Source organism: Amycolatopsis sp. 3B14, from assembly GCF_050958625.1.
Taxonomy (GTDB): domain Bacteria; phylum Actinomycetota; class Actinomycetes; order Mycobacteriales; family Pseudonocardiaceae; genus Amycolatopsis_E; species Amycolatopsis_E thermoflava.
This window is the reverse complement of the sequence record NZ_JBHZEN010000023.1, coordinates 1-222,386: the sequence shown is the minus strand read 5'-3', so window position 1 is coordinate 222,386 and position 222,386 is coordinate 1. Positions and strand designations below refer to the sequence as shown.

The 222,386-nt window shown below is 71.2% G+C and carries 219 protein-coding genes, 1 tRNA gene and 5 pseudogenes (1 of these 225 running past the window's edge); 93 read left to right on the top strand and 132 right to left on the bottom strand.

The genetic code is table 11. From position 1 onward, the window contains the following. The 12 genes from ACCP09_RS13985 to ACCP09_RS13930 form a co-directional block, all read right to left on the bottom strand. Positions 1 to 34: the 5' portion of an alpha/beta hydrolase family protein gene (locus tag ACCP09_RS13985; protein WP_433746598.1), read on the bottom strand. 719 nt of this gene lie to the left of the window's left edge; 34 of the gene's 753 nt are visible here — the first part of the coding sequence; its start codon is at positions 32 to 34; its stop codon lies off the left edge, out of view. A gap of 884 nt (positions 35 to 918) precedes the next feature. Next, positions 919 to 1,890: an NADPH:quinone oxidoreductase family protein gene (locus ACCP09_RS13980; protein ID WP_433746595.1), complete on the bottom strand. Its 972-nt coding sequence runs from the start codon at positions 1,888 to 1,890 to the stop codon at positions 919 to 921. Then, positions 1,890 to 2,756 (bottom strand): 2-dehydropantoate 2-reductase, encoded by an 867-nt coding sequence (locus tag ACCP09_RS13975; RefSeq protein ID WP_433746592.1) that lies wholly within the window; start codon positions 2,754 to 2,756, stop codon positions 1,890 to 1,892. The genes ACCP09_RS13980 and ACCP09_RS13975 overlap by 1 nt, the downstream gene beginning before the upstream one ends. Then, positions 2,753 to 3,853: a CaiB/BaiF CoA transferase family protein gene (locus ACCP09_RS13970; protein ID WP_433746589.1), complete on the bottom strand. Its 1,101-nt coding sequence runs from the start codon at positions 3,851 to 3,853 to the stop codon at positions 2,753 to 2,755. Before ACCP09_RS13970 ends, ACCP09_RS13975 begins: the two co-directional genes overlap by 4 nt. Next, a complete protein-coding gene (locus tag ACCP09_RS13965) occupies positions 3,850 to 5,376 on the bottom strand; it encodes a class I adenylate-forming enzyme family protein (protein WP_433746586.1) in 1,527 nt (508 codons plus the stop codon). Before ACCP09_RS13965 ends, ACCP09_RS13970 begins: the two co-directional genes overlap by 4 nt. A 12-nt stretch (positions 5,377 to 5,388) precedes the next feature. Then, a complete protein-coding gene (locus tag ACCP09_RS13960) occupies positions 5,389 to 6,531 on the bottom strand; it encodes a thiolase family protein (RefSeq protein WP_433746584.1) in 1,143 nt (380 codons plus the stop codon). Beyond that, complete coding sequence (locus ACCP09_RS13955) at positions 6,528 to 6,797, bottom strand: OB-fold domain-containing protein (RefSeq protein ID WP_354713701.1); 270 nt, start codon at positions 6,795 to 6,797, stop codon at positions 6,528 to 6,530. The genes ACCP09_RS13960 and ACCP09_RS13955 overlap by 4 nt, the downstream gene beginning before the upstream one ends. Positions 6,798 to 6,853: 56 nt before the next feature. Continuing rightward, positions 6,854 to 7,642, bottom strand: a complete 789-nt coding sequence (locus ACCP09_RS13950; RefSeq protein ID WP_433746579.1) for an SDR family NAD(P)-dependent oxidoreductase — start codon at positions 7,640 to 7,642, stop codon at positions 6,854 to 6,856. A gap of 8 nt (positions 7,643 to 7,650) precedes the next feature. Then, positions 7,651 to 8,823 (bottom strand): acyl-CoA dehydrogenase family protein, encoded by a 1,173-nt coding sequence (locus tag ACCP09_RS13945; RefSeq protein ID WP_433746576.1) that lies wholly within the window; start codon positions 8,821 to 8,823, stop codon positions 7,651 to 7,653. A 17-nt stretch (positions 8,824 to 8,840) separates the two neighbouring features. Then, positions 8,841 to 9,578, bottom strand: a complete 738-nt coding sequence (locus ACCP09_RS13940; protein WP_433746573.1) for an SDR family NAD(P)-dependent oxidoreductase — start codon at positions 9,576 to 9,578, stop codon at positions 8,841 to 8,843. Next, positions 9,575 to 10,363, bottom strand: a complete 789-nt coding sequence (locus tag ACCP09_RS13935; RefSeq protein ID WP_433746570.1) for an enoyl-CoA hydratase/isomerase family protein — start codon at positions 10,361 to 10,363, stop codon at positions 9,575 to 9,577. The genes ACCP09_RS13940 and ACCP09_RS13935 overlap by 4 nt, the downstream gene beginning before the upstream one ends. Beyond that, positions 10,360 to 11,898, bottom strand: coding sequence for a class I adenylate-forming enzyme family protein (locus ACCP09_RS13930; RefSeq protein WP_433746567.1), 1,539 nt, complete (start codon positions 11,896 to 11,898; stop codon positions 10,360 to 10,362). Before ACCP09_RS13930 ends, ACCP09_RS13935 begins: the two co-directional genes overlap by 4 nt. Positions 11,899 to 12,123: 225 nt before the next feature. Here ACCP09_RS13930 and ACCP09_RS13925 point away from each other — a divergent pair, with 225 nt between their 5' ends. Both ACCP09_RS13925 and ACCP09_RS13920 read left to right on the top strand, forming a co-directional pair. Beyond that, on the top strand, positions 12,124 to 12,621 hold the full coding sequence (locus tag ACCP09_RS13925) for a MarR family winged helix-turn-helix transcriptional regulator (RefSeq protein ID WP_148085750.1): 498 nt from the start codon (positions 12,124 to 12,126) through the stop codon (positions 12,619 to 12,621). A 4-nt stretch (positions 12,622 to 12,625) separates the two neighbouring features. Further along, positions 12,626 to 13,696, top strand: a complete 1,071-nt coding sequence (locus ACCP09_RS13920; RefSeq protein ID WP_433746563.1) for an iron-containing alcohol dehydrogenase family protein — start codon at positions 12,626 to 12,628, stop codon at positions 13,694 to 13,696. Positions 13,697 to 13,745: 49 nt separating this feature from the next. Here the strand turns inward: ACCP09_RS13920 and ACCP09_RS13915 are convergent, their stop codons facing one another. From ACCP09_RS13915 to ACCP09_RS13905, 3 genes are read right to left on the bottom strand one after another with little or no spacing between them, the layout of a single operon-like run. After that, the gene (locus tag ACCP09_RS13915; RefSeq protein WP_433746561.1) at positions 13,746 to 14,534 is read right to left on the bottom strand and encodes a class II aldolase/adducin family protein; all 789 of its coding nucleotides are present in this window, start codon (positions 14,532 to 14,534) and stop codon (positions 13,746 to 13,748) included. After that, positions 14,531 to 15,883, bottom strand: coding sequence for an MFS transporter (locus tag ACCP09_RS13910; RefSeq protein WP_433746558.1), 1,353 nt, complete (start codon positions 15,881 to 15,883; stop codon positions 14,531 to 14,533). Before ACCP09_RS13910 ends, ACCP09_RS13915 begins: the two co-directional genes overlap by 4 nt. Positions 15,884 to 15,911: 28 nt before the next feature. Continuing rightward, entirely contained in the window at positions 15,912 to 16,706 is a 795-nt protein-coding gene (locus tag ACCP09_RS13905) for an alpha/beta fold hydrolase (protein ID WP_433746555.1), read from the bottom strand. 111 nt (positions 16,707 to 16,817) lie between these two features. Between ACCP09_RS13905 and ACCP09_RS13900 the strand changes: the two genes are divergently transcribed. Continuing rightward, positions 16,818 to 17,534, top strand: coding sequence for an SDR family NAD(P)-dependent oxidoreductase (locus tag ACCP09_RS13900; protein WP_433746552.1), 717 nt, complete (start codon positions 16,818 to 16,820; stop codon positions 17,532 to 17,534). 150 nt (positions 17,535 to 17,684) lie between these two features. Here the strand turns inward: ACCP09_RS13900 and ACCP09_RS13895 are convergent, their stop codons facing one another. Then, positions 17,685 to 18,248: a TetR/AcrR family transcriptional regulator gene (locus ACCP09_RS13895; protein ID WP_123686361.1), complete on the bottom strand. Its 564-nt coding sequence runs from the start codon at positions 18,246 to 18,248 to the stop codon at positions 17,685 to 17,687. Positions 18,249 to 18,343: 95 nt separating this feature from the next. Between ACCP09_RS13895 and ACCP09_RS13890 the strand changes: the two genes are divergently transcribed. Further along, on the top strand, positions 18,344 to 19,288 hold the full coding sequence (locus tag ACCP09_RS13890; protein ID WP_433746550.1) for an aldo/keto reductase: 945 nt from the start codon (positions 18,344 to 18,346) through the stop codon (positions 19,286 to 19,288). Here ACCP09_RS13890 and ACCP09_RS13885 read toward each other — a convergent pair. Continuing rightward, positions 19,281 to 20,483 carry a PucR family transcriptional regulator gene (locus ACCP09_RS13885; protein WP_433746547.1) on the bottom strand — a complete coding sequence of 401 codons (1,203 nt, stop codon included), beginning with the start codon at positions 20,481 to 20,483 and terminating at the stop codon, positions 19,281 to 19,283. The two genes, ACCP09_RS13890 and ACCP09_RS13885, sit on opposite strands and share 8 nt — an antisense overlap. 117 nt (positions 20,484 to 20,600) lie before the next feature. Between ACCP09_RS13885 and ACCP09_RS13880 the strand changes: the two genes are divergently transcribed. From ACCP09_RS13880 to ACCP09_RS13870, 3 genes are read left to right on the top strand one after another with little or no spacing between them, the layout of a single operon-like run. Next, positions 20,601 to 21,449 carry a mycofactocin-coupled SDR family oxidoreductase gene (locus tag ACCP09_RS13880; protein ID WP_433746544.1) on the top strand — a complete coding sequence of 283 codons (849 nt, stop codon included), beginning with the start codon at positions 20,601 to 20,603 and terminating at the stop codon, positions 21,447 to 21,449. Further along, entirely contained in the window at positions 21,442 to 22,416 is a 975-nt protein-coding gene (locus tag ACCP09_RS13875; protein ID WP_433746541.1) for a helix-turn-helix domain-containing protein, read from the top strand. Before ACCP09_RS13880 ends, ACCP09_RS13875 begins: the two co-directional genes overlap by 8 nt. A gap of 33 nt (positions 22,417 to 22,449) precedes the next feature. Next, complete coding sequence (locus tag ACCP09_RS13870; RefSeq protein ID WP_433746538.1) at positions 22,450 to 23,370, top strand: alpha/beta hydrolase; 921 nt, start codon at positions 22,450 to 22,452, stop codon at positions 23,368 to 23,370. 85 nt (positions 23,371 to 23,455) lie between these two features. Here ACCP09_RS13870 and ACCP09_RS13865 read toward each other — a convergent pair whose 3' ends face one another. The 3 genes from ACCP09_RS13865 to ACCP09_RS13855 are packed head-to-tail and all read right to left on the bottom strand — an operon-like array spanning position 23,456 to position 26,645. Then, positions 23,456 to 24,229, bottom strand: a complete 774-nt coding sequence (locus ACCP09_RS13865) for a cyclase family protein (protein ID WP_433746535.1) — start codon at positions 24,227 to 24,229, stop codon at positions 23,456 to 23,458. After that, positions 24,229 to 25,188, bottom strand: coding sequence for a fumarylacetoacetate hydrolase family protein (locus ACCP09_RS13860; protein ID WP_433746532.1), 960 nt, complete (start codon positions 25,186 to 25,188; stop codon positions 24,229 to 24,231). Before ACCP09_RS13860 ends, ACCP09_RS13865 begins: the two co-directional genes overlap by 1 nt. Beyond that, positions 25,185 to 26,645 (bottom strand): amidohydrolase family protein, encoded by a 1,461-nt coding sequence (locus tag ACCP09_RS13855; protein WP_433746529.1) that lies wholly within the window; start codon positions 26,643 to 26,645, stop codon positions 25,185 to 25,187. The genes ACCP09_RS13860 and ACCP09_RS13855 overlap by 4 nt, the downstream gene beginning before the upstream one ends. A 120-nt stretch (positions 26,646 to 26,765) precedes the next feature. Here ACCP09_RS13855 and ACCP09_RS13850 point away from each other — a divergent pair, with 120 nt between their 5' ends. Continuing rightward, on the top strand, positions 26,766 to 27,656 hold the full coding sequence (locus ACCP09_RS13850) for a LysR family transcriptional regulator (protein WP_433746526.1): 891 nt from the start codon (positions 26,766 to 26,768) through the stop codon (positions 27,654 to 27,656). Between the two features lie 216 nt (positions 27,657 to 27,872). Here the strand turns inward: ACCP09_RS13850 and ACCP09_RS13845 are convergent, their stop codons facing one another. After that, entirely contained in the window at positions 27,873 to 28,223 is a 351-nt protein-coding gene (locus ACCP09_RS13845; RefSeq protein WP_084022498.1) for a DUF86 domain-containing protein, read from the bottom strand. Next, the gene (locus ACCP09_RS13840) at positions 28,220 to 28,726 is read right to left on the bottom strand and encodes a nucleotidyltransferase domain-containing protein (RefSeq protein WP_433746522.1); all 507 of its coding nucleotides are present in this window, start codon (positions 28,724 to 28,726) and stop codon (positions 28,220 to 28,222) included. The genes ACCP09_RS13845 and ACCP09_RS13840 overlap by 4 nt, the downstream gene beginning before the upstream one ends. A gap of 166 nt (positions 28,727 to 28,892) precedes the next feature. Here ACCP09_RS13840 and ACCP09_RS13835 point away from each other — a divergent pair, with 166 nt between their 5' ends. Together ACCP09_RS13835 and ACCP09_RS13830 are read left to right on the top strand one after the other, a co-directional pair. After that, positions 28,893 to 29,867 carry an RNA polymerase subunit sigma-70 gene (locus ACCP09_RS13835; protein WP_433746519.1) on the top strand — a complete coding sequence of 325 codons (975 nt, stop codon included), beginning with the start codon at positions 28,893 to 28,895 and terminating at the stop codon, positions 29,865 to 29,867. A 63-nt stretch (positions 29,868 to 29,930) separates the two neighbouring features. Beyond that, on the top strand, positions 29,931 to 30,764 hold the full coding sequence (locus ACCP09_RS13830; protein ID WP_433746516.1) for a YybH family protein: 834 nt from the start codon (positions 29,931 to 29,933) through the stop codon (positions 30,762 to 30,764). A gap of 53 nt (positions 30,765 to 30,817) precedes the next feature. Here the strand turns inward: ACCP09_RS13830 and ACCP09_RS13825 are convergent, their stop codons facing one another. From ACCP09_RS13825 to nac, 4 genes are all read right to left on the bottom strand, one after another. Next, positions 30,818 to 31,831, bottom strand: a complete 1,014-nt coding sequence (locus ACCP09_RS13825) for an L-idonate 5-dehydrogenase (RefSeq protein ID WP_433746513.1) — start codon at positions 31,829 to 31,831, stop codon at positions 30,818 to 30,820. 14 nt (positions 31,832 to 31,845) lie between these two features. Further along, positions 31,846 to 32,616 (bottom strand): SDR family oxidoreductase, encoded by a 771-nt coding sequence (locus tag ACCP09_RS13820; RefSeq protein WP_433746510.1) that lies wholly within the window; start codon positions 32,614 to 32,616, stop codon positions 31,846 to 31,848. After that, positions 32,613 to 33,590, bottom strand: a complete 978-nt coding sequence (locus ACCP09_RS13815; RefSeq protein ID WP_433746507.1) for a 2-hydroxyacid dehydrogenase — start codon at positions 33,588 to 33,590, stop codon at positions 32,613 to 32,615. Before ACCP09_RS13815 ends, ACCP09_RS13820 begins: the two co-directional genes overlap by 4 nt. A gap of 103 nt (positions 33,591 to 33,693) precedes the next feature. Further along, on the bottom strand, positions 33,694 to 34,593 hold the full coding sequence (gene nac, locus ACCP09_RS13810) for a nitrogen assimilation transcriptional regulator NAC (protein ID WP_237336718.1): 900 nt from the start codon (positions 34,591 to 34,593) through the stop codon (positions 33,694 to 33,696). A 234-nt stretch (positions 34,594 to 34,827) separates the two neighbouring features. On the opposite strand from nac, the gene ACCP09_RS13805 reads away from it, so the two are divergent. From ACCP09_RS13805 to ACCP09_RS13750, 12 genes are all read left to right on the top strand, one after another. Beyond that, complete coding sequence (locus ACCP09_RS13805) at positions 34,828 to 35,628, top strand: LamB/YcsF family protein (protein WP_433746504.1); 801 nt, start codon at positions 34,828 to 34,830, stop codon at positions 35,626 to 35,628. After that, the gene (locus ACCP09_RS13800) at positions 35,621 to 36,331 is read left to right on the top strand and encodes a 5-oxoprolinase subunit B family protein (RefSeq protein ID WP_433746501.1); all 711 of its coding nucleotides are present in this window, start codon (positions 35,621 to 35,623) and stop codon (positions 36,329 to 36,331) included. The genes ACCP09_RS13805 and ACCP09_RS13800 overlap by 8 nt, the downstream gene beginning before the upstream one ends. Beyond that, entirely contained in the window at positions 36,324 to 37,310 is a 987-nt protein-coding gene (locus ACCP09_RS13795) for a biotin-dependent carboxyltransferase family protein (protein WP_433746499.1), read from the top strand. Before ACCP09_RS13800 ends, ACCP09_RS13795 begins: the two co-directional genes overlap by 8 nt. 11 nt (positions 37,311 to 37,321) lie before the next feature. Continuing rightward, a complete protein-coding gene (locus tag ACCP09_RS13790) occupies positions 37,322 to 38,629 on the top strand; it encodes an MFS transporter (protein ID WP_433746497.1) in 1,308 nt (435 codons plus the stop codon). Positions 38,630 to 38,655: 26 nt separating this feature from the next. After that, entirely contained in the window at positions 38,656 to 39,399 is a 744-nt protein-coding gene (locus ACCP09_RS13785; RefSeq protein ID WP_027929126.1) for an SDR family oxidoreductase, read from the top strand. A gap of 1 nt (position 39,400) precedes the next feature. Continuing rightward, on the top strand, positions 39,401 to 40,600 hold the full coding sequence (locus ACCP09_RS13780; protein WP_433746493.1) for an aspartate transaminase: 1,200 nt from the start codon (positions 39,401 to 39,403) through the stop codon (positions 40,598 to 40,600). 11 nt (positions 40,601 to 40,611) lie between these two features. Further along, the gene (locus ACCP09_RS13775) at positions 40,612 to 41,283 is read left to right on the top strand and encodes a 4-carboxy-4-hydroxy-2-oxoadipate aldolase/oxaloacetate decarboxylase (RefSeq protein ID WP_433746490.1); all 672 of its coding nucleotides are present in this window, start codon (positions 40,612 to 40,614) and stop codon (positions 41,281 to 41,283) included. A 587-nt stretch (positions 41,284 to 41,870) separates the two neighbouring features. Continuing rightward, entirely contained in the window at positions 41,871 to 42,599 is a 729-nt protein-coding gene (locus tag ACCP09_RS13770) for an IclR family transcriptional regulator (protein WP_354708524.1), read from the top strand. A gap of 27 nt (positions 42,600 to 42,626) precedes the next feature. After that, positions 42,627 to 44,657: a hydantoinase/oxoprolinase family protein gene (locus ACCP09_RS13765; protein WP_433746487.1), complete on the top strand. Its 2,031-nt coding sequence runs from the start codon at positions 42,627 to 42,629 to the stop codon at positions 44,655 to 44,657. Then, on the top strand, positions 44,654 to 46,324 hold the full coding sequence (locus ACCP09_RS13760; RefSeq protein ID WP_433746484.1) for a hydantoinase B/oxoprolinase family protein: 1,671 nt from the start codon (positions 44,654 to 44,656) through the stop codon (positions 46,322 to 46,324). Before ACCP09_RS13765 ends, ACCP09_RS13760 begins: the two co-directional genes overlap by 4 nt. Positions 46,325 to 46,355: 31 nt before the next feature. Then, positions 46,356 to 47,663, top strand: coding sequence for an MFS transporter (locus ACCP09_RS13755; RefSeq protein WP_237336727.1), 1,308 nt, complete (start codon positions 46,356 to 46,358; stop codon positions 47,661 to 47,663). Continuing rightward, positions 47,660 to 48,814, top strand: a complete 1,155-nt coding sequence (locus ACCP09_RS13750) for an aspartate aminotransferase family protein (RefSeq protein ID WP_433746481.1) — start codon at positions 47,660 to 47,662, stop codon at positions 48,812 to 48,814. Before ACCP09_RS13755 ends, ACCP09_RS13750 begins: the two co-directional genes overlap by 4 nt. A 177-nt stretch (positions 48,815 to 48,991) precedes the next feature. On the opposite strand, the gene ACCP09_RS13745 is transcribed toward ACCP09_RS13750, so the two are convergent. Next, on the bottom strand, positions 48,992 to 49,408 hold the full coding sequence (locus ACCP09_RS13745; RefSeq protein WP_433746478.1) for a DUF4267 domain-containing protein: 417 nt from the start codon (positions 49,406 to 49,408) through the stop codon (positions 48,992 to 48,994). A gap of 24 nt (positions 49,409 to 49,432) precedes the next feature. Then, complete coding sequence (locus tag ACCP09_RS13740) at positions 49,433 to 50,074, bottom strand: hemerythrin domain-containing protein (protein ID WP_433746475.1); 642 nt, start codon at positions 50,072 to 50,074, stop codon at positions 49,433 to 49,435. 104 nt (positions 50,075 to 50,178) lie between these two features. Here ACCP09_RS13740 and ACCP09_RS13735 point away from each other — a divergent pair, with 104 nt between their 5' ends. Continuing rightward, positions 50,179 to 53,421, top strand: a complete 3,243-nt coding sequence (locus tag ACCP09_RS13735; RefSeq protein WP_433746472.1) for a BTAD domain-containing putative transcriptional regulator — start codon at positions 50,179 to 50,181, stop codon at positions 53,419 to 53,421. A 14-nt stretch (positions 53,422 to 53,435) separates the two neighbouring features. Here the strand turns inward: ACCP09_RS13735 and ACCP09_RS13730 are convergent, their stop codons facing one another. Beyond that, positions 53,436 to 54,467 carry an alpha/beta fold hydrolase gene (locus ACCP09_RS13730; protein ID WP_433746469.1) on the bottom strand — a complete coding sequence of 344 codons (1,032 nt, stop codon included), beginning with the start codon at positions 54,465 to 54,467 and terminating at the stop codon, positions 53,436 to 53,438. Between ACCP09_RS13730 and ACCP09_RS13725 the strand changes: the two genes are divergently transcribed. After that, a complete protein-coding gene (locus tag ACCP09_RS13725; protein WP_433746466.1) occupies positions 54,426 to 54,992 on the top strand; it encodes a TetR/AcrR family transcriptional regulator in 567 nt (188 codons plus the stop codon). The two genes, ACCP09_RS13730 and ACCP09_RS13725, sit on opposite strands and share 42 nt — an antisense overlap. On the opposite strand, the gene ACCP09_RS13720 is transcribed toward ACCP09_RS13725, so the two are convergent. The 6 genes from ACCP09_RS13720 to ACCP09_RS13695 form a co-directional block, all read right to left on the bottom strand. Further along, positions 54,984 to 56,171: an MFS transporter gene (locus ACCP09_RS13720; protein ID WP_433746463.1), complete on the bottom strand. Its 1,188-nt coding sequence runs from the start codon at positions 56,169 to 56,171 to the stop codon at positions 54,984 to 54,986. The two genes, ACCP09_RS13725 and ACCP09_RS13720, sit on opposite strands and share 9 nt — an antisense overlap. A gap of 317 nt (positions 56,172 to 56,488) precedes the next feature. Then, positions 56,489 to 56,896 carry a type II toxin-antitoxin system VapC family toxin gene (locus ACCP09_RS13715; RefSeq protein ID WP_027929111.1) on the bottom strand — a complete coding sequence of 136 codons (408 nt, stop codon included), beginning with the start codon at positions 56,894 to 56,896 and terminating at the stop codon, positions 56,489 to 56,491. Next, on the bottom strand, positions 56,884 to 57,111 hold the full coding sequence (locus ACCP09_RS13710) for a type II toxin-antitoxin system Phd/YefM family antitoxin (protein WP_123686337.1): 228 nt from the start codon (positions 57,109 to 57,111) through the stop codon (positions 56,884 to 56,886). The genes ACCP09_RS13715 and ACCP09_RS13710 overlap by 13 nt, the downstream gene beginning before the upstream one ends. A gap of 329 nt (positions 57,112 to 57,440) precedes the next feature. Continuing rightward, positions 57,441 to 57,623: a hypothetical protein gene (locus ACCP09_RS13705; protein WP_433746459.1), complete on the bottom strand. Its 183-nt coding sequence runs from the start codon at positions 57,621 to 57,623 to the stop codon at positions 57,441 to 57,443. A 279-nt stretch (positions 57,624 to 57,902) separates the two neighbouring features. Then, positions 57,903 to 58,586: a metal-dependent transcriptional regulator gene (locus ACCP09_RS13700; protein ID WP_433747053.1), complete on the bottom strand. Its 684-nt coding sequence runs from the start codon at positions 58,584 to 58,586 to the stop codon at positions 57,903 to 57,905. Between the two features lie 8 nt (positions 58,587 to 58,594). Next, positions 58,595 to 59,134, bottom strand: a complete 540-nt coding sequence (locus ACCP09_RS13695; RefSeq protein ID WP_433746456.1) for a YbhB/YbcL family Raf kinase inhibitor-like protein — start codon at positions 59,132 to 59,134, stop codon at positions 58,595 to 58,597. A gap of 134 nt (positions 59,135 to 59,268) precedes the next feature. Here ACCP09_RS13695 and ACCP09_RS13690 point away from each other — a divergent pair, with 134 nt between their 5' ends. Beyond that, positions 59,269 to 59,904, top strand: a complete 636-nt coding sequence (locus ACCP09_RS13690; RefSeq protein ID WP_378332606.1) for a GntR family transcriptional regulator — start codon at positions 59,269 to 59,271, stop codon at positions 59,902 to 59,904. A gap of 163 nt (positions 59,905 to 60,067) precedes the next feature. After that, positions 60,068 to 61,342: a DUF6923 family protein gene (locus ACCP09_RS13685; RefSeq protein ID WP_433746453.1), complete on the top strand. Its 1,275-nt coding sequence runs from the start codon at positions 60,068 to 60,070 to the stop codon at positions 61,340 to 61,342. 63 nt (positions 61,343 to 61,405) lie between these two features. Here ACCP09_RS13685 and ACCP09_RS13680 read toward each other — a convergent pair whose 3' ends face one another. The 3 genes from ACCP09_RS13680 to ACCP09_RS13670 all read right to left on the bottom strand — a co-directional run bounded on the left by ACCP09_RS13680 (position 61,406) and on the right by ACCP09_RS13670 (position 63,661). After that, entirely contained in the window at positions 61,406 to 61,780 is a 375-nt protein-coding gene (locus tag ACCP09_RS13680; protein WP_237336740.1) for an Imm1 family immunity protein, read from the bottom strand. A gap of 145 nt (positions 61,781 to 61,925) precedes the next feature. Continuing rightward, positions 61,926 to 62,852 carry an NADP-dependent oxidoreductase gene (locus ACCP09_RS13675; protein ID WP_433746449.1) on the bottom strand — a complete coding sequence of 309 codons (927 nt, stop codon included), beginning with the start codon at positions 62,850 to 62,852 and terminating at the stop codon, positions 61,926 to 61,928. Then, positions 62,849 to 63,661 carry an SDR family NAD(P)-dependent oxidoreductase gene (locus ACCP09_RS13670; protein ID WP_378362646.1) on the bottom strand — a complete coding sequence of 271 codons (813 nt, stop codon included), beginning with the start codon at positions 63,659 to 63,661 and terminating at the stop codon, positions 62,849 to 62,851. Before ACCP09_RS13670 ends, ACCP09_RS13675 begins: the two co-directional genes overlap by 4 nt. A 113-nt stretch (positions 63,662 to 63,774) precedes the next feature. Here ACCP09_RS13670 and ACCP09_RS13665 point away from each other — a divergent pair, with 113 nt between their 5' ends. Further along, the gene (locus tag ACCP09_RS13665) at positions 63,775 to 64,380 is read left to right on the top strand and encodes a TetR/AcrR family transcriptional regulator (protein ID WP_433746446.1); all 606 of its coding nucleotides are present in this window, start codon (positions 63,775 to 63,777) and stop codon (positions 64,378 to 64,380) included. Positions 64,381 to 64,473: 93 nt separating this feature from the next. Here the strand turns inward: ACCP09_RS13665 and ACCP09_RS13660 are convergent, their stop codons facing one another. The 6 genes from ACCP09_RS13660 to ACCP09_RS13635 form a co-directional block, all read right to left on the bottom strand. After that, on the bottom strand, positions 64,474 to 64,797 hold the full coding sequence (locus ACCP09_RS13660; RefSeq protein WP_433746443.1) for a metal-sensitive transcriptional regulator: 324 nt from the start codon (positions 64,795 to 64,797) through the stop codon (positions 64,474 to 64,476). A 36-nt stretch (positions 64,798 to 64,833) separates the two neighbouring features. Next, a complete protein-coding gene (locus tag ACCP09_RS13655) occupies positions 64,834 to 65,073 on the bottom strand; it encodes an SHOCT domain-containing protein (protein ID WP_433746440.1) in 240 nt (79 codons plus the stop codon). Positions 65,074 to 65,419: 346 nt separating this feature from the next. Further along, positions 65,420 to 67,780: a heavy metal translocating P-type ATPase gene (locus tag ACCP09_RS13650; protein ID WP_433746437.1), complete on the bottom strand. Its 2,361-nt coding sequence runs from the start codon at positions 67,778 to 67,780 to the stop codon at positions 65,420 to 65,422. Between the two features lie 71 nt (positions 67,781 to 67,851). Beyond that, positions 67,852 to 69,327: an aldehyde dehydrogenase gene (locus ACCP09_RS13645; RefSeq protein WP_378362652.1), complete on the bottom strand. Its 1,476-nt coding sequence runs from the start codon at positions 69,325 to 69,327 to the stop codon at positions 67,852 to 67,854. A 138-nt stretch (positions 69,328 to 69,465) separates the two neighbouring features. Continuing rightward, positions 69,466 to 71,091, bottom strand: a complete 1,626-nt coding sequence (locus tag ACCP09_RS13640; protein WP_433746434.1) for a flavin-containing monooxygenase — start codon at positions 71,089 to 71,091, stop codon at positions 69,466 to 69,468. A gap of 32 nt (positions 71,092 to 71,123) precedes the next feature. Further along, positions 71,124 to 72,053 carry an alpha/beta hydrolase gene (locus ACCP09_RS13635; RefSeq protein ID WP_433746431.1) on the bottom strand — a complete coding sequence of 310 codons (930 nt, stop codon included), beginning with the start codon at positions 72,051 to 72,053 and terminating at the stop codon, positions 71,124 to 71,126. Positions 72,054 to 72,245: 192 nt separating this feature from the next. Here ACCP09_RS13635 and ACCP09_RS13630 point away from each other — a divergent pair, with 192 nt between their 5' ends. Beyond that, positions 72,246 to 74,006 carry a sigma-54-dependent Fis family transcriptional regulator gene (locus ACCP09_RS13630; protein WP_433746428.1) on the top strand — a complete coding sequence of 587 codons (1,761 nt, stop codon included), beginning with the start codon at positions 72,246 to 72,248 and terminating at the stop codon, positions 74,004 to 74,006. 51 nt (positions 74,007 to 74,057) lie between these two features. Here the strand turns inward: ACCP09_RS13630 and ACCP09_RS13625 are convergent, their stop codons facing one another. Continuing rightward, positions 74,058 to 75,440, bottom strand: coding sequence for an NAD-dependent succinate-semialdehyde dehydrogenase (locus ACCP09_RS13625; RefSeq protein WP_433746425.1), 1,383 nt, complete (start codon positions 75,438 to 75,440; stop codon positions 74,058 to 74,060). A 146-nt stretch (positions 75,441 to 75,586) separates the two neighbouring features. On the opposite strand from ACCP09_RS13625, the gene ACCP09_RS13620 reads away from it, so the two are divergent. Both ACCP09_RS13620 and ACCP09_RS13615 read left to right on the top strand, forming a co-directional pair. Beyond that, positions 75,587 to 76,666, top strand: coding sequence for an alcohol dehydrogenase (locus tag ACCP09_RS13620; RefSeq protein ID WP_433746422.1), 1,080 nt, complete (start codon positions 75,587 to 75,589; stop codon positions 76,664 to 76,666). 67 nt (positions 76,667 to 76,733) lie between these two features. Continuing rightward, the gene (locus ACCP09_RS13615) at positions 76,734 to 77,093 is read left to right on the top strand and encodes an MmcQ/YjbR family DNA-binding protein (protein ID WP_433746420.1); all 360 of its coding nucleotides are present in this window, start codon (positions 76,734 to 76,736) and stop codon (positions 77,091 to 77,093) included. On the opposite strand, the gene ACCP09_RS13610 is transcribed toward ACCP09_RS13615, so the two are convergent. From ACCP09_RS13610 to ACCP09_RS13590, 5 genes are read right to left on the bottom strand one after another with little or no spacing between them, the layout of a single operon-like run. Further along, positions 77,060 to 78,643 (bottom strand): AMP-binding protein, encoded by a 1,584-nt coding sequence (locus tag ACCP09_RS13610; RefSeq protein WP_433746417.1) that lies wholly within the window; start codon positions 78,641 to 78,643, stop codon positions 77,060 to 77,062. The genes ACCP09_RS13615 and ACCP09_RS13610 overlap by 34 nt on opposite strands. Then, a complete protein-coding gene (locus ACCP09_RS13605; RefSeq protein ID WP_433746414.1) occupies positions 78,643 to 79,956 on the bottom strand; it encodes an MFS transporter in 1,314 nt (437 codons plus the stop codon). Before ACCP09_RS13605 ends, ACCP09_RS13610 begins: the two co-directional genes overlap by 1 nt. 33 nt (positions 79,957 to 79,989) lie before the next feature. Continuing rightward, the gene (locus ACCP09_RS13600) at positions 79,990 to 80,520 is read right to left on the bottom strand and encodes a 3-isopropylmalate dehydratase (protein ID WP_400987042.1); all 531 of its coding nucleotides are present in this window, start codon (positions 80,518 to 80,520) and stop codon (positions 79,990 to 79,992) included. Continuing rightward, positions 80,517 to 81,785, bottom strand: coding sequence for a 3-isopropylmalate dehydratase large subunit (locus ACCP09_RS13595; protein ID WP_027929091.1), 1,269 nt, complete (start codon positions 81,783 to 81,785; stop codon positions 80,517 to 80,519). The genes ACCP09_RS13600 and ACCP09_RS13595 overlap by 4 nt, the downstream gene beginning before the upstream one ends. A 1-nt stretch (position 81,786) precedes the next feature. Then, on the bottom strand, positions 81,787 to 82,638 hold the full coding sequence (locus ACCP09_RS13590) for an isocitrate lyase/PEP mutase family protein (protein WP_433746410.1): 852 nt from the start codon (positions 82,636 to 82,638) through the stop codon (positions 81,787 to 81,789). 134 nt (positions 82,639 to 82,772) lie between these two features. Here ACCP09_RS13590 and ACCP09_RS13585 point away from each other — a divergent pair, with 134 nt between their 5' ends. Next, positions 82,773 to 83,561: an IclR family transcriptional regulator gene (locus ACCP09_RS13585; protein WP_433746407.1), complete on the top strand. Its 789-nt coding sequence runs from the start codon at positions 82,773 to 82,775 to the stop codon at positions 83,559 to 83,561. A 64-nt stretch (positions 83,562 to 83,625) separates the two neighbouring features. Here the strand turns inward: ACCP09_RS13585 and ACCP09_RS13580 are convergent, their stop codons facing one another. Next, complete coding sequence (locus ACCP09_RS13580) at positions 83,626 to 83,757, bottom strand: hypothetical protein (RefSeq protein ID WP_267283875.1); 132 nt, start codon at positions 83,755 to 83,757, stop codon at positions 83,626 to 83,628. Between the two features lie 290 nt (positions 83,758 to 84,047). On the opposite strand from ACCP09_RS13580, the gene ACCP09_RS13575 reads away from it, so the two are divergent. The 4 genes from ACCP09_RS13575 (at position 84,048) to ACCP09_RS13560 (ending at position 87,165) form a co-directional block, all read left to right on the top strand. Continuing rightward, positions 84,048 to 84,785, top strand: coding sequence for an IclR family transcriptional regulator (locus ACCP09_RS13575; RefSeq protein ID WP_123686314.1), 738 nt, complete (start codon positions 84,048 to 84,050; stop codon positions 84,783 to 84,785). A gap of 98 nt (positions 84,786 to 84,883) precedes the next feature. Continuing rightward, a complete protein-coding gene (locus ACCP09_RS13570) occupies positions 84,884 to 85,864 on the top strand; it encodes a thiamine pyrophosphate-dependent dehydrogenase E1 component subunit alpha (RefSeq protein WP_433746402.1) in 981 nt (326 codons plus the stop codon). Positions 85,865 to 85,888: 24 nt separating this feature from the next. Next, a complete protein-coding gene (locus ACCP09_RS13565) occupies positions 85,889 to 86,935 on the top strand; it encodes an alpha-ketoacid dehydrogenase subunit beta (protein ID WP_400987047.1) in 1,047 nt (348 codons plus the stop codon). Beyond that, positions 86,932 to 87,165 carry a biotin/lipoyl-containing protein gene (locus ACCP09_RS13560; RefSeq protein ID WP_027929084.1) on the top strand — a complete coding sequence of 78 codons (234 nt, stop codon included), beginning with the start codon at positions 86,932 to 86,934 and terminating at the stop codon, positions 87,163 to 87,165. Before ACCP09_RS13565 ends, ACCP09_RS13560 begins: the two co-directional genes overlap by 4 nt. Positions 87,166 to 87,244: 79 nt before the next feature. Here the strand turns inward: ACCP09_RS13560 and ACCP09_RS13555 are convergent, their stop codons facing one another. Further along, entirely contained in the window at positions 87,245 to 87,934 is a 690-nt protein-coding gene (locus ACCP09_RS13555) for a hypothetical protein (protein WP_433746398.1), read from the bottom strand. A gap of 108 nt (positions 87,935 to 88,042) precedes the next feature. Then, complete coding sequence (locus ACCP09_RS13550) at positions 88,043 to 88,852, bottom strand: hypothetical protein (RefSeq protein WP_400987051.1); 810 nt, start codon at positions 88,850 to 88,852, stop codon at positions 88,043 to 88,045. A 176-nt stretch (positions 88,853 to 89,028) separates the two neighbouring features. Here ACCP09_RS13550 and ACCP09_RS13545 point away from each other — a divergent pair, with 176 nt between their 5' ends. The 3 genes from ACCP09_RS13545 to ACCP09_RS13535 all read left to right on the top strand — a co-directional run bounded on the left by ACCP09_RS13545 (position 89,029) and on the right by ACCP09_RS13535 (position 93,235). Beyond that, a complete protein-coding gene (locus ACCP09_RS13545) occupies positions 89,029 to 89,232 on the top strand; it encodes a hypothetical protein (RefSeq protein WP_378332517.1) in 204 nt (67 codons plus the stop codon). A 54-nt stretch (positions 89,233 to 89,286) separates the two neighbouring features. After that, positions 89,287 to 91,944, top strand: coding sequence for a LuxR C-terminal-related transcriptional regulator (locus ACCP09_RS13540; protein ID WP_433746395.1), 2,658 nt, complete (start codon positions 89,287 to 89,289; stop codon positions 91,942 to 91,944). 193 nt (positions 91,945 to 92,137) lie between these two features. Then, positions 92,138 to 93,235, top strand: a complete 1,098-nt coding sequence (locus ACCP09_RS13535; protein ID WP_433746392.1) for an NAD(P)/FAD-dependent oxidoreductase — start codon at positions 92,138 to 92,140, stop codon at positions 93,233 to 93,235. Between the two features lie 9 nt (positions 93,236 to 93,244). On the opposite strand, the gene ACCP09_RS13530 is transcribed toward ACCP09_RS13535, so the two are convergent. The 3 genes from ACCP09_RS13530 to ACCP09_RS13520 are packed head-to-tail and all read right to left on the bottom strand — an operon-like array spanning position 93,245 to position 96,066. Then, positions 93,245 to 94,129: a sugar phosphate isomerase/epimerase family protein gene (locus ACCP09_RS13530; RefSeq protein ID WP_433746390.1), complete on the bottom strand. Its 885-nt coding sequence runs from the start codon at positions 94,127 to 94,129 to the stop codon at positions 93,245 to 93,247. Beyond that, positions 94,126 to 94,527, bottom strand: coding sequence for a C-glycoside deglycosidase beta subunit domain-containing protein (locus ACCP09_RS13525; protein ID WP_433746387.1), 402 nt, complete (start codon positions 94,525 to 94,527; stop codon positions 94,126 to 94,128). The genes ACCP09_RS13530 and ACCP09_RS13525 overlap by 4 nt, the downstream gene beginning before the upstream one ends. 15 nt (positions 94,528 to 94,542) lie before the next feature. Beyond that, positions 94,543 to 96,066 (bottom strand): GMC oxidoreductase, encoded by a 1,524-nt coding sequence (locus tag ACCP09_RS13520; protein WP_433746384.1) that lies wholly within the window; start codon positions 96,064 to 96,066, stop codon positions 94,543 to 94,545. Positions 96,067 to 96,202: 136 nt separating this feature from the next. Between ACCP09_RS13520 and ACCP09_RS13515 the strand changes: the two genes are divergently transcribed. Continuing rightward, a complete protein-coding gene (locus tag ACCP09_RS13515) occupies positions 96,203 to 97,621 on the top strand; it encodes an MFS transporter (protein WP_433746381.1) in 1,419 nt (472 codons plus the stop codon). A 36-nt stretch (positions 97,622 to 97,657) separates the two neighbouring features. Continuing rightward, positions 97,658 to 98,944: an ROK family protein gene (locus tag ACCP09_RS13510; RefSeq protein ID WP_433746378.1), complete on the top strand. Its 1,287-nt coding sequence runs from the start codon at positions 97,658 to 97,660 to the stop codon at positions 98,942 to 98,944. Between the two features lie 142 nt (positions 98,945 to 99,086). Here ACCP09_RS13510 and ACCP09_RS13505 read toward each other — a convergent pair whose 3' ends face one another. The 4 genes from ACCP09_RS13505 to ACCP09_RS13490 are packed head-to-tail and all read right to left on the bottom strand — an operon-like array spanning position 99,087 to position 102,720. After that, the gene (locus tag ACCP09_RS13505; RefSeq protein WP_433746375.1) at positions 99,087 to 100,073 is read right to left on the bottom strand and encodes an NAD(P)-dependent alcohol dehydrogenase; all 987 of its coding nucleotides are present in this window, start codon (positions 100,071 to 100,073) and stop codon (positions 99,087 to 99,089) included. Positions 100,074 to 100,098: 25 nt separating this feature from the next. Then, complete coding sequence (locus tag ACCP09_RS13500; protein WP_433746372.1) at positions 100,099 to 101,643, bottom strand: amidase family protein; 1,545 nt, start codon at positions 101,641 to 101,643, stop codon at positions 100,099 to 100,101. A 37-nt stretch (positions 101,644 to 101,680) separates the two neighbouring features. Then, the gene (locus ACCP09_RS13495; protein WP_123686289.1) at positions 101,681 to 102,166 is read right to left on the bottom strand and encodes a nuclear transport factor 2 family protein; all 486 of its coding nucleotides are present in this window, start codon (positions 102,164 to 102,166) and stop codon (positions 101,681 to 101,683) included. Beyond that, positions 102,163 to 102,720 (bottom strand): hypothetical protein, encoded by a 558-nt coding sequence (locus ACCP09_RS13490; protein WP_433746369.1) that lies wholly within the window; start codon positions 102,718 to 102,720, stop codon positions 102,163 to 102,165. Before ACCP09_RS13490 ends, ACCP09_RS13495 begins: the two co-directional genes overlap by 4 nt. Positions 102,721 to 102,847: 127 nt before the next feature. Here ACCP09_RS13490 and ACCP09_RS13485 point away from each other — a divergent pair, with 127 nt between their 5' ends. Then, entirely contained in the window at positions 102,848 to 103,489 is a 642-nt protein-coding gene (locus tag ACCP09_RS13485; RefSeq protein WP_433746366.1) for a TetR-like C-terminal domain-containing protein, read from the top strand. Positions 103,490 to 103,555: 66 nt separating this feature from the next. Here the strand turns inward: ACCP09_RS13485 and ACCP09_RS13480 are convergent, their stop codons facing one another. The 5 genes and pseudogenes from ACCP09_RS13480 to ACCP09_RS13460 form a co-directional block, all read right to left on the bottom strand. Next, positions 103,556 to 104,695 (bottom strand): NAD(P)/FAD-dependent oxidoreductase, encoded by a 1,140-nt coding sequence (locus tag ACCP09_RS13480; protein WP_433746363.1) that lies wholly within the window; start codon positions 104,693 to 104,695, stop codon positions 103,556 to 103,558. Positions 104,696 to 104,712: 17 nt separating this feature from the next. Beyond that, positions 104,713 to 105,270 carry a pyridoxamine 5'-phosphate oxidase family protein gene (locus ACCP09_RS13475; protein WP_433746360.1) on the bottom strand — a complete coding sequence of 186 codons (558 nt, stop codon included), beginning with the start codon at positions 105,268 to 105,270 and terminating at the stop codon, positions 104,713 to 104,715. A 17-nt stretch (positions 105,271 to 105,287) separates the two neighbouring features. Next, positions 105,288 to 105,482 carry a ferredoxin gene (locus tag ACCP09_RS13470; RefSeq protein ID WP_378332501.1) on the bottom strand — a complete coding sequence of 65 codons (195 nt, stop codon included), beginning with the start codon at positions 105,480 to 105,482 and terminating at the stop codon, positions 105,288 to 105,290. Continuing rightward, entirely contained in the window at positions 105,479 to 105,799 is a 321-nt protein-coding gene (locus tag ACCP09_RS13465) for a cytochrome P450 (protein WP_433747050.1), read from the bottom strand. The genes ACCP09_RS13470 and ACCP09_RS13465 overlap by 4 nt, the downstream gene beginning before the upstream one ends. Then, positions 105,769 to 106,137 (bottom strand): annotated as a pseudogene (locus tag ACCP09_RS13460) (cytochrome P450); the annotation flags it as partial. The pseudogene ACCP09_RS13460 and the gene ACCP09_RS13465, both read right to left, overlap by 31 nt. Positions 106,138 to 106,815: 678 nt before the next feature. Here ACCP09_RS13460 and ACCP09_RS13455 point away from each other — a divergent pair. The 5 genes from ACCP09_RS13455 (at position 106,816) to ACCP09_RS13435 (ending at position 112,301) form a co-directional block, all read left to right on the top strand. Next, complete coding sequence (locus ACCP09_RS13455) at positions 106,816 to 107,769, top strand: MarR family winged helix-turn-helix transcriptional regulator (protein ID WP_433746356.1); 954 nt, start codon at positions 106,816 to 106,818, stop codon at positions 107,767 to 107,769. 119 nt (positions 107,770 to 107,888) lie between these two features. Beyond that, positions 107,889 to 109,193, top strand: coding sequence for an MFS transporter (locus ACCP09_RS13450; protein ID WP_433746353.1), 1,305 nt, complete (start codon positions 107,889 to 107,891; stop codon positions 109,191 to 109,193). Next, positions 109,190 to 110,233, top strand: a complete 1,044-nt coding sequence (locus ACCP09_RS13445; protein ID WP_433746350.1) for a cupin domain-containing protein — start codon at positions 109,190 to 109,192, stop codon at positions 110,231 to 110,233. Before ACCP09_RS13450 ends, ACCP09_RS13445 begins: the two co-directional genes overlap by 4 nt. Continuing rightward, complete coding sequence (locus ACCP09_RS13440; protein WP_433746347.1) at positions 110,230 to 111,402, top strand: FAD-dependent monooxygenase; 1,173 nt, start codon at positions 110,230 to 110,232, stop codon at positions 111,400 to 111,402. The genes ACCP09_RS13445 and ACCP09_RS13440 overlap by 4 nt, the downstream gene beginning before the upstream one ends. Positions 111,403 to 111,491: 89 nt before the next feature. Continuing rightward, positions 111,492 to 112,301, top strand: a complete 810-nt coding sequence (locus ACCP09_RS13435; RefSeq protein WP_433746344.1) for a fumarylacetoacetate hydrolase family protein — start codon at positions 111,492 to 111,494, stop codon at positions 112,299 to 112,301. 60 nt (positions 112,302 to 112,361) lie between these two features. On the opposite strand, the gene ACCP09_RS13430 is transcribed toward ACCP09_RS13435, so the two are convergent. Next, a complete protein-coding gene (locus ACCP09_RS13430) occupies positions 112,362 to 113,192 on the bottom strand; it encodes an IclR family transcriptional regulator (protein ID WP_433746341.1) in 831 nt (276 codons plus the stop codon). A 188-nt stretch (positions 113,193 to 113,380) separates the two neighbouring features. Between ACCP09_RS13430 and ACCP09_RS13425 the strand changes: the two genes are divergently transcribed. Together ACCP09_RS13425 and ACCP09_RS13420 are read left to right on the top strand one after the other, a co-directional pair. Then, a complete protein-coding gene (locus ACCP09_RS13425) occupies positions 113,381 to 114,082 on the top strand; it encodes a class II aldolase/adducin family protein (protein WP_433746338.1) in 702 nt (233 codons plus the stop codon). Beyond that, entirely contained in the window at positions 114,079 to 114,444 is a 366-nt protein-coding gene (locus ACCP09_RS13420) for an antibiotic biosynthesis monooxygenase family protein (RefSeq protein ID WP_433746335.1), read from the top strand. Before ACCP09_RS13425 ends, ACCP09_RS13420 begins: the two co-directional genes overlap by 4 nt. Before the next feature lie 102 nt (positions 114,445 to 114,546). Here the strand turns inward: ACCP09_RS13420 and ACCP09_RS13415 are convergent, their stop codons facing one another. Both ACCP09_RS13415 and ACCP09_RS13410 read right to left on the bottom strand, forming a co-directional pair. Further along, positions 114,547 to 115,854, bottom strand: coding sequence for an MFS transporter (locus tag ACCP09_RS13415; protein WP_433746333.1), 1,308 nt, complete (start codon positions 115,852 to 115,854; stop codon positions 114,547 to 114,549). 78 nt (positions 115,855 to 115,932) lie between these two features. Further along, positions 115,933 to 116,688 (bottom strand): FadR/GntR family transcriptional regulator, encoded by a 756-nt coding sequence (locus ACCP09_RS13410; protein WP_123686273.1) that lies wholly within the window; start codon positions 116,686 to 116,688, stop codon positions 115,933 to 115,935. Positions 116,689 to 116,825: 137 nt separating this feature from the next. Here ACCP09_RS13410 and ACCP09_RS13405 point away from each other — a divergent pair, with 137 nt between their 5' ends. From ACCP09_RS13405 to ACCP09_RS13380, 6 genes are read left to right on the top strand one after another with little or no spacing between them, the layout of a single operon-like run. Further along, entirely contained in the window at positions 116,826 to 117,344 is a 519-nt protein-coding gene (locus tag ACCP09_RS13405; protein ID WP_123686272.1) for a flavin reductase family protein, read from the top strand. 33 nt (positions 117,345 to 117,377) lie between these two features. Further along, positions 117,378 to 118,586: an acyl-CoA dehydrogenase family protein gene (locus ACCP09_RS13400; protein WP_433746328.1), complete on the top strand. Its 1,209-nt coding sequence runs from the start codon at positions 117,378 to 117,380 to the stop codon at positions 118,584 to 118,586. 19 nt (positions 118,587 to 118,605) lie between these two features. Next, a complete protein-coding gene (locus tag ACCP09_RS13395; protein WP_433746325.1) occupies positions 118,606 to 118,923 on the top strand; it encodes a Dabb family protein in 318 nt (105 codons plus the stop codon). Then, entirely contained in the window at positions 118,920 to 119,777 is an 858-nt protein-coding gene (locus ACCP09_RS13390; protein ID WP_400987094.1) for a fumarylacetoacetate hydrolase family protein, read from the top strand. Before ACCP09_RS13395 ends, ACCP09_RS13390 begins: the two co-directional genes overlap by 4 nt. Before the next feature lie 3 nt (positions 119,778 to 119,780). Beyond that, a complete protein-coding gene (locus ACCP09_RS13385; RefSeq protein ID WP_433746322.1) occupies positions 119,781 to 120,704 on the top strand; it encodes a VOC family protein in 924 nt (307 codons plus the stop codon). Continuing rightward, positions 120,691 to 120,855 (top strand): hypothetical protein, encoded by a 165-nt coding sequence (locus tag ACCP09_RS13380; protein ID WP_400987098.1) that lies wholly within the window; start codon positions 120,691 to 120,693, stop codon positions 120,853 to 120,855. The genes ACCP09_RS13385 and ACCP09_RS13380 overlap by 14 nt, the downstream gene beginning before the upstream one ends. Before the next feature lie 26 nt (positions 120,856 to 120,881). Here the strand turns inward: ACCP09_RS13380 and ACCP09_RS13375 are convergent, their stop codons facing one another. After that, a complete protein-coding gene (locus tag ACCP09_RS13375) occupies positions 120,882 to 121,379 on the bottom strand; it encodes a MarR family winged helix-turn-helix transcriptional regulator (protein ID WP_400987099.1) in 498 nt (165 codons plus the stop codon). A 221-nt stretch (positions 121,380 to 121,600) separates the two neighbouring features. Here ACCP09_RS13375 and ACCP09_RS13370 point away from each other — a divergent pair, with 221 nt between their 5' ends. The 7 genes from ACCP09_RS13370 to ACCP09_RS13340 are packed head-to-tail and all read left to right on the top strand — an operon-like array spanning position 121,601 to position 126,296. Then, on the top strand, positions 121,601 to 122,251 hold the full coding sequence (locus ACCP09_RS13370; RefSeq protein ID WP_400987101.1) for a hypothetical protein: 651 nt from the start codon (positions 121,601 to 121,603) through the stop codon (positions 122,249 to 122,251). After that, positions 122,251 to 122,814, top strand: a complete 564-nt coding sequence (locus tag ACCP09_RS13365) for a hypothetical protein (RefSeq protein ID WP_433746317.1) — start codon at positions 122,251 to 122,253, stop codon at positions 122,812 to 122,814. Before ACCP09_RS13370 ends, ACCP09_RS13365 begins: the two co-directional genes overlap by 1 nt. A 52-nt stretch (positions 122,815 to 122,866) precedes the next feature. Continuing rightward, complete coding sequence (locus ACCP09_RS13360; RefSeq protein WP_167499152.1) at positions 122,867 to 123,145, top strand: DUF4242 domain-containing protein; 279 nt, start codon at positions 122,867 to 122,869, stop codon at positions 123,143 to 123,145. Beyond that, a complete protein-coding gene (locus ACCP09_RS13355; RefSeq protein WP_433746313.1) occupies positions 123,142 to 124,152 on the top strand; it encodes a TAXI family TRAP transporter solute-binding subunit in 1,011 nt (336 codons plus the stop codon). Before ACCP09_RS13360 ends, ACCP09_RS13355 begins: the two co-directional genes overlap by 4 nt. Before the next feature lie 26 nt (positions 124,153 to 124,178). Next, positions 124,179 to 124,922 (top strand): dienelactone hydrolase family protein, encoded by a 744-nt coding sequence (locus tag ACCP09_RS13350; protein ID WP_400987107.1) that lies wholly within the window; start codon positions 124,179 to 124,181, stop codon positions 124,920 to 124,922. Beyond that, positions 124,919 to 125,929, top strand: a complete 1,011-nt coding sequence (locus tag ACCP09_RS13345) for an NAD(P)/FAD-dependent oxidoreductase (protein WP_433746310.1) — start codon at positions 124,919 to 124,921, stop codon at positions 125,927 to 125,929. The genes ACCP09_RS13350 and ACCP09_RS13345 overlap by 4 nt, the downstream gene beginning before the upstream one ends. A gap of 25 nt (positions 125,930 to 125,954) precedes the next feature. Continuing rightward, complete coding sequence (locus ACCP09_RS13340; protein WP_433746307.1) at positions 125,955 to 126,296, top strand: indolepyruvate ferredoxin oxidoreductase subunit alpha; 342 nt, start codon at positions 125,955 to 125,957, stop codon at positions 126,294 to 126,296. Positions 126,297 to 126,662: 366 nt separating this feature from the next. Here ACCP09_RS13340 and ACCP09_RS13335 read toward each other — a convergent pair. Together ACCP09_RS13335 and ACCP09_RS13330 are read right to left on the bottom strand one after the other, a co-directional pair. Further along, positions 126,663 to 126,818: pseudogene (locus tag ACCP09_RS13335) on the bottom strand (SDR family oxidoreductase); the annotation flags it as partial. Then, positions 126,749 to 127,633 (bottom strand): cupin domain-containing protein, encoded by an 885-nt coding sequence (locus ACCP09_RS13330; protein ID WP_433747047.1) that lies wholly within the window; start codon positions 127,631 to 127,633, stop codon positions 126,749 to 126,751. The pseudogene ACCP09_RS13335 and the gene ACCP09_RS13330, both read right to left, overlap by 70 nt. Before the next feature lie 274 nt (positions 127,634 to 127,907). On the opposite strand from ACCP09_RS13330, the gene ACCP09_RS13325 reads away from it, so the two are divergent. Then, the gene (locus tag ACCP09_RS13325) at positions 127,908 to 128,303 is read left to right on the top strand and encodes an SDR family NAD(P)-dependent oxidoreductase (RefSeq protein WP_378362696.1); all 396 of its coding nucleotides are present in this window, start codon (positions 127,908 to 127,910) and stop codon (positions 128,301 to 128,303) included. A 45-nt stretch (positions 128,304 to 128,348) separates the two neighbouring features. Here the strand turns inward: ACCP09_RS13325 and ACCP09_RS13320 are convergent, their stop codons facing one another. The 3 genes from ACCP09_RS13320 to ACCP09_RS13310 form a co-directional block, all read right to left on the bottom strand. Continuing rightward, complete coding sequence (locus tag ACCP09_RS13320) at positions 128,349 to 129,992, bottom strand: AMP-dependent synthetase/ligase (protein WP_433746304.1); 1,644 nt, start codon at positions 129,990 to 129,992, stop codon at positions 128,349 to 128,351. 40 nt (positions 129,993 to 130,032) lie between these two features. Continuing rightward, positions 130,033 to 131,070 carry an alpha/beta hydrolase fold domain-containing protein gene (locus tag ACCP09_RS13315; RefSeq protein ID WP_433746302.1) on the bottom strand — a complete coding sequence of 346 codons (1,038 nt, stop codon included), beginning with the start codon at positions 131,068 to 131,070 and terminating at the stop codon, positions 130,033 to 130,035. A gap of 730 nt (positions 131,071 to 131,800) precedes the next feature. Beyond that, complete coding sequence (locus tag ACCP09_RS13310) at positions 131,801 to 132,460, bottom strand: helix-turn-helix domain-containing protein (protein ID WP_433746299.1); 660 nt, start codon at positions 132,458 to 132,460, stop codon at positions 131,801 to 131,803. A gap of 140 nt (positions 132,461 to 132,600) precedes the next feature. Here ACCP09_RS13310 and ACCP09_RS13305 point away from each other — a divergent pair, with 140 nt between their 5' ends. Genes ACCP09_RS13305 through ACCP09_RS13285 form a run of 5 tightly spaced genes read left to right on the top strand, consistent with a single transcriptional unit; the run spans position 132,601 to position 138,545 of the window. Next, entirely contained in the window at positions 132,601 to 134,157 is a 1,557-nt protein-coding gene (locus ACCP09_RS13305; protein WP_433746296.1) for an ABC transporter substrate-binding protein, read from the top strand. Next, a complete protein-coding gene (locus ACCP09_RS13300; protein ID WP_433746294.1) occupies positions 134,154 to 135,332 on the top strand; it encodes a hypothetical protein in 1,179 nt (392 codons plus the stop codon). Before ACCP09_RS13305 ends, ACCP09_RS13300 begins: the two co-directional genes overlap by 4 nt. Before the next feature lie 2 nt (positions 135,333 to 135,334). Continuing rightward, positions 135,335 to 136,255, top strand: a complete 921-nt coding sequence (locus tag ACCP09_RS13295) for an ABC transporter permease (protein ID WP_433746291.1) — start codon at positions 135,335 to 135,337, stop codon at positions 136,253 to 136,255. Continuing rightward, complete coding sequence (locus ACCP09_RS13290) at positions 136,255 to 137,052, top strand: ABC transporter permease (protein WP_433746289.1); 798 nt, start codon at positions 136,255 to 136,257, stop codon at positions 137,050 to 137,052. The genes ACCP09_RS13295 and ACCP09_RS13290 overlap by 1 nt, the downstream gene beginning before the upstream one ends. Further along, positions 137,046 to 138,545, top strand: a complete 1,500-nt coding sequence (locus ACCP09_RS13285) for an ATP-binding cassette domain-containing protein (protein WP_433746287.1) — start codon at positions 137,046 to 137,048, stop codon at positions 138,543 to 138,545. Before ACCP09_RS13290 ends, ACCP09_RS13285 begins: the two co-directional genes overlap by 7 nt. Before the next feature lie 154 nt (positions 138,546 to 138,699). On the opposite strand, the gene ACCP09_RS13280 is transcribed toward ACCP09_RS13285, so the two are convergent. Both ACCP09_RS13280 and ACCP09_RS13275 read right to left on the bottom strand, forming a co-directional pair. Then, on the bottom strand, positions 138,700 to 139,500 hold the full coding sequence (locus tag ACCP09_RS13280) for an alpha/beta fold hydrolase (protein WP_433746284.1): 801 nt from the start codon (positions 139,498 to 139,500) through the stop codon (positions 138,700 to 138,702). After that, on the bottom strand, positions 139,497 to 140,339 hold the full coding sequence (locus ACCP09_RS13275; protein WP_433746281.1) for an alpha/beta fold hydrolase: 843 nt from the start codon (positions 140,337 to 140,339) through the stop codon (positions 139,497 to 139,499). The genes ACCP09_RS13280 and ACCP09_RS13275 overlap by 4 nt, the downstream gene beginning before the upstream one ends. Before the next feature lie 124 nt (positions 140,340 to 140,463). On the opposite strand from ACCP09_RS13275, the gene ACCP09_RS13270 reads away from it, so the two are divergent. Genes ACCP09_RS13270 through ACCP09_RS13255 form a run of 4 tightly spaced genes read left to right on the top strand, consistent with a single transcriptional unit; the run spans position 140,464 to position 144,765 of the window. Further along, on the top strand, positions 140,464 to 141,633 hold the full coding sequence (locus ACCP09_RS13270) for a CaiB/BaiF CoA transferase family protein (RefSeq protein ID WP_433746279.1): 1,170 nt from the start codon (positions 140,464 to 140,466) through the stop codon (positions 141,631 to 141,633). Further along, on the top strand, positions 141,633 to 142,601 hold the full coding sequence (locus tag ACCP09_RS13265; protein ID WP_433746276.1) for an NADPH:quinone oxidoreductase family protein: 969 nt from the start codon (positions 141,633 to 141,635) through the stop codon (positions 142,599 to 142,601). Before ACCP09_RS13270 ends, ACCP09_RS13265 begins: the two co-directional genes overlap by 1 nt. Then, positions 142,598 to 143,929 (top strand): MFS transporter, encoded by a 1,332-nt coding sequence (locus ACCP09_RS13260; RefSeq protein WP_433746274.1) that lies wholly within the window; start codon positions 142,598 to 142,600, stop codon positions 143,927 to 143,929. The genes ACCP09_RS13265 and ACCP09_RS13260 overlap by 4 nt, the downstream gene beginning before the upstream one ends. A 17-nt stretch (positions 143,930 to 143,946) precedes the next feature. Next, entirely contained in the window at positions 143,947 to 144,765 is an 819-nt protein-coding gene (locus tag ACCP09_RS13255) for an IclR family transcriptional regulator (RefSeq protein WP_433746271.1), read from the top strand. On the opposite strand, the gene ACCP09_RS13250 is transcribed toward ACCP09_RS13255, so the two are convergent. The 7 genes from ACCP09_RS13250 to ACCP09_RS13220 form a co-directional block, all read right to left on the bottom strand. Then, positions 144,737 to 145,729 carry an amidohydrolase family protein gene (locus ACCP09_RS13250; RefSeq protein ID WP_433746268.1) on the bottom strand — a complete coding sequence of 331 codons (993 nt, stop codon included), beginning with the start codon at positions 145,727 to 145,729 and terminating at the stop codon, positions 144,737 to 144,739. The two genes, ACCP09_RS13255 and ACCP09_RS13250, sit on opposite strands and share 29 nt — an antisense overlap. Further along, the gene (locus ACCP09_RS13245; protein ID WP_433746266.1) at positions 145,726 to 146,784 is read right to left on the bottom strand and encodes a class I adenylate-forming enzyme family protein; all 1,059 of its coding nucleotides are present in this window, start codon (positions 146,782 to 146,784) and stop codon (positions 145,726 to 145,728) included. Before ACCP09_RS13245 ends, ACCP09_RS13250 begins: the two co-directional genes overlap by 4 nt. Then, complete coding sequence (locus ACCP09_RS13240; RefSeq protein ID WP_123686210.1) at positions 146,781 to 147,302, bottom strand: 3-hydroxyanthranilate 3,4-dioxygenase; 522 nt, start codon at positions 147,300 to 147,302, stop codon at positions 146,781 to 146,783. The genes ACCP09_RS13245 and ACCP09_RS13240 overlap by 4 nt, the downstream gene beginning before the upstream one ends. Positions 147,303 to 147,312: 10 nt before the next feature. Beyond that, positions 147,313 to 148,833 (bottom strand): amidohydrolase, encoded by a 1,521-nt coding sequence (locus ACCP09_RS13235; protein WP_433746263.1) that lies wholly within the window; start codon positions 148,831 to 148,833, stop codon positions 147,313 to 147,315. Beyond that, positions 148,830 to 149,246 carry a RidA family protein gene (locus ACCP09_RS13230; protein ID WP_123686208.1) on the bottom strand — a complete coding sequence of 139 codons (417 nt, stop codon included), beginning with the start codon at positions 149,244 to 149,246 and terminating at the stop codon, positions 148,830 to 148,832. Before ACCP09_RS13230 ends, ACCP09_RS13235 begins: the two co-directional genes overlap by 4 nt. 17 nt (positions 149,247 to 149,263) lie before the next feature. Continuing rightward, on the bottom strand, positions 149,264 to 150,700 hold the full coding sequence (locus ACCP09_RS13225) for an aldehyde dehydrogenase (protein WP_378362714.1): 1,437 nt from the start codon (positions 150,698 to 150,700) through the stop codon (positions 149,264 to 149,266). Positions 150,701 to 150,776: 76 nt separating this feature from the next. Further along, on the bottom strand, positions 150,777 to 151,544 hold the full coding sequence (locus ACCP09_RS13220) for an enoyl-CoA hydratase/isomerase family protein (RefSeq protein WP_433746259.1): 768 nt from the start codon (positions 151,542 to 151,544) through the stop codon (positions 150,777 to 150,779). A 103-nt stretch (positions 151,545 to 151,647) separates the two neighbouring features. On the opposite strand from ACCP09_RS13220, the gene ACCP09_RS13215 reads away from it, so the two are divergent. Beyond that, positions 151,648 to 152,406, top strand: coding sequence for an SDR family NAD(P)-dependent oxidoreductase (locus tag ACCP09_RS13215; protein WP_237335176.1), 759 nt, complete (start codon positions 151,648 to 151,650; stop codon positions 152,404 to 152,406). 52 nt (positions 152,407 to 152,458) lie between these two features. Here ACCP09_RS13215 and ACCP09_RS13210 read toward each other — a convergent pair whose 3' ends face one another. From ACCP09_RS13210 to ACCP09_RS13200, 3 genes and pseudogenes are all read right to left on the bottom strand, one after another. Further along, positions 152,459 to 152,653 (bottom strand): tautomerase family protein, encoded by a 195-nt coding sequence (locus ACCP09_RS13210; RefSeq protein ID WP_123687314.1) that lies wholly within the window; start codon positions 152,651 to 152,653, stop codon positions 152,459 to 152,461. 5 nt (positions 152,654 to 152,658) lie between these two features. Beyond that, entirely contained in the window at positions 152,659 to 153,018 is a 360-nt protein-coding gene (locus ACCP09_RS13205) for an MFS transporter (RefSeq protein WP_425550234.1), read from the bottom strand. A 330-nt stretch (positions 153,019 to 153,348) separates the two neighbouring features. After that, positions 153,349 to 154,323: pseudogene (locus ACCP09_RS13200) on the bottom strand (MFS transporter); the annotation flags it as partial. A 154-nt stretch (positions 154,324 to 154,477) separates the two neighbouring features. Between ACCP09_RS13200 and ACCP09_RS13195 the strand changes: the two are divergent. Beyond that, positions 154,478 to 155,251 carry a 2-keto-4-pentenoate hydratase gene (locus tag ACCP09_RS13195; protein WP_433746255.1) on the top strand — a complete coding sequence of 258 codons (774 nt, stop codon included), beginning with the start codon at positions 154,478 to 154,480 and terminating at the stop codon, positions 155,249 to 155,251. A gap of 22 nt (positions 155,252 to 155,273) precedes the next feature. Here the strand turns inward: ACCP09_RS13195 and ACCP09_RS13190 are convergent, their stop codons facing one another. Continuing rightward, a complete protein-coding gene (locus tag ACCP09_RS13190) occupies positions 155,274 to 155,882 on the bottom strand; it encodes a TetR/AcrR family transcriptional regulator (RefSeq protein WP_433747044.1) in 609 nt (202 codons plus the stop codon). A gap of 86 nt (positions 155,883 to 155,968) precedes the next feature. Between ACCP09_RS13190 and ACCP09_RS13185 the strand changes: the two genes are divergently transcribed. Together ACCP09_RS13185 and ACCP09_RS13180 are read left to right on the top strand one after the other, a co-directional pair. Beyond that, a complete protein-coding gene (locus tag ACCP09_RS13185; protein ID WP_433746252.1) occupies positions 155,969 to 156,724 on the top strand; it encodes an NAD-dependent epimerase/dehydratase family protein in 756 nt (251 codons plus the stop codon). Between the two features lie 27 nt (positions 156,725 to 156,751). Then, the gene (locus tag ACCP09_RS13180; protein ID WP_433746249.1) at positions 156,752 to 158,305 is read left to right on the top strand and encodes a nitrilase-related carbon-nitrogen hydrolase; all 1,554 of its coding nucleotides are present in this window, start codon (positions 156,752 to 156,754) and stop codon (positions 158,303 to 158,305) included. A 210-nt stretch (positions 158,306 to 158,515) separates the two neighbouring features. Here the strand turns inward: ACCP09_RS13180 and ACCP09_RS13175 are convergent, their stop codons facing one another. Further along, positions 158,516 to 159,442 (bottom strand): NADP-dependent oxidoreductase, encoded by a 927-nt coding sequence (locus ACCP09_RS13175; RefSeq protein ID WP_433746247.1) that lies wholly within the window; start codon positions 159,440 to 159,442, stop codon positions 158,516 to 158,518. Positions 159,443 to 159,578: 136 nt separating this feature from the next. Here ACCP09_RS13175 and ACCP09_RS13170 point away from each other — a divergent pair, with 136 nt between their 5' ends. From ACCP09_RS13170 to ACCP09_RS13155, 4 genes are all read left to right on the top strand, one after another. Continuing rightward, positions 159,579 to 160,355, top strand: coding sequence for an AraC family transcriptional regulator (locus ACCP09_RS13170; protein WP_433746244.1), 777 nt, complete (start codon positions 159,579 to 159,581; stop codon positions 160,353 to 160,355). 79 nt (positions 160,356 to 160,434) lie between these two features. Then, the gene (locus tag ACCP09_RS13165; RefSeq protein WP_433746241.1) at positions 160,435 to 162,030 is read left to right on the top strand and encodes an AMP-binding protein; all 1,596 of its coding nucleotides are present in this window, start codon (positions 160,435 to 160,437) and stop codon (positions 162,028 to 162,030) included. A gap of 45 nt (positions 162,031 to 162,075) precedes the next feature. Beyond that, positions 162,076 to 162,960 (top strand): amidohydrolase family protein, encoded by an 885-nt coding sequence (locus tag ACCP09_RS13160; protein ID WP_433746238.1) that lies wholly within the window; start codon positions 162,076 to 162,078, stop codon positions 162,958 to 162,960. Beyond that, positions 162,960 to 163,763 carry an SDR family oxidoreductase gene (locus ACCP09_RS13155; protein ID WP_433746235.1) on the top strand — a complete coding sequence of 268 codons (804 nt, stop codon included), beginning with the start codon at positions 162,960 to 162,962 and terminating at the stop codon, positions 163,761 to 163,763. The genes ACCP09_RS13160 and ACCP09_RS13155 overlap by 1 nt, the downstream gene beginning before the upstream one ends. A 346-nt stretch (positions 163,764 to 164,109) precedes the next feature. On the opposite strand, the pseudogene ACCP09_RS13150 reads toward ACCP09_RS13155, so the two are convergent. Next, positions 164,110 to 164,729: pseudogene (locus ACCP09_RS13150) on the bottom strand (citrate/2-methylcitrate synthase). Positions 164,730 to 165,228: 499 nt separating this feature from the next. Then, entirely contained in the window at positions 165,229 to 165,798 is a 570-nt protein-coding gene (locus ACCP09_RS13145; protein WP_433746232.1) for a TetR/AcrR family transcriptional regulator, read from the bottom strand. A gap of 19 nt (positions 165,799 to 165,817) precedes the next feature. Between ACCP09_RS13145 and ACCP09_RS13140 the strand changes: the two genes are divergently transcribed. After that, a complete protein-coding gene (locus ACCP09_RS13140; protein WP_433746229.1) occupies positions 165,818 to 166,651 on the top strand; it encodes an oxidoreductase in 834 nt (277 codons plus the stop codon). Positions 166,652 to 166,758: 107 nt separating this feature from the next. Here ACCP09_RS13140 and ACCP09_RS13135 read toward each other — a convergent pair whose 3' ends face one another. After that, positions 166,759 to 167,268 carry a winged helix-turn-helix transcriptional regulator gene (locus ACCP09_RS13135; protein ID WP_123686188.1) on the bottom strand — a complete coding sequence of 170 codons (510 nt, stop codon included), beginning with the start codon at positions 167,266 to 167,268 and terminating at the stop codon, positions 166,759 to 166,761. A gap of 174 nt (positions 167,269 to 167,442) precedes the next feature. Here ACCP09_RS13135 and ACCP09_RS13130 point away from each other — a divergent pair, with 174 nt between their 5' ends. The 3 genes from ACCP09_RS13130 (at position 167,443) to ACCP09_RS13120 (ending at position 171,375) form a co-directional block, all read left to right on the top strand. Continuing rightward, positions 167,443 to 168,324, top strand: a complete 882-nt coding sequence (locus ACCP09_RS13130; RefSeq protein ID WP_433746226.1) for an isocitrate lyase/PEP mutase family protein — start codon at positions 167,443 to 167,445, stop codon at positions 168,322 to 168,324. Positions 168,325 to 168,374: 50 nt separating this feature from the next. Further along, on the top strand, positions 168,375 to 169,688 hold the full coding sequence (locus ACCP09_RS13125; protein WP_433746224.1) for an amidohydrolase family protein: 1,314 nt from the start codon (positions 168,375 to 168,377) through the stop codon (positions 169,686 to 169,688). Positions 169,689 to 170,142: 454 nt separating this feature from the next. After that, positions 170,143 to 171,375, top strand: a complete 1,233-nt coding sequence (locus ACCP09_RS13120; RefSeq protein ID WP_433746221.1) for an MFS transporter — start codon at positions 170,143 to 170,145, stop codon at positions 171,373 to 171,375. A gap of 85 nt (positions 171,376 to 171,460) precedes the next feature. Here ACCP09_RS13120 and ACCP09_RS13115 read toward each other — a convergent pair whose 3' ends face one another. The 14 genes from ACCP09_RS13115 to ACCP09_RS13050 all read right to left on the bottom strand — a co-directional run bounded on the left by ACCP09_RS13115 (position 171,461) and on the right by ACCP09_RS13050 (position 188,375). Next, entirely contained in the window at positions 171,461 to 173,200 is a 1,740-nt protein-coding gene (locus ACCP09_RS13115; RefSeq protein ID WP_433746218.1) for a chloride channel protein, read from the bottom strand. Between the two features lie 259 nt (positions 173,201 to 173,459). Then, positions 173,460 to 173,870, bottom strand: a complete 411-nt coding sequence (locus tag ACCP09_RS13110; protein ID WP_231960846.1) for an ester cyclase — start codon at positions 173,868 to 173,870, stop codon at positions 173,460 to 173,462. A gap of 139 nt (positions 173,871 to 174,009) precedes the next feature. Beyond that, complete coding sequence (locus tag ACCP09_RS13105) at positions 174,010 to 175,173, bottom strand: acyl-CoA dehydrogenase family protein (RefSeq protein ID WP_433746214.1); 1,164 nt, start codon at positions 175,171 to 175,173, stop codon at positions 174,010 to 174,012. Positions 175,174 to 175,190: 17 nt separating this feature from the next. Then, on the bottom strand, positions 175,191 to 175,937 hold the full coding sequence (locus tag ACCP09_RS13100) for an SDR family NAD(P)-dependent oxidoreductase (protein ID WP_433746211.1): 747 nt from the start codon (positions 175,935 to 175,937) through the stop codon (positions 175,191 to 175,193). Positions 175,938 to 175,998: 61 nt separating this feature from the next. Continuing rightward, positions 175,999 to 177,171 (bottom strand): thiolase family protein, encoded by a 1,173-nt coding sequence (locus ACCP09_RS13095; RefSeq protein WP_433747041.1) that lies wholly within the window; start codon positions 177,169 to 177,171, stop codon positions 175,999 to 176,001. Positions 177,172 to 177,200: 29 nt separating this feature from the next. Beyond that, on the bottom strand, positions 177,201 to 177,998 hold the full coding sequence (locus tag ACCP09_RS13090) for an SDR family NAD(P)-dependent oxidoreductase (RefSeq protein WP_433746208.1): 798 nt from the start codon (positions 177,996 to 177,998) through the stop codon (positions 177,201 to 177,203). A 107-nt stretch (positions 177,999 to 178,105) separates the two neighbouring features. Further along, positions 178,106 to 178,864 (bottom strand): SDR family NAD(P)-dependent oxidoreductase, encoded by a 759-nt coding sequence (locus tag ACCP09_RS13085; RefSeq protein WP_433746205.1) that lies wholly within the window; start codon positions 178,862 to 178,864, stop codon positions 178,106 to 178,108. A 240-nt stretch (positions 178,865 to 179,104) separates the two neighbouring features. Further along, positions 179,105 to 179,683, bottom strand: a complete 579-nt coding sequence (locus ACCP09_RS13080; RefSeq protein WP_123686178.1) for a TetR/AcrR family transcriptional regulator — start codon at positions 179,681 to 179,683, stop codon at positions 179,105 to 179,107. An 85-nt stretch (positions 179,684 to 179,768) separates the two neighbouring features. Continuing rightward, positions 179,769 to 181,307 (bottom strand): class I adenylate-forming enzyme family protein, encoded by a 1,539-nt coding sequence (locus ACCP09_RS13075; protein WP_123686177.1) that lies wholly within the window; start codon positions 181,305 to 181,307, stop codon positions 179,769 to 179,771. Between the two features lie 12 nt (positions 181,308 to 181,319). Beyond that, positions 181,320 to 182,864, bottom strand: a complete 1,545-nt coding sequence (locus ACCP09_RS13070; protein ID WP_433746200.1) for a sugar ABC transporter ATP-binding protein — start codon at positions 182,862 to 182,864, stop codon at positions 181,320 to 181,322. Further along, entirely contained in the window at positions 182,864 to 183,973 is a 1,110-nt protein-coding gene (locus ACCP09_RS13065; protein WP_123686175.1) for an SMP-30/gluconolactonase/LRE family protein, read from the bottom strand. Before ACCP09_RS13065 ends, ACCP09_RS13070 begins: the two co-directional genes overlap by 1 nt. A gap of 12 nt (positions 183,974 to 183,985) precedes the next feature. Then, on the bottom strand, positions 183,986 to 186,187 hold the full coding sequence (locus ACCP09_RS13060; protein ID WP_433746196.1) for an ABC transporter permease: 2,202 nt from the start codon (positions 186,185 to 186,187) through the stop codon (positions 183,986 to 183,988). Positions 186,188 to 186,256: 69 nt separating this feature from the next. Continuing rightward, entirely contained in the window at positions 186,257 to 187,333 is a 1,077-nt protein-coding gene (locus ACCP09_RS13055) for a sugar ABC transporter substrate-binding protein (protein ID WP_123686173.1), read from the bottom strand. Positions 187,334 to 187,376: 43 nt separating this feature from the next. Continuing rightward, positions 187,377 to 188,375 (bottom strand): ABC transporter permease, encoded by a 999-nt coding sequence (locus ACCP09_RS13050; RefSeq protein ID WP_433746192.1) that lies wholly within the window; start codon positions 188,373 to 188,375, stop codon positions 187,377 to 187,379. Positions 188,376 to 188,668: 293 nt separating this feature from the next. Here ACCP09_RS13050 and ACCP09_RS13045 point away from each other — a divergent pair, with 293 nt between their 5' ends. Then, entirely contained in the window at positions 188,669 to 189,325 is a 657-nt protein-coding gene (locus ACCP09_RS13045; protein WP_433746189.1) for a TetR/AcrR family transcriptional regulator, read from the top strand. Between the two features lie 240 nt (positions 189,326 to 189,565). Here ACCP09_RS13045 and ACCP09_RS13040 read toward each other — a convergent pair whose 3' ends face one another. Beyond that, a complete protein-coding gene (locus ACCP09_RS13040) occupies positions 189,566 to 190,294 on the bottom strand; it encodes a DsbA family protein (protein ID WP_433746186.1) in 729 nt (242 codons plus the stop codon). 126 nt (positions 190,295 to 190,420) lie between these two features. On the opposite strand from ACCP09_RS13040, the pseudogene ACCP09_RS13035 reads away from it, so the two are divergent. The 3 genes and pseudogenes from ACCP09_RS13035 (at position 190,421) to ACCP09_RS13025 (ending at position 194,153) form a co-directional block, all read left to right on the top strand. Continuing rightward, a pseudogene (locus ACCP09_RS13035) lies at positions 190,421 to 191,201 on the top strand (enoyl-CoA hydratase/isomerase family protein). A 115-nt stretch (positions 191,202 to 191,316) separates the two neighbouring features. Beyond that, complete coding sequence (locus tag ACCP09_RS13030) at positions 191,317 to 192,966, top strand: class I adenylate-forming enzyme family protein (RefSeq protein WP_433746183.1); 1,650 nt, start codon at positions 191,317 to 191,319, stop codon at positions 192,964 to 192,966. Next, entirely contained in the window at positions 192,963 to 194,153 is a 1,191-nt protein-coding gene (locus ACCP09_RS13025; protein WP_433746180.1) for a PucR family transcriptional regulator, read from the top strand. The genes ACCP09_RS13030 and ACCP09_RS13025 overlap by 4 nt, the downstream gene beginning before the upstream one ends. On the opposite strand, the gene ACCP09_RS13020 is transcribed toward ACCP09_RS13025, so the two are convergent. The 6 genes from ACCP09_RS13020 to ACCP09_RS12995 all read right to left on the bottom strand — a co-directional run bounded on the left by ACCP09_RS13020 (position 194,154) and on the right by ACCP09_RS12995 (position 199,220). Further along, complete coding sequence (locus ACCP09_RS13020; RefSeq protein WP_433746177.1) at positions 194,154 to 195,809, bottom strand: acyl-CoA synthetase; 1,656 nt, start codon at positions 195,807 to 195,809, stop codon at positions 194,154 to 194,156. 12 nt (positions 195,810 to 195,821) lie between these two features. After that, entirely contained in the window at positions 195,822 to 196,202 is a 381-nt protein-coding gene (locus ACCP09_RS13015; RefSeq protein ID WP_433746174.1) for a MaoC/PaaZ C-terminal domain-containing protein, read from the bottom strand. A 13-nt stretch (positions 196,203 to 196,215) separates the two neighbouring features. Beyond that, a complete protein-coding gene (locus ACCP09_RS13010) occupies positions 196,216 to 197,382 on the bottom strand; it encodes a CaiB/BaiF CoA transferase family protein (protein ID WP_433746171.1) in 1,167 nt (388 codons plus the stop codon). A 60-nt stretch (positions 197,383 to 197,442) separates the two neighbouring features. After that, positions 197,443 to 197,889: an FAS1-like dehydratase domain-containing protein gene (locus ACCP09_RS13005; RefSeq protein WP_123686164.1), complete on the bottom strand. Its 447-nt coding sequence runs from the start codon at positions 197,887 to 197,889 to the stop codon at positions 197,443 to 197,445. Between the two features lies 1 nt (position 197,890). Then, positions 197,891 to 198,874, bottom strand: coding sequence for an NADPH:quinone oxidoreductase family protein (locus ACCP09_RS13000; RefSeq protein WP_123686163.1), 984 nt, complete (start codon positions 198,872 to 198,874; stop codon positions 197,891 to 197,893). A gap of 112 nt (positions 198,875 to 198,986) precedes the next feature. Then, a complete protein-coding gene (locus ACCP09_RS12995; RefSeq protein WP_433746167.1) occupies positions 198,987 to 199,220 on the bottom strand; it encodes a hypothetical protein in 234 nt (77 codons plus the stop codon). 18 nt (positions 199,221 to 199,238) lie between these two features. On the opposite strand from ACCP09_RS12995, the gene ACCP09_RS12990 reads away from it, so the two are divergent. Beyond that, on the top strand, positions 199,239 to 199,685 hold the full coding sequence (locus ACCP09_RS12990) for a sensor histidine kinase (protein WP_433746164.1): 447 nt from the start codon (positions 199,239 to 199,241) through the stop codon (positions 199,683 to 199,685). A 346-nt stretch (positions 199,686 to 200,031) separates the two neighbouring features. On the opposite strand, the gene ACCP09_RS12985 is transcribed toward ACCP09_RS12990, so the two are convergent. Then, entirely contained in the window at positions 200,032 to 200,316 is a 285-nt protein-coding gene (locus ACCP09_RS12985; RefSeq protein WP_433746161.1) for a hypothetical protein, read from the bottom strand. Between the two features lie 625 nt (positions 200,317 to 200,941). Between ACCP09_RS12985 and ACCP09_RS12980 the strand changes: the two genes are divergently transcribed. Continuing rightward, positions 200,942 to 201,544, top strand: a complete 603-nt coding sequence (locus ACCP09_RS12980) for an SLATT domain-containing protein (RefSeq protein ID WP_433746158.1) — start codon at positions 200,942 to 200,944, stop codon at positions 201,542 to 201,544. Beyond that, positions 201,541 to 202,833, top strand: a complete 1,293-nt coding sequence (locus ACCP09_RS12975; protein WP_433746155.1) for a nucleotide-binding domain-containing protein — start codon at positions 201,541 to 201,543, stop codon at positions 202,831 to 202,833. Before ACCP09_RS12980 ends, ACCP09_RS12975 begins: the two co-directional genes overlap by 4 nt. A gap of 141 nt (positions 202,834 to 202,974) precedes the next feature. On the opposite strand, the gene ACCP09_RS12970 is transcribed toward ACCP09_RS12975, so the two are convergent. The 13 genes from ACCP09_RS12970 to ACCP09_RS12910 form a co-directional block, all read right to left on the bottom strand. Then, on the bottom strand, positions 202,975 to 204,474 hold the full coding sequence (locus tag ACCP09_RS12970; RefSeq protein WP_433746152.1) for a long-chain-fatty-acid--CoA ligase: 1,500 nt from the start codon (positions 204,472 to 204,474) through the stop codon (positions 202,975 to 202,977). Between the two features lie 11 nt (positions 204,475 to 204,485). Further along, positions 204,486 to 205,901 carry an MmgE/PrpD family protein gene (locus ACCP09_RS12965; RefSeq protein WP_433746149.1) on the bottom strand — a complete coding sequence of 472 codons (1,416 nt, stop codon included), beginning with the start codon at positions 205,899 to 205,901 and terminating at the stop codon, positions 204,486 to 204,488. Next, positions 205,898 to 206,659 carry an ABC transporter permease gene (locus tag ACCP09_RS12960; protein WP_433746147.1) on the bottom strand — a complete coding sequence of 254 codons (762 nt, stop codon included), beginning with the start codon at positions 206,657 to 206,659 and terminating at the stop codon, positions 205,898 to 205,900. The genes ACCP09_RS12965 and ACCP09_RS12960 overlap by 4 nt, the downstream gene beginning before the upstream one ends. Next, a complete protein-coding gene (locus tag ACCP09_RS12955; RefSeq protein ID WP_433746144.1) occupies positions 206,656 to 207,465 on the bottom strand; it encodes an ABC transporter permease in 810 nt (269 codons plus the stop codon). Before ACCP09_RS12955 ends, ACCP09_RS12960 begins: the two co-directional genes overlap by 4 nt. Next, positions 207,462 to 208,280: an ABC transporter ATP-binding protein gene (locus ACCP09_RS12950; protein WP_237335235.1), complete on the bottom strand. Its 819-nt coding sequence runs from the start codon at positions 208,278 to 208,280 to the stop codon at positions 207,462 to 207,464. Before ACCP09_RS12950 ends, ACCP09_RS12955 begins: the two co-directional genes overlap by 4 nt. Beyond that, complete coding sequence (locus tag ACCP09_RS12945; RefSeq protein WP_237335236.1) at positions 208,277 to 209,278, bottom strand: ABC transporter substrate-binding protein; 1,002 nt, start codon at positions 209,276 to 209,278, stop codon at positions 208,277 to 208,279. The genes ACCP09_RS12950 and ACCP09_RS12945 overlap by 4 nt, the downstream gene beginning before the upstream one ends. Continuing rightward, complete coding sequence (locus ACCP09_RS12940) at positions 209,275 to 209,808, bottom strand: 3-isopropylmalate dehydratase (protein WP_237335237.1); 534 nt, start codon at positions 209,806 to 209,808, stop codon at positions 209,275 to 209,277. The genes ACCP09_RS12945 and ACCP09_RS12940 overlap by 4 nt, the downstream gene beginning before the upstream one ends. Continuing rightward, on the bottom strand, positions 209,805 to 211,067 hold the full coding sequence (locus ACCP09_RS12935) for a 3-isopropylmalate dehydratase large subunit (protein WP_433746138.1): 1,263 nt from the start codon (positions 211,065 to 211,067) through the stop codon (positions 209,805 to 209,807). Before ACCP09_RS12935 ends, ACCP09_RS12940 begins: the two co-directional genes overlap by 4 nt. Then, entirely contained in the window at positions 211,060 to 211,917 is an 858-nt protein-coding gene (locus tag ACCP09_RS12930; RefSeq protein ID WP_433746135.1) for an isocitrate lyase/PEP mutase family protein, read from the bottom strand. The genes ACCP09_RS12935 and ACCP09_RS12930 overlap by 8 nt, the downstream gene beginning before the upstream one ends. Beyond that, the gene (locus ACCP09_RS12925; RefSeq protein WP_378362772.1) at positions 211,910 to 212,683 is read right to left on the bottom strand and encodes an IclR family transcriptional regulator; all 774 of its coding nucleotides are present in this window, start codon (positions 212,681 to 212,683) and stop codon (positions 211,910 to 211,912) included. The genes ACCP09_RS12930 and ACCP09_RS12925 overlap by 8 nt, the downstream gene beginning before the upstream one ends. A gap of 333 nt (positions 212,684 to 213,016) precedes the next feature. Continuing rightward, on the bottom strand, positions 213,017 to 213,700 hold the full coding sequence (locus tag ACCP09_RS12920) for a response regulator (RefSeq protein ID WP_433746132.1): 684 nt from the start codon (positions 213,698 to 213,700) through the stop codon (positions 213,017 to 213,019). After that, on the bottom strand, positions 213,697 to 214,878 hold the full coding sequence (locus ACCP09_RS12915; RefSeq protein ID WP_433746130.1) for a sensor histidine kinase: 1,182 nt from the start codon (positions 214,876 to 214,878) through the stop codon (positions 213,697 to 213,699). The genes ACCP09_RS12920 and ACCP09_RS12915 overlap by 4 nt, the downstream gene beginning before the upstream one ends. Before the next feature lie 10 nt (positions 214,879 to 214,888). Next, on the bottom strand, positions 214,889 to 215,653 hold the full coding sequence (locus ACCP09_RS12910; RefSeq protein ID WP_433746127.1) for a lysostaphin resistance A-like protein: 765 nt from the start codon (positions 215,651 to 215,653) through the stop codon (positions 214,889 to 214,891). Positions 215,654 to 216,103: 450 nt separating this feature from the next. Here ACCP09_RS12910 and ACCP09_RS12905 point away from each other — a divergent pair, with 450 nt between their 5' ends. Beyond that, on the top strand, positions 216,104 to 216,304 hold the full coding sequence (locus tag ACCP09_RS12905) for an alpha/beta hydrolase (RefSeq protein WP_433746124.1): 201 nt from the start codon (positions 216,104 to 216,106) through the stop codon (positions 216,302 to 216,304). Between the two features lie 11 nt (positions 216,305 to 216,315). Here ACCP09_RS12905 and ACCP09_RS12900 read toward each other — a convergent pair whose 3' ends face one another. Then, positions 216,316 to 216,831 carry a hypothetical protein gene (locus ACCP09_RS12900; protein WP_433746121.1) on the bottom strand — a complete coding sequence of 172 codons (516 nt, stop codon included), beginning with the start codon at positions 216,829 to 216,831 and terminating at the stop codon, positions 216,316 to 216,318. Positions 216,832 to 216,864: 33 nt separating this feature from the next. Next, entirely contained in the window at positions 216,865 to 217,959 is a 1,095-nt protein-coding gene (locus ACCP09_RS12895) for an alcohol dehydrogenase catalytic domain-containing protein (protein WP_433746118.1), read from the bottom strand. A gap of 93 nt (positions 217,960 to 218,052) precedes the next feature. On the opposite strand from ACCP09_RS12895, the gene ACCP09_RS12890 reads away from it, so the two are divergent. Beyond that, on the top strand, positions 218,053 to 218,979 hold the full coding sequence (locus tag ACCP09_RS12890) for a LysR family transcriptional regulator (RefSeq protein ID WP_433746116.1): 927 nt from the start codon (positions 218,053 to 218,055) through the stop codon (positions 218,977 to 218,979). On the opposite strand, the gene ACCP09_RS12885 is transcribed toward ACCP09_RS12890, so the two are convergent. Continuing rightward, positions 218,973 to 219,635, bottom strand: a complete 663-nt coding sequence (locus ACCP09_RS12885) for an SDR family NAD(P)-dependent oxidoreductase (protein ID WP_433746113.1) — start codon at positions 219,633 to 219,635, stop codon at positions 218,973 to 218,975. The two genes, ACCP09_RS12890 and ACCP09_RS12885, sit on opposite strands and share 7 nt — an antisense overlap. Positions 219,636 to 219,671: 36 nt before the next feature. On the opposite strand from ACCP09_RS12885, the gene ACCP09_RS12880 reads away from it, so the two are divergent. Then, on the top strand, positions 219,672 to 220,391 hold the full coding sequence (locus ACCP09_RS12880; RefSeq protein WP_433746110.1) for an AraC family transcriptional regulator: 720 nt from the start codon (positions 219,672 to 219,674) through the stop codon (positions 220,389 to 220,391). Positions 220,392 to 220,447: 56 nt separating this feature from the next. Here the strand turns inward: ACCP09_RS12880 and ACCP09_RS12875 are convergent. From ACCP09_RS12875 to ACCP09_RS12865, 3 genes are all read right to left on the bottom strand, one after another. After that, positions 220,448 to 220,521 (bottom strand) — tRNA-Arg (locus ACCP09_RS12875). A 304-nt stretch (positions 220,522 to 220,825) separates the two neighbouring features. After that, entirely contained in the window at positions 220,826 to 221,614 is a 789-nt protein-coding gene (locus ACCP09_RS12870; protein WP_433746108.1) for an HpcH/HpaI aldolase/citrate lyase family protein, read from the bottom strand. After that, positions 221,611 to 222,386: FAS1-like dehydratase domain-containing protein (locus ACCP09_RS12865; protein WP_433746105.1), on the bottom strand; the 776-nt coding region annotated here is incomplete at its 5' end. The genes ACCP09_RS12870 and ACCP09_RS12865, both read right to left, overlap by 4 nt.

The following is a 222,386-nucleotide window of genomic DNA, read 5'->3' as shown; positions in this document are numbered from 1 at the left end:
GCAGGGTTCCTTCAGTGTCTGCAACCTGGGTCATGTGCGTCCTTTCCAGACTCAGCCGGTCTGAGGTGAACCGACGGCCGCCAATCGGCCGCCGGCGATGTGGCCGGCTGCAGCGCCGGGGCGTGCGAGGTCGGTTCTCCGGGCAGCCCTTCCCACGGGCGAAGCCGGTGAGCAGCGGGGTGCACCGCGGATCTCCTCGTCCGTCTGGTGCCAAGAACGCTAAGGCTCCAGGTCCCATGACACCACTACGAATTTCGTGATAGGTCGATAGCGTTCTTCGTATGCTCCAGGTCCGGCTGCGCCCCCTGTTCTGCACCCTCGACGACGAGGGCGGCGTGACTCCTGCCGCCAATCGATTCCACTCCTGCGCAGGCGCTTTCACTGGGCGGGCAGGTCGCGGAGGACCTCGAAGATCGCCTCGTTGCCTGGTTCCGGGTGCGTGTCGCAACTGCCGTGCGGTGCGCCCGCGGCAGCGACGACCGAGCGGGGGTTGGGAGCGGGCGGCGTAGTCCCGGCTTCGGCGCTGATCTGTCCCAGTCGGCCGGTGAGGTCGTCGGGGTGAGCACTTCGCGATCCACGGTTCGGTGTCGTCGCCGAAGGTCATCTGCGTCAGCGCGTGGCACAGTTCGTCGGTCGCGCCCTCGGTCTCCCACCGGGCCACCACGTCCCGGCGCTCGCCGGTGTCCGCGGTGCTGACGACCTGGCTGTGGCCGCCGATCACAGCCCGCTCGACGCCCAGTGCGTTCGCCGTCGTCGGTGGTGCCGCCGTGCCCGCGCGCATCCCAGGTGATACCCGGAATCAGCGCCTCGACCTGGACGGCGAACAGGTCGGAGTCGAGCATGAAGCCATCGGCGAGGAATCCCGGGAGGCCCGGCCCCCGGTGTCCCTGTCGGCGATGGTCGGGCAGGTCGGCAGTTTCACGGAAGCTGATGGAACGCGAGAACGATCTTCCCGGTCGCGGTCCGGTCTTCGAGCCGGTGCAGTGCGGCACCGGCGTCGGTGAATGGCAGGACCTCCGGCTCGGGGACGAACAGCCGCCCGCGCTCCAGCAGCGCCTCCAGCTCCGTCCACTGTGTACGGGGGTAGGTGGGTTCGCGGACGGCGATCTCGCCCCAGCCGGCACCCAGGACGGCGGTGTTGCGCAGCAGCAGGCGGTTCACCTTCGCCTCCGGGATGGCGCCCGCGGTGAAGCCGAGCACGACCAGGCGGCCCTCCGGCGCGAGGAGGCGCAGGCTCTCGGTGAACCGGTCGCCGCCGACCGGGTCCAGGACGATGTCCACGCCCCGCCCGGCGGTGTGGAAGCGCACCTGGTCGGCCCAGTCCGCACCGCACACCACCTCGGTCGCACCGGCCGCCCGGGCGAACGCGGCCTTCGAGCCGGTGCTCACCACGGCGATCGCGTGCAGGTCCAGTGCGCGGCACAGACCGAGGGCCGCGCTGCCCACCCCGCCCGCGGCGCCGTGCACCAGCACCGTCTCCCCCGGCCGCGCCCGGGCCCGCCGCACGAGCGCGCAGTGGGCCGTGAAGTGGTTGAGCGGCAAGCCGGCCGCGGTGGCCAGCGGAACACCGTCGGGCAGCGGGAACACCATCGTCGGGTCCGCCGCGACCACCTCCTGCCAGGTGCCCTCCGCGATCACCGCCACCCGCTGGCCGGGGTGGAACCCGCTCGACTCCGGCGCCGACCGGACGATGCCCGCCGCCTCGGCGCCGGGCACGAACGGCGCCGTCCGCCGGACCTGGTAGCGGCCGCGGGTCTGCAGCAGGTCGGGGAACGCGACGCCCGCGTACCGCACGTCGACGACGACGCGATCCCGCCCGTCCGGCTCCGCGATCTCCCCGGTCCGCAGTCCCTCCGGCCCGGTGAGCGTGGTCGCGAGGACGGCCCGCATCAGGGTTCGCCCGCGCCGAGCAGGGCGTAGACGGCCTGGTTGGCCGGGGTGGGAACACCGTGCTTGCGGCCCAGCCGGGTCACCGCGCCGTTGAACAGCTCGTACTCGGTGGGCCGCCCGGCCAGGCGGTCGTAGAGCATCGAGGTGCCGTCCGCAGGACCCAGCTGGTCGTAGAAGCTCACGGTGGCGGCCACGTCCGCCGGGCCGAGGTTCACTCCCACCGCACGTCCCACCGCGACCGCCTCGGTCAGCAGGGCCGTGACCAGCTCCCGGATCTCCGGCTCACCGAGTACGTCCATCCGCCGCGTCGTCAGCGCCGTCACCGCGTTGGCGGCCACGTTGGTCAGCAGCTTGCGCCACGACGCGGTCCGGAAATCCGGCTCGGCAGTGATGTCGAGGCCCGGGACCAGTCCGGCCAGTCGGGCAGCGGCGTCCCCCGCCGGCACCACGAGCCGCGCGCCGCGGTGGTGGCGGACCCGTCCGGGCGCCACCCGTTCGGCCGCGATGTAGACCAGGGCGGGCAGCACCTGCGCGGGCCCGGTCAGGCCGGCGATCCGGTCGGCATGGCCGATCCCGTTCTGGCACACCACCACCGTCGTTCCCGCGGCGCACGAACGCTCCAGCCACGCGGCCGCGGCCGGTGTGTCGTGGGCCTTCGTGCACAGCAGCACCCAGTCCACATTCGACAGTGCATCCGGTTCGGTCAGCACCCGCACGTCGAGCTTCGTCGACGTCCCGCCGCGTTCCAGGATCAGCGGACCCGGCGTGGAACGGGCGCAGACGACCACGTCGTGCCCGGCATCGGCGAACGCCGCGGCCAGCACGGTGCCGATGCCGCCCGCGCCGACGACGGCCACGGACGTCATAGGACGACCACCCCCTCCGCCGCGAGCCGGGCGAGCTCGGCCGGGCCGAGTCCCAGCTCGGCGAACACCGCCCCGGTGTCCCGGCCGATCCTCGGCACGCCCCGCGCCGCGCCCGCGCGCCGCCCGTCGATCAGGAACGGCGCGGCGAGGTGACGCCCGCCGAGGGTGCGCCCGGCGAATTCGGCGGTGCGCACGACTTCCGCGGGGCCGTGAACCGGTTCCGCCGGAACGCCCGCCGTGGCGAGGACCTTGCGGACGGCCTCGGCGGGCCACTCCCGCATCCTGCCGGCGAGCGTCCCGTCGATCTCGTCGCGGCGTGCCACGCGTTCCTCGAACGGCAAGCCCGCCAGATCCGGCAGGTCGAGGGCTTCGCACAGCGCACGCCAGTGGTGTGCTTCGTAGGAGACGGCCAGGCACACCCGCGACCCGTCGCCGAGCCGGTAGACCCCGTACCCCGCGGGCGCGACCGGGGTGGCGTCCGCGGGCAGCCCGGCGAGCTCGCGGGTCAGGGCGAAGGTGTTCAGGGCCAGTGCGCCGTCGAACATCGCGGTCTCGACCGTGCGCGCCCGCCCGTCCCGGTTGTGCCCCGCGATCGCGGCGAGGGCGGCGATCGCGGTGAGGAACCCGGACACCATGTCGACCACCGGCACCGCCCCCGGCGGCCCGTCGAGCAGTCCGGCGATGGCCTGGAAGACCAGGTCGTGGCCGGGCCGGGACGCGCCGGGACCGGTCAGCCCGAACGAGGACACGCTCACCACGGAGGCGTCCGGGAAGCGGGCGCGCAACTGGTCCGGGTGGACGCCGAGCTTGCGTGCGGTCGCGGGCCGCTGGCCCACCAGGATCACGTCGGCGCGCTCGGCCAGGCGTGCGAAGAGCCCGAGCCCGCGTGGATCGGCCACGTCGAGCGACACCGCACGCTGGTTGCGCGACAGCGCGGCGAACACCGCGGGGAACCGCCGGGCCGGGTCCCCGGGCGGCGGGCGCTCGACGGTGATCACTTCAGCGCCCAGATCGGCCAGCAGCAGCGCCGCGAGCGGGCCGGGCACGGTTTCGCTGAGGTTGACCACCCGCACCCCGTCGAGCGGTCCGGCGGTCACGCCGGCACCTCGCGGAAGCGGGCCCGCAGCCCGCGCCGGTCGAGCTTGCCCGTCGCGTTGTAGGGCAGGTCGTCCAGCATGACCAGCCGCCGCGGAACCTTGAACCGGGCCAGCCGCGCACGGCAGAACTCCTGCACCTCCTCCAGCGCCGGTGGGGGACCGTCCACCGCGAGCGCGGCGCAGATGGTTTCGCCCCACCGGGGGTCCGGCACCCCGAACACCGCGGCGTCCCGCACGCCGGGCATCGCGGCCAGCACACGCTCCACTTCGGACGGCATCACGTTGAATCCGCCGGTGATGATCACGTCGCTGAGGCGGTCGACCAGGTGGAGGTGGCCGGTGGCGTCCAGGTAGCCGACGTCGCCGGTGTGCAGCCAGCCGTCCGGTTCCAGCGCCTTGGCCGTGGCCGCGGGGTTCTCGAAGTACTCGGTCATCACCGTGTCACCCCGCAGCTGCACCTCGCCGGGCTCGCCGGCGGGGCAAGGTTTCCCGGCGGTGTCGGCGATGCGCAGGTCCAGGAACGGCACCGCCCGCCCCGCCGAGCCGGCCAGTTCCGGGCTGGATCCGACGGCGGCGCGGTGGTCGGCGGGGGTGAGCACGGTGACCGGCAGCAGGCTCTCGCTCTGCGCGTAGACCTGGTACAGCGCGTGCGGAAACGCCTCAACCGCGGTCGCGAGGTCGGACTGGCCGATGGGCGACCCGCCGTAGACGATCGCCGACAGCGCGGACACGTCGTGCCCGCCCGCCAGCGCCGCCCGGGCCAGCGGCCCCACGACGGTGGGCACCGCGGAGACCACCGACACCCGGTCCCGCACGATCCGCCGCAGCACCTCGTCGACCACGAATCCGGGCAGCACCTCCTGGTCCGCGCCGTGGCAGGCGAAGGCAGGCACGAGGTGCCCGGCGGCGTGGCTCAGCGGAATGGCCTGCAGCGCCCGGTCGCCGGGCTGGACCGGGAAGGCGACCAGCACGTTGCGGACCATCGACGCCATCGCGCGCTGGGTGGCGACCACCGCTTTCGGCTCCCCGGTCGTGCCGGAGGTGAACAGCAGGGCCGCCGGGGCGTCCGGCGGCGGCAGCGGAGCGGGCCCCGGGTCCGCGCGGTCGGTGAGCGCGGCGAAGTCCCGCTCCAGGTCGAGCACCGGCAGGCCGGCCCGCACGGACGGCTCGGCGTCGAGGCGGGCGGCCCACTCCGCGTCGGCGCACAGCAGCGCGGGCTTCGCGGTGGCCAGGATCGACGGGAGTTCGTGCGGGTTCAGCCGGCGGTTGACGCCGACCCGCACGAACCCGCCGAGGAAGCAGGCCTGGTCGAGGACCGCGTACGCGAGGGAGTTCGCGGCGATCGTGACCACCCGGTCACCGGGCCGCAGTCCGCGCTCGGCCAGCCCGGCGATCGCGCGGCGCACGAGCGAGCCCAGCTCGCCGTAGGCGAGGGCGGTGGTTCCCTCGCGCAGGGCGATCAGCTCGGCGTACCGGTCGTGAGCACGGCTGAGCAGACCGGCGAGGGTCGGCGTGACAGTCATCGCGGGCCCCGCTCACACACCGGCGATCACGACGCCGCTGGCGATCGCGTCGAGCGTCGCCACCCCGCCGCCGACCGTGTGGGACAGGCCGATCCGGGCGCCCCCGACCTGCCGCTCCCCCGCGACACCGCGCAGCTGGGTGGTCAGCTCGACGACCTGGCCGACCCCGGTCGCGCCGACCGGATGTCCCTTGGCGAGCAGCCCGCCGCTGGCGTTGACTGGCACCCGCCCGCCGGGGCTGAACTCCCCGGCCACCACCGCGGCCAGCGCCTTGCCCTGGCTCGCCAGCCCGAGCGCTTCGACCGAGGTGATCTCGCCGATGGTGAAGGCGTCGTGCACCTCGGCGAAGTCGATGGCGGCCGCGGTGAGCCCGGCCGCCGCGTACGCCTGCCCGGCGGCCAGCGCCGACGGACGCGAGGTGCCGAACTCCGTCTTCGGACCCGTCGCGGTGCCCGAGGCGAGCCCGGAGCCGAGCAGCCACACCGGATCGTGCCGGGACTCCACCACGTGCTCGGCGGCCAGCACCAGCGCTGCCGCGCCGTCGGCGTTCGCGCAGCACTGCAGCAGGGTCAGCGGATCGGCGACGGGACGGGAGCCGAGCACCTCCTCCCGCGTGAGGGGTTGCCGGAACATCGCGTGCGGGTTGCGCGCCCCCGCGGCGCGGTTCTTCACGCTCACCTCGGCGAAGTCGTCGAGAGCGGCGCCGGTGTCGTGGGCGTAGCGCTGGGCGTTGAGCGCGTAGATGGCGGGCATGGTCAGGCCCAGCAGGGTGGGCCGGTCGGTCCGGTCCAGGGTGATCCCACCCTGGAACTTCCCGGTCATCTTCTCCGCGCCGACCACCAGGACCACGTCGTGCCGGCCGGACTCGATCGCCAGGCGGGCCAGGTGCACGGCGGTGGTCCCGCTCGCGCAGGCGTTCTCGACGTTGACCGCGGGCACGCCGAACACGCCCACACCGGCCAGGATCCGCTGTCCGGCGCCACCACCGCCGAGGACGTTCGATGAGAAGACCGCGCCGATCCGACCCGGTTCGCACCCAGATTCGGCGAGCGCGGCCTCGGCCGCCGTGATGCCCAGTTCTTCGAGGCCGGTGTCCTCGTGCTTGCCGAAGGGCACCAGACCGGTGCCGATCACGGCGACACGCCTGTTCGTCATGGCTTCTCCTCCGGCTCGAAGACGTAGTGATCGGGTTCCGGCGCGGGCACCAGCCGGACGGTCGCGCCGATCGGCGCGGCGCCGCGCACCCGCGCGAACAGCCGCGCGCCCGGCGCGAAGTCGGCGTAGGCCAGCGTGTACGGCACCTCGGTGCCGGGTGGCGCGACGCGGACCACGGTGCTGGTCACGACCGTCCCGGTGGACGACAGCGTGGTGTCGGAGAGCCAGGTGTTGCCGCAGAACGGGCAGCGGCCGGAGCTCTCCACCGACGGGAATGCCGCTTCGCAACGCGCACAGCGGCGGGCGGGCAGGCCGGGCGCGCTCACAGCGTCACCGAGTAGCCGCCGTTGACCGGGATCGTCTGCCCGGTCACCCACGAAGCCGCGTTGGAGCTGAGGAACAGGATCATGTTCGCGATGTCCTCGGGTTCGCCGAAGCGGCGGATGACGTACCGCTTGAGCTGTGCCTTGGCCGCCGCCTCGTCGTTGAGGATGTCCTCGACGAAGGGTGTGCGGGTGGCGCCGATCGACACGGCGTTCGCGGTGATGCCGAACCGGCCGGTGCTGCGCGCGACAGCCCTGGTGAACCCGGCCGCACCGGCTTTGGCGGCCGAGTACACCTCCAGCCCCGGCTCGCCCTGGCGTCCCGCGTCGGAGATCACGGTGACCACGCGGCCGGTGCCGTGCTCGCGCATCAGCGGCACCCCGTGCCGGACGCAGTTGAGCACGCCGTAGAGGTTGGTGCCCAGCCAGCGGTCCCAGTCCGCCGGTTCCTCGGACCAGAAGTCGGAGAAACCCGCCTGGCCGGCGGGTCCGGCGTTGCCGGCGTTGTTGACGAGCGCGTGCAGTTCGCCGTATTCCTTCTGCACGCGGGCGAACGCGTCGGCGACCTGGGCGTAGTCGGTGACGTCGAACGCCAGCGGGAGGGCCTCGACGCCTTGGCCGCGAACCTCTTCGGCGACCTTCTCGGCGCGGTCTTCGTAGAAGTCGTTGATCACCACGGCGCGGGCGTCGTGGGCGGCGAAGTGCAGGGCGACGGCGCGGCCGACGCCCTGGCCGGCACCGGTCACCAGGGCGACCCGGCCCCGCATGGACAACACGTTCTGGTTCATCAGGTGCCTCACAGGTGCGTGGGTTCGAAGATGGACGGACCGCGCAACGTGGCGCCGTCCAGGAGGTTGCGGGCGATCACGAACTGCTGGATGGTCGGCGGGCCTTCCTCGACGACGTTCGCGCGCGCGTCGCGCAGCATGCGTTCGATCGGGTACTTGCGGGTGAACCCGATCCCGCCGAACACGAGCAGGGCCCGGTCGGTGACGCGGCAGACGGCTTCGGAGCCGAACAGCTTGCAGGCCGAGGCCTCGATGGGGATGCGCAGCCCGGCGTCGAGCTTGGCCGCGGCGTCCTCCAGCATCGCGCGCAGGGCGTAGACGTCGGTGGCCATCTCGGCCAGGTAGCGCTGGACCGCCTGCCGGGTGCCGATGGGCTTGCCGAAAGTGACCCGCTCGTTGGCGCGGGCCACGCTGAGCGCGAGGGCCTCTTCGGCGGTGCCCAGCGACGAGGCGGCGACGAAGACGCGGCTGACCTCCATGCCGTGCTCGATCAGGCCGAGTCCCTGCCCCTCCTCGCCGAGCCGGTTGGTCACCGGCACGACCACACCGTCGAAGGTGAGGTGGCCGTGCTGCAGCCCGCGGGTGCCCAGGGTGCCGGGCAGCGGCGCGATCGTCAGGCCGGGCCGGTCCCGCTCGACGAGGACGGCGCTCACCCCGTGGGCCCCGGCAGCCGGGTCGGTCTTGGCGAAGACGATGAAGTGGCTCACCCAGTCCGAGTTGGTGGTCAGCCACTTCTGCCCGTCGATCCGGTAGTTCTCGCCGTCGCGCAGGCAGCGGGTGCCGATGTCGGCTCCGGTGCCGTGGTCGGGTTCGGTGATGCCCATGCCGAAGGACGCGTGACCGGTGGCCACGAGGGGCAGCAGCGCGTCCTTCTGCTCGTCGCTGGCTAGCATCTCGAAGACGTGCGCCGAGGAGTTGTGCGCGTGCACGAAGCCGCGCAGGCCGCCGTGGATGCGGGAGAGGTCGGCGAGGATCGGCAGGTACTGCGACACGGTGAGGCCGGATCCGCCGTACCGCTCGGGCAGCAGCAGCCCGAACGCGTTCACCTCGCGCAGCGCGGGCACGAGGACGTCCTTCGGGATCCAGTCGGTGTCCTCGATCCGGTCCTCCATCGGCGGGATCAGATCGGTCATCGCCCGCGCGATGGCCTGGCGCAGTTTCTGGTGGTCGGTGTCGTCCATGTTCGTCCTTGTCGTTGTCAGGAACGCAAACTCTGTCCGCCGTCGAGCGGGATGACGGCCCCGGTGAGGTAGGCCGAGGCGTCGGAGGCCAGCAGCAGCACCAGCCCGGTGAGGTCGTCGAGCCGGCCGAGGCGGCCCAGCGGGATCCGCCGGGTGACCCGGTCCCGGAAGCGCTCGTCGGCGAGGAACTCCGCGTTGAGCTCGGTCGGGAAGTGGCCGGGGCAGATCGCGTTGACCCGGATTCCCAGCGGCGCCCATTCCAGGGCGAGCTGCCGGGTCAGGTGGATCAACGCCGCCTTGCTCGTGCCGTAGGCCGCGGTGTCGGCCACCGGATTCAGCCCGGCCGCGGAGGCGACGTTGACGATGCTCCCCGGCCGCCCGAGCCGCCGCAGGCCCTCGGTGACCACAGTGGACACCGTCCAGGCCCCGGTCAGGTTGACCGCCAGCGCGTGGTCCCAGTCGGCGTCGGTGTGTTCCAAGGCGGGTTTGACGGCGCCGCTCCCGGCGTTGTTCACCACGACGTCCGGCCAGCCGGTCGTCTCGGCGATCCGCGGAATCGCCTCGCGCACGGCGGCGCGGTCGGTGATGTCCAGTTCCAGTGGCACGATCCGGTCGCCGTGCCGCGGCACGCGGTCCGCGCGGCGGGCGGCGCCGATGACGGTGGCGCCGTGCTCGGCGAGGATGCGGGCGGTGTGCGCACCCAGCCCGGAGGAGGCGCCGGTGACCAGGGCGACCTTGCCGTCGAGGTTCGTCATCGCCCGGTGAACCTCGGTGCGCGGCGGGCGGCGAAGGCCCGCACCCCTTCGGCGTAGTCGGCCGACTTCTGGTGCGCCTGGGCGACCTCCAGCGCGTGTGCCAGTCCGGTCCGCCGGTCCTGCTCGAGCCCGTCGCGGACCAGTTCCTTCATCCGCCGCAGGCCGAGCGGGCTCTTCCGGGTCAGCCCGGCCGCCAGCCGCCCGGTCTCGGCGAGCAGCTCCTCCCCCGGCACGACGCGATGGACCAGGCCCCAGCGCTGGAAGTCCTCGACCGGTGCCGTGTCGCCGGTGAACAACAGCCACAGCGCGGGATTTCGGCCGACCCGCCTGGGAAGGCGGTAGGTCCCGCCCGCGCCGGGCAGGAGCCCGGCGTTGGCGTGCAGGTCGCCGATGCGCGCGCCCGCGGCGGCGAGCACGATGTCACAGCAGAGCAGCAGTTCCAGCCCGCCCGCCGCGGCCGTGCCGTTGACCGCGGCGATCACCGGCTGCGGCTGGCGTTCCAGCAGGCCGAACACCGCGTCACTGCGGGCGAGGTCGACGTCGGGCAGCGCGTCCGGGTCCGCCGGGTCGACGGTGAGGTCGGCGCCGGCGCAGAAGGCGCTCCCAGCCCCGGTGACGACCACCGCGCGAACTTCGCTGTCCTCGGCTGTGTCCTTCAGGACGGCTTCCAGTTCGTCGAGCATCAGCGGGGAGATCGCGTTGCGCCGCTCCGGCCGGTTCAGCGTGATCCAGCGGACCTGGCCGCGGTCAGCGACGAGGAGCGTGTCGAAATCCGGCACGGTCACACCACCTCGGCCCGGGCGGCGACCTGTTCGCGGAGCGCGCGTTTGAGCACCTTGCCGGAGGCGTTGCGCGGCAACTGGTCCACCAGGTGCCACCGCGTCGGCCGCTTGTAGCGGGCGATCCGTTCCGCGACGTGCGCGCCCAGGTCCTCGGCGGTCGCCTCCGCTCCCGGGACCAGGACGACGGCCGCGGCCACGGACTCGCCGTACACCTCGTCGGGCACGCCGAACACCGAAGCCTCGGCGACCGCGGGGTGGCTGTGCAGCGCTTCCTCCACCTCGCGCGGGTAGATGTTCTCCCCACCGGAGATGATCACGTCGCTGATGCGGTCGACGATGGTGAAGTACCCATCCGTGCCGCGCACCGCGAGGTCGCCGGTGTGCAGCCACCCGTCGCGGATCGCCTCGGCGGTCGCCTCGGGCTGGTGGTGGTAGCCGACCATGCAGGTCCCTGCCGCGCTGACGACGACCTCACCGGTCTCCCCCACCCCCACTTCGGCGCCCGACGGATCGACGATGCGGGCGTCGACCCCGTAGACCTCGCGGCCGGTCTGGTCGGCGCGATCCCGGTGGTCCTCGGGGCGGAGCACCGCGATCGTGGTGGCTTCGGTGGTGCCGTACCACTGGTAGAACCCCGCCTGCGGGAAGGCTTCTCGCGCCCGCTCCAGGGTGGTCGCCGCGATCGACGAGGAGCCGTACCAAATCTTCGTGAGCGAACCGGTGTCGTGGGCCGTCACGTCGGCGTCACGCAGGATCATCGCGAGCATCGTCGGCGACCACAGCGTCACGGTCACCCGCTCGCGCTCGACGAGTTCCAGCACGCCGTCGGCGGAGAACCCGCGGCCGGTGAGCACGACCGTGGCGCCCAGCGCGAGCGCCGGCAGGAGCTGGATCACCAGCCCGCCGCCGTGGAACAACGGCATCGAGATCAGCATGACGTCACCGGCGCCCAGGTCGCCTTCGATCGCGTAGACCGGCAGCAGCCGCACGGTCGCGTCGTGCGTGGCGAGCACGCCCTTGGGGAATCCCGTGGTGCCGCTGGTGTAAAGGACCGTGGCGATGTCGCCCGGTTCGCTGAGGTCTTCCAGTGCGGCGCCGGTGTGTGCCGCCAGGAGGTCGCGATAGGACAGCCGCCCGGTCACCGCCTCGCCGTCGTCGACCACGACGAGCGCCGGACGCTCGGCCGGCAGCGCGGCGTCCAGGGCTCCCGCGTAACCCGGTCCCGCCACGACCACGCGGGGCGTGGTGTCGGCCAGGACGTAGGACAGCTCCTCCGGGCCGTACCGGAAGTTGAGCGGGACGAACCAGGCGCCCGCCTTCATCGCGGCGAAGGCCACCACGACGAGTTCGACGCAGTTCTCCGCCAGGATCGCGACGCGGTCGCCGCGCCGGACGCCCAGTTCCCGGAACGCCGCCGACAGCCGGTCGGCGTCGCGGTCGAGTTCGGCGTAGGTGAGGGCGGACCCGCCCGTCGACACCGCCGTCCGGTCCGCGAACCGCCTCGCTCCCCGGCGCGTGACATCGGTCAGTGTGCGCACGCCAGCATTCACTTCCTTCCCGGCACCGTTGCACGTGGTCGGCGCCCGGGCTGCGGCCCGGACTCCTCTACGGTCCCCCATCGACCCCAAACTCGTCAAGGATCAAATCATCTCAATTCTGATGATCTCGATTTGCTCGATCCCGTACGATGGCGTGGACTCGGATGAAGTGGGTGCTGATGGTCAGATCTCGACCGGTGCGCCCGAGCGACGACAGGGGTGTCCGTGAACCACATCCACGCCAAGGAGTACGAGGAGCTCATGGTCGAGCGCGCCGAGCGCTCCGGCGTCGAGGTCGACCTCGACGTGCTCGCCGTGACGTTCAACCTCGTGCGCGCGGCGAACAAGCTCGTCGCGGACCTGGAGCAGAACGTCTACCGGGCGCGCGGCGTGAGCTACGCGGGCTTCCGCGTGTTGTTCGCGTTGTGGGTCGTGGGCGAGAGCGAGCCGCGGCAGCTCGCCCAGCTCGCCGCCGTCACCAGGTCGAGCGTGTCCAGCGTGCTCAACACGCTGGAGGACGCCGAGCTCGTCGAACGGCGCCGGGACTCCACCGACCGCCGCATCGTGACGGTGGAGCTGACCAAGCGCGGCCTGGAGACGGTGCTGGAGACCTTCGGCAGCCACCACGACCGCGAACGGGCGTGGACGAGCGGGCTGTCGCCGGCCGAGCGCCGCACGCTGGCCGACCTCCTCCGCCGCGTCGTCGAGCACCACGCCGGATAGCGCCGTGGACGCCTACGACTGGTCGCCGCCCGCGCCCGGGCGGATCGTCTCGGGTCCCTCCGCGCTGGACTCGCTGCCCGGCCTGCTGTCCGAACTGGACCTGGCCCGGGTCGTGCTGGTGACCAGCCCGTCCATGGCGCGCAGCCCGGTGTTCGCGATGGCGCGGGAGCGGGCCGGGGACCACGTCGTGCACGCCACGGTCGCGCCTCATTCGCCGATGGCCGACGTGCGGAAGCTCCGGGACCTCGCGGTCGCGACCGGGGCGGGCGGCTACGTCGCGCTCGGCGGGTCCAGCGTGATCGACACCGTCAAGGCGGCCGTGTGGCTCGATCTCGGCACCACGCGCCGCCGGTCGGTCGCGATCCCGGCGATGTTCGGCGGCGCGGAGGTCACCTCGCGCGCCGGGGTGACCGACGAGGGCCGCAAGGTCGGGATCGGCGACGAGCGGATCGTGCCGGACGTCGTCGTGCTCGATCCGCGGGTGCCGGCGGCGCTGCCATCGCGGCTCACGCACGTCTCCGTCGCCAACGCGCTGGCCCACTGCGTCGAGGGTCTGGCCGGCACCGGACGCTCGCCGCAGTCGGACGCGTTCTACCTGCGTTCACTCGCGCTGATCCGCGACGGGGTGGACCGGCTGGACGATCGACACGGGGCGTTGAGCGCGTTCCAGTCCGCCGCCGTGCTCGCCGCCCTCCCCCACGTGCGGATGGCCGCCGCGCACGCCATCGTGCACGTGCTCGCCCCGGTCCTCGGAGTTCCGCACGCCGTGGCCCACGGAGTGGTGTGCCGGACGGTGATGAGCTACACCGCCCCGGCAGTGCCCGACCGGCACACGCTGATCGCCGAGACGCTGCACGCCCCGGCCGCGCTCGACGGCGTCACCGCGGTGCTCGACCGGCTCGGCGTGCCGCGGGGCCTGTGCGCGGCCGGGGTGGACCGCGCGCAGCTGCCCCTGGTCGCCGACGCGCTCCTGGAATCCGGCGTGCCCGGCAACCCCCGTCCGATCGGCGGCCGGGACGATCTGCTGCGCATCCTCGACCGCGCCTGGACCGGCGAGCTACCGCGGGCCTGGTGACGCCAGCGGGCCGGGCGCGCGCACGCACCCGGCCCGCTCCCCTCCCCCGTCAGTCCAGGAGATCCGGTTCCAGCTTGAGGATCTTCTGGTGCAGCGGCTGGAAGTTGAACCACCCGAACCCTGGCGTGCCGGTCACGCTCGACACCTGACGCGCCTCCGCCTCGTCGATGAGGATCGGGTCACCGGCGGCCATCGCGAGCAGCTGCGACTGGCAGGAGCGCTCCATCGAGATGAACCACCACGCGGTCTCGGCCACCGTCCGCCCGACGGTGAGCAGGCCGTGGTTCTGCAGGATGACGGCCTTGTGGTCGCCCAGGGCCTTGGCGATGCGGTTGCCCTCCTCAGGGTCGAACACCAGGCCGCCGAACCCGTCGTAGACGCTGTGGTCGTCGTAGAACGCGAGCGAGTCCTGGGTGATCGGGTCGAGCAGCCGGCCGAACGCGGAGAACGTCTTGCCGTGCAGGGAATGCGCGTGGGCGACCGCCTGCACGTCCGGCCGGGCGGCGTGCACGCGCGAGTGGATGTAGAAGCCGGCCAGGTTCACCAGCCCCTCACCCTCCACCAGGCGCCCGTTCTCGTCGACCAGCAGCAGATCCGACACGCGGATGTGCTCGAACGGCACACCGAACGGGTTCACCCAGAAGCGGGTGGGGTGGATCGGGTCACGGGCGGTGACGTGACCGCCCACCCCCTCCCCGAAACCGAACTTCCCGAACAGCCGGAAAGTGGCGGCCAGTTCGCGCTTGCGGCGGAGGCGTTCCTCCTCCGGTGAGGCCGCCACGGGCGGCGCCGGGACCCGGTAGGCGGGGTCGTCGAACGTCGGCAGGGCCGTGCTCATACTGTTTCCTTCCTCTCCTGCGACTGCGCTGGGGACTCGGTGTTCATCCGTTCGATCCGGGGCCCGACGGCCAGCACGGTCACCACACCCAGCACCATGACGAGCGCGATGAGAAGCAGTGCGTAGCGGAAGCTGCCGGTGGCCTGCTGGATGCTGCCGGTCAGCAGGGGGCTGACGATGCCGGTCAGGTTGCCCGAGGAGTTGATCACGGCGATCCCGGCCGCCGCGGCGGCGCCGGTCAGGCCCAGCACCGGAATGCGCCAGAACTGCGACAACGACGTGTAGATACCGGCGAAGCTCAGGCAGGTGCCGACAAGGAACGCGATGCGGTTGTCGGTCATCGCCGCGAGCACCACGCCGGCCGTGCCAACGCACAACGGGAGCGTCGTGGAGAAGACGGCGCTGCGCCGGGCGAACACCTTCGGCCACACCAGCATGACCAGCAACGCGAAGGCGGACGGGATGGCCGACAGCAGCACGCTGGTGACGTCGGTCGGGGACGCGCCGCGTTTGTTGGTGAGCAGCTGCAGCATCTGCGGCAGGAAATAGCTGAACGCGTAGATGCCGAAGGTGAGCGCGAAGAACGCGAACGCCAGCGCCCACACGCGACCGCTCCTGAGCGCGTCGGTGATGCGGGCAGGCACCGCGCTGTTCCGCTTGAGCGCCGCCTCGGCGTCCAGCTGTTCCTGAATGTACTGGCGCTCCGAAGTGGACAGCCACTTCGCCGTGGCCGGGCTCTTGGCCAGGCGGGCCATCAGCAGGATCCCGACGACCACCGTGATCACGCCCTCGACCAGGAAGACCGATCGCCAGCCCACGATGCCCGTCAGGTGCTGCCCCCATTCGAGCAGCCCGGCAGACAGCGGCGCGCCGACGATGCCGGACACCGCGATCACCGACACGAACACCGGGTAGGCCCAGGCGCGTTGTTTCGCCGGGAACCAGTAGGTGATGTAGAGCAGGACGCCGGGAGCCAGGCCGGCTTCGGCGAGTCCGAGCAGGACGCGCAGAACGTACAGCGCCCCGGCCGAGTCGACGGCCGCCATCACCGCGGTGACCGTGCCCCAGGCCAGCAGCGTGCAGCCGATCCAGGTCGGCGCGCCGAAGCGCCGCAGCGCCAGGTTGCTCGGGACGGTCGCGATGATGTAGCCGATGAAGAACAGCGTGGAGGTCAGTCCGATCTGGACGTTGGTCAGGCCGAGGTCGCGGGACATCGGGGCGGCGACGAAGCCGATGTTGACCCGGTCGATGTAGCCCAGCACGTAGGCGGCGCCGAGCAGGGGGAACGTGCGGAGGGCGACCTTGCGCCACAGTTTTGTGCGGTCGGGCGCCGAGCCGGTCTCGGTCATGGTTTGTCTTCCGTTCGCAGAGCAGGGGTCAGAACGCGGGCACGCGCTCGGACAGGAAGCGGCCGAGTGCGGCCGCGACTTCCCGGGGGTGGGTGGCCGGGCTGGCGTGCGGTGCGCCGTCGATCTCGACGACCGGATCCGCGTGCGGCAGGAGCGCCGCCCACTGCCGCGCCTCGGCCACCGTGATGGCCGAGTCCGCGCTGCCGTGCACCACCAGCGCCGGTGCGGTGATCTCGCGCAGCCGGGGCGACAGGTCGTCTCGCTCCATCACCGCGCGGAACGGGGTGGCGAACTCCGCGGGGTGCTGCTTCATCCACTTCTCGATCCAGGGTCCGACGTCGCCGTCGCCGAAGACCATCGCGCCGAGGACCTGGCATAACTCCGGGGTGGGCCCGCCGGCCTGCCAGGCGTCGGCGAACGCGGTCAGCTCACCGAGGGCGCTGCCGTCCTGGCCGGCGGGCGTGGTGTCGATGAGCACGAGGCCGGCCACGCGTTCCGGAGCCAGCAGGGCGGCCGACAGCGCGACGAAGCCGCCCTGGCTGTGCCCGCCGACGACCGCCCGGTCGATGCCGAGCGCGTCGAGGAGGGCGAGGAGGTCGCGGGCGCTGTCCCACAGGGTGAAGGGCTCGCCGTCGTAGGAGGTGCGTCCGTGGCCGCGGGCGTCCCAGGTGACGACGCGGCACCGGCCGGACAGCGGCGCGGTCACCTTGTCGAACAGGCCGGAATCCAGCATGAACCCGTGCCCGAGCACGAGCGGGATCCCCTGCCCGGTGTCCCGGTAGGCGATCCGGGGCCCTGTGGCGACGGGGGCGAAGCGCGTCATCTCTGACCTCCAGCCAGGTCGACGTTGACCAGCGACCTGCTGAACGGTAGGAAGTGTCACCTGAGATTGTCAAGGATCACATCATTTGATCTATGATGAATGGAGCTTCGCGTGAGCGGTGAGTTCGAGGGCAGGATCGGCGTGGTGACCGGCGCGGCGAGCGGACTGGGCGCCGCGGTGGCGCGCCGGCTGCACGACCAGGGCGCGACGGTGGTGGCCGCGGACCGGAGCGAGATTCTCGGCGCGGACTGGGTTTCCGCGCGGTGCGACGTCAGCGACGAGGGGGACGTCCGGCGCCTGTTCGAGCTGTGCCGGGAGCGGTTCGGACGGGTCGACGTGCTGTTCAACAACGCCGGCATCAGCGGCGCCCCGGCCCGCCGCGTGCACGAGTACGAGGCGGCCGAGTGGGACCGCGTGCTGGCGGTCAACCTGCGCGGCGCGTTCCTGGTGCTGCGGGCCGCGCTGCCCCTGATGCTCGCCGGCGGGGGCGCGGTGGTGAACACCGCGTCGGTGGGGGCGGTCCGGGCGCGGCCGGGGTTCGCCGCGTACACCGCCTCGAAGGCCGCGGTGAGCATGTTGACGCGCCAGGCCGCGCTGGAGTACGCCGGCGACGGGATCCGGGTGAACGCGGTGGCGCCGGGTTTGATCGACACCCCGCTGGCCGGCGACCTGACGCCTCAGATGCGAGCCGAAACCGCCGCGCGTACGCCACTGGGCCGGCTCGGCACGCCGGAGGAGGTGGCCGACCTGGTGACGTTCCTGCTGTCGGGCGCCGCGTCCTACATCACCGGCCAGACCTACCTGATCGACGGAGGCCGGTGCGCATGACCCCCTGAGCGCGCTGCGGGCGGCGCCCGCCGGGCGGCGCCGTGAATACACGGGCGGCGATCCACGATTCCACCGCACTCGCGGGCGATACCGCCGGGAGATCAGCGCACCGCACCGCGCCCGCCAAGTCGCGCCGCGACCCTGCAGCGATCATCGCGCGGCCAGCCCGGCGGTCAGCAACTCGATGATCCCCTCGGCCTGCCCGGCCCACTCGCCGTCCGGGTCGAGCTGCCACAGGCTTCCCAGCGCCAGCAGCACGATCTCCGGATCCAGACCCGGCCGCACGGTGCCGGCCGCCTCATTTGCCGCCAGCAGTTCGGCCAGCGCGTCGCTCATCGCCTGGTAGGTGTCGGCCAGCTGGGCTCGGTCCGGGCCCGTCGCCAGGCGCAACGCGTCGCCAAGGCCGCGGCGCGTCAGCACGCACCGGGCGAGTTCCCGCATCCACTCCCGCAGCGCGTCCATCGGGAACCGCTCGGCCAGCAGCCGCGTCGCCACCTCGCGGATCTCCGCCACGTCGCGCCCGTACACCGCCAGCACGAGAGCCTCGCGCGTCGGGAAATGCCGGTACAGCGTCGCGTTGCCGACGCCGGCCCGCTTGGCGATCGCGTTCAGGGAGATCTCCGGCGATTCGGCGAGGGCCTGCCGCGCCACGGCCAGGATGGCGTCCCGGTTCTCGCGCGCGTCGGCACGCCGCTTCGGTGTGCTCGCGGTCACCCTCACCCCTCGCAGGTTGCGAAACGGGGAACTCCCCGCTTACTGTCGCAGTAACGGGGAGTTCCCCGTTTAGTTCATCCTACAAGGAGCACACCATGCCCGTTCTGGGATCGTCCGGCCTGGACGTCTTTCCGCTCGCCCTGGGAACCAACACGTTCCGGTGGACCGCGAGCACCGCGGAGTCGCACCGCATCCTGGACGCCTTCACCGACCGCGGCGGCAACTTTGTCGACACCGCGGACGTGTACTCGGTGTGGGCGCCGGGCAACAGCGGCGGCGAGGCGGAGAGCGTGATCGGCGAGTGGCTCGCCGCGGGCGGCAACCGCGAGCGGGTGATCATCGCGACCAAAGTGTCGGGCCATCCCGCCCACCCCGGCCTGAGCGCGGACAACATCACCGCGGGCGCCGAACGGTCGCTGACGCGGCTGCGCACCGACCACCTCGACGTCTACTACGCCCACGTCGACGACCCGGCCACGCCGCTGGAGGAGACGGTCGCCGCGTTCGACCGCCTCGTCCAGCGCGGTCTCGTGCGCCACGTGGCGCTGTCGAACTACTCCGCCGAACGGGTCCAGGAGTGGGTGGACGTCGCCGCGGCCCTGGGCGCCGCGCCGCCGGTGTCGCTCCAGCCGCACTACAACCTGCTCACCCGCACCGCGTTCGAGCGCGAACTGCGGCCGGTGGCCGAGCGCCACAACCTCGGCGTGGTCCCCTACTACGGTCTGGCCTCGGGCTTTCTCACCGGCAAGTACCGGTCGGCGGCGGACGCGGCGGGAACCGCCCGTGGCGCGCTGATCGGCGCCTACCTCACCGACGCCGGGTTCGCCGTGGTGCGGGAACTCGAAGCGGTCGCGTCCGAATTGGACGCCGCGCCGGCCACGGTGGCACTGGCGTGGCTGCGCGCCCAGCCCACGGTCGTCGCGCCGATCGCCAGCGTCAGCGCGGTCGGCCAGCTCGACGCCCTGCTCGCCTCGGCCACCCTGGACCTGTCCCCCGAGCAGCACAAGCGGCTGACCGCGGCATCCGACGCGGTCAGCTGACCAGCCCGAGCCTGTCGGCCAGGTGGAGCGCCAGTTCGAGTCGCAGGCGGTGCTCCCCGGGCGCCTGACCGAGCAGGGCGGCCGCCTGCTCCACCCGGTACCGCACGGTGTTGTGGTGCACGCCGAGCCGCGCGCCCGCCGCCCGGAAGTTGCCGCCGGCGTCGAAGAACACCGCGAGCGTGGTGCGCAGGCGGCGGGCGTCCTCGGTGCCGGCGGCCAGCGGCCCCAGCGTCTCGGCCACGAACGTGCGGCAGACGCCGGGATCGGTGCTGCACAGCGCCGCGACGTCGATGTCCGCGAAGTGGGTGACGGTTCCCGCCGGACGGCCCGCGAGCTGCGCGACCCGCAGCGCTTCGCGGGCCTGCCGGTGGCTGCGCCGGAACCCCTCCGGCCCCGCCGCGGGCCACCCCTGCCCGGCCAGCACCGGCGCGCCTGCCGACGGCAGCCGGGCGGCGTCGCGCGTCGGCACCCAGCACCACGTGGTGTCCACATCCACCCGTACCACCAGCGGCGCCGCGGCGGTCAGTGAGGCGGCCAGCGTCCGTGCCGTCGATTCCAGCGGCTGGCGCTTGCCCTCCCGCGGATTCTTCAAAACCAGCGCGACGTGGCTGCCGGTGAGGTCGTACCCCAGCCGCAACCGGACCTCCGCGACGTCGGTCTCCCCCGCGAGCACGCGGCGCACGAACTCGGCACGTTCCAGCGAACCCTCCCTGGCCAGCCGCTCGGCCTCGTCGCGGTACTCGGCGCTGAGGCGGTCGCTGACCAGTTCCAGCCAGGACAACAGGAACGTCGTGCCGTGGTTGACGACGGGCACCGCCAGCGCCGCGTCGGGACAATGCTCCTCGACCGCCCGCCCCCACCGCGTGCACCAGTGGGTGATGCCGAGCCGGTAGCCGCGCATCACCGCGTCGTGGCTGAGCCCGTGCTGCACCATCGACCGCGTCGAGCGCATCACCTCGGGCGAGGTGGTCACGTCCTTCGGCTGGTCACCGCGGACGAGGGCGTGCAGCAGCGCCTCGCTGTTGGCGAAGGCGGTCGCGCGGGCCAGGTCCAGCGCGTCGCGCTCGGCCAGCTCGGGCATGCCCGCCGCGATGTGAGCGACCGTGCCGTCGGCGATCCCGGTCAGGTCGGGCAGCATCGCCGCCGCCACATGCCTGGTGGCCGCGCGGATCGCGTCGTCGGTCGCCGCGGACATGGCCTCAGCGTATCCGCCAGATGGTCAACGGGGCGCCCCGCGGTTGACCGGTTGACCGAAGACACCGCGCGTCGTCGCGGGCACGCTGACGGTCACCCCGATCCGTGGAGGACACCCATGAAGCGAGCCGAAGGCAAAGTCGCCTTCATCACCGGAGCCGCCCGCGGCCAGGGACGCGCGCACGCGCTTCGTCTGGCCGGGGAAGGCGCGGACATCATCGCCGTCGACCTGTGTGAGAGCGTCGGCACCACGCCCTACGACGGGGCGACCGACGCGGACCTGGCCGAAACCGCCAAGCGCGTCGAGGAACTCGGCGGTCGGGTGCTGGCGCGGCAGGCCGACGTCCGGGATCTCGCCGCCCTGGAACGGGTCGTCGAGGAAGGGCTGTCCCGCTTCGGCGGCATCGACGTCGTCTGCGCCAACGCCGGCATCGCGAGCTTCGGGTCCGCCTTGGAGCTCACCGAGCAGATGTGGCACCACGTCCTCGACATCAACCTCACCGGCGTGTGGAAGACGGTCCGGGCCGCCGCACCGTCCATGGTGGAACGCGGCCGCGGCGGCTCGATCATCCTGACCAGCTCGATCGCCGGCCTGATCGGCTTCCCCAACCTGGCCCACTACACCGCCGCCAAACACGGCGTCACCGGGCTGATGCGGGTGCTCGCGATCGAGCTGGCGCCGCACCACATCCGCGTCAACTCCATCCACCCGGCCACTGTGGACACCCCGATGGTGGCGAACGAGGCGTCCTGGAAGCTGTTCCTCGGCGGCATCGACGGCGCGACCCGGGAGCAGGCCGCCGTCGGCATGAAGGCGCTCAACGCGCTGCCGATCCCGTGGCTGGACGTGGACGACATCAGCAACGCCGTCCTGTACCTGGCCTCCGACGAGTCCCGCCACGTCACCGGCACCACCATGGTGCTCGACGCCGGCGCCACCCAGCCGTTCAAGATCCCGCATGGCTGACTTCCACGACCTGACCGCGGTGCCCGCCGCCGAACGCGAGACCCGGTTCGAGGAGCTGGTCGCCGAGACGCACGTCGACATGGCGGTGCGGCTCGGCAGGCCGGCGGAGTCGTTCCGGGCCTCGATCCGGCGGCGGCGCATCGACGACGTCGTCCTCGTGGAGACCGTCTGCGACCCGTGCAGCGGCCGCCGGGGGCCGCGCCGCGCCGCCCGCACCGGACGCCCGTACCTGGGGGTGATGGTCGTCCGGCGCGGGCGGGAAACGGTCGCGCTCGGCGACACCACCGCCGACCTGCGGCCGGGCGACGTGGTGGTGTGGCGCAGCGACCGCCCGGCCCGGTTCGAGGTGCACGCGCCGCAGCGGAAGCAGACCCTCATCGTCCCGATCGCCGCGCTCGCCGACGCGCCCGGCGGGCATCGTCTGTTCCGGACAGTCGTGCTCGACGGGTCGGCGCCCGCGGTCCGGCTGTTCACCGGCTACCTCGATGTCCTGTCCCGCACGCTCGCCCGGCTGGGCCCCGCGGAGATGGCCACCGCCCGGTCCGCGGCGCTCGACCTGTTCGCGGCGGCGGCCCGGCCCGACGCCGCGCCCGCGCCGCTGGCGTTGATGGAGGCGTGGATCGAACGGCACCTGGCGTCGGGCGAGGTCACGCCGGCGGCGATCGCGGCCGCGCATGGCATGTCGGTGCGCAGTGTGTACCGGGTCTTCGCCGAAGCCGGGACGACGGTGGCGGCGTTCGTCCGCGACCGCCGCCTTGCCCGCGCGCGCCGGGACCTCGCCACCGGCGCGGACCCGATCGCCGACATCGCCCTGCGCTGGGGTTTCGCCGACGCCAGCCACTTCACGCGCGCCTTCCGCGCGCGCTACGGGTGCACCCCGCGCGACCTCCGGGCCGGTGCCGGCACGAACGGGCCAGTCGCTGGCAGGCAGATGCAGGCGGCCGGCGCCGTGTCCGGGTCAGGCTGATCGGCGTAGCCGCTGTGGATCGAGGAGGATTTCGTGGCACGTGAGGACATCGAGTTCACCGCGCAGGGCACTACCCTGCGCGGCTGGTTCTACCCGGCGGAGGGAGCGACCGGCGAGGCCCCGTGTGTGGTGCTGCAGCACGGGTTCTCCGGCGTCAAGGAGATGTACCTGGACAGCTACGCCGAGTTGTTCCAGGCGGCCGGGCTGGCGTGTCTGGTGTACGACCACCCCGGTTTCGGCGCCAGCGACGCGGTGCCCGGATGCCCCCGGTTGGAGATCGACCCGTGGCAGCAGGTCCGGTTCGTGCAGCACGCCATCACCTACGCGCAGTCGCGGCCGGAGGTGGACGCCGAGCGGATCGGCCTGTGGGGGTCCAGCTACGCCGGCGGGCACGCCCTCGTGGTGGCCGGCATCGACCGCCGGGTGAAGGCCGTGGTGAGCCAGGTTCCGCCCGTGTCGGGGTCGATGGCGTTCAAGGAGCTGATCCGGATCGACCGCTGGGCCGAGATGGACGCGGTGTTCGCGGCCGAGCGCCGGGCCCGGCTGGCCGGTGCGGAGCCGTCGATGCTGCCGGTGGTGACGACCGATCCGGCCGGTGCGGCCGCCCTGCCGACCCCGGATGCCTACGAGTGGTGCACGACCACCGCGCAGCAGCGGGCGCCGGAGTGGCGCAACGAGGTCACGCTGCTGTCGATGGAGTTCCTGCGCGGGTACGAGCCAGGCCGCTGGGCGCCGCTGATCGCGCCGACGCCGCTGCTCATGATCGTCGCCCCGCTCGACCGCCTGGCCGACGGGCAGCTGGCCACGCAGGTCTACGAGGAGGCCCTGCACCCGAAGAAGCTGGTCCTGATCCCGGGCGGCCACTTCGACGCCTACCACGGGCCCGGGTTCGAGTGCTCGGCGCCGCCGGCCCGGGACTGGTTCGTCGAACACCTGCTGGACAAGCGCGTGTGACCGGACTCGCGCCCCGCCGAGCACCCGCGGGGCGCGAGTCCAGACCTTCGCCGGGCGCACGCCCCTGGCGAACCGGGTGAGCAGCTCAGGAGTCGAAGATCGCCACCGCGCGGGTCCAGCCGGCGGAGGCGGCGTGGATCTTGACCGGGAAGCACGAGATCTCGAACCCCGTGGCGGGCAACGTTTCGAGGTCGTGCAGTTTCTCGAGGTGGCAATAGCCGATCTCCCGGCCTGCCCGGTGTCCCTCCCAGATGATCGAGGGGTCCTGCTCGGCGGCGTACCGGGCGGCGGTGTGCATGAAGGGGGCGTCCCAGCTCCACGCGTCTGTCCCGGTGAGCCGCACGCCCCGTTCGAGCAGGTACAGGGTCGCGTCCCGGCCCATGCCGCAGCCGGAGGACACGTAGTCGTCCTGCCCGTAGCGCTCACCGGCGCTCGTGTTGACCACGACGATCTCCAGGGGCGAGAGCTCGTGCCCGATGCGCTTGAGCTCGGCCTCGACGTCGGCCGCGGTCGCCACGTAACCGTCGGGGAAGTGGCGGAAATCGAGCTTCACCGCCGGTTGCAGGCACCACTCCAGGGGAACCTCGTCGATGGTCATCGCGCGCTCGCCGCCATTCATGGTGGCCGAATAGTGGTAGGGCGCGTCGAGATGTGTGCCGTTGTGGGTGGTCAGCCGCACCCATTCGGATGCCCAGCCCTCGCCGTCGGGGAGGTCGTCGACGGTCGCGCCGGGAAAGAACGCCAGGAGATCCTGGGCAGTCTGGGCGTGCGACTGGTACTCGATCTCCGGCGTGAGCCCGGGAGGGTCGGAAGCGATTCCGGCCCGCAGGGGCGCGGAAATGTCGATGAGTTCGCGCATCAAGCTTGTCCTTTCGGCGAGCGCGGCCGCAGCGGAATGACGCCGGTCCCCTCGACGACGGTCTGCCGGGTCGAGCCGAGTCCCTGCCCGTGCAGGGACACGACGTCGCCGGGCCGCAGCCAGCCGGTGAATTCGGTCAGGTCCGGGGTGTTGACGTGCTCGAGCAGGCAGCCGCCGGGCACGGTGCCCGAACCGATCACGTCCCCCGGCGCGAGATCAACGCCGCGGGAGATGTAGGCGAGCAGCTCGCCGAACGTCCAGTCCATCTGGTCGAGGCGGCCGCGGGTGATCTCCTGGTCGTTGACCGTGGCCCGCAGCTCGATGGCGAGCCGTCCGTCCACGCGGTACTCCGCCAGTTCGTCCACGGTGACCAGCGCGGGCCCGAGCGTGAGGGCGCTGTCCTTGCTCTTGCCCATGCCGATGCCGGTCGCCAGGTCGTGCAGCTGGTGATCACGGGCGGTCCAGTCGTTGAACAGCGTGTACCCCAGGATGTGGTTCTCCGCGGCGGCCGGGTGCAGATCCCGGCCGCCGCGCCCGATCACCACACCCACCTCGAGCTCCAGGTCGAACATGCGGGAGCCGGGCGCGACCGGCACCGGGTCGTGCGGCCCGACGACCGAGGCGGCGTTGCCGAAGTAGAACGCCGGCGCCTCGGACCAGGCCGGGTGCAGTTCCGCACTGCGCCCGAGCGCGCGGTAACAGCCGCGCAGGTGGTCCAGGAAACACAACCCGTCGCGCACCGACGGCGGGCGCGGCAGCGGCGCGAGCAACCGGACATCGTCGAGCGGACGGACCTCCTCCGGGGCACGACGGGCGGTCTCCCCCGCCTCGGCCAGCGCCTCGGCGCCGCTCTGGACGAGCGTCAGCAGGTCGATGCCGGCGCGAAGCCCGCGAACCGTGTCCCCGTCGAGCACACCGGTGCGCGCACCGGCGCCGGCCTCGTAGGTCACCCATTTCACAGGTGCCGTCCTCCCTTGTTCTTCGCTTCCCGCACCGCCTGCTCGTGGAACTCGCGGGCCATCGGCTCGACCGCGGCCCACGCCCCTTCCGGTGTGCCGGGGAGAGCGCGTCCGGCGTCGCGGAGCCTGCCGAGGATCCGGTCGGCCGCGGCGTCGGCCTGCGCGGTGACCGCGGCCAGATCGACCACCTCCAGCACACCGTCGCGCTTGACGACCTGGCCGTCCACGAGCACCGTGCGCACGTCGGCCGCCGTGGTCTGGAAGACGAGCGTCGCGTAGGGGTCCACGCGCGGGTGCTGCTCGAGCGCCGGTCCGCCGACCAGCATCAGGTCGGCCCGCTTGCCCGGCGTCAGCGAGCCGATCTTGTCGCCGAGTCCGAGCGCCTCCGCGGCGTTGACGGTGCTCCAGTTCAGCGCCTCCCGCGCCGTGTAGGTGACGGAGCCGGGCATCGAGCCCGCCGTGTTGACCGGCAGGTCGGCCTCCGCGCGGGCGAAGCCGAGGCCGTAGCGCAGCTCGTGCCACAGGTCGCCGCTGTTGAGCGAGACGACGTCGGCGGACAAGGTCGGCCGCACTCCGTGCCGGCGGCAGCGGTCGAAGACGGGACGGCCGAAACCCATGTTCAGCTCGGTCTCCACCGAGATCGACACCTTCCCGCCGGTGCGGGCGATCGCCTCCCACTCGGCGTCGCCGAAGCTGCAGCAGTGCACGTGGACCATGTCCGGCCCGAGCAGCCCGAGAGCCTCCATCTCAGTGATCCCGGTGGCCAGCACACTGCCGAACACGCAACCGGCGTGGTTGACCAGCAGCGCCCCGCGCTCCCGGGCCGCGGCGAGTTCGGCGACCGTGTGTTCCCACGGCAGCCCGAAGATCTCCGACAGCGACACGCCGAGGGTGAGCAAGCCGTCCGACGCGAAATAGGTGTCGGCGATGCGGTGGAAGTCGGCGACCCGCGCCTGGTGCTCGCCGAACCGGCTCGCCTCCGGCGAGCTCTCGAAGAACCCGTAGCAGAACGCCGCGCGGATCCCGGCCTCCTGAAGCCCGCGCACCGCACCGTCGGAGTGGTCGGGGGTGTTGTTGCAGTGCGAGAAGTCCAGCAGTGTGGTGACGCCGGCGTTGAGCGCGTCGATCCCGCCGTAGAAGTTGCCGAGCCGGACGTCGTCCGGTGTGTAGGCGGGTGACACGCCGAGCCGGATGCCGAAGTAGTAGTCGGCGAGAGTCCAGTCACCGCAGATGCCGCGGACCAGGGACTGCCAGGTGTGCCGGTGCGTGTCGATCAGGCCCGGCAGCACCAGATGCCCGGTCGCGTCCAGGATCTCGGCGTCGGTCACCGGCAGCGAGGGCCCGACGGCCACGATCGCGCCGTCCTCGATCAGCACGTCGCCCGCCGGGAAATCCCCGAGCGCGGGATCCATCGTGAGGACGTGACCGTTGCGGACGAGGGTGCGATGTGAGCTCATAATGTCCTCCGAGCGTCGTTGCTTGGCAGCAGCATGGCTGGCCCGGCGCGCCGGAACATGTGCCGAATCGGTTGTGATCCCGGCGAGCGGGTCGCGTCGACCTGGAAGAGGTGCTGGGACATGGACGTCCGGTCGTTGCGGTACGCCCTCACCTTGGCCGAGGAACTGCACTTCGGCCGCGCCGCGCGGGCCCACTACATCGCGGCGCAACCGTTCGGGCGGCGGATCCAGGAGCTGGAGCGCGAGCTCGGCGTGAAGCTGTTCGAGCGCACGAGCCGCCGCGTCGCACTCACCCCGGCGGGGGAACGGTTCCTGCCCCGTGCGCGCCGGGTGCTGGCGGAGATGGACGAGCTCATGCGCACCGCCGAAGGCGATCACGCCGAGCCGGTCCTGCGCGTCGGGGTGCTCGGGTTCGGCCTGGCCGACCGGTGGGCCGCCACGCGCACCCTGCTGGCCACGCACCACCCGGAACTCGAACTGTCCTACCGGGAGCTGGACTGGACGACGCAGTACGACGCCGTGCGCACCGGGGAGGTCGACGTCGCGGTCCTGCACGACGTCGGCGGAGCCGACGACCTCCTCGTCGAGCCGGTGATGAACACCGCACGCTGCGCGGTCGTACCGGCCGAATCGGAACTCGCCGGCGCCGGGCACCTCAGCGTGGCCGACATCGCCGACGTGCCCCGCGTGAAGCTGGTCGGCCAGCCGGGACTGGCGGACTGGGGCGGCGCACCCACCAGGCGCGACGTGGAGGTCCGCTCCCCCGCCCACGTCGCGACCGCGGTCGCCACCACGGGCCGGATCGGTTTCCACGGCGAACCCGCGACCCGCTTCTTCCCCCACCCCGGGGTGCGCTACCTGCCACTCGAAGGACCCGACCCCGTCGTGGCCATCGCCAGCCGGCGAAACGACCGCAGGGACACCGTGGCCGCATTCCGCGCCGCGACACTGGCGAGTCCCGCTGCCGACTCGCTCGTCGCCGCGCAGGCGGAGGATGCCGTGGAATCCTGAGGCACAGCGTGCGGAATCGAAATTCCACTCTGGACAGAGGCGCCACGGACGCGGCGCGAACACGTCAGCAAGCGGCCGCGGCCCCTGACCAGGGCCGCCTCAAGCCAGGCCGGCGCCGGAGGAGCGGGCCTGGCGGTCACGCTGCGGGCTCCTTCAGCCGCGAGACCGCTTGATTTAACTTTCGTGTTTCCCGTCGAGGGCGATCTCGTCGTGCCCCTACTGCTCGCGGGATACCGCCAGTTCATGGAGACGGTCGACGAGCCGGATGAGATCAGGCAGCCGGTTGTCGATCGTGTTCTGAAGGATCTCCTGATCGAGGTCGGCGTACTGGTGCGCGAGCATGTTCCGCATGCCCACGATTCTTGGCCAATCCTCCGGCGCTTCGGCCTCCAGCAGGCTCGGACTCACCTTGCCGACAGCATCGACGGCGACCTCGAGCCGGTGGCTCACGGCGTCCCTGATCAGGGTGTCCGCCAGCGAACCACGCGCGAGATGCTCCTGCAACACGCGCAGGTGTTCCCGTGCATCAGCGAGGTGTTGAGAATCCTTGCGACGGCGTCTCGTCACAGCTCGACAGCCTCCGCGAGCGCCGACGACTTGATATCGCGTTTGAGCATCCGGGCGGGCACGATGTCGACCGGGTAGCCGAGCAACCGCTCCAGCTCGATATCCAGGGCGGCGAGGTCGACCAGATCAGCACCCGGGTCGAGATCGACCAGCAGATCGATGTCGCTGCCCTCATCATCTTCCCCACGTGCGACGCTGCCGAAGACGCGAACGTTCCTCGCCTTGTGGGCGTGCGCGAGCGCCAGAACCTTGCTCCGGTGCCGGGCCAAAACCCGCCCGGCCGGCGAGGTGGGGTGGAACCGCGTGGCGCGATAAGCCCTGATCAACCGCGAGACCTCCGGCTGGCTCCGCCCGATGGCCTGGGCGATCTGCTTCTGCGTCATCCCCTGGTCGGCCGCCTTCCCGACGGCCTCGCGGAGGGAGGCGCTGGCCGTAGCGCGCATCCGGTCCACCTCCGCCGCCACCTGGGCCAACGACACGGCCAGCTCATCCCCGTGCTCCATATAGCACATGCTATACCCCGGCGATTGGGTCTTGCGCGAACTGCACCCGTAACAGAGTCGCGGCCACGGGTGGTCCGGCTCGGCGGCCCGCGCCGGACCACCGCTGCGCCGTGGCACCATGACGGAGGATGTGGGCGGTTCGTCCGGTTCTGGCGCGGGAGGGTGGATGTCGGGGGACGGCGAGGGTCTGGCGTTGCTGCTGAAGGCCGCGCGGGAAGGCGACGCGACGGCCTTCGAGCGGCTCGTCGGGCCGTTCCGGGCCGAGTTGCGGGCGCACTGCTACCGGATGCTGGGCTCCCTCGACGACGCCGAGGACGCGGTCCAGGAAGTGCTCGTGCGGACCTGGCGCGGGCTGGACGGCTTGGAACCCCGAGACTCGATCCGCCCCTGGCTCTACAAGATCGCGACGAACCGGTGCTTGACCCTGCTGGAGCGACGTCGCCGCCGGGAGCTGCCGGCCGGGCTCGCGGACGGCACACAGCCGGCCGAGGTGGCCTGGCTGGAGCCCTACCCGGACTCGCTGCTGGACCCGGCCGCACGCTCGGTGGCGCGGGGGAGCATCGAGCTGGCCTTCGTCGCCGCGCTGCAGCACCTGCTCCCCCGTCAGCGAGCCGTGCTGATCCTGCGGGAGGTGCTCGGGTTCTCCGCCCGGGAGGTCGCGGCGCTGCTGGAGACCACGGTGGCGTCGGTGAACAGCTCCCTTCAGCGGGCCCGCGCCACCCTCGAACCGCTCCGCGCCGGTGCCGGCCAGCAGACGGTGTTGCGCACGCTGGGCGGCGACCGGGTGCGTGACCTGGCGCGCCGGTACGCGTCCGCCTGGGAACGGGGTGACGTCGACGCGATCGTGGAGATGCTAGCCGAGGACGCCCGCTACTCGATGCCACCCGAACCGCTGTGGTTCCAGGGCCGGGACGCGATCCGGGCGTTCCTGGCCGAGGGGCCCCTCACCGGGCGGTGGCGGTTCGTGCCCGCACACGCCAACGGGCAGGTCGCCTTCGGCACCTACCTGTGGAACGGCGCCGCCTACCTGCCCGCCGGCCTGGACGTGCTGGCGCTGCGCGGTGACCGGATCGCCGAAGTCGTGTCGTTCCTGACCGCGGATTTCGCCCGCTTCGGCCTGCCGCCCACGATCACGCGATGAGTTTCGGCCCCGGCGCGGGTGTCAGTGGTGACAGTTCCGCCGAGACCGATGTGAGGTATCGCGATGACCACGGACGAGCAGCAGATCCGGACCCTGATCGAGCACTGGGCAGGCGCCGTGCACAGGGGCGACCTCGAGGGAGTGCTCGCCGGCCACGCCGGCGACATCGTGATGTTCGACGTGCCGCCCCCGGACACGGGAGTGCGGGGCCTCGACGCCTACCGGGACACCTGGCCTGCCTTCTTCTCCTGGCAGGCCCAGGGCGCGGTGTTCGACCTCGAGTCCGTGGAGATCACCGCCGGTGCGGACGTCGCGTTCGCCCACGCCCTGCTGCGCTGCGGCACCCCGGACGAGCTCGCCCGGCATCCCGCCCGGCGCCTGCGGCTCACCCTGGGCCTGCGGAAGGAGAACGGCCGCTGGACCGTGGCGCACGAACACCACTCGTTCCCCCATGCCGACCAGGACGACGGCACGGACGCGGAAGCCGAGGTGCGGGCCCTGCACGAACGGTGGTTCGCGGCCACCACCCGCAAGGATCTCGACGGGCTGATGGCCCCCATCGCCAAGGACGTCGTCTCCTACGAGCACGACACGCCCCTGCAGCACCTCGGCCGGGACGCCGTGCGGGAGGTGTGCCGGCGGGGGCTCGACTGGTCGGACGCGGTGGTCCGGTGGGAGGTGCCCGACATGACCGTCCTGGTCCGCGGTGACCTCGCCGTGGCCTGGGGACTCAACCGGATGATCGCCGAAGACACCGACGGCACGACCACCGAAAGCTGGTCCCGCGGCACCCGGGTGTTCCAGCGACGCGACGGCGAATGGCAGCTGATCCACCAGCACCTCTCGTTCCCCTACGACCCCGAATCCGGCGCCGCCGCCACCGACCTCCATCCGTGACGGCCGGGCACAGCCACCGTTTCGAGCCGGCGGCAAGGGCCCCCTTTGGCTGATCAGCTCAGGTCGAGCAGGACCTTCGACGCGACCGCACGGTTGCCGGCCACGCCGAACGCCTCCGTGGCCCGCTCAAGCGGGAACGTGTGGGTGACGACCGGATCAACCGGGAGGCCGTCGGCGAGCAGGGTGAGCGCCTCGTCGAATTCGCGGTCGAACCGGAACGCTCCGGCGAGGGTCAGTTCTCGCGTGACGACCACGTTGCCGAGGAATCCGACCTCACCGGGCGGCAGCAGTCCGAGCAGGACGACCCGGCCGGCGCGGCGCACCCGTTCCAGACAGGTGCGCAGCCCGGCCGGGGACCCGGAAGCCTCGATGGCGATGTCCGCCTCCCCCGGCCCCGCCGGGTCGTCCGCCCGCACCACCGAGGTGGCGCCGACCTTCGACGCCAGAGCGAGTGGGGCGTCCAGCAGGTCGCTGACCACGACCTCGGCCGCGCCGGCCCGGCGCAGCGCGGCCACCAGGAGGCAACCGATCGGCCCGGCACCGGTGACCAGGACGCGCCGGCCGGTGACGTCACCGGCCCGGCGCACCGCGTGCAGCGCCACCGACAACGGTTCCGCGAGCACAGCCCGTTCGAGTTCGAGCCCGGGCGGAAGCGCGCGCACCTGTCCCGCCGGCACCGTGATGCGCTGCGCGAACCCACCGTGCACGTGGGGCAACCGGGCCGCGCTGCCGAGGTAGCGTGTGTCGGCGCAGACGTTCCGGTGGTCCCCGGCGCATTCCGGACAGTCGTCGCAGGGTGTGGCCGGGTGGACGGCCACCGGCGTACCGACCCCCGGACCGTCCACATCGGAGCCGAGGGCCGCGACGTGCCCGACGACCTCGTGACCGAGCACCAGCGGTTCCCGCACGTGGAAGTCGCCGACCGCGCCGCGGTGGTAGTAGTGCAGGTCCGATCCGCAGATGCCGCCGAAGGAGACCTCCACGGCGATCTCGCCCTCGCCCGGTTCCACCGGCGCACGGTTCTCGACCCGAAGGTCCCCGGCGCCGTGCACGACACACGCAAGCATGGGTTCTCCTCGCTTCACAGGACGGAGGTCATGCCGCCGTCGACGTAGAGCAGTTGGCCGTTGACGAAATCCGACGCCGGCGAGCACAGGAAGATCAGCGCGCCGACGAGGTCACCCACCTGGCCCCACCGTCCGGCGGGGGTGCGGCCGCGCACCCAGGCGCTGAAATCCTCGTCCGCGACGAGCGCGGCGGTGAGCTCGGTGTCAAAGTAGCCCGGGGCGAGCCCGTTGACCTGGATCCCGGCCGGGCCGAGGTCGGCACACATGCCCTTGGTGAGCATCTTCAGCCCGCCCTTGGTCGCCGAGTAGGGCGCGATGCCGGGGCGGACCACCTCGCTCTGCACCGAGCAGATATTGACGATCTTGCCCGAGCCGCGGGCGGTCATCCGCCGCGCGACCTCGCGGCCGACGAGAAAAGCACTGGTGAGGTTGGTTTCCAGCAGGCGATGCCAGTCCTCGGTCAGGAACTCGGTGAACGGCGCCCGGTGCTGCATCCCGGCGTTGTTGACCAGGATGTCCACGGGACCCGCGAGCTCCTCCAGGCGCGGGATCGCCTCGGCGACCGCGCCGGGATCGGTGACGTCGAACGCCTGCGCATGCACCGTGGCCCCGGTGCGCTCGGCCAGCTCGGCACGGGTCCGGTCGAGCGCGGCCCGGTCACGTCCATTGAGGACGACCACGCACCCCGCTTCCGCCAGCCCCTGGGCCAGCGCGCGCCCGATGCCGCGGCTGGACCCGGTGACCAGGGCGACGCGGCCGCGGATGTCGAACAGCGGGTGGCTCACCGCGCCACCGCCACGGCGCCGGGGATCGGGGTGCGCGCCGGCCGGCCGGACAGGACGTCGAGGAGGTTGTCGACAGCCAGGTCCACCATCGCCGCGCGGGTCGCCTCGGTGGCGGACCCGACGTGCGGGAGAGCCACCAGCTTCGACTGCGCGACCAGGTCGGCGACGTCCGCCCCGCGCGGCTCGTGTTCGAACACATCCAGCCCGGCGGAGTGGATGACGCCCTCGCGCAGGGCGTGCAGCAGCGCGGCCTCGTCCACGACACCACCCCGCGAGGTGTTGATCAAGGTCGCGGTGGTCTTCATGCTGCCCAGCTCGGCCGGGCCGATGAGGTGGTGGGTCGCCTCGGTCAGCGGCACGTGCAGCGACACGATGTCGGATTCGGCCAGCAGGGTGGGCAGGTCCACCTGCTGTGACAGCTCGTCGCCTGCGGTGCTGAACGGGTCGTGGTGCAGCACGCGCATGCCGAAACCGGCGGCACGGCGGGCGACCGCGCGGCCGATCTGGCCGTAGCCGACCAGGCCGAGGGTGGCGCCGTGCACGTCCAGCCCGAGGAAGTCGTCCATCCGGAAGACGGTCCAGTCGCCGGCGTGCAGCCGGTCGCGGGCCGCGCCGAGACGGCGGCGGGCCATCAGGATCAGGGCCCACGCCAGGTCCGCGGTGGTCTCGGCGAGCACCCCCGGGGTGTGGGTCACCACGACGCCGCGAACGGCAGCGGCACGCTGGTCGACGGCGTCGAAACCCATGCTGGCCAGGCTCACCACCTTCAGCCCGGGGCCGGCGGCGTCCAGCAGCGCGGCGTCGATCCGGTCGTTGCCCAGGCACAGGATGCCGTCGACGCCGCGCGCGAGGTCCGCCAGCTCGCCGGCCCCCGGCTTGTCGCCCGGCCCGCGCACGAGCTCGACCCGCCCGGCCAGGCGCTCCAGCCCCGTTCCGGGCAGGTGTCCGCGGGTGCTCAGGACACGCTGTTTCATACCGCACTCCTCGCGACAACAAACTGTTCGCACGACGTTATCGAGCGATTCCGCGGCGGCACAAATAGCGATTCCGGCTGACGTTATCGGATCTGCTAATGGGTCATGGCCGGAAAGTGGCGATCAGCTCGTGGAAGAGGTCGTGGACGGCCAGCGCCGCCTCCGACAACGGCTGGTGATCGGAGGTGCACAGCGACAGCTTCACCTCGATCACCGGATCCACGATCCGGCGCACCACCAGGTGCTCGGTATCCAGGATCGCGCGCGCCGCCGACCACGGCAGGACCGTCGCGCCCAGATCGGCGCCGACCGCGCTGACCAGCGTGAGCACCGACTCGATCTCGCCGACCACCCGCGGCTCCACCTCCGCGCGGGCGAAGGCCGCCTCCACCACGCGCCGGATGGTGTGGATGCGGCTGGGCAGCAGCAGGCCGACCTCGGCCAGGTCGCCGACCGCGACCTCGTCCCCGCCCGGGACCGCGCAGCCCGGCCCCGCGACCAGGAACAGCTCCTCGGTGCGCATCGGCTCGAACTGCACACCCCGGATCGGCCCGGCGTCGTAGATGAAGGCCATGTCCATCCGCCCGGTCATGATCGCCTCGCTGATCACGCCGCCGAAGTTCTCGTTGATGTGCAGCACGATGTCCGGATAGCGCTCGCGGACGGCCCGCAGCAGCGGCAGCGCCAGCGCCGCACCGGTGCTGTAGGGGGCCAGGCCGACCGACACGCTGCCCGCCGGGGCGCGGCCGGAGACGCTGACGGCGGCCTGGGCCTGTTCGACCTGGCGCAGGATCAGCTGCGCGTGCCGGTACAGCGCCCGGCCGGCCTCGGTCGGGGCGACACCACGCTTGCTGCGGATCAGCAACTGCTGCTTGAAGTCCCGCTCCAACATGGACACGTGCTGGCTCAGCGCGGGCTGCGCGATGCGCAGGATGTCGGCGGCGCGGGTGATGCTGCCGGCGTCGACGATCTTGACGAACGAGTACAGACGCCGGGTGTCCATGCGTACCCCTTCCCGGTCGAATGGTGACCCATCGTAACGCCACCACCGCCGCCGGCCCGGGATCCGCTGCCATAACGGATCCCGATCACATCACGCGGATCGCGTATTTGTCCGGCCGCGGCCCCGAGCTTAAAGTCAGCGAAACACCGGATTCCCGGGGCTCGGACAGGATGTTTCGAGCAGATTGCCTCAGTTTTTCCGAGAACATTTCCGCGCATTTTTCCGGAGGGTGAGATGACCCGCATGGTGGATCTCGTCGCCGATCTCGGCGAAGGGTTCGGCGCCTACCGGATGGGCGACGACGAGGCCCTCCTGGACCTCCTGACGTCGGCGAACGTCGCCTGCGGTTTCCACGCCGGCGACCCGCGGATCATGGACGCGACCGTCGCCTCGTGCGTCCGCCGCGGCGTGGCCGTGGGCGCGCACCCGAGCTTCCCCGATCTGGTGGGGTTCGGCCGCCGCGCGATGGACCTGACGCCCGACGAGGTGCGGACCGACGTGCTGTACCAGATCGGCGCGTTGCAGGCCTTCGCCACCGCCCACGGAACCCGCGTGCGCCACGTCGCGCCGCACGGCAGGCTCGGCAACCTCGTCGCGACCCGCAGTGACTACGCCGACGCGGTCGCCGACGCCGTGGCCGCCGTGGATCCCTCGCTGATCGTGCTGGCGCAGCAGGGTGAGCTCGCCGTCGCCGCCCGCACCCGCGGCCTGCCCGTCGCGATCGTGGGTATCGCCGACCGCGCCTACCGCGCCGACGGCACCCTGGTCCCGCGCAGCGCACCGGGCGCGGTGATCGACGACCCGGACGAGATCGCCCGGCGCACCGTGCGCATGGTGACCGAAGGGGTGATCCGGACCGTCGACGGCACCGATCTGCCCGTCGAGTGCGACACCGTGCTGGTGCACGGCGACACCGCGGGCGCGATTTCACTGGCCCGCCGCATCCGGGACGAGCTGACCCGCGCCGGCGTCGTCATCGCGGCCCTGACCGAGGTCCTGGCTTCCCGGGCCGGGGCGGGGTGGTGTCATGGCTGAGGGCGCCCTGATCGCCGACTGCGGCGACTCCGCGATCGTGGTGAAGGCCCTGGACGGGGACGCCGAGCACCGGTGGCAGGTCGTGCACAGCCTCGCCGACGCGATCGAAGACGCCGCCCTGGCCGGTGTCCACGGGGTCGTGCCGACCTACGACTCGCTTCTGGTGGAGTTCGACCCCGGCCTCACCGACCACGACGCCGTGCGGCGGATGGTCCGGCGGGCGTCCGGCGCACGGCATGGTTCGAGCCGCCGTCCCGCGCCGAAGCGGTTCGTCGTGCCGGTGGTGTACGGCGGCGAGCACGGGCCCGATCTCCCCGAGGTCGCGGCGCAGCTGGGCATCACCGAACGGGAGGTCGTGGAGATCCACTCCGGCGCCGTCCTGACCGTGCGGTGCCTGGGCGCCCCGGTCGGCGCCCCCATGATGGACGGTCCGCCGTTCCCCCGCCCGGTGCCCCGCCTGGCCTCGCCGCGCACCAGCGTCCCGCCCGGATCGATCGCCGTGGCCGGGCGGCAGGCCGTGATCTGCCCGCTGCGCTCCCCCGGCGGCTGGCCGCTGCTCGGACGGACGCCGTTGCGCATCCTCGACCTGGGATCCGAGCAGCTCACCCCCTACCAGCCCGGCGACGAGTTCCGGTTCGTGCCGATCGAGCCCGCGACGTGGGACGACTACGCCGGCTCTGCCCTGGTGGCCCACCATGGCTGACACCCTGACCGTCCGGCAGAGCGGCCACGCCGCCGTCCAGGACCTCGGCCGGCCCGGCCGCTCCCGCTACGGGCTGCCCGTCAACGGCGCGCTCGACCAGTACTCCGCACGTGTCGCCAACGCCTTGTGCGGCAACGACGACACCGATCCGCTCATCGAGATCACCGCACTCGACTTCAGCTGCACACCGTCCACCGACGTCCTCGTCGCCGTCACCGGCGCCCCCGCCGACGTCACGGTCGACGGGATCCCGCAGCCCCAGTGGGAGCCGCTCGCCGTCCGCGGCGGCCAGACACTGGCCGTCACCGGGATCCGGCTGGGGCTGCGCGTGTACCTGGCGGTCTACGGCTCGATCCACGCCGAGTCCCTGCTCGGCAGCTGCGCGCCCGACACCATCCTGGGATTCGGCCGCTTCCTGCGGCCCGGGGACGACCTCGCGCTCCGGGCGCAGTGCCCGCCGATCGGGCACCCGGAGTTCCGGCACCCGCTGTTCCGCATCCGGCCGCCCCGGCCCCGGTTCGGCGAGACCTGGACGATCGACGTGACCGACGGCCCCGACGTCGCCGAGTTCGGCGACTCCGCCGGGCGCCTGTTGTCCTCCGCCTACGTCGTGACACCGTCGAGCAACCACATCGGGTTGCGGATGAGCGGCCCGGTGCCCCAGCGGGTCGCCGTCGGCGAGGTCCTCTCCCGCGGTGTGCCCGTCGGCGCCGTGGAAGTCCCCGCCGGGGATCAGCTCCTGGTCCTGCACCGGGGCCGGGGCGTCACCGCCGGTTATCCGGTGCTCGCCGTGGTCACCTCGGCCAGCCTCTCCCCGCTCGGGCAGGCCAGACCCGGGCACACCATCCGCTTCCGCCGCCGCACGGTCGCCGAGGCGGTCGCCGCGCACCGGGCCGAACGCGCCGCCATCCGCGCGGTCCGGCACCGCGTCGCCGCGGTGCTGCAGTCCCTCGACATCCCTGTCCTCACCCGCCGATGAAGGAGTCCACCATGAGTACCGTGGCGTCATCACAGTCGAACGTGGTCGATCCCAGGACCGCCCGCAAGGTCACCCTGGCCGGCTGCGTCGGCATCTTCGCCGAGCTCTACGACAACGGCATCTTCGGGTTCATGGCGGGCACGCTCGCCGCGGTGTTCTTCCCGGACTCGGCCAACGCCGTGATGCTGGTCTTCGTCGGCTACGCGATCTCGTTCTTCTTCCGCCCGCTCGGCGGGATCATCTGCGGCCACCTCGGCGACCGGATCGGCCGTCAGCGGATGCTCGTGTTCGTCATCATGCTGATCAGCGTCGCCACCGCCGCCATCGGCGTCCTGCCCACCTACGCCGCGATCGGGATCGCGGCGCCGATTTTGCTGATCCTGTTGCGGGTCCTGCAGGGCTTCTCGGTCGGCGGGGAAGCCGCGGGCGCCATGACGTTCCTGGCCGAGCACGCCCCACCGGGCAAACGCGGCCTCTACACCAGCTACGCCCAGATCGCGTCGTTCCTGTCGCTGCTGACCGGCACGCTGATCGCCGCCGCGATGACCAGCGGCCTCGGGGCCGAGCGGATGCAGTCCTTCGGCTGGCGGATCCCGTTCCTGCTCGCGATCCCGCTCGGCATCACCGGCCTCTACATCCGCCGCCGTATCTCCGACACCCCCAACTTCACGCGACTCCAGGAGGAAGGCGGCCTGGCACGCAACCCGCTGAAGGAGGCGTTTTCCTCGCCCCGGCATCGGCGCGCGATGCTGCTGGCCCTGTTCATCCCGCTCATGAACGGCTCCGGCTACTACGTCCTGTTCACCTACATGCCCACCTTCATGAGCAAGGAGCTGCACTTCGGCAAGGTCGAAGGCCTCCTGGTGACCGCGGTGAGCCTCGTGGCGATCTCCGTGGCGATCCCGTTCATGGGAGCCCTCTCGGACAAGGTCGGCCGCAAGAAGGTCATCGCCGGCGCCGCCATCGCGATGGCCCTCGCGGGTGTCCCCTGCTACCTGCTCATCGGCACCGGCAACGTCGCACTCGCGATCGTGGGTGCCAGCGTCATGGCGGTCATCTTCGCCGGGCACACCGGCGTCATCCACATCCTGCTGGTCGAACTCTTCCCCACCCGCGTGCGCTACTCCGCCTACGGGCTGGGCTACAACATCTCCTCCGCCGTCTTCGGCGGCACCGCGCCACTGCTGATGACGTTCCTCATCGGACAGACCGGCGACGTCCACATCCCCGCCTACTACGCCGTCCTCACCGCGCTGGGCACGCTCATCGCGGTGTCCCGGGTGCGCGACCGGGCCCACGAACCCCTGCACGACGCCTGACCCGACCCACCAAGGAGCACTGGACAATGCCGTTTTCCGACTACAAGACCGCCCTGGTCACCGGCGCCTCGACCGGCATCGGCGCCGAGGTCGTGGAACGACTGGCCAAACAGGGCCTGCGGGTCCACGCCGTCGCCCGCAACGCCGAACGGCTCGACGAGCTGGCACGGCGCACCGGGTGCGTCCCGCACGCCGTCGACGTCACCTCCACCGCGGCCCTGACCGAGCTCGTCGACGGTCTCGAGATCGACGTCCTGGTCAACAACGCCGGTGTCTCGCGCACCGGGAACATCCTCACCGCCGACGAGTTCGCCGTCGACGAGCAGGTCGCGGTGAACATCCAGGCCGTCCTGCACCTCGTGCGGCTGGTCATGCCCGGCATGGTCGAGCGGGACCTCGGGCACATCGTCAACATCAGCTCGATCGCCGGGGTCTACAACTTCGGCGGCAACACCATCTACCACGCCACGAAGTCCGCCGTGCACACGCTGTCCCGCCAGCTCCGCGTCGACGCCTTCGGCCGGCGCGTCCGCGTCACCGAGATCTGCCCTGGCCGGGTGGAGACCGAGATCTTCGGGCGCCTGCTCGGCGACATGGACCGCGCCCAGCGGGAGTACTACGACGGGTACGAGTCGCTGAAACCGGAGGACATCGCCGACGCGATCGAGTTCGCGATCGCCTCGCCGCGCCACGTCAACGTCGGCCACATCGAGATCCTGCCGACCTTCCAGGTGCCCGGCGGGCTGAACTTCGAGAGGCGGGCGGACTGACATGACTCCGGCCGCACGAGTAGCCCGGATCAAGCCCTCGCCCAGCTCGGCGGCGGCGCAACGCGTGCGTGAGCTGACCGCTCAGGGGCAGCGGATCCTCGACCTGACCGTCGGCGAACCGGACTTCGACACACCGGACCACGTCAAGGCCGCCGCGGTCGCCGCCGTCGAACGGGGGGAGACCAAGTACACGCCCGTCAACGGCACCCCCGAACTTCGGGCGGCGATCCGGGCCAAACTCGGCCACCGTCACGGCCTGCACTACCCGGACGAGGAGATCACCGTCGGCGGTGGCGCCAAGCAGGTCATCTTCCTCGCGCTGATGGCCACGGTCGACAGCGGCGACGAAGTCGTCATCCCCGCGCCGTACTGGGTGTCCTACCCTGACATGGTGCTGGCCAACGACGGGACCCCGGTCATCGTCGACTGCCCCGAGTCCGACGGGTTCAAGCTCACCCCCGCGCGGCTGGAGGCGGCGATCACGCCGCGGACGCGGTGGCTGGTGCTCAACTCCCCCGGCAACCCGACCGGCGCCGCCTACTCGGCGGAGGAATTGCGCGCGCTGGCCGGCGTGCTGCTGGCCCACCCGCAGGTGCACGTGCTCACCGACGAGATCTACGACGAAATCTGGTATGAGCCGGAGAGCGTGCCCACGCTCGCGGCCGTGGAACCGCGGCTGCGGGACCGGGTGTTCCTCACCAACGGCGTGTCGAAGACCTACGCGATGACCGGGTGGCGCATCGGCTACGGCGCCGGCCCGCGTGAGCTCGTCGGCGCGATCAACAAGCTGCAGTCCCAGATGTCGTCCTGCCCCTCCTCGATCAGCCAGGCGGCGGCGGTCGCGGCGCTGACCGGTCCGCAGGACTTCGTGGCCACGACGGTCGCCACCTACCGCGGCCGCCGGGACCGGGTCGCCAAGCTGCTGGCCGACGTTCCCGGGCTGTCGGTCACCGCACCCAGCGGCGGGTTCTACCTCTTCGTCAACTGCGGCGGGCTGCTCGGCAAGCGCACTCCCGCCGGGGACGTGCTGCGCACCGACGAGGAGTTCGCCCGCTACCTGCTGGAGTCCGAGCGGGTGGCCGTGATCCACGGCGCCGCCTACGGGACACCCGGTTACTTCCGGATCTCCTTCGCCACCTCCACCGCCGTCCTGGACGAGGCGTGCGAGGCCATCGCCCGCGCCTGCGCCCGCCTGTCGTGAAAGGATTTCCCTTGCGCGTCAACACGAAGTTCGACCGCCCGGACCCGGCGCTCGTCGAGCAGCTGGCCCGTTTCTCGTCCGCCACGATCCACGAAGCCCAGGGGCGCCTCGGCGCGCTGAGCTCGGCCCTCAAACCGGTCGACCCGGCCATGTCGTTGTGCGGCCCGGCGTTCACCGTGCGCTGCGCGCCGCGGGACAACCTGATGCTGCAGGTGGCGATCGCCCACGCCCAGCCCGGTGACGTCGTCGTGGTGTCGGCCGGCGAGTACGCCGAGGCCGGTTCGTTCGGGGACGTGCTGGCCAACGCCTGCCAGGCCAAGGGGCTCGCCGGGCTGGTGACCGACACCGGCGTGCGCGACACGGCCGAGCTGCGCAAGCTGGGGTTCCCGGTCTTCTCCTACAGCGTGTCCATCAAGGGCACGGTCAAGGAGACCGTCGGCCCCCTGGCCGAGCCGATCCAGATCGGCGGCGAACTGGTCCGCCCCGGCGACGTGATCCGCGGTGACGCCGACGGCCTGGTCGTGGTGCGCCGCGAGGATCTGGCGTACGCGATCGAGCAGGCCCGCAAGCGCGAAGAGGCGGAAGCCGCCTACATCGCCGCGTACCGCTCGGGCCGCAGCGTCATCGAGGTCAGCAACCTCACTGACGTCCTCGAAGCGAAGGGACTCGTCATCGAGGAGTGACCCCGGCACCAGCGCGGCGGACGCGTTCGCCGCGCTGTGCTGGTGCTTGTGGTGTTCCGACCATTCCGTGAGTTTGTCGTTGAACACGCCGATGTCGCCGAGGAGGACCCCGTCAAGCAGGCGGTGGTCCTCCTCGGCGTCGGTGCGATCGGAGCCCGGCAGAGCCACCACCAGTCTTCACAGACCTTGCCGTGAGCGGCTGACCCGGCACCTGGATCAGCTCGACAGCGGCAGTGACGCTCGCATCGGCTGCGGGTTCGTCACCCAAGAACGTGCCCGCTCCTGGACGGCTGACGCCCCTTGCTCGCCGCCCCTCGCCACTGCGTGATCACCCTCCCGCCGGGAGCCGGAACGGCGCCCGGCCGCCGCGAGGGGTTCGCCGTCACCGGCCGGCTCATCGATTTCGGAAGCGAATCATCGCCCAGAGGTTGCCGGGTCACGGGCGCCGCCGGACAAGTCGATTCGGCCACCGGATACACGAACGAAACACACGAGGCCTTGACGGCTCTTCGTGCGCTACCTAGCGTGTGTTTGCATCTTACGAAAGGCGTTCGTATATGTCAAACACATCGCGAACCTCCAGCACCGTGGCCACCGCTCTGCGCGTGCTGCGCCTGCTCGCCGACAACCCCGGCGGCATGGGCATCACCGAGGTCGCGCGAGCGCTGGACATCGCCAAGAGCAAGGCCCACCTCCTGCTGGCGACCCTGCTCGAACAGGACTTCGTCGAGCGCACCGCGGACAGCCGGTACCGGCTGGGCCTCACCGCGTTCGAGGTCGGCTCGGCCGTGCCGGACGCGGCCCGCTTCGGCGGGGACCTGATCACCCCGATGCGCGCACTCGCCGACCTGTGCGGTGAAGCCGTTTCACTGGCGGTCCTGCGCAACCGCGACGCGATCATGATCCAGCGCTTCGAAACGAAGCACGTGCTGCGCGCGGAGATCGGCGTCGGCACCCGGATGCCGTTGATCAGTTGCGCGTCCGGGAAGTTCCTCCTCGCCCACATGCCCGAGGAGCAGGTCGACAGCCTGTACCCGGACGAGGTGCTGCCGCACGTGACCGTGCACAGCATTCGCACCAAGTCGCAGCTCAAGGCCACCTTCCCGGAGATCCGCCGCCAGGGGTACGCCCTCAACGACGAGGAGTACGCCGAGGGGATCTCCGGCATCGCCACCGGTGTCGCGGACGGCAGCGGACAGTACGTCGCCGCGCTCAGCGTCGCCGGGCCGACCAGCCGGTTCCGCGCGGACCAGTGGATCGAACCGCTGGCGGAGGCCGCGCACAAGATGACCGAACTACTGTCCAGCCGGCGCTGACCGGCTGAGGAAGAGGTTCACCCCCACATGGAGATCGTCGCTGGAATCGATGTCGGCGGCACGTTCACCGACGTGCTGCTCCACCACCCCGGGACGGGGGAACTCCGCCTCGCCAAGGTGTTCTCCACCCCCGGGCGCCAGGCCGACGGGCTGCTCACCGGGCTGCGGCAGTTCGATGTTCCGCTCGGCGAACTCGACGCCGTCGTGCACGGAACGACCGTGGCGACCAACGCGGTCCTGGAGCGCAAGGGATCGCGCACCGCGCTGGTGACCACGCGCGGTTTCCGGGACGTGCTGGAGCTGCGCAGGCGCGACCGGCCCACGACCTACGGCCTGACCGGCGCCTACCGCCCGCTGGTGCCGCGGAGCCGGTCGTTCGAAGTGGACGAACGCGTCGACGCGGACGGCCGGGTCGTCGAGCCCCTCTCGGCCGGCTCGGTCCGGGCCGTGGCGGACGCGCTGCGGGCGGCCGAGGTGGAAAGTGTCGCGGTCTGCCTGCTCAACAGCTACGCCAACGCCGACCATGAGCGCACGCTCGCCCACGAACTGCGCCGGCTGTTGCCGGACGTCGAGGTCACGGCCTCCTACGAGGTGTGCCCGGAGCCCGGCGAGTTCGAACGGGCCACGACCACGGTGGTCAACGCGTTCGTCCGCGCGCCGATGTCGCGCTACCTCGGCGCCGTGCAGGAACGCCTGAAGCACGAGGGGTTCGCCCGGGACGTGCAGGTGATGCAGTCCAACGGCGGGCTGATCCCCGCCCGCCGCGCCGGCGAACTCGCGGTCCGCACGCTGCTGTCCGGTCCCGCCGCGGGCACCGTCGCCGCCGCGGCGTTCGGCGAGGCCGCCGGCCTGCCCGACGTCATCTCCTGCGACATGGGCGGCACCAGTTTCGACGTCGCCCTCATCCCGGGCGGGCGCCCCGCGGTGACCGCCGAGAGCGCGATCGACTACGGCATCCCGATCAAGGTCCCGATGATCGACATCACCACCATCGGCGCGGGCGGCGGGTCCATCGCCTCGGTCGACCGCGCCGGGATCCTGCAGGTCGGGCCGGAAAGCGCGGGCTCCGATCCGGGTCCGGCCTGCTACGGCCGCGGCGGCACCCGCCCGACCGTCACCGACGCCAACATCGTGCTCGGCCGCATCTCCGCCGAGCAGCGCCTGGGCACGCAGGACGGGTTCACGCTCGACCGAGACGCCGCCGTCGAAGCGGTCCGGGCGCACGTCGCCGAACCCCTCGGACTCGACGTCATCGCGGCCGCACTCGCGATCATCCGCTTCGCCAACGAGAAGATGGCCAACGCGATCCGCATGGTGAGCGTGGACAAGGGACACGACCCCCGCGAGTTCGCCCTGGTGGGCTTCGGCGGCGCCGGCCCCATGCACGTCGCCGAGCTGGCCAGGGCCGTCGGCGCCACCACCGTCCTGGTCCCCCCGCACCCCGGCGCGCTGTCCGCCTACGGCTGCCTGATCGCCGACGTGAAGTACGACTACGTCACGGCCGTGGGATCCGAAGTGGACGACTGCACCGCGGGCGGGATCGAACGCATCCTAGCCGACCAGGCCGAGCTGGGCCGCAAGACCCTAGAGGCCGACGGGTTCGGCGACCAGGACATCGCCGTGGAGCACGTCGCGGAAATGAGCTTCGCCAAGCAGCTCTACTCGATCCGCGTCCCGCTCGGCGGCGACCGCGAAGCCTGGACCCCGGCGAAGCTCACCGAGGAGTTCCACCGCGAGTACCTCGCGATCTACCAGGGCCGCAACCCCTCCGGCGCGATCCGGTTGATCAGCCTGCGCACCGTGGTGACCGGCAAGCGCAAGCCCGTCGAGCAGGTGGTGACCACACCGGGCGGACACCCGGCACCCCGGGAGCGGACCGTGGTGTTCGCCGACGGCAGCCACACGGTTCCCGTGCTACGGCGGGAACACCTCCGTCCGGGCGAGGTCCTGGCCGGGCCGGCGATCGTGGAACAGAGCGACACCACGATCGTGCTCCCCCCGACGACGACCACGACCGTGCACTCCAACGGCAGCCTCATCGTGAAGGTGGCATCATGACCGAGCTCGACCCGTTGTCCATCGCCGTCATCCGCGGCAGGCTCGAACAGATCGCGGACGAGATGGACACCGTCTTCGAACGCATGGCGTTCTCCCCGGTCATCTCCGACGCCTGGGACCGCGCCGACGGCATCTACTCCCCTGTCGACGGCAGCATGATCGTCCAGGGCAACCGGGGGCTGCCGATCTTCGTGGGCACCATGCAGTACACGGTCGCGAGCGTGATCGCCGGCGCGAGCGAGGTGCGGCAGGGAGACACGTTCATCGTCAACGACCCGTTCGCCGGTGGCACGCACATCATGGACACCAAGATGGTGCGGCCGTTCTTCTACCGCGGCGAACTGTTCGCCTACCTCGCCAACACCGGGCACTGGCCGGACCTCGGCGGCCGGGTGCCGGGCGGGTTCGGCGCCGCGGCCACCGACTGCTACCAGGAAGGGCTGCGCCTGCCGCCGGTGAAGCTGTTCAGCGGCGACGAGCTCAACGCCGACATCGTCGCGATCCTGCAGACCAACTCCCGGCTGCCCGACGACGTCCTCGGCGACATCGACGCCCAGGCCACCGCGTTGCGCGCCGGCGAAACGCGTCTCACCGAGCTCCTCGACGAGTACGGGCCCGACCAGGTGCGCGCGGTCATCGACGCGCTGCGAGAACGGTCGGCGCGGCAGATGCGCTCCTACATCGCGGAGATCCCGGACGGCACCTACTCCTTCGTCGAGGAGATGGACAACGACGGCATCACCGACGAGGTGCTGCGCATCGACGCGCGGATCACCGTCGCCGGCGAGGAGCTCACCATCGACTTCAGCCACTCCTCGCCACCCTGCCAGGGCCCCATGAACTCCGTGTACGCCGCGACCGTCTCCAGCAGCATCGTCGCGATCAAGCACCTGTTCCCCGACATCCCGATCAACTCCGGCATCTTCGAACCGATCACGTTCGTCATCCCGGACACCGTGTTCCTCAACGCCAAACCGCCGAGGCCGGTGGCCGGGTGCGCGGCGGAGACCAGCCAGCGCATCATCACCGCCGTCATGGGCGCGCTCGCCGAAGCCGCACCCGACCGGGTGCCTGCCGGGTCGTCCGCCACGGTCAACAACCTCTCCATCGGTGGTGTGCGCGAGGACGGCACCCCGTTCGTGCTGTACGTGTTCCTCGGCGGTGGCTACGGCGGTCACCCGGCCGGGGACGGGCTGTCCAATGGCTGCTCGCTGATGAGCATCGGGCGCGTCCAGTCGATCGAGACCCTCGAACAGCGCTACCCGCTGCGGTTCCGCAAGTACGGCCTGCGGGACGGATCGGCCGGGCACGGCAGGCACCGCGGCGGGTTCGGCGTGCACTTCGAGTTCGAGTTCACCGCCGCCGAAGGGCAGGCGAGCCTGCTCGGCGACCAGGCCAAGACCGCCCCGGTCGGGCGCGCCGGCGGCACGCCGGGACAACCGTCGTCGCCGTGGTTCCGCATCGGCGGCGAGCAGGTCACCCTCCCGATGATCAGCAAGGGCGAGAACGTCTCGCTGCGCGCCGGCGACATCGTGTGCCTGCGCACCCCCGGCGGCGGCGGATACGGGCCGGCCGCCGAACGCGACCCCGAAGCCGTCGCCACCGACCTCGAACACGGCTACCTCGACGACGAGACGGCACGAAGGATCTACGAGCACACCGCCTAGCCCGCCCCTACTCCCCCAGCTGGAGAAAGCCATGTCCGGAACCACCGCGGACACTCCCATCCGCAAAGCGATCCTCGGCAGCCTCGTCGGAACATCACTGGAGTGGTACGACTTCTTCCTCTACGGCTCCGCCGCGGCACTCGTCTTCAACGAGGTCTTCTTCCCCACGTTCGACCCGCTCACCGGAACCCTGCTGTCCTTTCTCACCTTCGCCATCGGGTTCGTCGCGCGCCCCATCGGCGGGATCGTCGCGGGCCACTACGGCGACCGGTTCGGCCGCAAGAAGGTCCTGCTGTTCACCGTGTCCCTCATGGGCGCCTCCACGGTCCTCATCGGACTGATCCCGAGCTACGCGACGATCGGCGTCACCGCACCGATCCTGCTGATCGTCGTGCGGCTGGCACAGGGGTTCGCCCTCGGCGGTGAGTGGGCAGGCGGCGCGCTGATGATCGCCGAACGCGCCCCGTCCGCGCGCCGCGGCTTCCTCACCAGCTTCGTGCAGGTCGGTGTCCCGATCGGCACACTCGTCAGCACCGCCGTGCTGTACCTGATGTCGGGCATCCTTTCCCGCGACGCCTTCCTGCAGTGGGGCTGGCGGGTGCCGTTCCTGCTGTCCGTCGTGGTCGTCCTCATCGGCGTCTACATCCGCCGCCAGGTCGGCGAATCACCCGCGTTCGAGAAGGCCGCGCCCGAGCGCGCCCCGATCCTGACGTTGCTCAAGACGCAGCCGCTGGACGTGCTGCGGGTGGTCGGCATCCGCGCCGGCGCGGACATCCTCTACTACCTGCTGGTGACCTTCCTGCTCACCTACGTCACGACGAGGCTCGGCCTGCCCCGCGGCGTGGGGCTGCTGGCCGCCCTGGTCGGCGCGGGGATGCAGCTGTTCACCTACCCCGCGTTCGCGGCGCTGAGCGACCGGTACGGCCGCCGCAAGGTCACCGTCTTCGGCGCGGTCGGGGCGTTCGCCTGGATGTTCGCGTTCTTCCCGCTGGTCGATTCGAAGAACACCGGCCTGATCTTGCTCGCCGTGGTCGGCGGCCTGTTCTTCCACTCCGCGATGTACGGGGTGCAGGCGTCCTGGATCTGCGAACTGTTCGACACCCGGCACCGCTACAGCGGCGCCTCGCTGGGATACCAGCTCTCCGGGATCGTCGGCGGCAGCCTCGCCCCGACCATCGCCGTGGCGCTGCTGCGGGCTTCGGACTCGACCACTCTCGTGGTGGTGTACGTGTGCGCCGCGCTCGCTCTCGTGGCCGGGACCGCGCTGCTGACCCGGGAAACCCGCGGCGGCGAACTGACCGGCGCCGGTTCCGCGACGAAGGTGAGGAGCGCCTCGTGAGCGTCGTGGAGCGCGCCCGCCGCGTACTGCCGGGCGGCAACACCCGGACGACCCTGTTCGTCCCGCCGCACCCGCCCTACGCGGTGCGCGGCGAGGGCGCGATCGTCACCGACCACACTGGACACCGGGTCATCGACTGCAACAACAACTACACCTCGCTCATCCACGGGCACGCCCGTCCCGAAGTGCTCGAAGCGGCGTTTGAAGCCGCCCGCGGCGGAACCGCGTTCGGCCTCCCCACTGCCTCGGAGGTGGCGCTCGCCGAGCACCTGCGCGACCGCACCGGGATCGAGCAGTGGCGCTTCTGCAACTCGGGCACCGAGGCGGTGCTCATGCTCCTGCGCGCGGCCCGGGCCCACACCGGGCGGGAGCTGATCGTGCGGTTCGAGGGCAGCTACCACGGCACCGGCGACGCCGTCGTCTCGCCCGGCGCGCCCGGGGTGGTGCCCGGCTCGGTGCTGGTGTTGCCGCAGAACGACCTGCCGGCGTTGCGCGCGGCGATGCGGAACCACGGCGACCGGGTCGCGGCAGTGCTGATCGACCTCATGCCCAACCGCGCCGGCCTCACCCCGGCCGACCCCGCCTACGTGGCCGAGCTCGACGCGCTCACGCGGCAGCACGGCGCGCTGCTCGCGGTCGACGAGGTCATCACGTTCCGCCTGCACGAAGGCGGACTGCACCAGCGGTACGGCATCCGGCCCGACCTGGTGTCCGTGGGCAAGGTCATCGGCGGCGGGTTCCCGGTCGGGGCGGTCGGGGGCCGCGCCGAGGTCCTGTCGCCGTTCGACCCGCAGACACCGGACGGCGTGTCCTGGGGCGGGACGTTCAGCGCCAACCCCGTCACAATGTCGGCCGGGCTCACGGCACTGGGCCTGTTCGGCCCCGCCGAGATCGCCGAGCTGAACCGCCGAGGCGACGAGTTGCGCAGCCGGCTCCACGAGGCCGGAGTGGCGGTGCGCGGCTCCGGCTCCCTGCTCCGGCTGATGGCCACGGACACCACGAAACTGTGGTGGAGCCTCTACGAGCGCGGCGTGCTCACCGGCACGAACGGGCTACTCGCTCTGTCCACGGCGATGACGCCGGCACACCTGGACCACGTCGCCGACGCCGTCATCGCCACCCTCCGATCCGACCCCGCTGAACACCGGTAACGGTCCCGCCGGGGGCGCGATGCTCTGGCGTTGCGGCCCCCGGCGTGTTGCCGTTCTCCTTGGCCAGTCCAAGGTGGAACACCAGCTACTCCAAGTGGTCGACCTCAGGCGACCGCGAGGGCCGGGCGAGCCGCTGCTCGCCCGGCCCCACATCGCACGGCTCCAAGCCTGGCAGGCTCACCGCGGGGCAGGCACCGGCGCGGTGGTGACCTCGCGGGTCTCGCGCAGGACGAGCAGACCAGTGACCACCATCAGCGCCGCGGTGAAGCCGTGGACGCCGAACGCCGTGGGCGCGGAGCCGTGGTGGGCCAGCACGGTGGCCATGTCGCCGAACGCGGCGAGTGCCTCCACCACCAGCACCCAGCCCAGCGCCCGGCGGTGTCCCGTCACCAGCAGGACCGCGAGGACCAGTGCCAGGACGACGTCGCGGATCCCCTTGACGACGAGGAAACCGCCGCCGTCGCCGGACGGCCAGCTCGGCAGGCCGAAGCCGGGCGCGGTCGTTGCCGGGCTCAGGATGAACTCCGTCCCGAACCAGAGGATGAAGAGGACGAAAGCGGCGGTCAGGACGGTGTTGATCTTCTTCAGAGTCATGGGTTCTCTCCTCGGGCGCAGGAGTCAGGCCGCGCGGACGCGGCGGATGTGGCGGGCGTAGCGGGGCCGGCCGAACAGGTGCCAGATGCCGCGCACCGGGGCCGGGAGGACGGACAGCAGCGTGGCGCGCTCGGCCGGGTTCGCGTCCTCCAGCACGAGACCGAAGAGCGTGAGCAGGGTGAGCTTCGGCGTGTTGGCCACCAGGTGGTCGCCCAGCGAAGTCCATTCCGCCAGGGTGAGGTGGTGCGCGGCGAGGGGCAGGAGCGTGGCCTCCTCGTCGTCGAGGTGTTCGAGCAGGACCGCCCGGTGATCGGCGAGGACCGCCACGAGTGCGTCCCGCTCGGCAGCTCCGGCGGTGGCCTCCCACGCCGGAACCGCGGCGTCCAGCTTGGTCAGGGTCGCCGCGATGCGGTCGTGCTGGGCCTCCATCCGCAGCACGATGTCCGCATCCAGATCGACGCGGGCCAGCAGCGGCGGCCACAGCAGTTCGTCCTCGCCCTCGTGGTGGTTCTTCAGCCCCAGCCGGTAGTCGCGGAAGTGGTCGGCGACAACCCCGGCGCGGGCGGTGTCCCCGGGGGCGACCGCCGCGACGAGTTTCACCAGCAGCCGCGACTCGCGGCGGAAGGCCCGGTGGACGATCTCCATGTCCCGGGTGTCGATGGTCATGGTGTTCCTGCCTTTCTCGGTTCGACGTGCCCAGACTGCTTCCGGAGGCTTGGAAGGCACTTGGAGCCGGCTTGGAACCCGGACCGCTTACGATGTGCCGTGTCATGGTCTTGATCCGGGTGCTGGGCTCGTTCGCGGCCGAGGTCGGCGGCGAGCCCGTGCCCCTCGGCGGCCCGCGGCAGCGCGGCGTGCTGGCCTTGCTGGTCGCCGCGCGCGGGCAGGTCGTGCCCGTCGACCGGATGGCCGAGGACCTGTGGCGCGGCGAACCGCCGTCGCGCGCGCTGGCGTCGTTGCAGGCGTACGTGTCCAACCTCCGCCGCCTGCTGGAACCCGGCCGCCCGCCACGGACCCCGGCCCGCCTGCTGGTGAGCGCGGCGCCCGGCTACGCGCTGCGGCTGCCCGCGGCAGCGGTGGACGCGTGGCGCTTCGAGGAGCTGCTCGACCAGGCCCGCACACTCGCCGATCCCCGCGACGCACGTGCCCGGCTGGACGAAGCGCTGGCCCTGTGGCGGGGGCCCGCGTTCGCCGAGGTCGCCGACGAGCCGTGGGCCACCGCCGAAGTCGCCCGGCTGCACGAGCTGCGCCTGGTCGCCCGCGAACTGCACGTCGCGGCGGGACTGCGGCTCGGCGACCCCGCGGCCGTGGTTCCCGCGGCGGAAGGTCTCACCCGCGACGAACCCCTGCGCGAGGAAGGCTGGCGCCTGCACGCCCTCGCGCTGTGGAACAGCGGCCGTCAAGCCGACGCCCTGGCCGCGCTCCGCCGCGCCCGCGCCACCCTCGCCGACGAACTCGGCCTCGACCCCGGCCCGGACCTGGTCGCCCTGGAAGAAGCGATCCTCACCCAGCGCACGGATGTCCTCCGCGCCGCCGTCCCGGCCCCGGTGAGCGCGCCGGCGCCCCCTCGGCAACCTCCGCCCACGTTCGTGGGACGGGAACGCGAGCTCGCGACGCTCGTCGCGGCCGCCGGGGAAGCCGCCACCGACGGGGCACGAATCGCGCTCGTCACCGGGGAAGCGGGACTCGGCAAGTCGACACTGCTGGACCACCTCAGCACCCGGCTCGAACAGGACGGGTGGCTCGTGACCACCGGGCGCTGTTCCGAAGTGGACAGTGCACCACCCGCGTGGGCGTGGGTCGAGGCGCTGCGCACGGTGGCCGCGAACGTGGCTCCGGGTGAGTTCGCCGATGACCTGGCGCCACTGCTCGCCGACGTCCCACCGGTCGACGGCGACGCGGCGGCCGGGCGGTTCCGCCTGCGGCAGGCCGTGTGGAACTGGCTCGCGGCGGTCGGCGCGGGCCGGCCGGTCGCCGTCGTGCTGGACGATCTCCACTGGGCGGACGCCACCACGCTGGAACTGCTCGCTGGCGTCGTCGGTGTGCGTGCCCCGATCCTGGTCGTCGCGGCCTACCGCGCCGACGAGGGCGAACGCCTCACCGACACGCTCGCTTCCCTCGCCCGCACCGAGCCCCTCCGGATGGACCTGCCCGGGCTGGACGGTGACGCCGTCGCCGAACTCGTCCGCGCCGAATGCCGAGCCGACGACGCGACCGTGGCCGGGATCGCCGAGCGGACCGGCGGAAACCCGTTCTACGTCAGGGAAAGCGCGCGGCTGCTGAGCGGCGAGGGTGCGCTGGTCGCGCTCTCCGAAGTCCCCGAAGGCGTCCGGGACGTGCTGCGGCGCCGCCTGGCCCGGCTTCCGGACAGCGGGGTGTCCATCCTGCGGCTGGCGGCGGTGGCCGGCCGGGAATGCTCGGTGGACGTGCTCGTGCGGGCCGCCGACGCCGACGAGGACGGCGTGCTGGACGCGCTGGACGCGGGCGTCATCGCCGGGTTGCTCGACGAGCCGGCGCCCGGGCGCGTCCGGTTCGTGCACGCGCTGGTCAGGGACACGCTGGTCGCGGACGTCAGCCGGTTGCGCGCCACCAGGATGCACGCCCGGATCGCCGCCGCGCTGGAGGACACCGGTGACGTCGCGGCGCTCGCCCACCACTACGCGCGGGCGGGATCACCGAAGGCCGTCGGCTACTGCGTGCGTGCCGCCGAGCTGGCCGAGGCGCGCTACGCCCACGACGTGGCCGCCGCGCTGCTCGCCGACGCCGTCGCCCAGTGCGGCGATCCGGATGAGCGCGTGGACCTGTTCGGCAGGCTGCTGCGCGCGCAGATCAGGGCCGGCGCCGTCGCCGCGGCCAGGGACACCCGCGCCCGGGCCGTGGAGTACGCCGAATCGATCGGCCGCGACGACCTGATGATCGCCGCGTTCACCGCCTGGACCGAGCCCACCTCCTGGCAGGCCCGCACCTACGGCACCGTCGACCGCCCGATCGTCGACCGCCTCCGCCGCCTGCTCACCCGAACTGATCTCGCCCCCGACGTGCGGCCCCGCCTCCTGGTCGCCTACGCCGACGAACTGGTCGGCGAAGACGACCCGACGGTCATGGCGGCGGCCCGGGAAGCACTCGACCTCGCCACCGGCCCGCGTCTGCGGGCCGCCGCGCTCCTCGTCCTCGCCCGCGACCCCGGGCGGACGGAGTACTCGCGCGAACTGGTGGAGATCGGCATCGAGCACGACCTGCCCGTCTACCGCGTGGCCGGGCTGTTGAACCAAGCCGTGCACGCCGCGACGGTCAACGACCCGGCAACCCTGCGCCGCGCGATCGGCGAAGCGCTCGACCTCGCCCGCGCCTACCGGATGCCGGAAGCGATCGGCGCCGCCGAAATCGCGCTGGCGACCCTGGTCCTCATCGAGGGCCGCTACGCCGAGGCCGAACGGCGCTACACCGAAGCCACCGAGCGCATGCACCACACCGGCTCCGTCCACGCCGGCTTCCGGCACCTGGTACGAGCGACGATCTGGCTCAACGACGGCACCCTCGGCGACCACCTGGACGACGTCCGCGCCCTGCACGAGGCCCTCGGCCCCATGGTGACCGACCTGCTGGCGCTGGCCCTCCACGCCACCGGCCACGACTCCGAAGCACACCGGACCCGCGCGGCGGCACCTCCGATCCGCCCCGACTTCTTCTTCACGTTCCTGACCAGCCTGCGCGCGCCGGCGGCCATCGCCCTCGACGACACCGGCACCGCCGCCCAGACCTACACGGCCCTGCTCCCCCACCACGACAACCCTCCAGCCGGCGCGGAAAGCCTGTCGCTGGCGCTGCCTCCGGTCGCCCACACCCTCGGCGAACTCGCCCTCCTCCTCCACCGTCCCGGCGACGCGGCCGCCCACTTCACGCGAGCCGCCACCATCGCGGAGAAGTGGAACGCCCCTCATTGGGCCGCCGACGCCCGGGCACGCGCCGCGGTCGCCCGCACTGTTTCGCTGTCGCCGCAGCAGGAACGCTGAGCCCCCGGCGGGCGTCAGTGGCCGTCGGCGAGGAACTCGGTCAGCGCGTCGGCGACGGCGTCGGGCTGTTCGTCGGGGATGAAGTGCCCGGCGTCCGGCACGACGATGCCGGTGGTGTCGTCCGCGCAGGGGCTGAGGGAGGCGGCCATGTCCGGGATGGACCCCTGGCTGCTGGAGATCCCGAGGACGGGCACGGTCAGGCGCCGCTGCTGGAGCGCCTCGCGGTTCCTGCGCGCCGATTCCGCGGCGTCCCGGTAGTAGGCGAGGGAGGCGCGCAGGCCTCCGTCGGCGGCGACGGCCGCCGCGTAGTGGTCGAGTTCCGCGTCGTCGAAGGTGCTGGGAGACAAGGCTTTCACTGTCAGGAACCAGCCGACGTATTCCCGTTCACGGCCGGCGAGCAGCGCCTCAGGTAGCTCGGGCACGGTGTGGAACGCGAAATGCCAGGTCTTCCACGCCCGGTCCGGATCGGTGGGAATCGTCTCCGGGAGCGTGACACCGGGAATTCCGGCGTCGAGCAGCGCGACCCGGCGCAGGTGGTTTTCGAAGCCGAGGGCGAGGGAGAACGCGACCCAGGCACCGATGTCGTGGGCGGCCAGCGAATAGCTCGACACGCCCAGGGCGGTCACGGCGGCGTGGACGTGGGAGGCGGCCGTGTGCGTGTCGTAGCCGCGCTCCGGGCGCTCGGAGTGGCCCTGGCCGGGCAGGTCGATCGCGATGACGTGGAACCGTTCGGCGAGGCGGGGCATCACTTTTCGCCAGGCCCACCAGGTTTGCGGGAATCCGGCGAGCAGGACGACGGCCGGGCCGCCCGTTCGTCCGCCTTCGACGGCGTGCAGGCGCACGCCATCCGCGTCGACCCAGCGGTGGGTGAATCCGGTCAGATGTTGCAGGGGCAGGTCGTGGACGGGGTTGTTCATGAGCACGCCGGCGACGCTAACACATCTTGAACTGATCAGTCCAAGATGTGTTAGCCTGGTCGCGTGGCAGGCAAGAAGCAGTTCGATATGGACACCGCACTCGATGCGGCGATGATCCAGTTCTGGCACGCGGGCTACGCCGACACCTCACTGGACGACCTGTCCAGAGCGACCGGCCTGAACCGCAGCTCCATCTACTCCTCCCTCGGCGACAAGGACACGCTCTTCCTGCGCTGCCTGGACCGCTACGCCGCGCGCTACGGCGACAAGTACGACGCCGCCCTGTCGCGGGCGGACTCCGACCCGGTCGCCGCCGTTCGCGCGTTCTTCGACGTCACCCTCGAACGCATCGCTGATCCCGGACTGCCCGACGGATGCTTGATCGCCCAGTCCGCCATGGCGATCCCGGCCCTGAGCCCGCGCGTCGCCGCGCACGCCAAGCAGGCACTCGGTCGCCAGCGTCTGCGCCTGCGCGCCGCCTTGAAGACCAGCGGGCTGACCGACCGGGACGCGGAGGCCTTCGCCGTGCACGCCGCGGCCGTGAACCAGTCCCTCGCCGTCATGAGCAGAGCCGGAACCAGTCCCGCGCAGTTGCGGGCGATCGTGGGGGTCACCGTCGACGCGCTGTCGCAGGCGTTGCGCGAGTCAGCGTGATCCGACCCGGCTGCTCACGGTGATCGCGGCCGCGGCCACGATCGCCATGGCGCAGACTGCCGCGGTAGCGGTCCAGCCGAACCAGTCGACCGCGGCCGCACCAGCCGCGGTGCCGAGGCTGCCGCCCACGAAGTAGACGACCATGTAGGCGCTGTTGAACCGGGCGGGCGCCGCCGGGTCGAGCGCGAGCACCGTGCTCTGGTTGGCGACCTGCGCGGCGAACAGCCCGGCGTCGAACAGGCCAAGGCAGACCAGCGTGAGGGGCGTGTTCGGCAGGCAGAGGCCGAGTGTCAGCGCCGCCGCGGCGGCAAGCGCGAGTCCGATGAGGATCACCCGGCGCGCGCCGATGCGGTCGGTCCACACCCCGGCGATCCGGGTAGCGACGATGCCCAGCAGCCCGGCCGCCCCATACAGGCCGATCCGTTCCGGCGAATACGAGAACGGCGGCTGGGACAGCGCGACCGCGATCCCCGCCCACACCGCGCAGAACGCGAAGAACCAGAGGGCACCGCGCCCGGCGGCCAGCCGCAGCACCGGGAACCTCAGGTACAGCCCCGGAAGCCCGCGCAGCGTGGCCAGGTACCCGGTTCCGGCGCTGCTAGGTGTGGCGGGCAGCGCCAGATGGGCGGCGACCGCGATGACCGCGCACGCGAGCGCGAACACCAGCAGCATGGGACGCCAGCCGATCAGGCCGGTCAGCCAGCCGCCACCGATCCGGCCGGCGAGGATGCCCGCGGAGATCCCGGCGGTCACCACGCCGAGCACCGTCGCCCGCCGCCGCGGCTCGGCGAACCGTCCCGCCACCGAACTCAGCTGCGCCCCCACCGCGGAGCCGGCGCCGATCACGGCGAGCACGAGCCCGAGCAGCGCCGCCGAACCCACGGCGGCGGCCAGCGCCAAGGCGACGGCGAGCGCGGCGAACTGCGCGGCCACCACCGTCCTCGGCGGAAACCGGTCCACCAGCGGGACCAGCACCGCGAGCCCGGCGAGATACCCGGCCGGACCGCAGGCGAGCACCGTGCCGACGACGGCGGCTGGCACGTCCAGCGACCCCGCGACCTCCGCGATCGAGGGTTGCAGCGGATACAGGGTCGCGGTGCCCAGCGCGGCAGCGAGCGTCAGAAATGCCACCACCGGCGCACGAAGCACCGGCCGGGCAGTCGAAAGATCAGTGTCCACGGCGACGACGGTAGGAGTGCCGCGGCGGCGACGCTGGCGGGAAAACGACGATACCGTGCTGCGGGACGGCGCCTGGGCGCTGAGGTCGAGCGCCGCCGCGCGCGGATCAACGCCACCACCGGCACAAGTGTCGACGCGGCAATGACCGCGCCGACAACGGTCGGCCGATCGCGACACGAAGTCCTCGTCCAAGACCACCCCGGTTGAGTAACCGCCCTGGCTGATGGTGCAAGCCCGGTGGGTGGGAGGTGCTCTCAGAACCCCTCAGTTGTGCGCCCTGGTCCCGCGCGATGCTCGGTGAACTCGGTTCAGCACGATCACCACAGCACCTGAACCCCAGCCACGGTCTGGAAGGCCTCGTCGGCGGTCACCAGCGGCAGCGATTCCGTCATGCACTGCGCGGCGATCATCCGGTCGAACGGGTCGCGGTGCTTCCACTCCATCGAGCCCGCGAGAAGGCTGTGCTCGTCCGTCACAGGGACGCTGTCCACGGCCAGTCGGGCGAGGTGCTGCCGGTACGCGCGCACCAGCACCTCGGCTTGCGGCAGCTTGCCCAGCCGTTGCTTGGTCGCGATCTCCCATGCCGAGGCCGCGGAGACGAACAGCTCCGTGCGGCGATCGGCGACCGCGGCGCGGACCTGATCGGAGAGCCGGTCAGGATCGGTCAACGCCCACAGCAGCACGTGCGTGTCGAGCATCAACCGTCGCGGCGTCACGCCTCCCATGCCGCGATTTCGTCCTCGGGAAGCGGCTCGTCGAACGAGTCCGGAACGCGGTAGGGGACGAACCCCAACTCCCTTTCCGGCGGCTCCTGGAACGGCACCAGCCGGGCCACCGGCACGTCCCCTCGTGCGATGACGACCTCCTCGCCCCGCTCGACGTCCGCCAGGATCGCGGACAGCCGCGTCTTGGCCTCCTGCACCTTCACCGTCCGCTCCACCAGGTCAACGGTACTTGACCAACCCAGGTTGGTCAACCTTGGTCACTGGTCGGGCCATGGTCGAGATGGTGGAGCGCCCACGCCCGCGCAGCAGCGGTGAGTGCCGGTCGGTGCGGCAGCGGGTGGTCCCGTTCGAGCAGTTGCCAGATACCCCAGATCGCGACGGCGAACGCGGTCCGTGCCGCGGCCGGGGTGCCCTGCCAGCACAGCGCGGCCTCGGCCCATCGTTCCGCCGCCTCCAGCTCGTGGCCCGCGGCCAGTCCACCACCCGCGCACCGACATCGCCGACAAGGATGTTGGGCGAGTGCAGGTCGGTGTACACCAGCTGGTCACTGGCGACCAGCTCGATCGCGCGCGCCTCCCCCCGCCACCAGCTCGTCGAGATGGTCCCGGGCCCACGGGTCCAGACCGGGCGGAAGGTCCTTCGCCAGCCTGCGCCACTCCCCGACCTCGACCCGCCAGAGCAGCCGCGGCGCGATCACGGCGGGCAGCCTCGTGGCGGTGCATCGCACCCCTGCGACTTCCAGCGTCGGCGATGCCCTTGCAGAAAACCCGGCCGCCATCGCGCAGATGCAGCGTCGCCGAGAAATCGGAGTTGCGGCCGGCCGACGGGATTTCGGCACGCACGACCGGCCCCGTTCGCCGTTCGATCGCCGCGTGCGCCGCGACGGGCACCTCACCCCACGGGCGACTGGCCATCGGATCCCCCTCTGGCACTGCGCCGGCGGCGGGGTCACATTCCGCGACCCTCGTGAGGCCGGCCCCGTTGCCGGCCCGACGAGCGGCTCGGTTCACCGCTTGACCACGTAGACGTGCGACGCGGTCTGCGGGCGTAGTTCGGTGGTCTCCCCGCCGGTGCCGACGAACACGCCGTGGGGTGACGACCTCACGCTCACGACCGCGCCCGGCCGCACACCGGCGCGCCGCAGACTGTTCAGGAGCTGGGTGTCCGCTTGGATCCGTTCCCCGATGCGGTGGACGAGCGCGCTGGCACCGCTCGGTCCCGGCTCCAGCGCGCTGAGGCTGAGCGCGGTCTCGTCGACATTGCTGCTCCTCCCGCCGAGTTCCTCCAGCCCCGGGATGGGGTTTCCGTAGGGCGAGGCCGTCGGATGACGCAGCAGTTCCAGGAAGCGGCGTTCGACGGCCTCGCTCATCACGTGCTCCCAGCGCGACGCTTCGGCATGGACGTGCTCCCACTCCAGCCCGATCACCTCGACCAGCAAACACTCCGCGAGCCGGTGCCTGCGCAGCACACGGGTGGCGATCCGCCTGCCCTCCTCCGTCAGCTCGAGGCGCCGGCCGGCGGCAAGGCGGAGCAGGCCGTCGCGCTCCAGGCGAGCGACGGTCTGGCTGACGGCGGGGCCACTCCGGTGCAGACGCTCGGCGAGGCGGGCACGCCTGGGGACCACGCCTTCCTCCTCGAGCTCCAGGATGATGCGCAGGTACATCTCCGTGGTGCCGATCCGGCCGGACATGCTGCCCGTCAAGCGGGGATTTCGGCGGTGGCGATCAGGACCGCGCGGCCGAGGGTGTGCCCGGACATGGTGAATCCGAGGACGGCCGGGGTGGCGTCGGCCGCGACGCCCACGGACTCGACATCGAGGGCGTGCACCACGACAAAGTAGCGGTGCGGCCCGTGCCCGGCGGGCGGCGCGGCGCCGATGAAGCGGGCCAGGCCGGCGTCGTTGCGCAGCTGGAAGGCACCCGCGGGCAGACCCGAACCGGAGTCGTCGCCGGCGCCCTCGGGCAGCTCGCTGACCGCGGCGGGAATGTCGGCGACCGCCCAGTGCCAGAAGCCCGAACCGGTGGGCGCGTCGGGGTCGTAGACGGTGACGGCGTAGCTCTTGGTGCCCTCCGGGGCCCCACTCCAGGTCAACTGCGGGGACACGTCCTTCCCGTCCGGCACTCCGAAGAGGCCGGAGTACTGCTCGCGCGACCAGGCGGCACCGTCGGCGACGGTGGCGCTGGTGAGCGTGAAGGAGGCCGCCTCCGGGAGGCGGGCGAACGGGTCGTTGGCGCTCATCGCGTCATTCCTCTCAGACCGTGCTGGCGGCGTACTTCGCCGCGCGAGATCGACGATAGCACGAATAATCGATTATCAACCAGATCGTCTATGCTTCCGGCATGGCACCCACATCCCGGGCACCGGGGAAACAGATGCTCTCCGAGCAGGTCTACGCCCACCTTCGGGACGCGATCATGCGCGGCGAGCACGGCCCCGGGGCCGCCCTCAAACCACAGGAACTCGCCCAGCAGCAGGGCGTGAGCCTGGCGGTCGTGCGGGAGGCGCTCGTGCAGCTGGTCGGCGACGGGCTCGCCGAGCGCCTGCCCAACCGCGGCTTCGCCGTCGTCGCGTTCTCGGACCGCCGCTGGCAGCAGATCGCGGAGGCCCGCCAGATCGTCGAGCCGTCCGTGCTGCGCATGTCCATCGAACGCGGGGACGTCGACTGGGAGGCCCGCGTGCGAGCCGCCCACCACCGCCTGGCCCGCACCCCGGTGTGGGCGCCGGAGGAGGGCGAGTACTACAGCAGCGAGTGGTCGGAGGCTCACCGGGTCTTCCACCGCACGCTGCTGGAAGGTTGCGGCAACGCCGTCCTGCTGGAGACGTTCGACCGGATGTGGACGGCGAGCGAACTGGCCCGGCGCTGGGCGACGCAGCGCAACCCCGACCGGGACGGCTCCGACGAACACCGCCGGCTCGAGGAGGCGGCGCTGGCCCGCGACGCCGACACCGCGGCCGAGCTACTGGCCCGGCACGTCGCCATGACCGCGGCCGCACTCAACGACGGATAGGAGCCCGCGCGGGGAACCTGATGAACCTTGCCTCGGGCGGCAGAGCCGCGACAACCGCAAAGGACACCCCGGCGGGCCTCCCCTCCGCGGGGGAACGCGACATGTTCGCTCTAGACCGTCCTGTCCTTCCGGATGACCGTTCCGCACACCGGAAGGAAGATCAGTGGTCGTTCAACAGTTGAAGCGCGCGGGGATGCTGACCCTGGCCGCGTCCGCGATGGTGGGTGGGTTGGTGTTCACCGGCGCGGGCACGGCGTCGGCCGCGCCGTTCGTCTGCACCGGCCAGGTTTTCCTGGCGCAGGCGGTGAACAACAACACGCAGGGGCAGCTCTACGGCGGCACTTTCGGCGAGGGCAACATCACCTTCAGCCCGATCGGTGCTCCGGCGATCGACAACTACAACGCGATCGGTTACAACACGGTCGACAACTACCTCTACGGCATCCGGGGCACCAACGGCGGGCTGTGGCGGATCAACTCCGACGGCACCGCGACCGGGTTCGGCCCGCCGGCCGGGCTGCCCGCACCTGGCACGGTCGTCAACGGGGTGACGATCACCGGCTACAACGTCGGTACGTTCGACGACCAGGGCAACTTCTACGTGGCGCTGGGGACCGCGCCGTACATCTGGGTCGTCGACCCCGTGACGAACAGCGTGGTCAAGCGCATCGACCTCAACGGCAGCACCTCCTACGCCGACTTCGTGTTCGCCGACGGCTACCTGTGGGGTGTCGCGACCAACGGCACCGTGACGCGGGTCAACCCGAACACCCGCGCGGTCGAGAACTTCAACGCCGGTCTGCCCGCCGGGACCTTCGGCGGCGTGTTCGCCTACGGCAACGGCGACCTCGGCATGTACGAGAACAACGGCACGCTCTACCGGCTGCAGGTGACCAACCCCGCCTCGGCGAACCCGGCCTTCCAGATCATCTCCACACAGACGGGCCCGGCGTCCGGCGGCAACGACGCGGCCTCGTGCGTCGCGCAGCCGACGGACCTGGGGATCGTCAAGGACGGTCCGGCGCAGGTGAACAACGGTGAGACCGTCACCTACACGCTCACGGTGCTGAACAACGGCCCGGGCACGTCGAGCGGTTACACCGTGACGGATTCGATTCCGGCGGGCCTGACGAACGTGACGACGAGTTCGCCCGGCTGCGCGGTGGCCAACATGGTGTTGACCTGCACCGGCGGCTCGCTCGGTGTGGGTGACAGCACGACGATCACGGTGTCCGGCACTGCCGACGGCAGTGTGCAGACCCTGTTCAACACCGCGAAGGTGCGGGGCAACGAGGAGGATCCGAACCCGGACAACGACAACTCGAACACGGTGACGACCGTGGTGGTGCCGATGTTCGCGGCGCCGCTGGCGGCGGGAGCGCTGGCGCTCGCCGGTGGCCGTTTCGCGCTGCGCCGCCGCCGGAACAGCAGCCGCTGACCTCGGTCCTGGGGCTGCCGCCTCCTGCCTTCCAGGGGCGGCAGCCCCTTTTCCAACCGGGTGTCATGCACCCACGTCACGCCAGGGCACAGCACCTGGCAGCCGCCGGGTCCGAACGAATTCACGAACGGCTTCGGTGATCCGCTCGAGAGGAAGCCCGCTCCCAGCGGGAAACCCCGTCTCCGACGGCGCGGAGGGCGATTCCGGATCCCCATCGGTGACGAGATATCCAGCCGCGCCTGAGTACAGCAGATACCCCCAGCCCTCGTGCACGTGCACGTCCAGAACCGCGTCATCGGTCTGAATGCTGCCCGTGTCCGCCCACGGCTGCGCCAGCAGTTCGACCAGGCGTGTCACGTCCTCATCACTGGTGACGTCGACGGTCTCACCACCCGGCACACCATCGCGAAACGTGGGCACAGCCGCCATGAGCGTCATTCGGATCCCTCGTCCTTCCCGGTGTAGGTAGCTACCGTGCCGTCCGCCTGCACCACGCGCAACCGCGCTCCCGGAGGGAGGAAACGCGCAAGGTACTTGTCACAGGTGAACGGCTGCGCCTGGTCGAATGGTCGCGTCCCCGTCGTTACAGCGTCACCACGATCTTCCCGTGCACGTGGCCGCCCGCCTGCAGCGCGACAGCCTCCCGGATCCGGTCGAGCGGGAACGACGCCGCGATGGGCACGGTGACGGCTTCGGCGGCGACCAAGTCGGCGATGCGCTCCAGTGCGGCCGGGTCCGCGGCGAAGGCGCCCGTCGCGTGCACGCCCGGGAGCTGACGGTCCGCGGCGATGGTCGAGATTCGCGCCGGGGGCACGCCGAGCGCGAGGGCCGTCTCGGCGGTCTCCGTGCCGTGCAGGTCGGTCGCGGCGGTGATGCCGTCCGGGGCGAGCGCGCGTACCCGGTCCGCGAGGCCGGCGCCGTAAGTCACCGGCACGGCGCCCAGACGCTCCAGGAAGTCGAACGTTCCCGGGGACGCGGTGCCGATCACGGTCGCACCGGCCAGCCGGGCCAGCTGCACGGCCAGGACGCCCACACCGCCCGCGGCGCCGCCGATCAGGACGGTGTCCGACGGGCCGACCCGAATCGCATCGAGGGCAGCGGCCGCGGTGAGCCCGGGGGTGGGCAACGCCGCCGCAGTGGTGTCGTCGATGCCGTCGGGGGTGCGCAGCAACAGGTTCGGCGGCGCCAGCGGCACGCGCAGCACGACGTAGTCGGCGACCGCACCCACGAGCACCCCGCCGTACACGCGGTCGCCCGGGGCGAACTCGGTGACGCCCTGCCCGACCTCGTCCACGACGCCGGCGAGGTCGCAGCCGAAGCCGGACGGCCCGGTGATGCCGAACATGGCCGCGTGACGGGCGGAACCCGCGATCTGCCAGTCCATCGGGTTCAGGCCGGCCGCGCGGACGGCGACGCGGATCTCGCCAGGACCGGCGTGCGGTTCGGGAACCTCGCGCACCTGAAGCACTTCCGGCCCGCCGAACGCGTCACGGAGAACGGCCCGGCTCATGCCGCAGTCCCCGGTCCGGTGAGGGCCTGCTCGATGATCCGCCCGTACAGCCGGACCGACGCCGACCGCGGGAGCAGGTACTTCCCCGCCAGGTCGGCGAGGTTGTTCATCAAGCCGGGGATCACGTGCGCCTTCCGGCCGAGCTGCCGCAGTGCTGTGCGCGCGACCACCGCGGGGTCCATCTTGCGCCCGCCGAGCTTGCCGAAGTCGATGCCGACGGCGTTGTCCAGACCCTCGGTGCGCGTCGGGCCCGGCGAGACGACGAGGACGTCGACGTCGTGCTTCTTCCACTCGTGGTTCAGCGCCTGCCCGAGCGACAGCACATACGCCTTCACCGCGGCGTAGTTGGCCTGGAAGGGCACCGGGCTGGCCGCGAGGCTCGACGCCACCAGGATCAGGGCACCGCGACGGCGGCCGACGAACTCGCGCCCGAACCGGTGCGCCAGCCGCAGCGGCAGCGCCCCGTCCAGGGCCAGGACGTCCAGCTCGTCGGACAGCTCGTTGCTCACGAACGGGCCGGCGTGGAAGATGCCGGCGTTCGCGACGACGATCCCGATGTCCAGGCCGCTGACCTGTCGCGATAGCTCGTCCACAGCGCCGTCTTCAAGGAGGTCGAGCGCGACGACCAAGCTGTCGACGCCGTAGGCGCCGGAGAGCTCCGCGGCCAGCGCCTCGAGGCGGTCCTTCCGGCGCGCGACGAGGACGGGGGTCACGCCCGCGGCGGCCAGCTGCCGCGCGAACTGCTCGCCGATGCCGGAGGACGCTCCGGTGACGACCGCGTAGGCGCCGTAGGTGCGCAGGTCTTTCATGGTGGTTCCTGTCTGTGCCGGGGAACGCCCCGATTTCCGTGCAAGCGTTCCAGAATTCGTCCGCGACTCTATGACTTCTTGAACGTGCAGTCAAGAAGTCATAGACTGGGGACATGGCAAGGACAGGGCGGCCGAGAGCGTTCGACCCGGCGGAAGCGCTGGCCACGGCGCAAAGCATCTTCTGGGCGTCCGGCTACGGCGGAACCTCGATCCAGGCGCTCGTCGACGGCGTCGGACTCGAACGCGGGAGCCTCTATGCCGCGTTCGGCGACAAGCGCCGGCTGTACTTCGAGACGGTGAAGCTGTACTGGGCCGAGTACGAGAAGACGCTCCGGTCAGCGCTCGCGCAGGTCCCGCTGCTCCCCGCGTTGCGGGAGGTCCTGGTGATGCCCGCGCAACTCGGAACCGTTGCCTCCGACCCGCAGGCCCCGCACGGCTGCATGATGGGCAACACCATCGCCGAACTCGTCCCCCACGACGCCGAAGCCACCGCCCTCGTCACCGACGCGTTCGCCCGGTTCGCCGACTTGCTGATCGAGCCGCTCCGGCAAGCCCAGGAACGCGGGGAAGTCAGCACCGCCTCCCCACCCGAAGCGCAAGCGCAACTCCTGCTCGTCCTCGCCCAGGGCACCTCGCTCCTGGCGCGCACGGGAACCGACCCGGCGACCGCCACCGCCGCGATCGACGCCGCCTTCGCGGGACTCCACGCGGACGACTGAACAGGCGCGGCCTGCGCAGCACGGTGTGCGCCGGTCAGGCGCGCCGGGGGGTGGTGCGGCCGATTCCGGGTGCCGGCGACGCGGGTCTTCAGGTCACCGCCCGGCCGGCCGCGACCCGCTGGGCGCCGTCGCTTCGCTGAGCAGGCCGGCGAAATAGGCGGCCTGTTCCGCCGCGTCGGCCGCGGCCACCTCACCGGCCGCCACACTGGAAAACGTGCTGCGCAGATGACACGACAGGATCTGCTGAGCGACCGCGCGCAGGGCTCCCTGCACCGCGGCGAGCTGGATGAGCACGTCGCCGCAGGGCCGCTCCTCGGCGAGCATGCGTTCGACGCCCAGCACCTGCCCGGCTGCCCGCTTCAGACGTCGCCGCAGCGCGTCCTGTCCCGCCGTGGCGACGGTGGAGGTATCGCTCATGACGTCGCTCCCGTTCACCGGCTCGCCCCGCCGGGATCAGCGGTCCGCCCCGGAGTTGTGCAGCCGCAGGGTCTCCACGTCACGCCGGTAGGTCTGCTCGTCGATCTCACCGCGGGCGAACCGCTCGGCCAGCAGTTCCTCCGGGGACGGGCGGGCGCGGCCACCGAAACCGTTCCCGTGTTGCAGGACGCGGAACAAGACGATGCCCCCGATGATCACCAGTCCCCAGAACAGCACGTTGCCGACGGTCATGAGCGCGACGCCCCAGCCGCTCATCCCGTTTCCGTACCAGTACATCATCGTCGGGTCCCGCCCTTCCTCGATCCGGGGAACCGGGCCGTCAGTTCCGGCCGGCCGGGCCGCCCCGGCTCATGCCGGCCACCGCGCCGGCGACCCCGGTCAGCATGAGCACAATGGCGATCACCAGCAGCGGTGCGCACATCAGCAGCATCATCCAGCCGTGCCCGCGGCGCCGGTGCGATGTGCCCCCGTGTCCGGTGGCGTCTCGCGATCAGTGCTCATGGTCGTTTCCTTCCGCGCGGTACCGCCAGCGTGCGCCCGGGCCCCTGCGGGTGCGATGGGCCAAGGTCGCGTGCCGGGGGGCAGAAGGTCCCCGCCGCGGTCACGTCGTGACGCTGTCGCTGCGGGCGGGAACGGGGCGCTCGGTCTCCGGCGGCCCGGGTAGCCGGAGCCCGTTGAGCGCCAGCGCGTTGACGGCGACGATCAGGCTCGAGCCGGACATCGACAGGGCGGCGATCTCCGGGCGCAGCACGAGGCCGAAGGCCGGTTCGAACACGCCGGCGGCGATGGGCAGCGCGATGGCGTTGTACCCGACGGCCCAGCCGAGGTTCTGCCGCATCTTGCGCAGCGTGCCACGACCGATGCGCAGGGCGGCCGGCACGTCGAGCGGGTCGGAGCGCATCAGCACCACGTCCGCGGTCTCGATCGCGACGTCGGTGCCCGCGCCGATCGCGATGCCCAGATCGGCCTGTGCCAGGGCCGGTGCGTCGTTGACCCCGTCGCCGACCATCGCCACCCGGCGCCCCCCGGCCTGCAGTTCGGCGACCTTCGCGGCCTTGTCGCCGGGCAGGACCTCGGCGATGACGGTGTCGATGCCCAGCCGGGCGGCGATGCGGTCGGCGGTGGCCTGGTTGTCGCCGGTCAGCATGACCACCTCCACGCCCAGGTCGTGCAGGTCGGAGACGGCGGCGGCCGACGTTTCGCGCGGGGCGTCGGCGATGGCGATCACCCCGGCGGCCACACCGTCGACCGCGGCCACGATCGCGGTGCGCCCACCGGCAGCGAGCTGGTCCCGCCGGGCGGCCAGCGGCCCGAGCGCGACGCCCTCCCGCTCCAGCAGCCGCCGGTTGCCGACGACCACGCGATGCCCGTCGACCTGGGCGATCGCGCCGTGCCCTGGCACGTTCTCGAACCGCTCGGCGGCCGCCCGCGCGACGCCGGCGCGGTCGGCGTGGCGGACGATCGCCTGGGCCAGCGGGTGTTCGGATTCGCGTTCCACTGCCGCGACCAGCCGCAGCAGCGCGTGCTCGTCGTCGGCGACCACCTCGGTGACCTCGGGTTCGCCCTTGGTGAGGGTGCCGGTCTTGTCCATCACCACGACCTCGACGCGGGCCGAGGTCTCCAGCGCCATCGCGTTCTTGACCAGCACCCCGCGCCGGGCGCCGAGCCCGGTGCCGACCATGATCGCGGTCGGGGTGGCCAGGCCCAGCGCGTCGGGGCAGGTGACGACCACGACGGTGATGGCGAACAGGATCGCCGCGGAGAACGCCGCACCGGCCAGCAGCCACGCCGCGAGCGTGGCCGCGCCGCCGACCAGCGCGACCAGCACCAGCCAGAACGCCGCCCGGTCGGCCAGCCGCTGCCCAGGGGCCTTGGAGTTCTGGGCCTCCTGCACCAGCTTGACGATCTGCGCGAGCGCGGTGTCGGAACCGACCTTGGTCGCCCGCACCCGCAGCACCCCGTTGGTGTTGATCGTCGCCCCGATCACCGGCGAGCCGGGCGCCTTGTGCACCGGCAGGCTCTCGCCGGTGACCATGGACTCGTCGACCTCGCTCTCGCCGTCCGCCACCACACCGTCGACGGCGATCTTCGCGCCAGGCCGGACCAGTAGCAGGTCACCGGCCACGATCTCGGCCGTGGCGACCTCGACCTCCGCGCCGTCGCGGACCACCACCGCGTGGGGTGGGGCGAGGTCGAGCAGGGTGCGGATGGCGTCGTTGGCGCCGCCGCGGGCCCGCATCTCGAACCAGTGCCCCAGCAGCACGAACGCCGCCAGCACCGTGGCGGCCTCGTAGAACACCTCGCCCCCGCCGGACAGCGTGACCACCACCGAGTACAGCCATCCCGCGCCCACCGCGACCGCGACCAGCACCATCATGTCCAGGCTGCGGGCCCGCAGCGCCCGCACCGCGCCGTCGAAGAAGATCCAGCACGAGTAGAAGATCACCGGCAGGCTCAGCAGCAGCGACCACACGTCCGGCCGCCACCCGAACGGAACCGGCAGGTGCAGCCCGAACACCTCGGTGCCGATCGGCGACCACAGCAGGATCGGCACCGAGAACACCAGCGCCACCAGGAACCGGTTGCGCATGTCCGCCACCATCGCGGCCATCGACATCCCGGCTTGATCGCCGTGCTCCATCACCTCGGGCGAGCGCGGTTCACGCCCGGCGTGGCCGGGCTCCTCGAGCGGATCGCACACGTGGTTGGGCACCGACTGCCCCGCGCAGTGGTAGCCGCACTCCTGCACCCACCGCCGCAAGCCGGCCACCGAGGCGCGCGACGGGTCGAACGTCACGGTCGCCGTCTGCGCCACCGGGTTCGCCGCGACGTCGAGGACACCGGGCTGACGGCGCAGCCGGGCGTCGACCACGTTGCCCTCCGACGCGCGCAACAAACCGCTGACGTCCAGCACCACGTTCTCCGGCCGGACGCCGGTCACCGCGTGGTCACCGTGATCCACCGACGCCTCCCTCACGGCGGGGCCGCCGCGCCGCCACCGGCCACAATCCCTGTCCCGCCGGCGGCGTGGGCTCAGCCGAGCGTGAACGGGTCGCGCGTGCCGCCGCTCAGCTCGACCCACACCGACTTCGTCTGGGTGTAGGCCTCGATCGCGTCCACACCGTTCTCCCGGCCGATGCCGGACTGGCCGTAACCGCCGAAGGGGACACTGGGCGCCACGACCCGGTAGGCGTTGATCCACACCGTGCCGGCCCGGACCCTGGCCGCGACGCGGTGCGCCCGGTGCACGTCCTTGGTCCACACCGCGCCCGCGAGGCCGAACGCGGTGTCGTTGGCCAGTTCGACCGCCTCGTCCTCGTCGTGGAAGGTCAGGGTGGACAGCACCGGGCCGAAGACCTCCTCGCGCACGACCGTGGACTCCGGACCGACCCCGGTCAGCACGGTCGGTTTGACGAACAACCCGCCGAGCCCCGCGTCGGCGGCGCCGCCGTAGGCGATGGTCGCGCCTTCCTCCTGCGCGGTCTTCAGGTAGTGCATGACCTTGGCGTATTGGGGTGCGTTGGCGACCGGGCCCATCTCCGTGCCGGGGTCCATCGGGTCGCCGAGTGCGATCGTCGCGGCGCGGTCGGCCACCAGCCGCACCAGTTCGTCGTGCACCGACTCGTGCACGACCAGACGCGAGCCGGCCATGCAGGTCTGCCCCGTCGCGGCGAAGACCCCGGCGACGACACCGTTGGCCGCGGCGGCCAGGTCGGCGTCGGCGAAGACGATCTGGGGCGACTTCCCGCCCAGTTCCAGCGTCACCGGGTTGAGGTTGTCCGCCGCGGCGTGGGCGACGCGGCGCCCGGTGGCGGTGGAGCCGGTGAACGCGACCTTGTCGACGCCGGGGTGCCCGGCCAGCGCGGCACCCACCTGCGGGTCCTGGCTGGTGACGACGTTGACCACGCCGGGCGGGAACCCGGCCTGGTCGAACAGCTCCGCGAACGCGACGGTGGAGGCGGGGGCGTGTTCGGACGGTTTGACGACCACCGTGCAGCCGGCGGCGAGCGCGGGCGCGAGTTTCCAGGTGAGCAGCAGCAGGGGCGAGTTCCACGGCGTGATCGCGGCGACCACCCCGATGGGCTCCTTGCGGGTGTAGACGAGGTAGTCCGGGTTGGGCGCGGGGATCTGCCGTCCCTCGACCTTGTCGGCCAGGCCCGCGTAGTAGTGGAACCAGGAACTCAGCCCGGTCATCTGGCCGATCATCTCCCGGTACAGCTTGCCGGAGTCGCTGACCTCCAGCCGGGCCAGGCGTTCGGCGTTGCCGGCGATCACGTCCGCGGCCCGCCGCATCAGCCGGGCCCTGGCGAACCCGGTCGTGGCGCCCCACTCCCCCGTCAACGCCGACCGGGCGGCCGCGACCGCCGCGTCCACGTCCACCGGCGCGGCGTCGGCCAGCTCGGCCCACGCCTGGCCGGTGTAGGGGTTCACCGACCGGAACGTCGCCCCGGACGTCGCGTCGACCGGCTTGCCACCGATCACCAGCTTGAAACGCTCCAGCTCCGCCATCGGTCCGTCCTCGTCGACGAGTGCGTGACGTTGTCGTTCCACGGTAGGCGCGGCAGAGTCGGCGGGCCACCCTGAACCAACCCGGCGTGACAGTGGGGGTGCCGGTCTCGGCCGGCACCCCCGCCGGGTGAGGGCTGCTCAGACGGCCGCCGTCGCGTTCTCCCGGGTCAGCTCGAAGCCGGTGTATCCGGCGTCGGCAACCTCACACAGCTTCGCCCGGTAGGCGCCGAGCCCCGCGAGGTAGAACATCACGGCGTTCTTCTTCCCGGGGATGTTCGCCCCGAAGATCCACGAATCGGCCTTCGGGAACAGGGTCATGTCCGCGATCTCCGCACACTTGGCCGTCCACGCCTCCTCCGCGGCCGCGGTCGGCTCGACCGTCCGCACCCCGGTTCGCTCGGCGTGGCGGATCAGCTCGCCGATCCAGTCGACCTGGGTTTCGATGCTCGGCGGCAGGTTGGTGAACGGCCCGTTCGGCCCCAGGATCATGAACATGTTCGGGAAACCGGCGGTGGACACGCCGAGGTAGCTGGTCGGCCCGCCGGTCCAGTGCTCGCTGATGTGCCGCCCACCGCGGCCGCGCAGGTCCATCGCCCGGTAGTTGCCGTCGACCGCGTCGAACCCCGTGGCGAACACCAGGACGTCGAGTTGGTGCTCGGTCCCGTCGGCGGTGCGCACGCCGGCCGGGGTGATCTCGCGGATCGGGTTCTCCTTGATCGAAACCAGCTCGACGTTGTCCCGGTTGTAGGTCTCGTAGTAGCCCTCGTTGCACAGCGGGCGCTTGGCGTAGAGGTCGGTCGGCGTGAGCTTGCGCGCGGTCTCCGGGTCGTGGACGATCTCGGCGATCTTGGCACGGATGAACGCCGCGGCGGCCGCGTTCGCTTCCGGGTTCGTGGCGATGTCGCAGAACGTGCCGAACATGAACCGGAAGCCGTTGCCCTTGTCCCAGGCTTCCTGGAACACCTTGCGACGTTCCTCTTCGGACACGCTCATCGCCTCGACGCCGCTCTCCTCGAACCCGAACGCGACGACGGAGTTGCGGACCTGGTCCCAGATGGCGTCGAAGTTCTCCTTGGTGCGGTCCACTTCGGTCTGGTCCACCGGACCGTTGCCGGACGGCACACAATACTGCGGCGAACGCTGGAAGACGGTGAGGTGACTCGCCGTCTTCGCGGCCGCGATGATGAACTGGGTGCCGGTCGACCCGGTGCCGATCACCCCGACGCGCTTGCCCGTGATGTCCAGGTCGTCCGGCCAGGCGTTGGTGTGCACCAGGCGGCCGGCGAAGCCGTCCCGACCCGGGATGTCGGGGATGTTGCTCTTGGCCAGCAGGCCGAGCGCGTTGACCAGGTAGCGCGCCGTGGTGGTCTCCCCGGTGGCGGTGGTGACCGTCCACAGGTCGCTCTCCTCGTCGAAGACCGCGCCGGTCACCTCGGTGTTCAGCCGGATGTCGCGGCCGAGGTCGAAACGCTCGACGACGTGCTCGAGGTAGGCGAGCACGTCCGCCTGCTCCAGGTAGCGGGTCGTCCAGTTCCACTCCCGCAGCAGATCCTTGTCGAAGGAGTAGCGGTAAACGAAACCCTCGGTGTCGGACTTGGCGCCCGGGTACCGGTTGAAGTACCAGGTGCCGCCGACGCCGCCGCCCTTCTCGAAGGCCGTGACGGACAGGCCGAGTTCGTTGCGCAGCTTGTGCAGCATGTAGATGCCGCCGAATCCGGCGCCGATGACGATCGCGTCGACGTCCGGGGTACGGGTGGTGCTCATGGTCGCTCCTTGGAGTCGGGGACGGGCGCGGCTCAGCCGCGGTACCACTTCGCGATGGCGGCGATCTCCGCGTCGGCCTCGGGCGCGTTGCCGGCCAGGAACGGGAAGACGTGCTGCATGGCCTCGCCGATCGACAGGGTGACGTCGACGCCCGCCGCCTCGGCCTTCGCCGCGACCCGGGTGGCGTTGTCGAGCAGGGATTCGGCCGAGCCGGCGTTGACGTAGAGCCGGGGGAAGCCGGTGAAGTCGGCGTACAGCGGGTTCGCCAGCGGCGTGCGCGGATCGATCTTGCCGTCCGCGAGCACGCCGGCGATCATGCCGTCGAGCAGCGGCACGCTGATCAGGGCGTCGGTCGCGTCGTTGGTCACCAGCGTCTCGCCGGAGTTCTCCATGTCCAGCCACGGTGAGAACGCGATCACCCGCCCCGGCAGGGGCAGGCCCCGCTCCCGCAGCGCCAGCGGGATGGCGATGGCGAGGTTCCCGCCCGCCGAGTCGCCGACCGTGGTGATGTCCTGCGGGCGGACGCCCCGCTCGGTCAGTGCCGTGAACGCCGCGACACCGTCCTCGACCTGGGCGGGGTGGGGGTGCTCGGGCGCCCGCCGGTAGTCGAGGACGAACGCGGTGACGCCGGCGGCCTTGGCCACGTGCGCGGCCAGCTTGCGGTGGCTGGACGCCGAGCCCACGGCGAAGCCGCCACCGTGGGTGTACAGCATCACCTGGGAGCGGTCCGCGCCGGCCGGCAGCGCCCAGATTCCGGGCATGCCGCCGACGGTGTCCTCGCGGTAGGTGACGTCCTCGGGCTCCCGCGTGGGCTGGTGCCACTCGTCGAAGATGCTGCGGAACAGACGCGTGGTCAGGCCCGGCGTGGTGGCGATGATGCCCGCCCAGTCCGCGTAGAGCGCGCGCAGGGCGTCCGCTCCCGCCGAGGTGCCCGGCGGGCGGGTCGATGGCGCCGTTGTCATCTGGTTCCTCCTCGAACTCGTCAGGGGCCGTGCGGTGGCCGCTGTGGGGTGGGACTCACTGTGGCGAGCGGGCGGCGCCGCCGGTTGTTCCGTTTCGGAACGATCACGGGTGTTCCAGAACGGAACACCGCACGCGGTCGCGGTGGCGGCTACGGTGTGTCCGGACAGCTCGGGACGGACTACGAGGCAACGATGCGTCGAGACGACATCCCCCACTTGCCGGACCTGTCGCGGGACCAGCGGGAACGGATCCGCCGCACCCGGGAGGCGCTCGTCCGCGGCGGACTGCTCGCCGCGCCGCCGGGTCGCAGCGGCGTGCCGCGGCACATCGAGCAAAGCTGGCGGCGATGTGTGGGCGAGGCGGTGCCGGTCACGCCCGACCACGTCGACTACCGCGAACCGGAGGACAACCGGACGACGCTGAGCCGCGCCGCCGAGCCGGTGCTGGAACGACTGAAGGACAGCCTTGCCGACGTGCCAGTGGCCATGGTGCTGTCCGACGCCACCGGCCGGATCGTGGCGCGCCACGCCGCGGTGCGCCGTCAGCGCGAGGTGATGGACCGGGCACGGGCCGCCGAAGGGTTCGACTACTCGGAACGATCGATCGGCACGAACGGCATCGGCACGGTGCTCGTCGAACGCCGCCCCGTGCTGGTTCGCGGCCCCGAGCACTACAACGCCCTGCTCGAGGACCTCACCTGCGCCGGCACCCCGATCATCGAGCCCGGCACTGGCCGCGTCATCGGCTCGTTCTCGCTGGCCTGCTCGACGCGCGACGTCCACCCGCTGATGGCGGTGATGGCCGGGGACATCGGACGCCAGATCGAGGCGCGGGTCCTGGACGAGGCCGGGGACCGGCGCCGCCGGCTCGTGCACGCCTACCTGTCCCTGGACCGGGCGAACACCGCCACACTCGTCGTCGACGAGGACACCGTGCTCGCCAACCGCCTCGGGCTCAGCCACACCGGGCCGGAATTGCACCCGTTGCTGTGGCGGTACCTGAGCGAACACGGCCCGGACCGGACCCGGCGCATGCGGGTGCCACTCGCCGACGGCCCGCACGACGCCCTGGTCGAACCGATCCGGGACGCCGGCAAAGTCGCCTACAGCGTGAAACTGTTGTCCCGGCACCCGAGCCCGCCGGCAGGCGGCGGCGCCACCGGCGCGGTCACCCCGCCCGTGGTCGGTGACCTGCTGCACTTCGACGACCAGGTCAACCGGCAACTCGAGACCGCCGTCCGGCACCGCGAACTGATCGCCCTGACGGGGCCGAGCGGCACCGGGAAGCTCCGCACCGCACTGCGCGTGCTGGGCCGGCAAGGCGCCCCTGATCCGCTCGTCGTCGAACCCCACCTGGAGCCCGGCTGGTTCGGGGACGCCGCGGCGGCTGTCGCGGACGGACGCGGCCTGGTGATCCGCAGGATCCACCACGACCCCGTCCCCTCGGTGGCGCAGGTGCGGGCCCTCGCCGCACCGGGGGTCCCGCTCGCGTTCACCGCGGACCTCGACGCCGCCGGCGACGCGGCAGTCGGCCTGGTGCGGCAGGTCGCCACCACCGTGCGGCTGCCGGCCCTCGCGCACAGCCTCGAACACCTGCCCGCGCTGGTCCGGACCATGCTCGCCGAACTGCCGGAACCGGAATCGGCGACCACGTTCGCCGCGCCGACGTGGGACCGGCTGATGTCCTGGCACTGGCCGGGCAACCTCGCCGAACTCCGCAACACCGTGGCCTTGCTCGCCCGCCGCGCCTGCGGAGGCACCGTCGACGTCGACGACCTGCCCGACGAGCTGCGCACGCCCCGGCGCTCGCTGAGCCTGCTGGAGTCCGCCGAGCGCACGGCGGTGGTCGAAGCGCTGCACGCCGCGGGCGGCAACCGCAGCCGCGCGGCCCAGGCGCTCGGCATCGGCCGCAACACCCTTTACCGCAAGATGCGGGAGTTCGGGATCACCTGAGCGGACCACCCGGCCGGCAGCCCGTCGACGAGCTGCCGGCCGGGACCGGACTCACGCGCGGACGCGCGGGATCCGGACCAGCTTCTTGTTGGCGAACTCGCTGATGCCCAGCTCGGACAGCTCCCGCCCGACGCCCGACCGCTTCACGCCGCCGAACGGCAGATCCGGTGAGCTCTTGCTCGTGCCGTTGATCCACACCATGCCGCATTCCAGGTCCCGGGCCAGCGCGCGGGCCCGCTGGACGTCGGCGGTGTAGATCGAGGCCGCCAGCCCGTACGGCGACTCGTTCGCCAGCGCGACCGCCTCCTCCGCCGATCCGGCCTGGTGCACCACGGCGACCGGACCGAACAGCTCCTCGGAGTAGGCCCGCATCCCGGGCGTCACGTCCGTGAGCACCGTGGGCTCGTACCAGGCGCCGGGACCGTCACCGCGGCGGCCGCCGGTGTGCAACGTCGCCCCCTTCGCCAGCGCGTCCGCCACCTGCTCTTCGAGGTCGTCCACCACCTGGTGCGAGGACAGGGGCCCCAGCCGGGTCGCCGGGTCGGCGGGCTCCCCCGGCCGCCACTGCCGCATCCTGGCGACGAACTTGTCCAGGAACGCGGCGTAGACGTCCGCCAGCACGATGAACCGTTTGGACGCGGTGCACGCCTGGCCGCCGTTGAACAGGCGGCCGCCGACCGCGTCGTCGACCGTGCTGTCCAGGCTTTCGCCGTCGAGCACGATGAACGGGTCGGAACCGCCGAGTTCGAGCACGTACTTCTTCAGGTGGCGGCCGGTGATCTCAGCGACCGCGGAACCGGCACGTTCGGAGCCGGTCAGGGACACGCCCTGCACTCGTGGGTCGCCGATGAGGTGCGCGATCTGCCCGCTGTCGGCGAACAGATTGACGTAGGCCCCGTCCGGCGCGCCGGCCTCGGCGATGAGGGCCTCGACCGCCAAGGCGGCCTGCGGGCAGTTCCGCGCGTGCTTGAGCAGGATCGTGTTGCCGAGCACCAGGTTCGGCGCGGCGAACCGCGCCACCTGGTAGTAGGGGAAATTCCACGGCATGATCCCCACCAGCACACCGATCGGCTCGGTGCGCACGACCGCTTCGCCGCCGCCCGCGACGTCCAGCTGCCGATCCGCCAGGAACCGCGCGCCGTGCTCGGCGTAGTACTCGTAGATGGACGCGACCAGCGCGACCTCACCCTTCGCCTGGGTGATCGGCTTCCCCACCTCCAGGGTCAGGATCGCGGCGAGTTCGTCCGCCCGCTCCCGGTGCAGCTGCGCGATGCGCCGCAGCAGGGCCGCGCGCTGCCCGGTTGGCACCTCGCGCCACGACCGGTAGGCGGCGTGCGCCCGGGCCAGGGCGTGCTCCACCTCCTGGTCGGAGGCCGCCGGGAACTCCTTGACGAGCTCGCCGGTCGCCGGGTTGATGGTGCGGTAACCGCTCATGGTCTCCTCGTTTCGGTGCGCCGGGTCATGGCGAGCATGCGGCAGGACGGACACCACCGAGGTGTTCCGAATCGGGACACCTCCCGGCCGTGGCCGCGCTGGTACCAAAGATCCACCGGCCAGTTCCCGATATGAGGTGGAAGAACATGCACGCGTTCGCGGTCACCGGAGAAGGCTCCGACGTCACCGACGTGGAAGTGCCGACTCCGGAGCCAGGCGGCCACGAGGTTCTCCTCAGGGTCGAACGGTCCGGCGTCTGCCACACCGACACGCACCTGCGTCAGGGCTTCTACGACCTCGGCGGTCGCGGCAGCCTCCGGCTGGCGGACCGCGGCATGACGTATCCGCTGGTGATGGGGCACGAGGTGGTCGGCACGGTGGTGCGCATCGGCGACCAGGTGACCGGGCACCGCCCGGGCGACATGCGCCTGGTGTACCCGTGGATCGGGTGCGGCGAGTGCACCGAGTGCGGGCACGGACGGGACAACCACTGCGCGGCAGGCCGGAACCTCGGTGTCGCCCGGCATGGCGGCTACGCCGAGTACATCCTGGTGCCCGACGAGAAGTACCTGGTCGGGATCGAGGGGCTCGATCCGGGCTGGGCTGCCACGCTGGCGTGTTCCGGCCTGACGGCCTTCAGCGCCGTCCACAAAGTACTCCCGCTGCCCCCGGACGAGCCGGTGGTCGTGATCGGCGCGGGCGGCGTCGGGCTCACCGCTATCGCGACCCTGAAAGCCCTGGGCCACGCGGCCATCTGCGCAGTCGACCTGTCGGCGGCGAACCTGGCGGTCGCGGCGGACATGGGCGCCACCGCCACCGTGGTGGCCACTCACGGCGCCACGAGCAAGGACATCCTCAGGGCGTGCGGTGGCCCCGTGGCGGCGGCGATCGACTTCGTCAACAACGGGGCCACCGCCACCGCGGCCTTCGACGCCCTCCGCAAGAACGGGCAGCTCGTCCAGGTAGGACTGTTCGGTGGCGAGCTGACCGTGCCCACCGCGCTGATGGCCCTGAAGATGATCACGATTCGCGGCAGTTTCGTCGGCACCCCGGCCGAGCTGTCCGCGCTCGTGGACCTGGCCCGGCGCGGCGCGCTGCCGCACATCCCCGTCATCGACGCTCCCCTCACGGCCGACTCCGTGCGCGAGGCCCTGGACAGGCTGGCGAACGGCGGCGTGGGCGGCCGGATCGTGCTCCGCGCGGCGGGTTTGCCGCGTGGATCCTGAAGCGCGCTCCACCCGAGGCCACCGGTGGTCGGCTACGATGGTCGGTTTCCGACTGGGGAGGTGCGTCATGGCGGTGCTCGACGACGTTCGCGCGCTCGGCACGGAACTCGAGCGCTCCTATCCGGTCTACGTGCGCGGCCGGCTGAAGTTCCGCGTCGGGCAGATCGTCTACGTCGCCTTCTCGCACGACGAGACGGTGATGGAGTTCGCGTTCCCGAAGGAGGAACGCGCCGCGCTCGTCGCGGGCGAGCCGGAGAAGTTCCGGCTCCCCGCGCAGTCGGACATGCGGTTCAACTGGGTCCACGCCGTGCTCGCCGCGCTGGAACCGGCCGAGGCCCGCGAGCTCGTCGTGGACGCGTGGCGCATGGTGGTGCCCCAGAAGGTCTCCCGCGCCTACGACCTCGCCCATCCCGGCGGTCCGGGCTGAGTCCCCGAAGGCACCTCTTGCATTGCCGGCCTGCGCCGCAGGACCGCTCGCAGGATCTTGCCCGACGCGGATTTCGGGATGACGTCGAGGAATTCCACGCGCCGCACCTTCTTGTGCGGTGACACCCGCGCCGCGACGTAGCTCATGACCTCCGCGGCGTCCAGCCGGGCGCCGGGGCGGCGGACCACGAACGCCTTCGGGATCTCCTCCCCCTCCTCGTCCGGCACGCCGACCACCGCGGCGTCGTCGATTCCCTCGTGGGTCAGCAACAGCGCCTCCAGTTCGGCGGGCGGCACCTGGTAGCCCTTGTACTTGATCAGCTCCTTCACCCGGTCGACGATGGTGAACACGCCGTCTTTCGTCACAGTCGCGATGTCGCCGGTGTGCAACCAGCCGTCGGCGTCGAGGGTGGCCGCCGTCGCCGCCGGGTTGTTCAGGTAGCCGGTCATCACGTTCGGGCCGCGCACCCACAGCTCGCCCCGGTCGGCGTCCCGCCCGGCGGAGTCCACGAGCCGGCATTCGACGTTGGGCAGCGCGTACCCGACGCTCGCCGGGTCGATGTCCGGCCGGTCCTCGGGAATGGCGTGCGAGACCGGCGACATCTCGGTCATCCCGTAGCCCTGCAGGATCTTGCAGTCCAGCCGGTTCGCGACCGCGCGCGCCAGCTCGCCGTCCAGGGGCGCCGCGCCGCTGAACACCAGCTCCACACTGGACAGATCGGCCCCGTCGACAAGCGGGCTCTTCGCCAGCAGCAGCACGGTGGGTGGCGCGAGGTAGAGCTTGGTGACGCGGTGCCGCTCGATCAGCCGGAGCATGCCGGCCAGGTCGAACCGCGGCATCGTGACCAGCGGAACCCGCTGATGCAGCGCGTGGTTCATCAGCACGGTCATCCCGTAGATGTGGAACAACGGCAGCACCGCCAGCAGCACCGTCGAGGGCGCGGTGCGGCCCATGCGGGAGAACTGCAGCACGTTGGCCACCAGGTTCCGGTGCGTCAGCACGACACCCTTGGCGCGGCCGGTGGTGCCGGAGGAGTACGGCAGCACCGCGATGTCGCCGGGCCCGGTCACCAGCGGCGCCGGCTCCCCGCCGGGCAGCGTGTCGAGGCGCGGGCGCCCCGGCGCGTCGTCCAGCGTCAGGACCTCCTCAATGCCGGCCTTCGCCGCGGCGGTCTCGGCGACGTCGAGCAGGTCCGCGGTGGTGACCAGCAGGCGGGCGCCGGAATCGGCCAGCTGGTGCGCCAGTTCATCGGCTGTATACAACACGTTCGCGCTGGTCACGACCGCGTTGGCGCGCAGGATGCCGTGGAACGCGGCGACCCACTCCGGCGAGTTGGGCGCGAACAGCCCGACCACCGAGTCCCGGCCGATGCCGCGGCCGTGCAGACCGGCGGCGATGCGGCGGACCGACTCGTCCAGCTCCCGCCGGGTCGTGATCCGTCCCTCGGGGTCGATCAGGGCGGGCGCGCCGGACGGTTCGCCGGAGAACAGCAGCTCGGTGAGCGTGACGTCCGGGATGTCGATGTCCGGGAACGGACTGCGGATGATCATCAGACGGGCAGCCGATCGCGACCGGTCTCGCGCAGGGTCAGCACCGTGATCAGGCCGACCACCGCCACGCCGAGCACCCAGAACGCGGGTGACATCGGGTTGCCGGTGCTCTCCACGAGCTGCGCCGCGACGTAGGGGGCCGACCCGCCGGCGATGATCGTGCCGACGTTGAAGCCCAGCGCCACCCCGGTGTAGCGGATGCGGCGCGGGAACAGCTCGGTGAACTGCGGGAACGCCGGCACCTGCGCCAGCCCGTTGACCGCCATGTAGACCACGTAGATCACGGTGACGACCACGATGCTGGAGGTGGCGCCGAGCAGCGCGAACGCGGGCCAGGCGAGCACCAGGTAGGCGACGTAGGCGGTGGTGAGCACGGGTTTGCGCCCGAAGCGGTCGGTGAGCATCCCGGCGAGCGGGTAGGTGGCGCAGGCCAGCGCGATCCCGATCGCCGACGCCCAGTACACGGCCTGCTTGCCGAATCCCTGCGTCTGGATCAGGTAGGTGGAGAAGTAGGTGAGCCCGATGTAGCCGGTGCCGTTCATGGCGATCGCGATGCCGACGACGCGCAGCACGGACAGCGGCTTTTCCTTCACCACGGCGAGCAGCGGGCTGCGCACGACCTCGGAGCGCTGCGCCATCTCCGCGAACTCCGCGGTGTCCTCCAGCCGCACCCGCACCCACAGGCAGATCACGGCCAGCGGCAGCGAGATCAGGAACGGCACGCGCCATCCCCACGCCGACATCTGCTCGGTGGTGGTCACCGCGGTCATCAGCCCGACGACCGCGGCGGCGACGGAGAACCCGAGTGTGGAACCGACCGGGGTGAGCGAGCCGAACAGGCCGCGCTTGCCCGGCGGCGCGGACTCGGCGACGTAGGTCGCGGCGCCGCCGATCTCGCCGCCTGCCGAGAAGCCCTGCGCGAGCCGGACGAGCACCAGCAGCACCGGCGCGATCACCCCGGCCGAGGCGTAGCTGGGCAGGATCCCCAGCACGCCGGAGAACACGCCCATCGTCACGACGGTGACGACGAGGGCGTGCCGCCGTCCGCGGCGGTCGCCGAGCCTGCCGAAGAACCAGCCGCCCAGCGGCCGCATCACGTAGGCCGAGCCGAACACGGCCAGGGTCAGCAGCACCGACACGGCGGGCTGGTCGCTGGGGAAGAACAGCGGCCCGAGGGTGACCGCGAGGAAGGCGTAGACGCTGAAGTCGTAGTACTCGATCAGTGTGCCCACGCCGCCGGCGATCGCGGCGCGGCGCGCGGACGGGGTGCTGGTTTTGGCGGAGGTGCCTGCGCGGGTGGTGGTGTCGGCCATGTTCGGCTCCTCGTTGAGCGGTGGGGGCGGTTCTCAGGTGCGGGCGTGTTCGGCGAGCAGCAGCTTGAGCGATCCGCCCGCTTCGATGACGCGGACGACCCGCGCGCTGGGCGGGGTGCCGTGCAGGACGCGGCCGTCGCCGAGGTCCACGGTGGCCGCGCGCCAGTCCAGGGCGATGGCGTCGCCCGTGGTGACGGCGGTGGCGATGCCGGGCACGGTGATCAGCGGGACGCCGTTGTAGGTTTCGCCGCGCCAGAAGCCCGGGGAGAACGATTCGGCGATCACCGCGGCGATCCCGAGGTCGCGCAGCGCGACCATCGGCGGGTAGTGCGGGTGGCCGTAGCCGAAGTTGCGGCCGCCGACTATGACGTCGCCGGGCCGGACGCGGTCGGCGAACCCGGGGTCGTAGGCCCGCATCACCTTGCCGCGCAGGAAGTCCGCGTCGTAGGACTTGATGTTTTCCACACCGATCACCAGGTCGATGTCGAAGTCGTCGCCGAAGACCCAGGCGACCCGGCCGCGGATGACGTCCGGCGGGGGCGGGTAGTCCCGCGCGGCGCTCACGAGCGCGACACCTCTTCGGCGGAGCTGATGGCGCCCGCGACCGCGCTCGCGGCGACGGTGAAGGCCGATCCCAGGTAGATGTTGGCCTGGGTGCTGCCCATCCGGCCGGAGATGTTGAGCACCCCGGTGGAGATGCAGTTCTCGCCGTCCTGCAACGGTTTCTGGTAGCCGAAGCAGAAGTCGCAACTGGACCGGGCGATCTTCGCCCCGGCGGCGCGCAGCACGTCGAACAGGCCTTCCTCCTCGGCCTGGCGGTGCACCGCCTCGGAGGTCGGGACGACGTTGAGCTCGACGCCGGGCGCGACCTGCCGCCCGTCGAGGACGAGCGCGGCCGCGCGGATGTCCTCGATCCGGCCGCTGGCGCAGGATCCGATGAACGCCTTGGTCACCGGGGTGCCGGCGAGTTCGGCGGCGTCGCGGGTGTTGGCGGCGCGGGCGGAACCGGGCAGCACGACCCGGGGACGAACCTGCGACAGGTCGTAGGAGTGCACGGCGACGTAGTCGGCGTCGGCGTCCGGCTGCTGCGGGGTGAACCCGGTGCGGGCGACCCGGCGCGCGTAGGCCAGCGCCGCCTCGTCCGGTTCGAACACCGCCGACACCGCGCCGGTGAACATCGCCATGCCGCACAGGCCCTGCCTGCGGTCGATGGACATCGCCCGCGCGCCCGGCCCGGCGTACTCCATGACCTGGTGGGCGCAGCCGTCGGCGCCGTGGTCGGCGATGATCTGGTGCACCAGGTCGCGGCTGTCCACGCCGGGCGCGAACTCGCCGGTCAGCTCGAACCGGGTGGTGGCGGGCACGTCGAGGAAGATCTGCCCGGACACCCACGCTTCCAGCAGGTCGCGGCGCACGCCCCAGCCGAGCGCGCCGAACGCGCCCGCGCCGGAGATGTGGCCGTCGAAGTGGATGAGGAAGTTGCCGGGCAGGGCGTAGCCGAGTTCGGCCATGACCTGGTGGCCGATGCCGCGCGCCTCGTGCAGTTCGATGCCGTAGAACTCGCACCAGTCGCGGGTGACCTGGTGGACCTGCTGTTCCTTGTCGTTGCCCTTGGTGAGCATGTGGTCGATGAACACGACGTAGCGGCCGGGCTCGTCGAGTTCGCGGATGCCGAAGTCGTCGTGCATCTGGCGGAACATGACGTCGGTGTAGCCGGGGAAGTCGTAGGCGATCATGTAGTCGGGGCGCACGGGCAGGCTCTCCCCCGCGCGGACGCTGTCGCGGCCGGCCGCGCGGGCGAGGATTTTTTCGGCGATCGTGTGGCCCATCTCAGACCGCCGCCGGCAGGTACTTGTGCTGCTGGCGCTCGATCTCGTCCATGCCGATGAGGGCGACGAAGTCGTGGTGTGGCAAGGCATCCGCGCTCACCTCGGCGGGCGGCTCCCCCGCGGCGAGGCGGCGCAGCGTGGCTTGTGCGGCTCCGGTGACGGCCATCAGGATCTGGGTCGGCAGCAGCGCGATGCGCACGCCGATCTGCTCCATGACCTCGGGGGTGAATTCGCGTTCGGTCCACGCGGATGCGGTGAGGGTGGCCATCAGCGGGACGCCGACGGTTTCGTGGCAGCGCGCCCATTCCTCGACGCTGGCGAAGGTCTTGGTGACCGGCATGATCAGGTCGGCGCCGGCGCGGACGTAGGCTTCGGCGCGGCGCAGGGCCTCTTCGCCCCTGGCGTCGGTGCGGGCGATGACGAGCATGTCCCCCGCCGCGTCCTTGACGGCGCGGACCTTCCCCTCGGCCTCGGCGAGGTCGGTCAGCTCGACCTCGGCGCCGGGGATGAGCGGGCAGCGTTTGGGCGAGCGCTGGTCTTCGAGGAACACCGCCGACACCCCGGCGTCGGCGAAGCGCCGGGCGGTGCGGGCGGCGTTGACGGCGTTGCCGTAGCCGGTGTCGATGTCGGCGATCAGCGGCAGGCCGCTGGCTTCCCGGATGGTCCGGACGGCGGTCAGGTTCTCCGACATCGTGTACAGCTCCGCGTCGGGGTAGCCGAGCGCGGCGGAGATCGCGAAGCCCGAGGCGCACAGCGCGGAGAAGCCCGCCTGTTCGGCGAGGCGGGCGGTGAGCCCGTCCCAGACACCGGGGGCGAACACCAGACGGTCGGAGATCATCTCGCGCAGTTCCACAACTCACCTCTCTGTGTATCGTGATGCGATACGCGTTCCGAAACTGTGCGCGAGAGGGGCAGGGCATGTCAAGACGTGCTTCGCCGCCGGTGGATAACCTGGGGCGAACCGGGCGGGCGATGGAGGAGGTGCCGGTGGCCGAAGCGGTGCCCGAGGGCAACGGGACCCGGGAGACCGTCACCGCGGTCCTGCGGGCGTGCCAGCTGCTCGGCCAGTTCGGCCCGGACCGGCCGGTGATCACGCTCGCCGAGCTGACCGCGGCGAGCGGGCTGAACAAGCCGACGGTGCACCGGCTGATGAGCTCGTTCGTCGAGGCCGGATGGGTGCATCGCGACCACGCCGGGGCATACCGGATCCAGATGCCGGTGTTCACGATCGGCGCGGCCGCGCTCGCCGAGTTCGACCTGCGCGAGTCGGCGCGGCCGGTGCTGGAGGAGCTGGCGGGGCGGTTCGGGGACACCGCGTTCCTGATGGTTCCCGCCGACGCCGGCGCCGTGTGCATCGACCGGGTCGAGGGCGGCAAGCCGCTGGTGCTGGCCGCGATCGGGATCGGCGCGGTGCTGCCCTACCACGCGGCGGCGGCGCCGGTGGCGATGGCGGCGTTCGACCCGGAACTGCGGGCCCGCGTCCTGGACGGGCCGCTGCCCGCCTTCACCGCGACAACCCATTCCGACCGGGACGAGCTGGCGGCCTACCTCGACCAGGTGCGGGCCGAGGGCGTGTCGTTCAGCCGGGACGACTACCTGGACGGGGTGTCCGCGGTGGCCGCCCCGGTCCTGGGCGCGAACGACTCGCTGGTGGCGACCCTCAGCCTCGGCGGCCGGAGCGAGGACTTCACGGGCGCCGAGGGCGAGGCGCGAGCCACCGCCGTGCGCGATGCCGCAGCGGCCCTGAGCCGCCTGGTGACCGCGGCGCGGATCTGAGGCCGCGCCGCCATGGCGTAGGTGCTCGCCCGTTCCAGGAGACGCCGCGCCCCTGGGCCGCGTATTACCGGCTGATCCCTTCGGCGAGGGAGGTCGCCCGCGCGAGGCGGTGATCGGTGGTGAGGACCCTGGTGTGCAGCAGGTCCACAAGCACCGACGCGTCCAGGACCGCGATCTCCGCCGGCGCGTCACTCATCCTCGGCACCGGCCAGCTCCGCGCGGGCGCCGTCCAAGGCCTCGACAGCAGCCTCGTGCGGGACTGTTCGCCGCGGCGACGGGAGGGCGTCCAGCCAGGCGTCCGTGGCGCGGCGTTGCGCTCGTCCGCAATCGCCGCCTGCACCAGCGCGGATACGTTCAGGTCCGCGGCCCCCACGCCGTGGGCGTGCCGGCCGCGGGGGTCACCGGGTCGGGCCTGGTGCCTTGCCGGTGACCCGCGGCACCGGGCATCCTGGGTGCGCGGCAACGGGGCGGCGGAGGTGAGGCGGGATGGCTGCTGGACCGACACTGATCGGCTCCGTACAGCGGGCACTGCACCTGCTCGACGCGGTCGGCGCGAGCGAACGGCCGGTCACGGCCAAGGCGCTGGCCCGCGGTGTCGGTCTCCCCCTGCCGACGACCTACCACCTGCTGCGCACCCTGCTGCACGAGGGTTACCTCCGCAAACTCGATGACGGCTACGTGCTCGGCGAGCAGGTCGGCGCGCTGCGCAAGCACAACTCGCTGCACGCGTTGCTGCCCAAGATCCGGCCGGTGCTGCGCGCGCTGCGGGACGAGGTCCGTGGCGCGGCCTACCTGTCGCTGTACTCCGGCGGCGAGATCAAGCTGATCGACATCGTCGACGCTCCCGAGCTGCCCGCGGTGGACCTGTGGGTGGGTGTGCAGGAGGCGGCGCACGCCACCGCGTTCGGCAAGTGCATCCTGTCGTGCCTGGACCCCGAGGCGCGGCGCGACCACCTCTCGCGGTACCGGCTCGCCGACCTCACCCCGCACACCATCACCGACACGCGAGTGCTGGAGCAGCGGCTGGCCGAGGGCGGCGGGGTCTTCAACGACCGCGAGGAGTACCTGCTGGGCACGGCCTGCCTGGCCACCCCGGTGCGCGCGCCCGGGGTGGTCGGTGCGGTGGCGATCTCGCTGCCGGCGCGCCGGCTGCCGGCGGTGGAGCCGGTGTCCCTGGAGCGGGCGTCGCGGCGGGTGTCCCGTGCCTTCGCGCTGCTGTCCTGATCTGCGGAAACCGGCGTTTATCACCATCTGAAATCCGCACCGTTGTCCGCGGCCCGCGCCCGCCGCGACAGTGTCTCCCACACCGATTGGGAGGTCACATGGAACCGGAGGACAGGCTGGGCCTGTACCGCATGATGGTCCTGATCCGCACCTACGAGGAGACGATCCTCCGCGAGTACCACGCGGACAAGAAACCCGTGTTCGACATCGGCGCCGGGCTCATCCCGGGCGAGATGCACCTCTCCGCCGGGCAGGAACCGGTCGCCGCCGGGGTGTGCGCGCACCTGAGCGCCGACGACGCCGTCACCGCCACCCACCGGCCCCACCACTTCGCCATCGCGCACGGGGTGGACCTGCAGAAGATGACGGCCGAGATCTTCGGCCGGGTGGACGGTCTCGGCCGGGGCCGTGGCGGGCACATGCACCTGTTTGACACCGCGACGCACTTCTCGTGCTCGGGCATCATCGCCGAGGGTTATCCGCCCGCGGTGGGGCAGGCGCTGGCGTTCCAGCGGCGCGGCACCGACCGGGTCGCGGTCGCCGTCACCGGTGAGGGCGCGGCGAACCAGGGCGCGTTCCACGAAGCGCTCAACCTGGCGGCGCTGTGGAAGCTGCCGGTGGTGTTCGTGGTGGAGGACAACGACTGGGGCATCTCGGTGCCGCGCAGCGCTTCGACGTGCGTGACGTCGAATGCCGTGCGGGCCGCCGGTTACGGCATTCCCGGTCACCGGGTCGAGGACAACTCGGTGGAGGCGGTGCACGAAGTCGCGGGCGAAGCGGTGGCGAGGGCGCGCGCCGGCGAGGGGCCGAGCCTGATCGAGGTGCACACGCTGCGGCTGTGGGGGCACTTCGAGGGCGACGCGCAGGGCTACCGGTCCGATCTGGAGGGTGTGCCGGGCCGCGATCCGCTGCCCACCTACGAGAAGGAGCTGCTCGCCGCGGGCGTGCTGGACGACGCCGCGGTGTCGTCGATCGCCGCGCAGGCCCGTGACCGCGTCGAGGCTGCGGTCGCGTTCGCCAAGCGCAGCCCCGAGCCCGACCCGGACACCGCGCTGGACTTCGTGTTCGCGCAGGCCTGATCCCACCACCGACGAGGAGAAGCAATGACGCTCACGGATGCCTCGGCATCGTCCTCCGCACCCGCACACCGCAAGCTCAGCACCGCCAAGGCCATGGTCGAGGCCATCGCGCAGGAGATGGAGCGCGACGAGGACGTCTTCGTGCTCGGCGAGGACGTCGGCGCCTACGGCGGCATCTTCAGCTCCACCACCGGCCTGCTCGACAAGTTCGGGCCGCGGCGCGTGATGGACACGCCCATTTCGGAGACCGCGTTCATCGGCGCGGCCATCGGTGCCGCGGTGGAGGGTATGCGGCCGGTCGTGGAGCTGATGTTCGTCGACTTCTTCGGCGTGTGCATGGACCAGATCTACAACCACATGGCGAAGATCCACTTCGAGTCGGGCGGCAACGTCACCGTGCCGATGGTGCTGACCGCCGCGGTGGGCGGCGGGTATTCGGACGGCGCGCAGCACTCGCAGTGCCTGTGGGGCACCTTCGCGCACCTGCCCGGGATGAAGGTGGTCGCGCCCAGCAACCCGGCCGACGCCAAGGGCCTGATGACCGCCGCGATCCGTGACGACAACCCGGTGGTGTACCTGTTCCACAAGGGCGTGATGGGCCTGCCGTGGATGGCCAAGAACCGCCGTTCGATCGGGCCGGTGCCCGAGGGCGACCACGTGGTGCCGATCGGGAAGGCGAACGTCGTGCGGCCGGGCAGCGACGTCACGATCGTGACGCTGTCCTTGTCGGTGCACCACGCGCTGGACGTGGCCGAGGAGCTCGCGCCGCAGGGGATCGACTGCGAGGTCGTGGACCTGCGCAGCGTGGTGCCGCTGGACACCGACACGGTCCTGGAGTCGGTGGGCCGCACCGGCAGGCTGCTCGTCGTCGACGAGGACTACCTGTCGTTCGGGCTGTCCGGGGAGGTCATCGCCCGCGTCGCCGAGCGCGACCCGGGTCTGCTGCGCGCTCCGGCCGCCCGGGTGGCCGTGCCCGATGTCCCGATCCCGTACGCCCGCCCGCTGGAGTACGCCGTGCTGCCGACGCCGGACCGGATCCGCCGGGCTGTTCTCGGCCTGGTGAGCGCATGACCGATATCGCCTTCCCCCACATCTCCGACAACGAGCCCGACGCCGAGGGCGTGCTCGCGACGTGGTTCGCCGCCGACGGCGATCAGGTCGGCGAGGGCGACCTGATCGCGGAGGTCGCGGTCGACAAGGTGGACGTGGAGGTGCCCGCTCCGGCCGCGGGTGTGCTGCGGCTGCTCGTCGAGGAGGGGGAGGTGGTCAAGCAGGGCGCGGTGATCGCGCGGATCGAGTAGGAGCCACACTGCCGCCGGCCCCATGCCCCGGGGCCGGCGGCAGCCCCCATCGGCTCGCAGGGATGCCGGTTCAGCAGGGTCAGTAGGTGAAGACCGTGACCCAGTCCGCCGACGAGACGACATAACCGAGCTTGGCCATCAGGAACTGGACCACCGGCAGCGCGTGCGCCGCCCCGTAGACCACTGCCACGTCGATGCGTTCGTCGTGGCGCCGCTCGTGGATGTCCTGGAGAGCGCGCACCAGCCGCGCCTCGCGCTCGTCGGAGACCAGCCGGTCCAGTCCCGAATCGGGATCCCAGCGGTCGATGGCGATGTCGTCGTCGAGCTTCAGATGCCGGGCCAGGACCTCGCGCGAGCCGAACATCCGCAGGTAGCCCGCCGCCAGCGGGGCCCCGACGGTGGCGATCGCGCGTTCGGTGAACGGAACCTTGCGCCATCCGTCGTCGAACTCGCTGCCGGTCAGATCCGCCCACACGACCGGGACGCCGACGTCCACCACGCTTTTCGACTGCTCGACGAGGCCGAGCTTGCGGTGCCCACCCGCGTGCCGGTAGGTCCTGGTGAGCTTGCGCGCGCCGGCCGAGGCGCCGATGATGCCCTCGGCGACGATCAGGTCGTGGCCCCGCAGCCGGCGGGAAACCTCGTCGTAGAAGGACTGCTCGCCGAGGTGGACCATCGGGTAGATCGTGAACCGCAGCGGGGTCTGGCGGCGGCTGACGCGCAGCACCGCGGACCGCACGCCCATCAACCCGGCGTCGATGATTTCCACATCAGCGGACGATACTCACCACGGTGGGACGAGTCCGGCGAAAAGCGCGGCTCCCCCGCCGGCCGCGAGCAGCGGGCCTGACGGGGGGCGCGCCGGCGGCCAGGTGGATCAGTGCACCGCACCCACCTTGGTCGCCACGATCCGTCCGTCGCTGACGTCGACACCGCTGCCGGCGGCCGCGCAGGTGATGGTGACCGTCCGGGACGTGGTGGCCGCCAGGGTGGTCACCAAGCTGACCGTGCTGCCCTGGGGGTCGTCGTCGAGGAAGTCGAACTTGCCGACGTCACCCTCGAGCTGGCAGTTGCCGTAGGTGAAGCTGCTCGCGTCGTCCTGTTCCACGGAAACCTTGCCCTGGAGCACGTAGTTGCCCGGCGGGAGGTTGAGCGACACGATCGGCACCGCGGCGGCGGTGACGTTCATCGTGCCGCTCTGGCCGGCCTGATAGGCGTCGCTCACGCCCGGCGTGCCGGGGTCGCCCTTCTCGCCCTGCGGCCCGGCCGGTCCGGCGGGTCCCGCGGGGCCGGCGGCACCGACCGCTCCGGCCTCACCCCGGTCGCCCTTGTCCCCCTTCGCCGCGAGCAGCATCCAGTTGCTGTTCGGCGGCGCACTGCCGGTGCTCGGGAAGATCGCGATGTAGCTGGAGCCTTGGTACAGCACGGCGTCGCGCGGCTGGTAGGCCGCGCCGGGCGCCCACTCACCCTTCCACGTGAGCCCGGCGGGTCCGACGTTGTTCCAGCTCAGCGCGACCTCGCCGGCCTTGCACGAGCCGGTGTCGGAGACGCGCAACGCGCCCCCGTTCTTGGCGTAGCAGGCATGGATCACGCCGTCGTCGCCGGGAACGCTCGCCCATGCCACACCGCCCGCGGTCAGCGCGAGAACGGCACCGGTGACGATGACGATGGTCCGCTTCCGGTTCATGGATCCTCCAAGTTCGATCACGCCGCCAGGACCGCGGTCGTTGTGTTCATGGCTGATCACGATCGGCCACCGGCGGGCTGCGGGCACGAGTAGTCGGCTACTCGATTTCGGCCGCGGCGGTGCTCGAGTGGCCGTCCATTCGTGACGACACCGTGTCGCACCGGGATGGTGGGAGGATGTCTGGTGCGGAGGATTCACGGGCAGAGGCTCTGCGACGGCTGCCCGCGGTGTACTCGGTGGTCTTGCGCCTGCGTGATGCGGGCTTGCCGGAGCACGTGATCGCCGAGCGGGTGGGCGTCGAACCGGAGGCGGTCGGCCCGATGCTCGTGGTGGCCGAGGCCAAACTCGCCGCTGTCCGTGGCGAGGACGCGCCGGGGTGACGTCCGTCCAATCGCCACCTGTCGCCGGCGTGGCTTCGCCTCTACGATCTTGACGTGGCAACGGGATGGCCGTTGGTCGGACGAGCCGAGGAGCTCCGCTTCGTGGCCACGGCTCTGCGCTCGCGCTCGGGTCCACGGGGCGTGGTGCTGGCCGGTGCCGCGGGAGTGGGCAAGACCCGGTTGGTCGGCGAGGCGCTGGCCGAGGCCGGGCAGCGGGGGATGACGGTCCGGCGGGCCACGGCGACCGCGTCGTCGCGGCCGTTGCCGCTCGGGGCGTTCGGCGGGTTACTGGGCGAGCTCGGCGACCTCGGGCGCGAACCGGCGCAGCTGCTGCCCCGCGCCGCCGCCGCGCTGCTGGCTGGCGCTGGCCGGGCCGGTGTGGTCATCGGTGTCGACGACGCCCACCTGCTGGACGAGCTTTCCGCCACCGTGATCCACCAGCTGGTGCTGCGACGGGCCGCCACGGTGCTGGTCACCGTGCGCACGGGCGAGCCGGCCCCGGACGCCGTGACGGCGTTGTGGAAGGACCGCGACCTCGACCGGCTCGAGGTTCAGCCCCTGTCCGAGCGGGAGGTCACCACGCTGTTGGAGTCCGTGCTCGGCGGGCACGTCGAGCAGGCCTCGGTCAGCCGGCTGTGGGCGATGTGCCAGGGCAATGTGCTCTACCTCCGGCAGCTCGTCGACGGCGCGGTCGAGAACGGCGCGTTGTGCGTCGAACGAGGGGTGTGGCGTCTGGCCGAGCCCCCGCGGGTCACCCCCGGATTGGTCGAGCTGGTCGCGGCTCGCGTGGGGGCGTTGCCGGCGGCGGTGCGCGAGGTGGTGGATGTGCTGGCCGTGAACGAGCCGCTGGGCGTCGGCCTGCTGTCCGGGCTGACCGAACCGGACGCGGTGGAGGATGCCGAGAACCGCGGCATCGTCCGGGTCGACACGGACGGCCGGCGCGTGCAGGCCCGGCTGGCGCACCCGCTGTACGGCGAGGTGCGGCGGGCCGCGATGGGACGGCTGCGCGCACGCCGTCTGCGCAGCCGGATCGCGACCGCGTTGTCGAACACCGGTGCTCGCCGGGCCGACGACGTCCTGCGCCGGGCGGTGCTGATGCTCGACTCCGATCTGGACACCGACCCGGGCCTGCTCGTGGCCGCTGCCGAGCGGGCGGCGTACCTGGGCGACCTGCCGCTGGCGCTCCGGCTCGGCCGGGCGGCGGTGGTGGCGGGTGGCGGTTTCCCGGCGCAGGCCATCGTCGCCAACTCGACCGCTTTCCTCGGCCCGGCGGACGAGGCCGACGCCGAATTGGCCGTCCTGACGCGGCTCGCGGGCAGCGACGCCAAGCTGGTGCGGGCAGCGGTGAACCGGGCCACGTTCCTCACTTGGATGCTCGCTCGCGTGGATCAGGCTGAGGCCGTCCTCGACGTGGCGGCGGCGCGGGTGGTGACGGCCGGGGAACGGATGCCGCTCGTCGCCCTGCGGGCCATGATCGACGGTCAGCTGGGGCGGCCGGACCGAGCCGAACAGGCCGCGCTGAGCGTGTTGCGGTCCGGTGGTGCGACGGAGGACGCGGTCCTGATGGCGTGCTGCGGGTTGGTGGCGGCGCTGGCCGTGACGGGTCGGGCCGATCAGATGGGCCCGCACGTCGCCCGCGGGGTCGAGGCGGCCGCCCGGTCGACCGAGCGCGCCGAGTTCCGGCTACCGCTCGTCGCGTTGCAGATCACCGGCCTGCGCCTGGCAGGCCACCTCGGCGACGCCGCCCGGATCGCTGCCGACTGCCGGGCGCAGGTCAGGGACGTCCCGATCGGCGCCCAGATCGGCTGCTACCTGGTGGGCGAGTCCGAGCTCGCCCTGGGCCGGGTGGCGACGGCGGCGCGCTGGCTGCGGGAGGGACGCGCGGGTATCGAGCGGTTCGGCGACGCCGGCGGCTGGCGGTACGCCACGCTCATCGCGTTGACCCGGGCTCTGGCGGTGAGCGGTGACGTCGAAGGCGCGCACGAGGCGCTGGCCGACCTGGGCAGGCACCGGCATCCCGGGCTCGCCTTCCTCGATCCCGAGATGGTTCTCGCGCGGGCCTGGGTCACCGCGGTCGACGGCGCGTCGAGCCGGGGCGTCGAGCTCGCTCACGAGGCTGCGGAGCTGGCCGACGGCCGCGGCCAGCTCGCTCACGTCGTCCTGGCGCTGCACACGGCCGCGCGGTTCGGCGACCGCTCGGTGGCCGGCCGGCTCGCCGCGCTGGCCGGCCAGGTGCACGGTCCGCTCGCGCCGGCCGTCGCCGCGCACGCCGCAGCTCTCGCCGCCGACGACGGCGACGCGTTGCTCGCGGCGTCCTCCGCGCTGGAAGAGATCGGCGACGTGCTCGCTGCCGCTGACGCCGCCGCGCAAGCGGCGGCCGGCCACCTCGCCAAGGGGCGCCGCACCGCCGGGCACGCCGCGGCCGCGCGGGCACACGCACTGGCCGGCGAGTGCGAAGGCGCCACCACGCCTGCTCTGGCCGCGGCGGCACGGCCGCTGCCCCTGACCGACCGCGAACGGGAGATCGTCAGTCTGGCCGCCCGTGGCCTGTCCAATCGCCAGATCGCGGACCGTTTGGTGGTTTCCGTGCGCACGGTCGAAGGTCACCTGTACCGCGCGTCCGCCAAACTCGGCACCACCAACCGGTCCGAGTACGCCGGCCTGCTCGGCATCCACCCGAGGCGACCGCCGGTGGCTGACCGAGGCGAATGAGCAACCGCGCGGTACTCGCGCCGCGGCTGACTTCCTCACCACGACCGACGACCGCCAAACTCCATCGCCGGTTGTCCAGACCTACCACTCCGGCAGCACGCTGTGGCCCGCACCACAGAGGCGTTGCAGTTCGTACTGCGAACTAATATGGTTCGTACTACGAACTGAACGACCTGCCAAGGAGTGTGAGATCATGAGTCGGACCGTCGTCGTCATCGGTGGCGGGTACGGGGGCGCCTCGGTCGCCAAGGCGCTCGAAGAGGAGGCCGACGTCGTGTTGGTCGACCCACGGGACGCGTTCGTCAACGTCGCCGGGTCGTTGCGGGCAGTGGCTCAGCCCGACTGGGCGGGCAACATGTTCTTCCCCTTCGACACGATGCTCACCCGGGCCACGGTGATCCGGGACCGCGCGGTCTCGGTCGACGCGGAGGGTGTCACCCTGGCCTCGGGCCGCCGGGTCGCAGCGGACTACCTGGTCCTGGCCACCGGTTCCCGCTACGCCTACCCCGCCCACCCCGCCGCGGACTCCGTCGACGAGGCGTTGACCGACTTCCGCCGGACCCACAAGGAGCTGGCGGGCTCCGACCGGGTGCTCATCCTGGGCGCCGGACCGGTCGGCCTGGAACTGGCCGGCGAGATCAAGGAGGTCTGGCCGGACAAGCAGGTGACCGTCGTCGCCCCGGCCGAGGAGCTCCTGCCCGGTTTCCAGCCGGAGGTGCGGGCCGATCTGCAGCGCCAGCTCGCCGAACTGGGCGTCGACGTGCGGCTGGGCACCGGCCTGGTGGCGCCGCCGTCGAACCGGCCCGGCGAGACCGGAACCTTCACGGTCACCACCACCGGCGGTGACCGGATCACCGCCGACATCTGGTTCCGCGCGTTCGGCACGAACGTCAACAGCGACTACCTCGCCGACGGCAAGCTGACCACCCGCACGCCGGACGGCGCGGTCCGGGTCACCGACACCCTCAACGTGGCCGGGTACGACCACGTCTACGCCGTCGGCGACATCACCGACGTGCCCGAGGCCAAGATGGCCGGGTACGCGATGCAGCACGCGGAGGTGGTGGCGAAGAACATCACCGCCCAGCTGCGTGGTGGTGAGCCCACCGAGACCTACCAGCCACTCCCCTTCCCGATGATCCTGCTCCCGCTCGGATCGGGCGGCGGAGTCGGTCAGCTGCCCTCCCCGGACGGCCCTTCGGTCGTCACGGCCGACATCGTCCGGCAGTACAAGGGCGCCGACCTGTTCACCGGCCGCTTCACCGAGCAGTTCGGCCCCACCGCCGGCTGACGGGGGCGCTCAGTCCCGGAGCTCCGCCTCGATCGAGCGCAGGAGCGCGTGCTGGCGGCGCACCTGTTCCAGCGAGCGGTAGGGCGCGCGGTCGCCCTCGTACTCGCTGGACAGCCAGCCGCTCCAGCCGTGCCCGTCGAGCGTCGTCAGGATCTCCCGCCACGGGATGGTCGCGTCGACCAGGTCGGCATCGATGTCGAAGAACTTGGCCTGGATGAACACGACGTGCGGGAGGATCTCGGCGAGGTCGGCCATCGGCACGGCGAGCGGGCGCCGCCAGCCGGCTTCCTGCGCCTCTTCGGACAGTCCTTCGTGCTTGGCGGTCACCGGGGCGCGCTGGAAGATCCCGGTGTCGATGAGCAGGCCGAAGTTCTTGGTGCCGGTGCGTTCGAGGAAGGCGAGGTAGCCGTCGACGACCTCGTGCCGGATGGGCGTCGGCGCGTGGATCTCCGGGCAGATGACGATGCCGAGCTCGGCGGCGCGGTCCAGGTTGCGCTCGACGACCTCCTCCCACACCGGGTGCGGTTTCAGGTCGTGCGAGACGACGCCGATCTTGGGGCGCAGGAACGTGAACCCGAGGGTCGCGGCGAGGCCGAGGTCGCGGGCGAGCATCGCGGCGCCCTCGTCGGCGGTGAGGTCGCGGTCGTGCCACAGGGAGGTGTCGATCCACGAGCCGTAGTTGGTCGGGGTGAGGCCGTGGTGGGCGCAGCGCGCGTGCCAGGCGTCGATCCACTCGGCGGACGGCTCCGGGTAGCCGGGGATGTTGGCCTCGCCGAGGATTTCGATGCCGGTGGCGCCGAGGTCGGCGATCTCGGCCATGGCGTCGTCCAGGGTGAGCACGGTGTGCATGTCGCCGGTGTAGCTGTAGAGCGAGACACCGTAGGAGAAGCTCATGGCAGGATCGTGACCTTTCGCGCGGCGGGGAAGACCGAGGGCTGGAACTCGGCCGGGATGTAGGGGGCGCGCAGGGCGATGCCGACGCGCAGGTCGTGCACGCCGGGGGCGAGCCCGCCGGGGTGCGGCACGGTGATCGTGGCCGTTTCGTCGAGCTGCCACCGCACGTCGCCGGACACCCGCAGTTCGGCGAGGGTGAACCGGCGGCCCTGCAAGGTCCACAGTGGAACGTCCCGGTCCCAGCGCAGGTCGCCGACCTCGACGTCGACGCCTTCGATGAGGCTCGCCCACAGTCCGCGGTAGTTGGGCATGCGGAGCCGGAACTGGAACCCGGTGACCACCCCGTCTTCGACGACGTTGCGGACTCCGCGGTTCTGGATGAGCTCGCGTTCGAGCATGAGGGCTCCTTCTTCTCAGGCGAGGTCGGCGGCGAGGGCGCGCGCACCGGCGACGGCGAGCGCGACGGCGGTGAGCGTCGGGTTGCAGGCGGTGGCGGTCGGGATGACGCCGTTGCCCGCGACGTGCAGCCCGCGCACGCCCCAGACGCGGGAAGCGGGATCGCACACCGAGGTGCCGTCGTCGGCCGGTCCCATGCGGACGGTGCCCTGGTAGTGCAGGGACGCGCCGGGCGGGAAGGTGAGCGGTTCCGGATCGAGGACGTCGCCGAGCGCGTGGGCGGCTTCGACGATCGCCTCGCGGGCGGCGCGCAGGTTGTCGTGGTCCCGGGCGGTGAGGGTGTAGTGGATGCGCAGCGCGGGCAGGCCGTGGTGGTCGGTCTCGGTGTCGCTGAACGCGACGCGGTCGCCGGCCTGCAGGTCCTTGGCGCAGAACCAGCCCAGCCCGACGATCGAGCCGGGCGCCGGCGGGTCGCCCTCGATCGGCACCGGTGAGGCGTCGAGCTGCATGACCTGCCCGTGGAAGGGGTGGTCGTCGGTGAACGGCACCCAGGACACACCGCTCTGCGCGGTGATCCCGCCGTCCGCCGGATCGGCTTCGGGAGCGGCGGGCACGTCCCGCAGGCGCACGGCGAGGACCACCTGCGGCTGGTCGTTGAGGTAGCGGCCCAGCGCCGGGAGCCGGACGCCGGAGGCGTGCAGCAACTGCGGGGTGCGCAGGCTGTCGGCGGCCACCACGACGGACGAGGCGGCGACCTCGTGTTCGGCGCCGGTGGTCAGGTCGCGCACGGTCACCCCGCGCACGGCGCCGTCACGCAGCAGCACCCGTGTGACGACGGATTCGTCGAACAGGCCGAAGTTCGGGTTGGTGCGGGTGACCTCGCCGAACACGACGTCGGAGCCGGACCACACCAGCCGCCCGTCGGCGGTGCGGCGCACGGCCAGGGGCATCGGCTGCACCCGGCGGTCCTCCGGGCGCCCGGCGTCCAGCGCGGCGCCGAGCCGGGCCCGGACCTCGCCGGCCAGTGGCGCGTCGGCCAGCACCTTCGCCGACACGCCCAGCAGCCGCTCGGCCTCGGTGAGCAGGCGGTCCAGGCCGGGCACGAACGGGATGCGCTCGCTGCCGCCCGGGCGCGGGCAGGCGCCGGTCCAGTGCGCGGCCATGCCCCCGGCGTTGCTCGACATCGCCGCGGCGGGCAATCCGTCCTCGCCGGGCTGCCGCCACCCGTCGGGGAGGAGGAAGGTACCCGGCCGGACCAGGCGTTCCCGGTCGGCGGCGTAGTCGTCGAGCGGGTCAGCCGGGCTCGCGGCGGTGTGGGGCCGGGGGCCTTCCGAGCGCCGCTGCGCGCGGGCCCGCTGGACGAGGTCGGCGATGTTGCGGACGTGGGCGCCGGGCGGGTCGCTGACGACCGGTCCGGCCTCGAACACCGCGATCGTCGCGTGCGGCGCCTGCTCGGACAGGATCCGGGCGTAGGCCGCTCCCGCCGGGCCGCTGCCGACGATCGCGACGTCGACGCCGCGGGGGTACCTGCTGTGAACCATGCCCGCGAACTTATGTGCCGAACGGAGCAAAAGCAAGAGATTGCCCTTCAGAACAGGCCGTTGACTTATGCGCCTAGAGGCGCTCAAGATGGGCGCGGCGCCAACGCGGGCGCCCCGGCCCCCGAAGGACTCGACGATGAGCGTGCGACGCCAGAGCCCCTCCGCGAACGACCAGGACCACCGATCCGACCCGCCGCCCGGCCCGGCCGACGATCCACGCGCGGTCCGGCCGCGCGAGCGCGCCGCGTTCGCCCTCGGCGACATCGCCTCCAACCTGGTGTGGACGACGATCTCCAGCTACCTGCTGTTCTTCTACACCGACGTCGCCCTGATCGGCGCGGCCGCGGCGGGCACCCTGATGCTCGTCGCGCGGCTGCTCGACGCGGTGTTCGACCCGCTCGTCGGCCTCCTCCTCGACCGCACCAGCACGCGGTGGGGCCGCGCCCGGCCCTACCTGCTCTTCGGCGCGCCCGTGCTCGGGGTGTTCACCGTGCTCACCTTCCTCACCCCGGGCGGCGGTGGCGGCGCGGCGATCGCGTGGGCCTACGTCACCTTCATCCTGGTCGGGCTGGCCTATTCACTGGTGAACGTGCCCTACGGCGCGGTGATGGCGATGTCCACAAGGGACTCCGGGATGCGGATGAAGCTCGCCGGGTTCCGCACGTTCGGCGTCGGCCTCGGCATCATCGCGGTCTCCACGCTGACCCAGCCGCTGGTCATCGCGTTCGGCGGCTCGGAGACGTCGCGGGCCGGGTTCGCGTGGACGATCGGCCTGTACGCGGTGGCCGGCACCGCGCTGATCTGGGTGGTGTTCGCCAGCGTCAAGGAGCGCGTGCCACTCACGCCGATCGCCGCGGAGCGCGGCGGAATCGGCCTGGCGCTGCGGACCCTGCTGCGCAACAAGCCGTGGTTGTCGGTGTTCGGGTTCTCGGTGCTGTCCTTCGCGCGGCTCGGGGTGGTGACCGGCGGCGCGGTGTACTTCGCCCTCTACGCCCTGGGCAACCCGGCGGCGATCTCGGTCATCCTGCTCGCGTTCTCCCTGTCGGCCGTGGTCGGTTCGCTGGTGACCGCGCGGTTCCTGCGGCTGCTCGGGCAGCGGCGCGGCATCGTCGCCGGGCTGGTGATGTCGATCGTGCTCACCGTGCCGCTGTTCCTGGTGCGGGACAACCTCACGGCCTTCGCTGTCCTGTTCTTCGTCGCCAACGTCTTCGGCGGGTTCGGGTTCGTCGCCGCCCCCGCGCTGACCGCGGACACCGTGGAATGGCAGGAGTGGCGCAGCGGCCGCCGCAACGAGGGGCTGCTGTTCGCCGGCTACAGCATGAGCACCAAGATCGGCGCCGCGCTCGGGTCGGCGCTGCTGGCCTGGGGCCTGGCCGCCATCGGCTACGACCCGGCCGCGGTGACCTCCGGCGTGCGCGGCGGGATCCTGTGGCTGTTCCTGCTGCTGCCCGCGGTGATCGGCGTCGCGCAGATCCTCGCGATCGCGCCCTACGACCTCGAGCGGCGCCTGCCCGGTCTGCGGGCCGAGATCGCCGCCAGGGGCACGGCGTTGTGAGATCATGACGCGTCCGACCACCCGACCTGGAGCCGCATGACCGCCGTCCCCGCTTCCCAGCCGGTGCTGCCCTCGCTGGACACCGCGCCGCTGGCGCTCGTCGTCGACCTGGTGCGGTCGGGCCGGGCGGCCACCCGGCGCGAGCTGACCACGCTGACCGGGTTGAGCCGCAAGGTCGTCGCCCAGCGGGTCGACCAGGCGCTCGACCTCGGCCTGCTGGAGCTGGGCGACCTGGCGCCGTCGGAGGGCGGGCGGCAGGCGCGGATGCTGCGGTTCCGCCCGGCGGCCGGGCACGTGTACGCGGCGCTGGTCGGGGTGTCGGAGTTCACCGTCGCGGTGCTCGACCTGGCCGGGGAGATCGTCGAGTCGCACCACCAGGACTGGAACGTCGACACCGGCCCGGAGCCGACGATGAAGCAGATCGACGGCGCGTTCGAGCTGTTGGCCCGCCGCACCGGGGTGAGCGCGCCGTGGGCGGTGGGGGTGGGCATGCCGGGGCCGGTCGAGTTCGCCACCGGACGGCTGGTCGCGCCGCCGATCATGCCGGGGTGGGACGGGTTCAGCGTCCGCTCGTGGCTGCGCGACCACTACGACGCGCCGGTGTGGGTGGACAACGACGCGAACCTGATGGCGTTCGGCGAGTGGACCCGGGGCGTGCCGGCCGACGGCCGGGACCTGTTGTTCCTCAAGGTGGGCACGGGTGTGGGCGCCGGGCTGATCGTGCGTGGCCGGGTGCTGCGGGGCCAGCAGGGCGCGGCCGGCGACATCGGGCACATCCACGTCACGGACGACCCGGAGGCCCGGTGCCGGTGCGGGCGCACCGGTTGCCTGGAGGCGGTCGCGAGCGGCTGGGCCCTGCTGCGCCGGGCGACCCAGCAGGCTTCGGCGAGCCCGCTGCTGGCGCAGGTGCTGCGCGAGCGGGGCGAGATCAAGGGCGGCGACCTCGGTGAGGCGGTGCGGGCGGAGGACCCGTTCGCGGTGCGGCTGGTGGACGAGGCGTCCGAGGTGATCGCCGGGGTGACGGCCAACCTGCTCAACTTCTGCAACCCGGGAGTGCTCGTGGTCGGCGGCGGCGTCCTGCGCACCGGGACGCGCTTCCTGGACCAGCTGTCGCGCACGGTGCTGGAGCGGTGCACCGACCTGGTGCGCCGGGACCTCACGATCCGCCCCGCGTCACTGGACCACCTCGAAGGCGTCACCGGCGCGGGCCTGCTGGCGGCGGAAAACCTGCTCGCCCCGGCCGCCCTGAGCCGCTGGATCGACCGCGGCACACCGCTCGGCCAGGCCGCCCTGCTGCAACGCTTCTCGGCCGACCTGGCCTGACGGCGCGAGGGGCAGCGAGCCACCCGGAGCCACTCCCCCGAGCTGGCTGCCCGCGAGTTCAGATCAGCCGGGGACATCCTCCGCGCCATCCCGGCTCGCACAGTCCTGCCCCGGACCGGGAGCGGAGCAGGCCCCTGGGCCGTCAGATGGCCGCCGAGCCGTCGATGTCGATGATGTGCTTGCCACGCACGCCGCCCGCTTCGACCGCGCGGTGAGCTTCGGCGATGGCGGAGAGCGGGTGCACGCCGTCGACGACCGGTCGCAGCTCTCCGTTCTCGACGAGCCGGGCGGCCTCGGCGAACAGTTCCCGCTTCGGGTTGCCACTGAAGAACCGCACCCGGCGGGAGCCGTGCACCACCGACGCGGCGATGTAGCCGAGCGAGCGCGCGATGTGCTTGCGGTCGAAGGAGATCGCCACCATCCTGCCCGTGGGCCTCAACAGCCGGCGGAACGCGGCGAGGTCGGTGCCGACGGTGTCGAACACGACGTCGAACGAACCGAGGTCGGCCGGGTCCGCGGTCGTGTAGCTGACCACCTCGTCAGCGCCGATGCCGCGCACGAAATCCAGGTTGGACGGTCCCGCCAGGCCGGTGACGTGCGCGCCCATCGCCTTGCCGACCTGCACGGCCAGGCTGCCGGTGCCCCCGCTGGCCCCGCGCACCAGGAGGCGCTCGCCGCGGGCGAGGTGCGCCTTGTCGCGCAGGCCGATGATCGGCACCACCGCCACCACCAGCGACGCCGCTTCGACCGGCGTGAGGTTGCCTGGAGCGCGTGACACGCGATCCGGATCGACCGTCAGGTATTCGGCCGCCGCCCCGCTCCGCGAGTCGACCTCGGCGGTGCGCGGGAGCACACCCCACACGCGATCACCGGCCCGCAGTCCGGAGTCACCGGAACCGGGGTCGGCGACCTCGCCCACGAAGTCGAGACCGATCCCCTTGGGAAAGCGCTTACCCGTCAGCAGGCGCAGCTGGCCGGCTCGGGCGCTGAGCTCACCGCCGTTCACGCTGGTCGCCTGCACCCGCACCAGGATCTGACCCGGCCGCGGCTGCGGGACCGCGACTTTACCCTCGTACAGCACGTCCGGCGGCCCGTAGCGGTCGTACTGCGCCGCGCGCATCATCGACATGTCTTCTGTCCTTTCACGACGTTCCTCATCGGTTTTCGGGTGGGCGCCGCGGCCAGCCGACTGCCCGTTCGACCGTCTCGGCCACGGTGAGCAGCCGGGTGTCGGCGAACTTCCGGCCGACGAGCATGACGCCGGCGGGCAGTCCCTCGGCGAGAGCGAGCGGAATGGTGATCGCGGGATGGCCGGTGATGTTCGTGGGCGCTGTGTTGCCGACCAGGCTCCAGGCCCGGAGCGCCCGGTCGGCGGGGTCGAGGCCGGGTGCTACCGGGTGGGCCACCACAGGGACGGTGGGCATGGCGAGCACATCGACCCCGGCGAGCGCCTTCTCGTACCCGGTGGTGATCAGGCGGCGCAGGTTCGCCGCCCGCGCGTAGCGGCTGCCGCCGCCCTCGCGTTCCGCTCCGCTGCCCATGATCAGCATGAGTTTGAGCGTCGGCGCCATGCTGTCGCCTGCCTTCTCGAATCCTCGCCGAAGAGCCTCTGCCAGCTCCGGCCAGTAGCGGCCGCCCGCGCCGAACAACACGCCGCCGCTGCGCATCTGACCGGCGAAACTCTCCGGGAACATGTTGAACGCGATCGGCCCGCACAGCCGGTGCTCGGGCACCGAGACCGGCTCCACCGACGCGCCCAGCTCGCGCAGCTGGGCGAGCGAGGCGTCGAACGCCCGGCCGACCTCCGGCGACACCCCGCCGGCCGGATCCAGTCCCTCGGCCAGTACCCCGACGCGCAGACCGTGCAGGGACGCCGGCGCCGACTCGACCGCCGCCACGGCGTCGAGCCGGGGCAGCTGCGCGAGCTGGCGCGGGTCGGGGTCTTCGTCGTCGGTCCCGGCAAGCACCTGCAGCACGGCCGCGACGTCCGCTGTGGTGCGCGCGAGCGGGCCGACGTGGTCGAGCAGCGGCTCCCCGCCGAGCACCCCGGAGTGCGGCACCAGACCGTGCGTGGGCTTGAGACCGACGAGCCCGCACCACGCGGCAGGGATGCGCACCGACCCGCCGGAGTCCGCGCCGAGCGCCACGTCGACACCGTCGTAGTACAAGGCCGCCGCCGAACCGCCGGACGACCCGCCGGCGGTCCGCGTGGTGTCCCACGGGTTCAGGGTCGGGCCGTAGTAGCTCGAGTCGCCGCCGGGGGCGACCCCCATCTCGTCCATGTTCGTGACGGCGCAGATGTGCCCGCCCGCGTCGAGCAGGCGGCGGACCACGGTGCTGTCCCGGTCGGGCACGAACCCCTGCAGCAGCGCCGACCCCGCCGTCATCGGCACACCGGCCACCGCCACGCAGTCCTTGACCGCGACGCCGACGCCGGACAGGAGCCCGCGCGCGCCCGGCTTGCGCACCGAGACCCAGCGCACGACCGCGTTGTACGGGTCCCGGCCGGCGTCGGTGTCGTCGTGCACGACGCGATCGGCCTCCGCGACCGGCGGCGGGTCCGCCCGCAGGTCGTCCATCGCGGCGATGACCGGTGCCATGTGAGCGATAGCAGGCAGGACGCCGGCCGCACCGGAGCGCGAGATCCCCCATGAGGAGGCGAGGTCGTAGAACTCGTCCTCGCTGATGGCGTGCGACATGCGCACCCCTTTCGGTCTTCAGTGGACCTCGGACAGGTCAGCCGAGGGGCATGAATCGTTGAGCCACCCATCCCCGGTCGAAGGGCGTGAACGAGTCGACGGTCAGGACGAGCTCGCTGATCCGCCACCCCGCCCGGGTCAGTTCGTGCTGCTCGCGGTACCGGCCCATGTGCCACGCCGCCGTCCCGTTGATCGTCAGGGGCTGCCAGAGGTACCAGGTGGACCCGGCACTGGCCAGGTCGTCGGCCACTTCGATGTCGCCGCTGACGATGTAGTGCAGTGACCACTCCAGCCTGGTCGCGACGTCGGCGAAGTGCGTGCGCAGCTCCGCGTGACCCGCGTGCCGGCCGAGCAGGTCACCCCCGTCCCACACGCACTCCGGGGTGAACAGCTCGTCGATGCGGTCGGGCGGGAAACCGCCGTCGCAAAAGCGGACATAGGCCATCTGCAGGGCCCGGATGTCGTCCAGGGCCTCCAGGCGCGCCACCCGGGTCTCGAGTGGCGCGCTCAGCGGTTCGGTCATCCCGCCTCATCGACCTTCACGACGTTCGTCAGCTCGCCACCCTCGGTTTCGGCGTCGATCACCGTCGCGCGGTACTCGCCGGTTTCCGGGTCGAGGGCGTAGAAGGTGGTCGGGTAGGACGCGGGCAGCTCGACCGCGATGACCTCGAAATCGGACGAGGCGTCCAGTTCGCGGTGCCGGTTGCGCGGCGGCTGGTAGAAGGCGGTCCCTGCCTCCAGGCGGACAGTGCCGACTCCCTCGAACTCGAAGAGGGCCCATCCCTTGACGATGTAGTTGAAGTGCACGTTGAGGTGGTGCGTGTGCCAGGGTGCGCCCTGCCACTTGTACTCCGGGTTCGCCTTGATGACGAACGCGTTGGCCAGACCCCCGCTGTACTTGGCGACGGCAGGCAGCGGACGCAGATCCGCGGCCGGGAAGCCGGCGATCGGCTTGAAGCTGTCCGCTTCCAGGGGCATGAACATGTCCGGCTTGGCGAGCGTCGCCTCCGGCGGTGCGGGCGGCAGCGGCACCTCGGGCGCGGTTTCGGCGGTGGGGTTCTCTGCGGTCGTCGGCATCGATTGACTCCCTGCTGTAATCAGTGGTGACTATCTGCGATTTAGAGTACGATTTCGTTCTCTTGTTGCTACAGTAGCCTGGTCGCGGCCGCTCGGCAAGGCGGCGACGAACCACACGAGGAGCGAGATGCCACCGCACCCGGAGCACGCCGTCGAGCCGGCCACCGCGGACCCCCGCCGCGGGCCGCGCCGCCGCGGAGAGGCCCTCGAGCACGCGATACTCACCGCCACCGTGGAGGAGCTGAGCGAGGTCGGCTATCCGGCCCTGACCGTCGACCGGGTGGCGGCCAGAGCCAGGACCAGCAAGGCCGCGATCTACCGGCGCTGGCCCGGGCTGCCGCAACTGGTGGTCGACGCCTGCGCGCGGCACCGGATGACCGACTTCGCGGTACCGGACACCGGCACCTACCGCGACGACGTCCTCGCGGTCCTGCGGGAGATGGCGACGCGGATCGCGGGCCCTTTCGGCAGCGCCATCCGCACGGTTGTCAGCGAGATCGCGCGCGACCCCGAGTTCGCGGCACTGGCCCGGGCACAGCTCGACGTCGCCGACCAGATCATGACGACCTTGCTGGAACGCGGCATCGAGCGCGGCGAGATCGACCCGGGCGTGCGCGGCACCCGCCGGGTGACCGTCGCGACCGACCTGATCATCAAACATCTGCTGATGGCGCCGAGCGAGGACACCGACGCCGTCATCGTCGACATCGTCGACGACATCCACCTGCCGCTCGTGCTCCACAAGACCGGCCCGCACCAGTGCCGCTGACGAGCGCGAAGCTTGACCGGGACACTGTCCACAATGGCCGAGCGAGACGGTCGCGCCGGACAACGGTCAGCGGGGTTGGGCGAGCCTGGTGAGTTTCGGTGCCGATATCGGGAAGTTCACTGCCGCGGCGGTGCCGAACCCGGCGTTTCGACCGCTCGCGGGCCACGTGAGCAGCGCACTCCGATCCTCGAGGGATCCGCCGACCACGGTAGGTTCGCCGCTGGGCGGCAGCTTTCCGGCGATCCGGATGCGCAGCCCGAACATCTCCGTCCAGAACATCGGCGCGGTGCTACCGAGCCGGGCATCCGGCTCGCGGCCGAGCAGAGTCGCAGCCGCGATCGTGGCCTGGGTCAGCGCATTCCACCAGTGCGGGCTGCGCGTGAACCGGCCGTCGGCGCCGGGAAGACTGATGACATCGCCGGCAGCGACGATGTGCGGCGCTACCCGGCAACAGGGGTCGACCACGACTCCCCCGGCCAGGACGACGCCACTGTCCCGTAGCCACTCCGTGTTGGGCAGATCGCCGACCGCGGTGACCACGAGACCGGCCTCGGCCAGAACTGTTCCGTCCGCCGACACCAAGCGGCCGTCCTCGATCCGCACCCCCGCCGGGGAGGTGCGGATCTTCACGCCCGTTTCGGCCGCGGCCGTCCGGCACAAGTCCGACAACAGCGCGCCGAGGCGACCGGCCAGAGGGGTGACCTGATCGACGACCGTCACCGATTTGCCGAGAGTCGCGGCGGTCGACGCGATCTCCATGCCGAGGAAGCCGCCACCCGCGACGGCCAGGTCGTCAGCATTTCGGAGACGGTCCCGGAGCCGGAGCGCGTCGTCGAGCGTCCGCAGCGTGATCTCATCGGCGTCCGGCGACAGCCGGCGCGCCCGTGCACCGGTCGCGATGACCAGTCCGTCATAGCCGATGCTGTCGCCGTCGCTCAGCACGACCCGCTTGCGGCCGGCGTCGAGACGAACTGCCGTCAGACCGGTGACCAGGTCGAGATCGTCCGCGCCGGCGAGAAAAACGCTGCTGTCGGGCTCGGTGCCACCGAGCACCCCCTTCGACAACGGCGGCCGGCTGTAGGGCGCGTGCGGTTCGTCACCGATCACGGTGATGACACCGTCGAAGGAGAACCGGCGCAGCGCCGCAGCTGTCGCCCACCCGGCCTGCGAGGCCCCGACCACCACGATCCGGCGAAGACGTGTCATCGCACCTCCCGCCCTCGTCAGGCTCGTCCACGGACGACGGCGTGGTAATCCTCGACCTTGGTGATGGTCTTGCCGCCGTCGCCGAAATCGAGGAGGACCCGGTAGAGCATGCGCACCCGGTTGTCCGCCCACAGTCCCTGGACCGGCTCGATGCGGAAGAAAAGTTGCTGTCCCTGGTCCGGCAACTTGACGTGGTCGTAGAGGGCCGTTTCTCCCGCCCACGGGAACTGCTCCATGCTGATCTCCGCGATCCGCTCGATCTCCACCGGATCCGCGACCAGGGTGGCGATCCCCTGGATCTGCAACGACCGCGTCTCCTGCCGCGCCGCATAGCCTTCAGGAGGAAGATGACACACGGAATAGCTGACATTCGGGTTCTGCCGCAGTTGCGTGCTTTTCCGGGTGTGGCGGAAGGTGTGCATGTACACGACGAGTCCGTCGCCGGCGATGTGCATGGCCGAGGCCCAGGGGCGGCCTTCGGAATCGATCGTGGCGAGAGTCGCGACTTCTTCGGTGCGCAACAGTTCGGTGATCGCCTCGCGGATCTCCGCCACGCTCGGATCGGACTTGGGCATGGTTGCCTCCTGAAGGCCTATCGCGACGAGAATTTCAGGGCCGTGACCGGGCAGCTGAGCACGGCGGCGCGCACCGCGGCCTTGTCGGGCTCCGGCACCTCCTCGGCCTTGACCGTCAGCTCGCCCTCGTCATCGACCGAGAAGAACTCAGGGGCGACGGCCTCGCACATGGCATGTCCTTCACAGCGGTCCCGATCGACCTCGATCCTCATCGGACTTCCCCTCCGTCGAGACAGACCGGTAACGATTCGACCCTCCGGGTCAGGACTCCTTCGCATTTCACCCACGTGGCGTCCGGCGCGAGCCGCATGCCGGGAAACGCGTCCATGAGTGCTTCGATCGCCACGCGGGCTTCGATCCGAGCCAGCGGCGCACCGATGCACGCGTGGATTCCCTTGCCGAACGCGAGGTGCGCCGCGGCGTCGGGCCGAACGGCGCGGTACGTACGCGAATCGTCACCCCATCGCTCCTCGTCATGGTTGGCGGACTGAGGTTCAGGTAGACCTTCTTGCCCGCAGGAATGGGACACCCGGCGAGAGTGACGTCTTCCACCGCCGTGCGAACCATGAACTGAGCCGGTGAGTCCACACGCAATGACTCCTCGATGGCGTTCGGCAACAACGATCGATCAGCGACGACCGCCTCCCACTGACTGCGATCGTCGAGCAGCCGGTACACGCAATTGGTGATCAGCGCGCGAGTGGTGTCGGTCGCGGCGACGACGAGCTGGAAGATGTGGCAGACGACCTCGGGTGTGGGCATCTCCGCGTCACCAGGTTCCGCGAAGCACAGGTTGTCCAGCACATCCTCGTGCCGATCCTCGGGACGAGTGCGCCGCTCCTCCACCAGTTGGGCCAAGAATCCCATCAGCGAAGCGAACTCGGGGAGCTCGTGCGAGGGCCCGGGAATGACCCGCACGATGGCATCGGACCACGTCTGGACCTCACGCCACGCGGGCTCGGGAATTCCGATCAGCGCGTACACGACGGCTGACGGGATGAAGTGCACGTAGTCCGCGTACAGATCGACCCGGCCCGACGCGGGCAGCGCGCCGACAGCTTTGCGAACGATGTTCTCGACCTTCGGCGTGAGCTTCCGAAGGCGCACCGGCGCCAAGCTCTTCAGCAACCTGCTCCGCAGCACCGTGTGGTCCGGCGGGTCCGCCATGGTCACGACGGTGAAGGGCAGCCGCACATCCTCGGACCCGACCGAGAAGTTGCCGCGATTGGAGAAGTGCTCGGTGTCGTCGAACACCGCCCGGACCACCTCGTCGGTGTTCACCGCGTAGAGGTGCTCGCTCACCTTGCCGACCGGGCATCCTTTCCGGGACGCCCGCATGAATTCGTCGGGCTCAGCGACGTGCCGTGGATTCAGCGGGTCGAAGAATTCAGCCGAGTCGACAGGAGTGGTCATGGCGAAGATCTGCCTTTCACGCTGGGCCACCTCGATGTAGCACCATGCGGAACAGTAGACCGCATCACGCGACATCAATGCAAGCAACAGAAGACCCGGGAGCCGCTCAGCCGGATCTGGGATCATGCTGGTATGGCATTCGACCCCACCGCGGAGCCCGACGCGCTGGACCTGTCGACGACGCCCGGCCACCTCATCCGCCGTGCTCAGCAAGTGCACACCGCCTACTGGGCCGAAGAGCTGGACGGCCTGCTCACCGGACCGCAATACGCCGTGGTCGTGTCGCTGGCCGGCTGGCCGGGCATCAGCCAAACCCGCCTCGGCGAACTGGCCTCGCTGGACAAGAACACGGCGGCCGGGATCCTGGCCCGGCTGGAGCGCCGTGGCTGGGTGGAGCGGGTGCGTGATCCCGGCGACGCCAGGCGCCGGGTGCTGCGTCTCACCGGAAGTGTGCGAACACGGTTGCGGACGATCACTCCGGCCGCGACGCGGGTGCAGGAGCGCCTGCTCGACCCGTTGCCACCCGGAGAGCGGCAAGCGTTCGTGTCCCGGCTCGCCCGGGTGGCGTTCCAGCAGCGGCGGGTGACGGGCTACGAACCGGAATCGGCGACGGGCCCCGTCCTGTCGTTGCCGACCGCGCCCGGCTACCTGATCCGGCGCGGCGAACGGGTTCACGGTGAACTCTGGACCGCCGAGGTGGGCGGTGAGCTGACGGCGCCGCAGTACGCGTTGCTGGTCGCCGTGCTGCGCGGCGGTGAGGTGGACCAGCGTCAGGCCGGTGAGCTCGCCTCGCTGGACAAGTCGAGCACCGCGGACGTCGTCTCCCGGCTCGAGCGGCGGGGCTTGGTGCGCCGCTACCGCGATCGCGCCGACGGCCGCCGCTGGCTGCTGGAGCTGACCAGTACAGCGCGGGACACGCTCGGCCACATCACGCCCGCGGTCGCACGGGTGCAGGAGCGCCTCCTCGAGCCGTTGCCGGCCGCGGAATGGCGCACGTTCACACGACAGCTCGCCCGCGTGGCCTACCAGGGCACGCCGCCCACGCTCTCCCCCAGCCCACCACCGTTGCGCACGCTCGCCCTCTGACGCAACTTCGCGGCAGCCTTCATCCCGCCGCCGGAACCGGTCCGTTGACGGGACCTCCGATGCTCCGTACTCTCCCTATTTAGTACGTACACGGAGCACATGCGCCGGAAAGGATACCCGTGACAAGGACGTCGGGGTCGAGCAGGCGTGCCGCTGTATCCAGCCTCATCGGCACGACCATCGAGTGGTACGACTTCTTCATCTACGGCAACGCGGCAGCGCTCGTGTTCGGCCCGCAGTTCTTCCCCAGGACCTCCACCCTGGCGGCGACCTTGGCGGCGTACGGCACGTTCGCGGTCGGGTTCCTCGCCCGCCCGCTCGGCGGGATCGTCATGGGGCACTTCGGCGACCGGGTCGGCCGCAAGCGGCTGCTCGTGCTGTCGCTGCTGCTGATGGGGTTCGCCACGTGCACGATCGGCCTGCTGCCCACCTACGCCGCGATCGGCGTGTGGGCGCCCGTGCTCCTGGTCCTCCTGCGCCTGGCGCAAGGTTTCGGCGTGGGAGGCGAATGGGGCGCAGCCGTGCTGATGTCGGTCGAGCATGCCCCCGCGGGCAGGCGTGGCCTGTTCGGCGCATTTCCTCAGATGGGCCTGCCCGCGGGGGTGATCCTGTCCAACGGGGTGTTCCTGGCGGTCAGCACGTTCATGTCGCGGGAGTCGTTCCTCGCCTGGGGATGGCGGGTGCCGTTCCTGCTGTCCGCGGTGTTGATCGTCGCAGGCCTGGTCATCCGCCTGAAGCTCGCCGAGTCGCCGGAGTTCACGAGTGTCCGTACGCGGAACGCGGTGGTGCGCAGTCCACTGCGGACGGTGCTGCGCACTCACCCGAAGGCTTTGTTCCTGTGCAGCGGCGCGTCGATCGCCGCACCGGCGCTCGGGTACCTGGTGCTGATCTACCTGCTCTCCTACGGGACGGCGACGTTGCACCTGAGCTCGGGGACGATGTTGGCCATCGTCCTGGCGGGCAGTGTGGTGTGGCTGGTGGCGATCGGGGTGTCCGCGGCCCTGTCGGACCGCTACGGCCGCAAGCGCGTGTTCCTGGCCGGCGCCGGGCTGACCGTGGTGTGGGCCGTCCCGCTCTTCCTGCTCGTCGACACGGCGTCGGTACCGCTCATGGTCCTCGCCGTCGTGATCGGCTGTACCGGCATCGCCGTGATGGCCGGGCCGCAGGCCGCGCTGGTGGCGGACTCGTTCACGGCAGAGGTGCGCTACAGCGGCTCGTCCATCGCCTATCAGGTGGGCTCGGTGCTCGGCGGGGCGCTCGCACCCGTCGCCGCAACCGCCCTTATGGCCGGTACTGGCACCTCGCTGTCGGTCTCCCTGTTCATGGCCGCACTGGGGCTGGTCAGCCTGATCTCGATGGCGGCCCTCGCCGAACCGAAACCAACGACCGTCAAGGCCGCCACGGCGGTCAGGGAGGCACCATGACGACAACGAGGTTCCGCTCCACGGAAGCGGATATCGACGGTCTTTACCACGAACTGGCCGAGCACGAACTGCAGCCACTCTGGGAGCTCAAGGGCCTGCTGACCCGGGAACCCGCGGTGGCGGGTACACCGTTCCGCTGGCGCGGTGACGACCTACGAAAGCTCGCCGAACGCGCCGGCGACCTCGTACCGGTCGACCGGGGCGGCGACCGGCGGGTACTGGCCTGCTGCAATCCGGGGCTGGCCGGTGCGCCGTACGCGGTGTCCACGCTGTGGGCCGCGGTGCAGTACCTGCGCGGACACGAGATGGCGCCCGCACACCGCCACAGTCCGGCCGCGCTGCGGTTCATCACCGAAGGCGAAGGCGTGTTCACCCTCGTCGACGGCGACCCGTTGCCGATGGGCAAGGGCGATCTGGTGCTCACCCCGAGCTGGACGTTCCACGAGCACCACAACCCGGGTGACGCGCCGATGATGTGGATGGACGTGCTCGATCTGCCCGTCGTCGCCGCGCTCGACGCGGTGTTCTTCGAGGAGGGCGCGAGCGAGGAGGCCGACACGGCGACCGCCCCGGCGTCGGCGTCCGAACGATGGTTCGGCGGCGGCCCCGGCCTCGTCCCGGCAGGCCACGACACGCCGCCATCGCACTCCCCGCTGCTGGCCTACCGATGGGCCGACACCGACCGGGCGCTCACCGCCCAGCTCGACGTGTCCGGCGCGAGCTCGGCCAAGCTCCGGTACTCCGACCCCGTGCGCGGCGGCGATGTGATGCCCACGATGCGCTGCGAGATCCAGCGGATCGAGGCGGGCGCGAGCACTGCGGCTTTCCGGCAGACCGGGGGGCGCGTCGCCTGTGTACTGCACGGCACGGGCCGGGCCCGGGTGGGCGAGCGCGTGTTCGACATCGCGCCAGGCGACATCATCGCGGTCCCGTCGTGGTCACGCTGGCAACTCCTCGCCACCAGCCGGCTGGACGTGTTCAGCGTGAGCGACGCACCGGTGCTCGAGGCACTGGGCCTGTTCCGGACGAGCGAGGCATGACCGTGACCGGAAGAATTCCATTCCTCGTCGTCGGCGGCGGTATCGGCGGGCTGGCCACGGCGCTGGCGATCGCCCGCACCGGCCGTCCCGTACACGTGCTCGAGCAGGCGCCCGAGTTCGCCGAGATCGGCGCCGGGCTCCAGGTGGGGGCCAACGCGACCCGGGCGATGAGCAGGCTGGGGATATTCGACGACGTCCGCGAGGTGTCCGTGTTCCCGCGTGCCGGGGTGCTGATGGACGCGGTCACCGGGGAACGTCTCACCAGCCTCGACACCGGCACGTCCTACGTGGACCGCTTCGGCCACCCCTACCTTGTGATGCACCGCAGCGACCTGCTCGACATCCTGCTCAAGCACTGCACCGAGACCGGCCTGGTGACGCTGGAGAACGACAAGTCCGTGGTGCACGCCGAGGTCCACGCCAGCGGTGCCAGCATCGGGTGCGCCGACGGCACCGCCTACACCTGCGACGCCCTCATCGCCGCCGACGGCCTGCACTCCCGGCTGCGCCGGTTGATCCGGGACGACAAACCCGTGTGCAGCGGGTACGCCGCCTGCCGGGGCACCGTCCCCATCGGGCAGGTCGCCGACGTCGACGTCGACGACGTGGTGATCTGGATCGGTCCGGGCATGCACCTCGTGCAGTACCCGGTGCGGCGCGGCGAGCTGTACAACCAGGTCGCCGTGTTCCGCAGCCCGCAGCTGTCCGCCGGCGCCTCGGAATGGGGCGGCCCCGGCGAGCTCGACGCCGCCTTCGCGCAGACATGCGCTCCGGTGCGGAAGTCCGTCTCCCTGGTCAACCGCGACCGGCATTGGCCGATGTTCGACCGTGAACCCCTCGATCGGTTCGTCCACGGGCGGCTGGCGCTCATGGGCGACGCCGCACATCCGATGCTGCAGTACCTCGGCCAGGGAGCGTGTCAGGCGCTCGAGGACGCGGTCGAGCTGGGCCGGCAGCTCGACCGGCACGACGTCGACACTGCGTTCGCCGGCTACGAGCGGCGCCGGCTGCCCCGCGCGACCCGCTGCCAGCGCACGGCACGACCGTGGGGCGACATCTGGCACACCGCGGACCCCCTGACCCGAGCCCTGCGCAACCGCATGTTCCAGCTCCGAGCGCCCGATGACTACACCGACGTCGACTGGCTCTACGCCGACCCGGAAGGATGAGCATGAAGCTACTCAGCTTTGCCACCAGCGAAGGCGAGCCCGGAGTGGGTGCGCTCACCCGGTCCGGGATCGCCGACCTGAGCACACTCGTGCCCGGCCGGACCGGGCTCAGTCCGATGAGGACCCTCCTGACCCAGACTGATCACGCGGAGATCCTCGGTGCCGCCACTGACGCTCCGGTACTCGACCCGGAGTCGGTGATCCTGCAACCGCCGGTACCCGACCCAAGCAAGATCGTCGCCGCACCCGTGAACTACCTCGACCACAAGGAGGAGATGAGCCAGGCAGTCCACATCAGCTCGCTCGGCGTGTTCCTCAAGGCGCCCTCCTCGCTCACGCCACCGAGCGGGACGGTACGGCTGCCCTACCACGACCGGCGCTTCGATCAGGAAGGCGAACTCGCGGTCGTCATCGGTCGCACCTCCTCACACGTGCCGGAGGACCGCGCCGCCGACCACATATTCGGGTACACCTGTCTGCTGGACATGACCATGCGCGGGGGTGAAGACCGCTCCACGCGCAAGTCGTTCGACACGTTCAGCCCGATGGGGCCGTACCTCGTCACCCCGGACGAAGTGGGCCCTGTCGATGATCTGGAGCTGCGCTGCTGGGTCAACGGCCGGCTCCGGCAGCGCGCGGCCCTGAAGGATCTGATCTGGAACGTGCCGCGCCTGATCGCCTACATCTCCTCGGTCATGGAACTCCACCCCGGCGACGTCATCGCGACCGGAACCCCGGCCGGGGTCGGCGAAGTCCACGACGGCGACCACATCGCGGTCGAGATCACGCGCGTCGGGCGGCTCGAGGTCGGCGTGTCCAGCACCGGCGCGATCAGCTCGCCCACACTGGGGGCCGATCGCGGCCCAAAGCCGCCCGCCGAGGTGACTCCGGTCCGCTGATGCCCGCCCTCGGCGCGCCCGCGCCCGGCGGCGATCCGGCCCGGGCACGACGGCGACGGCCTACACGATGGCGTCCGTCAGGTCCGCGGCCACGCGCAACGTGGAGCGCGACACCCGGTCGATCCACCCCTGGTCGGCCCTGGACCGGGGCCCGGTCACCACCACCGCCGCGCGGGTGCGCCCCTGTCGGTCCTTGACCGCCACCGCGACGCCGCAGACATCCTTTTCGTTCTCGCCGTCGTTGACGGCGTAACCGCACCGCCGCACCTCTGCCAGCTCTGCCCGGAGCGCACCCAGCGAGGTGATCGACCGCTCGGTGGGGGCACTCAGCGTCGCACCGGCGTAGCGCGCGGTCAGCTCGTCCTCGGTGAGCTGGGCGAGCATCGCCTTGCCCGCCGCGGTGGCGTGCGCGGGGAAAGTCCAGCCCACCCTGGCGCCGGTTTTCACGACCTGCGCGCTCTCGACGCCCTCGACGTACAGCACCTCGCTGCCACGCAGCGTCGCCAGGTGGACGGTCTCACCCGTCTCGTCGCGAAGCCGCACGAGCGCTTGGTAAGCACGCGCGCGCACGTCCATGTTCTGGACCACGGCCAGCCCGATGTCCACCAACGCCGGCCCGGCCCGGTACCCGCGCGAGTGCTCGTCCTGCACCACGAAACGGTGATGCCCGAGGGTGGTCAGCATCCGGTGCACTGTGGAGCGGGACAGCCCCATCTCCCTGCTCACCTGATTGACCCGGAGCACCTCACGGTCCTCGAAGAGCCGGAGAAGCCGAAGCACGTTGTCGACAGCCCCGATGAGACCGGGAGGACGTGCAGCGGGTTCAGGATCCACGCAGAGCAGGCTATCGCGAGGATGACAACCCTTGAATACACCGTGGCTCCGTCGCATAATACGGGCATCTGTTCCGCATCGTGACACCTTCTGCGTGGAGCGATCGACTATATCCCTGCGTCACCTCTGCGGGGACTCCGTTCACTCAGAACCGGGTCATCCGGAACTTCACCAGGTGGCCGAACACGAAGACCGAGGACATGACCCACACTGCAAATCATCAGGAACCGGCTGATCCGGCGGGAGTGCGCGACGAAGTGGCGGCCGCCAGCCGGGCCCTCGCCGTCGCCGGGCTGACGGACATGGTCTGGGGGCACGCCTCCATACGTGATCCCGCCGGCCGCGGGGTATGGATGAAGGCCTCCGGCTGGGGGTTCGAAGAGGTGGACGCCGAGCGGGTGCTCCTGGTCGCCCCGACCGGCGAGGTGCTCGACGGAGTGGGGAAACGGCACATCGAGTACCCCATCCACACCGAGATCATGGCGCAGCGCCCCGAGGTCGGCTGCGTCGTCCACACGCACGCCCCGGCACTTGCGGCGTTCGCCTCTCTCGACGAACCGCTGCGGGCGGTCTCCCACGACGGGGTTCCGTTCGCGAAGCTGCCACGGTTCACCCGGACCGGCGCTCTCATCGCCAGCAGCGATCTCGGACGCGCGCTGGCCGACACGCTGGGCGATGCCAACGGCGCACTGATGCCCCACCACGGCGCCGTCACGGCGGGCCCTGACGCGCCCACCGCGGTGATGTACGCCGTCCTGCTCGAACGAGCGTGCCGCACCCAGCTCATGGCCATGGCGGCCGGCGGTCCACGGACCTGGTCGGACGAGGCCGAGATCGCGTTCAAGAACGAGCAGATCTGGAACCCGGGCCAGCTCCGAGCCGGCTACGACTACCTCGTCCGGACAGCACCGGACAACAGGATCACACCGAGAGGAACAGCCCTGTGAAATTCGTCGAAATGGACCCGTCCACCACCTTCCGCCAGCAACTCGCGAGCGCCGATTCCCACCCGGTCGTCCTGATCAACCGGTTCTCCGTCCCACCCGAGTTCGAACCCGATTTCCTCGAGCTGTGGCAGGAGGACGCCGCGTTCATGCTCGACCACGGTTGCCTCGGGGCGCAGATGCACAAGGGAACCGGAGGAAGCACCAGCTTCGTGAACATCGCCCTCTGGGAGAACGCCCAGGCCATCGCGAAAGCGTTCGCATCGGAGGAGTTCCAGAGCCTCATCGCGCGCTACCCCGACACGTGCACCATCTCCCCGCACCTGTTCACCCGCATCGCCGTGCCCGGCGTCTGCGTCGCCTGACCGGGTTGGAGCACCACGTCCCGTCAGCTTCCGAGCGGTCCGCGCCCGAGTCGCACCCGGGCGCGGACCGCTCTTGCCTGGCAGGAAGAGATCACCGGCCGGTCACGACCGGATGTCCGCGTTCTTACCCTCCCGGGCGAACAGCACGATCACCAGGCCGCTCACGACGCACAGGCCGGCCAGGAAGAGCATGATTCCCACGACCGACCCACCTCCGGCGACGGCCAGCGACGACACGATCAGCGGGGTGGTCCCGGCGCCGAGCACGCTGGCGGTCTGGTACCCGAGCGACACCCCGGTGTACCGGACGCGCGCCGGGAACTGCTCGCTGATGAAAGCGGCCACCGGCCCGAACGCCACGCTCTGGCACAGCGCCAGCGCCAGCACGAGACCGGCCAGGACGAGGAAGAAGCCGCCCGAGGCGAGCAGCGCGAACACGGGGTGGACCAGGACGATCATCGCCACCAGCCCGGCGAGCATGACCGGCCGCCGGCCGTAACGGTCCGACAGCCAGGCCGCACCCAGGATCCCGGCGATGGCCAGCGCCTGGGAGATCGCGAACGCGAGCAGCGCTTCGGACCTCGACAATCCGTGTGCCACGGAATAGGTGATGCCATAGGTGGCGAACACGGCCTGGATCGCGAACCCGGCGAGGCACGTCAGGCAGACCACGATGACGGCACGGGGCTGGCGCAGGACTTCAACCAAGGGGAAACGGCGGCCTGGGGCCCGGCTCCGCGACGCCGCCTCGAATGCCGGGCTTTCGGCAACCTTCACCCGCACGAACAGTCCGACGGCGAGCAACAACGCCGAGCACAGGAACGGCACCCGCCAGCCCCACCCGAGGAAGTCGTCCTTGGGCAGCAGCCCGGCGAGCGCGAGCGCGACAGCTCCCAGCACGGTTCCCGTGGGGGCACCGGCCATGGTGAACGACGCGGCCATGCCGCGGCGATCTCCGCGGGCGTGCTCGGCCGACAGCAGTGCCGCGCCACCCCACTCCCCGCCGATGGCGACCCCCTGAACCACCCGCAGCAGCACGAGCAGCAGCGGCCCCCACACGGGGATCGCGGGCACCACACCGATGAGGGTGGAGGCCACTCCCATCGCGGTCATCGAGACGACGAGCATCCTCTTGCGACCGAGAAGATCCCCGAAGTGCCCGAACACCAAGCCGCCGAGCGGGCGGGCGACGAATCCGGCCGCCAGGGTCCCGTAGGAAGCGACCGTCGCGACGAGTGGGTCCAGCCCGGCGAAGAACACCGGTCCGAACACCACGGAGGAGGCTGTCGCGTAGAGGGCGAAGTCGTAGTACTCGATCGTGCTGCCGAGATAACTCGACAGCACGGCTCGTCGTTCGACGGCGACGTCTTCGTGAACCCGCTGGTTCGTGGTCTCGTCCGCAAGCGCCATTGCCGCAGACTCCTTTCCGGTGGGCAGAGTGGGGCACGGGGACGGCACGGTGACGCCGTCTCCGGGACTACGCGCAGATCAGTGCTGTGCCGGCCCGGCACGGTGCGACAGGCGGCTGGTCGTGTTGTGCTCGGCGATGACGTCGAGCGCTTTCACGTCGCCGGCGGCGATGGCGTCGACGAGCGCCACATGCAGTTCGTAGCGTTCCTGGATGAACTCCGGCAGCGGTTGTTCACCGGTGGGCTGCACCGAGAGCAGATGCGACTCGACCATCTCGAGCAGGTTGAGGTAGAGCGGGCGCAGGATCGGGCTGGGACTGACCTCGGCGATGCGAGCGTGGAGTGCCCAGTTGGCGCGGATGAAGGCGGTACCGTCGCGATCGTCGGCCGCGGTCTTCATCCTCCGGAGCTCGGCGCGCATCGCGGCGATGTCCTGCGCGGAGGCGTACTTGAGAGCGTCCTCGACGAGCAGCGGGTCGAGCGCGTCGCGCAGACGAATGGCGTCGGCCACCGACGCGGCGTCGTGATCGACAGCGAGCATCGAGTTGCCGAGCCGGACCAGAGGCGACTGCTGGTCGGCGAACAGTCCCCCGCCTGGTCCGGACTTCACCCGCACGAGCCCGCGCTGCTGGACGAGCCGCAGTGCCTCGTTGAAGGTGCCGACGGACACTCCGCAATGCGCTCGGATCTCCTCCTTGGTGCCCAGGCGGTCCCCCGGCTCCAGACCGGCCACCAGGGCCGCGATCTCCTCCGCGGCGCGCTCCGGACGGGTCAGGTTGCGCCAACGGCGGGGCTCCCAGTCCTCCCTGCGCAGGGCAGGGATATCGGAGGTCATCGCAGGCAAACCCCTTCGACCACGTTGCAGCCAAATCCAACATGGCGAATTGTGCCAGAGCGGTTGACAGATGAACAGGCCTCCTCCCAGACTGACCATCAGAATTCAGCATGGTGGATTTGCCAACGGAGGCAATCGTGCTCGATCAGCACTTCCGCGATCTCATGGCGGGGGTCTGCGCCCCGGTCACCGTGGTCACGACTTCCGGCGACGACGGCCCGCACGGCGCGACGGTGAGCTCGCTTGCCTCTGTCTCGCTGCGACCGGCGCTGCTGTCGATCGCCCTCGACCGGCGATCGGCCCTGCTGTCCCGGATCCTCGAGACGCGGCGGTTCGGCGTCAACGTGCTCAGCTCGGCGCAGGAGGACACGGCAGCGGCGTTCGCGCGTCGCGGCCTGGACAGGTTCGCCGGCGTCGGATGGTCCAGCTCGAGCGGCCTGCCCCGGCTCGACGGCACCGCGGGCTGGGCGGCGTGCGACCTTTCGCAGACGGTCGAAGCCGGGGATCACCTCCTCCTGATCGGCCTCGTCACCCACGCCTCGTCCGTCCAGGTCGCTCCGCTCGTGTACGGCTACCGCACCTTCGGCACCCATTCCCGGTTCAGCAGCCGGCCCCGGCGGCCCATCGCCGACCACATCGCCGCACTGTCCAGCTGAACAGCATCCACCGGTAACACCCAGGAGAACCGCATGACAGCCCAAACCACTTCGCCGGTCGTGACCGTTCCCAGCGCCTCGGAACTCGTGGCCCGCGCACGCGACCTCAAACCGTTGCTGAGCAAGAACGCCGCCGCCGGGGAGGCCGACCGGAGGGTCGTCGAGGAGAGCATCCAGGCCATGGCCGACGCCGGTCTCTTCAAGCTCGCCACCCCCAAGCGCTATGGCGGGTACGAGACCTCGATGCGCACCATGCTGGACGTCTCGGCCGCCGTCGCGGAGGCCGATGGCGGGACCTCGTGGGTGCTGACGCTGACCAACGTCTGCGCCTGGCTGACGAGCCTGTTCCCGGTTCAGGCCCAGGACGACGTGTTCGGCGACGACCCGGACGCGAAGGTGTCGGGTGTGCTCACCCCCACCGCCGAGACGGTCAAGGTCGACGGCGGCTGGCGGGTGACCGGGAAGTGGTACTACAACTCCGGCTCATGGCACGCGACCTGGGCGGTTCTGGGCGTCCCACTGGCCGACGAGTCGGGCGAGGTCGTGGACCAGGCCCTGGTCTTGATCCCGCGGGCGGACATGGACCTGGAGGACACGTGGTTCGTCGCCGGCATGCGGTCCAGCGGCAGCAACTGCCTGGTCGCCGAGGACGTGTTCGTGCCCGAACACCGGGTGATGCGCGTGCCTCAGGCGATCGCCGGCGACTACCCGACCGAACGGCAGGACAGCGAACCGCTCTACCGGTCCCCGTTCGTCCCGGTGCTCGCACTGGTGCTGGTCGGGCCACAGCTGGGCATGGGCCGGGCGGCGCTCGACCTCGTGACCAGCAAGGCGGCGAAGAAGCCGATCTCCTACACGTTCTTCACCGCACAGCGGGACTCGACGGCCTTCCAGCTGCAGATCGCCGAAGCGGCGCGGCTCATCGACACCGCTCACCTGCACGCCTACCGGGCTGCCGACGACATCGACGAGGCCGCCGCCCGCGGTGTCTACCCGGACTTCCTCACCCGCGCCCGGGTGCGCTCGGACACCGGGCACGTGGCCGAGTGCATCACCCGCGCCATCGACATCCTGCTGTCCGCCCACGGCGCCGGATCCTTCGCCGAGGTGAACCCGCTGCAGCGCATCTGGCGCGACTCGGCGACGGCGGCGCGGCACGCCGTCGTGAGCCCCGCCGTGAGCTACGAGGTGTACGGCAAGGCACTGCTCGGCGTCGACGAGTCCATCACCCCACTGGTGTGAGGGCGACATGTTCCACCACGTGGTCACCTTCACCTTCAGACCCGGCGTCACCCGTGCGGGCGCCTTCGCCCTCGCCGAGGAGCTCCGTGAGCTCGCGGAGACCCTCCCCGGCCTCCGCTCGTACGCCTGCGGTCCCGACCTCGGCCGGCGCGAGGGAAACGCGGACTTCGCGGTCGCCGCGATCTTCGACACCGAGAACGCGCTGCTGAACTACCTGAACCACCCGGAACACAAGGACATCATCGCCCGCCACGTCCCCGTCATGGTCGCCGACAGGCACGGCGTCCAGTTCGCAGACGGCGGGCGCACCATCGAATCGACAGAGGAGCGTACATGAGGCTGGCCAATGTGGACGGACGCGCCGTCCTGCTCACCGCCGACGACCGTGGTGTGGACGTCGAGTCCGCCAGCGGCGGCAAGTTCGGCCCCGGCCTGCCCGCGATCTACGAGGACTGGAAGGGGTTCCGCTCCTGGGCCGAATCAGCCGACACGACCGGCGCGACCGCCTTCAGCCGCACTCAGCTCGGATCCCCGTCGCCGGCGCCCCGACAGATCGTCGCGGTGGGGCTCAACTACCGCGAGCACGCCGCCGAGTCCGGGTTCGCGGTCCCGGACCGGCTGCCACCGGTGTTCACCAAGTTCGACAGCAGCCTCAGCGGACCGGACACCCGGGTGGTGCTGCCACCGGGCGGGAACACGGACTGGGAGGTCGAGCTCGTGGTGGTGATAGGCGCACGAGCGGCGGGCATCGACGCGGCCGAGGCCTGGGACTACGTCGCCGGCCTCGCGGTCGGGCAGGATCTGTCCGAGCGGATCAGCCAGCTGGCCGGCCCGGCGCCGCAGTTCAGCCTCGGCAAGTCCTTTCCCGGCTTCGCTCCGGTCGGCCCCTGGCTGGTCACCCCGGACTCGGTGCCCGACAAGGACGACCTCGAACTGGGCTGCGCGCTCGACGGCGAGGTGGTCCAGCAGGGCCGGACCCGGGACCTGATCTTCCCGGTCGCGGAACTGCTGTCGAAGCTGTCGGAGACGATCGTCTTGTACCCGGGGGACCTGATCTTCACCGGCACCCCCGCCGGCGTCGGCCAGGGCCGGCAGCCGCGGCGGTTCATCAAGCCCGGCGAGACGTTGCGGAGCTGGATCGAGGGCATCGGCGAGCTGAACCAAACCTTCACCGAGTCCCAGGAGGCATGAGCCATGGGCCTGCACAGACTGACCAGCGTCACCATCGGTGTGCCCGACGTCGACGCCACCGCGGCCTACTACACGGAGTTTGGGCTCGACCACCGCGGCGACGGGGTGTTCGCCACCCGGGACGGCGGCGAGCAGCTGCGCCTCGTGCGCACCCCGTACCGGCGCCTGGTCGAGCTCGGCGTCGGGGTGGACGACACCGACGACATCACCCGGATCGCCCTGCGACTCGAGCGCCTGGGGGTGCCACGGGACTTCGACAGCAACGTCCTGCGCGCCACGGAACCGGTGACCGGGGCTGTGGTCCGTGTCGAGGTCGCGCCCCGCATCGTTCAGGAGCCGGTGCCGGCGACCAGCTACAACGGCCCTGGCCGCCTGGAGCGCACCGGCGCCCGCGCCCCCGGCGTGCTGCGCACGACGCCGGTTCAGCCCAAGAAGCTCGGCCACGCGGTGCTCGGGACGACGAACCTGCAAGCGACGATGGGGTTCTTCACCGAAGGCATCGGGTTCAAGGTCAGCGACTACATCAGCGACAAGGGCGCGTTCATGCGCTGCTCCGTCGATCACCACAACGTCCTGGCGATGGCCGCGCCGGTGAACTTCCTGCACCACACGAGCTGGCAGGTCGACGACGTCGACGACGTCGGCCGCGGCGCCTGCGCCATGCTGGACGGGCACCCCGAGCGGCACGTGTGGGGGCTCGGCCGCCACCACGCCGGGTCGAACTTCTTCTGGTACCTCAAGGACCCGGCAGGCAACTTCTCCGAGTACTACTCCGACATGGACTGCATTCCCGAGGACGAGATCTGGAAGCCGGAGGTCTGGGAAGGCGCGCAGGGTCTGTTCAACTGGGGTCCCCCGCCGCCGCCGTCGTTCCTCCAGCCGGAGGACCTGGCCGAGCTGATGACCGGTCAGCATGCGCCCAGCTGACGCCACGACGTCCGGCACCGGCGACGCCCTGTGCGGCGTTCCCGGCGAGCTGCTGGAAGCGTTGCAGGAGGTCGTCGCCGGACGCCCGGGCACCGAGCCCGCGGATCCCACCGCGGACCGGCCGACGAGACACCGCGGTGCTCCGGCGTGAGGTGACGACGATGCCCATCGAGCCGTTCAGGCCGCCGAGTCAGGCGACTCGGCGGCCTGAACGTGCTCAGGACCGTCCTCCAGGCGCCGGCACAACTCGTCCAGAACCCGCGCGGCCGTCTCGAGGTCCGCCAGGGGGATGCTGTCGCCGAGCCGGTTCGCCCAGGCCACCCGCTTGCGGTCGACTGTCTCGTAAGCGGTCGCGCCCGCATCGGTGCGCCGGACGAGCGGTGAACGGCGATGATCCTCGTTGGGCGCGAACTCGACCAGACCCCGCCGGGCCAGGCGCCGGACCGAGGCGTGCACGCTCTGCCGGGACAGTCCCATGCGCCGGGCGATCTGCGCGACGGTGAGCGGGCGGTCGGCCAGGGAGATCGCGCCCAGCACCTGCCACAACGCGGCAGTCAGCTCCTGCTCGGCCGTGAGCCGGTCACCGGTGGCCAGGAAGTCACCGTTGGCCCGGAACGTGGTCAACACCAGCCGGGTGACGGCGTCCCCGGCCGCCGTCAAGTCTTCAGCACCCACCACGACATCCTCACACAGCCGTCCACGGCCGACCATGTTGTCAGCTAGTTGACACATTGTGAGCCTCGAGACAATAATCGGCTCACTGCGATCCGCAGACACCAATCCTGGAGACGACGATGTCCACCACCAGTTCAGCCGCGGCCGGCTCCGCGGCGCCCCCGCGGATTCCGCCACCGACCGGCCATCGCGAGCCGCTCAAAGCGAACGTCTTCGAACGCATGGCAGGTGCCTCCTGCGAGCTGCAGGCCCTGTTCCCCTACCACGACGCGGGCGCGATCGTGCCGTGCGGCGCGATCTTCACCGGGGACCCGGACGACGGCGAGTTCGGCCACTTCTTCCACTGGAACACCGTCGAGGAGCTCACCGTCGTCTTCGGCGCCAGCGGAGCGATGCTGCAGACCGGGCAGATCTTCGCCAACCAGGCGCTGCACGGCGTGAACTCGTTCCTGCGCGACCCGAAGGACCCGGACTCCTACGCGGTCATGACGATCACCCAGCGCCAGTCCGATGAGGACAAGCAGCGCGAGGCGATCATCTTCCGCTGCCAGAAGTGCCACGAGCAGCTCCTGCGCTTCGAGTACGACTCGACGCCGCAGGGCGTCGAGGGGCACAAGCCCGAACAGTGGGGCGGGAGCCACGACGACGAGTACCCGGTGTTCAGCACGATCTGGGGCAGCGTCGAGGCGGCGGCCCAGATGGACGACGACGCCGTGCGGACCTGCTCGAAGTGCGGTCACGTCAACGACACGTTCCCCGAACACAAGTGGGGCTGGTCGCGGTGGGTCGAGCAGACCCGCACCGCCAACCGCTCCAAGGAAGCGCTGCGCACGGCGATCCGCGCGCTCGGCGAGAAGAAGGCGGTGCGGTGATGGCCAGGCGCCGGATGCTCAACGGGCTCAAGGCCGCGCAGGACCTCGGCGACTACGCCGACACGCCGGTCCTGCCGGCCACTTTGGACCCGCAGGCCCACCTCTCGCGCAACACGGTCGCGCAGCCGTTCTGGCTGCTCTGCGGCAAGGACACGGTGATCGCGCAGCTGTCCGGATCCGCCGTCGTGCACCTCAAGGACTCGTCGGTCAAGTGGTTCACCCTGGAGCTCGGCGACCACGTCTACATCCCCGCGGGCACTCCGCACCGGATCCTCCCCACCGACGAGGGCGTGCAGATCCGCTACAAAGCGCGCAACCCCGGCCTCGAGGGGGTGGCGTGGTACTGCCCCGGCTGCGACGGCGAGGTGCACCGGGTCGAGTGGGACACCGCCAACACCATCTCCCAGCAGTCGTACTACGACGCTTGTGCCGAGTTCAACGACAGCGAAGCACTGCGCACGTGCTCGGCCTGCGGCACCCGGCACCCGCTGATCGACATGGCTCCCTTCGCGGGCTGGCCGGAGGTCGCCCGGCAACTCCGCGACGAACTCGCCTCGGCCTGAACCGCCGCGACCAACCTCATCCGCAGACCACTCGACGAAGAGAGCTGACACGATGGCCACCTTCCTCACCCTCCACCAGGCGCCCGGGCTCTCGGCCGACGAGATCGCCGGCTACGGGCCCGAAGTCGCCCAGGGCGTGCACGCCCGCTTCCGCAACCTGTTCGTCAACCTGCGCTCGGGATTCATCGTCACCATCTACGAGGCCGACAGCCAGGACGCGGTGGAGCAGGAGTTCGAGCGGATCGGTTTCCCCTTCGACGACATCCACGAGATCGACTACACCCTGGACGAGGCCCAGCTCGCGGCGATGACCTCCGGGGCCACCTCGTGACCGAGCACGCCACCCCGCCCGAGCCGTTCATCGACCGGGAGATCTCCCTGATCTTCCAGGGCGACTGGGGCCAGGCGAACCTGCACCGCATCTGTGGCTGGTTGTGCCAGGAGATCGGTGACCGGTCGGCGCCGGGATCCCGGTTCGGGATCTGGTCGGGGCGCGGCGGCACCGATGCCGTCCGGGCCGTGCTCGCGCAGGACGTCGACGCGGCACTTCTGACCCCCACCGCGGCGGCCGCGGGTATCACGGCCGGCGCCGGTCCCCTTGCGGTGCCCGGCGCCGACCGGCTCCGCGCCCTGGGCACGCTCCCCCAGCGCGACCGCCTGGTGACGTGCGTCGACGCCGCGCTCGGCGTCTCGCACACCGGTGAGCTGGCGGAGTTGCTGCCGTCGCTGCGCATCGCGACCAGCCCCGACGACGGGGTCAACCTGATCGGGGCCGCCGCTCACCGGTTGCTCGGCGCGCACGGCATCACACCGGGGCGCCTCGAGCAGGCGGGTGGGTCGATGCTCTACGCGGAACGGCCGTTCCCGGCGATCGCCGCGTTCCGCGACGGCGGGGCCAACGTCCTCATTCACGAGGCGATCATGACCCCCGCCTGGCAACGGGTGGCCGAGCACAGGCCGGTCACCTACCTCGACGTCGACCCCGCGGTGGTCGCGGCGTTCGCCGACTGGCACTGGCCCACCGCCACCGTGCCCGCCGGCTATCTGCCCGGTCTGGATCACGACCTGGAGGCGCTGGAGTTCTCCGACTTCCTGCTCGTGTGCCGGGCGGACCTGCCCGACGACATCGCTTCGATGATCGCCTGGTGCCTGGTGGCGACCCGGGAGGCGCTGGAAGTCCAGTACCACCACTTGCCTCCGGACCGCAGCCCGGTCAGCTACCCACTCGACCCGAAGGCGATCGCGAGCACGCCCGTTCCGCTGCACCCCGCCGCCGAAGCCACCTACGCGGCGCTCGGCGAAGGCGCGTCGGCCGCCGGCGCCCTGATGTGGGCCTGAGCGCCCCGAAGAAGGAGAACACCGACATGACCACCTCCGAACCCCCGGGCGACTGGCTGGAACTGTCCACCAGCGACGGTCCGATGCGCGTCTACCGCGTGCGCCCGGAGCACCCCGTCACCCCGCCCGCCGCGGTCCTGGTCCTGCAGGAGGCGTTCGGCGTCAACGACCACATCCAGGACGTCACGCGACGCGTCGCCGCGGAAGGCTACCTCGCACTGGCACCGGAACTGTTCCACCGCACCGGTGGCGGCACGATCGACTACGCCGACCGCGAGAAGGCGATGGCGCTGATCGACGCGATCACGCCGGACCAGATCGACACCGACGTCGTCGCAGTGCTGGAACACCTCGACGAGAAGGAGAACATTCCGGTCCAGCGAACCGCCGTACTGGGGTTCTGCTTCGGCGGCCGGGCGGCGTTCACCGCGGCGACCACCACTCTGGGACTCGGCGCCACCGTCGCCTTCTACGGCCCGGGCGTCGTCGCCGGGCCGCATGCGGTGCTCGATCGCATCGACAACATCACCGGGCCCGTGCTCATGATCGTCGGGGACCAGGACCCGACCATCCCGGCCGAGCATCGCGACGCGATCTCCAGCGCTGCCCGGCGCACCGGAGTGGACCTGCGGATGGCGGTGTTCCCCGGCGCGGGTCACGCCTTCCATTGCGACGCCCGCCCCGCGATGTACCACGAGGCCGCGGCGCGGCAGGCGTGGCAGCAGGCCACGTCGCTCCTCGCCGACGTTTTCGGGACCCCGGGGCGATGAGCACCGCCGATCTCGACGCCGATGTCCTGATCGTCGGTGCGGGCCCGAGTGGCCTGTTCGCCTCGTACTACGCGGGCCTGCGGGAGCTGTCCGTGGTGCTGCTCGATTCGCTGCCCGAGCCGGGTGGGCAGTTGATGGCTTTGTACCCGCAAAAGCCGGTGTACGACGTCGCCGGCCTGCCGGAGGTGACCGGTGCCGCACTGACGAAGGCGCTGGTCACCCAGGCCGAGGTCGCGGCTCCCACCTGGGTGCTCGGTGAACAGGCCACCACCTTGGATCGGAACCCGGCCGGTGGGGAACGCCGCTTCACCGTCACGACCGGCAGTGGGCGGAGAGTCCAGGCCGATGGGGTTGTCGTCGCCGCCGGGATCGGCAGCTTCCGGCCCCGCCGCCTCGACGCGGCAGAGCCGCATCTCGGTCGCGGGGTCAGCTATTCCCTCGGCGACCTGACCGACTACCACGCCAGGGACGTCGTGATCGTCGGCGGCGGCGACAGCGCCGTGGACTGGTCGTTGATGGTGGCGCCGGTCGCCCGCTCCCTGACCGTGGTGCACCGGCGCCGCACCCTCCGCGCTCACCCGCGCTCGGTCAGCCGGCTGCAGCAGACCGACGCCCGCATCATCCTCGACGCCGACGTGGTCGCCACCCACGGCGACGGCCGGCTCGAGGCGGTCACCGTGCGCGGACGGGACGGCGACGAGCAGCAGCTGCCCACCGACGCCCTCATCGCCGCTCTGGGCCACACCGCCGATCTCGGTCCCCTCGCCTCGTGGGGCTTCGACCTGACCGGCCGCCAGATCGTGGTCGACGAGCGGATGTCCACCAACGTCCCCGGCGTCTATGCGATCGGCGACGTGACCGCGCACCCCGGCAAGGTGCGCATCATGGCCGTCGGCTTCGGGGAAGCCGCGACCGCGATCAACAACCTGGCGGCGGCACTGCGCCCTGGTGAGGCAGTGTTCCCCGGCCACTCAACGGAACTGATGGACGCGGCGCGAATCGCGTGACGCGCTGTGGAAAGGAGGACCACCCATGCCATACGTGATCGGCGCGCAATGCGTCGACGAACTGGACGGGTCGTGTGTCGACGCCTGCCCCGTGGACTGCATCTACGAGGGCGCCCGCAAGCGCTACATCAACCCCCTGGAATGCATCGAGTGCGGCAACTGCCTGCCGGCCTGCCCAGTCGACGCCATCACGAAGGGACCACCGCCCGACGCTCCCGAATGGGCCGAGGACAACGCCCGGTTCTTCGCCGAGCCACTGCCCGGCAGGACCGAGCCCCTCGACTCACCAGGCGGCGCCTCGCTGCTCGGCCCGATCGGGGTCGACACCGAGCTGGCCGCGAGCACGGGCGAGGACCAGACCGGGTGAGCTTCTCCCCCACCGCCCCGGTCGACGTTGCGGTCCTGCCTCAGCACGGCCCAGCAGCGTGAACCCAAAGCTCGGCTGCGCGCGTGTTCGAGCACGTGCCTGACCAGCCAACGCGGAGTCCTCGTATACCCGCCTGCGGGCAACGCAGCTCGCCCGTGCCCCACGTCGCAAGGCGCGCAGCCCACCCGTCTGCGTCTCCAGCGACGAGCCGGAACCCGCTCGGCCGACGTGGACTGGCGCTCAATGCGGCGACGGGGCGGAAGGGGTGGTCCCGCCTGGGGGCCACCAGACCTCGTCGCACCCAGGCTCCTTTTTGTACAGTCCGGCACCCGGATCGAGCGGCACGACCCGCCGGCGCACCAGTGGTCAGCGAACGGCCAGCGGGAGGCCGCCGTCGACCGGGAAGTCGGCGCCGGTGATGTAGGACGAGGCGTCGGAGGCGAGGAAGAGCGTCATCTCCGCGATCTCCCTGGGCTCGCCGAACCGCTTGAGCGGGATGCGGTCGGCCAGCCAAACCTGCCGCTCACTCCCTGGTGAAGAGTGTCGCGCAGCCGGACCGCGGCGAGGTCCATCCGCCACTGCGTCAGGTAAGCCCCGGGACTCTGCCCGATCGCAGCCGGAAACCTGCGAGCGAGCGTCGCGCGGGACGCCGAGATCGCCGACGCCAGGGTGGTCGCGGTCCACGGCCGGGACGGCTCACGATGGATACGTTCCAGCGCCTCCCCGACGACCGGATCGGCCAGCATGCCGAGCCACGTCCCGCGCTGCTCGGCGGGCCAGGTCGCCAGCCAGGCCCGCAGCACCTGGATCAGCATGACGTCGGCGAGGCTGTTCAGCACGGCGGCCGTCGCCGGCTGCGGGTGGGCGAGTTGGCGGCCGAGCAGGCGCACCGCGTCGTCGAAACACGCCGCGCCGGCATCGGCGCGCACGTGGACCAGCGGAGGAAGCGCCCGGAGCACCTGGGTGCGCACCGCCGGGTCGTGGTCGTAGTGAATGGTCACCAGCCGGGTCCGCGCCGGCGCCGACCCGATCGTGACCGTCTCGCCGGACTCGCGGGCACGCGCTGCGCCCGCCGCGTCGCAGGCGCGGGCCGTGACGCCGGGCGCGCTCGCGAGCGTGTGCACGGTCCCGGCCGCCAGCAACACGACATCGCCGGTCGTGAGCTCGCGCGGCTCCGCGCCATCCACGATCAGCCACGCGCTGCCGGACGTGATGGCGTGCATCGCCTCGCCGGGACAGTCCTCCAGGCGGATCCCCCACGTGCCACCGGCCTCGATCCGGGTGCCGATCGTGCCCCGGACACCGGAAACGGCGAGCACGTCAGCCAGTACTTCCAGCAACCGCACTCGTCACCGGAGCCATCCGGGACCTCGGCAGGCATTTCGCCCGGGAACTGCTGGAGCGGGGAGCGGCCAAGGTCTACGCCACGGCACGACGGCCGGAGATGGTCGATCTTCCGGGCGTCGAGGTGCTGCCGCTGGACGTCACCGACCCCCGCGTCGGTCGCGGCGGCCGCCGCCGTGGCCGGGGACGTCACCCTGCTGGTCAACAACGCCGGAGTCTCCTGCGGAGTCAACCTCGTCGACGGGGATCTTCTACGGCACCCTGGCGATGATCCGGGCCTTCGCGCCTGCGCTGGGCAGCAACGGCGGCGGCGCAATCCTCAACGTGCTGTCGAACCTGTCGTGGCTGAGCTACGACGGAAACAACGCCTACGCCGTCGCCAAGTCCGCGGAGTGGAGCCTGACGAACGGCGTCCGGCTCGAGCTGGCCGGTCAGGGCACGCTCGTCAGCGGCGTGGTCTTCGGCCCCACCGCGACCGAGACCATGCGCACGCACGCGAGCGACGCGGTGATGAACGATCCGGTGGACATCGTCCGGACCGCGCTCGACGGGATCGAGGCCGGCACGACCGAGATCATCGCCGATCGGTTCGGCGCGGAGGCGAAGGCCGCGCTGTCCGGGCCGCCCCGGGGATTCGTCCTGGAGACGGTTCCCCGCGGATAGCGGGCGCGCAGGCCGACGTGTTCCGGTCGGCCTGCCCTGCCACCATCACGCAAGCCCACCGTCGCGGTAGAGGCCCTCGATCACGCCCGAATACTTGTCAGCGATCGCTCGGCGGCGCAGCTTCATCGTGGGTGTGAGCTCGTGGCCGGGCAACCACTCGGCGTCCAGGACGGCGAACTTCTTGATCTGCTCGACGCGAGCGAGAGCCGCGTTCGCGGCGTCGATCTGTGCCTGGACGGCAGCTGACAGCGCCGCGTCGGTGTCGCCGGGGCCGAACGCCGCACGATTCGGCACAACCAGGCACACGTTGTAGGGGCGCCGATCTCCGATGACGCACACCTGGCTGATCGCACGACCAGCGGCGAGCACTGCCATCTCGATGTTGGCCGGAGACATGTTCTTGCCGGCCGCGTTGATGATGAGCTCCTTCTTGCGGTCGACGATCCACACGAATCCGTCTCCGTCGATCCGGGCGACGTCACCTGTGTGGAACCAGCCGTTCGCGTCGATCGCTTCCGCCGTCTTCTCGGGCAGGCCACGGTAGCGGCGCATGACTTGAGCGCTTCGAACGAGAAGCTCACCGTCGTCGGCGAGCGCGAGTTCGACGCCGCTCAACGGCTTGCCGACGCTTCCCGGCCGCCGGCTGGCCGGCGTGCTGATCGTGACCAGACAGGACAGCTCCGACATCCCCAGCACCTCGCAGAGCGGAAGACCGAGGGCGTCAAAGAACTCCACGACACTCGGCGGTGTGGGCGCAGCGCCGGTGTTGACCCAAGTGGCAGCGTCCAGTCCGAGGCGTTCGCGGACGTGGGCGGCGAGCGCCGGGTTCTCGAGTACGTCGGAGACGAGGTCGCCTTCGTATTCCTCCTCTGCGCGGACCTTGAGCTTCTCCCAGATCCGGGGAACTGCGCCGAAGATCGTCGGACGGACCTCCGCGATCGCATCGAACAGCTGGGACGCATCAGCTACCGATGTCACCGTATTGCCGTAGGTCATGAAGGCCGAGTAGTGCGAAGCCCATCGGTCGGCCACGTGGGCCGCCGGCAGAAAGCTGATCTGGCGGCCGCCGCCGCTCAGTGGCAGGGACGAATGCACTCCACGGAGCTCCTCGAGCATGCCCCGGTGTGTCAGTTCGACACCCTTGGGCGGCCCCGTGGTTCCCGACGTGTAGATCAACGTCAGGAGATCGTCCGGTCCCACGCCTGCGGACGAGAAGTCGAACTCGGTCGTGTCCGCGGCAAGTTCCGGCGCGAGCCCGTCGATCACCAGCACCTGCTCCAACGGAGTGCCCAGTCGTCGGGTTGCCTCCACCACGCCCGCGAAGGTTCGTTCCGTCACGAGGAGGCGTGCTCCGGAATCGACGAGGACGTGTCTCAGCTGCTCGGCCGGCGAAGTGTGGTAGAGGCTGAACGGCGCGGCGCCCAGGAACATGACAGCGGCGTCGACGACGTGGAACTCCGGCCGGTTGCGCAGCATGAGGGCCACGACGTCACCGCGACCGACACCTCGCTCCCGGAGACGGCTCGCCACTTCACCGATGCGGGCCAGCACCTGGCGGTATGTCCACTCGACCTTCGACTCGGGTGACCGGAGGGCCGGCTGATCGGGTCGCGCGGTAGCGGTCGCGAGGAGGACCTCGCACAACGAGCTGGACTGCTCCAGCCGCGCATCGGGTGAACTGTGCGACACGGACCTTCCTTCACGGGTCGACGTGCGTTCGCGCACGAGGTCAGTTCCCGCGCACCCGCTTCGCGAACCCCACGATGTCGGCGACCGCCGCCTTTGTGCTGGCACCGACGTAGTGGCGGAAGATGACCTCGGCACCGTGGACGATGCCCAGGTTCACCCGTGCCGACACCGCGACGCCGGCTCGCGCGAGCTTGCGGGCGAAGGCAATTCCCTCGTCGCGCAGTGGATCCAGCTCGTTGACCGAGATCACGAACGGCGGTAGACCGCGCAGATCCTCTTCGGTGGCGTAGTAGGGCCACGCGATGGGGTCTTCGGTGTGCTCGCCGTGCGGGTCGTAGGCACGGACGAGGAGAGCCATCATGCCTGTCTCGATGAAGTACCCGTCGTTCTCGACCAGCGAAGGCAGCTCGGCGAGTCGCCGTTCGCGGTCCCACCCGTAACGACCGCTGATGTACGGAACGCTGGCGTAGACGCCGTCGATGACGTCGATCCCCCGCCGCTTCGCGAGCAGTGCCGTGGCGATCGCCAGGTTGCCGCCGCCCGACTCACCTTGGATGACGACCGACGAGACGCCGAGCTCGCCCCTGTGCTCGTGGACCCACACCGCACCGGTGAGGCAGTCCTCGACCCCGGCGGGGAAGGGGTCGTGGGTCGCCGCGGTGCAGGCATTGCGGAAATCGACCATCACGACGACCGCACCGGCGAGGGCGACGTCGGTGCACCAGCGGCGGTGCACCGGATTGTCGGTGGTCAGGATCGCCATGCCGCCGCCGTGCGTGTAGACGACGCCGGGCAACGGGCCGTCCACGCCACGCGGCCGGAAGATGTGCAGGGTGATCTCGTTGCCGTCCACACCGGTGATGCTTGCGGTGCTCACGTCGACGTCGTCACTGTCGCCGGGCAGTGACAGGTCGATCGTCTCGTACAGCGCCTGGAACCCGTCGTGTGCGGCGCGGACGGCCGCCAGCACGGTCTCGAGGTCGTCGGACGAGGAGACGGGCGGGGGCGCTCCGGTGACCTCGAGTCCGACGGCAGCGAGGCCGGCGAGCATTGCCGGGGAGAAGCGCTCGTCACTCACGGGTGAGCGGGCCTCGTCGCCGAGTCGGCCTGGCAATCCGGGGGCGGCAAGGAACGGGGTCGCAGTCATGCCCACCTCATCGTGGTCTCGGTCACATTGCGCATCACTGTAGGTCGAGACGTTACGTTTGGCAATAGGTAACAGGCGTCCCGGTTCAGGGGGTCGCGCGGCGGGCGTGGACGCCGGCTCGCGAACTGGGAATACCAGGCGACAAGCCCGGGGTCGTCGACACTGGCCGGGTCCGGAACGCCGCCGCGTTGCAGCTCGATCAGCTGCAGCGCCCGGGTGGTCGGCACGAGCGACCGGCCCTCCCCTCGAAGAACTTCCGCAGTCGGGACAACGACGCGCTCATCGCCGCTGCCCGACCGACATCCGCTCGGCCGCCCTCGTGGCACTGCACTCGGCCATCAACGTGTCGAACGCCAGCAGCAGGTTGAGCAGTCATCACCACAACACAATGGCGGTTCGCCAGGATCGCGACGCGTGCTGCTCTGCACCTACCGTGGGGGGTTGAACCAGGCGCCAGCCGAGGGATACTTCGACACGAAATCGAGTCGATCGAAGAGCCGCGAGAGCTGATCGGCTTCATCGTGCACGCCACCCGGGTCAAGTTCGAGCAGTGGTCAGACCTGATGCCGCAGGTCGTCGCCGCCGCGCCGCGATTAACCCTCGGCCGACCGAGACTCTCCTGACCTCGGCCGGCGACACCCGCATTCACCGCAAGGAATGACTACGCGAGCAGCTCGTCGCGGTAGATGCTGAAACGGACTGTGCGCGCGGCGTCGGCGAGGGTGGGCCGCAGTCGCAGCCATGCCTCGCCCCGGCCGCCGGCGAGGGTCAGCGCGGCCACCACGGCGCCGGCCTTGTCGGTGATCGCCGCGGACATCGACGAGCGGCCCGTGATGTCGCGGTGCACCGCGATCCGCCCGTCCCGCACAGGATTGCCGTCGGGGCCGTCGAACGCGCTGAACAGCAATCCGGCCGACGAAGCGTCCGCGCGGAGCCTGCTGCCCTCGTGCACCTCCGGCGTGCCGCGACCGGCGTGCGCGAGGCTGACGACGAGCGCTTCGTCCTGGTCGAGAACGCTGAGGTAGGCGGTCCTGCCGGTCGCCGCCGCCAGCTCACGGATGTGGCGGGACGTGTCGCGCTGGATCCTGCGCACGCACGGGGCGGAGCTGCCGATCGCCCACACCCGGGTCGCGAGGCGGTAGCGGCCGTCGGCCTGCTGTTCGAGGCCACCCCACTCGGTCAGCTCCCGCACCATCCGCCACGCCGTCGCGACGGGAAGCCCGGTGCGGGCGGCGATCTGGGTGACCTGCAGCGGCCCGGACGCCCGCTCCACCGCGTCCAGCACCGACAGCACGCGGGCGGCGACACTTCGAGGCGGCATCGCTGCGCTCCCTTCCCCTACTCCGCGCGGAAACTAACACGCGGTCCGACAACGGCAGCCGTCGTCCCACTCCGTGAACGCTTTCCGGAGAGTGAAAACGCGAGCCCGGCCGCGACGATTCCGGCACACATACTCGGCCCGTGCTACGACGAAGCTCCCTCCTCCTGTGCGGGGCGGCCGTGCTCACCGCCTGCGGTACCGGCACCGCCGAGAACGGCCCGCCGGCCACGCTCAGGGCCGGCCTCGCCGCGCCGATCGGCTGCCTCGATCCACATCAGACCCCGCAGACCCCGAACCTCCAGGTGTCCCGCCAGTTCGTGGACTCGCTCACCGACCAGGACCCGCAGACCGGCGAGATCGTGCCGTGGCTGGCGGAGTCGTGGACGGTCGACGAGCGGGCCACGCGGTTCACGTTCACCTTGCGCGACGGTGTCACCTTCAGCGACGGCACCCCGCTGGACGCCGCCGCGGTCGTCGCCAACCTCGACGACGTGGCCGCGCTCGGCGCCCGGTCCCCGCTCGGCGCCACCTACCTCGCCGGGTACGCGGGCGCCACCGCGTCCGGCCCGCGCACCGTCGAGGTGCGCTTCGACACCCCGAGCGCGCAGTTCCTGCAGGCCACGTCCATGGTGACGCTCGGCATGCTCTCGCCGAAGACCTTGGCGGAGACCCCGGAGAAGCGGTGCGCGGGCACGCTCACCGGTTCCGGCCCGTTCGTGCTCGACGCGGTGGCGCTCAACGAGGAGGTGCGGCTCACCGCCCGCGAGGGCTACGCGTGGGCCAGCGACCTGGCCACGCGCCAGGGCACCCCACGGGTGCGCACGCTGGTCTTCGCGATCGTCACCGATCCGAGCGCACGGCACGGCAGCCTCGTCTCCGGTCAGCTCGACGCCGACCTGCAGGTTCTCCAGCAGGACGAAGCGTCGTTCGGCGGCGATGGCGAGGGTCCCCGGCTGCTGACCGGCACCCGGCCCGGCGTCGTGTACACGGTGCTGCCCAACGAATCGCGGCCGGCGTTGCGTGATCCCGCGGTGCGCCGCGCGGTGGGCCTCGCGCTGGACCGCGCGGAGTTCGCGCCGCTGTTGTCGGCAGGCGAGCGCCCGGCGACCGACGTCCTCGCCTCGACCACGCCCGGCTACGCCGACCGGTCGCGGGACCTGGCCTCCGACCGGCGTGAGGCGGTCCGCCTGCTCGACGCGGCGGGGCTGCGACCCGGCGCGGACGGCGTGCGGGCGTCGTTCACGCTGGTGTACTCGGCGACCGAACGGTACGGCGCGGTCTACCAGCTCATGGCCCAGCAGCTGGCCGAGGTCGGGATCGAGCTGCGGGTCACACCGCTGGACGACGCCACCAACAGCGCACGCCAGAGCGCCGGTGACTACGACTTCGTGTCGTGGGCCGTCACCCGGGGCGACCCGGCGGTGCTGGCGAGCCTGTACCCGGTGGCGAGCGCGAACCCGTTGCGCCGCAACGCACCGGACGAGCTGGACACCGCGATCGCGGCGATCGCCACCGTCCTCGCCCCCGAGGAGCGGGCACGGGCCGTGGACACGGCCGCGAAGGCGATCCTCGCCGGCGGGCACGGCATCCCGTTGTTCGAACAGGCCTCGTCGATCGGTCTGGCACCCCGGGTGTCCGGGGTGCGGCTGGACGGTTCGGGCCGTCCGATCTTCTCCGACGCGGAGGTGGACGCATGACGTGGCACGACTTCGGTGACGGGCGCGCGGTGACCGCCGCCTCGTTCGTCGCCGCGGCACGGTCGCTGCTGGACGCGGCGGTCGACGCCGCCGGTGGCGGGGAGGAGACCAGGGCCGACTTCGTCGCCGGCCTCGCCGCGTGCCTGGCCACCTCCGGTCCCTACGCGACCCTCCGCCTCGACGCGGGACTCGTCGACCAGGGCGTGCGCGGCGAACTGGCCGCGAACGCCGACGCGGTCTCGGCACTGGTGCTGGACCTCGTCGCGGACGCACCGCCACCGCGACAGACTGGTCCCGCCGACATCCACAGCAGCTGCGTCGGCTACTCGTGGATCCCGCCGGTGGTCCGCAGGCTCATCGGCGGGCCGGAGCTGCATCCGGCACGCAACCTGTACAACGAGTGGCTGTGGCAGCTCGTGCTGCTGCGGGACGCGTTGATCCCGTTCACGAACCCGGCCGAGGTGCCGGTGCTCGCCGGGCCCGACGGGCTGACCCGCCTGCAGGACGCCCGTGACTGGTTCGCGGTCCAGGTCATGACCCGTCGCATCGCGCACGAGGCGATCGTGCGGTTCGCCGCCGAGGTCGTCGCCGGCGCACGGGCCGAGGGCGCGTACGGGTTCCAGCACGGCGGTGCGGTGGTGCTGCCGCCGGTCGCGCTGGACGGGCCGGTGCTCGGCCCGGCATACCTGCTGACCTACCGCACGGGCACGCTCGTGCCGGAGGACGTCGCGTTCTTCGTACCCGCCACGGGCCAGGAGACGGCCACCCTGTCCGCGCCCGCGAAGGCGGCGGGTGAGGTCGAGGTGGTCAGCCTGTCCGACCGGCACGTCCCCGGTCCGCCAGGACCGGCGGGGACCCGCACGCTCACGCTCGTCGTGGGCTTCGACGGGCACGAGTGGACGGCCGACCTCGGGCAGGCGCTGCGCGGGCACCGGTACGCCGCGCGGCCGAGTGGTCCACAACGGACGTCCACCTCGGACACGGCCACGTGGTCGGGGTGTGCGGTGCTGCGGGAGGACGGCGTGGTCGCCGTGCCCGACGGCGGGCTCATCCCGACCGGCGGCCAGCGCGCGCTGACACTGGCGCTGCTGGGCAGGCTGCGGCCGGGGAACGTCGTGCTCTGGACCGGCCAGGACGTGGAGCCGGGCAGCGTGCTCCTCGACGTCAGGGGCTGACCGTGCGCCGGTTCGTCCTGCGGCGGGCCGGGCAGGCCGCCGTCGTGGTGCTGGCTGCCTACACGCTGACGTTCGCCGCGTTCCACCTGCTGCCCGCCGACCCGGTGCGGATCATGATCGGTCCGGAGAACGCGGTCGACGAGGCGAGGGTGGCCGCGCTGCGTGCCGAGTTCGGGTTGGACCGGCCCGCGTGGGTCAGGTACGCCGACGGGCTGTGGCGCGCGCTGCGCGGTGACTTCGGCACGTCGTTCCAGACCGGCCGCGGAGTCGGCGCGACGATCGCCGACGCGGCACCCAGGACGCTGGCGTTGGCCGGCGCGGCGCTGCTTCTGGCCGTGCCGCTGGGGTTCGTGATCGCCTGGCTGGCCGCGCACACCGGCAGGCCGTGGTTGCGCCGCTTGCTCGGTGGCCTGCCGGGGCTGTCGCTGTCGATGCCGACGTTCTGGCTCGGCCTGGTGTTGCTGCAGGTGTTCTCGTTCGGGTTGCGGCTGTTCCCGGCTCGCGGCGACGGGCCGGCGGGGCTCGTGCTGCCCGCGGTGACGCTGGCCGTGCCGTCGTCGGCGTTCGTGGCGCAGGTGCTGTCGGTGCGGCTGCTGGCGGAGATGCGGCAGCCCTACGTGAGCACCGCACGTGCGAAGGGCGCGTCGGTGGCGCGGGTGGTGTCGGTGCACGCGCTGCGCAACGCCGCGATGCCCGCGCTGACCATGGTGGCGCTCCTGGCAGGCTGGCTGCTGTCCGGCTCGGTCGTGGTGGAGACGGTGTTCGCGCGCAACGGGCTCGGCCGGCTCGTGGAGACCGCGGTGACGACCCGGGACCTGCCGGTGCTGCAAGGGCTGGTGGTGGTCACGACCGCGCTCGTCACGGTGCTGGCGCTCGCCGTGGACCTGCTGCACCCGCTGGTCGACCCGAGGGAGCGCGGGTGATGTTCCGCAGACCCGGCGTACTGGCGGCCGTTGCCGTGCTGGTGGTGGTCGTGGCGGCCGCCCTGGCGCCCGGGCTGTTCACCGCGGCGGATCCGGTGCGGGGTGCGATCGCCGAGCGGTTGCGGCCGCCCGGTGCCGCTCACCCCTTCGGCACCGACGAACTGGGACGGGACCTGTTCGCGCGAGTGGTGCACGGATCGGCGGCGTCGCTGTCGGCGGCCGTCCTGGCGGTGGGCATCGCGGTGCTCGCCGGGTCTGCGCTCGGACTGGTGGCCGGCACTGCTCGTGGTGCCGTCGACGACGTGGTGATGCGGGCGGTGGAGGTGCTGCTCGCGGTGCCGTCGTTCCTGCTCGTGCTGATGGTGGTCGCCGTACTCGGTCCCGGCACGGGCAACGTGGCGATCGCCGTCGGGGTGTCCGCGGCCGCGGTGTTCGCGCGGATCATGCGAGCCGAGGTCGTCCGGGTCCGCGGTGCGGGGTACGTGGAGGCGGCCGTCGTGTGCGGCACCGGCAGGAACACGACGCTGATGACGCACGTGCTGCCGAACGCGGCGAGCCCGGTCGCCGCGCTGGCGGCACTCGAGCTGGGCAACGCGATCCTCACGGTGGCGGCGGTCGGGTTCCTCGGGTTCGGCGCCCCGCCGCCGGAGCCGGAGTGGGGCTCGCTGATCGCGGCGGGCCGCCCCTTCCTCGCCTCGGCGTGGTGGCTCACCACGCTGCCTGGCCTCGTCATCGTGGCCGTGGTGCTCGCGGTCAACCACCTCGGCCACACGTTGCGATCGGAGAACCGATGCTGACCGTACGGAACCTGACCGTCCACTACGGACGCGACGCCGCCCTGACGGGCGCGGACCTCACCGTCCCCGCCGGCCAGGTGGTGGCCGTGGTCGGCGAGTCCGGGTCGGGCAAGTCGACGCTCGCGCACGCCGCGGTGGGCCTGCTGCCGCCGACGGCGCGGGTCGGTGGCGCGATCACGTTCGACGGGACACGCGTCGAACGGCTCCCGGACCGCCGGTGGCGGCACCTGCGCGGGCGGCGGATCGGGTTCGTGCCGCAGGACCCGGGGACCGCGCTCAACCCGCTGATGACCGTGCGCGCTCAGGTCGCGGAAGCGTTGCGGTTGACCGGGAACCCGGCCGACCCGGCCGCGGAGCTGGCGCGCGTGGGGATTCCCGATCCGGACCGGGTGCTCGCCGCGTACCCGCACCAGTTGTCGGGCGGCTACCGGCAGCGGGTGCTGATCGGGATGGCGCTCGCGGGCCGGCCCGCGTTGCTGATCGCGGACGAGCCGACGTCGGCACTCGACACGACCGTGCAGAAGACCGTGCTGGACCTGCTCGCCTCCGTGGCGGCGGACGGCACGAGCGTCCTGCTGGTCACGCACGACCTCGGCGTCGCGGCCGACCGGGCGGACCGGGTGGCCGTCATGTCCGGTGGCCGCATCGTGGAGGAGGGCCCGACGGCGGCCGTGCTCGGCGACCCGCGGGACCCGTACACCCGCCTGCTGCTCGACTCGGCGCCGCGTCCCCGGACCGCACGGCCGCCGGTGGCCGAACCCCTGCTGGAGGTGCGTGACCTGCGCAAGTCGTTCGGCAGGACCGTCGCCGTGGACGGTGTGTCGTTCACGCTGGGCAGGGCGGGCGCACTCGGGCTCGTCGGTGCGTCCGGGTCCGGGAAGTCGACGATCGCGCGGGTCGTCACCGGGTTGACCGAGCCGGCGGGCGGCAGCGTGCTCGTGGCGGGTACGCCGCCGGTGGCCGGACGTGGCCGGGTGCAGTTCGTGGCGCAGAACCCGTTCGGTTCGCTGGATCCGCGGTGGCGTGTCGGCCGGATCGTCGCGGAACCGTTGCGGGGCATCGGCAGGGCCGAACGGCGGCGGCGGGTGCTCGAGTTGCTCGCGGACGTCGGGCTGCCCACCTCGTACGTCTCGCGCAGGCCGTCCGCGCTGTCGGGTGGGCAACGGCAGCGCGTGGCGATCGCGCGTGCGCTGGCGTCGAGGCCGGACCTGATCGTGCTCGACGAGCCGGTGTCCGCGCTGGACGCCGTGACGCGCGCGCAGATCCTGGACCTGTTGCGGCGGCTGCGCGACCGGCACGGGCTGGCGTACCTGCTGATCTCGCACGACCTCGCGGTGGTCGCGTCCGCCGCCGACCACCTCGTGGTGCTGCGGAACGGCCGCGTCGTGGAATCGGGCCCGACGGCGGACGTGCTGGCCGCGCCGGCGGCCGCGTTCACCCGCGAACTGCTCGCCGCGGTTCCCGGGCGCCGGTCAGTGCACCAGGCGTTGTGACTCGCGAGGTTGTGGACGGCTGCCAGGTTGGTGCGCAGCGAGCAGGTCCGCGGCCGCGGTATCGGCTACGTCCACCCGTCGCTGCGTTCCTGCACCGCCCTCGGGCTGCGCCGCAGCTGCATCACACCCGGCTGCCTCGACCAACTCCAACCGGTCAGTGCACTAGGCCTGCCAGCCGGTCGGCGTGGGTCGCGAAGACCGCGTGTCCGGCGTCCAGTGTGACCTGCTCGAACGCCGGGGCCAGGTCGTCGGCGTCGCGGATCATCACGTCCTGCAGTTCGACCGGCAGGGCGCGATCGGCTGTCGTGCGCACGTACGTGCGCGGGACGCGGCCCCACCGTTCGGCGGTCGCGCCCGTCGGGGTGCTGAGGAACGACAGCGGCTGGTCCGGGCTGAGCAGCGCGGCCAGCGCGCGGAAGTCCGCACTGTCCACTCCGGAGAAGTACGCGGCGTGGAGTTCCGCCAGGTAGGCCGGGTCGGTGCTGCGCGGGTCGATGCGAACCGCGCCGATGGCCGCCGGATCGCCCAGGTACAGCCCGCCACCCAGTGCGGTCTTCGCCTCCGGCAGTGCCAGGTAGGCGCCCGCGGTGCCGAGCCGGGTCGGGACGAACGCCGCCACGTACACCAGTCGCGCCACCCGTTCCGGGGCCAGTTCCGCCACCCGGGTCGCGACCGCGCCGCCCATGCTGTGCGCCACCAGCACGGACCGGCGGCGCAGGGCCGTGATCACGTCCGTCGCCACCTCGTCCAAGGTCAGGTCCGCGAGCGGGGACCGCTCGGTGCGCAGGGCGCCGGTGTCCCTGGTCAGGTAGCTCGCCGGGAACCGGGCCCGCGTGCCGTGGCCGGGTAGGTCCAGCGCCAGCACCCGGTGCCCGCGCGCGGTCAGTGCCGCGGCCAGGGCCGTGAAGTGCCCCGCGCCGTGCCACGCACCGTGGATCAGCACCACATCGGTCACGACTCCCACCTCTCCACCAGGATGCCGGCCAGCTCCGCGGGACGTTCCTCCGGCACGTAGTGCCCGCAGTCCTCCACCCAGCACGACGACACGTCCGACGCCGCCGCCTCGACGGTGTCGAGCCACCCGAGCCCGACACCGTACCGCGCGCCGACGACCAGTGTGGACACCGTGACCGGTCCAGCGGCGCAGAACGCGCGGTTGTCCTCGACGTCCTGGAGCAGCGCCCGGTAGTACCCCATGGTCGCGCGCACCGCACCGGGTGCGGCCAGGGCGCGGGCGTAGACGTCCAGGTCCACGTCGTCGATGGCGTCCGTGACGTACAGGCCGATCGAGTCGCGGCGGAACATGAACTCCAGATAGCCGCGTTCCCGCCCCGCCAGCAGGAACTCGGGCAGGTCGGGCACCATGTTGAACCCGAAGTGCCACGACCCGCCGGTCAGCGGGTTCGCCGCGGCGAGGCTGTCCCCCAGCCCGGGAATGCCCGCCTCGACGAACGTCAGGCTCAGCAGCGCGTCCCCGTGCAGCGCCGCGAGCGGGTACGCGACCTGACCGCCGACGTCGTGCCCGACGACGTGGTACCGCCCGAACCCCAGCGACGTCATCAGCCGGTGCACCACCTCCGCCACGGACCGCTTGTCGTACCCGCCGGTCATCCGCGAGCTGCCGCCGAAGCCGGGCAGGTCGGGGACCACGACCGTGTACCGGTCGGCGAGCAGCGGAACCACGTGCCGCCACGCGTACCCCGTCTGGGGCCATCCGTGCAGCAGCAGGACCGCGGGCCCGTCGCCGGCGACCGCGCACTCGACCACACATCCGGGGAGCCTGAGCCGTGCCATGTGGACAGCCTGCCGGACCGCGGGCCGCGAACGGGCCGTCCGTTTCCGTTCACCGGAAACGGGTCGTAGGGCCTGGGCATCCGGCGTTCCTATGGTCGGCGGACCACTGCCGCAGGGAGGCCGCATGATCGACCAGATGACGGTGCTGAGCTTCGCGCACTTCGTCCAGGGACCCGCCGCCGCACAGTACCTCGCCGACCTCGGCGCCGACGTGGTGACCGTCGAGCCACCCGGCGGGTCGTGGGAGCGGCGGGTGGGCAGCGGTGGCATCCGGCTCGCCGGGCGCAGCGTCACGTTCCTGTCGGTGAACCGCAACAAGCGGTCGATCGTCGTCGACCTCAAGCACCCGGACGCGCTGACCGTGCTCCGCCCGCTGATCGAGCGGGCCGACGTGCTGCTGGAGAACTACCGGGACGGCGCACTGGACCGGCTCGGGCTGGGCTACGAGGCGGTCCGGGCGATCAAACCGGACATCATCTACGCCTCCGCCAGCGGCTGGGGCTCCCGTGGCCCGATGGCGGGTCGTCCCGGTGTGGACCTGCTCGTGCAGGCCCGGACCGGGCTCGTCGACGTGACCGGGAACCGGCCGACCGCGGCCGGCACACCCGTCGTGGACCACCACGGCGCGGCGCTGCTCGCGATGGGCGTGCTGGCCGCCTACGCCCGCAAACTCACCACCGGTGCGGGCACGCGGGTCGAGTCGAGCCTGCTCGGCGCGGGGCTCGACCTGCAGGCCGAGTCGCTGGCACTGTACTTCTCCGGCAGGCGGACCGCCGCGGACCTCGCGCGCCCGGACGAGCTGGCGTGCTGGTCGATCGACGCGCCGTACGGCGTGTACCGGCTGCGGGACGCGTCGGTCGTGATCGCGGTGCACGGCGCGGTGGACGAACTCGGTGACGCGCTCGGCTCCCCCGTGCTGGCGGCCTACGACCAGCAGGCGCGCCGGGCCAAGCGCGACGAGTACACCGCGACGGTGGCCGAAGTGCTGGGCGCCATGAGCTACGCGGAGGTCGCGGAACGCCTGGGGCCCCGGGGTTTCTGGTTCGAACGGGTGGCCGGTTACGACGACGTGCGCACCGATCCGCAGGTGGCCGCTGAAGGGCTGCTCGCCGAGTTCGACGTGGACGGTGAACCGGCGACGGTCCTGCGGCACCCGGTCCGCTACGACGGCGAACTGCCCGGCATCCGCACCGCACCCGCGGAACTCGGCGAGCACACCCGGGAGGTCCTGCGAGCCGCCGGGTTCTCGGCGGCCGAGGTCGACGGGTTCCTCGCCGCAGGTGTGGTGGCCTGATGCGCGCGCTCGTGTGCACGCGCCTCGGCGAGCTGGACGTGCTCGACGTGCCGTCGCCGAGGCCCGGGCCGGGTGAGGTGGTGGTCGCGGTCAGCCACATCGGGTTGAACTTCCACGACACGCTCGTCGTCGCGGGCACGCACGTGGTGCGGCCGGAACCGCCGTTCTCCCCCGGCAGCGAGTACGCGGGCACGGTCGTCGCCGTGGGCGCCGGGGTGACGTCGGTGCGGGTGGGTGACCGGGTCGCCGGGAACGAGGAGTACGGGTGCGCGCGCGAGGCCGTGGTGGTGCGCGCGGACCGGGTCACCGTCCTGCCGCAGCACGTCACCGACCGGCAGGCGGCGGCAATCCTGGTGACCTACTCGACCGCGTACCACGCGCTGGTTCAGCGAGCGGGGCTGCGACCCGGCGAGACGCTCGCCGTGCTCGGCGCGGCGGGCGGGGTCGGCTCGGCCGCGGTGGACGTCGGGAACCTGCTCGGCGCGAAGGTGATCGCCGGTGCGTCCACGGCGGAACGTGCGAACGGGGCACTGCGGTACGGCGCGCACAAGACGTTCTCCTACGGCGGCACGGACGCCAAGGCCGCCATCAAGGAGCTGACCGGCGGGGGCGCGGACGTGGTGTTCGACCCGGTCGGCGGTGCGGTGGGCGAGGCCGCGGTGCGTGCCGTCGCGTGGGCGGGCCGGTACCTGGTGGTCGGGTTCGCGTCCGGTGACATCCCGCGGGTGGGCCTGAACATCCCGCTCGTGAAGGGTGCGTCGGTGGTGGGCGTGTTCTTCGGCGAGTTCGTGCGGCGGGCACGCGCGGTCCACGAGGCGAACCTGCGGGTGATCTTCGACTGGGCCGGCGCCGGGCGGTTGCGCCACCGCGTGCACGACGTGCTGCCGCTCGAGGAAGGGCCGCGGGCACTCCGCGACCTCGCCTCGGGCAAGGTCGAGGGCAAGCTCCTGCTGCGCGTGACCGCATGACGCGCACCGGGATCGCCGTCACCGCGCTGCTCGCCGGGACGCTGCTGGCGCCGCTGAACTCGTCGATGGTGGCGGTGGCGCTCGCCCCGATCGGTCAGGAGTTCGCGCTGCCGCCCGGGACGACGACCTGGGTCGTCACCGTGTTCTACCTGACCGCGTGCGTCTGCCAGCCGGTGCTGGGACGGGTCGCCGACCGGATCGGGCCCCGGCGGTTGTTCGCCGCCGGGATGGCCGTGGCCGCCGTCGCCTCGGCCGTGGCCACCACCGCGACGTCGCTGCCGGTGCTCGTGCTGTGCCGTGGCGTGCAGGCGGCGGGTGTGTCCGCCGCGTTCCCGTGCGCGGTGCTCGTCATCCGCCGCAGCGGCGAGGTGCGGCGGCTCACGGCGGTCGCCACCGCCAACACGACCGCGGGTGCCGTCGGGCCGGTGCTCGGCGGGCTGCTCACCGCGTGGGCGGGGTGGCGGGCCGTGTTCTGGGTGAACCTGCCGATCATGCTGGTCGCGCTGGTACTGGCGTGGCGGGCGATCGGGCCGGACGAGCGGCGGCCCGGTCGCCGCGCCGCGCTGGACCCCCTCGGCGTGCTGCTGTTCGCGGCGGCCGTGGTCGCGTTGCTCGACCTGATGCTCGGCCGCTCGTGGCCGGCCGCCGTGGTGCTCGTGGTCGCGGCGACCGGGTTCCTGTGGTGGGAGCGGCGGGCGGCGGCGCCGTTCGTGGACGTCCGCGCACTCGCCGCCGCACCCGGGCTGGTGCCGGTGCTCGGCACGTTCGTGCTGTTCAACCTCGCCTACTACGGCGCGTTCTACGGGTTGCCGTCTTGGCTGCAGAACACCCTCGGGTACGACGCGGCGGCCGCCGGGCTGCTGGTCATGCCGATCGCGGCGAGCAGCGTGGTGGTGACCGTGGCAGGTGGTCGTGTGGCTGGCCGGTGGACGTTGCCGCTCTCCGGCTGCTTGCTGCTGATCGGGGTGGCCGCGCTCGCGACGTTCGGGCCCGGGACACCCGCGTGGCTCATCGTGCTCGACGGGGTCGTGCTCGGCATCCCGTACGGGCTGTGCAACCTCGGACTGCAACGCCTCATGTACGAACGCGCGCCGGAACGCATGTCCGGGGTGGTCGCCGGACTGTTCCAGTCGGCACGCTACGTGGGTGCCATCCTCGCCGTCGGCGTGGTCGGGGCGATCGGGGCTTTGCGTCCGCTCGCGCTGGTGATGACGGTCGTCGCGGCGGCCGTGATCGGCGTGCTCGCGTTCGACCTGCGACGATCGGGGTCGTCCGGGGTAGCATCACCCGGTCAGGACCCCGGCCGGACGCTGTGGGCGCGGCCATGACCGAACCGGTGCCGATCATGAGCGTTCCCCGCGAGGCGAGCACCGGCCGCACGGTGGCCGGCCGGGTGTTCGCGCTGCTCAACGCGTTCTCCCAGGAGCGGCCCGCGCTCCGGCTCATCGAACTGGCGGCCGTCACCGGGATGCCCGTGTCGACCGTCCATCGCATCGCGACCGAACTGGTCGAGCTGGGTGCGCTGAAGAAGGAACGGGACGGCGTCTACCGGATCGGGCTGCGGCTGTGGGAGCTGGGGGCGCTCTGCCCCGCGCCACGCACGCTGCGGGACGTGTCGCTGCCGTTCATGCAGGATCTGTACGAGGCGACCGCGGAGAACGTGCACCTCGCGGTGCTCGACGGCGACGAGGTGCTGTACGTGGAGCGGGTGTGGGGCCGCCGCTCGGTCGACGTGGTCTCCCGGGTCGGCGGCCGGTCGCCGCTGCACGCGACCGGGGTGGGCAAGGTGCTGCTCGCGCACGCGTCGCGGGAGCTGCAGGAGTCCGTGCTGGCCGCCGGCCTGAAGCGGTACACGCCGCACACGATCGTGATGCCGGGGATCCTGATGCGGTCGCTGCAGGAGGTCCGCGCGACCGGGATCGCCCGGTGCGCGGAGGAGCTGTCGCTGGGCACGGTGTCGGTGGCGGCGCCGATCTTCGGGCCGGACCGCCGGGTGGTCGCGGCGTTGTCGGTGGTGTCGCACACCGTCACGCACACGCGGGCGCTGACCGCGGTCGAACCGGCGTTGCGGCTCGCGACGCTGTCGATCTCCCGTGAACTGGCCAACGGTTACGACGGCATCGGCACTGCCGACGTCACGCCGATCCGCCTAGCAACGCGGTGATCGTGCCGGACTCGATCCGCGCGGCCTCCGGCCGCGTCAGCCGCAGCGCGTCGACCGTCCCGAGTGGATCGGCGTCAGCCAGCTCGAACGGGTAGTCGGTGCCGACGAGCACGTGGCCGGCGCCGAAGTCCTCGACGAGCCTGCCCAGCAGCGGGGCCGAGAACGTGGCGGTGTCGTAGTAGAGACGGCGCAGGTACGCACTCGGCGGATGCGGGGTGGTGCGGGCGACCGCCTTGCGGGTCCAGCCGAGGTCGAGCCTGCCCTGCAGGGCGGGCAGGCAGCCGCCGCCGTGTGCGAGACACACGCGGAGGTCGTGCCGTTCCAGGACGCCGCCGAGGACCAGCCGGGACACGGCGAGCGCGGTCTCCATGGGGAACCCGGCGAGCTGCGGCAGCCAGTAGTCGGCGAGACGGGCGCCGCCGGGCGTGCTGTTGGGGTGGAGGAACACGAACGCCCGGCGCTCCGCCAGGTACTCCCAGAGCGGTTCGTGCACGGGGTCGTCCAGCTCCGCGCCGAGCCCGCGGGTGCCGATGGCGATGCCGGCACACCCCAGTTCCTCCAGGCAGTACCGGGCTTCGTCGGCGGCTTTCCCGGTGCCGAGCGGCACGTGGCCGAGCGGATCGAGCACGCCCCGGTGCCCGGCGAGCAACTCCGCGAGCGTGTCGTTGCCGCACCGGACCGTGTCGAGGACCCTCGCCTCCTCGGTCGCGTCGGCGCAGGTGACGAACGGCGGCACCGACACGAGCTGCCGGGTGACGCCGGTGCGTGCCATGTCGGCCAGCCGCTCGTCCACGTCGTACTGGGCGGCGGGCAACGGGATGGGCGCGCCCTGCGGCATCCCGGAGATCACCGGGTCGATCCGGACCACCCCGTCGCCGCGCTCGGCGAGGCCCTGATCGGACAGCCAGTCCAGCAGCGGCAGCGGGAGGGCGTGCGTGTGCACGTCGACGACCGGGCGGTTCATCGCGCCCTGCCGACGTGGTAGAGGTAGCCGTCCTCGAGACGGCACAGGTCTCCCGTGCGGAGCCGGCCGTCACGGACCGGCGAACCGGGCGGGAACGCGTAGGAGCGCGCGATGTTCGGCCCGCGCACCCACAGCTCGCCCGCCTCGTCGATGTCGATCTCGATGCCGGGAAACGGCCGTCCCAGCGACGAGCGGTGCGGGCCGAGGTGGTCGGCCGGCGTGCTGTAGGCGATCGTCTTCGGCGCCTCGACCTGGCCGAACACCTGGCACAGCACCTGGCCGAACAGCGCGTGCGCGCGGTCGATCTCGTCGTCGGTCAGCGAGGTGCCGCTGTAGATCAGCAGCTCCAGGCTCGACCAGTCGACGCCCGCGGCTCGCGGGTGGTCCAGCAGCGCCCGGAACGTCGGCGGCATGGCCAGGAGCACCGTCGGCCGGTGCGCGACGACGGCGTCCAGCAGCGCGTCCACACCGGGCTCGTCCGGGATGGTGAACGTGCCACCGAGCAGCAGCGTCGGCAGCACGAGGTTGCCGAAGCCGCCGGACACCGGCTCCGGGCACAGCACCCGGGGCCGGTCCGGCCAGGGCAGCGTGTCCCGGAGCAGGACCGCGACCGCGCCCAGCGCTCCGCTCGTCAGCTCGACGCCCTTGACCGGGCCGGTGGTGCCGCGCGTGAACCCGAGCCGCACCACCACGTCCGCGGGCGCGACCTCGACCGGCCCGCCCGGTGCCGGGATGTCCACATCAGACAGTATGGTCGCGGGGCCGATCCGGTCGAGCCGTTCGGCGAGCGCGGCGTCGTCCAGCGTTCCCGGCGGGATCCCGGCCGACCGGCGGCCTGCGACGTAGCACGCGGCGTTCACGAGCCACTGCAGCGGGTCGTTGGGCCGGACCTGCACCACCGTGTCCTCGGGTGGCAGCTTCGCCAGCAGTTCCACCAGGCCGAGCACCGTGGTTTCGGCGTCACGGTAGGACAGTGCGGTCCCCGCGTGTTCGAACGCCACCCGGTCCGGGTGTGCCCGCAGCGCGTCGAGGACCAGTTCGCCCGCGGGCCTCACAGGCGCTCGTCCGGCATGACCGTGCCGCACGCCTTGCACGTCCGGGCGTCCACGTCCCCGTAGAAGCGCTGGTAGGCGCCCGCGACCGGATCCGTGCGGTAGTCGCTGACGTGCACGGCCTCCTCGTGCAGGAACTCGTCGCACTTCGGGCAGAACCAGCGGAAGCGGTCCAGCTCACCGGGCCGCCGCAACCGCTCGATCACCAGCACGAACGCGTCGGGCGCGAACCGGGGCGAGTGCGCGATACCGGTCGGGGTGAAGATCGTGGCCCCCTCCGGAATCACCGCGATGTCCGAACCGCCCTCCGGTTTGCGGTAGTGCAGGTCCATCGAGCCGCGGACCATGAACATCACCTCGTCGCTCGGGTTGAGGTGGAACTCGCTGCGGTACTCGCGGCCGCGGGCGAGGAACGCGAGCGACTCGCTCTCCTGCCACAGCACCTTGACCCGCTTCCCGGCCGCCGCCAGTTCGTCGGCGGCCTTCCGCAGCTCCACGATGGGCATCTTGCTGGGGTGCATCGGTTACCTCCTAGTCGAGCAGACCTGTGTCGTGGACGACCTGTCCGTCCACGATGGTCATCAACGTCCGGCCGTCGTCGACGATCGCGAGATCGGCCAGGTACCCGGGCGCGATCCGCCCCTTGATCGCCTGCTCACCGGTGTGCGCGGCGCCCGAGGTGGTGTACAGGCGGACGGCCTCGGCGCGCGTGATCGCCTGTGCCGCGCCGACCACGCGGCCGTGCGTGTCCTGCCGGGTGGTCATGGCGTGGATGTTCTGCCACGGGTCGAGGTCGTTCACCGGGTAGTCGGTGCCCGCGGCGACACCGTCGATCCCGAGCCCGTCGACGAGGTCGCGCAGCGGCACGGCGGCGTCGGCGCGTTCCTCGCCGAGGTGGCCCGCGATGGCGTCGCGGTTGCGCCACAGGAACGGGACCTGCGCGGCCACCTGCACGCCGAGTGCGTGAGCCCTGGCGATCTGGTCCGGCTGGATGAGGCTGGCGTGGATGAGCACGTCCGGCAGCGGGGTGCCGCCCCGGGTGGCCTGGTACACGTCGAGGGCGAGGTCGATGGCCGCGTCGCCGACGACGTGCGTGCCGACGGGCCAGCCCGCCCGGTGCGCGATGTCGACCAGCTCGGTGAGCCGGGCCCGGTCGACGAACAACTCGCCGTGATGGCCGGGCCTGTTCTCGTACGGCTCGCGGGTGGCCGCCGTGCCGAGCGTCATGCCGCCGTCGACCTGGAGCTTGACGCCGCGCGTGAGGTACCGGTCGCCAACGGGTTTCGGTGGGCCCCCGGCGAGCAGATCACGCCACTCCGCCGCGGAGACCGACGGGTTCAGCTCGCCGGTCGGCGTGACCATGGCCGCCACCCGCACGGTCGCGGCGCCCGATTCGGCCAGGTCGCGCAGCACGTCCACGTCGGACGGTGGCAGCGCACCGGCGACCACCGAGGTGATCCCGTGCTCGTTGAGCACCCGCATCGCCGCGGTCAGCTGCGCCGCCCGCTCCTCGGGTGTCCACGGCGGCACGATCCGGGCGACGGCGTGCACGTCACCTTCGACGAGACGGCCGTCGTGCCCGTCCGGGTCGATGCCCGCCAGCCGCAGCGCCGCGGTGCTGACCGACGCGGCGTGGCCCTCGGGCAGGAACACCGGACGGCCGCCGGCGGCGCGGTCCAGTTCCGCGCGGGTCGGCGCCCGGCCCACCTGGAGCAGCGGGTTCCACATCTGTCCCTGCACCCACGCGCCGGGCGCCTTGGTCGCGGCCAGTCCGGCCACGCGGGCCAGGGCCTCGTCGAGCGTGCGCGCACCGGCGAACGACACGAGGTGGCCGGCCATGCCCGCTTGCTCGAAGTGGCAGTGCGAGTCGATCAGCCCGGGGAGCACGGTGTGCCCGCCCAGCCGCACGACCCGCGTGGACGGTCCGGCGACGGCCGCGACGTCTTCGGTGGACCCGACGGCGGTGATCCGGCCACCGGTGACGGCGACCGCCTCGGCGGCGGGCGCGTCCACCGTGTGCACCCGGCCGCCGAGCAGCACGAGATCGGTCATGGCCGGGCCACGGCCGCGATGCATTCGACCTCCACCTGCACCCCGGTCCGGTGTGGCGTGGCGATCACGGTGGTCCTGGCCGGGAAGTGCGGGGTGCCCTCGAAGAACTCCCGGTAGACCGCGTTGAACGTCGGGAAGTTCTCGACGTCGGCCACGAAGCAGGTGCACTTGAGGATCGTCTCCCGGCTGCCACCGGCGGCCTCGACGACCGCGACCAGGTTGGACAGCGTCTGCTTCGCCTGCGTCGCGAAGTCGTCGGAGACGATGGTGCGCGTCTCCGGGTCGAGCGGCCCGGTCCCCGAGCAGTAGATCGTGTCACCGTGCACGATCGCCTGGGACAGCGGCGCGGCGGTCCCGGTCGAGAAGCCCACGGTGGGCGCGTTGCGAGTACTGACGGCACGAATCTCGGTCATCTTTGCTCCCAGCTGGTTCACGGTGCGGCGATCTCCATGACGACGGCCTTCGGTTCGGTGAAGAACTCCCGGCTGTACGTGCCGCCCTCGCGGCCGACGCCGGAGTGTTTCGCGCCGCCGAAGGGCGCGCGCAGGTCCCGCACGAAGAAGCAGTTCGCCCAGACGGTGCCGACCCGCAGCGCGCGTGCGACGCGGTGGGCGCGGGAGAGGTCCTGGGTGAACAGCATGGCGTTCAGACCGTACGGCGTGTCGTTGGCGGCTGTCACCGCATCGGCCTCCGTGTCGAACGGCAGCACCACCACGACCGGCCCGAAGATCTCCTCCTGGGTGACGCGGTCACGCTGGCCGGCGCCGACCACGACGGTCGGGCGCACCGACCACCCGTCACCGACACCGCCCGTGTGCAGGCGGGCACCGGCCGCGGTCGCGATGTCCAGGTACCCGGCGACCTTCTCGAAGTGTTCCCGCGAGGACAGCGGGCCGATCTCGGTGGCCCGGTCCTTCGGGTCGCCGAGCACCAGCGCGTCGGCGGCCGCGGTGAACCGGGCCAGGAACTCGTCGAAGATGTCGCGCTGCACGTAGAGCCTGCTGCCGGCGAGGCACACCTGGCCCGAGTTGCTGAACACGGCCTGGATGGCCCAGCGCACCGCGTGGTCGAGGTCGGCGTCGCCGAAGACGATGTTGGCGCCCTTGCCGCCCAGTTCCAGGCTGACCGGTGTCAGGTTGGCGGCCGCGGCCCGCGAGATCGCCCGGCCGGTCGACGACTCGCCGGTGAAGGTGATCCGGTCGACGTCCGGTGACTCGGTGAGCGCCTGGCCGGCCGCGTTGGGCCCGTACCCGTGCACCACGTTCAGCACCCCGGGAGGCAGCCCGGCCTCGAGCGCCAGCCGAGCCAGGATGGTGGCGGATGCCGGGGTCTGCTCGGCGGGCTTGAGCACGACCGTGTTGCCCCAGGCCAGCGCGGGTGCCACCTTCCAGCTCGCCATCATGAGCGGGAAGTTCCACGGCGCGATGGCCGCGACCACACCGGCCGGGTCGTACTGGGTGTAGGCGTGGTGCCCGTCCGGCATGGGGAAGGTCTCGGCCGGGGTGAGCCGCGAGTGGTCGGCGAAGAACCGGAAGTTCCGCGCCGCGCGGGGCACGTCGTGGCCCGCGGTCTGGCTGATCGGCTTGCCCATGTCCGTCGTGTCGGCCAGCGCCAGCTCGCCGGCGTTGGCGACGATGAGGTCGGCGAGCCGGTGCAGGATCTCCCCGCGCTCGACGAAGCTCATCCGCGGCCACGGCCCGTCGTCGAAGGCCTGCCTGGCGGCCTGGATCGCGCGCCGCGCGTCGTCGGCCGAGCCGAGCGCGACCGTGGCCCAGGGCGCTCGCGTCCACGGGTCGACGGACTCGAAGGTCGCCCCGTCCGCCGAGGCGACTTCCTCACCCGCGATGACGTGCCCGAAGGATTCCACCGCTCGTCCTCCCTTTCCTCGCTTCTCGGCTCACCCTCCGTCGCGGGCCGGGCTGTGCACAATGGTCCGTTTCCACTCACCGGGAACGCCCCCGTACCGCCTGGGACCACTCCCCCATCCGCCGCGCGAACTCCGGTGACCGCACCGCGCGGAGCTGGTCGGTGATCTCGGCGTCGATCGCCTCCTGGAAGGTGCCCGTCGCCCCCGCGATGAGCCGTTTCGTCGCCGCCGCGGCGGCTGGATCGGCTTCCGCGAGCCGCTGGGCCCGTGCGAGTGCCTCGTCCAGCGGTGCGGGCACGATGTCGTCGAGCAGCCCGATCCGCAGCGCCTCCGCGGCGCCGACCTTGCGGGCGGACAGGGCGATCTCGGTGGCCCGTGCCTGCCCGGCCGCCCTGGCGAGCAGCCACGTGACCCCCCAGTCGGGAACCAGTGCCATCCAGATGAACGGGCTCGCGAACACCGCGTCCGGCGAGCCGATCCGCAGGTCGCAGGCCAGCGCCAGCGCCATTCCCGCGCCGACCGCGGCCCCGTCGACGGCCGCCACGGTCGGGGCGCGGAACTCCAGCAGCAGCCTTGCCGTGTCGAACTCGCGTGCCATCCGTGCCCGGGCCTCGTCGGGGGTCTCCGCACCCAGGGCGGCAAGCACGTCCAGATCGCCACCCGCGCAGAACGCGCCGCCACGGCCGGTGATCACCAGGACACGCACCCGGTCGTCGGCGTCCAGTTCGGACAACAAGCCGGGCAGCCCGTCGAGCAGCGCGCGGTCCAGGGCGTTGCGGCGGTGGGGCCGGTCCAGTGCCAGCACGGCGACCCCGTCGGAGGGGAACGTCACGGTTGCGTCCATGCGGCGAGCGCACCGCACCCGTGCACAGATCGCCAGCGCCCGTTCTCACCCACCGGAAACGCGCGGTGGTGACCTCGCGGCCGCCGGCGGATGATCGCGGACGATGTCGACCTTTGTGGAGGAACACGTGACCGGACAGCTCAGCGGCAGGACTGCGATCGTGACGGGCGCGGCGTCGGGCATCGGCCGGGCGACCGCCGAACTGTTCGCCGCCCGCGGCGCGACCGTGCTCGCCGTCGACCGCGACGAACAGGGTCTAGCCGAGCTGTCGGTGCCCACGTTTGCCGTCGACCTCGCGGCGCCCGGTGCCGCCGAAGAGGTGTTCGACCACTGCGCGGCGACCGTCGGCACACCGGACGTGCTCGCCAACATCGCGGGCAAGGCCGGTGACCGGTCCGCGGGAGACACGAGCGACGAGGACTTCGAGTTCTTCGTGCGCACGAACCTGACCACGACGTTCGCGCTGTCCCGGCGGGCGGTCCACGTGTTCGACGGCGGCGGGGCGATCGTCAACACGGCCTCGTCGTTCGCACTGACCGGGGTCGCCGGGTCGGCGCCGTACTCGGCGGCCAAGGGCGCGGTCGCGAGCTTGACCCGGCAGATGGCGGCCGACTACGGCAGGCGCGGCATCCGCGTGAACGCGGTCGCGCCCGGGCTGATCGAGACGCCGGCGACGCGCGCGAAGATCGCGTCCGGGATCTTCGACGACCTGGTGACGCGCGCCCGCCCGCTGCCGAGGGTCGGCACACCCGAGGACGTGGCGCGGGTCTTCGCGTTCCTCGCCTCCGACGACGCCGCGTTCGTCACCGGTGTCACGATCCCGGTGGACGGCGGCTGGACCAGCACCCACTTCCGCGACTGACGGGCAGGTGAATGGGGGGCCGCGGGTTCGCGGCCCCCCATTCGTCGTGCTGTCAGCGGGATCGGCGCTCGGCGATGGTCTCGTCGTTCGCCGCCCAGTGCGTCGGCGGCAGCTCACGCACCAGCACCCGCACGGACTCCCCCGGCACGCCCAGGCTCGTCACCACCGCGTCGTGGACCGCGGTGATCAGCTCACGCAGCTCGGCCTCGGTGCGTCCGGCCACCAGTGACACGTCGACGATCGGCATCCCGGTCACCGGCCCTGGCGAACGGGTTCGACGGGTTCGACGGCCGTGTCGCCGTCCAGGCTGACCTCGCCGAGGTCGACGCCCTTGGTCTCCGGCAACGTGAACAGCAGGACCACCAGTCCCAGCGCCATCGCGCCGACCGGATACCACAGGGCGGTGGTGAAGCTGCCGACCTCGGCGCTGATCGCGACCATCGTCGCGGGCAGCAGGCCACCGAACACGCCGACGCCGAGCTGGTACGGGATCGACAGCGCGGTGGCGCGGATCCTGGTCGGGAACACCTCCGCCATCGCGGTCGCGGCCGGGCCCTGCGTCATCTGCGCGAGCGCGACCAGCGCCAGCAGCAGCAGCGCGACACCGAGCACCCGCCCGTCGAAGAAATCCCCGATCCCGTCGACCTTGATGGTGGTCGCCGACCCGCCCACCGGGTAGCCGGCCGCTTTGATCGCCGCCACGAGATCGGTCTGCAGCGACTCGCCGCCCGCGATCTCGGTACCGTCCACCACGACCGTTGTCGGCCCGGACACGTCCTGCCGGTCGAACACGACCGAGTTGGCCTGCAGCACGTTGCGTGCCCGGTCGCAGTCCGAGGTGAACTCGGCCGTGCCGGCGGGGTTGAACTGGAACGAACAGTCGGCCGGGTCGGCCTTGATGACGACCGAGACGCGGTCCTGCGCCGCCGCGAGCGCCGGGTTGGTGGTCGACGTGATCGCGTTGGTGACGGGGAACGCGAGCAGCGCGGCGAGCCCGAGCCCGGCGAACAGCACCGGCCGCCTGCCGATCCGGTCGGACAGCCAGCACACGAACACGCACAGGAAGAACCCGATCAGCATGATCACCATGTAGATGGCGTTGACGGTGAACGAGTCGGCCTTCAGGTAGGTCTTCATCGTCGTCACCATGTAGACGGTCGACAGGTAACCGATGAACGACTGCGCCGACGCCATCACGAACACGATCGCGATCATCCGCACGCGCGCCCGCGACCCGAACGCCTCCCGCAGCGGGGCCTTCGCCTGCGTGCCCTCCCGCTTCATCTTCAGGAACAGCGGGCTCTCGTTGAGCTTGGTGCGGATCCACACCGACAGCGCCAGCGGCAGCACCGAGATGAGGAACGGCACCCGCCAGCCCCACGAGTCGTACGCCGCGGTGCCGACAATGGATTCCACGACGAGCTGCACCCCCAGGGAGAGGCTGAACGCGAGCGCGGTGGTGCCGGTGAGCCAGCCGACGAAGAACGAGCGCTGCTTGGCGGGCGCGTACTCGGAGACGTAGGTGACCGCGGCACCGAACTCGCCGCTGACCGCGAGCCCCTGCAGGATGCGGCACGTCACCAGCAGGATCGGCGCCGTGATCCCGATCTGGTCCGCGGTCGGCAACAGCCCCACCGCGACGGTCGACACCCCCATCAGGACCAGCGTCATCAGGAACACGATCTTGCGGCCGACGAGGTCGGTGATCCGCGCGAACACCAGCGCCCCGATCGGCCGGACGATGAACCCGGCGGCGAACGTGAGCAACGCGAACACGGTCTGTGCCGCGGACCCGTAGTCGCTGAAGAACTTGCTGCCGATGACGGGCACGAGCGCCCCGTAGAGGAAGAAGTCGTACCATTCGAACGCCGTGCCGACGGCCGACGCACCGACGACCTTGAGCTCTTGTTTGTTCATCGACGGTCTCCTCGAGCCAGCCGTGCCGCCCGCCACGTCGCGGGCGGCGGTTTGGAGCGACCGTAGGGCCGGTCGCGGCGGGAACAACGCACCGGTTTCCGGTGGCCGGAAACGGCGGATGGTGTTACCTGGCCGAAACGTCCACAGTGGCATCATGACCGTGACTACGTGGACAGTCGAGCGGGCCGTGGAGGAACTGCGCGCGGCGGAGACCGGCCGCACCGCCCGCCGTCCCATCACCGACGATTGGCCGGGACTCGACGTCGCCACCGCCTACCAGGTGCAGACGGAGTTCGTGGCCGCCCGCGGCGAACGGGTGATCGGTGTCAAGCTGGGCCTCACGTCCCACGCCAAACAGCAGCGGATGGGCATCGACGCGCCTCTCACCGGCTGGCTCACCGACGGCATGGTCCTCGCCGCAGGCGCCCGGGTCCCGGTCGGCGAGCTGATCCACCCCCGGGTCGAACCGGAGATCGTCTTCACCTTGGGTGCCCGCCTGCAAGGCCCCGGCGTCACCCCGGCGACCGCCATGGCCGCGGTCCGCACCGTCTCGGCCGGGCTCGAGGTGATCGACAGCCGCTACCGCGACTTCCGCTTCACCCTGCCCGACGTGATCGCCGACAACGCGTCGTCGGCCCGTTTCGTCGTCGGCGACGTGACCCGCGATCCCCGCGAACTCGACCTCGGCCTGGAGGCCTGCGTGCTGCGCGAAGCAGGCGAGGTCGTCGACACCGCCACCGGCGCGGCGGTCCAGGGCCACCCGGCCAACGCGCTCGCGCTGGCCGCCAACGCACTCGCCGACCGCGGCCTCGCCCTCGAAGAAGGGTGGCTCGTCCTCACCGGCGGCCTCACCGACGCGGTGCCCTTCCGCCCCGGCCACCCGATCACCGCGGAGTTCAGCCACCTCGGCACCGTCACGGTCGGCTGACCGCTGGTGGGTGTCCGCCGCCTCAGTCCCGGGAGCGGGTGCCGTTCAGGAAGAAGCTCGCGGCGGTGGCGCTGGCTTCTTCCAGTCCCAGGCGGTGCTGCTGGTTGAGCGCGATCGCCTTCAGGATGGTGCCGGCGAGGAACTCGTAGAGGATCTCGACAGGCAGGTCGTCGCGCAACACTCCGGTCTCGATTCCCCGGGCGAGGACGTCGTGGAGCGGGGCGGCGAGTTCCCCGTGTGCCGCTTCGAGTGTGGCCTGGTCGTTGGTGAGCACCGCGTAGCGGTCTCCGACGGCCACGAACGCGCGCAGGATCCGCTCGATCGCGTCTTCGACGGTCGCGCGTTCCAGGTTCGCGTCCGCGAGGCGGCGTGCCACGGCGTCGAGGGCGTCGGCCGTGAGGGCTTCGAGCAAGGCCTCACGGTTGGCGTAGTAGCGATACAGCGTGGCGCGGCTGATACCGGCCGCGACGGCGACGGTGGCGAGGTTCGCGCCGGCGCCCTCTTCGGAGAATACCCGGGCCGCGGCGTCGAGGATCGCGGCGGAGGTGCGGTCGAAGCGCGGTGCGCTCTTGCTGCTGCTGGGAGATGGTGCTCGTTCCATGGTGAGTAGCAGCGTATCAGGTTGAGACATCACTGTCTTGATGCTCGCGTCTCGCGCTGATACATTCGTGTCTCATATGAAGACACGTTTGTTGTCGAGCGCAGGGGAGCGAAAGCATGAGTGGCGAGTTGGTATTGATCAGCGGGGGCTCGGGTTTCGTCGCGGCTCACTGCATCCCGCGACTGCTCGAAGCCGGTTACAGCGGCACGGAACCGGGTTACGCGCTCAGCTTCGCGTTCGCCGACCTCACCTCCGACGAAGGCTGGTCGACCGCGGTGCGGGGCTGCGACTACGTGCTGCACGTCGCCTCGCCGTTCCCGGCCGCCGCGCGTGACGGTGCGCTGCGGGTGCTGCGCGCCGCGCGCGATGCGGGCGTGCAGCGGGTGGTGCTGACCTCGTCCTTCGCGGCGATGAGCTACGGCCACACGAGTTCCGGCCGGACGTTCACCGGACAGGACTGGACCGATGTGGACGGTCCCTGGGTGAGTGCCTATGCGAAGTCCAAGACGCTGGCCGAGCGCGCGGCGTGGGACTTCATGGATCGTGCAGCGATGACCGATCCGGCGGCCAGGGGCGAGCGCTTTCTCGCGGTCGGGGGGACGACGCTGTGGATCGCCGACATCGCACGCGTGCTCCGCGACCGGCTCGGCGCGCGGGTGCCCACACGTGAGGCGCCGGATCTGCTGGTACACCTGGCATCGCGCGCGGATCCGGCGCTGCGCGGGCACGTTCACGAACTGGGCGAGGTCAAGCGGGCGAGCGCGGAGAAGGCACGCCGGGTGCTGGGCTGGCAGCCCAGGTCCAACGAGGAGCTGATCGCCGACACTGCCGAGAGCCTGCTCCGGCTCGGCTTGGTCGGGAACGCGGCCTAGCACGTGCACGGGAGCTTGGAGGACTCGATGAGTAACGTCTCGAACGATCGACGACGCTGGTTGTGGCTGGTCGTCGGCGCGGTGGCCGCCCTGTTCGCCGTGGGCGGTCGCTGGGACATCCCAGTGGCCGCGTGGCTGTTCCCGGTGTTCCTGCTGCGCTTCGCGCGCACCAGCCGCCCGGTCGGCGGCCTGGTCCTGGTGTGGCTCGTGTCCTGGGCCGGGGCGATGTTCTGGATTTGGCAGATGGCCGTGCCGATGACCGGGATGACAGTGCTGGCCGGTCTGACCTTCGGCGTCGTGCTCGCGCTGCCCTACATCGCCGACCGGCTGGTCGCGCCGCGGCTCGGCACGGCCGGTGAGTTGCTGCTGTTCCCGATGGCGGTCGTGGTGTCCGAGTTCCTGTTGGGCACGTTCGCGCCGTTCGGCACGGTCGTCGGCCTGCTCGCCAACACCCAGTTCGGCAACCTCGCGTTGTCGCAGGTGGCCTCCGTGACCGGCTCGTACGGGATCGGTTTCCTCGTCGGTGGATGCGCCACCGTGGTGAACTGGACCTGGGCGCACCCGCCGTCGTGGCGCACCGCGCGCGTGGTGGGCGGCTACGTCGCCGTCCTCGCCGTCGTGGTGGTCGGCGGCGCGGCACGGATGGCGTGGTTCCCGGTGGACACCACGCAGACCGTCCGCATCGCGGGTCTCAACGCGAACATGGGCCTGATCCGCGACCAGATGGCGGCTCTCGGCCGTCCGGACGTCGAGGTGACCCGGGGGCAGGGCGCGCTGCCGCGGTTCGATCCCGACACGGTGAGACCGGAGTCCGCCGCCGTGATCGACGACCTGTTCGCCAGGACGAGGAACGCGGCCCGGGCCGGCGCGAAGATCGTCGTCTGGTCGGAGAACGCGGCCTACGTCTCCCATGCGGGCCTGCCCGCGCTCCTCTCGCGGGCGCAGGACATCGCCCGGCAGGAGCGGATCTACCTGCTCGTCGCCGACAACGTCCACCTGCCCAGCCCGCGGGACAGCCGGGACGAAACCCACCTGATCGGCCCGGACGGCGCTGTCCTGTGGACCTATCAGAAGTCGCACCCGGTTCCCGGCCTGGAGCCGTACCGGCCCGGCGGCGGTGTCGCCCCGGTCGTCGACACGCCCTACGGCCGCCTCTCCAGCGTGATCTGCTACGACGCCGACTTCCCGGCGATGATGCACGCGGACGCCGACATCATGCTGGTGCCCGGCGGTGACTGGCCGGAGATCGGTCGCACGCATTCCGAAATGGCCGGTCTGCGCGCCATCGAGAACGGCTACTCGCTGATCCGGCAGGACTACGTGGGCTGGTCGGTGGCGTTCGACAGCCACGGCAACACGCTGTCCACCCAGAACACGCTGATCGATCAGGACCTGTGGCTGGTCGACGTGCCGGTCCACGGCGTCACCACGCCGTACCGAGTGATCGGGGACGCCTTCGCCTGGCTGTGCCTGGCCGGCACGGTGGTCCTCATCGGTTCCGTCTTCTTCCGGCAGCATCCTCCGGCGTCCAGAACGCCGAAGCCCGCCACCGCGAGGGAGCCGGAACCGATCGCGCGCTAGGAACCGTCCGTCGACGATGTCGAGGCGCAGCTCGGCGACGACACTCCACATCCGCTTTACGAGCGCGGCTACGGTCTGCGGACGGCTGCCGCACACGCCGAGTAGCCCGGCGCGCGGCTCCGCCCACCGGGAACTCCGGGCGGAGCCGCGCGGCGGCCGCGTGGTTTTCCCTTCCCCGACAAGGCATTTCGAGGGAGATGCCGCCGCCGATCAGATTGTGAGGACGAGTTTGCCTTGGAGGTGACCGTGGTCGAGCAGCCGGTGTGCGTCGGCGATGCGTTCGAACGGGAACGTCTCCTGCACGTGGACTTGGAGCTTGCCCTGTTCGGCGAGTTCGGCGAGTCCTCGCAGGGCGACTGGGTCCGGGTCGACCGCGATGCCGCTGAACTGCATGCCGGCCGCCTCGTATTCGGCGGCGAGTTCCGTGTCCTCGTCGGCGACCGCTGTCACCAGGTGCCCGCCTGGGCGGAGCACTCCGAGTGAGCGTTTGCCGGTGTCGCCGCCGAGCGTGTCGAGCACGACGTCGATGTCCCGGACGGTCTCGGTGAAGTCGACCGCGGTGTAGTCGATCACTTCGTCGGCGCCGAGTCCCTCGACGAACTCCCGCTTGCTCCCGCTGGCGGTCGTGATCACGTGCGCGCCGAGTGCCTTCGCGAGCTGGATCGCGACGTGGCCGACTCCACCGCCCCCGCCGTGGATCAGGACGCGGTCGCCCTCGGTCACGCCGGCGAGGTCGACGAGGCCCTGCCACGCTGTCAGTCCGACCACCGGTAGCGCCGCTGCCTCGGTGTGCGAGAGTGACGCCGGCTTGCGCGCCAGATGCAACGCCGGCGCTGCGACGATTTCGGCATAGGCGTTGGCCGCCCGGGGAAACAACGGCATGCCGAACACTTCGTCGCCGGGCCGCCACCGCCACGTCAGCGCTTGTTCGACCACGCCGCTGATGTCCCAGCCGAGGATGAACGGCGGCCGGCCGAGCAGCGGGAACTCGCCGGCGCGCAGGCGCGCCTCCAGCGGGTTCAGCCCGATCGCCTTGACCCGGACGAGCACCTCGGTCGGCAAGGCGCGGGGCTCGGGCGTGTCCACGATGGTGAGCACCTCGGGACCGCCGAACTGCTGCTGGGTGATGGCTCGCATGACTCTCCTGGTTCGGGGTGTGCGGACGGAAGCGCCGCCTTTCCACCTCGACGATGACCGTTTCAACGACGGCGTACCACCGGTGTCGCGACAGAAAATCCCGGTAACCCGCCAAACGCGGTTAGGCTGAGTACCCATGAGCGAACCTGTCGGCGAGCCGGTGTTCTGGACCGACGATTCGGCGGTCTGCGAGCCCCTGGCCCACGGCGCGGACGTCGCCGCGCACTTCCACGACTTCGGGCAGCTCAGGTACGCCGCTTCCGGAGCGCTGGTCACCACGACCCAGGTCGGCACCTGGGTGGCGCCGGCGAGCCGGATCACCTGGGTGCCCCCGTTCCACGTACACAGCAGTCGCTCGTACGGCGAGACCGATGTCCGGTTGCTCCGGGTTCCGGCGGAACTGGCCGAGCGACTGCCGGCGGAACCCTCGGTGTTCGTTGCCAGTGCGCTGATGCGCGAGGCCTACCTGGCCTTGCTCAGCGAGCACAACCCGGCCGACAGCCCCCGCGCGGATCTGTTGCTCGAGGTCGTCATCGCGGAGCTCGCTCGCGCCCGGCGGGAACCACTGCGTCTCCCGGAGCCGAGCGACACCCGCCTCAAGGCCGTCACCGACCTGCTGCACGCCGACCCGGCCAGCCCGGCGACCCTGGCGGAGCTGGGGCACCGAACCGGCTCGAGCGAACGAACCCTCAGCAGGCTGTTCGGCAGTGAACTGTCGATGAGCTTTCGCCAGTGGCGCACGCTGCTGCGCATTCAGCGGGCACTGCTCGAACTCGGCGGAGGCGCCTCGGTCACCGACACGGCGATACGACTGGGCTGGGCAAACCCGAGCAGCTTCATCGAAGCCTTCACCGATCTCGTCGGCCAGACACCCGGTCACTACCGCACTACGGCCCGCGCAACTCGAGAGTAGCCTCAGCGTGGCGGGTTACCCGTAATTGCTGGCGAAATATCGGTGGCACGTCCGCCGAGTCACCGCCCATCGTTGAGGCATGTCCCATCCCGTCCACGAGCACAGCGCTTCCGCTTCGGCGACAGCCGCAACGGCCTCCTCCGGGGTGACGCTGGGTGACCTGATCGTGCAGGCACTCACCCGGCACAGCTCGTCCGAGGCCTTCGTCGCCGGTGACCGGCGGCTGACTTACGTTCAGGTCCGAGATCTCGTCTCGCAGTACGTGGCCGCGCTGGCCCATCGCGGAGTGGGGCTCGGAGCGGGCGTCACCATGCTCAGTCCGAACATGCCCGAGTCATGGATCGTCCAGGCCGCGACGTACCTCTTGGGCGCGCGCTTCACCGGTCTTCAGGCCCTGGCCTCGGTCGAGGACCACATCGTCGTCTGCGAGGACGCGGAAGCCACGGTGCTGGTGGTGACCGCGCCCCTGGCGGAGCACGGGCGCCAGGTCCTCGCCGAGGTCGGCTCGCTGAGACACCTGATGGTGATCCCGGCTGCGGGTGGCCTGCCCGAGGGCGAGTCCTACGCAGTTCGACCACTTGTTCCTGGTCCGGCCACCGAGACGGACCTCGCGTGGCTGCAGTACACCGGCGGGACGACCGGTAGGCCCAAGGGCGTGATGCAGCCTCATCGGTCGATGGTGCAGATGGTCTGTGCGCACATGGCCGATTTCGAACAGCCGCACTTGCCGCGGTACTTGGCCCCGGCTCCGCTTACCCATGCCGCCGGGCTCGGTGTCCTCCCGACGCTGCTTCGTGGGGGCACCGTCGTGATCGAGCAGGGTTTCGATCCCGGCCGATTCCTCGACATCATCGAGGCAGAACGCATCAACTGCGTCACCGGCATTCCGACGATGATCTACACGCTGCTGGACGAGGAGCGCCCGGAGACGAGAGACCTGTCCAGCCTCGAGGTGATCTGGTACGCCACCGGGCCGATGTCTCCGGTGCGCCTGGCCGAGGCTCGTGAGCGCATCGGTCCGGTCTTTTCCCAGATATACGGGCAGACGGAGTCGACCGGCATCGGGACGGTCCTGCCCAAGGCCGCGCACGAGACCACGAGCCTGGAGCGGCTTGCCTCCTGTGGTCGTCCCGTGGTCGGCAACCGCGTCAGGCTGATCGATGAGGACGGTCACGACGTTCCCGTGGGCGAGGTGGGTGAGATCGCCATGCGCAACCGCGGCGTCATGCTCGGCTACCGGAACCTTCCCGAGGAGACGGAGGCAGCGCTCAAGGGCGGATGGCTGCACACCGGAGATCTCGCCCGCCAGGACGACGAGGGCCTGCTCTACATCATCGACCGCAAGAAAGACATGATCATCTCCGGCGGCTTCAACATCTACGCGAGCGAAGTCGAGGCCGCTCTGGCAGGGCACCCCTCGGTCGGCTCGGCGGCGGTGATCGGCGTGCCCGACGACAGGTGGGGCGAGATCGTCACCGCGTTCGTGGTCGCGCGCCCTGGGCAGGACGTCGACGTCCTCGCCCTCCAGTCCTTCGTGAAGCAGGTCAAGGGCTCGATGTATTCGCCCAAGAAGGTCGTGGTCGTCGACTCGCTTCCCCAGACGCCGGTGGGAAAAGTGGACAAGAAAGCGTTGCGCGCACCCTATTGGAGCGACCCGGCGCGCAAAGTCAACTGACACTCCCACATCTTTCCGTCAACCAGTCACGAAAGGTAAACAGCATTGACGACACCGCCACCCCGGCTGATCGACTTCCACTCCCACTGGGGCACCGAGCGAGGTTGGAAGGGGAGCCCGTACGAGACCGCCGAGGACCGGGAGGCCCTGCGGGGCTACTTCAAGTGGGGCATGAACTTCGTCAGCGACGAGGAGCAAGCAGCGCAGTTTCGTCAGGCCAACGCCAAGGTGATGCTCGACTTCGCGTACACGTACAAGATGGATGCCGGTGCGCTACGAGATCAGCACGACTACGCCTTCGACTTCGCTCACAAGCACCCCGACGTCGTGCTCGGCAACTGGATCGGCATCGACCCGACGCAGCCCGCTCACGTCAAGGAGCTCGAGCGCTGCCTGAGTGAGGGACCCGGACTGATCGGACTGACGGTTCACTCGTTCACCCCGGCCGGCCCACCAGACCAGCCGGAGTGGGAGACCTGCCTCAACCTGTGCATCGAGGCCAACCGTCCGGTGTTGGTTCATGTGGGCATGTCCGCGACCGGCGCCGGAACCCGTGGCGGTATGGGCATCACACTCGAGGGCTGCCACCCCCGGTACGTCGACCGCATCGCAGCGACTCATCCCGACCTGAACGTGATCGCCGCGCGGGTGGCGTGGCCCTGGCAGTCAGAGATGATCGCAGTCGCACTCCACAAGGCGAACGTCTGGATGGAGCTCCACGGCTGGTCTCCGCGCTACTTCCCCGACGAACTCAAGCGCGAGATCGGCAAACGGCTCCGCAAGCGGGTGTTCTTCGGCGCCGACTACCCGATGCTCAGCCACGAACGGCTGGTGGAGGAGTGGCGCGAGCAGGGCTTCTCGTCGGACGTTCTCGACGACGTGTTCTCGGGCAACGCCGAATCGTTCCTTACCTCAATCGGAGTCGAGTGATGGACCTGGGACTGACCGGGAAGGTGGCCATCGTGGGCGGTGGCAGCGATGGCCTGGGCTTCGCGATCGCCGATCGCCTTTTGCGTGAAGGCGCCTTCGTCACGATCTTCGCGCGTCGCGCGGAGAAGATCTCGGCCGCCGCGGAACAACTTGCCGGCAGGTACGGCCAGGATCGGGTCCTCGGGCTTGCCGCCGATTGCTCGGTCGACGCCGACCTCGAGCGGGTCACGGCCGAAACGCTCGCGCGGTTCGGTGAGGCTGTCCACGTCCTGGTCACCAACGACGGTGGACCGCCGATCCGCCGGATCTCGGAACTCACCGACGACGTGTGGCTGCAAGCGTTCGCACGCCACTTCTTCTACGTTGTCCGGTCCGTGCGAGCGACGCTGCCGCACATGACGGCCGAAGGGGGCAGCATCCTCAACGTCGTCTCGGGTGTCGTCGAGCGCCCGGCCGTCGGCATGGCGGCGCCCGTGGCGGTGTGGTCCGCGGTGATCGGTTACGCCAAGACCCTGGCCTTGGAGGTCGGGAAGCACGACATCACCGTCAACACCCTGTTGTCCGGCTACTTCGACACCCCGCTGCTGGGCAGGACGCTCGACAGGCAGCCGGAACTCTCCAAGGCTCGCCTGGGGAGCGGGTTGCCGATGGGACGCATCGGGGAGCCCCGCGAGTTCGCCGACGTGGCCGGTGCGCTCGTGTCACCGAACCTGAGATTCGTCACCGGCGCGGTCATTCCCGTCGACGGCGGGGCCGGTATCGGGATGGGCGCGAGCTTCGATTCGCCGCCCGCCTCGGAGTGACCCTCTCCGGCACTGGGGCAACTCGGACCGTGCTGCCCACGCAACACGCTCGTGCCTGTGGCCCGTCCGCGGGATGGTCACATCGCCGAGGAGGGGCCACACCAGATGCACACACCCCCGGCACCGGGCAGGTCGGCCCGCCTGCCCGTCGAGAAGGGCGGGTGAGAAGACCGGCTCACCTCTCCTCGAGAAGCTCCACGACCTGGAACGCGTCCCGGACAAGGTTCGGTCGAGGAAGCCCCGGACACTCATAGCGACGAACATGGTTTCGTCTCTCTCTCGGGTCTCAAGTCCATTACGGAGGATCACCTTGTCCTGTTGACGGGAAGCCGATGCGGCGGCGGCCTCAAGACGGTGTCGGTGGCACCGGCCGGTTGTTGAGGTCGACCGACAGGAAGATCTCGTTGCCGACCGGGCGCCGCAGCTCCTCGGCCAGCTGCCCGATCAGCCCCGCGGTACGGGCCAGCAAGGCGAATCCGCGCAGCAGCGGCAGCGGCAGGTGCAAATCGGCCAGCGCGGCGCCACAGACGCCGGCGCCGTTGAGGGGCAGTGTCTTGCCCAGCACCTGCGGGTGCACGCGGCCGATCGCCTCGAACAGCGCCAGGTGCGGACCGAACCGGTTCTCTTCGCGAGCGATCTGAAACAGCCGCGGCGTGCGGGGGTCACCCTGCTTGTGCACGTGGTGACCCAGCCCGGGGATGAAGCGTCCGGCTTTCCGCTGGGTGCGCACCGTCCGCAGGGCCAGCTCGTCCCAGCCCGCGTCATCCGGCGGAATCTCCTCCACTGTGGACAACACGTCGGCCAGGAACCGCCCGCAGTCCTCGGTCACGCCGAGGAATCGCGAACCGCCACCGAGCAGACCCGGACCTCACCGGCTTCGGGGCGGCGCTGGGTGGCCAGCCAGACGGCCAGCTCGCCGAAGGACACCTGTCCCATCACATCCTGGGCGAGGTCGTGTCCTAGCAGCGTCCGGCGGCCTCGCCGACCCGGGGATGGCTGATCGCGTCGGCGGGGTGCGCGTGGGTCGTGACTCTGCCGTCACCACCGGGGTCCACCTCGATCAGATCGCTTTCGACCCTGGACTGGCCTTCGCCAAGGAACCCCGTGCACAACTGGCAATTGCCGGCCAACCTCGACGCGCTGGCCGGACTCGGCCATCCGATCGTCGTGGGTGCTTCCCGAATGTCTTTCCTGAGCTCACTTCCGGGGGTGGCTTCATCGTCAGAATCCCGTGACGAGGCAAACGGGTGGTTTGAGGCGCTGGTCGCTCCGGGCACACTCACTCGCCAGAACTGTTCGTGAGGCGACGTGGGCGCCATGTCCAGAACGTGATGATCACCGGCCTGCCGGCTCGGTGAAAGTGCCCGAATTCCTCGTCGTACGCGAAGCGCCAGGGGTCTGGCATCTCGAATCCACTGCGCCGCGCCGCGCAAACCAGGCTGCCGACGGTGGCCACACCAACGGGTCAGCCGAGCACGCGTAGCACCTGGTCGACCGCCGCGCGCAGCCGTTGCAGGTCGTGGCCCGCGCGGTGGCGTACCCGCAGCCCGGCGAGGGTGGTGAACAGCAGGTCGGCGGTGGCCTCAGCATCGAGGTCGGCAGCCAGTTCACCGGCGGCGATCCCACGACGCAACAACGCGGCGATTGCGGCCGTCGCGCCTTGGAATGCCGCATCCACGCGCCGACTGGTTTCCGGGTCGTCCGTGCCTAGTTCAGTGGCGGTATGGATGACCAGGCAGCCTGGCAAGTCGGTCGGCTCGACCATCGAGTAGAGCCATTCGCGCAACACGAGGCGGACGGGCCGGTCGTCCTCCAGTGCGGCGGTGCAGCGTGCGGACTCCGACGCCTGGTAGTGGTCCAGAGCGCGCAGAAACAGCGCGTGCTTGTCCCCGAAGGTCCGGTAGAGGCTGCTCGGGTTGAGGGCGAGCGCCTCCCCGAGGTCGCGGGTGGACGTGGCGTGGTAGCCGCGCCGATGGAACAGCTCCGTCGCGCGCGCGACCACTTCCCCCTCGTCGAACTGCCGGGACCGTGCCACGCACCCCAGAGTACCCCAGTTGTGGAGCGATCGCTCCCGCTGTACTGTCCTGATCCATACGGGAGCGATCGCTCCCAAAAGGGAGGCAGTGATGGGCAACAAGGTGGCCGTCGTCAGCGGTGGCACGAAGGGCATCGGCGCTGCGGTCGTCGAGCGCCTGCGCAAGGACGGCTACTGGGTCGTCACGGGTTCGCGCTCGGCTACGCCAGAGCGGGGTGACAACCTGACCGTGGTCCGCGCGGATCTCGCGACCGCCGAGGGGGTCGAGGCGCTCGCTGCTGCCGCACTGCAGCAAGGCCGGGTCGACGTGCTGGTCAACAACGTCGGGCAGTTCGAGGCCCGGAGTTCGTTCCTCGACGTCACCGACGCGCAGTGGGAGCAGGGTTTCAACGCGAACGTCCTGTCGGCCGTGCGCCTCACGCGCACACTGCTGCCGGCACTGCTGGAACGCGGCGGAGCGATCGTCAACGTGTCGTCGATCAACGCACGGCTGCCGTTCCCGATGGTCGTGGACTACTCCGCGCACAAAGCTGCGCTGACCAACCTCACGACGGCGCTGTCGGAGGAGTTCGCACCGCGAGGGGTCCGGGTGAACGCCGTGTCGCCCGGGCCCGTCCGCACGCCGGGCTGGACCGATGACGGCCGTCTCGGCGACAGCATGGCCAACGCGTCGGGCACCACTCGCGAGCAGGTACTGGACGAGGGCGTGCCCGCGAGCATGGGCATCGCACTCGGCCGGATGGGGGAAGCCGATGAAATCGCCGACGCGGTCGCGTTCCTCCTCGGGCCGCAGGCGCGTTGGATCACCGGCACGGACCTCGTGATCGACGGCGGGACCGTCAAGGCGGCGTGACGCTCCCCGGGGTTTCGGGCCCCGGGTGCGCCCCGAGGCCCGAAACCCGCGGAAGCCTGCTTTCGCCGAACCGTCGGCGGGATGGACAAGCCCTCGCCCGGCCGCCGTCAGCTCGCCTGGGCAGCCTGCATCCCGTCCGCGGTCCCCGGCATGGCGTCGAGCGCGGCGTCGTCGGTCCTCCGGGCGGTCAGCTGTGCGGGCGGCACACACTGACCGTCCGGTGTGACGAACGCCAGTTGCGCGGCCGTGCCCGTATCTTCCAGGGTGAAGCGTGGCGAGGTGCCGCCGGGACGCGGCCGGTAGGCGCGGCCCCAGCTCGCCAGCGCCGCCATGACCACGTTCAGGCCGCGGCCGGCTTCGGTGAGCACGTACTCCTCCCTGGCCCGCAGCCCCGGCTCCCGATAGGTCCGCCGCTCCATGAGCCCTTCGTCCACGAGCTGCGCGAGCCGTTTGGCCAGGATGTTCGGCGCGATCCCCAGCTCCTCCCGGAATTCCTGGAACCGCGTCGAGCCCGCCAGCATCGCCTCCCGGACGATCAGCAGCGTCCAGCTGTCGCCGAGCACCTGCAGCGTCCGGGCGATGGAGCAAGTCGAGTCCTTGCCGAGCGTCTTGGGCACACCACCATCGTACCCACTTGGGTAGCTCCCAGCTAGCCAGCTTGGCCGCCACGCTGGGTTGCACGAAGAAATCCAGCGATGCTAGCTTGCTGAAAGCAAGTCAGCAGCCTTGCAGCACTCCCAGCGCGCCACGGGCGTGCGAACCGTCCGCACTTCGCATCAAGGAGGCCCATCGTGCCGTCGACCCCAGTCCAGCGCCGCGCGGCCTTCGCCGAGCTCGTCCGGTCTCCCGGGCCCCTCGTGCTTCCGGGCGCCTACGACGCCTTGACCGCGAAGCTCGTCGAACGCGCCGGTTTCCCCGCGACCTACCTCGGCAGTTTCGCCGCTGCCGCAAGCACGTTCGGGGAGCCGGACGTCGGGCTGCTCACGCTGACCGAAATGGTGGACGCGGCGCGCCGGATCGTGGAGGCGACCGAGCTGCCCGTGCTGGTGGACGGCGAGAACGGCTTCTACGGGCCCGAGAACATCTGGCGGACGGTACGGGCCTTCGAAGTCGCCGGCGTAGTGGGTATCCACATCGAGGACAACCTCGGCGGCAAGCACACGTCGCGACCAGCGGGACTGATGTCTCCCGAACGGATGGCGAAGCGCATCCGGGCGGCGCTGGACGCCCGCACAGATCCGACCTTCCAGATCATCGCTCGGTCGGACGCGGCCTGGGTGCACCGGGACATCGACGATGCCGTCACCCGCCTGCAGAGCTATGTCGCGGCCGGGGCCGACGCGGTTTTCGCTCCCGCGATTCCCGCGGCCAAGCTGAAGGAGGTCCGCTCGCGCATCGACGCCCCCGTCATGGTGGCCGCGGACCTGTTCGACGCTCCAGGCGGCGACCGCCCCGGCAGCACGCTCGAGGAGTACGCCGACGCCGGAGCGGACATCCTCCTGCTGTGGTACAGCCTCATCGGCGCGGCGGCCAAGAGCGTCACAGCGGTTCTCGACGCACTCAAGGAGGGCCGGGAGGTCGCCGACATAGGCGACCTGATGCTGGGGCAGCACACGTTTGAGTCCCTTATGGACTACGCCGCCTACGAGCGACGCGCCGCCCGGTACCAGTGACGCCTCCAGCCCCGCATTCCCAGTCCGTTCTGACGAAAGACAGTAACCCCATGAACAACGACAATCGCACCGGCGCCACCGCATTCACCGACGCGCGGGTGATCGTAGGCGACGGCACCACGGTTCTCGACGACGCCGTGATCACTGTCCAGAATGGACGCATCACCGGCCTCAGTCAGGCGCCCGCCGGTGACCTCACCGGCGCGAAAGTGGTCTCGTTGCGGGGCAAAACGGTCATTCCCACCCTGGTCAACCCGCACGGGCACATCGGCTACATGCGAGATGCTGCCTGCGATCCGGGCTTCTATTCGCGCGAGAACATCCTCGACCACCTCCGCCGGTTCGCCTACTACGGCATCAGCACGTTCCAGTGCCTCGGAACCGACCGGAACGGCATCGAGATCGCCATCCGCGACGAGCAACGCTCCGGAACCCTCGACGACCCGGATCTGGCGACCTTCTTCACCGCGGGTTCCGGCCTGGTCGCGGCGCCCGGCCCCGGGCAGGCCAGTGGCGCGCCGTTCTTCGCCGTCGACGCGGTGCATCAGGTGACCGACCCGGCCGACGGGCGGGCCTTCGTGCGCGAGCTCGCGGGACGGAAGGTCGACGCGGTCAAGTTCTGGATCGACGACCGGGGCGGTGCCGCGGCCAAGCTGTCGCCGGAGGCGTGCCGCGAGATCGTCGACGAAGCCCACCAGCACGGCATCCAGGCCGCGGCGCACATCTACACCGTCGAGGACGCGAAGGTCGCGCTCGACGCCGGTGCCGACATCCTCGCCCACATGCCCCGCAGCCCAGGTCCCGACCAGGAGCTGATCGAACGACTCGTCGAGCGCGACACCGCGGTCTTCACCTCGATGAGCGTGCAGGGCCCGACGCGCACCGAATGGCTGGACGATCCGGCGGTGCGGGAGACGCTGCCGGCCACAGCCATCGAGGAGCTGCGTGGCCGGATGCAGGCGCGAGGCGGGGAGCCACTGTTCGACACCGGCGAGACCTACCGTCGCCTGCAGGAGAACTTCGCCACCCTGCACCAAGCCGGCGTCCGGCTCGTCTACTCGGCCGACACGGGCCTGCTCGCGCAGCTCCCAGGGCTCGCCGAGCACCGGGAGCTCGAAGCGCTGGTCGAGGCGGGCCTGTCCCCGCTCGAGGCCATCGAATTCGCCACCCGGCGCTCGTCCCACCTGCTGGGGCTGACCGACCGGGGAACCATCGAGGTCGGCAAGCGGGCCGATCTGCTGGTCCTCGACGCCGACCCGCGCGCGGACATCACCAACACCCGCCGCATCGCCGATGTCGTGCTCGAGGGGCGGGTCGTGGACCGCGAACGTCTGCGGCGGCAGTGGCGAACCGACGGCGAGTGACCCGTTGCCCGATCGGCGCCCCTGCGGTAACCCGCGGTGCCGGCCGCTTGTAAGTGCGACCAGCCGAGTACGGCTCCCCCGGCGGGCCATCACACCACTCGGACCCCACCGTGACGCCGGGACCGCCGCGTCGCGGGCATTAGGCCGCCACCGCCACACCCCGACCGAAATACACGGGCACCCTTTCCTTCAGTGTCTTGTACCGACCGGTCAATATGCCTATAGTTCAGGCAACGTCGCGCGCCACTGCTCCCCAGGATCGTGGGCGCGTCGTCCGCCTCCTGCCCCAGCTCTCGTGCGGGGCAGGCGGCATCCACCCGGTCGGCCCCACCGCCGGAACGGATCAGATCGACCGGTACAAAGCGCCGCGTGGTGAAGCGAATCTCCCCCGAAGTCGTTGGAGGTAATGATGGTGGTCGAGCAACAACAGGCGGCGCGGGTCAACCCTGCGCGCGTGGCCTTCGCCAGCTTCGTCGGAACGGCGATCGAGTGGTACGACTTCTTCCTGTTCGGTTCGGCGGCGACCCTGGTGTTCAACACCCAGTTCTTCCCCACCCTGAGCCCGTTGGCCGGGACTCTCGCGGCCTTCGCGACGTTCGGCGTCGCCTTCGTCGCGCGCCCGCTGGGCGGTATCGTGTTCGGGCACTTCGGCGACCGGCTCGGCCGGAAGCGGATGCTGATCCTGTCCCTGCTGTTGATGGGCGGCGGGACGGTCGCTATCGGCGTGTTGCCCACCTACGCCCAGATCGGCCTCGCCGCGCCTCTGCTGCTGGTTCTCGTCCGGCTGATCCAGGGCTTCGCGGTCGGCGGCGAATGGGGTGGCGCCGTGCTGATGGCGGTGGAACACGCTCCGCCGCGGCGGCGGGCCTTCTACGGCAGCTGGCCGCAGGCCGGCGTCCCGGCCGGGCTCGTGCTGTCGGCCGCGGCGTTCCTCGCGGTGCAGCAACTGCCGAAGGACCAACTGTTGTCGTGGGGCTGGCGCCTGCCGTTCCTGGCCAGCGCGGTGCTCATCGCGGTCGGCTTCTACGTGCGTTCCCGCCTCAGCGAGTCGCCTGAGTTCGAGCAGGTGTCGCAGGCCCGGGAAGTGTCGAAGTTCCCGCTGAAGGACACCCTGCGACGTTCCCTCCGCTCCGTTCTCGTCGGTCTGTTCGCCCAAGCCGCTTCCAACATCCCCTTCTACGTGGTGACCGTGTTCGTGCTGTCGTACGGCCCCGGCGAGGCCGGCATCTCTCGCAGCACGGTACTGACCTGCTTGATCGTCGCCTCGTTGCTGGACATCGCCGCAGTGCCGCTGGTGGCCGTCCTCGCCGACCGCATCGGCAGGCGGAACGTCCTGCTGGCCGGGGCGGTCTACTCGGCCCTCGCCGCGTTCCCGTTCTTCTGGCTGATCGACAGCGGCGCCCCCGCCGCGGTGCTCATCGCGATGTTCCTGTTCGCCTGCGTCGGCCACGCGCTGAGCTACAGCGCCATGGCCGGCTTCCTGGCTGAGCTGTTCGACGCCGAGCACCGCTACACCGGCGTCTCGGTCGCGTACCAGGTGGGCGGGCTGATCACCAGCGGCCCGGCGCCGTTCATCGCCGCGGCCCTGTTCGCCGGCTTCGGTGGCTCCTGGGTGATCTCCCTGTACATCGTCCTGGCGTGCGCGATCACGTTCACCGCGCTCCTGTTCACGCCACGCCGGCACTGAGCGGCGGGCGGCGGCCGCCGCGTACGGCATCGACGTCCGGAAAACCGCTGATCCAGAGCCGGGCCCCGCGGTCGGAACCGCGGGGCTACCGGCCCACGAGCGTGGTGACCAGTGTTTCGGCGATGGCGTGGAGCTCGTCAGGCGTGTGGTCCACCCGTTCCAGCACGGCGATGCCGCGGGTGGTGGTGACGACCAAGCGCGCGACCGCCCTGGTGTCGGCGGCCAGTTCCACGCCGTCGTCGATGGTGACGAGCGCGTCGTGGACGAGGTCTTCCAGCTTGTCCAGCATCACGCGGACCGCGCTTTCCACCCGGGGAGAGTCCGTCGCGGCCTCGACGGCCGTGCGGGTGGACAGGCAGCCGCGGGACGGGGAGCCGGCTGAGAACATGGCGATGCAGTAGTCGAAGAAGGACAGCAGGGCGGTCCGCTTGTCGGGGCCGTTCAGCGCGTCACGGGCGCCGGCGAGGAAGCGGTCGGTGTATTCGCCGAAGGCACGAAGGAAGATCTCCTCCTTGCCCCCGTAGGCGTGGTACAGCGAGCCACGCTGGACACCGGTGCCCGCGGCGAGGTCGAGCATCGACGTCGCGCGGAACCCCCGCTCGGCGAAGACATCGAGCGCGCGCTCGAGCGCCACTCGCTCGTCGAACTGCCGAACCCCGGCCATGAAACTCCTTCCTGTCCCGCGCCGGGCAACTCTACCGGGATCGAAGATGCTGCCTCCGGACAGCAGCAGCGCCACGACCCAGCCGATCACCGCGGCGGGCACGAGCGACGACAGCAGGCCTGGCCCGCTCAGCTCGGCCGACAGCACGACCGCCGTGGCCGGCGCACGGGCCCCGGCCGCGAGGCAGGCGGCCATTCCCACGACGGCCGCCCCCGGTACCGGGAACGCGGCGCCTACGGCCGCGCCGACGAACAGCGTCGGACCGATGGTGCCACCCACCCCGCCGACGCCGAGGGTGACGCTCGTCGCGAGGATCTTGGCGGCCGCCAACAGGAGCAGGGCGCCGGTGCTTCCGGATCCCCTGGCCGTGTGGGTGATGACGTCCTGCCCGATCCCACCCACCTGGGGCACCGCGAGGACAGCCGCGCCCATCAGCACCCCACCGACAGCCGGGCGCGCCCACTCGGACCACCGCCACACCAGATCGGCTGCCCGCCGCACCACGTGAAGGCTCCAGATCAGCAGGACCCCGGCGACCCCGGCGAGCAGCGCCACCGGCACGGTGGCCAGGTGCGGGCCGAACCCGGCGATGTCCGGTCCGGGCAGCCGCAGTGGCTCTCCCGGCAGGGCCCAGGCGACCGTGGTTCCGGAGACGGCCCCGGCCACTATCGCGGCCAGCTCGAGCGGGCTCACGCCGGTCAGCAGGACTTCCACGACCAGGACGACGCCGGCCATCGGCGCCTGGAAGGACCCGGCGACACCGCCCGCCACGGCGGACGCCACCGTCGATCGCACCAGCGTGGCCGGTACTCGCGGCAGCCGCACCAGCGCCGAGCCGAGTGCCGCGGAGATGTGGATGATCGGGCCCTCGCTCCCGGCCGATCCGCCGGAGCCGAGGGTGAGACCGGCGGCAATCCCCTTGACGCCCGCGACGCGGGGACGGAGTGGCTCCGCCGTCGCGAGCGCTCGCCGGACCTGCGGAACCCCGCCGCCCCCGGCCTCCGGCGCGCACACCGCCAGCAACGGCCCGTAGGCCAGCGCTGCCACTGCCGGGGCGAGAAGAACCACCGGCACCGGCGCACCGTGCAGCAGCCACCGGCATTCCGCCACGGTCTGGATGAGAGCGACACCGGAAGCGCCGGCCAGGGCACCCGCGATCACCGCGAGCACCAAGGCCGCGGGCCATCTTCGCGTCATCGGGGAAAGGCCCCGGCCGACGGCGCCGGTATCCGGCCATTCGGGCCGCCCGCAGTCAGCTTGGATGCGGCCGCCGTGTGTCCGAAAGCGACAGCGGCGGCAGCGCGGAGCGGACCACAACCGTCCGCCACCGGAACACGGCCGGCGCCGGTGGGGACGGGACGCGTTCGACCGTGCCGGGAGACCTCGCGACCGCCACGGTCGGCGGGCCCGCGACGCACGATCAGGCCGACTGCGGGGTCAGACGCTGGAAGAGTTCCCACGCAGCCCGCTCGACGTGGTTGTGCAGCAGCTTGCCGTCTTCGCGCACCTCCCACACCGCGGTTCCGCTGAACGAGATCGGCCGTCCGTCCGGCTCGGTGCCGAGCATTCCCTTGTTGCGGCCGTGCACCCGCCAGCGCGAGGCCACACGGCTGCCGTCGTGGTTCTGGAACGTTTCGATGACTTCCAGCCTGAAGTCGTCGATCTTCTCCCGGAACGCCCGGATCCACGCCTTGAAGTTCTCGCGCCCTTCGATGCGCTCGCCCGCGTTCGTGATGACGAAGTCCTCGACGACGTAGCGGTCCGCGGCGTCCGGGTTGCCCGCGTTCCACACGTCGCGCCAGAAGGACTCGACCACTTCCACCGAGTTCACCGGCAACCTCCTTGAGCTATGTTTGACAACACTGTCAAACATAAGCGGTCCCGCCTTCGCAGCCCAGCTTTTTGCGAGCACCGCCACACGACAACGGCCGGGCACCCAAGGTGCCCGGCCGGATCTGTCGTTTCGGTGGTCAGCCCGCGACCGTGAAGGCGTCCTCGAATGTGTAGCCGCCGAGCAGTTCCCGGGCGGCCACCATGTACTGGATGGTGGGCGTGCCCTCCTCCAGCCAGTTCAGGCGCGCGTCGCGGTAGAGGCGTTCGATCGGGTACTTCCGCGTGTAGCCGATCCCGCCGTGCACCAGCAGCGCGCGGTCGGTGACCCGGCCGACAGCCTCCAGGCCGAACTGCTTGACCAGTGACGACTCGGCCGGGATCCGCTTGCCGCTGTCCCATTTGGACGCCGCGTCCGCCAGCATGCCGCGCAACGCGTACACGTCGGCGGCCATCTCGGCCAGGTAGCGCTGGATCGCCTGGCGCTGCGCGATCGGCTTGCCGAACGTGACCCGCTCCTGCGCGTAGTTCAGCGACAGCTCCAGCGCCCGCGACGCCGTGCCCAGCGAAGAGGCGGCGATGAACACCCGGCTGATCTCCAGCGCCCGCTCCAGGTGCGCGCCACCCTCCCCCTCGGCGCCGACCAGAGCCGACACCGGCACCCGCACATCCTCGAACGTCAGCTCGCCGTGCTCGGCACCCTTGCAACCCATCGTCTCCGGCAGCGGCGCGATGGAGAACCCGGGGGTGTCGCGCGGCACGATGAGCGCCGAAACGTCCTTGTCGGACGTCTTGGCGAACACCAGGAAGTGCGAGGCGATGTCGGAGTTGGTGATGAGCCACTTTCGCCCGTTGAGCACGTACTCGTCACCCTCGCGCCGCGCGGTGGTCGACAGGTCGGCGCCGGTCCCGTTGCCCGGCTCGGTGAGCGCGAAGGCCAGCGACTTCTCGCCGGTCGCCGCGCCCGGCAGGATCTCCTTCTTCTGAGCATCGTTCCCGATCTCGGAAAGGGCGTGCGCGAAGGAGTTGTGCACGTGCACGATGGCCCGGATGCCACCCTGGATCTTCGCGAACTCGGCCAGGATCGGCAGGTACTGCGCCATCGACAGCCCGGCGCCGCCGTACTCCTGGGGCACGATCAGGCCGAACGCGCCACACGAACGCAGCGCGGGCATGACGATGTCGTAGGGAATGGTTTCGGTGTCCTCGATCTGGTGTTCCAGCGGGTCGAGCTCGTCCCAGATCGTGGCGAGCACACTGTCGCGCAGCTTCCGGTACTCCTCGGCGGGCAGGCCTGCGTTCATCATTTCCTCCTTGGGATCTAAAGCGTCCAGCCGCCGTCGGCGGCGAGCACCGCACCTGTGCAGAACGTCGCGTCCTCGGCCAGGAAAACCGCGGCACGGGCGATTTCCTCGACCGTGCCGAACCGCCCCAGCAGCGTGGCATCGGCGATCCTGGCGCGGGCCACGTCCGGGATCGCCGACGTCATGTCGGTGTCGACGAAGCCCGGCGCGAGCACGTTGACCCGCACCCCCTTGGGCGCGAGTTCCTTCGCCAGGGAGCGGGCGAAGCCCACGGCCGCCGCCTTGGCGCTCGCGTAGGCCGTGTCGCCGGGGAAACCCACGGAGCCGACCGCGGAGCCGACCAGCACGACGCCGGGGGTCGCCCCCTGGGTCAGCCACGGGATCGCGGCCTGGACGAGCGCGGCGGTGCTTCTCAGGTTCGCCTCGACGACCTGCCACCAGTCGTCGAGATCGATCTTGGCGAGCTTGCCGCCCTGCCACACCGCGGCGTTGAGCACGAGCGTGTCGAGCCGGCCCCACTGGCCGGTGACCTGCTCGATCACCGCCCTGGCGCCCTCGGGCGCGGCGAGGTTGAAGGGCACCGGCAGAACTCGGTCCGGGTGGACCGCGGCGAGCTTCTCGACGAGCTCACCGCCGGTCCGGTAGGTACCCGCGACCCGCAGGCCCCGGTCGAGAAGCTGCTGCGCGATGCCGGCTCCGATACCGCGGGAGGCGCCGGTGACCAGGGCCACCCGCTCGCCCGTCATGCTGTCGTCTGCATCCATCACAGTATTGTACCGATCGGTCTATACGAATAGGTGTGTGACATTTATCGGAAAGAGAGGGTCAGATCCGCTCGACGATCGTGGCGTTGGCCATGCCGCCCCACTCGCACATCGTCTGGAGCCCGAAGCGGGCCCCGCGACGCTCCAGCGCGCCGACGAGAGTCGTCATGATCCGGGCGCCGCTGGCGCCCAGCGGGTGGCCGAGCGCGATGGCACCGCCGTGCACGTTGAGCCGGTCGTGCTCCACCTTGAGATCGTTCATCCAGGCCAGCGGCACAGGCGCGAACGCCTCGTTCACCTCGAACAGGTCGATGTCGTCGGCGGTCAGCCCGGCGCGCTCGAGCACGGCGCGGGTGGCCGGCACGACGCCCATGAGCATGACGATCGGGTCGTCCCCGACAACGGCCATCGAGTGCACCCGCGCCCGCGGGGTCAGGCCCAGCTGCTCGGCCTTCTCCGCGCTCATCAGCAGGACGCCCGCCGCACCGTCGGTCAGCGGCGAGGAGTTGCCCGGCGTGATCTTCCAGTCGATCTCGGGGAACCGCCGCACAGCCACTTCGTCCACGAAGGACGGCCGGAGCCCGGCGAGCGTCTGGACCGTGGTCCCCGGCCGGACGGTCTCGTCGACGACCACCTCGGGCGCGTCGGTGACGGTGATCAGATCGGGCGCGAAGGCATCCCGCGCGGCTGCTGCGCGATGGTGCGAGACCGCGGAGAACTCGTCCAGCTCGTCGCGGTCCAGCTGCCAGCGGGCGCAGATCAGCTCGGCGGACAGCCCCTGGCCGATGAGTCCGCCACCGGGAAACCGCTCCGCGATCCGGGTGCCGAGGTGGTCGGCACCCTGGGCGTCGGAGTGCATCGGCACCCGCGACATCGATTCGACACCGCAGGCGATCACGATGTCGGCCGCGCCGGCCTGGATCGCCTGTGCGGCGAAGTGCACGGCCTGCTGACTCGAACCGCACTGCCGGTCGATCGTGGTCGCCGGCACCGAGGGCGGGAAGCCCGCGGCCAGCACGGCGCTGCGGGTGGGGTTGATCGCCTGCTCCCCCGCCTTGGTGACGCAACCGCCGATCACGTCGTCGACCAGGGCCGGATCGAGATCGGCGCGCTGGACGAGGGCGGTGAGGACGTCGGCGAGCAGGTGCACGGGGTGGACGTGCGACAGCGCACCGCCCTTCTTCCCCTTGCCGACGGGCGTGCGCACAACGTCGACGATGACCGCGTCGCGCACTGGTGTCATGGTTCCTCCCTGGGGCGGGTTCACACCGACCGGCGGGTGCCGATCGGCAGCCGGGACGGCAGGGCGGGCATCGGGCTGCCCGTGCGGCCGCCGGGCACGCCGGCGAAGCGATAGGGCACCGGCTCCCGGCCTGGCTGGACGACGACGACCTCGCTCGGGTCGTCGCCGACGGCGCACGAGACCAGCGCGTGCGCCACATCGGGCACGGTGACCAGCGGGAACCCGAGCCGGTCGAGCTCGGGACGGGCGGCGCCCAGCATCGGCGTGTCGACCAGGCCGGGGCAGACCGCGTGCAGCCCGACGCCCTTGGCGGCGAGCGTGGGCGCGTACCCCCGGACCAAGCCGATCACCGCGTGCTTCGTCATCGCGTACACCGGATCGAACGGCACCGCGGTCATGCCCGCGAGTGACGCGGTCACGACCGCGCGTCCGCCCTCGGCCACCAGGTGGGGCACCAGAGCCCGCAAGCCGTGGACCACGCCGTCGACGTTCACCGACCAGGCACGGCGATAGGCCGCGGGGTCGACGTCGAGGAGCTCCGCTTCCCCGAGTGCGACGCCCGCGTTCAGCACCAGTGCGGCGAGGGGAACGCCCGCGGCCTCGACGGCGTCGACCGCCACTTTCCAGGCCCCGGCGTCACCCACGTCGAAGGCCACCGAGGAGACGGCTCCGGCTTCATCGGCCGCGCGGCGGGCCGCCTCGGCGTCGAGGTCGGCGACGATGACATGCAGTCCGCGTTCGGCGAGTTGCCGGACGACCTCGCGGCCGATTCCGCCCGCTCCGCCGGTGACGAGGGCACACCCCGCGCTACTGGCCACGTTTCCTCCCGGGATCCGACGCTGGACTACTTGAAAGAATACTTGTACAGACCGATCAGTACAAGCCTTTGCGCAGAGTTCGGCCCGCCCTCACCCAGGCGGATTCCCTACCGCGGCGCCATCCGGATCGCTCCGTCCATCCGGATGACTTCGCCGTTGAGGTAGTCGTGCTCGACGATGGTGGCGACGAGCCGCGCGTACTCGTCGGGCCGCCCGAACCGCGACGGGAACGGAACGCCGGCCGCGAGCCCGGCTCGGTACTCCTCGGCGACGGTGGCCATCATCGGGGTGTCGATGATGCCGGGCGCGATGGTCATCACCCGGATGCCCGAGGACGCCAGATCCCGGGCCGCGGGCAAGGTCAGCCCGACGACGCCGCCTTTGGAGGCGGCGTAGGCGACCTGCCCGATCTGCCCGTCGAACGCGGCGGCCGACGCGGTGTTGACCACCACTCCGCGGGCGCCGTCCGCCAGCGGCTCGGTCGTGGCGATCGCCTCGGCGGCGACGGCGAGCACGGTGAAGGTGCCGGTGAGGTTGATGTCGAGGACCTTCCGGAAGAGGGCCACGTCGTGCCTGCCCGAGCGGGACAGGACGCGGGCAGACGGGGCGATCCCCGCGCAGTTCACCGCGATCCGCAGCGGCACGCCCGCGCCGGCGGCCTTGTCGACGGCCGCCTGCACCTGGTCGGCGTCGGTGACGTCGGCCTCGACATAGGTCACCCCCTCAACCGGGGCGGCCGCCGCGACCGCCGCGGGCAGGTCGAGCGCGAAGACCCGCGCCCCCTTCTCCGCCAGCAGGCGGGCCGTCGCCTGGCCGAGCCCGGACGCACCGCCGGTGACCAGGGCAGCGCTGTCGTCGATTCGCATGTCGTTCCTTCCATGTCGGCGACACCGGCCACAGGAAGCCGCGGAAGGGTAAGGAGAACGGGTCGGCCGCCAGGGCCCGGCGAGGGAGACCCAGTCCCGAAACCCGTTGGCGGGCAGCCGATGTGCCCTGTTTGTAGCAGAGCAGGCGAAACAACGACAAGCAGTTTCGTACCGAACGGTACACGTCACATTTTCCGCAAGGCAGGTGGGCGCGGAATCGTGGCGGCCGCGAGATCCGCCTCAGGCCCGGATGCCGTCGATCAGCGCGTCGAGGAACATGTCCGCGACCTCGTCGGGTTTCAGCTCGCCGTCGGGCTCCATCCACAGGTACGTGTAGTTGAGCATGCCCAGGATCCCTTTCACCAGCAGGCGCGGGGTCTGGCGCAGCACCCCCGCCCGCACGCCGTTGTCCAGTGCCTGCCGCCAGTAGCTTTCGTACCGTTCGCGGGCCGCGATGACGTGGTCCCGGCGCTCACCGGTCAGCGCGGTGTACTCGCGGAAGAACACGGCCCACTCGGAGCGGTGCTCGGCGATGTTGGCCAGCAGCCCGCGGGCCATCTGCCGGAGCAGCTCCTCCGGAGCGAGCTCCTGGTCGAGCAGCTCCTCGGCGTAGCTGTTCATCTTGTCGACCTGCTCCTTGCTGATCGCGTAGAGCACGGCCTCTTTGCTGCCGATGTAGTGGTAGAGCGCGCCCCGGCCGAGCCCGACCGCCTGCCCCAGCTCGGCCATCCCGGTGCCGTGGTAGCCGTTCCGGGCGAACAGATCCGCCGCGATCCCGATCACGCGTGCCCTGTTCGCCTCGAAACTCGTGACCGTCATAGCCGACGCCGCCCTCACTCCCGATCGTGGACCGAACGATCCACATGATATCGCCCGAAGGCGCGCTACCGGCGTTCAGGCGTGGTCATCGCAGATCCAGGAGTTTCCGCACCCGGAACTTCTGCACCTTCCCCGAGGTCGTGCGCGGCAGCAGCGTGTCGGTGAAGGTGAACCGGCGAGGGATCTTGTAGGTCGCCAGCTCGCCTTTCAGGTACCGCGTCAGCTCCTCCTCGCCGAGCTCGCACCCGGGCCGCAGGACCACCATGGCCGCGCCGACCTCGCCCCACTCCGGGTCCGGGACACCCACCACCGCGGCCTCGAGCACCGCCGGATGCTGCGCGACCACGCGTTCCACCTCGGCCGGGTACACGTTCAGCCCGCCGGTGATGATCATGTCCTTCGACCGGCCGGAGATGTAGAGGTAGCCGTCCGCGTCGACGTGGGCCAGGTCACCGGTGTGCAGCCAGCCGCCCTCGAGGGTCGCGGCCGTCGCGTCGGGCTTGCCGTAGTAGCCGATCATCGTGGCCGGCGAGCGGCAGATGATCTCGCCGACTTCGCCCGGCGCGGTGTCCTGCCCGCGCTCATCCACCACCCGCACCTCCGCCGCGCTGCAGGCGCGCCCGGCGGAGCCCGCCTTGCCCGCGGCCTCGTCAGGCCGTACGTAAGTCATCATCGTGGGGAACTCGCTCATCCCGTACACCTGCAGCACCGCACAGGACGGGAGCAAGCGGCGGGCGTCCGCCAGTGCGGTCAGCGGCACCGGTTCGCCGCCGCTGCAGATCAGGCGCAGCGAGCTGACGTCGTGGTCGCCGAGACCGGGATGCCCGAGCACACGCTTGAGCACCGTGGGAACCAGCAGCACGGACGTCACCCGGTGCCGTTCCACGGTGGTGAGGAACCGTTCTGGAGTGAAGCCGGTACTTGGCGAGAGCACCACCCGGCCGCCCCGCCACAACGTCGCGAGGGCGAGGTCGTGGAACCCCGCCGCCCAGCACAATGCGGGCACCACCAGGTACACCTCGTCCGCGGTGATGCCGTAGTCCACGACCTGGTGGAAGGAGTTCCACAGCACCGTGGCATGGGTGTGCATCGCGCCTTTCGGCGCACCGGTGGTCCCTGAGGTGTACTGCAGCAGGAACAGGTCTCCCGAGGCGACCTCGACCTCCGGCGGCGGGCCGGCCCGCGAGATCAGCTCCTCGTACGCGAAATCTCCGTCCGCGGTGCCCACGCCGACGTACCGGGCAGCCGACCCACCGGCGCGCAGCTCCTTCACCACTGGTTCCAGCGCCTGCTCGTACACCACCCAGGACGCCGCGCAGTCGTCCAGGATGTAGCGCAGCTCGCCGGCCTTGAGCAGGTAGTTGAGCGGCACCACCACCCCGCCGAGCTTGGCGACGGCGAAGAAGAGCTCCACCCATTCGACCCGGTTGTAAAGCAGAACGCCGACCCGGTCGCCCTTGGCGAAACCTTGGGCGTGCAGGGCGGCGGCGAGCCGGTCCGACCGCTCGTCGAGCTCGTCGAAGGTGACCTCACGGCTTTCGAAGACGACCGCCACGCGGCCTTCGTTGACCCGGCCGGCCAGGCGCGATTTGCGCAGGAGCTCGGCCACCGTGTAACTGTCCATTTTCGCTCCGCTTCAGAAGATCGCGGCGTACATGATCTTTTCCTGGGTGGCCTCTTCCCTGCTGAACTCGGCCACGGTGCGACCGAACCGGGCGACCAGGATCCGGTCCGACACGGCGAGGATCTCCGGCAGGTAGGAGGAGATGACGATGACCGCCTTGCCCTCGTCGGCGAGCTGCCGGATCAGCTGGTGGATCTCCTCGATCGCGCCGACGTCCACACCGCGGGTCGGCTCGTCGAAGATGACCACCTCCGGGTCCGCCACCAGCGACTTGCCGACGACCACCTTCTGCTGGTTCCCGCCGGAGAGCTCGACGATCTTCGCGTCGGCGTTGATCGCCTTGATCCGCAGCCGGTCGCTCCACTCCTTCGCCACCCGCTTGCGCCGCGCCGAGGACAACCACCACTGCCGCCGCCCCTTGCGCGAGGCGAGCAGGCCGAGGTAGAGGTTCTCGGCGATGGTCATCGTCTCGAAGAACCCGTCCTGTTTGCGATCCTCGGTGATGTAGACGATCCCGTCGTCGATCGCCTGCTTCGGCACCCGGTAGCGAACCGGTTTGCCGTTGAGCAGCACGCGGCCGCCGTGGATCCGGTTGCGCTTGAGCGCCCCGGCGATGATCTTCGCGGTTTCCGTGCGGCCGCTGCCGATCAGCCCCGCGATGCCGAGCACCTCCCCCGCGTAGGCGGAGAACGACATGTTCTTCACGACGTTGCCCAGGATGAGGTTCTCGACCTCCAGCACGCGGCGCTTGCGAACGTCCGCGGTGCGACGCGGCTCCACCCGGGCGGCGCCGCCCAGTTCTCGCCCCACCATGTGCCGGACGATCTCGTCCCGGTCGGTCTTGGCCGCTTCCAGACACGCCACCCTTTCCCCGTCACGCAGGACCGTGACCCGGTCGGCGATCTTGAGCGACTCCTCCAGCGCGTGCGACACGTAGATGACGCCCAGGCCCGCCGCGCGAAGATCGTTGATGACGTTGAACAGGTGGAGCGTCTCCTCGGGGGTGAGGCTCGCGGTCGGCTCGTCGAAGATCACGATCCGCGCCCGGGAGCGCAGGGCTCGCGCGATCTCCACCATCTGCTTCTTCGCCGCGCCGAGGTTGGACACATACGCCGTCGGATCGACGTGGAAGTTCATCGACTGCAGCAGTTGCTGGGCCCCGATATTGAGCGAGCGGAACCGGGTCAGCAGCTTCTCGTGGCCGAGTTCGATGTTCTGCGCCGCGGTCATCGTCGGCACCAGGCTCGTCTCCTGGTAGACCATCGCGATCCCGTGCTCGAGCGCGTCGTGCGGGCGGCGGAAGTTCACCAGCTCGCCACCGATCCGCAGCTCCCCGCTGGAGTGCTGCACCGCGCCGGCGAGGATCTTGCACAGCGTCGACTTGCCCGCGCCGTTCTCGCCGACCAGCGCGTGCACCTCACCGGCGCGCAGGTCGAAGTCGATGTCGTGGATGGCGTGCACGCCGCGGTAGGTCTTGGTCACCTTCGACATCTCGACCAGCAGGGTCTGCCCGGCCGCCGGGTCGATCTCCAGCTGCTCCACGATGGACTGGTTCATCACGCCTCCCCCGCCCCGGTCACCAGCACCTGGTCCCCGCCGTGCACCGCGATGAACAGCCGGCTTCCGCACTGGCGGGCCGAAGTGACACCGTGCCGCCGGCCACCGCCGCGGCTGTGCATGCTCGAGACCACGTAGCCCTCCTCGTCCAGCCGGGCGACCAGGCCGTAGGACCGCGGGGGCGCCCACGGCTTGATCACGCCGAGCTTGCGGATCTGCCCGCCCTGCAGCGGTTCCAGACCGGAGTCGAGGCCGCGCAGCGCGGGCCGGATCCAGTAGTCCGGCTCGATCGTGCGCATCATCTCCTCGACGTAGTCGCGCTGGGTCAGCACGAACTCCACCAGCTGGGTGCGCAGCGCGAACATCGCCAGCCAGTAGCCGCCCGGGGCCGGGTTGATCCGGCCCGGGTAACCGGGCAGGTTCTCCCGCAAGGTGCGACCGGCTCCCCCGGCCAGCGGGTAGAGGCGGACCCGGTGCGCCCACGCCTCGCAGACGACGAGCGCGTCCTGCCCGGGGGTCAGGGACACTCCGCTGGCGTAGGCCAGTCCGCCGGCCAGCACGGTGGTGCGACCGGACCGGGGGTCGTGGCGCAGCAGCCGTCCGCGGGCGTTCTGCTCCATCAAGTCCCGGACCCAGTCCCGGCCGTGGTGCCGCGTGGACCCGTCGGTGAGGTAGATCGTGCCGTCGCCGGCGAGCGCGACGTCGGTCGGGCAGTGGATCGGCACACCGGACTCGTCGGCCGCGGTCACCAGCTCCGCCGCCCCGTCACGGCCCAGCCGCATCAGGCCGGTCCCCGCCACACCCACCAGCAGGCCGTCCGGGCCGGGCTCCAGCGCGCCGGCCGGCCCGGGCAGGGTGGCGAACACCTCGGAGTGCCGGAAGTCCGGACCGGACACCCGCACCACCCGGTCGGCAGTGCTCACGTACAGGTCGCCGCGCTCGTCCAGGCACACGTCCTCGGGCTCGGTCAGGCCGCCGATCGCGGTCGCGACGGCGTCGAGTTCGTCGTTCGGCGTGAGCCCGCCGTCCAGCGGCGGGATGGCGCGGTGTCCGGACCTGCCGGGAAAGAGGAACTCCTTGACCAGTTCCCAGGCTTCGACTCGGGGCATCGGTCCTCCTCCTCAGCCGACCGTGGCGGGACGGCCCGCCCGCTCGGTGGTGGCCATTTCGGGTCGGCCGGCGCGGAGCTCGACACGGCCGATCCGGTTGTTCTCGAGCCCCCCGATGTAGAGGTAGCCGTTGTGCTCGCGCATCGACGTGATGGTGGAGTGCTTCTCCCCGCCCGGATCCCAGTAGGCTTCCAGCACCTCGCCGGCATCCGACACCTTGACCACGCACCCGTGGTTCATGCTCGGGTAGAGCCATTCGTCGCGCGGAATGCGCTTCATCATGCGGCGCCGGAAGGTGGGCATGCGCATCGCGAGGTCGTAGGCGGGTGAACGCATCCCGTTGAGCGCCACCCAGTAGGTGCCGTCGGAGGCCCGGTTGATGTTGTCCAGGTAGCCGGGGAAGTTGTCCATGAAGATCTCCAGCTTGCCCTCGTTCGGCCCGCTGTGCCAGTACCGCAGGATGCGGCACAGCCAGGTCTGCGCGATGAGCAGCGACTCGCCGTCGTGGCAGCTGCAGATCCCGTTGGGGAACACCAGATCCCGGATCACCGTCCTGGTCTTCCCGGTCACGGGGTCGTAGCAGAGCAGCCGCCCGTTGGGCCTGCCCTCGACGCCGTCGAGGATCCAGTCGGCCATGTCGAAGCGGGTGGTGGCCTCGCTGAACCAGACCTTGCCTTCGGGCGTGATGTCGAGGTCGTCGGCCATGCGCAACCGCGAGTCGTCCCGCAGCCGGGCCCACGTCCGGTTGGTCTCGTCGGAGAGCTTGCGGTGCTTGCCGTCCGGGGACACGGAATACAGACCCATGCCGCCGACGCACACGATCAGGTTCTCGTCGGCGTCGAACGCCATGCCCAGCGGGTGCCCGCCGATGCGGGCGAAGACCTCGCGCTCGCTGAAATCGGGTCCGGAGAAGCGGAGGATCCAGCCTTGCCGGGTACCGCAGTAGACGCGTCCCTGCGAGTCCACGATCACGTCCTCGGGTCCCTCGACCTCACCGAGCCCGATCGCTTCCGCGTCGCGCAGCCGGTCGTTGATCTCGAACGGGCTGCCCGAGCCTGGCCGGACGTCCGGCAGCGGGCCGTACTCCACCAGGGTCGGGTTGACGTAGGTCTTCTGGATGGCCTTGCCGCGGTTCTTGCCCCACTTGGTGTCCAGCCCCACGGCGACGATCAGCACGACGGCGAGCACGGTCTGCAGGACCTCGCCGCCCACGTCCATGAGCAACAAACCCTTGCCCAGCAGGCTGATCGTCGCCGCGCCGATGAAGGCACGCCAGACGGTACCCTTGCCGCCGGTCAGGCTGATGCCGCCCAGGATGACCGCGGTCAGCACGTTCAGCTCGAGACCCTCGCCGACCCGCGCGCTGGCGCTGCTCAGCCGCGCCGCGTAGAACACGCCCGCCAGCGCGCACAGCGCCCCGGCGAAGACGTAGCTGATCAGCAGGACCCGCTCCACGCGGATGCCGGCATGGCGGGCGGCCCGACGGCTCGCGCCGACCGCGGTGATGTGCCACCCGAGTCGCGACCTGCTCAGCACGATGTGCCCGATGACGAGCACCACCAGCAAGGTGACGAAGCTGAACGGCAGGCCGGCGACCTTGCCCGTGCCGAACCAGTCCCACACCGGGTCCATGACGAACACCGACGCGGTCTTGGCCGAGTAGTGCAGGTCGAGCAGGTTCAGCACACCCCGGAAGATGATCAGCGTGACCAACGTGGTCAGGAACGGCCGCGCCTTGAGGTAGGCGACGATGGTGCCGTTGGTGGCGCCCAGCACGGCACCGGCCACCAGCGTCAGCAGGATCGCCGGCACGACCGGCAACCCGACGACGGTGATCAGCAGGATCGCGATCATGTTGCACAGCCCGAACATCGAGCCGACGGACAGGTCGATGCCCCCGGAGATCATCACCACGGCCATGCCAAGGCAGATCAACGAGATCTCCGCGAGCTCCGCCGCCGTCGACAACAGGTTCGCGGAGGTGGCGAAACCCGGGGCCGCGACGGAGAAGAACACGATCACCGCGATCAGGATGGCCAGCGGGATGGCCGGCTCCATCCACCTCTTTTCGAACAGCTCGGCGAAGAACTGTTGCGGCGAGGCGCGGTAACGCAGGTGGCGAAGCCGGTCGCGAACGGTTTCGTGCTCTCGGACGTTGCGCTCAGGTGGGCGGCGGCGCGGGGTCGCGGGCCGCACGTCCGCAGTTGCCGTCATGGTTCTCCCTCTCCGGAGCTGGGGCGCGCCGGGACGCCGCAGGCGGGAGGCGTCCCGGCGGGGATGGGATCAGCGAACGGTCAGCCCGTCGTTCTTGCCGTCGTAACACATGTTCGGCTGGTTCCAGTTGCTCTTGTCGATCTTCACCAGCGGGGTGTAGTCGGCGATCCGGGCCGTGCCGGGGGCCTGCCCGGACTGGACCAGGTACTTCGCGATCGCCACGATGTCCGTGCCCTGCGTCGGCACCGAGTAGCCGTAGGACTGGAAGAACATGCCGTCGCGCACGCCCTCGCAGGCGATGTTGCTGTGGTCGGAGGTGAACACCTTGACCTGGCCGAGCTTGCCCGCCTCCTTGATCGCGGCGGCCGCTCCGTACTGCATCTGGTCCCAGAAACCCCAGCTGGCGCACAGGTTCGGGTGCTGCTGGATCACCGTCGCGGTGATGTCGTGGGCTTTCGTCCGGTCCCAGTTCGCGGCCTGGGTCGACACGATCTTGATCTCCGGGTGCTGGTCGAAGACCTCCTTCGCGCCCGCCATGACGTCGAGCGTGAACCCGGAGGTGGCATCACCCTGCACGATCTGCACCTCGTGCGACGTCTGCGTGCTCGCACCGCACTGCGCGACGATGTCGGTGGCGATGCGGCGGCCGAGGTCGATGGTGTCGGCGCCGACGAAGGCGTCGGACTTGTAGTTGCTCACCATGTTGATCTGGATGACGTAGATCCCGGCCTGCTGCGCCTGCTGGATGAGCTTGGCGAGGATCTGCACGTCGAAGTTGTGCACCACCAGGACAGCCGGTTTGTCGTTGATGAGCGACTGCACGGCTTCGGCCTGCTTGGCGGTGTCCCAGTTGGGGTCGCGCAGCACGTAGTTCATGCCGGCGGCCTTGAACCCGCGCTCCAGCTGCCGGTTCCACTCCTCCATCAGCGGGGTGCCCATGCCGACCGGCACGAACGCGGCCGTCTTGCCCTGCAAGCTGTTCAGCGCGTGGTCGCGCAACTCGCCTGCGGAAGCCGTCGGCGGCACTTGGTTGTTCCCCGCGGCCGCGGTCTGGGCGCTGCCCCCGGTCGAACAGCCGGTGACAGCCAGCACGGCGGCCGCGGCGAGCCCGCTGATCCGCAGCATCCGCGATTTGCCGATTCGCATGGCAGGACCTCCTTGTCCTTGGGTCGAAATTCGATGTCCGGGCTCAGTCGCCCTGGCGGACGGTCTCCTCGTCACGCGGGTGCAGCCGGTTGTCCAGCACGAGCGCCGCGAGCAGGATCAAGCCCTTGATGATGTCCTGCTCGTGAGTGTTCATGTTGAGGATCGTCATCCCGTTGAGCATCACACCGATCAGTGCCGTGCCCACGACCACACTCAGCACGCTGCCCCGCCCACCGACGAGGCTGATGCCACCGACCACGACGACGAGCAGCACGTCGTAGATCAGCGAGCTGTCGATCACCTGCGTGTTGAGCCCGCCGACGGAACCGGCGACGACGAGACCGCCGACGAACCCGATCGCCGCGCTGGTCATGTACTCGAAGATGGTGAGCAGCCGGACGGAAATACCGGACAGGGCCGCCGCGCCCGCGTTGTCGCCGTGGGCGTAGATGAACCGGCCGGTCTTGGTCCGCGACAGCATGACCTGCGCCAGCACCGCGGTCACCACGAACACGATGATGGGAACCGGGATGCCGAACAAGGTGCCCTGACCGAGGGCGACGACGAAGTGCCGGTCGCCGGGCAGTTCGGCGATCAGTCCATCGAGGATGGTTGTGCGCGCCAGGCCGTAGACGAGCAGGCCGGAGGCCAGTGTCGCGAACAGGGCCGGGATCTCGGCGAACGCGATCAGGAAACCGTTGAACAGTCCCATCACGAGCACGATCCCGATGCCGACGAGCAGCGCGACTGGCGTGCTGACTTCGGTGCGCATCAGCTGGATCGCCACCGCGGTGGCGACGCCCATCGAAGCGATGAGAGAGAGGTCCATACCGCGCGCGATCACCACGACCGCCATCGCCACGCCGAAGATTCCGAGCGACGACACGCTGCGGACCAGGTTGACGAGGTTGTTCAGCTCGAGGAAGCCGTTGAGGGTCAGGCCGAACACCACGAAGAGCGCCACGACCACCACGAGGACGATTTGCTCCTGGGAGATGTTGGCCAGCAGGCCGGATCGCCGCCGTAAAAGAGTTCCGCTCATCGCCACTCCGTTGTCCGATGGCTCTGTATCGATCGGTCAGTACCGACGTCGGACCGAACGGTACAGGTGATCTGCGGCGAGTCAATCCCTGATCGCGCAGCCACGCTCGGACTTCACCCAGATGAGTGACGGCGCTCACAAAGTGCTGGATACGCCGCGTCGTAGACCTGCTGTCGCGTTGCTGCGCACGGGTACGCGGACTGGCCTGCGGCCGGCTTCGTCCGTCAATCGCTGTCGTGCGATCCCTATACTGATCGGTACACTTGTACCGATTGGCGAGACGGGGAGGAACGATGACACACCGGCGGGACACGTCGGGCGAGTCGACCCACGAGCGAATTCTGCGCGTCGCGGCCGAGATCTTCGCACGCAAGGGTTATCACGCTACCGGCGTCGCCGAGCTCGGCGAGGCGGCCGGTCTGCAGCGTGGCGCTCTCTACTACCACATCCGGTCCAAAGAGGACCTGTTGTACGACCTGTCGAAGCGCCACGTCGAGGAGGCGCTCGAACGGGGCAGGGCCGTGGTGGCACAAGACATCCCTGCGACGGAGAAGCTGCGCGCGCTCGCCAGGGAGCACTTGCGGATCATGGCCGCGCGCTGCGACGAAGTGACTGTGGTGATCCGGGAAATGCACGCGCTGAGCGGCAAGCGCGCGACGCAGCTGACCGCGCTGCGCGACGAGTACGAGAACCTCTTCGCCGAGGTGCTGCGCGAGGGGGTACGCGAAGGAGTCTTCGCCAGTGCCGACCGGGTGGTCGTGCTCGGCGTGCTGGGCATGTTCAACTGGACCCACGTCTGGCTCGACACCGAGCGCGGCCCGCTGTCCCCGGAGGACATCGCCGACCGGCTCACCGACCTGGTGATCCACGGCCAGCTCCGGCCCACCCGGCACGTCGCCCACCCGACGGCGGCACCCGCCGCAGAACCGGCTCCGGCCGCCATCCCCTGACCACCCCGCGGCCGCCGGCCCGGTCACCGGCGCAACCGGCGAGTCCACGGTCCGGCCGAGGCGCCGACCGCCGGTTCCGTCGCGGCCACGATCTGTTGGCCCGCCGCGCTACGCCTTCTCCCGGCCGCGGCTCCCACCGCACGGATCGTCCCGCCGCGCGGCCGACCCATCGGCCGCCCCAGCGGATCGCGTCATCGCCGAGCCCGCCCGCAGCCTCCGCGGCCCGGCCGACCGGACCACCTACTTCTTCTGGCGGCGGCTCCCGCCGTGCCAGTCCTCCTGCCGCCCCACGTCACCCTCCCGCACGCCGAACGACAGCAGCTGGGGACGTTCCCGGAGGCTGCGCTTCAGCTCCGCGAACCCGGGGAACCGCGCCAGCGCCACCACATGGTCCCAGAGCTCGAGCGCCTCCTCCTCGGCGGGCAGACGGCTGATCACCGGCCCGAAGAGCGCGGTGCCCTCGGGCGGCTCGAAATGCAGGATGGGCGTGCCGACGTCCTTGCCGGTGAGCGCCAGGGCGGTGTCGGTTTCCGCCTGGATCTCCGCGTCCCAGCCGGAGTCCTCCAGCGCGTCCGCGTAGTCCTCCGGCAGCCCGCATTGCCGCAACGCCTCGATCGCGAGCGCCTGGGTGCCCCGGTGCACCGCGGCGGCAACGCCGCCCGGCACCGGTTCACGCTCGAAGGTCTCCGCGCCGAGCACCTCGTAGAACGACCCGATCGGGTCCGGCCCGTGCGCCTGGCGGATCCGCGCAGCGACGCGCAGCAGCTTCAGGCCGGCAGTGTGCGACGCCTCGTACTCGGGCGGGAAGTGCGCGGCGTAGTCGATGTGGCTGTTGAGCAGCCGCAACGAAATGAACCGCCATTCGACGTCGTAGCGCTGTTGCCGGGCGACGATCCGGACCCATTTGCTCGCCATCCAGGCGAAGGGGCAGACCGGGTCGAAGTAGAAGTGCAGGTCAGCGTCGGCCATGCCCTCACCCTACTCTTCTGGACCACTCGGTCTGCCCGATCGCCGGTTTATGTCAAAGCTCACAGGAAGTCCCTGGATCGCACCCCTACTCTCTCTTGTACCGATCGATACAGACAGGAGTCACCCATGCCCGAGCATGTCCAGCTGACAGTGGAGGACGGCGTCGGCGTCGTCCGCCTCGACCGGCCACCGGTGAACGCCCTGAACCGGACCGTGCGGGAGAAACTGGCCGAGGTCGCCGTCACCCTGACCGCCCGCGAGGACATCCGGGCCGTCGTGATCCACGGGGGGACCCAAGACCTTCGCCGCCGGCGCCGACGTGCGCGAGCTCGCGTCGGCGTCCCACGCCCAGATGGTCGCGCAGTCGCGGCAGATCTCGGCGGGCATCGGTGCGCTGGCGTCGGTGCCGAAGCCGACGGTCAGCGCGATCACCGGGTACGCGCTCGGTGGCGGGCTGGAGATCGCTCTGAGCACCGACCGCCGCATAGCCGCGGACAACGCGAAGCTCGGGCTGCCCGAGATCCTGCTCGGCGTGATCCCGGGAGGCGGCGGAACCCAGCGACTCGCGCGACTGGTGGGCGAGGCCGCGGCGAAAGACCTCGTGTACACCGGCCGTTTCGTCGGCGCCGCCGAAGCCCTGGAGATGGGCTTGGTCGACGAGGTCGTGCCGGCCGAGGAGACCTACGACCGGGCTTACGCCTACGCAGCCCAGTTCGCCGAAGGACCGACGCTGGCCTACGCGGCGGCGAAGAAGGCCATCGAGGACGGGCTCGACCTGAACCTGACGTCGGGCCTGAACCTCGAGTCGGAAGTGTTCGCCGGACTGTTCGCCACGGACGACCGCACGATCGGCATGGAGTCCTTCCTCGAGCACGGCCCGGGCAAGGCCCGGTTCACCGGACGGTGAACCTGTTGCCGATGGTACTTGTTTATACCGATCGGTACACGCATAATCGCCACTTGATAGGCAATTCCAGACCGATCAGTACACACGCGGTGTCGCGCGAGGAGGTTGAGCGACGATGCTCAGCGGAACGACCCAGGTGGGTCAGGGCACGTCCGGGGGCTCCGGCGTGATCGGCCCCGACGGACTGGATCACCGGCAGCGTGCCACCCAGGTCACGGTCGCGGACCTCTACGAGCGGGGGTACCGGCAGTACGGCTCCCGGACCGCCGTGCGGGACGGGGACACTGCGATCACCTACCGCGAGCTGGGCGAGCGTGTCCACCGCATCGTCGGCGGGCTCACCGGCCTGGGAGTCCGGCGCGGCGACCGGGGTGTCCTGCTGCTGGGGAACTGCCCCGAGTTCTTCGAAATCGAGCACGCGCTGTTCCTCGGCGGGTTCGTGCGGACCGCCCTGAGCATCCGGCTGCACCTGCGCGAGGTGGTGCACATCCTCACCGATTGCGCCGCTGCGGTGGTGTTCGCCGCGCCGGAGTGGGCCGAGCGGCTGGCCGGAGTGCGTGACCAGCTGCCCGCGCTGCGGCACGTGGTCACCGTGGACGGCGGCCCGGGTGACACGACGCTGGACCGCTTGCGCGAAGCGGCACCCGCGCCCTACACGCGGCCACTCCCCCACGAGCCGGCCGCGATCCTGTACACGAGCGGGACGACCGGGATGCCCAAGGGCGCGACGCTCAGCCACGCCAACTGGGCGGCGATGGTGCGCAACGAGCTCCTGGAGCTGCCACCGGCCCGCGACGACGACCTCGTGCTGCACGTCGCACCGTTGAGCCACCTCAGCGGGTACGTCGCGCCGTCGTATTTCGTCCGGGGCGCGACCCACCTGACCTGTCCGAAGTTCGACGCGACCGAAACGCTGGAGCTGGTCGAGCGGCACGGGGTGACGATCCTGCCCATGGTGCCGACGATGCTGAACCTCCTGGTGCTCGCAGCCGAACGGCGCACCGGGGACTACGGGTCGCTGCACACCGTCGTGTACGCCGGATCGCCGATCGCGCCCGACCGGCTGGCCCGGGCACGCCAGGTGTTCGGGGACGTGTTCATCCAGTTCTACGGGCTGAGCGAACTGCCCATCCCCATCGCCTGCCTGTCCCGGCAGGACCACTCCTTCGACCCGGCGAGCGGGATTCCCGCACGCCTGGCGAGCGCCGGCAGGATCAGCCCGTTCGTCGAGGTCAAACTGGTCGACGACGCCGGCGCCGAGGTGCCCCACGGCGAGGTCGGCGAGATCACCGTGCGCGGCGACCAGACGATGATGGGTTACTGGCACCTGCCCGAGGCGACGGCGGACATGGTCGACGCCGAGGGCTGGGCGAGCACCGGTGATCTCGGGCGGTTCGACGAGGACGGCTACCTCTACATCGTCGACCGCAAGAAGGACATGGTGGTCACCGGCGGGTTCAACGTGTACCCCACGGAGATCGAGAACGTCGTGTCGACCTTGCCCGCGGTGTCCGAGGTCGCCGTCATCGGCGTCCCGGACCCGGTGTGGGGCGAGGCGCTCAAGGCCGTCGTCGTGGTCCGCGACGGGTACTCGCTGACCCCGGAGGACGTGGTGACGGTCTGTTCGGCGCACCTCGCGAGCTACAAGAAACCCCGGTCCGTGGAGTTCGTGACCGAGCTGCCCAAGACGGGTTCGGGCAAGATCATGCGGCGGCAGCTGCGGGACCGGTACTGGACCGCCGGTGACCGCAAGGTCGGCGGTTGAGCGAGCTCCCGGCGGAGCCCAGGCCTGTCGAGGACCTGTTCGAGGTCGTCGACACGGCCGCGCGGCTGCTCGGCGGCCCCGTGGTGGTCGAGGACGCGGACTTCCGCGTCCTGGCCTACTCGGCGGTCGCCGGGCAGCCCAACGACGAGGCGCGGCGGTCGGCGATCCTCAACCGCCGCACCCCCGACCGTTGGTTGCGGTGGATGGAGGAGTCCGGGATCCGGCACCGCCTGCAGCGCGACGACCGGCTCATCCGGCTCGACGCACCCTGGCCGTCGCCCCTGCGGCGCTACATCCGGCCGGTCCGATCGGACGAGCGCGTGGTGGGCTACCTCTGGCTCATGAGTGGCGACGCGGAGCTGGCCCCGGACGTCGAACGCCTCGCCCGCGACTTCGCCGACATCGTGGCCCCCGAACTCGCCCGCCGAAGCGCACGGGACGCGCACCCAGGGGCTCGGCTGCTCCGCCGGTTCCTGGGCGGGTACCTGCCCGCCGCCCAGCTGGCCCAAGAGCTCGAGGTCGACGGGGACGACGTCGGCGCCGTGATCCTGGTGTTCGGGAGCGGGACCCAGCCCCTGGGCGCCGTGGCGCTGCGCGCGCTGTCCCGGTACGCGCGGATGAAGCCGCACACCTGGCTCGCGGGCGCCCTCGGCGCGCGGACCTACCTGCTGCACGTGGCGCCGGAACTGTCCGAGGCCACCGTGGACCAGCTGGTGCGGGAGACCTCGGCGGAGCTCGCACGCGCGGCGCGGGCACCGGTGTGCGCTGCCGCCGGTTCGGCCGTGCACGGGCTCGCGTCCGCGCTCCAGTCCCGCGAGGAGGCCGACCTGACGTTGCGCGTCCTCCAGGCGCGCGACCGCCGCACCGGCTGCTTCAGCGCCCTGCGGCACGAGGTCCTCCTCCACGAGGTCGTGTCCTTCCTGCGGGCGCGCCCCGTTCTGACGCGCGGTCTGCTGGACGGGCTGAGCACGCACGATCGCCTGCACGGCACCGACTACCAGCGGACCCTGCGGGTGTACCTCGACTCGTTCGGCGACGTCCGGCGCGCGGCGGAGGTTCTGCACCTCCACGCGAACTCGATGCGGTACCGGCTCAAACGGCTGGCCGACCTGGCCTCACTCGATCTGGACGATCCGGACGCGAGGCTGGCCGTGCAACTCGTTCTCGCCGCGATCCGATCGCCGTGACTACCCGGCGTCCGCGAGCCGCCGCGGCTGATCCCGCAGCGATGCGCGCCGGACCTTGCCCGTCACCGTCTTGGGCAGATCGGGAACGTAGTCGACGATGCGCGGGTAGGCGTGCCGTCCGATCTCCCGGCGCACCAGGTCCTGGAGCTCGGCGGTGAGGGCCGCGGACGGGGTGGCCCCGGCGGCGAGGACCACCACGGCGCGCACCACCGATCCGCGCCGCGGATCCGGGGCCGCGACCGCCGCCGCCTCGAGGACCGACGGGTGCGAGGTGAGCACCGACTCGATCTCACCGGGTCCGACGTTGTACCCGGCGGTGACGATGACGTCGTCGCCCCGTCCCACGAACCACCACCGGTCGTCCTCGTCGAGCCGGACGACATCCATGGTCCGGAACCACTCCCCGCCGACCAGGCGGGACTCCCACAAATCCCGGGCGTTGGCGTAGCTGCTCGTCAGCTGATAGGGCGGGCGCCGGAAGACGATCTCTCCCTGGCCGGGGCCCTCGACGAACTGCCCGTCCTCGCCGAGCAGGCGCGCCTCCCAGCCGGGGACGACCCGGGAGAGCGAGCCGGGCACCGTCTCCCTGGCGTCGTCGGCGAGGTCGGCGAGCACCATGCCCAGTTCCGTCTGGCCGTATCCGTCGCGCAGTGGTGCCTCCGACAACCGCCGCCACCGCGCGGCCGTGTCCGCGTCCAGGGGCTCCCCCGCGCTCACCGCACAGCGGACCGAGGACGGGATGCCCCGCTCAGCCGCGGCCACGACCAGCCGGCGGTAGGCCGTGGGTACGGAGGTCAAGCAGGTGACCCCCTCGCGTTCCACGACGTCGAGCCAGGCATCCGGATCGAAGTCGCCGGTGTACATGACCCGGGCGACCCCGCGCACCATCGGGGCCGCACCGGTGGACAGCAGGCCGAACGACCACCCCGGGTCCGTGGTGGTGAACAGGAGGTCCCGCACACCGGCCGTCACGCTGTGGTCGAACCAGGGCAGCAGCGAGATCACGCCCGCGTGCGGGATGACGCACCCCTTGGGTTCACTGGTCGTCCCACTGGTGAACATGACGACCGCCGTCTCGTCTGCCGCCGTGTCGGCCATCGGCGTGACTGGGTAACCGGCGTCGAGCTCGGCCGAGAAGTCCCGGTCCCCCTCGAGCGGACCCGCCCCGTCGGCGCCGGGGACGGTGAACACCTGGATGTCGCGCCGCAGCAGCGGCCGGGCGGCCTCCAGGACCTGCCGCCAGCGCTGGTCGACGACGACGGCCTCGACTCCGGCGGCGTTGAGCCGCTGCGCGACGGCGTCGTGCCCGAACCCGCAGAAGAGCGGGACGTAGACCATCCCGGCGTGCCACGCGCCCAGCGCGGCGATCCAGGCCTCGACCTGGCGGGTGAGGATCGCGCCCACCTTCGCCCCGCGGCGCAGCCCCGCGGCGACGAAGGCATCGGCGGCGCGGCGCGCCTGGCCGAACAGGTCGCGGTAGGTGTGGCGCTGTGAGCTGCCGTCCGGGTGGCACATGACGAGCGCGAGCCGGTCGGCGTCGGTGGCCCAGCGTCCACAGCACTCGTGGGCGAGGTTGAAGCCCCGTTCCGGGTCCTGGTCGAGCGTGCCCAGGACGCGCCTCCACTCGTCCGCGGCAGAGCTGCCGGACTGTCCCATGTGTACTCCTCCTCAGGACCGGGTGACCGCTTCGCCACCACGGATCAGCGGACGGCCGTTCTGGTCGGCGGCCAAATCGGCCACGATCCCCGCGCCGTCCGCCCCACGGACCGAGCCCCGGACGACGATTTCCTCTTCCGGCACGCCGAAACCGCGGAACTGCACCGCGATCCGGCGCAGGGCACGGGGATCACCACCGGCCGCCGTCATCACCGCGCGAGCAGCGATGCCCATCGTGTACAGACCGTGCAGGATGTTGCGGGGCAGGCCCACTCCGCGCGCGTACTCCTCGTCGACGTGGATGGGGTTGAAGTCCTCCGACGCCCCCGCGTACCGGTGCGGCAGGTACCGGTCCGGGGTCACGGTGAGCTCGAAGGTTTCGCCTGGTGTCACGTGCCCGCTCCCGTCATGCCGAGGTGACCCGGGGACGGTCGACCGCGACGCCCGTCTCGATCAGCTCCGCGATCTCCCGCTCGGCGAAGCCCCAGTCGGCCAGCGCGGCCCTGGTGTGCTCACCCGGGGAACAGGGCGGTGACTGGATCGAGCCCGGTGTGCGGTCGAAGCGCGGGACGGGAGCGGGCTGCCGCATGCCGAACTCGGTCACGTAGGTGCCCCGCGCCTTGAGGTGCGGGTGCGCCATCGCCTCGTCCACGCTGAGCACCGGCGCGAAGCAGACGTCGGTGCCCTCGAACACCTCCACCCAGTGATCGCGCGTCGCGGAGGCGAAGATCTCGGTGAGCCGGACCCGCAGGGCGGGCCAGCGGGACCGGTCGTGCTGCGGCCACTCGCCGGGGTCCAGGCCCAGCCGGTCCAGGAGGAGGGCGTAGAACTGCGGTTCGATCGAGCCGATCGTGATGTACCGGCCGTCGGCGGTGACGTAGGAGTCGTAGTACGGCGCGCCCCCGTCGAGGAAGTTGTCCTCCCGGTTGCCGTTCCACACGCCCATGTTCATGAACCCGACGATGCTGGCGAACAGGGCCGCGGTGCCGTCGACCATCGCGGCGTCGATCACCTGGCCCCGGTTGGACCGGGCACGCTCGAGCAGGGCCGCCAGCACACCGACGACCATGACCATGCCGCCGCCGCCGAAGTCGCCGACGAGGTTCAGCACGGGCGGGGGCGGTGCGTCCCGGCGCCCGATCGCCGCCAGCGGACCGGCCAGCGCGACGTAGTTGATGTCGTGCCCGGCGGAGGGGGCCAGCGGCCCGGTCTGGCCCCAGCCCGTCATCCGCCCGTAGATCAGCCGGGGGTTGCGTTCCAGCACCGGCCCCGGCCCGATCCCAAGCCGTTCGGCGACGCCCGGGCGGAACGGGTCGAGCAGGACGTCGGCACGGTCGAGCAGGCGCAGGACGGTCTCCTGGCCGCGACGCGCCTTGAGGTCCAGGGCGATCGACCGGCGCCCGCGCAGCAGCAGGTCCAGCTCGTGCCGCTGGTGCTCGCCGAGATCGCCACCGAGGGGCCGGTCGATCCGCACGACCTCGGCACCGAGGTCGGACATCATCATCGCGGCGAACGGGGCGGGTCCGATGCCGCCGAGCTCGACGACCCGCACACCGCTGAGGGGTCCGGACATGTCACCTCCACATGACTGGGACTGTTTCGGATTCGGGGTGCGGCTGGGCCGCTTCCGGGATCACGCCTGGCCGTCGCTGCCGCGGACGATCATCGTCCACCGCCCGTCGGCGACGGTCTCACCGAACTGGTTGGCCGAATGGGACGAGAACACGAAGAACTCGAGGTCCCTCTTCGCGTAGACGTCCGCGACCGCGGCGCTGGTCGTGATGACGTCGCCGTGGCAGACGGGCGCTCCGAACTCGAACTCCTGCCCGCCGTGGAGCATGCGCGCGTAGTCGATGCCCACGTCGGGGTGCCGGACCGCCGGCCCCATCCACTTGCAGAACACCACCGCGAACATCGGGGGCGCCACGACGTCGCGGAAACCCATCGACCTGGCCACCTCGCGGTCGAAGTAGCAGGCCTCGCCGTGCCCGAGCGCGGTGGCGAACTCCCGGATCTTTTCGATCCCGACCTCGTAGGTCCACGGTCGGAAGGTGCGCCCGGTCAGGTTCCGCTCGGTCATGTCAGCGCAGCCTCAGCACGCTCTTGCCGACGGTCTTGCGCGCCTCGAGGTCCTTCAGCGCCTGTGCGCCGTCTTCCAGCGCGTAGGTCGCGCCGACGAGCGGACGGACGTGGCCCGCCTGGGCGAGCTCGTTCAGCTTCCCGCCGACGCGGCGGATCAACGCGGGGTCGTGCGGCACGTAGTGTCCCCACGCGACGCCGACGGCATCGATGTTGCGCAGCAGCAACCGGTTCGCCGCGATCTGGGGGATCCGCCCCTCGGCGAACCCGATGACGAGGATGCGGCCCTGTGGCCGGATCAGGCGCAGGCTGGCGTCGAAGCGGTCGCCGCCGACCGGGTCGTACACGAGATCGACGCCTTCGCCGGCGGTGCGCTCGCCAACCTCGTCGATCCAGCCGCCGACGAGGATGACCTCCTCCGCCCCGGCTTCCCGGGCGATGCCGGCCTTGCCCTCGTCGCTGACGACCGCCAGGACGCGAGCGCCGAGCCCGCGGGCGATCTGCACCGCCGCGGTGCCCACACCCCCGGCCGCTCCGTGCACCAGCACCGTCTCGCCGGCACGGAGCCGGCCGCGCTCGACGAGACCGAAGTAGGAGGTCTGGTAGTTGACCATCAGTCCGACGGCCTCGTCGAAGCCCATGGCGCCCGGGATCGGCACAACGTGCTGCGCGGGCACCGCCACCGTCGCCGCGTAGCCGCCGCCGTGGCCGGTGAACGCGATGACCCGGTCCCCGGGCGCGACACCGGCTCTGGCGGGGGCCGACCGCACGACCCCGGCGACCTCCAGGCCGGGCGCGAAGGGTGGCTCGGGCTTGACCTGGTACCGCCCGTGGGTCAGGAGCAGGTCGGGGAACGTCACGCCCGCCGTGTGGACGTCGATGACGACGTCGCCCGGTGCGGGCGAGAGGCTGAGCGATCCGATCCTGAGCGCATCGGGACCCGTCGGCTCGCTGACGATCAGCGAACGGACATCCTCGCCTCTCATCGGTGTTCTCCTCACTGGGATTTCCGGACGTTCCTGCAGATCCTGCCCGGGCGCGCGGCACCGTGTCTTCGTCCGAACACCAAAGAGACCGGCGGGTGGTCTTGGTGGATCGTCAAAACCGGGTGGCCAGGTGCGCGCGGAACCGTCGGACCAGCTCGGCGACCTGATCGCCCCGGTCCCAGCCGGCCGCCCCGCCCAGGGCCAGAACGGGAATCCCGACGCGGTACTCGCCGGCCCGGCGCGCGTTGTCCTCGGCAGTCCGCTCCAGCGCCCGGTAGTACTCGAAACCGGCTCGCAACGCGCCGGAAACCGAATCGCCCGGGACCTGCACGACCTGCTCGGCCACTCCCTCACCGCCATCACCGTGAAGAGCGGTCTGGCCCGACGGCTGGCCGTCGGCGCACCTCCCGCGGCGCTGGCCGAGATGGAATCGGTGGAGCAGCTGGCCCGCCGGACGCTGGCCGACGTCCGTGCCGCGGTGTCCGGATACCAGGACGTCACGCTCGCCGGCGAGCTCGCCCGCGGCCGGGAACTGCTGCGGGCGGCCGGGGTCACCGCCGACCTGCCCACGGCCTACGACGCGGTGCCCCCGCAGCGGCAGGAACTGTTCGGCTGGGTCGTTCGGGAAGGGGTGACGAACGTGGTGCGGCACGCACGGGCCGACCGGTGCACGGTCGAGCTGACCGCGACCTCCGTCGAGGTGCGCGACGACGGGGTCGGCGGCCCGGCCGGCGCCGGGTCCGGGCTGAAGGGCCTGCGCGCCAGAGTGGCCGCGGCTGGTGGAGTGGCCGACGAGCGCGGCTGGCTGTGATCGCATCGCCTCAAGAGCCCGAGCCCTCCGATGACGGCTGGGAGGGCCGAAATCGCCCGGCCCGTCAGCGCCGCCGACGAGGAGGGTGTCAGCGGCCGACCGACGCGGATCGCGTCGAGGACGGCGATCGCGGTGAGGCCGAGAGTGGGCAACGCCGTTCACGACCAACCACTTCGAGAGTGGTGCCGTACGAGGCCCGCATCGCCAACCAGCTGTCGCCTGACGTGTACGCCCGCCTCTTCAAAGGAGGTCATCGAACGGTTGCGGGCGATCGCCGGGCTTTCGACGCGATCTCCTACCTCTTCTCCGCGCTTGGTCAGGCAGGTGCAGCTCATCGTGCGGAGCGCTACGCCCCGATCATGCGCTCGACCATCCCAACCCGACGCTCCAGCCGAGCGGAGTTGACACTCGCGCTCGCCTGCCGCGCGTGCCGTACCGTCGCCCGCGCGGCGTCGAGCTCACCTGACCTCGCGAACGCCTCGGCCAGCCACGCCTCGTAGTGCGCGACCTCGCGAACATGCTCCGCCGTGTACTCGCCGATGGCCCGCGAGAGCAACGGCTCTGCAGGGGCCGGCGGCTGGCCGAGCTCGATGAGCACGCGCCCCGCCACGTCGATCTCTTTGCGGTTCATCCAGTAGACCCACTCGGGCTCCTCGACCCCGTTCGAGCGCTCCTCTAGGAATCGTCGACCGCGCCGAATGTCCGGTGCGCCTCGTCGCCGTTCTGGGCGCCCACCCGAGCCGCACCAGGAGCAGGGGCCGCACCCGAAGTCATCTCGCCGTACGCGCCCCTCACCGCCGAGCGCGCCAGGAGCGCCGCGTCGCGCGGGCCACCCACGTTCGCCCCCGGTTGGCCAGCGACGAGAGGAGCTGCCCGGCGAGCGCGCGGTCCCCGGCATTCTCCGCGGCTGAGACGCCGGAAGGGTAGACGTACACGACTTCGCCGTATCGCCCCGCGTCGCTAACGCCCGCCTGCCAGCTGGGACAGCTCCCCGACCGCAACCAGCAACAACGATGTGGTAACTGCTACCTCTGGGCCGACGATGCACTGGTGCGCCGCAACGTGGACCGGGGCATCCGACTCTTTGTTCAAACTGCCGGCCTTGGTCCGCCCCTAGCTAAGAGTGTCGGTGGTCCGAGCCATACTTAACCCGAGTGCAGCGAACTTCCAGTGACCGTAACTCTTCCGCGGCATCTACGGCGTGGGAGGAACCCACCTGGGGCGCACCTCATGGTCGAGTACGCAGCGGAGGAGAAGTGGCGATAGAGCCGGCAGTCAAAGTAGAGCGAGAGGAGTACCTGCTCGCGCAGGTCCGCGAGGCGTTCGGCCGGGTGGTCTACAGCCACAAGACCCACGAGAAGCAAGCGGACATCTGCTTCGGGCGATACCGGTGGCAGCAGGGCGTGCTGGTCGCCTTCACGGCTGTCAGCACCGGCACGTTCCTCGCGTCCGTGCTCGGCATGCTGGGCAATCAGGTCCTGACCAGCCTCGCGACCTCGTTCATCGCCCTCGTCGTCAGCGCGCTGAGCCTCGCCTCCAAGAGCTTCAAATTCAGCGAGGAGTCTGAGGCCCACCACAAGATCGCCTCGCGGCTGTGGGACGTACGTGAGTCGTACCTGTCGCTGATCGCCGACCTGATGTCCGGCGCGACGGCGCCTGCCGCTGCTCGTGCGCGCCGCGACGAGCTCCAGGAGGCCACGCGTGCGGCTTACGCCGACGCGCCCCGGACCACGTCCAAGGCTTACGGCCGGGCGCAGGACGGGCTCAAGAACAACGAGGAGATGACCTTCACCTCCCGCGAGGTCGACCTGCTCCTCCCAGAGGCGCTCCGTCTCAACGAAGGTGAAGCCGGACGATGAAGGTGGACGAGATCTTTGACGCCCTGCTCGAGAACCTGAAGGTCGGCGACGCCAGTACCACCATCGCCGCACGCCGCGACGAGATCACGAAGGCGTTGAACAAGGACTTCCGGTCGATCGAGGGCTCCACGGCGAATCGGCTCATGGTCGGATCCTACGGCCGGCACACCGCGATCCGCGGCGTCTCAGACCTGGACATGATCTACATCCTCCCGGCGAGCCTCCGCTCGAGCTACAGCAGCGAGACGGGACCGCGAAGGCTGCTCAACCGTGTTCGGGACGATCTGACTGCGCGGTACCCGAACACCGACATACGCGTCGACCAGTGCGTCGTTCGTGTGCAGTTCACGAGCAACAAGTTCAAGTTCGAGCTGCAGCCGGCATTCGAGAACAGCGATGGCAGCTTTGACTATCCCGACACGAAGGCCGAGAGCTGGAAGATCACCAAGCCGCGCGAGGAGATCGCTGCAACGAAGGACTGCAACGACCGTACATCGACGAACATGCGCCACCTCGCTCGGATGGTCCGGGCGTGGAAGGACGCGAACGGCGTGGTAATGGGCGGCCTGCTCATCGACACGCTCGTCTACCGGTTCTTCTCGGCCACGTCCGAGTATGACGACAAGGGGAGCTTCTGGTTCGACTTGATGGTCAGGGACTTCTTCGAGTTCCTCATGAACGAGCCGGACAAGGACTACTACCTCGCGCTGGGTAGCAACCAGCGGGTGTACGTGAAGAAGCGATTCCAGCCGAAGGCGAAGAAGGCGTACAACCGCTGCCGCGAAGCCATCGACAACGAGGGCAAGGCCTCAGCGAACAAGAAATGGCGCGAGGTGTTCGGGTCGGCAGTTCCGCTGGAAGTCAGCAAGGCCGCCCGCTCGTTCGACGACACCGAGGAGTTCGTCGAGAGCCGGTACCCCGTGGACATCAGCGAGTCGGTCGCGATCGACTGCAAGGTCACGCAGAACGGATGGCGGACGGCTTCGCTCCGCGAAATGCTCAAGAACAAGACCTTGCTGCTCCCGAACAAGGACCTCGACTTCACCATCACCGAGTGCAGCGTCGCGTACCCGTACGACGTGAAGTGGAAGGTGCTGAACCGCGGAGACGAGGCCGAGCGTCGGAACAACATCCGCGGGGAGATCATCTCGCCCAACCACGCCGGCAACGCTCGACATGAGCGAACCAGCTTCCGTGGCGAGCACGTTGTCGAGTGCTACGTCATCAAGGACGGGATCGTGGTCGCGCGGGACGGCATCGACGTGCCGATCAGCACCAACGCCGCTTAGAGGTCGCAACAAAACGATCTTGGTGTGGTCGAAGTCTCCCGCTGTTGATCTTGTCCCGAGAGGTTTTGTCGCTGGCGCACCAGGTGGAGTGGCATCGGTGACAGCACGCTTGGGCGGCGCGGCGGATCTGAAGTCGAGTGCTCAGATCTCCCGCTTGAGGATCTTGCCCGTCGCGGTCATCGGCAACGTGTCACGGAACTCGACGAGGCGCGGGTACTTGTAGGCGGCCAGCCGGTCCTTGCACCAGGCCACGATGTCGGCCTCGGTGACGTCGTCGGAGTCCTTGGCGCGGACGATCACCGCCTTGATTTCCTCTCCGTGGGACGCGTCGGGGACGCCAACGACGGCGGCCAGTGAGACCGCGGGGTGGGTCATCAGCAGCTCCTCGATCTCACGCGGGTACACGTTGAAGCCGCCCCGGATGATGAGGTCCTTGGCACGGTCGACGATGTAGTAGAACCCGTCGGCGTCCTTGCGGGCGAGGTCGCCGGTGCGGAACCAGCCGTCCCTGAGCACCTCGGCGGTCGCCTCGGGGCGGCCGTGGTAGCCCTTCATCACGTTGTGGCCCTTGATCGCGATCTCGCCGACTTCGCCGGTCACCTCGGACCAGTCGTCGTCGATCAGTTTCATCTCGACTCCCGGGATGGGCACGCCGATCGATCCGACGCGGGGTTCCTCGCCGTAGACGGAGAACGACGCCACCGGTGAGGTTTCCGACAGGCCGTAGCCTTCGAGGATCGTCACGCCGAACCGCTCCCGGAAGGTCCGGTGCACCTCCCCCGGCAGGGCCGAGCCGCCGGACACCGCCACGCGCAGGCGAGCGGCCAGCGCGGACACGTCCACGCTCTCGTCCAGCGCGCCCAGCAGGCCCCAATACATCGTGGGCACGCCGGCGAAGAACGTCACGGTCTCCCGGAGCATCAACCCCAGCGCGGCCCGCGGCTCGAACCGCGGCAGCATGACGATCGTGCCGCCGAAGGCGATGGCGCCGTTCTGCACGACTGTCTGCCCGAACGAGTGGAACAGCGGCAGCACGCACAGGTAGGTGTCCGGGTTCGCCGGGTCGGCGGCGAACAGGTCCCGGCCGGCCAGCGCGTTGTCGCGCATGTTGCGGTGCCGCAGTTCCGCGCCCTTGGGACGCCCGGTCGTGCCCGAGGTGTAGAGGATGACCGCGGTGTCGTCGTCGTCAACCTCGGCCATGTCGAACTCGGTGGGCTCGTCCACCCAGGGCGGGGCCGCCGCGACGGGCAGGACGAACAGCGAGCAAGTCGCTGAGACAGCCTCCGCTGCCCACTCACCTATTGGCAAGTCCGCGGTGCCCTCGAAGGCGAAGTAGGCGACCGCGCCGGAATCGCTGAGGTGGTAGGCGATTTCGCGGGGTTTGAGCAGCACGTTCAGCGGCACCACCGTCGCGCCCGCCTTGAGGATTCCGAAGTAGACGATCGTGAAGTGCGGCAGGTTGGGGGAGGACAACGCGACCTTGTCCCCCGGGCGCACGCCGTGGCGCGCCAGGAGGTTCGCGACCTGGTTGGCGGCGCGGTCGAGCTGTGCGTAGCCGATCCGGTTGTCGCCGATGACGATCGCGGTGCGGTCGGGGTGTTCCGCGGCGGTGCCGGTGAGCAGGGTGGCCAGGTTCGTCATGGGAGGTCCTCTCACAGGGTCACGGACAACGCGGGCACGGCGGCCGCGAGCTCGCCGACCAGGGCCGACACGTCGGGCAGGGAATCGAGGTCCAGCACCATCCGCTCGATGCGCGCCCACCGGCCGGTGATGCCGATCGACTCGGCGAGGCGGCGCGCCTTGTCCACCACGGCCGGGTTCGGCAGCGGCCGCGTCGGGCCGCCGAGCGGGCCGTCCACCTCGATCTCCACGGTGCCGCCGTCGCGCAGCACCAGCCGCATGCGGGTGCGGAACCGGTCCTGGGGCGTGTCGAAGTCCGGGCAGTGGTGGACTTCGACGCGGTCCAGCACGGACCAGACGTCGGCGGCGGCGATCCGGTCGCGGGTGAACTGCCCGGCGAGGACCTGGCCGTCCAGCAGGGCGACCGACACGGCGTAGCCGATGTTCATCTGTGCGCCGATCGTCTCGAGTGGACGTTCCGGCCGCCACCAGCCGTGGTGGTAGGCGGCGTGCGACACCTCCACCGAAATCGACTCGACGTCCTCGGCCGTGATGCCGCGCGACCGGGCTTCCAGCGCGCAGTCGATGGGCGCGTGGGTGGCGGCCATGGCCGCGTAGGCCTTCACGCCGGTGTCGGTGAGCACCCACTCCTCCCCCAGCCCGGCGGTGATCAGGTCCGCGCGCGGGTCGTGCCCCTCGCCGAAGGTGGCGAGGAACCCGCCGTACTCACGCTCGTACACGCGCTTGATCCCGGTGTAGCCGGCTTCGGCGAGCGCCGCGGCGTAGAGACCGTTGCGGGCGGCGAAACCGTGGTGCATCCGCTTGGACATGGCCTCGTACTGGGCAGCCATCAGCCCGGCCGACTGGGTCGCGGCCAGCCCGAGGGCGTCCTCGACGCGCGCGGCGTCCAGCCGCCGCAGCCACGCCGACGTCGCAGCACTGGCGTGGGTGCCGAACACCGCGCCGGAGTGCCAGCCGCGGGAGAGCATTTCGGCGCCGTGCAGCGCCAGCCCCACACGGGGACCGACCTCGTACCCGGCGATCAGCGCCGTGAGCAGGTCCCGCCCGGACACCGTGCGGTCGAGGGTCGCGATGGTGCTGACCGCGCTCGGGACGACGAGCGAGTTGCTGTGCAGCGGCGCCCGCACGTGGTAGTCGTCCAGTTCGAACCCCTGGATGAAGGTGCCGTTGAGCAGGCACGCCGCGGGTGCGGACGTGGTGCGGTCCCAGCCCAGCAACGGCACGTCGCCCTTGCCCTCCAGGGCGAGCACGGCGTCCACGGCCCGCTCGGACCACGGGAGCCGGGCTCCGACCAGCGCGCACACCAGCCCATCGAGCAGGAGGTGCCGCGCCCGCTCGCGCACTGCGTCCGGGATGTCGTCGTGCCGCAGGCCGGCGATCCAGGTCGCCAGCCGGCCGGTCACGCCGTCGGGGTCGGTCGGGTTCACGCGCTCACCTCGTAGCGGTTGCGGATGCGGGATTCCAGTTGCTGCAGGGCCAGTGTCGGCAGGAGCGCGAGGACCCCGATCAGGAGGACCTGGCCGATGATGTTCTCCACCCGCGCCAGCGACAGGTTGCGCAGCAGCTCGTAGCCCAGGCCAGAAGAACCGGAGAACATCTCGGCGAGCAGCAGCCCGATCAGCGTGAGACCGAAGCACAGGCGCATGCCCGAGGCGAGCGAAGGCAGCACGCTGGGCACCACGATCCGCCGCAGCAGCGACCACCGGGACATGCCCAGGCTCGCCGACAGTTTCAGGTGCAGCCGCCGCACCCCGGCGGTGGCCTCCACCATGATCAGGAACATCGGCAGCACCCCGGACACGAAGGCGAAGGAACCCCTGCTGAGGTCGCCGATGCCCAGGAACAGCAGGAAGATCGGGTACAGCACGATCTTGGGGACGCTGTTGAGCGCGTACACCACCGGCAGGGTGGCCCGCGACCAGAACGCGCTGAGGCCGAGCAGCATGCCGGTGACCGCGCCGGCGGCGATGGCCGCGGCGTAGGACAGCAGCAGCACGCGGGCGGTGTCGCCGACGCTGCCGAGGAACCGGCTGTCGGTGATGTCCGACCGCAGGCTCCGCAGGGCCTCGCCGGGTCCGGGGTAGACAGCGCTGTCGGCGAGGGCGGCCGTCACCGTCCACACCGCAACGAGGGCGACGGCGAAGACCAGCGGCGGCACCCATCCGGGGCTGCGGCGGGCGCTCATCGCCGCCGCCAGTCGAACGCGCTCAGCGCCGCACCGAGCGCGAGGTTGGCGAGCAGCGCGAAGACGCTGACGAACACGATGCCGGCGTACATGTCGAGGGTGTCGAAGTTGTTGTAGGCCCGGTTGACCACCTGCCCGAGCCCGGTGGTGGCGAGGATGAACTCCGTGGCCAGCACGGCGATGATCGCGTAGGCCAGGCCGAGCTTCAGCCCGGCGAGGATGTCCGGCAACGCCGCGGGCAGCAGGATCTTGCGCAGCTGCTGCGCCCGGGTCATCTCCAGGGACCGGGCGAGTTTGGTGGCGATCGGCGGCGTCGACTCGAACCCGACAAGGGCGTGCGAGATGACGATGACGACGCTGAACAACGTGGCCAGCAGGACGATGGGCAGCACGCCGGTCCCGAACATCACCACCATCACCGGGTAGAGCGCGAAGACCGGGAGCGCGTAGAACACGTTGACGTAGGGCTTCACGGCCCGGTGCATCCAGCGGGAGCAGGCCATGGCGTAGGCGACGGCGACCCCGGCGACCGCCGAGGCGGCGAAGCTCACGCAGATGAGCAGGACGCTGCGCAGCAGCGCGCCGACGACGAACTCGCGGTCGCCGAGCAGCTCGATCGCGCGGGCGGCCATCTCGCTGACCGGGATGAGGTCGAGCCGGGAGACCGCGCCCGACCGCGCGTACAGCTCGACGGCGGCGATGGTCCCGATGACGAGGACGACCGTCCACGCCGCGGAGGGCAGCCCGGCGACCCGGCGCGGGGTCGGCCGCACGTAGGACGGGACGACAGAGGACCTGGTCTTCATCGCTCGCTCCTCATCGCGACCTCGGCCTCGGTGCGGATCTGCGCCCAGATCCGCTCCTGGGCCGCCGTCGCCGCCGGTTCGGCCAGCACGGCGTGCGCGCGCGGCCGGGGCAGATCGACGGGGACCTCGTCGATGAACGTGCCGGGGCGGCGGCCCATCACCAGCACGCGGTCCGACAGCAGCACCGCCTCCTGGATGCTGTGGGTGATGAACAGGACCCCGCACCCGATGGTCTCGACCACGCGGAGGAGTTCCTCGGCCATCAGCATGCGGGTCTGCTCGTCGAGCGCGCCGAACGGCTCGTCGGCGAGGATGAGGTCCGGGTCCATGGACATCGCGCGGGCCATGGCGACGCGTTGCCGCATGCCGCCCGACAGCTGCGCCGGGTAGTGGTTCTCGAACCCGCCGAGCCCGACGATCTCGACGAGTTCCCTGGCCCGGTCCCGTCGTTCCTTCCGGCCGACGCCGCGCACCTCCAGTGCGAAGGCGACGTTGTCGACGACGGTGCGCCACGGCAGGGTCGCCGACTCCTGGAAGACGATCGCCGTGCGCCGGCGGGGACCGGTGAGCGGCGCGCCGTCCACTTCGACGCGGCCGCGCGCCGGGTCCTGGAGGGCGCCGATGATCTCCAGCAGGGTCGACTTCCCGCACCCGCTGGGCCCGACGACGGACACGAACTCGCCGCGTCCGATGGTGAGGTCGACGGGTCCGAGCGCGTGGACGGGGCCGAAGTGCTGTTCCACGCCTTCGACGCGCACGATCGGCGTGGTCGTGGTGGACGCGGTGCCGCGCTGCGCCTGCGTCTGCGTGTTCACCGGGTGCCCTCGCATTCGGCCGGGAGCGTGGCGGGCACGTTCGCGGGCAGGTAGGTCTTCTGGAACAGGTCGCAGAACTTCAGGTCGGTGCGGTTCATGGCGAGGCGCTGGGCGTCGACGGCCTGCTGGATGGCTTCGGCGTCGAAGCCGGCGCCCCAGTTGTCGTAGCTGATGGCCTTTTCGACGATCGTGGTCGCCGCGGCGACGTCGATGTCGATGTAGTCGGCGTAGAGCTGCGCGGCCTTGGCGGGGTTGGCGCGGATGAAGTCGACGGCTTCGGCGTAGCCGGCGACCACGGCCTTGACGGTGTCGGGGTTGCGCTCGGCGAACTCCGGGGTCGTGGTGATCACGCTCTGCTGGAACTTCTTCAGGTGGTCGGCGCTGGAGACGACCACGCGGAACTTGCCGGTCTTCGCCACCACCGACGGCGGGACGACGGCGACGTCGACGGACCCGGCCTCCAGCAGCGCGACTCCCTCGCCGGCACCGCCGGAGGAGACCCGCTCGATGTCCTGGGTCGCGCCCGCGACCTTGGGCAGGATGTAGGACAGGGCCTGGGTGACCGACTGCGGGTTGGTGTAGGCCCACTTGTGGACGTCGTTGATGGTCTGCACGCGCGTGTTGCCGGCGAGCGTGTAGAAGTCGAGGCCGTAGACGCTCTGCGTCGCGCCGGCCACGACGGTCAGCGGGGTGCCCGCTTCGCTGGACTCCAGCACCGACGTGAAGCCGACGTCGGCCATGGGCAGGTCGCCGCTGAGCATGTTGCGGACGGTGGTGCCGCCGCCCTTGCCCGGCACGATTTCACCGATGGTCACGCCCCGCTTGGCGAAGAAGCCCTGGTCCTTGCCGACCAGCCAGGGGATCGAGTAGGGCTCGGAGGCGTTGCTGACCGCGATGTCGAACGAGGTCACGCCGGCCGTGTCCGCGCTACCTCCGCATCCGCTGAGCACCAGTGCGGCGGCGGCCGCGCCGGCGATCAGAGCTGTCGCGCGCTTCATGTGTTTCCTCCTGTGGTCGCGTCGTTGCGATCCAGGAAGCCGGCGGCTTCCAGGCGGTTGATCAGCCCGCCTCCGGCGATGAGCTCGACGACGAAGGCGGGCAGGGGCTCGATGTGGTGCTCGGTCCCCCGGGTTTCGTTGCGCAGCAGGCCCGCGGCCGCGTCGATGTCGAGGACGTCGCCCTCGTCGATCAACGTGCGCGCGTCCGGCACGGTGAGCGCCGGGAGGCCGTAGTTGAGGGCGTTGCGGTGGAACAGCGAGTTGTACTGTTCGGCGACCAGGCACGAGATTCCCAAGTGGACGAACAGCTCGGCGCACGCGCGGCTGGAGCCGAGGCCGAAGTTGCGCCCCGCGACGACGATGTCGCCCGGCTCGACGAGCTTGGGCCAGCCGGGCCGGGTTGCGTCGAACATGTGCTGCGCCGCTTCTTCGACGGGCAGCTTCATCGCGAAACCGGGGTACATGTCGTCGGTGTTGATCTCGTCGCCGAACACCCAGGCCCGTCCCCGGGCGCGCAGGGGTGAGGTCATGCGGCCACCTCCGCGACCTGGTCGGGCCCGGCGATGTAGCCGGTGAGCGCGGACGCCGCGACGGTGGCGGGCGAGGCCATGTACACCTGTGCCTCGGTGCTGCCCATGCGGCCGCGGAAGTTGCGGGTGCTGGAGGTGACGCACACTTCGCCCGGGGCGAGCACCCCCATGTGGTAGCCGAAGCACGCGCCGCACGTGGAGTTGGTGACCACGGCGCCGGCCTCAACGAGGGTGCTGACGTAGCCGCGCCGGACGGCCTCCAGGTAGACCTGCTGGGAGGCGGGGGTGACGATGAGCCGCACGCCCGGCGCGACCTTGCGGCCTGCGACGACGCGGGCCGCGACCTCCAGGTCGGCGAGCTGCCCGTTGGCGCAGGACCCGATGAACGCCTGGTCGATGCGCGTGCGGTCGAGGCCGGACAGCGGCACGGCGTTGTTGATGACGGTGCCCGGCAGGGCCACCATCGGCTCGACGGCGCCGAGGTCGAGCGTGCGCACGTCGGCGTAGGCGGCGTCCGGGTCGGGGTCGCTGCGGGTGTAGTCCGTGCCCGGGGCCACGTCCGCCAGGAACTCCTCGGTGAGCGCGTCGCACGGGAACAGCGTGAAGTCCGCGCCGATCTCAGCTCCCTGCGTGGCGATGGTCCGCCGGTCGGACATCGGCACCGACGCCAGGCCGGGGCCGCCGAGCTCCAGCGCGTGGTCGGTGGCGTCGCCGTAGCGGCCGGAGATCGTCAGGAAGATGTCCTTGCCGTTGACGTGGGCGGGTTTCGTGCCGGTGAGTTCGTAGCGGATCGTCGGCGGCACGCGGTACCAGGTGCGGCCGGTGCACAGCATCTGGAGGATCTCCAGCGGCCCCAGCCCGCGTGCGGCGGAGTTCAGCGCCCCGCCGGCGCAGGTGTGGGAGTCGGTGCAGCACACGACGGTCCCGGGCAGCACGAGGCCCTGCTCGGCGATGACCTGGTGGACGATGCCGTGCCGGCCCACGTCGTAGAACCGGTCGATGCCGTGCTTGGCGACGAACGCGCGCGCCTTGGCGCCGTGGCCGGCGTCGCGCGGGGTGGGCGCCGGGACGGCGTGGTCGAGGACGACGGCGACCTTGTCCGGGTCGTGGACCGCGCGGACGTCGGCGAGGCGGTCGTGGGCGAACTGGACGTCGATCACCACGGTCATGTCGACGTCGCAGGTGACGATCTGTCCTGGTTGGACGGTGTCGAGACCGGCGGCGCGGGCGAGGATCCGCTCGATGATGGTGTCAGGCACGGGCCGGCTCTTTTCGTGCGCGCCGGGCGGTCCACTCGTCGAGGCCGACGGCTTCGAACAGGGCGCGTGGTCCGGTGACGCGGCCGGAGACGAGGCTGCCACCGGCGATCTCGGACATGGCTGTGGTCATGGCGGCGAAGGCGGCGCCGACAGTGGCGGCGGGCAGGATCGCGCCCGCGTAGCCGAACTGCTCCAGCTGCTCCCGTGACACCTCCGGCGACTTGCCGCCGGGGACGACGTTGAAGATGACGGGGACGCCGACCGCCGCCGGGATCGCCGCGACCTGGTCGAGGGTCTGCGGCGCCTCGACGAAGATCACGTCGGCGCCTGCCGCGACGTAGGCCTTCGCCCGGTCGATCGCGGCGTCGATACCCTCGACGGCGATCGCGTCGGTGCGGGCCACGATCAGGGTTCCCCGGCGGCGGGCCGCGACCGCCGCCTCGATCTTGACGGCGAACTCGTCGGCGGCGATGAGGGACTTGTCGTCGAGGTGGCCGCACCGCTTGGGGAACACCTGGTCTTCGAGCTGCACGGCCGCCGCGCCGGCGTCCTCGTAGGTGCGCACGGTGCGGAAGGTGTTGGTCTCGTCGCCGAAACCGGTGTCGGCGTCGGCGATGACCGGGACGTCGAGGTGCCGCCGGACCACGGCGATCGCGCGGGCCATCTCGGTGACGGTGGTCAGCCCGATGTCGGGCAGGCCTTCGGCGGCGGAGACGGCCGCGCCGGAGACGTAGGCCGCCTCGACACCGGCGCGCGCGGCGACCGCGGCGGAGAGTCCGTCGTAGACGCCGGGTGCGACGAGCAGCCGTTCGCGGCGCAGGAGTCCGGCGAGCACGGTGGCGTCAGACATCGGCATGCTCCTCGGCCGGGACGTGCCCCAGGCGGGCGGCGATGGCCCGCGCGGTGGCGGCGACGATCGGGCCGACACGCTCGGCCTCCTCGCGGTCGAGCCGGATCGAGGGGCCGCCGATCGCCAGGGCCGCCTCCGGCCGTCCCCCGAACCCCATCACCGGGGCGGCGACGGAGTTCAGGCCCACCTCGCGCTCGCTCTCGGTGAAGGCCCAGCCGCGGTCGCGCACCTGGGCCAGCTGTCGGTCCAGCTCCGCGCGCGTGACGACGGTCGAGTCGGTGTAGCGCTCCAGACCGGCGTCGACCGCGGCCCCGAGCGCGGCCTCGTCGAAGGCCATGAAGCACTTGCCGGCCGCGCCGGCGTGCAGCGGGAGCACCTGGCCGACGTAGCCGCGGTAGATCACGGAGTGGTGGGACGAGGCCGCCTCCACCAGCACGCGGGTGGCGCCCTGGCGCACGTACAGGCCGGCGCTCTCCCCCGTCACGTCACGCAACTGCTCGACGAACGGCCGCGCGACGCCGAGCAGGCTCGACCCCGACCGCGCCGGGGCGCTCCAGACGAGCACCCGCAGACCGACGCGGTAGGTGTCGCCCTCCCGCACCAGCAGCCCCTCCTGCAGGAGGGTGGACACGATCCGCGCGACGGTCGTCGCGGGCAGCCCCGTGCGGGCGCGGATGTCCGCCACCCCGAGCCGAGGCTCGGCCTCGGTGAAGCAATCCAGTACGTCGCACGCGCGCCCGAGCACGCGCACCCCCGGCTCAGCCATCCATCCTCCAAGCACCGTTCTGCGGTTTCGAAAACCGTATAGCGGTTTTGGACGGTAGAGGGGTGAGCCCGGTCACGTCAAGCTCCGCGGACGTGCGCAGTCGGGACTTGCGACAACTGGGGCGGTGCTGACCAGCGGGTTCGCCGGTGCTGCGACAGGGTCGGGGAAGTGCGATAAGACTCCGGCCGACCGTTCTCTGCGGCATACACGGAGGCTTACGACCGGATTCCCCGCTACGGCATCGACGGCGGTCTGGCTCCGCGCCTACCAGCTGCGCGATCGCCGAGCCAAGGGCGCCACCGTCGACAAGTGGCTGACCGAGCGCCGACGGCGTCAGTCCACTTCGGACACCAAGCCGACCCGGTAGGCGAGGACGACCGCCTGCACGCGGTCCCGTAGGTCGAGCTTGTTGAGGATGCGGGAGACGTAGGTCTTCACCGTCTCCGCGGACAGGACCAGCGCCGCGGCGATCTCGGCGTTGGACAGGCCGGCGGCGAGCTGTTCGAAGACCTCCAGCTCGCGACGGGTCAGGGCCCGCACGACCTCGTCCCGCGCCGCGCGGGACGAGTCGGCAGGGCGCAGCCGTTCCGCGAAGTGGCCGATCAGGCCCCGGGTGACGGCCGGGGCTATCAGGGACTCGCCGCGGGCGATGGTGCGGATGCCCTCGACCAGCTGGGCCGGCTTGGTGTCCTTGAGGAGGAAACCGCTGGCACCGGCGCGGAACGCCTCGTAGACGTACGCGTCGACGTTGAAGGTGGTGACGACCAGCACCTTCGGCGGCGCCTCGACACCGGGGCCGGCGATCTGCCTGGTCGCCTCGATGCCGTCCAGGACGGGCATGCGGATGTCCATCACGACCACGTCGGGGCGCAACCGGCGCGCCATTGCCACCGCCTCGCGGCCGTCCGCCGCCTCGCCGACGACGGTCAGGTCGGGCGGTGTCGACAGGACGGTGACGTAGCCGGTGCGCACCAGCTCCTGGTCCTCGCAGATCAGCACGCGGATCGGCGCGGTCATGCCGCGCTGCCCGACGGGATCAGGGCGTGGACACGGAAACCGCCGCCCGGGCATGGTCCGGCGACCAGGTCACCGTCGAGCATCCGCAGCCGTTCCCGCAGCCCGCGGAGCCCTCGTCCGCCGGACGGCGCCACCGGTGCGGTGGCGGGCCCGGTGGTGGTCACCTCGATCTCCAGGTGCTCCTCGCCGTGCCGGAGCAGGACCGTGGTCGGTTGCCCGGTCGCGTGCTTGATCGCGTTGGTGAGCGCCTCCTGCACGACGCGGTAGGCGGCCAGTTCCACGTCGACGGGCTGCGGCCTGCTGACGCCCTCTTCGGTCCATTCGACGGGTTGTCCGGACAACCGGGCCTGCTCGACCAGGTCACTCACCCGGCCGATGGCCGGCGTCCGGTCCGGGACCGGGTTGTCGCCGGTCACCTCGAGCACGTCGAGCAGCGCCCGCAGTTCGGTGAGCGCCCGGCGTCCGGTGTCGCTGATGGCGCTCAGCCCGTCCCCGGCACGTGCCGGCTCGGTGTCGAGCAGGAACTGCGCCGCGTCGGCCTGGACCACCATCGCCGTCACGTGGTGGGTGACCACGTCGTGCAGATCGCGGGCGATCCGCGCCCGCTCGGTGGACGTGGCCACCTCGGCGGCCAGCCGTTCGCGTTCGGCCTGTTCCGCGCGCCACCGGCGCACCCCGGTCCCTGCCAACCAGATCACCGCCATCATCAGGTAGAACGCGAGGTAGTCGAGGAACCGCGGGGGCGCCCCCAGGGTGTGCAGGACGACCGCGAGCACGGCGTAGGCCACCGTGACCGCCGCGGCCAGCCTGCGACGGAACCGGGCGAGGTGCGCACCGGCGGCGTACAACGCCAGGAGGAGCCCCATCTTGCCGAACGTGTCCGGGTAGCCGAGCACCTGACCGACGGCGAAGGCGCTGCCGACGAGCGCGAGGCACACTGCGGGCCACCGGGTCCGCACCGCCAGCGGCAGGCACAGTGCCAGGGTCAGCACCAGCCCGGCCACCGCGCCGGCGTCGCGTCGCGGGAGGTCGCCGATCTCCGGTCCGATGTGGGCGATCGCGGGCACGAAGGCCAGCACCGCGACGACCACCGCCAACGCGGTGTCCTTGACGAGAACCGGGAGACGGGGCCACTGGCGGACCACCGCGCGGAGGGAGGCGGCCGTGTCGGCGAGCACTCGTCGGAGTCTAGCGACCGCGCATCGGCACCAGGTTGCCGCGCCTGCGCGCGGCGACGAGCATCGGCACGGCGAGGACCAGGCTCACGACGACGGGCACGATCGACGCCTCGAGGCCGAAACCGCCGCCGGTCAGCAGGTCGGGGCCGGTCGGCTCGGCGACCAGTACGCCGGCCCCCGGATGCCCGGAGACCGGGATGCCGAGCAGCCCCACGCTGGTGTTCCAGGCGAAGTGCAGGCCGATGGCCAGCCAGATGTCGCGGCACCACAGGAACGCGGCGCCGAGCAGCACACCGGCCTCGACGGCGATCGCGAACGAGCTCCACAGCGTGGCGCCGGGGTTGGCCAGGTGCACGAGACCGAAGAACACCGCGGTGACGGCCAGCGCGACCCAGCTGCCGAACAACCGTTCCAGTGCCTGCAACGCGAGGCCGCGGAAGATCAGCTCCTCGGTCACCGCCGCTCCCAGTTGCACCGCCACCACCGTCGCCACGATCGCGCCCTTGTCGCCCGAGGACGCGGTGAACGAGAACTCGGTCAGCACGACGACCACCGAGGTGGCGATGAACACGACCCCGAGCACGACGCCGGTCAACGCGCGGGGCACCGCCCGCGCCGACAGGAGTTCCGGCGTGCTCCGTCGCGCGACGTAGCGCATGACCAGCCAGTAGACGGCGACCGCCGCGACCGCCCCGACGACGGCCAGCGCCGGCGGCCCGCCGGAGGTCAGTGCCGACACCCCGCCGACACCGACGATCCCGACCAGCAACCACACGAGCGGAAACCGCAGGACGCGGTCGAACTTCCCAGCTCTGTGACCCGTGCTCGCCACAACTCCCGCGTCCACTCGCGACCTCCCGTTGACGGTGGCCACCGCGATCCGGTGACCGCCACGAACGTTACGAGCGCACGGCGGGCGTGAAATCCCCAGAGAGACGACGATTCGGGTAGCTCGCTCGGGGGACTCAGTGCGGACTACGGAAATGTCGCTGCCCGGACGCGGCTCGGATCGCAGCCGTGCTCGGACTGGGCAGCACCGCCGACGCGGTCACGCGCAACTACCTGGAACTCGCCGACCGCCTCGACCGCGCCCCCGCGCCCGTGCCGGGCACGCCGCTGGCGCTGACCAGATCGATGCTGCGCAACGTCACCTACAACCTCCCGCTGCACAACGAGCCCCTCCCGGTGCTGGCCCAGTTCTGGGCGGCCGCCGCACACCTGGCCGATGGCGCGCTCACCGAGACGGACGGCCAGGTGCTGCAGGCTCGCCGAGGTCCTCGGTCGGCGCGGGGGCTTCGTCGGCGCCGACAACGGCGGCCACTACGTCTACGGCCAAGGCTCCACCTGCGTGGACCAGGCGACGGTGACGTTCCTGACCACCGGCCGGCTACCGGACGAGAACCTCCACCGCACCGGACAGGGATGACCGAGCGGGGGTCACGGCCGCGGCACGTTCTCGGAGCCGTTCAACAGGACCGTGAAGATGCCCAGTGCGCCGGTGCGGAAGGCCACCGACAGGGCGTATCCGATCGCGGCGTCCGCCGGCCGCGAGTCCTCGCGCCGGGCCTGCCAGAACACCGTGAACTTCCCTGCGGTGTCCAGGCCGAACGAGGCGAGCCCGGCGCCGTCGCGCTTGAGCAGCGTGTAGTCGTCGGAGTCCGGTGCGAACCGGTAGTGCGTGCCGGCCAGCGTCACGTCGACCCGGTACGAGGCGCGGGTCAGCTTCCCGGGGCCGGGTCGCAGCCCGGCCCCGGCGCCGTCGACCGACATGGTCAGGTGGTCGGCTTTCCTCGTTCCGATCGGCACGAACCCGGTCACCTCGGCGTCCGGGGAACGCCGGATGACGACCGCAGGAACCTGCTCCCCGGAGACCTCGACCACGCCGCGCTCGGCGTCGGTGTGGATCGTCAGTTCGCCGTAGTACGCGTCGTCCACGTTCCGGGTGCGGGGCATACCGGCATCGCCTTCCTGATCGGGATGCCGAGACTAGCGATTGCCGGCCCCCGGGGTGAGGACGGTGCGGTCGAAGGGGCCGCCGTGGGCCGCGGCGTGGGCGACCGCCTCGTTGACCTGGTCGAGGCCGAACCGGGTGATGCGTTCGGGCGCGAGGTCCAGGGCTCCCGTCGCGATGAGGCGGATCATGCCGACGTTCGCCGCGCGCGGGTACATCCATTGGCCCCGGACGGTCACCGAGTTGCGCATGATCCAGGGGTAGGGCAGGGCCAGATCCGCACCGCCGAGCATGCCGACGCCACCCATCAGCACGACCCGCCCGTACTCGCGCACCGTCATGGCTGCCGCGCGGGCCACCGAGCTGGGCGCCTCGGGCGGCAGGAGATCGAGCACCATGTCGATCTGGCCGTCGGCAGCCGCCGCCATGGCCGCACGGTCGGTGTCTTCGTCTCCGCTGAGCTCGACCGGGCTCACCCGCGCGCCGAACCGGTCGGCGAGCAGGTCGAGGACGGCCCGGTTGCGGCCCGGGGCCACCACGTGCCCGGCGCCCATGGCGAGCGCGACGGCTACCGCGCTGCTGCCGAGGTTGCCGGTCGCCCCGCTGACCAGCAGCGTCTCCCCGGCCTCGAGCCGGCCCGCCAGCAGCCCGCCGTAGGGAATGGTGTGCACGCCCAGCACGGACCAGCGTGCGGGATCGGCCGCGGCCCCGGCGGGCAGCGGGTACACGTTCTCCGTGGGCACGCGCATGAGTTCGGCGAACGGCCCGTCGTGGAAGTACCGGGCCAGCTCGGCGCCGCCCTCGCCGCGGGAGCTCCAACCCTGCAGCGTGATGTCCGGTGTCAGGGCGTCGTCGCGGGCGCGGACCGTCGAGTCGCACCAGACCACATCCCCCACCTTGAGCTTGGTGGCGTCCGGCCCCACGCTCACCACCCGGCCGATGCCGCCGACGCCCGGCACGACCGGTGGTTCCAGCGGGTAGCGCCGGGCACCGCTGAACACATCGGTCGCGTACGGGGGCACGCAGGTCGCCAGGACCTCGACCAGCACCTCACCGGTGCCGGTTCGCGGGTCCGGGGCGTCGTGCACCTTGAGCGGGGAGCCGAAAGCTGTGAGTGTCGCTGCACGCATGGAAAACCTTCCTGTCTCGTCCTCCGCCACGCTAGGCCCGGCAGGGGACATGCGGGAAGCGATGATCCGGCATCTCTGGTATGCGTGGTCAGCATGGACGTGTCGAGCGCGAGCCTGCGGGTGCTGTGTCAGATCGCCGAATCGGGCAGCTTCACCGCTGCCGCCGCGGAGCTGGGCTACACGCAGTCCGCGGTCTCGCGGCAGGCGATCGCCCTGGAACGCAGCGTCGGAGCCACCTTGTTCGAGCGGCGGACCGACGGGGTGCGGCTCACCCAGCGCGGACTGACGCTGCTGCGCCATGCCCGGACGATCCTGGAGTCGGTCGACGCGGCCGAGCGGGACCTGATCGGTGCGGCTCCTCGAACGGAACTCGTGCGGCTCGGGTTGGTCCTCAGCGCGGGCCCGGTGATCCTGCCCGCCGCGCTCGCCCGGCTCGCCAGGACAGCGCCACGGGTCCGGGTCGCCACCCGCGAAGGCACCACGCCCAGCATGGCCCGGGCGTTGCGCACCGGTTCCATCGACGTCGCCGTGCTCACCTCACGCCCACCGCACCGGCCACCGGACGGCGAGTCACCACGGCTGCACACCACCGTTGTCCAGGACACCGAGCTTCTCGTGGCGGCGTCGGCCACCGGCACGTTCGCGGGCCGCACGTCCGTGCACGTCGACGAACTGGTCGGCGCGCCGTGGATCGCCAGCCCGTCGTCGAGCGGGGAGCCACTGCTCGGTGTCTGGCCGGGCCTGCCGGGGCGAGCGCACATCGTCCACAATGCACGGGACTGGCTGACGAAACTGCACTTGGTCGCCGGTGGTTTCGGCGTCACGACGATCCCGGAAGGTTTGTCGCCGGTGCTGCCGCCGGGCGTGATTTCCCTGCGGGTCCAGGGCGCGCCACCGGAGGTCCGCAGGGTCCTCGTGGCCCGGCTGCCCGGCCCTGCCACGCCGGCGATCTCGGCGGTCACCCAGGCGATCACCTCGACCGTCCTCGATCAGAGCTCCGAGGGCCGGCGAGCTCACTGACCTCCAACACGGGCCAGGGCCCAGTCGTTGTAGTCCTTTTCGGACGTCTCGCGGCGCATCCGGACGGAGTTCTCCACGTCTTCGCCGACGAGGTAACGAAGTTGCGTGCTGTCGTCCTCAGCCGCGGCGACGACGGCTTCGGCCACCGTCTGAGCGGTCGCGAGCCGGTAGGGTCCCTCCTGCTCGAACGCGCCCATCACCTGCCGCACGAGCGGCTCGTAACCGGCCGGGACGGGGACGGCCTGAGCGCTCTCGGCGGTGCGGGCGAGGAAGTTGGTCCCCCGCACCAAGCCGGGCTCGACGAGCTTGACCGAGACCCCGCGCGCGGCTGCCTCGTAGCGCAGGGATTCGGTGAAGCCTTCGACCGCGAACTTGGTCGCGCTGTACACCGACAGCAGTGGCTCGGGGACGATCCCCGCCCCGGAACTGATCGCGATCAGGCGCCCGCCGCCCTGGGCTCCGAGGATCGGCAGGGCGGCCTGCGTCACCTGCATCATCCCGAACACGTTGGTCTCGAACAGCGCCCGGACGGTAGCCATCGGGGTGGACTCGAAGACCGAGAACAGCCCGGCGCCGGCGTTGTTGACGACGCAGTCGAGCCGGCCGAAGCGTGCCAGGGCGGCCTGGATCGAGTCCGGGTCGGTGACGTCGAGCACGCCCCGGTTCCGCTCGCGGAGGGCGACTTCCTGCTCTTGTCCGGCCCGCCCGCCTTCACCTTCAGCAGTGACCTCGGCGGGGACGTCGTCGACGGGGAACGGGCACTGGCCGGCGCTCCGGACAACCACTTGAGACTGGGCAGCGGAGAAGGGCAAGTTACGCGGCTACTCGCGGGGCATTTCGCGATCGAGCCGGAGAACGCCCATCTCCTGCTGGACCTGCTGCCGACGGTGGTCCACCTGCGGGCGGGCACCGACGGCGCCGGGCGGATCGCGAAGCTGCTCGAACTGATCGGCGACGAAGCCGGCGCGGACCGGCCCGGTGGGTCGCTGGTGCTGTCCCGGCTCGTCGAAGTGATGCTGGTCGAGGCGCTGCGCAGCGCTCCGGCGACACTGGAGCACCCGCCGGCCAACCTCCTGGCAGGCCTCAGCGACCCGCCGGTGGCGGCTGCCCTGCACGCGATCCACGCGGACGTCGCCCGGCCCTGGACGGTGGCCGACCTGGCGGCCGAGGCGCGGATCTCCCGTTCGGTCCTGGCCGAGCGGTTCGCCCGCCGCGTGGGCCTGACGCCGATCGAGTACTTGCTGTCCTGGCGGATGGCCATCGCCAAACGCGCTCTGCGGCAAGGGACCCAGCCGATCGCCGAGATCGCCCGGCAGATCGGCTACGGCTCGACGAGCGCGTTCAGCACGGCGTTCGCCCGCGTCACCGGATCAGCTCCCGGGCGGTACGCCCGTCGGCGGACCGCTGAGTGAGGTCTTCCCACCGGTTGCCAATGGCGGGCGTGTCGCGACCCCGCACCGTCGCCCGGTGCCCCTGCCAGGATTCGAACCTGGGGCCTCCGCATCCGTAATGCGGCGCTCTGTCCTGCTGAGCTACAGGGGCCTGAAGTGATGGAGAACCGAAAAAGCCGCCCGGATCGGGGTTCCCGATGGGCGGCTCCCTCGTCATGAGGTGATCACGTCATGACGAGGGAGCACCGCGGCGCAGGCCAGTGGACGGGCACGCAAGCGCGACCGGCAGGCGCCGTGTCTCTCGCTTTCGCTTGTCCGTCATGGCTTCCCCCTCGGTGATCGTGTGCGGACATGGTGCCCACTGCACGCCGGGTGCGTCAATCTTGTTTTTCGGCGCCAGCGGGGTGGTTGCGGTTGCCGGGGGACAATCCCGAATGGGGCACGTGACCGGTCGTCTAAGAGGCGGTTTCCTCCCGCGCCCGGGCCAGGATGGCCTGGGCGCGCAGGATGACCGGGCGGTCCACCATCTGTCCGTTGTGGACACCCACCGACCCGTCACCCACCGAGGCCAGCACCCCCTCCGCCCACTCGATCTCCGCGGCGGTGGGGGTGCAGGCCTCGTGCACGGGGCCGACCTGGCGGGGGTGGATGCAGAGTTTGCCGGTGAAGCCGAGCTCGATCGCGTGCGCGAGGTCGGCTTGGAGGACGGCCGGGTCGTCCAGTGCGGTGGTGACGCCGTCGATCGGGGCGGCGCGTCCGGTCGCGGCGGCGAGTACCAGGGTGGAGCGGGCGTGGTGCAGGGCGGTGTGGGAGCGGTGGTCGACGCCGAGTTGGGTGGCGAGGTCGATGCTGCCGAACGCGGGCCGTACGACGTTCTCGGCGGCGCAGACCTCCACGGCGCGGGTGATGCCGAGGGCGGTTTCGATCAGCGGGATCACCGGGGCGCCGAGTGATTCCAGCACGGCGGGGTCTTCGGCCTTGGGCACCATGACCGCGGTGGCCTGGTGGGTGACGGTGAGGTCGGCGTCGAACCAGGGGGTGCCGGGGCCGTTGATCCGCACCACCGCCGGGTTTCCGGCGGCCAGCCACGACCGCACGTGTTCCCGCGCCGAGGCTTTGTGCTCGGGGGCGACGGCGTCTTCCAAATCGACCACGACCACGTCGGCGCCGGAGGCGGCGGCCTTGGTGAACCGGTCGGGGCGGTGGCCGGGCACGAACAGGAAACTCCGCGCCCCGGCGATCATGCGGCACTCCGCAGGACGCCGGTGGCGGTCTGCCGCCCGTACCGGTCCCGCACCGCCGTGGCTACGCTGTCGGGTTCCTTGGTGGCGGTGGTGATCAGGCCCTGGTGGTCGAACAGTGGCGCCACCAGCCGGTAGGAGAATTCGACGTCACCGCCGATACCGGTGGCGCGGGCGGCTTCGGCCATCGCCAGCGCCTGCAGCGGCCCGTGGGTCAGCAACCCGGGGTAGCCCTCCACGTCGCGGGCGTAGTCGCGGTCGTAATGAATCCGGTGCGCGTTGTAGGTCAGCGCGGAGAACCGGAACAACAACGTCGGTGTCACCTCGATCGCCCACTCACCCGGCCCGGCCGGCACCACCTCGGCGCCCTCGGCCGCGGGCAGCCCACCGGTGGTGGCGGGCCGGTAGACGATGTCCTGCCGCTCCTCGACCACCACCCGGCCGCCCTGGGAGATCAGGTGTTCCACGGTCACGAAGGTCAACGGCCCGGACCGGCCCTGCTTGTCGGCCACCGAGGCCACCCGGGTGCGCCGCGTCGCCGGCTCCCCGCACCGCAACACCCCACGGGTGCGGACCCGGCCCCCGGCCCACATCCGCCGCCGCCCCGGCCCCGGCGGCGCCGGCATACAGTTACGCACCGGATGCCCATCCGGCCCCAGATCCGCCTGCGCCGGGCGGTCCAGCAGATACAGCCAGTGCCACAACAACGGCAGCCCCTCGCGCGACAGGTCGGGCACCGGCACGTCCAGCAACCCGCCCAGCGCCCGCGCCGGCT

What these genes read in the sequence shown, in the direction of transcription:
- ACCP09_RS13080 (WP_123686178.1), bottom strand. Translation starts at nt 179,683, where the DNA reads ATGACGGTCACGAGTTTCGAGGCGAACAGGGCACGCGTGATCGGGATC.
- ACCP09_RS13495 (WP_123686289.1), bottom strand. Translation starts at nt 102,166, where the DNA reads ATGACCGAACCGCTGAGCGCGCCACTCGAGACCCGGGTGGCGCGCCTG.
- ACCP09_RS13630 (WP_433746428.1), top strand. Translation starts at nt 72,246, where the DNA reads ATGCGTCGAGACGACATCCCCCACTTGCCGGACCTGTCGCGGGACCAG.
- ACCP09_RS13855 (WP_433746529.1), bottom strand. Translation starts at nt 26,645, where the DNA reads ATGAGCTCACATCGCACCCTCGTCCGCAACGGTCACGTCCTCACGATG.
- ACCP09_RS12940 (WP_237335237.1), bottom strand. Translation starts at nt 209,808, where the DNA reads ATGACCTCACCCCTGCGCGCCCGGGGACGGGCCTGGGTGTTCGGCGAC.
- ACCP09_RS13835 (WP_433746519.1), top strand. Translation starts at nt 28,893, where the DNA reads ATGTCGGGGGACGGCGAGGGTCTGGCGTTGCTGCTGAAGGCCGCGCGG.
- ACCP09_RS13890 (WP_433746550.1), top strand. Translation starts at nt 18,344, where the DNA reads ATGCCCGTTCTGGGATCGTCCGGCCTGGACGTCTTTCCGCTCGCCCTG.
- ACCP09_RS13670 (WP_378362646.1), bottom strand. Translation starts at nt 63,661, where the DNA reads ATGAAAGACCTGCGCACCTACGGCGCCTACGCGGTCGTCACCGGAGCG.
- ACCP09_RS13050 (WP_433746192.1), bottom strand. Translation starts at nt 188,375, where the DNA reads ATGAGCGGAACTCTTTTACGGCGGCGATCCGGCCTGCTGGCCAACATC.
- ACCP09_RS13370 (WP_400987101.1), top strand. Translation starts at nt 121,601, where the DNA reads ATGGCAGGTGCCTCCTGCGAGCTGCAGGCCCTGTTCCCCTACCACGAC.
- nac (WP_237336718.1), bottom strand. Translation starts at nt 34,593, where the DNA reads ATGGACACCCGGCGTCTGTACTCGTTCGTCAAGATCGTCGACGCCGGC.
- ACCP09_RS13545 (WP_378332517.1), top strand. Translation starts at nt 89,029, where the DNA reads ATGTCTGGTGCGGAGGATTCACGGGCAGAGGCTCTGCGACGGCTGCCC.
- ACCP09_RS13385 (WP_433746322.1), top strand. Translation starts at nt 119,781, where the DNA reads ATGGGCCTGCACAGACTGACCAGCGTCACCATCGGTGTGCCCGACGTC.
- ACCP09_RS13840 (WP_433746522.1), bottom strand. Translation starts at nt 28,726, where the DNA reads ATGGAGCACGGGGATGAGCTGGCCGTGTCGTTGGCCCAGGTGGCGGCG.
- ACCP09_RS13550 (WP_400987051.1), bottom strand. Translation starts at nt 88,852, where the DNA reads ATGAACCGGAAGCGGACCATCGTCATCGTCACCGGTGCCGTTCTCGCG.
- ACCP09_RS13690 (WP_378332606.1), top strand. Translation starts at nt 59,269, where the DNA reads ATGCTCTCCGAGCAGGTCTACGCCCACCTTCGGGACGCGATCATGCGC.
- ACCP09_RS13850 (WP_433746526.1), top strand. Translation starts at nt 26,766, where the DNA reads ATGGACGTCCGGTCGTTGCGGTACGCCCTCACCTTGGCCGAGGAACTG.
- ACCP09_RS13380 (WP_400987098.1), top strand. Translation starts at nt 120,691, where the DNA reads ATGCGCCCAGCTGACGCCACGACGTCCGGCACCGGCGACGCCCTGTGC.
- ACCP09_RS13635 (WP_433746431.1), bottom strand. Translation starts at nt 72,053, where the DNA reads ATGACAACGGCGCCATCGACCCGCCCGCCGGGCACCTCGGCGGGAGCG.
- ACCP09_RS13700 (WP_433747053.1), bottom strand. Translation starts at nt 58,586, where the DNA reads ATGTCCGGCCGGATCGGCACCACGGAGATGTACCTGCGCATCATCCTG.
- ACCP09_RS13005 (WP_123686164.1), bottom strand. Translation starts at nt 197,889, where the DNA reads ATGACCGAGCGGAACCTGACCGGGCGCACCTTCCGACCGTGGACCTAC.
- ACCP09_RS13070 (WP_433746200.1), bottom strand. Translation starts at nt 182,864, where the DNA reads ATGAACCAGTCCATCGTGGAGCAGCTGGAGATCGACCCGGCGGCCGGG.
- ACCP09_RS13345 (WP_433746310.1), top strand. Translation starts at nt 124,919, where the DNA reads ATGAGCACCGCCGATCTCGACGCCGATGTCCTGATCGTCGGTGCGGGC.
- ACCP09_RS13010 (WP_433746171.1), bottom strand. Translation starts at nt 197,382, where the DNA reads ATGTCCGGACCCCTCAGCGGTGTGCGGGTCGTCGAGCTCGGCGGCATC.
- ACCP09_RS13980 (WP_433746595.1), bottom strand. Translation starts at nt 1,890, where the DNA reads ATGCGGGCCGTCCTCGCGACCACGCTCACCGGGCCGGAGGGACTGCGG.
- ACCP09_RS13905 (WP_433746555.1), bottom strand. Translation starts at nt 16,706, where the DNA reads ATGACGCGCTTCGCCCCCGTCGCCACAGGGCCCCGGATCGCCTACCGG.
- ACCP09_RS12970 (WP_433746152.1), bottom strand. Translation starts at nt 204,474, where the DNA reads ATGACGAACCTGGCCACCCTGCTCACCGGCACCGCCGCGGAACACCCC.
- ACCP09_RS13220 (WP_433746259.1), bottom strand. Translation starts at nt 151,544, where the DNA reads ATGGACGCAACCGTGACGTTCCCCTCCGACGGGGTCGCCGTGCTGGCA.
- ACCP09_RS13655 (WP_433746440.1), bottom strand. Translation starts at nt 65,073, where the DNA reads ATGAGCGGCTGGGGCGTCGCGCTCATGACCGTCGGCAACGTGCTGTTC.
- ACCP09_RS13510 (WP_433746378.1), top strand. Translation starts at nt 97,658, where the DNA reads ATGACCGCCGTCCCCGCTTCCCAGCCGGTGCTGCCCTCGCTGGACACC.
- ACCP09_RS13915 (WP_433746561.1), bottom strand. Translation starts at nt 14,534, where the DNA reads ATGAGCACGGCCCTGCCGACGTTCGACGACCCCGCCTACCGGGTCCCG.
- ACCP09_RS12900 (WP_433746121.1), bottom strand. Translation starts at nt 216,831, where the DNA reads ATGCCCCGCACCCGGAACGTGGACGACGCGTACTACGGCGAACTGACG.
- ACCP09_RS13455 (WP_433746356.1), top strand. Translation starts at nt 106,816, where the DNA reads ATGGCATTCGACCCCACCGCGGAGCCCGACGCGCTGGACCTGTCGACG.
- ACCP09_RS13965 (WP_433746586.1), bottom strand. Translation starts at nt 5,376, where the DNA reads ATGACTGTCACGCCGACCCTCGCCGGTCTGCTCAGCCGTGCTCACGAC.
- ACCP09_RS13170 (WP_433746244.1), top strand. Translation starts at nt 159,579, where the DNA reads ATGAGCGAACCTGTCGGCGAGCCGGTGTTCTGGACCGACGATTCGGCG.
- ACCP09_RS13785 (WP_027929126.1), top strand. Translation starts at nt 38,656, where the DNA reads ATGCCGTTTTCCGACTACAAGACCGCCCTGGTCACCGGCGCCTCGACC.
- ACCP09_RS13365 (WP_433746317.1), top strand. Translation starts at nt 122,251, where the DNA reads ATGGCCAGGCGCCGGATGCTCAACGGGCTCAAGGCCGCGCAGGACCTC.
- ACCP09_RS13180 (WP_433746249.1), top strand. Translation starts at nt 156,752, where the DNA reads ATGAGTAACGTCTCGAACGATCGACGACGCTGGTTGTGGCTGGTCGTC.
- ACCP09_RS13475 (WP_433746360.1), bottom strand. Translation starts at nt 105,270, where the DNA reads ATGCCCAAGTCCGATCCGAGCGTGGCGGAGATCCGCGAGGCGATCACC.
- ACCP09_RS13085 (WP_433746205.1), bottom strand. Translation starts at nt 178,864, where the DNA reads ATGCGAATCGACGACAGCGCTGCCCTGGTCACCGGCGGTGCGTCCGGG.
- ACCP09_RS12985 (WP_433746161.1), bottom strand. Translation starts at nt 200,316, where the DNA reads ATGAACCGCAAAGAGATCGACGTGGCGGGGCGCGTGCTCATCGAGCTC.
- ACCP09_RS13615 (WP_433746420.1), top strand. Translation starts at nt 76,734, where the DNA reads ATGGCGGTGCTCGACGACGTTCGCGCGCTCGGCACGGAACTCGAGCGC.
- ACCP09_RS13285 (WP_433746287.1), top strand. Translation starts at nt 137,046, where the DNA reads ATGCTGACCGTACGGAACCTGACCGTCCACTACGGACGCGACGCCGCC.
- ACCP09_RS12930 (WP_433746135.1), bottom strand. Translation starts at nt 211,917, where the DNA reads ATGTCTGACGCCACCGTGCTCGCCGGACTCCTGCGCCGCGAACGGCTG.
- ACCP09_RS13570 (WP_433746402.1), top strand. Translation starts at nt 84,884, where the DNA reads ATGGAACCGGAGGACAGGCTGGGCCTGTACCGCATGATGGTCCTGATC.
- ACCP09_RS13340 (WP_433746307.1), top strand. Translation starts at nt 125,955, where the DNA reads ATGCCATACGTGATCGGCGCGCAATGCGTCGACGAACTGGACGGGTCG.
- ACCP09_RS13695 (WP_433746456.1), bottom strand. Translation starts at nt 59,134, where the DNA reads ATGAGCGCCAACGACCCGTTCGCCCGCCTCCCGGAGGCGGCCTCCTTC.
- ACCP09_RS13950 (WP_433746579.1), bottom strand. Translation starts at nt 7,642, where the DNA reads ATGAACCAGAACGTGTTGTCCATGCGGGGCCGGGTCGCCCTGGTGACC.
- ACCP09_RS13660 (WP_433746443.1), bottom strand. Translation starts at nt 64,797, where the DNA reads ATGAGCGATACCTCCACCGTCGCCACGGCGGGACAGGACGCGCTGCGG.
- ACCP09_RS13675 (WP_433746449.1), bottom strand. Translation starts at nt 62,852, where the DNA reads ATGAGCCGGGCCGTTCTCCGTGACGCGTTCGGCGGGCCGGAAGTGCTT.
- ACCP09_RS13410 (WP_123686273.1), bottom strand. Translation starts at nt 116,688, where the DNA reads ATGACCTCCGATATCCCTGCCCTGCGCAGGGAGGACTGGGAGCCCCGC.
- ACCP09_RS13815 (WP_433746507.1), bottom strand. Translation starts at nt 33,590, where the DNA reads ATGAAACAGCGTGTCCTGAGCACCCGCGGACACCTGCCCGGAACGGGG.
- ACCP09_RS13515 (WP_433746381.1), top strand. Translation starts at nt 96,203, where the DNA reads ATGAGCGTGCGACGCCAGAGCCCCTCCGCGAACGACCAGGACCACCGA.
- ACCP09_RS13045 (WP_433746189.1), top strand. Translation starts at nt 188,669, where the DNA reads ATGACACACCGGCGGGACACGTCGGGCGAGTCGACCCACGAGCGAATT.
- ACCP09_RS13825 (WP_433746513.1), bottom strand. Translation starts at nt 31,831, where the DNA reads ATGCTTGCGTGTGTCGTGCACGGCGCCGGGGACCTTCGGGTCGAGAAC.
- ACCP09_RS13640 (WP_433746434.1), bottom strand. Translation starts at nt 71,091, where the DNA reads ATGAGCACCACCCGTACCCCGGACGTCGACGCGATCGTCATCGGCGCC.
- ACCP09_RS13235 (WP_433746263.1), bottom strand. Translation starts at nt 148,833, where the DNA reads ATGACCGATCTCGTGCTGCTCGGCGGCCGGGTGCACACGGTGGACGCG.
- ACCP09_RS13325 (WP_378362696.1), top strand. Translation starts at nt 127,908, where the DNA reads ATGATCCGGGCCTTCGCGCCTGCGCTGGGCAGCAACGGCGGCGGCGCA.
- ACCP09_RS13645 (WP_378362652.1), bottom strand. Translation starts at nt 69,327, where the DNA reads ATGGCGGAGCTGGAGCGTTTCAAGCTGGTGATCGGTGGCAAGCCGGTC.
- ACCP09_RS13715 (WP_027929111.1), bottom strand. Translation starts at nt 56,896, where the DNA reads ATGGGAGGCGTGACGCCGCGACGGTTGATGCTCGACACGCACGTGCTG.
- ACCP09_RS13530 (WP_433746390.1), bottom strand. Translation starts at nt 94,129, where the DNA reads ATGAGCTTCTCCTACGGTGTCTCGCTCTACAGCTACACCGGCGACATG.
- ACCP09_RS13525 (WP_433746387.1), bottom strand. Translation starts at nt 94,527, where the DNA reads ATGCTCGAACGCGAGCTCATCCAGAACCGCGGAGTCCGCAACGTCGTC.
- ACCP09_RS12870 (WP_433746108.1), bottom strand. Translation starts at nt 221,614, where the DNA reads ATGATCGCCGGGGCGCGGAGTTTCCTGTTCGTGCCCGGCCACCGCCCC.
- ACCP09_RS13445 (WP_433746350.1), top strand. Translation starts at nt 109,190, where the DNA reads ATGACGACAACGAGGTTCCGCTCCACGGAAGCGGATATCGACGGTCTT.
- ACCP09_RS13230 (WP_123686208.1), bottom strand. Translation starts at nt 149,246, where the DNA reads ATGACCGAGATTCGTGCCGTCAGTACTCGCAACGCGCCCACCGTGGGC.
- ACCP09_RS13195 (WP_433746255.1), top strand. Translation starts at nt 154,478, where the DNA reads ATGACCGTGACTACGTGGACAGTCGAGCGGGCCGTGGAGGAACTGCGC.
- ACCP09_RS13055 (WP_123686173.1), bottom strand. Translation starts at nt 187,333, where the DNA reads ATGCGAATCGGCAAATCGCGGATGCTGCGGATCAGCGGGCTCGCCGCG.
- ACCP09_RS13800 (WP_433746501.1), top strand. Translation starts at nt 35,621, where the DNA reads ATGGCTGAGGGCGCCCTGATCGCCGACTGCGGCGACTCCGCGATCGTG.
- ACCP09_RS13620 (WP_433746422.1), top strand. Translation starts at nt 75,587, where the DNA reads ATGCACGCGTTCGCGGTCACCGGAGAAGGCTCCGACGTCACCGACGTG.
- ACCP09_RS13300 (WP_433746294.1), top strand. Translation starts at nt 134,154, where the DNA reads ATGACGTGGCACGACTTCGGTGACGGGCGCGCGGTGACCGCCGCCTCG.
- ACCP09_RS13040 (WP_433746186.1), bottom strand. Translation starts at nt 190,294, where the DNA reads ATGGCCGACGCTGACCTGCACTTCTACTTCGACCCGGTCTGCCCCTTC.
- ACCP09_RS13360 (WP_167499152.1), top strand. Translation starts at nt 122,867, where the DNA reads ATGGCCACCTTCCTCACCCTCCACCAGGCGCCCGGGCTCTCGGCCGAC.
- ACCP09_RS13940 (WP_433746573.1), bottom strand. Translation starts at nt 9,578, where the DNA reads ATGACGAACCTCGACGGCAAGGTCGCCCTGGTCACCGGCGCCTCCTCC.
- ACCP09_RS13505 (WP_433746375.1), bottom strand. Translation starts at nt 100,073, where the DNA reads ATGTCGATGATGCGCGCGGCGCAGTACGACCGCTACGGGCCGCCGGAC.
- ACCP09_RS12960 (WP_433746147.1), bottom strand. Translation starts at nt 206,659, where the DNA reads ATGAGCGCCCGCCGCAGCCCCGGATGGGTGCCGCCGCTGGTCTTCGCC.
- ACCP09_RS13780 (WP_433746493.1), top strand. Translation starts at nt 39,401, where the DNA reads ATGACTCCGGCCGCACGAGTAGCCCGGATCAAGCCCTCGCCCAGCTCG.
- ACCP09_RS13490 (WP_433746369.1), bottom strand. Translation starts at nt 102,720, where the DNA reads ATGCCGACGACCGCAGAGAACCCCACCGCCGAAACCGCGCCCGAGGTG.
- ACCP09_RS13610 (WP_433746417.1), bottom strand. Translation starts at nt 78,643, where the DNA reads ATGATCATCCGCAGTCCGTTCCCGGACATCGACATCCCGGACGTCACG.
- ACCP09_RS13790 (WP_433746497.1), top strand. Translation starts at nt 37,322, where the DNA reads ATGAGTACCGTGGCGTCATCACAGTCGAACGTGGTCGATCCCAGGACC.
- ACCP09_RS13065 (WP_123686175.1), bottom strand. Translation starts at nt 183,973, where the DNA reads ATGCCCCGAGTCGAAGCCTGGGAACTGGTCAAGGAGTTCCTCTTTCCC.
- ACCP09_RS13260 (WP_433746274.1), top strand. Translation starts at nt 142,598, where the DNA reads ATGACGCGCACCGGGATCGCCGTCACCGCGCTGCTCGCCGGGACGCTG.
- ACCP09_RS13390 (WP_400987094.1), top strand. Translation starts at nt 118,920, where the DNA reads ATGAGGCTGGCCAATGTGGACGGACGCGCCGTCCTGCTCACCGCCGAC.
- ACCP09_RS13520 (WP_433746384.1), bottom strand. Translation starts at nt 96,066, where the DNA reads ATGGTTCACAGCAGGTACCCCCGCGGCGTCGACGTCGCGATCGTCGGC.
- ACCP09_RS13480 (WP_433746363.1), bottom strand. Translation starts at nt 104,695, where the DNA reads ATGACACGTCTTCGCCGGATCGTGGTGGTCGGGGCCTCGCAGGCCGGG.
- ACCP09_RS13165 (WP_433746241.1), top strand. Translation starts at nt 160,435, where the DNA reads ATGTCCCATCCCGTCCACGAGCACAGCGCTTCCGCTTCGGCGACAGCC.
- ACCP09_RS13795 (WP_433746499.1), top strand. Translation starts at nt 36,324, where the DNA reads ATGGCTGACACCCTGACCGTCCGGCAGAGCGGCCACGCCGCCGTCCAG.
- ACCP09_RS13575 (WP_123686314.1), top strand. Translation starts at nt 84,048, where the DNA reads ATGGCTGCTGGACCGACACTGATCGGCTCCGTACAGCGGGCACTGCAC.
- ACCP09_RS13535 (WP_433746392.1), top strand. Translation starts at nt 92,138, where the DNA reads ATGAGTCGGACCGTCGTCGTCATCGGTGGCGGGTACGGGGGCGCCTCG.
- ACCP09_RS13350 (WP_400987107.1), top strand. Translation starts at nt 124,179, where the DNA reads ATGACCACCTCCGAACCCCCGGGCGACTGGCTGGAACTGTCCACCAGC.
- ACCP09_RS12920 (WP_433746132.1), bottom strand. Translation starts at nt 213,700, where the DNA reads ATGACCGCGCCGATCCGCGTGCTGATCTGCGAGGACCAGGAGCTGGTG.
- ACCP09_RS13500 (WP_433746372.1), bottom strand. Translation starts at nt 101,643, where the DNA reads ATGTCGCACGCCATCAGCGAGGACGAGTTCTACGACCTCGCCTCCTCA.
- ACCP09_RS13805 (WP_433746504.1), top strand. Translation starts at nt 34,828, where the DNA reads ATGACCCGCATGGTGGATCTCGTCGCCGATCTCGGCGAAGGGTTCGGC.
- ACCP09_RS13740 (WP_433746475.1), bottom strand. Translation starts at nt 50,074, where the DNA reads ATGACCATCGACACCCGGGACATGGAGATCGTCCACCGGGCCTTCCGC.
- ACCP09_RS13185 (WP_433746252.1), top strand. Translation starts at nt 155,969, where the DNA reads ATGAGTGGCGAGTTGGTATTGATCAGCGGGGGCTCGGGTTTCGTCGCG.
- ACCP09_RS13075 (WP_123686177.1), bottom strand. Translation starts at nt 181,307, where the DNA reads ATGGACAGTTACACGGTGGCCGAGCTCCTGCGCAAATCGCGCCTGGCC.
- ACCP09_RS13765 (WP_433746487.1), top strand. Translation starts at nt 42,627, where the DNA reads ATGGAGATCGTCGCTGGAATCGATGTCGGCGGCACGTTCACCGACGTG.
- ACCP09_RS13430 (WP_433746341.1), bottom strand. Translation starts at nt 113,192, where the DNA reads ATGCGACGGAGCCACGGTGTATTCAAGGGTTGTCATCCTCGCGATAGC.
- ACCP09_RS13440 (WP_433746347.1), top strand. Translation starts at nt 110,230, where the DNA reads ATGACCGTGACCGGAAGAATTCCATTCCTCGTCGTCGGCGGCGGTATC.
- ACCP09_RS13400 (WP_433746328.1), top strand. Translation starts at nt 117,378, where the DNA reads ATGACAGCCCAAACCACTTCGCCGGTCGTGACCGTTCCCAGCGCCTCG.
- ACCP09_RS13565 (WP_400987047.1), top strand. Translation starts at nt 85,889, where the DNA reads ATGACGCTCACGGATGCCTCGGCATCGTCCTCCGCACCCGCACACCGC.
- ACCP09_RS13275 (WP_433746281.1), bottom strand. Translation starts at nt 140,339, where the DNA reads ATGGCACGGCTCAGGCTCCCCGGATGTGTGGTCGAGTGCGCGGTCGCC.
- ACCP09_RS12905 (WP_433746124.1), top strand. Translation starts at nt 216,104, where the DNA reads ATGGCGCGCTCACCGAGACGGACGGCCAGGTGCTGCAGGCTCGCCGAG.
- ACCP09_RS13290 (WP_433746289.1), top strand. Translation starts at nt 136,255, where the DNA reads ATGTTCCGCAGACCCGGCGTACTGGCGGCCGTTGCCGTGCTGGTGGTG.
- ACCP09_RS13255 (WP_433746271.1), top strand. Translation starts at nt 143,947, where the DNA reads ATGAGCGTTCCCCGCGAGGCGAGCACCGGCCGCACGGTGGCCGGCCGG.
- ACCP09_RS13945 (WP_433746576.1), bottom strand. Translation starts at nt 8,823, where the DNA reads ATGGACGACACCGACCACCAGAAACTGCGCCAGGCCATCGCGCGGGCG.
- ACCP09_RS13885 (WP_433746547.1), bottom strand. Translation starts at nt 20,483, where the DNA reads ATGTCCGCGGCGACCGACGACGCGATCCGCGCGGCCACCAGGCATGTG.
- ACCP09_RS12945 (WP_237335236.1), bottom strand. Translation starts at nt 209,278, where the DNA reads ATGAAGCGCGCGACAGCTCTGATCGCCGGCGCGGCCGCCGCCGCACTG.
- ACCP09_RS12925 (WP_378362772.1), bottom strand. Translation starts at nt 212,683, where the DNA reads ATGGCTGAGCCGGGGGTGCGCGTGCTCGGGCGCGCGTGCGACGTACTG.
- ACCP09_RS13470 (WP_378332501.1), bottom strand. Translation starts at nt 105,482, where the DNA reads ATGAGGATCGAGGTCGATCGGGACCGCTGTGAAGGACATGCCATGTGC.
- ACCP09_RS13175 (WP_433746247.1), bottom strand. Translation starts at nt 159,442, where the DNA reads ATGCGAGCCATCACCCAGCAGCAGTTCGGCGGTCCCGAGGTGCTCACC.
- ACCP09_RS13210 (WP_123687314.1), bottom strand. Translation starts at nt 152,653, where the DNA reads ATGCCGATCGTCGACGTGTCACTGGTGGCCGGACGCACCGAGGCCGAG.
- ACCP09_RS13020 (WP_433746177.1), bottom strand. Translation starts at nt 195,809, where the DNA reads ATGGGACAGTCCGGCAGCTCTGCCGCGGACGAGTGGAGGCGCGTCCTG.
- ACCP09_RS13190 (WP_433747044.1), bottom strand. Translation starts at nt 155,882, where the DNA reads ATGTCTCAACCTGATACGCTGCTACTCACCATGGAACGAGCACCATCT.
- ACCP09_RS13745 (WP_433746478.1), bottom strand. Translation starts at nt 49,408, where the DNA reads ATGACTCTGAAGAAGATCAACACCGTCCTGACCGCCGCTTTCGTCCTC.
- ACCP09_RS13605 (WP_433746414.1), bottom strand. Translation starts at nt 79,956, where the DNA reads ATGGCCGACACCACCACCCGCGCAGGCACCTCCGCCAAAACCAGCACC.
- ACCP09_RS13595 (WP_027929091.1), bottom strand. Translation starts at nt 81,785, where the DNA reads ATGGGCCACACGATCGCCGAAAAAATCCTCGCCCGCGCGGCCGGCCGC.
- ACCP09_RS13105 (WP_433746214.1), bottom strand. Translation starts at nt 175,173, where the DNA reads ATGAACGCAGGCCTGCCCGCCGAGGAGTACCGGAAGCTGCGCGACAGT.
- ACCP09_RS13560 (WP_027929084.1), top strand. Translation starts at nt 86,932, where the DNA reads ATGACCGATATCGCCTTCCCCCACATCTCCGACAACGAGCCCGACGCC.
- ACCP09_RS12955 (WP_433746144.1), bottom strand. Translation starts at nt 207,465, where the DNA reads ATGAAGACCAGGTCCTCTGTCGTCCCGTCCTACGTGCGGCCGACCCCG.
- ACCP09_RS13755 (WP_237336727.1), top strand. Translation starts at nt 46,356, where the DNA reads ATGTCCGGAACCACCGCGGACACTCCCATCCGCAAAGCGATCCTCGGC.
- ACCP09_RS13880 (WP_433746544.1), top strand. Translation starts at nt 20,601, where the DNA reads ATGAAGCGAGCCGAAGGCAAAGTCGCCTTCATCACCGGAGCCGCCCGC.
- ACCP09_RS13760 (WP_433746484.1), top strand. Translation starts at nt 44,654, where the DNA reads ATGACCGAGCTCGACCCGTTGTCCATCGCCGTCATCCGCGGCAGGCTC.
- ACCP09_RS13125 (WP_433746224.1), top strand. Translation starts at nt 168,375, where the DNA reads ATGAACAACGACAATCGCACCGGCGCCACCGCATTCACCGACGCGCGG.
- ACCP09_RS12895 (WP_433746118.1), bottom strand. Translation starts at nt 217,959, where the DNA reads ATGCGTGCAGCGACACTCACAGCTTTCGGCTCCCCGCTCAAGGTGCAC.
- ACCP09_RS13270 (WP_433746279.1), top strand. Translation starts at nt 140,464, where the DNA reads ATGATCGACCAGATGACGGTGCTGAGCTTCGCGCACTTCGTCCAGGGA.
- ACCP09_RS13830 (WP_433746516.1), top strand. Translation starts at nt 29,931, where the DNA reads ATGACCACGGACGAGCAGCAGATCCGGACCCTGATCGAGCACTGGGCA.
- ACCP09_RS13310 (WP_433746299.1), bottom strand. Translation starts at nt 132,460, where the DNA reads ATGCCGCCTCGAAGTGTCGCCGCCCGCGTGCTGTCGGTGCTGGACGCG.
- ACCP09_RS13865 (WP_433746535.1), bottom strand. Translation starts at nt 24,229, where the DNA reads ATGCGCGAACTCATCGACATTTCCGCGCCCCTGCGGGCCGGAATCGCT.
- ACCP09_RS13580 (WP_267283875.1), bottom strand. Translation starts at nt 83,757, where the DNA reads ATGAGTGACGCGCCGGCGGAGATCGCGGTCCTGGACGCGTCGGTGCTT.
- ACCP09_RS13725 (WP_433746466.1), top strand. Translation starts at nt 54,426, where the DNA reads ATGGACACCGCACTCGATGCGGCGATGATCCAGTTCTGGCACGCGGGC.
- ACCP09_RS13030 (WP_433746183.1), top strand. Translation starts at nt 191,317, where the DNA reads ATGCTCAGCGGAACGACCCAGGTGGGTCAGGGCACGTCCGGGGGCTCC.
- ACCP09_RS13250 (WP_433746268.1), bottom strand. Translation starts at nt 145,729, where the DNA reads ATGAACCGCCCGGTCGTCGACGTGCACACGCACGCCCTCCCGCTGCCG.
- ACCP09_RS13665 (WP_433746446.1), top strand. Translation starts at nt 63,775, where the DNA reads ATGGCAAGGACAGGGCGGCCGAGAGCGTTCGACCCGGCGGAAGCGCTG.
- ACCP09_RS13960 (WP_433746584.1), bottom strand. Translation starts at nt 6,531, where the DNA reads ATGACGAACAGGCGTGTCGCCGTGATCGGCACCGGTCTGGTGCCCTTC.
- ACCP09_RS13680 (WP_237336740.1), bottom strand. Translation starts at nt 61,780, where the DNA reads ATGACGCTCATGGCGGCTGTGCCCACGTTTCGCGATGGTGTGCCGGGT.
- ACCP09_RS13265 (WP_433746276.1), top strand. Translation starts at nt 141,633, where the DNA reads ATGCGCGCGCTCGTGTGCACGCGCCTCGGCGAGCTGGACGTGCTCGAC.
- ACCP09_RS13240 (WP_123686210.1), bottom strand. Translation starts at nt 147,302, where the DNA reads ATGCACCCCAGCAAGATGCCCATCGTGGAGCTGCGGAAGGCCGCCGAC.
- ACCP09_RS13910 (WP_433746558.1), bottom strand. Translation starts at nt 15,883, where the DNA reads ATGACCGAGACCGGCTCGGCGCCCGACCGCACAAAACTGTGGCGCAAG.
- ACCP09_RS13625 (WP_433746425.1), bottom strand. Translation starts at nt 75,440, where the DNA reads ATGAGCGGTTACCGCACCATCAACCCGGCGACCGGCGAGCTCGTCAAG.
- ACCP09_RS13215 (WP_237335176.1), top strand. Translation starts at nt 151,648, where the DNA reads ATGTCGACCTTTGTGGAGGAACACGTGACCGGACAGCTCAGCGGCAGG.
- ACCP09_RS12975 (WP_433746155.1), top strand. Translation starts at nt 201,541, where the DNA reads ATGAAGGTGGACGAGATCTTTGACGCCCTGCTCGAGAACCTGAAGGTC.
- ACCP09_RS13100 (WP_433746211.1), bottom strand. Translation starts at nt 175,937, where the DNA reads ATGGATGCAGACGACAGCATGACGGGCGAGCGGGTGGCCCTGGTCACC.
- ACCP09_RS13735 (WP_433746472.1), top strand. Translation starts at nt 50,179, where the DNA reads ATGGTCTTGATCCGGGTGCTGGGCTCGTTCGCGGCCGAGGTCGGCGGC.
- ACCP09_RS13060 (WP_433746196.1), bottom strand. Translation starts at nt 186,187, where the DNA reads ATGACGGCAACTGCGGACGTGCGGCCCGCGACCCCGCGCCGCCGCCCA.
- ACCP09_RS13155 (WP_433746235.1), top strand. Translation starts at nt 162,960, where the DNA reads ATGGACCTGGGACTGACCGGGAAGGTGGCCATCGTGGGCGGTGGCAGC.
- ACCP09_RS13000 (WP_123686163.1), bottom strand. Translation starts at nt 198,874, where the DNA reads ATGAGAGGCGAGGATGTCCGTTCGCTGATCGTCAGCGAGCCGACGGGT.
- ACCP09_RS13485 (WP_433746366.1), top strand. Translation starts at nt 102,848, where the DNA reads ATGCCACCGCACCCGGAGCACGCCGTCGAGCCGGCCACCGCGGACCCC.
- ACCP09_RS13875 (WP_433746541.1), top strand. Translation starts at nt 21,442, where the DNA reads ATGGCTGACTTCCACGACCTGACCGCGGTGCCCGCCGCCGAACGCGAG.
- ACCP09_RS13975 (WP_433746592.1), bottom strand. Translation starts at nt 2,756, where the DNA reads ATGACGTCCGTGGCCGTCGTCGGCGCGGGCGGCATCGGCACCGTGCTG.
- ACCP09_RS12890 (WP_433746116.1), top strand. Translation starts at nt 218,053, where the DNA reads ATGGACGTGTCGAGCGCGAGCCTGCGGGTGCTGTGTCAGATCGCCGAA.
- ACCP09_RS13415 (WP_433746333.1), bottom strand. Translation starts at nt 115,854, where the DNA reads ATGGCGCTTGCGGACGAGACCACGAACCAGCGGGTTCACGAAGACGTC.